203 protein-coding genes, 4 tRNA genes, 4 pseudogenes and 1 riboswitch (1 of these 212 only partly in view) are annotated in these 230,686 nt (G+C 53.6%); of the genes and pseudogenes, 116 read left to right on the top strand and 95 right to left on the bottom strand.

What is annotated here, in order from left to right:
* Positions 1-61: 61 nt before the first annotated feature.
* Complete coding sequence (gene phaP / locus CAP48_RS15945; protein WP_100698701.1) at positions 62-643, top strand: TIGR01841 family phasin; 582 nt, start codon at positions 62-64, stop codon at positions 641-643.
* Between the two features lie 241 nt (positions 644-884).
* Here the strand turns inward: phaP and CAP48_RS15940 are convergent, their stop codons facing one another.
* The 5 genes from CAP48_RS15940 to CAP48_RS15920 all read right to left on the bottom strand — a co-directional run bounded on the left by CAP48_RS15940 (position 885) and on the right by CAP48_RS15920 (position 4,805).
* Positions 885-1,949, bottom strand: a complete 1,065-nt coding sequence (locus CAP48_RS15940; protein ID WP_100698441.1) for a quinone-dependent dihydroorotate dehydrogenase — start codon at positions 1,947-1,949, stop codon at positions 885-887.
* Positions 1,950-1,955: 6 nt separating this feature from the next.
* The gene (locus CAP48_RS15935; protein WP_100698439.1) at positions 1,956-2,708 is read right to left on the bottom strand and encodes an arginyltransferase; all 753 of its coding nucleotides are present in this window, start codon (positions 2,706-2,708) and stop codon (positions 1,956-1,958) included.
* 58 nt (positions 2,709-2,766) lie between these two features.
* Entirely contained in the window at positions 2,767-3,510 is a 744-nt protein-coding gene (gene aat, locus CAP48_RS15930) for a leucyl/phenylalanyl-tRNA--protein transferase (RefSeq protein WP_369806367.1), read from the bottom strand.
* A 29-nt stretch (positions 3,511-3,539) separates the two neighbouring features.
* On the bottom strand, positions 3,540-4,112 hold the full coding sequence (locus tag CAP48_RS15925) for an NUDIX hydrolase (protein ID WP_100698435.1): 573 nt from the start codon (positions 4,110-4,112) through the stop codon (positions 3,540-3,542).
* Positions 4,113-4,181: 69 nt separating this feature from the next.
* The gene (locus tag CAP48_RS15920; RefSeq protein WP_100698433.1) at positions 4,182-4,805 is read right to left on the bottom strand and encodes a DUF2946 family protein; all 624 of its coding nucleotides are present in this window, start codon (positions 4,803-4,805) and stop codon (positions 4,182-4,184) included.
* A 199-nt stretch (positions 4,806-5,004) separates the two neighbouring features.
* Here CAP48_RS15920 and CAP48_RS15915 point away from each other — a divergent pair, with 199 nt between their 5' ends.
* The 3 genes from CAP48_RS15915 to CAP48_RS15905 all read left to right on the top strand — a co-directional run bounded on the left by CAP48_RS15915 (position 5,005) and on the right by CAP48_RS15905 (position 9,698).
* A complete protein-coding gene (locus CAP48_RS15915; protein WP_100698431.1) occupies positions 5,005-5,286 on the top strand; it encodes a 4a-hydroxytetrahydrobiopterin dehydratase in 282 nt (93 codons plus the stop codon).
* Positions 5,287-5,809: 523 nt separating this feature from the next.
* Positions 5,810-6,706: a phenylalanine 4-monooxygenase gene (gene phhA / locus CAP48_RS15910; RefSeq protein WP_242444520.1), complete on the top strand. Its 897-nt coding sequence runs from the start codon at positions 5,810-5,812 to the stop codon at positions 6,704-6,706.
* Between the two features lie 118 nt (positions 6,707-6,824).
* The gene (locus CAP48_RS15905; RefSeq protein ID WP_100698429.1) at positions 6,825-9,698 is read left to right on the top strand and encodes an OmpA family protein; all 2,874 of its coding nucleotides are present in this window, start codon (positions 6,825-6,827) and stop codon (positions 9,696-9,698) included.
* Between the two features lie 319 nt (positions 9,699-10,017).
* Here the strand turns inward: CAP48_RS15905 and CAP48_RS15900 are convergent, their stop codons facing one another.
* Positions 10,018-10,467 (bottom strand): hypothetical protein, encoded by a 450-nt coding sequence (locus tag CAP48_RS15900; protein WP_100698427.1) that lies wholly within the window; start codon positions 10,465-10,467, stop codon positions 10,018-10,020.
* Positions 10,468-10,729: 262 nt separating this feature from the next.
* Complete coding sequence (locus CAP48_RS15895; RefSeq protein ID WP_100698425.1) at positions 10,730-11,956, bottom strand: YeeE/YedE family protein; 1,227 nt, start codon at positions 11,954-11,956, stop codon at positions 10,730-10,732.
* 637 nt (positions 11,957-12,593) lie between these two features.
* Here CAP48_RS15895 and CAP48_RS15890 point away from each other — a divergent pair.
* Complete coding sequence (locus CAP48_RS15890) at positions 12,594-12,851, top strand: hypothetical protein (protein WP_100698423.1); 258 nt, start codon at positions 12,594-12,596, stop codon at positions 12,849-12,851.
* A gap of 386 nt (positions 12,852-13,237) precedes the next feature.
* Here the strand turns inward: CAP48_RS15890 and CAP48_RS15885 are convergent.
* From CAP48_RS15885 to araD, 4 genes are all read right to left on the bottom strand, one after another.
* Positions 13,238-13,311, bottom strand: a tRNA-Cys gene (locus CAP48_RS15885).
* A 255-nt stretch (positions 13,312-13,566) separates the two neighbouring features.
* The gene (locus CAP48_RS15875) at positions 13,567-14,265 is read right to left on the bottom strand and encodes a GntR family transcriptional regulator (RefSeq protein ID WP_100698418.1); all 699 of its coding nucleotides are present in this window, start codon (positions 14,263-14,265) and stop codon (positions 13,567-13,569) included.
* Between the two features lie 143 nt (positions 14,266-14,408).
* A complete protein-coding gene (locus tag CAP48_RS15870; RefSeq protein ID WP_100698416.1) occupies positions 14,409-15,125 on the bottom strand; it encodes a ribonuclease activity regulator RraA in 717 nt (238 codons plus the stop codon).
* 13 nt (positions 15,126-15,138) lie between these two features.
* Positions 15,139-16,872, bottom strand: a complete 1,734-nt coding sequence (gene araD, locus CAP48_RS15865) for an L-arabinonate dehydratase (RefSeq protein WP_100698414.1) — start codon at positions 16,870-16,872, stop codon at positions 15,139-15,141.
* Between the two features lie 309 nt (positions 16,873-17,181).
* Between araD and ada the strand changes: the two genes are divergently transcribed.
* Both ada and CAP48_RS15855 read left to right on the top strand, forming a co-directional pair.
* Positions 17,182-18,264: a bifunctional DNA-binding transcriptional regulator/O6-methylguanine-DNA methyltransferase Ada gene (ada, locus tag CAP48_RS15860; RefSeq protein WP_100698412.1), complete on the top strand. Its 1,083-nt coding sequence runs from the start codon at positions 17,182-17,184 to the stop codon at positions 18,262-18,264.
* Between the two features lie 673 nt (positions 18,265-18,937).
* On the top strand, positions 18,938-20,608 hold the full coding sequence (locus tag CAP48_RS15855) for a 3-(methylthio)propionyl-CoA ligase (protein WP_242444519.1): 1,671 nt from the start codon (positions 18,938-18,940) through the stop codon (positions 20,606-20,608).
* A gap of 109 nt (positions 20,609-20,717) precedes the next feature.
* Here CAP48_RS15855 and CAP48_RS15850 read toward each other — a convergent pair whose 3' ends face one another.
* Complete coding sequence (locus CAP48_RS15850; protein WP_161495280.1) at positions 20,718-21,623, bottom strand: LysR family transcriptional regulator; 906 nt, start codon at positions 21,621-21,623, stop codon at positions 20,718-20,720.
* Between the two features lie 175 nt (positions 21,624-21,798).
* On the opposite strand from CAP48_RS15850, the gene CAP48_RS15845 reads away from it, so the two are divergent.
* Together CAP48_RS15845 and CAP48_RS15840 are read left to right on the top strand one after the other, a co-directional pair.
* Positions 21,799-22,806, top strand: coding sequence for a tripartite tricarboxylate transporter substrate binding protein (locus CAP48_RS15845; RefSeq protein ID WP_100698408.1), 1,008 nt, complete (start codon positions 21,799-21,801; stop codon positions 22,804-22,806).
* Entirely contained in the window at positions 22,803-23,765 is a 963-nt protein-coding gene (locus tag CAP48_RS15840) for a succinylglutamate desuccinylase/aspartoacylase family protein (protein ID WP_100698406.1), read from the top strand. The genes CAP48_RS15845 and CAP48_RS15840 overlap by 4 nt, the downstream gene beginning before the upstream one ends.
* Positions 23,766-24,120: 355 nt before the next feature.
* Here CAP48_RS15840 and CAP48_RS15835 read toward each other — a convergent pair whose 3' ends face one another.
* The 3 genes from CAP48_RS15835 to CAP48_RS15825 all read right to left on the bottom strand — a co-directional run bounded on the left by CAP48_RS15835 (position 24,121) and on the right by CAP48_RS15825 (position 27,600).
* A complete protein-coding gene (locus CAP48_RS15835) occupies positions 24,121-24,957 on the bottom strand; it encodes an oxaloacetate decarboxylase (RefSeq protein WP_100698405.1) in 837 nt (278 codons plus the stop codon).
* 398 nt (positions 24,958-25,355) lie between these two features.
* Positions 25,356-26,198, bottom strand: coding sequence for a cyclopropane-fatty-acyl-phospholipid synthase family protein (locus tag CAP48_RS15830; RefSeq protein WP_242444518.1), 843 nt, complete (start codon positions 26,196-26,198; stop codon positions 25,356-25,358).
* Positions 26,199-26,226: 28 nt separating this feature from the next.
* Positions 26,227-27,600: an APC family permease gene (locus CAP48_RS15825; protein ID WP_100698401.1), complete on the bottom strand. Its 1,374-nt coding sequence runs from the start codon at positions 27,598-27,600 to the stop codon at positions 26,227-26,229.
* 346 nt (positions 27,601-27,946) lie between these two features.
* Here CAP48_RS15825 and CAP48_RS20125 point away from each other — a divergent pair, with 346 nt between their 5' ends.
* Positions 27,947-28,261 (top strand): hypothetical protein, encoded by a 315-nt coding sequence (locus CAP48_RS20125; protein WP_153045718.1) that lies wholly within the window; start codon positions 27,947-27,949, stop codon positions 28,259-28,261.
* Here CAP48_RS20125 and CAP48_RS15820 read toward each other — a convergent pair.
* Positions 28,230-29,357 (bottom strand): metallophosphoesterase, encoded by a 1,128-nt coding sequence (locus tag CAP48_RS15820; protein ID WP_100698400.1) that lies wholly within the window; start codon positions 29,355-29,357, stop codon positions 28,230-28,232. The genes CAP48_RS20125 and CAP48_RS15820 overlap by 32 nt on opposite strands.
* Positions 29,358-29,842: 485 nt before the next feature.
* On the opposite strand from CAP48_RS15820, the gene CAP48_RS15815 reads away from it, so the two are divergent.
* On the top strand, positions 29,843-30,103 hold the full coding sequence (locus CAP48_RS15815) for a helix-turn-helix transcriptional regulator (RefSeq protein ID WP_100698398.1): 261 nt from the start codon (positions 29,843-29,845) through the stop codon (positions 30,101-30,103).
* A 5-nt stretch (positions 30,104-30,108) separates the two neighbouring features.
* Positions 30,109-31,464, top strand: coding sequence for a type II toxin-antitoxin system HipA family toxin (locus tag CAP48_RS15810; RefSeq protein ID WP_100698397.1), 1,356 nt, complete (start codon positions 30,109-30,111; stop codon positions 31,462-31,464).
* 30 nt (positions 31,465-31,494) lie between these two features.
* Here CAP48_RS15810 and CAP48_RS15805 read toward each other — a convergent pair whose 3' ends face one another.
* Positions 31,495-32,388: a LysR family transcriptional regulator gene (locus CAP48_RS15805; protein ID WP_100698394.1), complete on the bottom strand. Its 894-nt coding sequence runs from the start codon at positions 32,386-32,388 to the stop codon at positions 31,495-31,497.
* A gap of 107 nt (positions 32,389-32,495) precedes the next feature.
* Here CAP48_RS15805 and CAP48_RS15800 point away from each other — a divergent pair, with 107 nt between their 5' ends.
* The 4 genes and pseudogenes from CAP48_RS15800 to CAP48_RS15775 form a co-directional block, all read left to right on the top strand.
* Positions 32,496-33,479, top strand: a complete 984-nt coding sequence (locus CAP48_RS15800) for an aldo/keto reductase (protein ID WP_100698392.1) — start codon at positions 32,496-32,498, stop codon at positions 33,477-33,479.
* A complete protein-coding gene (locus tag CAP48_RS15795) occupies positions 33,476-33,886 on the top strand; it encodes a carboxymuconolactone decarboxylase family protein (RefSeq protein ID WP_100698390.1) in 411 nt (136 codons plus the stop codon). The genes CAP48_RS15800 and CAP48_RS15795 overlap by 4 nt, the downstream gene beginning before the upstream one ends.
* Before the next feature lie 355 nt (positions 33,887-34,241).
* Positions 34,242-35,072, top strand: coding sequence for an alpha/beta fold hydrolase (locus tag CAP48_RS15790; RefSeq protein ID WP_242444517.1), 831 nt, complete (start codon positions 34,242-34,244; stop codon positions 35,070-35,072).
* A gap of 668 nt (positions 35,073-35,740) precedes the next feature.
* Positions 35,741-35,872: pseudogene (locus tag CAP48_RS15775) on the top strand (transposase); the annotation flags it as partial.
* A 110-nt stretch (positions 35,873-35,982) separates the two neighbouring features.
* On the opposite strand, the gene CAP48_RS15770 reads toward CAP48_RS15775, so the two are convergent.
* A tRNA-Gly gene (locus CAP48_RS15770) sits at positions 35,983-36,058 on the bottom strand.
* A 302-nt stretch (positions 36,059-36,360) separates the two neighbouring features.
* Here CAP48_RS15770 and murB point away from each other — a divergent pair.
* Positions 36,361-37,374: a UDP-N-acetylmuramate dehydrogenase gene (gene murB, locus CAP48_RS15765; protein ID WP_100698384.1), complete on the top strand. Its 1,014-nt coding sequence runs from the start codon at positions 36,361-36,363 to the stop codon at positions 37,372-37,374.
* Positions 37,375-37,679: 305 nt separating this feature from the next.
* Here murB and dapB read toward each other — a convergent pair whose 3' ends face one another.
* Together dapB and CAP48_RS15755 are read right to left on the bottom strand one after the other, a co-directional pair.
* Positions 37,680-38,471 carry a 4-hydroxy-tetrahydrodipicolinate reductase gene (dapB, locus tag CAP48_RS15760; protein ID WP_100698382.1) on the bottom strand — a complete coding sequence of 264 codons (792 nt, stop codon included), beginning with the start codon at positions 38,469-38,471 and terminating at the stop codon, positions 37,680-37,682.
* A 138-nt stretch (positions 38,472-38,609) separates the two neighbouring features.
* On the bottom strand, positions 38,610-39,185 hold the full coding sequence (locus CAP48_RS15755; protein ID WP_100698380.1) for an outer membrane protein assembly factor BamE: 576 nt from the start codon (positions 39,183-39,185) through the stop codon (positions 38,610-38,612).
* Between the two features lie 155 nt (positions 39,186-39,340).
* On the opposite strand from CAP48_RS15755, the gene fur reads away from it, so the two are divergent.
* A complete protein-coding gene (fur, locus tag CAP48_RS15750) occupies positions 39,341-39,775 on the top strand; it encodes a ferric iron uptake transcriptional regulator (protein ID WP_255411720.1) in 435 nt (144 codons plus the stop codon).
* A 313-nt stretch (positions 39,776-40,088) separates the two neighbouring features.
* Here the strand turns inward: fur and recN are convergent, their stop codons facing one another.
* Positions 40,089-41,735 (bottom strand): DNA repair protein RecN, encoded by a 1,647-nt coding sequence (gene recN / locus CAP48_RS15745; RefSeq protein ID WP_100698376.1) that lies wholly within the window; start codon positions 41,733-41,735, stop codon positions 40,089-40,091.
* Between the two features lie 68 nt (positions 41,736-41,803).
* Positions 41,804-42,691 (bottom strand): NAD kinase, encoded by an 888-nt coding sequence (locus CAP48_RS15740; RefSeq protein WP_100698374.1) that lies wholly within the window; start codon positions 42,689-42,691, stop codon positions 41,804-41,806.
* A gap of 161 nt (positions 42,692-42,852) precedes the next feature.
* On the opposite strand from CAP48_RS15740, the gene hrcA reads away from it, so the two are divergent.
* From hrcA to CAP48_RS15685, 11 genes are all read left to right on the top strand, one after another.
* A complete protein-coding gene (gene hrcA, locus CAP48_RS15735; protein ID WP_100698372.1) occupies positions 42,853-43,854 on the top strand; it encodes a heat-inducible transcriptional repressor HrcA in 1,002 nt (333 codons plus the stop codon).
* Between the two features lie 249 nt (positions 43,855-44,103).
* On the top strand, positions 44,104-45,096 hold the full coding sequence (gene hemH, locus CAP48_RS15730) for a ferrochelatase (RefSeq protein WP_100698370.1): 993 nt from the start codon (positions 44,104-44,106) through the stop codon (positions 45,094-45,096).
* A 58-nt stretch (positions 45,097-45,154) separates the two neighbouring features.
* Positions 45,155-46,030: an MOSC domain-containing protein gene (locus tag CAP48_RS15725; RefSeq protein ID WP_100698368.1), complete on the top strand. Its 876-nt coding sequence runs from the start codon at positions 45,155-45,157 to the stop codon at positions 46,028-46,030.
* Between the two features lie 262 nt (positions 46,031-46,292).
* The gene (grpE, locus tag CAP48_RS15720; RefSeq protein WP_100698366.1) at positions 46,293-46,874 is read left to right on the top strand and encodes a nucleotide exchange factor GrpE; all 582 of its coding nucleotides are present in this window, start codon (positions 46,293-46,295) and stop codon (positions 46,872-46,874) included.
* Positions 46,875-47,097: 223 nt separating this feature from the next.
* The gene (gene dnaK, locus CAP48_RS15715; RefSeq protein WP_100698364.1) at positions 47,098-49,026 is read left to right on the top strand and encodes a molecular chaperone DnaK; all 1,929 of its coding nucleotides are present in this window, start codon (positions 47,098-47,100) and stop codon (positions 49,024-49,026) included.
* 98 nt (positions 49,027-49,124) lie between these two features.
* The gene (gene dnaJ, locus CAP48_RS15710; RefSeq protein WP_100698362.1) at positions 49,125-50,249 is read left to right on the top strand and encodes a molecular chaperone DnaJ; all 1,125 of its coding nucleotides are present in this window, start codon (positions 49,125-49,127) and stop codon (positions 50,247-50,249) included.
* A gap of 116 nt (positions 50,250-50,365) precedes the next feature.
* Positions 50,366-51,256, top strand: a complete 891-nt coding sequence (locus CAP48_RS15705) for a methylglyoxal synthase (protein WP_100698360.1) — start codon at positions 50,366-50,368, stop codon at positions 51,254-51,256.
* A gap of 169 nt (positions 51,257-51,425) precedes the next feature.
* Entirely contained in the window at positions 51,426-52,199 is a 774-nt protein-coding gene (gene modA / locus CAP48_RS15700) for a molybdate ABC transporter substrate-binding protein (protein WP_100698358.1), read from the top strand.
* A gap of 12 nt (positions 52,200-52,211) precedes the next feature.
* Complete coding sequence (gene modB / locus CAP48_RS15695; protein ID WP_100698356.1) at positions 52,212-52,883, top strand: molybdate ABC transporter permease subunit; 672 nt, start codon at positions 52,212-52,214, stop codon at positions 52,881-52,883.
* Positions 52,880-53,632: a sulfate/molybdate ABC transporter ATP-binding protein gene (locus CAP48_RS15690; protein WP_100698354.1), complete on the top strand. Its 753-nt coding sequence runs from the start codon at positions 52,880-52,882 to the stop codon at positions 53,630-53,632. Before modB ends, CAP48_RS15690 begins: the two co-directional genes overlap by 4 nt.
* The gene (locus CAP48_RS15685) at positions 53,629-54,498 is read left to right on the top strand and encodes a TOBE domain-containing protein (protein ID WP_100698352.1); all 870 of its coding nucleotides are present in this window, start codon (positions 53,629-53,631) and stop codon (positions 54,496-54,498) included. The genes CAP48_RS15690 and CAP48_RS15685 overlap by 4 nt, the downstream gene beginning before the upstream one ends.
* A gap of 99 nt (positions 54,499-54,597) precedes the next feature.
* Here the strand turns inward: CAP48_RS15685 and CAP48_RS15680 are convergent, their stop codons facing one another.
* Together CAP48_RS15680 and CAP48_RS15675 are read right to left on the bottom strand one after the other, a co-directional pair.
* Complete coding sequence (locus CAP48_RS15680; RefSeq protein WP_100698350.1) at positions 54,598-55,770, bottom strand: VWA domain-containing protein; 1,173 nt, start codon at positions 55,768-55,770, stop codon at positions 54,598-54,600.
* A 35-nt stretch (positions 55,771-55,805) separates the two neighbouring features.
* Positions 55,806-56,678, bottom strand: a complete 873-nt coding sequence (locus tag CAP48_RS15675) for a MoxR family ATPase (protein WP_100698348.1) — start codon at positions 56,676-56,678, stop codon at positions 55,806-55,808.
* Positions 56,679-56,841: 163 nt separating this feature from the next.
* Between CAP48_RS15675 and CAP48_RS15670 the strand changes: the two genes are divergently transcribed.
* Positions 56,842-57,195, top strand: coding sequence for a cytochrome C (locus CAP48_RS15670; RefSeq protein ID WP_100698346.1), 354 nt, complete (start codon positions 56,842-56,844; stop codon positions 57,193-57,195).
* A gap of 13 nt (positions 57,196-57,208) precedes the next feature.
* Positions 57,209-57,577 carry a c-type cytochrome gene (locus CAP48_RS15665; protein WP_100698344.1) on the top strand — a complete coding sequence of 123 codons (369 nt, stop codon included), beginning with the start codon at positions 57,209-57,211 and terminating at the stop codon, positions 57,575-57,577.
* 327 nt (positions 57,578-57,904) lie between these two features.
* Here the strand turns inward: CAP48_RS15665 and CAP48_RS15660 are convergent, their stop codons facing one another.
* Positions 57,905-58,333 (bottom strand): DUF1841 family protein, encoded by a 429-nt coding sequence (locus CAP48_RS15660; RefSeq protein ID WP_100698695.1) that lies wholly within the window; start codon positions 58,331-58,333, stop codon positions 57,905-57,907.
* A gap of 304 nt (positions 58,334-58,637) precedes the next feature.
* On the opposite strand from CAP48_RS15660, the gene icd reads away from it, so the two are divergent.
* Positions 58,638-59,894: an NADP-dependent isocitrate dehydrogenase gene (icd, locus tag CAP48_RS15655; protein WP_100698342.1), complete on the top strand. Its 1,257-nt coding sequence runs from the start codon at positions 58,638-58,640 to the stop codon at positions 59,892-59,894.
* Between the two features lie 402 nt (positions 59,895-60,296).
* Here the strand turns inward: icd and CAP48_RS15650 are convergent, their stop codons facing one another.
* The gene (locus tag CAP48_RS15650) at positions 60,297-61,001 is read right to left on the bottom strand and encodes a GntR family transcriptional regulator (protein WP_100698340.1); all 705 of its coding nucleotides are present in this window, start codon (positions 60,999-61,001) and stop codon (positions 60,297-60,299) included.
* A gap of 132 nt (positions 61,002-61,133) precedes the next feature.
* On the opposite strand from CAP48_RS15650, the gene tcuA reads away from it, so the two are divergent.
* From tcuA to CAP48_RS15635, 3 genes are all read left to right on the top strand, one after another.
* On the top strand, positions 61,134-62,528 hold the full coding sequence (tcuA, locus tag CAP48_RS15645) for an FAD-dependent tricarballylate dehydrogenase TcuA (RefSeq protein ID WP_100698338.1): 1,395 nt from the start codon (positions 61,134-61,136) through the stop codon (positions 62,526-62,528).
* Positions 62,515-63,609 carry a tricarballylate utilization 4Fe-4S protein TcuB gene (gene tcuB / locus CAP48_RS15640; protein ID WP_100698337.1) on the top strand — a complete coding sequence of 365 codons (1,095 nt, stop codon included), beginning with the start codon at positions 62,515-62,517 and terminating at the stop codon, positions 63,607-63,609. Before tcuA ends, tcuB begins: the two co-directional genes overlap by 14 nt.
* A gap of 133 nt (positions 63,610-63,742) precedes the next feature.
* On the top strand, positions 63,743-64,771 hold the full coding sequence (locus CAP48_RS15635; RefSeq protein ID WP_100698335.1) for a rhodanese-related sulfurtransferase: 1,029 nt from the start codon (positions 63,743-63,745) through the stop codon (positions 64,769-64,771).
* Positions 64,772-65,078: 307 nt separating this feature from the next.
* Here CAP48_RS15635 and CAP48_RS15630 read toward each other — a convergent pair whose 3' ends face one another.
* Together CAP48_RS15630 and trxB are read right to left on the bottom strand one after the other, a co-directional pair.
* A complete protein-coding gene (locus tag CAP48_RS15630; RefSeq protein ID WP_161495279.1) occupies positions 65,079-65,810 on the bottom strand; it encodes a Smr/MutS family protein in 732 nt (243 codons plus the stop codon).
* Between the two features lie 45 nt (positions 65,811-65,855).
* Positions 65,856-66,815 (bottom strand): thioredoxin-disulfide reductase, encoded by a 960-nt coding sequence (gene trxB / locus CAP48_RS15625; protein WP_100698331.1) that lies wholly within the window; start codon positions 66,813-66,815, stop codon positions 65,856-65,858.
* Positions 66,816-67,212: 397 nt separating this feature from the next.
* Between trxB and CAP48_RS15620 the strand changes: the two genes are divergently transcribed.
* From CAP48_RS15620 to CAP48_RS15595, 6 genes are all read left to right on the top strand, one after another.
* Complete coding sequence (locus CAP48_RS15620; protein ID WP_100698329.1) at positions 67,213-69,600, top strand: DNA translocase FtsK; 2,388 nt, start codon at positions 67,213-67,215, stop codon at positions 69,598-69,600.
* Between the two features lie 269 nt (positions 69,601-69,869).
* Entirely contained in the window at positions 69,870-70,601 is a 732-nt protein-coding gene (gene lolA / locus CAP48_RS15615) for an outer membrane lipoprotein chaperone LolA (protein WP_100698326.1), read from the top strand.
* A 119-nt stretch (positions 70,602-70,720) separates the two neighbouring features.
* The gene (locus tag CAP48_RS15610) at positions 70,721-72,058 is read left to right on the top strand and encodes a replication-associated recombination protein A (RefSeq protein WP_100698324.1); all 1,338 of its coding nucleotides are present in this window, start codon (positions 70,721-70,723) and stop codon (positions 72,056-72,058) included.
* Between the two features lie 233 nt (positions 72,059-72,291).
* Entirely contained in the window at positions 72,292-73,650 is a 1,359-nt protein-coding gene (gene serS, locus CAP48_RS15605) for a serine--tRNA ligase (RefSeq protein ID WP_100698322.1), read from the top strand.
* Positions 73,651-73,793: 143 nt separating this feature from the next.
* Positions 73,794-74,564 (top strand): peroxide stress protein YaaA, encoded by a 771-nt coding sequence (gene yaaA / locus CAP48_RS15600; protein ID WP_100698320.1) that lies wholly within the window; start codon positions 73,794-73,796, stop codon positions 74,562-74,564.
* On the top strand, positions 74,561-75,793 hold the full coding sequence (locus tag CAP48_RS15595; protein ID WP_100698318.1) for an MFS transporter: 1,233 nt from the start codon (positions 74,561-74,563) through the stop codon (positions 75,791-75,793). The genes yaaA and CAP48_RS15595 overlap by 4 nt, the downstream gene beginning before the upstream one ends.
* A 253-nt stretch (positions 75,794-76,046) precedes the next feature.
* Here the strand turns inward: CAP48_RS15595 and CAP48_RS15590 are convergent, their stop codons facing one another.
* On the bottom strand, positions 76,047-78,236 hold the full coding sequence (locus CAP48_RS15590) for an FUSC family membrane protein (protein ID WP_100698316.1): 2,190 nt from the start codon (positions 78,234-78,236) through the stop codon (positions 76,047-76,049).
* Between the two features lie 484 nt (positions 78,237-78,720).
* Here CAP48_RS15590 and CAP48_RS15585 point away from each other — a divergent pair, with 484 nt between their 5' ends.
* From CAP48_RS15585 to CAP48_RS15560, 6 genes are all read left to right on the top strand, one after another.
* Positions 78,721-80,439: an acetolactate synthase 3 catalytic subunit gene (locus CAP48_RS15585; RefSeq protein WP_100698693.1), complete on the top strand. Its 1,719-nt coding sequence runs from the start codon at positions 78,721-78,723 to the stop codon at positions 80,437-80,439.
* A 9-nt stretch (positions 80,440-80,448) separates the two neighbouring features.
* The gene (gene ilvN, locus CAP48_RS15580; RefSeq protein WP_100698314.1) at positions 80,449-80,943 is read left to right on the top strand and encodes an acetolactate synthase small subunit; all 495 of its coding nucleotides are present in this window, start codon (positions 80,449-80,451) and stop codon (positions 80,941-80,943) included.
* Between the two features lie 60 nt (positions 80,944-81,003).
* On the top strand, positions 81,004-82,020 hold the full coding sequence (ilvC, locus tag CAP48_RS15575) for a ketol-acid reductoisomerase (RefSeq protein ID WP_100698312.1): 1,017 nt from the start codon (positions 81,004-81,006) through the stop codon (positions 82,018-82,020).
* 214 nt (positions 82,021-82,234) lie between these two features.
* Positions 82,235-83,014, top strand: a complete 780-nt coding sequence (locus CAP48_RS15570) for a transporter substrate-binding domain-containing protein (RefSeq protein WP_100698309.1) — start codon at positions 82,235-82,237, stop codon at positions 83,012-83,014.
* 69 nt (positions 83,015-83,083) lie between these two features.
* Positions 83,084-84,226, top strand: coding sequence for a methionine aminotransferase (locus CAP48_RS15565; protein WP_100698307.1), 1,143 nt, complete (start codon positions 83,084-83,086; stop codon positions 84,224-84,226).
* 32 nt (positions 84,227-84,258) lie between these two features.
* Complete coding sequence (locus CAP48_RS15560; RefSeq protein ID WP_100698305.1) at positions 84,259-85,248, top strand: tripartite tricarboxylate transporter substrate binding protein; 990 nt, start codon at positions 84,259-84,261, stop codon at positions 85,246-85,248.
* Positions 85,249-85,254: 6 nt separating this feature from the next.
* Here CAP48_RS15560 and CAP48_RS15555 read toward each other — a convergent pair whose 3' ends face one another.
* The 8 genes from CAP48_RS15555 to CAP48_RS15520 form a co-directional block, all read right to left on the bottom strand.
* On the bottom strand, positions 85,255-85,725 hold the full coding sequence (locus CAP48_RS15555) for a LysR substrate-binding domain-containing protein (RefSeq protein ID WP_161495278.1): 471 nt from the start codon (positions 85,723-85,725) through the stop codon (positions 85,255-85,257).
* On the bottom strand, positions 85,718-86,989 hold the full coding sequence (locus tag CAP48_RS15550; RefSeq protein ID WP_100698301.1) for a D-amino acid dehydrogenase: 1,272 nt from the start codon (positions 86,987-86,989) through the stop codon (positions 85,718-85,720). The genes CAP48_RS15555 and CAP48_RS15550 overlap by 8 nt, the downstream gene beginning before the upstream one ends.
* A 132-nt stretch (positions 86,990-87,121) precedes the next feature.
* Positions 87,122-87,208, bottom strand: a riboswitch (glycine riboswitch).
* 207 nt (positions 87,209-87,415) lie between these two features.
* Positions 87,416-88,375: a tripartite tricarboxylate transporter substrate binding protein gene (locus CAP48_RS15545; protein ID WP_100698299.1), complete on the bottom strand. Its 960-nt coding sequence runs from the start codon at positions 88,373-88,375 to the stop codon at positions 87,416-87,418.
* 261 nt (positions 88,376-88,636) lie between these two features.
* Positions 88,637-89,236, bottom strand: a complete 600-nt coding sequence (locus CAP48_RS15540; RefSeq protein ID WP_100698692.1) for a nitroreductase family protein — start codon at positions 89,234-89,236, stop codon at positions 88,637-88,639.
* Between the two features lie 381 nt (positions 89,237-89,617).
* Positions 89,618-90,580, bottom strand: coding sequence for a tripartite tricarboxylate transporter substrate binding protein (locus tag CAP48_RS15535; RefSeq protein ID WP_100698691.1), 963 nt, complete (start codon positions 90,578-90,580; stop codon positions 89,618-89,620).
* A gap of 105 nt (positions 90,581-90,685) precedes the next feature.
* Positions 90,686-91,840, bottom strand: a complete 1,155-nt coding sequence (locus tag CAP48_RS15530) for an acyl-CoA dehydrogenase family protein (protein ID WP_100698297.1) — start codon at positions 91,838-91,840, stop codon at positions 90,686-90,688.
* A gap of 33 nt (positions 91,841-91,873) precedes the next feature.
* Positions 91,874-92,623, bottom strand: a complete 750-nt coding sequence (locus CAP48_RS15525) for an enoyl-CoA hydratase-related protein (protein WP_100698295.1) — start codon at positions 92,621-92,623, stop codon at positions 91,874-91,876.
* Positions 92,620-93,591: a nitronate monooxygenase family protein gene (locus CAP48_RS15520; RefSeq protein ID WP_100698293.1), complete on the bottom strand. Its 972-nt coding sequence runs from the start codon at positions 93,589-93,591 to the stop codon at positions 92,620-92,622. The genes CAP48_RS15525 and CAP48_RS15520 overlap by 4 nt, the downstream gene beginning before the upstream one ends.
* Positions 93,592-94,037: 446 nt before the next feature.
* Between CAP48_RS15520 and CAP48_RS15515 the strand changes: the two genes are divergently transcribed.
* Entirely contained in the window at positions 94,038-94,859 is an 822-nt protein-coding gene (locus CAP48_RS15515) for an IclR family transcriptional regulator (RefSeq protein WP_100698689.1), read from the top strand.
* A 126-nt stretch (positions 94,860-94,985) separates the two neighbouring features.
* Here the strand turns inward: CAP48_RS15515 and CAP48_RS15510 are convergent, their stop codons facing one another.
* From CAP48_RS15510 to CAP48_RS15500, 3 genes are read right to left on the bottom strand one after another with little or no spacing between them, the layout of a single operon-like run.
* A complete protein-coding gene (locus CAP48_RS15510; RefSeq protein ID WP_100698291.1) occupies positions 94,986-95,408 on the bottom strand; it encodes a PaaI family thioesterase in 423 nt (140 codons plus the stop codon).
* Between the two features lie 15 nt (positions 95,409-95,423).
* Positions 95,424-96,587, bottom strand: coding sequence for an acyl-CoA dehydrogenase family protein (locus tag CAP48_RS15505; protein WP_100698289.1), 1,164 nt, complete (start codon positions 96,585-96,587; stop codon positions 95,424-95,426).
* A 54-nt stretch (positions 96,588-96,641) separates the two neighbouring features.
* Positions 96,642-97,838, bottom strand: a complete 1,197-nt coding sequence (locus CAP48_RS15500; protein WP_100698287.1) for an acyl-CoA dehydrogenase family protein — start codon at positions 97,836-97,838, stop codon at positions 96,642-96,644.
* A gap of 324 nt (positions 97,839-98,162) precedes the next feature.
* On the opposite strand from CAP48_RS15500, the gene CAP48_RS15495 reads away from it, so the two are divergent.
* The 6 genes from CAP48_RS15495 to pcaF all read left to right on the top strand — a co-directional run bounded on the left by CAP48_RS15495 (position 98,163) and on the right by pcaF (position 105,953).
* Positions 98,163-100,247, top strand: a complete 2,085-nt coding sequence (locus CAP48_RS15495) for a 3-hydroxyacyl-CoA dehydrogenase NAD-binding domain-containing protein (protein ID WP_100698687.1) — start codon at positions 98,163-98,165, stop codon at positions 100,245-100,247.
* A 212-nt stretch (positions 100,248-100,459) separates the two neighbouring features.
* The gene (locus tag CAP48_RS15490; protein WP_100698285.1) at positions 100,460-101,638 is read left to right on the top strand and encodes an acetyl-CoA C-acyltransferase; all 1,179 of its coding nucleotides are present in this window, start codon (positions 100,460-100,462) and stop codon (positions 101,636-101,638) included.
* Positions 101,635-103,284: a long-chain fatty acid--CoA ligase gene (locus CAP48_RS15485; protein WP_100698283.1), complete on the top strand. Its 1,650-nt coding sequence runs from the start codon at positions 101,635-101,637 to the stop codon at positions 103,282-103,284. Before CAP48_RS15490 ends, CAP48_RS15485 begins: the two co-directional genes overlap by 4 nt.
* An 86-nt stretch (positions 103,285-103,370) precedes the next feature.
* Positions 103,371-104,051 carry a 3-oxoacid CoA-transferase subunit A gene (locus CAP48_RS15480; protein ID WP_100698281.1) on the top strand — a complete coding sequence of 227 codons (681 nt, stop codon included), beginning with the start codon at positions 103,371-103,373 and terminating at the stop codon, positions 104,049-104,051.
* Between the two features lie 12 nt (positions 104,052-104,063).
* On the top strand, positions 104,064-104,702 hold the full coding sequence (locus CAP48_RS15475; protein WP_100698685.1) for a 3-oxoacid CoA-transferase subunit B: 639 nt from the start codon (positions 104,064-104,066) through the stop codon (positions 104,700-104,702).
* A gap of 48 nt (positions 104,703-104,750) precedes the next feature.
* Entirely contained in the window at positions 104,751-105,953 is a 1,203-nt protein-coding gene (gene pcaF / locus CAP48_RS15470; protein WP_100698279.1) for a 3-oxoadipyl-CoA thiolase, read from the top strand.
* Positions 105,954-106,083: 130 nt separating this feature from the next.
* Here the strand turns inward: pcaF and CAP48_RS15465 are convergent, their stop codons facing one another.
* The 4 genes from CAP48_RS15465 to CAP48_RS15450 all read right to left on the bottom strand — a co-directional run bounded on the left by CAP48_RS15465 (position 106,084) and on the right by CAP48_RS15450 (position 109,350).
* Positions 106,084-106,818 (bottom strand): amino acid ABC transporter ATP-binding protein, encoded by a 735-nt coding sequence (locus CAP48_RS15465; protein ID WP_100698683.1) that lies wholly within the window; start codon positions 106,816-106,818, stop codon positions 106,084-106,086.
* A 17-nt stretch (positions 106,819-106,835) separates the two neighbouring features.
* On the bottom strand, positions 106,836-107,603 hold the full coding sequence (locus CAP48_RS15460; RefSeq protein ID WP_100698277.1) for an amino acid ABC transporter permease: 768 nt from the start codon (positions 107,601-107,603) through the stop codon (positions 106,836-106,838).
* Positions 107,604-107,612: 9 nt separating this feature from the next.
* Positions 107,613-108,377, bottom strand: coding sequence for an amino acid ABC transporter permease (locus tag CAP48_RS15455; RefSeq protein WP_100698275.1), 765 nt, complete (start codon positions 108,375-108,377; stop codon positions 107,613-107,615).
* Between the two features lie 82 nt (positions 108,378-108,459).
* On the bottom strand, positions 108,460-109,350 hold the full coding sequence (locus CAP48_RS15450) for an amino acid ABC transporter substrate-binding protein (RefSeq protein ID WP_100698273.1): 891 nt from the start codon (positions 109,348-109,350) through the stop codon (positions 108,460-108,462).
* A 528-nt stretch (positions 109,351-109,878) separates the two neighbouring features.
* Here CAP48_RS15450 and CAP48_RS15445 point away from each other — a divergent pair.
* On the top strand, positions 109,879-110,562 hold the full coding sequence (locus CAP48_RS15445) for a phosphatidylserine decarboxylase (protein ID WP_100698271.1): 684 nt from the start codon (positions 109,879-109,881) through the stop codon (positions 110,560-110,562).
* Positions 110,559-111,320, top strand: a pseudogene (pssA, locus tag CAP48_RS15440) (CDP-diacylglycerol--serine O-phosphatidyltransferase); the annotation flags it as partial. The gene CAP48_RS15445 and the pseudogene pssA, both read left to right, overlap by 4 nt.
* 250 nt (positions 111,321-111,570) lie before the next feature.
* Here the strand turns inward: pssA and CAP48_RS15435 are convergent.
* Positions 111,571-112,062 carry a hypothetical protein gene (locus CAP48_RS15435; RefSeq protein ID WP_369806366.1) on the bottom strand — a complete coding sequence of 164 codons (492 nt, stop codon included), beginning with the start codon at positions 112,060-112,062 and terminating at the stop codon, positions 111,571-111,573.
* A gap of 711 nt (positions 112,063-112,773) precedes the next feature.
* Here CAP48_RS15435 and rpsO point away from each other — a divergent pair.
* Positions 112,774-113,043, top strand: coding sequence for a 30S ribosomal protein S15 (gene rpsO, locus CAP48_RS15430; protein ID WP_014751468.1), 270 nt, complete (start codon positions 112,774-112,776; stop codon positions 113,041-113,043).
* A gap of 160 nt (positions 113,044-113,203) precedes the next feature.
* Positions 113,204-115,366, top strand: coding sequence for a polyribonucleotide nucleotidyltransferase (pnp, locus tag CAP48_RS15425; protein WP_100698263.1), 2,163 nt, complete (start codon positions 113,204-113,206; stop codon positions 115,364-115,366).
* A 300-nt stretch (positions 115,367-115,666) separates the two neighbouring features.
* On the opposite strand, the gene gdhA is transcribed toward pnp, so the two are convergent.
* The 3 genes from gdhA to CAP48_RS15410 form a co-directional block, all read right to left on the bottom strand.
* Positions 115,667-117,019 carry an NADP-specific glutamate dehydrogenase gene (gene gdhA / locus CAP48_RS15420; RefSeq protein WP_100698261.1) on the bottom strand — a complete coding sequence of 451 codons (1,353 nt, stop codon included), beginning with the start codon at positions 117,017-117,019 and terminating at the stop codon, positions 115,667-115,669.
* Positions 117,020-117,390: 371 nt separating this feature from the next.
* Positions 117,391-117,798, bottom strand: a complete 408-nt coding sequence (locus CAP48_RS15415; protein ID WP_100698259.1) for a heme-binding protein — start codon at positions 117,796-117,798, stop codon at positions 117,391-117,393.
* Positions 117,799-117,972: 174 nt separating this feature from the next.
* Entirely contained in the window at positions 117,973-121,533 is a 3,561-nt protein-coding gene (locus tag CAP48_RS15410; protein WP_100698681.1) for an indolepyruvate ferredoxin oxidoreductase family protein, read from the bottom strand.
* A 370-nt stretch (positions 121,534-121,903) separates the two neighbouring features.
* Between CAP48_RS15410 and CAP48_RS20115 the strand changes: the two genes are divergently transcribed.
* On the top strand, positions 121,904-122,116 hold the full coding sequence (locus tag CAP48_RS20115; RefSeq protein WP_153045716.1) for a hypothetical protein: 213 nt from the start codon (positions 121,904-121,906) through the stop codon (positions 122,114-122,116).
* A 466-nt stretch (positions 122,117-122,582) separates the two neighbouring features.
* Here CAP48_RS20115 and CAP48_RS15400 read toward each other — a convergent pair.
* Positions 122,583-122,658 (bottom strand) — tRNA-His (locus CAP48_RS15400).
* A 118-nt stretch (positions 122,659-122,776) separates the two neighbouring features.
* Here CAP48_RS15400 and CAP48_RS15395 point away from each other — a divergent pair.
* The 4 genes from CAP48_RS15395 (at position 122,777) to CAP48_RS15375 (ending at position 128,361) form a co-directional block, all read left to right on the top strand.
* Positions 122,777-124,231 (top strand): phospholipase D-like domain-containing protein, encoded by a 1,455-nt coding sequence (locus CAP48_RS15395; protein ID WP_100698679.1) that lies wholly within the window; start codon positions 122,777-122,779, stop codon positions 124,229-124,231.
* A gap of 76 nt (positions 124,232-124,307) precedes the next feature.
* Positions 124,308-126,299: a BCCT family transporter gene (locus tag CAP48_RS15390; protein WP_100698255.1), complete on the top strand. Its 1,992-nt coding sequence runs from the start codon at positions 124,308-124,310 to the stop codon at positions 126,297-126,299.
* 444 nt (positions 126,300-126,743) lie between these two features.
* Positions 126,744-127,904 (top strand): SMP-30/gluconolactonase/LRE family protein, encoded by a 1,161-nt coding sequence (locus CAP48_RS15380; RefSeq protein ID WP_100698251.1) that lies wholly within the window; start codon positions 126,744-126,746, stop codon positions 127,902-127,904.
* 61 nt (positions 127,905-127,965) lie between these two features.
* On the top strand, positions 127,966-128,361 hold the full coding sequence (locus CAP48_RS15375) for a VOC family protein (RefSeq protein ID WP_100698249.1): 396 nt from the start codon (positions 127,966-127,968) through the stop codon (positions 128,359-128,361).
* A 175-nt stretch (positions 128,362-128,536) separates the two neighbouring features.
* On the opposite strand, the gene CAP48_RS15370 is transcribed toward CAP48_RS15375, so the two are convergent.
* A tRNA-Arg gene (locus CAP48_RS15370) sits at positions 128,537-128,613 on the bottom strand.
* Between the two features lie 92 nt (positions 128,614-128,705).
* Between CAP48_RS15370 and CAP48_RS15365 the strand changes: the two genes are divergently transcribed.
* From CAP48_RS15365 to bamC, 3 genes are all read left to right on the top strand, one after another.
* Positions 128,706-129,335 carry an L-threonylcarbamoyladenylate synthase gene (locus CAP48_RS15365; RefSeq protein ID WP_100698247.1) on the top strand — a complete coding sequence of 210 codons (630 nt, stop codon included), beginning with the start codon at positions 128,706-128,708 and terminating at the stop codon, positions 129,333-129,335.
* A gap of 210 nt (positions 129,336-129,545) precedes the next feature.
* Entirely contained in the window at positions 129,546-130,451 is a 906-nt protein-coding gene (dapA, locus tag CAP48_RS15360; protein ID WP_100698245.1) for a 4-hydroxy-tetrahydrodipicolinate synthase, read from the top strand.
* Between the two features lie 15 nt (positions 130,452-130,466).
* Positions 130,467-131,588, top strand: coding sequence for an outer membrane protein assembly factor BamC (bamC, locus tag CAP48_RS15355; RefSeq protein WP_100698243.1), 1,122 nt, complete (start codon positions 130,467-130,469; stop codon positions 131,586-131,588).
* 178 nt (positions 131,589-131,766) lie between these two features.
* On the opposite strand, the gene CAP48_RS15350 is transcribed toward bamC, so the two are convergent.
* From CAP48_RS15350 to CAP48_RS15340, 3 genes are all read right to left on the bottom strand, one after another.
* Entirely contained in the window at positions 131,767-132,954 is a 1,188-nt protein-coding gene (locus CAP48_RS15350; RefSeq protein WP_100698241.1) for a JmjC domain-containing protein, read from the bottom strand.
* Positions 132,951-135,584, bottom strand: coding sequence for a DNA mismatch repair protein MutS (mutS, locus tag CAP48_RS15345; RefSeq protein WP_242444516.1), 2,634 nt, complete (start codon positions 135,582-135,584; stop codon positions 132,951-132,953). Before mutS ends, CAP48_RS15350 begins: the two co-directional genes overlap by 4 nt.
* A 76-nt stretch (positions 135,585-135,660) precedes the next feature.
* Entirely contained in the window at positions 135,661-136,350 is a 690-nt protein-coding gene (locus CAP48_RS15340) for a FadR/GntR family transcriptional regulator (protein WP_100698239.1), read from the bottom strand.
* A 157-nt stretch (positions 136,351-136,507) separates the two neighbouring features.
* On the opposite strand from CAP48_RS15340, the gene CAP48_RS15335 reads away from it, so the two are divergent.
* The 7 genes from CAP48_RS15335 to ehuA all read left to right on the top strand — a co-directional run bounded on the left by CAP48_RS15335 (position 136,508) and on the right by ehuA (position 143,736).
* Entirely contained in the window at positions 136,508-137,476 is a 969-nt protein-coding gene (locus tag CAP48_RS15335; RefSeq protein ID WP_100698237.1) for a tripartite tricarboxylate transporter substrate binding protein, read from the top strand.
* Positions 137,477-137,481: 5 nt separating this feature from the next.
* Positions 137,482-138,687, top strand: a complete 1,206-nt coding sequence (locus tag CAP48_RS15330; protein ID WP_100698235.1) for a mandelate racemase/muconate lactonizing enzyme family protein — start codon at positions 137,482-137,484, stop codon at positions 138,685-138,687.
* A 31-nt stretch (positions 138,688-138,718) separates the two neighbouring features.
* Positions 138,719-139,627 (top strand): dihydrodipicolinate synthase family protein, encoded by a 909-nt coding sequence (locus tag CAP48_RS15325; RefSeq protein WP_100698233.1) that lies wholly within the window; start codon positions 138,719-138,721, stop codon positions 139,625-139,627.
* An 821-nt stretch (positions 139,628-140,448) separates the two neighbouring features.
* Positions 140,449-141,318 carry an ectoine/hydroxyectoine ABC transporter substrate-binding protein EhuB gene (ehuB, locus tag CAP48_RS15320; protein WP_100698231.1) on the top strand — a complete coding sequence of 290 codons (870 nt, stop codon included), beginning with the start codon at positions 140,449-140,451 and terminating at the stop codon, positions 141,316-141,318.
* A gap of 179 nt (positions 141,319-141,497) precedes the next feature.
* Positions 141,498-142,169, top strand: a complete 672-nt coding sequence (gene ehuC, locus CAP48_RS15315) for an ectoine/hydroxyectoine ABC transporter permease subunit EhuC (RefSeq protein WP_100698229.1) — start codon at positions 141,498-141,500, stop codon at positions 142,167-142,169.
* A gap of 2 nt (positions 142,170-142,171) precedes the next feature.
* Positions 142,172-142,864, top strand: a complete 693-nt coding sequence (gene ehuD / locus CAP48_RS15310) for an ectoine/hydroxyectoine ABC transporter permease subunit EhuD (RefSeq protein ID WP_100698227.1) — start codon at positions 142,172-142,174, stop codon at positions 142,862-142,864.
* Positions 142,861-143,736, top strand: a complete 876-nt coding sequence (ehuA, locus tag CAP48_RS15305) for an ectoine/hydroxyectoine ABC transporter ATP-binding protein EhuA (RefSeq protein WP_304529024.1) — start codon at positions 142,861-142,863, stop codon at positions 143,734-143,736. The genes ehuD and ehuA overlap by 4 nt, the downstream gene beginning before the upstream one ends.
* 138 nt (positions 143,737-143,874) lie before the next feature.
* Here ehuA and pncA read toward each other — a convergent pair whose 3' ends face one another.
* From pncA to CAP48_RS15285, 4 genes are all read right to left on the bottom strand, one after another.
* Positions 143,875-144,531, bottom strand: a complete 657-nt coding sequence (gene pncA, locus CAP48_RS15300) for a bifunctional nicotinamidase/pyrazinamidase (RefSeq protein WP_100698225.1) — start codon at positions 144,529-144,531, stop codon at positions 143,875-143,877.
* Entirely contained in the window at positions 144,528-145,484 is a 957-nt protein-coding gene (locus tag CAP48_RS15295) for a D-2-hydroxyacid dehydrogenase family protein (RefSeq protein ID WP_242444515.1), read from the bottom strand. Before CAP48_RS15295 ends, pncA begins: the two co-directional genes overlap by 4 nt.
* A gap of 234 nt (positions 145,485-145,718) precedes the next feature.
* Positions 145,719-146,648, bottom strand: coding sequence for an AEC family transporter (locus CAP48_RS15290; RefSeq protein ID WP_100698221.1), 930 nt, complete (start codon positions 146,646-146,648; stop codon positions 145,719-145,721).
* Positions 146,649-146,727: 79 nt separating this feature from the next.
* Positions 146,728-148,221 carry an AMP nucleosidase gene (locus CAP48_RS15285; protein ID WP_100698219.1) on the bottom strand — a complete coding sequence of 498 codons (1,494 nt, stop codon included), beginning with the start codon at positions 148,219-148,221 and terminating at the stop codon, positions 146,728-146,730.
* 241 nt (positions 148,222-148,462) lie between these two features.
* On the opposite strand from CAP48_RS15285, the gene CAP48_RS15280 reads away from it, so the two are divergent.
* Positions 148,463-149,302 (top strand): mechanosensitive ion channel family protein, encoded by an 840-nt coding sequence (locus tag CAP48_RS15280; protein ID WP_100698217.1) that lies wholly within the window; start codon positions 148,463-148,465, stop codon positions 149,300-149,302.
* Positions 149,303-149,307: 5 nt separating this feature from the next.
* Here CAP48_RS15280 and CAP48_RS15275 read toward each other — a convergent pair whose 3' ends face one another.
* A complete protein-coding gene (locus CAP48_RS15275; protein ID WP_100698215.1) occupies positions 149,308-150,198 on the bottom strand; it encodes an RNA methyltransferase in 891 nt (296 codons plus the stop codon).
* A gap of 111 nt (positions 150,199-150,309) precedes the next feature.
* Here CAP48_RS15275 and CAP48_RS15270 point away from each other — a divergent pair, with 111 nt between their 5' ends.
* Complete coding sequence (locus CAP48_RS15270) at positions 150,310-151,104, top strand: inositol monophosphatase family protein (RefSeq protein WP_100698213.1); 795 nt, start codon at positions 150,310-150,312, stop codon at positions 151,102-151,104.
* Between the two features lie 25 nt (positions 151,105-151,129).
* Positions 151,130-151,987 carry an undecaprenyl-diphosphate phosphatase gene (locus tag CAP48_RS15265; protein ID WP_369806365.1) on the top strand — a complete coding sequence of 286 codons (858 nt, stop codon included), beginning with the start codon at positions 151,130-151,132 and terminating at the stop codon, positions 151,985-151,987.
* Between the two features lie 113 nt (positions 151,988-152,100).
* On the opposite strand, the gene CAP48_RS15260 is transcribed toward CAP48_RS15265, so the two are convergent.
* Both CAP48_RS15260 and CAP48_RS15255 read right to left on the bottom strand, forming a co-directional pair.
* Entirely contained in the window at positions 152,101-152,967 is an 867-nt protein-coding gene (locus tag CAP48_RS15260; RefSeq protein ID WP_100698209.1) for a MaoC/PaaZ C-terminal domain-containing protein, read from the bottom strand.
* Positions 152,968-152,984: 17 nt separating this feature from the next.
* The gene (locus CAP48_RS15255) at positions 152,985-153,899 is read right to left on the bottom strand and encodes an SDR family NAD(P)-dependent oxidoreductase (protein WP_100698207.1); all 915 of its coding nucleotides are present in this window, start codon (positions 153,897-153,899) and stop codon (positions 152,985-152,987) included.
* Between the two features lie 153 nt (positions 153,900-154,052).
* Between CAP48_RS15255 and CAP48_RS15250 the strand changes: the two genes are divergently transcribed.
* Together CAP48_RS15250 and CAP48_RS15245 are read left to right on the top strand one after the other, a co-directional pair.
* Positions 154,053-154,961, top strand: a complete 909-nt coding sequence (locus CAP48_RS15250; RefSeq protein WP_100698673.1) for a LysR family transcriptional regulator — start codon at positions 154,053-154,055, stop codon at positions 154,959-154,961.
* Positions 154,962-155,439: 478 nt separating this feature from the next.
* A complete protein-coding gene (locus CAP48_RS15245) occupies positions 155,440-156,438 on the top strand; it encodes a tripartite tricarboxylate transporter substrate binding protein (RefSeq protein WP_100698205.1) in 999 nt (332 codons plus the stop codon).
* Positions 156,439-156,542: 104 nt separating this feature from the next.
* Here the strand turns inward: CAP48_RS15245 and CAP48_RS15240 are convergent, their stop codons facing one another.
* From CAP48_RS15240 to CAP48_RS15215, 6 genes are all read right to left on the bottom strand, one after another.
* The gene (locus tag CAP48_RS15240) at positions 156,543-157,517 is read right to left on the bottom strand and encodes a tripartite tricarboxylate transporter substrate binding protein (RefSeq protein ID WP_100698670.1); all 975 of its coding nucleotides are present in this window, start codon (positions 157,515-157,517) and stop codon (positions 156,543-156,545) included.
* Between the two features lie 80 nt (positions 157,518-157,597).
* Complete coding sequence (locus tag CAP48_RS15235; RefSeq protein WP_369806361.1) at positions 157,598-158,581, bottom strand: Bug family tripartite tricarboxylate transporter substrate binding protein; 984 nt, start codon at positions 158,579-158,581, stop codon at positions 157,598-157,600.
* Positions 158,582-158,808: 227 nt separating this feature from the next.
* Positions 158,809-159,507, bottom strand: coding sequence for a 3-oxoacid CoA-transferase subunit B (locus CAP48_RS15230; protein WP_100698203.1), 699 nt, complete (start codon positions 159,505-159,507; stop codon positions 158,809-158,811).
* A complete protein-coding gene (locus CAP48_RS15225) occupies positions 159,500-160,174 on the bottom strand; it encodes a 3-oxoacid CoA-transferase subunit A (protein ID WP_100698201.1) in 675 nt (224 codons plus the stop codon). The genes CAP48_RS15230 and CAP48_RS15225 overlap by 8 nt, the downstream gene beginning before the upstream one ends.
* A gap of 185 nt (positions 160,175-160,359) precedes the next feature.
* Entirely contained in the window at positions 160,360-161,532 is a 1,173-nt protein-coding gene (locus tag CAP48_RS15220) for a thiolase (RefSeq protein WP_100698199.1), read from the bottom strand.
* Positions 161,529-161,927 (bottom strand): Zn-ribbon domain-containing OB-fold protein, encoded by a 399-nt coding sequence (locus CAP48_RS15215; protein WP_100698197.1) that lies wholly within the window; start codon positions 161,925-161,927, stop codon positions 161,529-161,531. Before CAP48_RS15215 ends, CAP48_RS15220 begins: the two co-directional genes overlap by 4 nt.
* 315 nt (positions 161,928-162,242) lie before the next feature.
* Between CAP48_RS15215 and CAP48_RS15210 the strand changes: the two genes are divergently transcribed.
* Entirely contained in the window at positions 162,243-163,043 is an 801-nt protein-coding gene (locus CAP48_RS15210; RefSeq protein WP_100698195.1) for an enoyl-CoA hydratase, read from the top strand.
* Between the two features lie 16 nt (positions 163,044-163,059).
* On the opposite strand, the gene CAP48_RS15205 is transcribed toward CAP48_RS15210, so the two are convergent.
* The 3 genes from CAP48_RS15205 to CAP48_RS15195 form a co-directional block, all read right to left on the bottom strand.
* Positions 163,060-163,890 (bottom strand): UDP-2,3-diacylglucosamine diphosphatase, encoded by an 831-nt coding sequence (locus CAP48_RS15205; RefSeq protein ID WP_161495277.1) that lies wholly within the window; start codon positions 163,888-163,890, stop codon positions 163,060-163,062.
* Positions 163,877-164,386, bottom strand: coding sequence for a peptidylprolyl isomerase (locus CAP48_RS15200; RefSeq protein ID WP_100698666.1), 510 nt, complete (start codon positions 164,384-164,386; stop codon positions 163,877-163,879). Before CAP48_RS15200 ends, CAP48_RS15205 begins: the two co-directional genes overlap by 14 nt.
* A 125-nt stretch (positions 164,387-164,511) precedes the next feature.
* Complete coding sequence (locus CAP48_RS15195) at positions 164,512-165,225, bottom strand: hypothetical protein (RefSeq protein WP_100698191.1); 714 nt, start codon at positions 165,223-165,225, stop codon at positions 164,512-164,514.
* A 195-nt stretch (positions 165,226-165,420) separates the two neighbouring features.
* Between CAP48_RS15195 and cysS the strand changes: the two genes are divergently transcribed.
* From cysS to CAP48_RS15170, 5 genes are all read left to right on the top strand, one after another.
* A complete protein-coding gene (gene cysS, locus CAP48_RS15190; protein ID WP_100698664.1) occupies positions 165,421-166,872 on the top strand; it encodes a cysteine--tRNA ligase in 1,452 nt (483 codons plus the stop codon).
* An 11-nt stretch (positions 166,873-166,883) separates the two neighbouring features.
* Positions 166,884-167,519, top strand: a complete 636-nt coding sequence (locus CAP48_RS15185; RefSeq protein ID WP_192871345.1) for a DNA-3-methyladenine glycosylase — start codon at positions 166,884-166,886, stop codon at positions 167,517-167,519.
* A gap of 34 nt (positions 167,520-167,553) precedes the next feature.
* Positions 167,554-168,513, top strand: a complete 960-nt coding sequence (locus CAP48_RS15180) for an acetyl-CoA carboxylase carboxyltransferase subunit alpha (protein WP_100698187.1) — start codon at positions 167,554-167,556, stop codon at positions 168,511-168,513.
* Positions 168,497-169,540 carry a tRNA lysidine(34) synthetase TilS gene (gene tilS / locus CAP48_RS15175; RefSeq protein WP_242444514.1) on the top strand — a complete coding sequence of 348 codons (1,044 nt, stop codon included), beginning with the start codon at positions 168,497-168,499 and terminating at the stop codon, positions 169,538-169,540. The genes CAP48_RS15180 and tilS overlap by 17 nt, the downstream gene beginning before the upstream one ends.
* Before the next feature lie 88 nt (positions 169,541-169,628).
* Entirely contained in the window at positions 169,629-170,318 is a 690-nt protein-coding gene (locus CAP48_RS15170) for a glutathione S-transferase (protein ID WP_100698182.1), read from the top strand.
* 95 nt (positions 170,319-170,413) lie between these two features.
* Here the strand turns inward: CAP48_RS15170 and CAP48_RS15165 are convergent, their stop codons facing one another.
* Genes CAP48_RS15165 through CAP48_RS15155 form a run of 3 tightly spaced genes read right to left on the bottom strand, consistent with a single transcriptional unit; the run spans position 170,414 to position 174,338 of the window.
* A complete protein-coding gene (locus tag CAP48_RS15165) occupies positions 170,414-172,498 on the bottom strand; it encodes an acetate--CoA ligase family protein (protein ID WP_100698180.1) in 2,085 nt (694 codons plus the stop codon).
* A gap of 18 nt (positions 172,499-172,516) precedes the next feature.
* Positions 172,517-173,317: an enoyl-CoA hydratase/isomerase family protein gene (locus CAP48_RS15160; RefSeq protein ID WP_100698178.1), complete on the bottom strand. Its 801-nt coding sequence runs from the start codon at positions 173,315-173,317 to the stop codon at positions 172,517-172,519.
* A gap of 28 nt (positions 173,318-173,345) precedes the next feature.
* Complete coding sequence (locus tag CAP48_RS15155) at positions 173,346-174,338, bottom strand: tripartite tricarboxylate transporter substrate binding protein (RefSeq protein ID WP_100698176.1); 993 nt, start codon at positions 174,336-174,338, stop codon at positions 173,346-173,348.
* Positions 174,339-174,489: 151 nt separating this feature from the next.
* Between CAP48_RS15155 and CAP48_RS15150 the strand changes: the two genes are divergently transcribed.
* Positions 174,490-175,266, top strand: coding sequence for an IclR family transcriptional regulator (locus CAP48_RS15150; RefSeq protein WP_100698173.1), 777 nt, complete (start codon positions 174,490-174,492; stop codon positions 175,264-175,266).
* 28 nt (positions 175,267-175,294) lie between these two features.
* Here the strand turns inward: CAP48_RS15150 and CAP48_RS15145 are convergent, their stop codons facing one another.
* The 5 genes from CAP48_RS15145 to CAP48_RS15125 form a co-directional block, all read right to left on the bottom strand.
* Entirely contained in the window at positions 175,295-175,843 is a 549-nt protein-coding gene (locus CAP48_RS15145) for a GNAT family N-acetyltransferase (protein WP_100698171.1), read from the bottom strand.
* A gap of 298 nt (positions 175,844-176,141) precedes the next feature.
* Positions 176,142-177,122 carry a tripartite tricarboxylate transporter substrate binding protein gene (locus CAP48_RS15140; RefSeq protein ID WP_100698169.1) on the bottom strand — a complete coding sequence of 327 codons (981 nt, stop codon included), beginning with the start codon at positions 177,120-177,122 and terminating at the stop codon, positions 176,142-176,144.
* A gap of 45 nt (positions 177,123-177,167) precedes the next feature.
* Positions 177,168-177,680, bottom strand: a complete 513-nt coding sequence (locus CAP48_RS15135; RefSeq protein WP_100698167.1) for a carboxymuconolactone decarboxylase family protein — start codon at positions 177,678-177,680, stop codon at positions 177,168-177,170.
* A gap of 41 nt (positions 177,681-177,721) precedes the next feature.
* On the bottom strand, positions 177,722-178,528 hold the full coding sequence (locus tag CAP48_RS15130; RefSeq protein ID WP_100698662.1) for an SDR family NAD(P)-dependent oxidoreductase: 807 nt from the start codon (positions 178,526-178,528) through the stop codon (positions 177,722-177,724).
* 18 nt (positions 178,529-178,546) lie between these two features.
* Positions 178,547-179,341, bottom strand: coding sequence for an SDR family NAD(P)-dependent oxidoreductase (locus CAP48_RS15125; RefSeq protein ID WP_100698165.1), 795 nt, complete (start codon positions 179,339-179,341; stop codon positions 178,547-178,549).
* 93 nt (positions 179,342-179,434) lie between these two features.
* Here CAP48_RS15125 and CAP48_RS15120 point away from each other — a divergent pair, with 93 nt between their 5' ends.
* Both CAP48_RS15120 and CAP48_RS15115 read left to right on the top strand, forming a co-directional pair.
* The gene (locus CAP48_RS15120) at positions 179,435-180,337 is read left to right on the top strand and encodes a LysR family transcriptional regulator (protein WP_100698163.1); all 903 of its coding nucleotides are present in this window, start codon (positions 179,435-179,437) and stop codon (positions 180,335-180,337) included.
* A 127-nt stretch (positions 180,338-180,464) separates the two neighbouring features.
* The gene (locus tag CAP48_RS15115) at positions 180,465-181,703 is read left to right on the top strand and encodes an MFS transporter (RefSeq protein WP_153045714.1); all 1,239 of its coding nucleotides are present in this window, start codon (positions 180,465-180,467) and stop codon (positions 181,701-181,703) included.
* Between the two features lie 31 nt (positions 181,704-181,734).
* Here CAP48_RS15115 and CAP48_RS15110 read toward each other — a convergent pair whose 3' ends face one another.
* Positions 181,735-182,709, bottom strand: a complete 975-nt coding sequence (locus CAP48_RS15110; RefSeq protein ID WP_100698159.1) for a glutathione S-transferase family protein — start codon at positions 182,707-182,709, stop codon at positions 181,735-181,737.
* Positions 182,710-183,083: 374 nt separating this feature from the next.
* On the opposite strand from CAP48_RS15110, the gene CAP48_RS15105 reads away from it, so the two are divergent.
* Positions 183,084-184,583: a catalase gene (locus CAP48_RS15105; RefSeq protein ID WP_100698156.1), complete on the top strand. Its 1,500-nt coding sequence runs from the start codon at positions 183,084-183,086 to the stop codon at positions 184,581-184,583.
* Between the two features lie 295 nt (positions 184,584-184,878).
* Here CAP48_RS15105 and CAP48_RS15100 read toward each other — a convergent pair whose 3' ends face one another.
* The 6 genes from CAP48_RS15100 to CAP48_RS15080 all read right to left on the bottom strand — a co-directional run bounded on the left by CAP48_RS15100 (position 184,879) and on the right by CAP48_RS15080 (position 189,784).
* Entirely contained in the window at positions 184,879-185,898 is a 1,020-nt protein-coding gene (locus CAP48_RS15100; RefSeq protein ID WP_161495276.1) for an NAD(P)-dependent oxidoreductase, read from the bottom strand.
* On the bottom strand, positions 185,880-187,028 hold the full coding sequence (locus tag CAP48_RS15095; RefSeq protein ID WP_100698152.1) for a mandelate racemase/muconate lactonizing enzyme family protein: 1,149 nt from the start codon (positions 187,026-187,028) through the stop codon (positions 185,880-185,882). The genes CAP48_RS15100 and CAP48_RS15095 overlap by 19 nt, the downstream gene beginning before the upstream one ends.
* Positions 187,029-187,081: 53 nt before the next feature.
* The gene (locus CAP48_RS15090) at positions 187,082-188,053 is read right to left on the bottom strand and encodes a tripartite tricarboxylate transporter substrate binding protein (RefSeq protein WP_100698150.1); all 972 of its coding nucleotides are present in this window, start codon (positions 188,051-188,053) and stop codon (positions 187,082-187,084) included.
* A 177-nt stretch (positions 188,054-188,230) separates the two neighbouring features.
* Positions 188,231-189,154: a LysR family transcriptional regulator gene (locus CAP48_RS15085; protein ID WP_161495275.1), complete on the bottom strand. Its 924-nt coding sequence runs from the start codon at positions 189,152-189,154 to the stop codon at positions 188,231-188,233.
* Positions 189,155-189,171: 17 nt separating this feature from the next.
* The gene (locus tag CAP48_RS20260) at positions 189,172-189,330 is read right to left on the bottom strand and encodes a hypothetical protein (protein ID WP_161495274.1); all 159 of its coding nucleotides are present in this window, start codon (positions 189,328-189,330) and stop codon (positions 189,172-189,174) included.
* A gap of 208 nt (positions 189,331-189,538) precedes the next feature.
* On the bottom strand, positions 189,539-189,784 hold the full coding sequence (locus CAP48_RS15080) for a hypothetical protein (protein ID WP_242444513.1): 246 nt from the start codon (positions 189,782-189,784) through the stop codon (positions 189,539-189,541).
* 482 nt (positions 189,785-190,266) lie between these two features.
* Between CAP48_RS15080 and CAP48_RS15075 the strand changes: the two genes are divergently transcribed.
* Both CAP48_RS15075 and CAP48_RS15070 read left to right on the top strand, forming a co-directional pair.
* Positions 190,267-190,977, top strand: a complete 711-nt coding sequence (locus CAP48_RS15075) for a response regulator transcription factor (RefSeq protein ID WP_100698146.1) — start codon at positions 190,267-190,269, stop codon at positions 190,975-190,977.
* Complete coding sequence (locus CAP48_RS15070; RefSeq protein WP_100698144.1) at positions 190,974-192,344, top strand: HAMP domain-containing sensor histidine kinase; 1,371 nt, start codon at positions 190,974-190,976, stop codon at positions 192,342-192,344. Before CAP48_RS15075 ends, CAP48_RS15070 begins: the two co-directional genes overlap by 4 nt.
* 591 nt (positions 192,345-192,935) lie before the next feature.
* Here the strand turns inward: CAP48_RS15070 and CAP48_RS15065 are convergent.
* From CAP48_RS15065 to CAP48_RS20670, 4 genes and pseudogenes are all read right to left on the bottom strand, one after another.
* Complete coding sequence (locus tag CAP48_RS15065; RefSeq protein WP_100698142.1) at positions 192,936-194,453, bottom strand: tripartite tricarboxylate transporter permease; 1,518 nt, start codon at positions 194,451-194,453, stop codon at positions 192,936-192,938.
* Between the two features lie 12 nt (positions 194,454-194,465).
* Positions 194,466-194,915: a tripartite tricarboxylate transporter TctB family protein gene (locus CAP48_RS15060; RefSeq protein ID WP_100698139.1), complete on the bottom strand. Its 450-nt coding sequence runs from the start codon at positions 194,913-194,915 to the stop codon at positions 194,466-194,468.
* A 1,021-nt stretch (positions 194,916-195,936) separates the two neighbouring features.
* Positions 195,937-196,590, bottom strand: a complete 654-nt coding sequence (locus CAP48_RS15055; RefSeq protein ID WP_242444512.1) for a LysR family transcriptional regulator substrate-binding protein — start codon at positions 196,588-196,590, stop codon at positions 195,937-195,939.
* Between the two features lie 63 nt (positions 196,591-196,653).
* Positions 196,654-196,824: pseudogene (locus tag CAP48_RS20670) on the bottom strand (LysR family transcriptional regulator); the annotation flags it as partial.
* Between the two features lie 103 nt (positions 196,825-196,927).
* Here CAP48_RS20670 and CAP48_RS15050 point away from each other — a divergent pair.
* Positions 196,928-197,959: a zinc-binding dehydrogenase gene (locus tag CAP48_RS15050; protein WP_100698135.1), complete on the top strand. Its 1,032-nt coding sequence runs from the start codon at positions 196,928-196,930 to the stop codon at positions 197,957-197,959.
* Positions 197,960-198,061: 102 nt separating this feature from the next.
* Complete coding sequence (locus CAP48_RS15045) at positions 198,062-198,352, top strand: aldehyde dehydrogenase family protein (RefSeq protein WP_100698133.1); 291 nt, start codon at positions 198,062-198,064, stop codon at positions 198,350-198,352.
* Positions 198,353-198,355: 3 nt separating this feature from the next.
* On the opposite strand, the gene CAP48_RS15040 is transcribed toward CAP48_RS15045, so the two are convergent.
* Positions 198,356-199,431, bottom strand: a protein-coding gene (locus CAP48_RS15040) for an IS3 family transposase (RefSeq protein WP_369806312.1) whose coding sequence is annotated in 2 segments (ribosomal slippage) — positions 198,356-199,176 and positions 199,176-199,431 — 1,077 coding nt in all. Because the reading frame shifts where the segments join, the coding sequence is not laid out codon by codon here.
* A gap of 63 nt (positions 199,432-199,494) precedes the next feature.
* Between CAP48_RS15040 and CAP48_RS15035 the strand changes: the two genes are divergently transcribed.
* The gene (locus tag CAP48_RS15035; protein ID WP_100698131.1) at positions 199,495-200,703 is read left to right on the top strand and encodes an MFS transporter; all 1,209 of its coding nucleotides are present in this window, start codon (positions 199,495-199,497) and stop codon (positions 200,701-200,703) included.
* A 141-nt stretch (positions 200,704-200,844) separates the two neighbouring features.
* Here the strand turns inward: CAP48_RS15035 and CAP48_RS15030 are convergent, their stop codons facing one another.
* Positions 200,845-201,921: a LacI family DNA-binding transcriptional regulator gene (locus CAP48_RS15030; protein WP_100698129.1), complete on the bottom strand. Its 1,077-nt coding sequence runs from the start codon at positions 201,919-201,921 to the stop codon at positions 200,845-200,847.
* 245 nt (positions 201,922-202,166) lie between these two features.
* Between CAP48_RS15030 and hisD the strand changes: the two genes are divergently transcribed.
* Both hisD and ppc read left to right on the top strand, forming a co-directional pair.
* Entirely contained in the window at positions 202,167-203,480 is a 1,314-nt protein-coding gene (gene hisD, locus CAP48_RS15025) for a histidinol dehydrogenase (protein WP_100698127.1), read from the top strand.
* A gap of 315 nt (positions 203,481-203,795) precedes the next feature.
* A complete protein-coding gene (gene ppc / locus CAP48_RS15020) occupies positions 203,796-206,642 on the top strand; it encodes a phosphoenolpyruvate carboxylase (RefSeq protein ID WP_100698125.1) in 2,847 nt (948 codons plus the stop codon).
* Between the two features lie 368 nt (positions 206,643-207,010).
* On the opposite strand, the gene CAP48_RS15015 is transcribed toward ppc, so the two are convergent.
* Positions 207,011-208,006 (bottom strand): NAD(P)-dependent oxidoreductase, encoded by a 996-nt coding sequence (locus CAP48_RS15015; protein ID WP_100698124.1) that lies wholly within the window; start codon positions 208,004-208,006, stop codon positions 207,011-207,013.
* 134 nt (positions 208,007-208,140) lie between these two features.
* On the opposite strand from CAP48_RS15015, the gene CAP48_RS15010 reads away from it, so the two are divergent.
* Positions 208,141-209,049 (top strand): LysR family transcriptional regulator, encoded by a 909-nt coding sequence (locus CAP48_RS15010; protein WP_100698122.1) that lies wholly within the window; start codon positions 208,141-208,143, stop codon positions 209,047-209,049.
* A gap of 18 nt (positions 209,050-209,067) precedes the next feature.
* On the opposite strand, the gene CAP48_RS20110 is transcribed toward CAP48_RS15010, so the two are convergent.
* On the bottom strand, positions 209,068-209,283 hold the full coding sequence (locus CAP48_RS20110; protein ID WP_153045713.1) for a hypothetical protein: 216 nt from the start codon (positions 209,281-209,283) through the stop codon (positions 209,068-209,070).
* A gap of 182 nt (positions 209,284-209,465) precedes the next feature.
* On the opposite strand from CAP48_RS20110, the gene CAP48_RS15005 reads away from it, so the two are divergent.
* The 3 genes from CAP48_RS15005 (at position 209,466) to CAP48_RS14995 (ending at position 211,291) form a co-directional block, all read left to right on the top strand.
* A complete protein-coding gene (locus tag CAP48_RS15005) occupies positions 209,466-210,029 on the top strand; it encodes a TetR/AcrR family transcriptional regulator (protein WP_100698120.1) in 564 nt (187 codons plus the stop codon).
* Between the two features lie 125 nt (positions 210,030-210,154).
* Complete coding sequence (locus CAP48_RS15000; RefSeq protein WP_100698118.1) at positions 210,155-210,823, top strand: DsbA family oxidoreductase; 669 nt, start codon at positions 210,155-210,157, stop codon at positions 210,821-210,823.
* Positions 210,824-210,985: 162 nt separating this feature from the next.
* Positions 210,986-211,291 carry a YdhR family protein gene (locus tag CAP48_RS14995; protein WP_100698116.1) on the top strand — a complete coding sequence of 102 codons (306 nt, stop codon included), beginning with the start codon at positions 210,986-210,988 and terminating at the stop codon, positions 211,289-211,291.
* Between the two features lie 245 nt (positions 211,292-211,536).
* Here the strand turns inward: CAP48_RS14995 and CAP48_RS14990 are convergent, their stop codons facing one another.
* A complete protein-coding gene (locus CAP48_RS14990; RefSeq protein WP_100698114.1) occupies positions 211,537-211,722 on the bottom strand; it encodes a transposase in 186 nt (61 codons plus the stop codon).
* Between the two features lie 462 nt (positions 211,723-212,184).
* On the opposite strand from CAP48_RS14990, the gene CAP48_RS14985 reads away from it, so the two are divergent.
* The 15 genes and pseudogenes from CAP48_RS14985 (at position 212,185) to CAP48_RS14915 (ending at position 228,301) form a co-directional block, all read left to right on the top strand.
* Positions 212,185-212,865 (top strand): response regulator transcription factor, encoded by a 681-nt coding sequence (locus tag CAP48_RS14985; RefSeq protein WP_100698112.1) that lies wholly within the window; start codon positions 212,185-212,187, stop codon positions 212,863-212,865.
* Positions 212,858-214,180 (top strand): HAMP domain-containing sensor histidine kinase, encoded by a 1,323-nt coding sequence (locus CAP48_RS14980; protein ID WP_100698110.1) that lies wholly within the window; start codon positions 212,858-212,860, stop codon positions 214,178-214,180. The genes CAP48_RS14985 and CAP48_RS14980 overlap by 8 nt, the downstream gene beginning before the upstream one ends.
* A 159-nt stretch (positions 214,181-214,339) precedes the next feature.
* Positions 214,340-216,316, top strand: coding sequence for a TonB-dependent receptor domain-containing protein (locus CAP48_RS14975; RefSeq protein WP_100698108.1), 1,977 nt, complete (start codon positions 214,340-214,342; stop codon positions 216,314-216,316).
* Between the two features lie 137 nt (positions 216,317-216,453).
* A complete protein-coding gene (locus CAP48_RS14970; RefSeq protein ID WP_100698106.1) occupies positions 216,454-217,356 on the top strand; it encodes an ABC transporter substrate-binding protein in 903 nt (300 codons plus the stop codon).
* Positions 217,353-218,423, top strand: a complete 1,071-nt coding sequence (locus tag CAP48_RS14965; RefSeq protein ID WP_100698104.1) for an iron ABC transporter permease — start codon at positions 217,353-217,355, stop codon at positions 218,421-218,423. The genes CAP48_RS14970 and CAP48_RS14965 overlap by 4 nt, the downstream gene beginning before the upstream one ends.
* A gap of 44 nt (positions 218,424-218,467) precedes the next feature.
* The gene (locus tag CAP48_RS14960) at positions 218,468-219,172 is read left to right on the top strand and encodes a heme ABC transporter ATP-binding protein (protein WP_242444511.1); all 705 of its coding nucleotides are present in this window, start codon (positions 218,468-218,470) and stop codon (positions 219,170-219,172) included.
* Positions 219,173-219,183: 11 nt separating this feature from the next.
* The gene (locus tag CAP48_RS14955) at positions 219,184-219,849 is read left to right on the top strand and encodes an O-methyltransferase (protein WP_100698100.1); all 666 of its coding nucleotides are present in this window, start codon (positions 219,184-219,186) and stop codon (positions 219,847-219,849) included.
* 9 nt (positions 219,850-219,858) lie between these two features.
* Positions 219,859-220,587 carry a siderophore-interacting protein gene (locus CAP48_RS14950; protein ID WP_100698098.1) on the top strand — a complete coding sequence of 243 codons (729 nt, stop codon included), beginning with the start codon at positions 219,859-219,861 and terminating at the stop codon, positions 220,585-220,587.
* A gap of 710 nt (positions 220,588-221,297) precedes the next feature.
* Positions 221,298-221,702 carry a hypothetical protein gene (locus CAP48_RS14945; protein WP_100698096.1) on the top strand — a complete coding sequence of 135 codons (405 nt, stop codon included), beginning with the start codon at positions 221,298-221,300 and terminating at the stop codon, positions 221,700-221,702.
* 155 nt (positions 221,703-221,857) lie between these two features.
* Positions 221,858-222,200: pseudogene (locus CAP48_RS14940) on the top strand (transposase); the annotation flags it as partial.
* Positions 222,201-222,309: 109 nt separating this feature from the next.
* The gene (locus CAP48_RS14935; protein WP_242444510.1) at positions 222,310-222,570 is read left to right on the top strand and encodes a DUF6471 domain-containing protein; all 261 of its coding nucleotides are present in this window, start codon (positions 222,310-222,312) and stop codon (positions 222,568-222,570) included.
* 23 nt (positions 222,571-222,593) lie between these two features.
* Positions 222,594-224,126, top strand: a complete 1,533-nt coding sequence (locus tag CAP48_RS14930) for an N-6 DNA methylase (protein ID WP_100698658.1) — start codon at positions 222,594-222,596, stop codon at positions 224,124-224,126.
* Positions 224,126-225,754 (top strand): restriction endonuclease subunit S, encoded by a 1,629-nt coding sequence (locus CAP48_RS14925; RefSeq protein WP_100698092.1) that lies wholly within the window; start codon positions 224,126-224,128, stop codon positions 225,752-225,754. The genes CAP48_RS14930 and CAP48_RS14925 overlap by 1 nt, the downstream gene beginning before the upstream one ends.
* 25 nt (positions 225,755-225,779) lie before the next feature.
* On the top strand, positions 225,780-227,441 hold the full coding sequence (locus CAP48_RS14920; protein WP_100698090.1) for an AAA family ATPase: 1,662 nt from the start codon (positions 225,780-225,782) through the stop codon (positions 227,439-227,441).
* The gene (locus CAP48_RS14915) at positions 227,438-228,301 is read left to right on the top strand and encodes a hypothetical protein (RefSeq protein WP_100698088.1); all 864 of its coding nucleotides are present in this window, start codon (positions 227,438-227,440) and stop codon (positions 228,299-228,301) included. The genes CAP48_RS14920 and CAP48_RS14915 overlap by 4 nt, the downstream gene beginning before the upstream one ends.
* Before the next feature lie 271 nt (positions 228,302-228,572).
* On the opposite strand, the gene CAP48_RS14910 is transcribed toward CAP48_RS14915, so the two are convergent.
* Both CAP48_RS14910 and CAP48_RS20665 read right to left on the bottom strand, forming a co-directional pair.
* Positions 228,573-228,923, bottom strand: coding sequence for a transposase (locus CAP48_RS14910; protein ID WP_192871352.1), 351 nt, complete (start codon positions 228,921-228,923; stop codon positions 228,573-228,575).
* Complete coding sequence (locus CAP48_RS20665; protein ID WP_100698086.1) at positions 228,853-229,122, bottom strand: transposase; 270 nt, start codon at positions 229,120-229,122, stop codon at positions 228,853-228,855. Before CAP48_RS20665 ends, CAP48_RS14910 begins: the two co-directional genes overlap by 71 nt.
* A gap of 520 nt (positions 229,123-229,642) precedes the next feature.
* Between CAP48_RS20665 and CAP48_RS14900 the strand changes: the two genes are divergently transcribed.
* A complete protein-coding gene (locus CAP48_RS14900; RefSeq protein WP_100698084.1) occupies positions 229,643-229,978 on the top strand; it encodes a hypothetical protein in 336 nt (111 codons plus the stop codon).
* Positions 229,979-230,552: 574 nt separating this feature from the next.
* Positions 230,553-230,686: the 5' portion of a DUF4224 domain-containing protein gene (locus CAP48_RS14895; protein WP_100698082.1), read on the top strand. The gene runs 94 nt beyond the window's last position; 134 of the gene's 228 nt are visible here — the first part of the coding sequence; it begins with the start codon at positions 230,553-230,555; its stop codon lies off the right edge, out of view.

Genomic DNA, 230,686 nt, shown 5'->3' with positions numbered 1-230,686 from the left:
CATACGTCACGGGTTTCTGCGTAACTTAACACTGTATTTGTCTACCGAGGATATATCAATCATGAGCGCCATCCCACAACAACTGATCAACCGTCAAAAATCTGCACTGAACGCCGCCGTTGCGTTTCAGGGTTCTCTATTCAATGGTTTTGAAAAGCTGGTTGACCTGAACCTGAAAGTCATTAAAGCGACATTGGGCGAGGTTGCCGAACAATCCCAACAAGTGGCCGGACTGAAAGATCCACAGGAAGCCGCCGCTTACGTGTCTTCTCTGGCCCAGCCCAATTCCGAAAAAGCCATCGCATACTCCAAGCATGTCTATGACATCTTTTCCGGCGTTAACAACGAACTGATCAAATTGACCGAAGCGCAAGTTGCCGAAGGTCAGCAGCAGTTCTCTGAATCCATTGACCAACTGGCCAAAAATGCGCCTACCGGTTCAGAAAGCGCCTTCGCCCTCATGAAGTCTTCGCTGGCAACGGCCTCTACTGCGTATGATTCCATGAATAAGGCTGCCAAGCAGGCTGCTGAAGTTGCCGAGTCCAATATCTCTGCTGCAACCAATGCAACCATCAAGGCAACAGAATCTGCGACCAAAGCCGCTGCCACAGCAAGCCGCTCAACTGCCCGTCGTCAGGCCTGATCCGCGCCAATCCCGGGGCCCACTTCGGTGGTGTCCGGGGCAAACAAAAATAGCCCTTTCGTTTTGAAGGGCTATTTTTTTGCGTTGATCGACAGTGTGCGGATGGTCACGTTTTTGAGCTGATGGTCACGTCAGAGCGCAGGTGGCCAGGTTAGCGCGGATGGTCCCGTTAGTACGTGGATGATCACGTTAATACGCGGAAGGTTAACGCGCAAATGTCGGGCGCCCCTGCCTGCCACCGTCATGCGTTGGTGGAAGTCGGGCTGATTTGCGTAATCGCCCTGACACATTCGTCGACCAGTACAGGTCCCCGGTAAATCAGACCCGTATAGAGCTGGATGGCATTGGCGCCTGCCTGGATTTTCTCGGCGGCTTGCGCGCCTTCCATAATGCCGCCAACTCCGATGATCGGATATTCTGGGCTCAAATCTCGACGCAAGCCGCGAATAACCTTGAGTGACGCTTCATGGACCGGCATGCCGGATAAGCCGCCTTTTTCCTTGGCATGCGATATCCCGTTCACGCCCTTGCGAGACAGCGTGGTATTGGTCGCAATCACGCCATCAATTTCGTATTGCGGCAACAAGCCGGCAATCGTGGCAATCTGGTTGGCGTCCAGATCGGGGGCGATTTTTACCACAACCGGCACGGCCCGCCCGTGTTTATCGGCCAGCTCCTTGCGCTTGTCGCGCAGCGCCGTCAGCAATCCGGTCAGCTCGTCTACCTGTTGCAGGGCGCGTAAATTTTGGGTGTTGGGCGAAGAAATGTTAACTGTGACGTAATCAGCGTGCGGGTAGACGGCGGCAAGCCCCAATAGATAATCGTTGGCGGCCTGTTCAATGGGTGTGGCGGCATTCTTTCCGATATTCAGGCCGAGAATGCCGCCGCGCTTCTTCCATTCGCTGCCGGCCACATTAGCCAGAAATGCATCCAGCCCCTTGTTGTTGAATCCAAGGCGGTTGATCAGCGCATTGGCCTCGGGCAGCCGAAACATGCGCGGTTTGGGATTGCCGGGCTGCGCTTTGGGCGTTACGGTGCCCACTTCGATGAAACCAAAACCCATGTGGCCCAGCGCATCAATATAGGCGCCATTCTTGTCCAGGCCGGCAGCAAGGCCCACCGGATTGGGCAACTGAAGTCCCAGCAGGCGCACAGGCGCGCTGGGCTTTGCGTCCAGCACTTTTTTCAGCAACCCCCATTGATGCAGTCTGTTTAAGCCCTCCAGGGTACGTTCGTGCGCCCGTTCTGGATCCATGGAAAACAGGATCGGGCGGATCAGCGGATAGAGGCGATAGGCAAGTGACATGGCGGATCAGAAAGAAGATGGGTCGGACAGGTTGATGCTTTCACTGTCAATCCATCGATGGTTAATATAAAGTTCGATAGGGCGGAAATTGATTTTGTACGCCATTTTACGGCTTTGCGCGATCCAATAACCCAGATACAGCCAAGGCAGGCCGCGGTCATTGCAATGGCGGATCTGCCATAAAATGCCATACGTTCCCAGGCTGCCAGCATAATCGGGATCGTAAAACGTGTATACGGAGGATAACCCGTCATCGGTGACGTCAATGATGGACACCATCCGCAGTACACCGTCTTCGTCGTGGAACTCCACCAGTTGCGAGTCGATCCGGCTGGTCAGCAGAAATTCCTCGTACTGCTCCGAGCTGTCGTCGTCCATGCCGCCACCCGCGTGACGCGACGCTTGGTATTTTTTATACAGCGCGAAGTGGCTTTCATCCCATTCGAGCGCGCGAATCCGGGCGTGCAAACTGCTATGGCGTTTCAGGATGCGTCGTTGCGTGCGACTGGGCTCGAACCGGGCACAATTGATCCTGACCGAAATGCAAGCCCGGCATTGATCGCAGCGTGGGCGGTAGGTAAAAAGACCGCTGCGTCGAAAGCCATTGCGCAATAATTGCGCATAAACCGGCGGGCGAATCAGGTGACCAGGCACAACCACCTGCGAGCGCGCCATCTTTCCGTCCAGATAGCTGCAGGAATAGGGGGCGGTCAGATAAAACTGCAGGACGTTGAATGATGGATCGTGGATATCGCTCATGGCAGGTCACCGGCTGTTGGGGCGTTTGTCGCCAACTATACCTGAAAAACGCCTGGGGTCACACCGGGGCAACGATAGTTCCGTCTGCCAGCAATTGGCCGGCGGGCCAGTTAAAGCCCGGTTGGCTGACCGCCTCGGAGACATGGCGCAAAAACGCAGCCCGGGGCAGGGATTGCGCGCCCATACTGGCCAGATGCGGCGTATCCTGCTGGCAGTCAATCCAGGGCACTTGATTTGCCTTAAGAAAGCGAACCAGCCAGGCCAGGGCGATTTTTGACGCGTTGCTGCGGTACGAGAACATGGATTCGCCATAAAACATGCGCCCGATACAGACGCCGTATAGTCCGCCGGCCAGACGCCCGTCCACCCAAGTTTCAATGGAATGAGCGTAACCCTGGCGGTGAAGCTGGGTGTAGGCAGCAATCATTTCGCTGGTAATCCATGTGCCGGCGTGCGTGTCGCGCGGTGCCGCGCACGCGCGCATCACCGTCTCAAAACAGGTGTTGGTGGTCACTTTCAGAGGACTGTCGGGCTGGTATTCATGACGGGCCACACGCTTAAGCAGTTTGCCCAGGCTTTGTGAAATTTTCAGGTTGTCGCAGCGCAGCACCATGCGCAACGAGGGAGACCACCATAGCAAAGGCTGATCGGCTGAATACCAGGGGAAAATGCCCAGCCTGTAGGCTTGCAGCAGTCGGCAGGCGGACAAATCGCCGCCGAATGCCAGCAGGCCATCCGGTTCTTTCAGTGCCTGGCTGGCCGCGGGAAACGGCACGCCGTTATCAAGGCAGGGCAATGTGATCATGATGTCGATACCCTGGACGGGACAGATTATTCGATGCTGTGATAATGGGTCGAGAATACGCCGCTGGCCCTGTCTCGCAAATAGGCCTTAAGGGTATGAGAAACCGTACGAAATGACAGTTCGTCCCAGGGAATCTCATCCAGCTTGAAAAATCTGGCTTCCAGCGATTCGGGCCCGGGGTCCAGACGTTCACTGGTGACAGTGGCAAGAAAGTACATATGCACCTGGTTAACACGGGGCACATCCAGCACGGTAAACAGGTTGCCCAGGACAATATCTGCACCCGCTTCCTCATCGGTTTCGCGCAGGGCACCCTGGCTGGTCGTCTCGGACAATTCCATAAAGCCGGCAGGCAGGGTCCAGGTGTCGTAGCGAGGTTCGATGGCGCGGCGGCACAGCAAAACCTCGTCGTTCCAGATAGGCACGGTGCCCACCACGATCAGCGGATTGCGATAATGCACCGCTCCGCAATGGTTGCAGACATCGCGCTTGCGGTTGTCATCCGGCGGGATCAGACGCGTTAGCGGATTGCCGCACTGGCTGCAAAAAGCCTGTGTCGTGGGAGCGGGAAAATACTGCAAAGCGCTGGGTAACGTCATGGTGTTTTTTCTGGTGCGATGGATTCAGACATAGTGTAAACAATAATGCCTGGCTATTGGCAAAAAGCGTCAGGCGGCTGTCGGCTCGCGCACAAAGCCCAGTGTGCCGGCAATATGCCGGCTATCCAGCTTTTGCATGGGTGCTGAAAATTGGATCGCACCGTCCAGTGAGACCTGCAAGGTGCCGCCGTCTTGCAAGGCCTCCAGATGATGTTGTTCCAGTGGTATTCCTGCAGCCTCGGCGCCGGCCGTCTCTGACATGACTTGCAGGCGGGAGGTAAGCGGACCCATGTCTCGTCCGGCCAGCATCGCCGCGCCATGTTCGGTTCGCATATACAGTCGGCCCTGTTCGTCCAGGAGCCACTGGCTGATGTCGGTGACGGGCAGCTCGTTATGGGTGATCAGGTGCAGGGCGTTGTCGGCGAGGCGAACAATATAGGGCGCGCAGGCTAGATCGACAAACACACGTTGCGGACCATTCTGGAAAAACCACTCTCCGCCGGCCGTTGCCGCATAGTTGCGGTTCATGAAATGCCGAATCTGTTCATTTGCAATTTTTTCGCCGGCCTGGCCCGTACGGGCACCACCATCGCTATGCAGCAACCAGTCGCCTTGGGCGCTCAGGGAGAGCCAGCCATATACTGCCGGCACATTGGGCCATTTTTGCATGGCCCCCAAGACCTGTTCATCCATGATCTGTCCTTTCTTTGATAATCTCACTAACAGGAATGATAACGTTAGTTCTGACGTCAACGACAACCCAGCGTGTACCCGCGGCCAGAAAACCGGCCGGCAGAACCGGCGTCTTGTGACACCCGGCGCTTTGCATTACTATGAAGTCAGCTTATCACCAATCAGGCCATCTGGATGCAGATGGCAAAAGGAGTTTGTCATGACACCGTTGAATGACGCAGATATCGGCATCGCACTGGCTTCGCTCGATGGCTGGGGGCTGGACGAAGACGGCAAAGCGCTACGCCGGCAATTTGACTTCGACTCATTTGTGCAGGCTTTCAGCTTTATGACGAAAGTGGCATTACTGGCTGAAAAAGCAGACCATCATCCCGAATGGAGCAATGTATACAACAAGGTGGATATTCGCCTGACCACGCACGACGCCGACGGTCTGACTGAAAAAGACATCAAGCTGGCCCAAGCGATTGATGCGTTGTAAGTTTCAAGGCGAATGATGCGTTGCAAAGTCCGGGGCGGCACCATTCTTGGCAGGCCAATCGCAGATATCTTGCCTGCTCGTTGATGTGTCTTTTGCAACGTCATTGAGCTGTCTTTTGCCTTGTTTATGCTGACTTCAGGCAAGTCGTTCTCGTCGTTGTCGTTGTTGGGTTGTTGTGTTCGTTCTTGTGGTGAAGGCGCTCGCTTGGCCCTGCATGCCATCCCTTGCATTGCGTTTTAATTAAGTTTGCATCGGCACCATTTGGCCTGATTTGATCCACACGTCTGTGACATTTGCCTGCTGATGTTGGTAGATAGTCTGCATTTTTTTCAGATTTAGGACGTTGCCCATTGGCATTTGTTTTTACGGTGAGGGCGGTTTCGAAACGGAAATCAAAAAATATTCTATAGAAACCCGTGAGAATCGAGAATTATTGCGTTGTTTTGTCAAATAGAGCATGAAGTCACTCATCATTTTTCGGCGTGATATTGTTTCTGCATCATATTCCGAAATGGAGACTTTAATGGAGCCGCTTGAACAGAAGTCTGCCGATAAACACGGCGCCGCCGCCGGGGCAACGGCGCCGTCGGCCGATTGGACTATTGATCAGAATTGGGAAGCCTATACGCCAGAGGAACACGCGGTCTGGAAAACGCTTTATGAAAGACAGAGCAAGTTGCTGCCTGGGCGAGTTTGTGATCAGTACCTGGCCTGCATCCAGAAAATGCCCATTACCGCTGACCGTATTCCCGATTTTCGACGCGTGAACGATACACTGATGCAGCACACGGGCTGGCAGATTGTGGCCGTACCGGGTCTGGTTCCTGACGATGTGTTCTTCACTCACATTGCGAACCGTCGCTTTCCGGCGGGTCAATTCATTCGCTCAAAAAATAAGTTGGATTACTTGCAGGAACCCGATATTTTTCACGATGTTTTCGGGCACGCCCCCATGCTGATGAATCCGGCGATCGCCGATTTTATGCAGGCCTATGGGCGAGGCGGCCTCAGAGCACTTGAACTGGGTATTCTCCCGTTTATTTCACGTTTGTATTGGTATACCATTGAGTTCGGACTGGTACAACAAAGCGATGGGGTGCGCATTTACGGTGCCGGCATCAGCTCGTCGTTTACCGAAACTCAGTATTGCCTTGAAGACGATTCGCCCAATCGTATCGGTTTTGATCTGGAACGCGTCATGCGCACTGACTATCGTATCGATGATTTGCAGAAGAGCTATTTTGTCATCAATGAACTGGAAGACTTGTTCGAACTGGCACAAATTGATTTCGATCCGATTTATGCACGCATTATTGACCAGCCCACACTGCCGCCCGATCAGATCGTATCGGGCGATCGCGTGATCCATGCCGGAACGCTGCGCTATCATCATCAAAAGGCGGCAGCCTCCCGGGCATGATACTGCTGTCCTGCCGCAGCGAGTCGGGCGGCTTAATCGACGCTGATTAAGTGATACTATGGAACCGCAAGCGCCCGGGTAGGGTTTCGTTCAGCTCCAGCAACGGTATGAGGATTCCATGAGTGTCGATTTCAGTCAGTTCTTTAATGGCCCGATTCGTGAAAGCCTGATTGCTCAGGTTTCCGGCTATCTGGATATTTCCCGCCCGCAGGCGACGACCGCTTATGATAAGGCGGTTGCGCTGGTCATTGGCGCGATGGCACGGCAGGCAGCCAAGCCCGAGGGTGCGCAGACACTAACGGATCGCATCAACGACAGCCAGACGCAGGCGAGCCTGACTTCCAGTGCGCTGTCACCAACGGTTCTGACCAACGATCAGTTTTCGCAGATCGTTACGCTGGGTGAGCGCGAACAGGCAACCATTCTGGGCGCACAACAGGAAGCGGTGAGCGCGCACCTGGAAGTGGCCACCGGGCTAGATCGTCCGATGGTGGTATCGCTGTTGTCTATTGTTGTGCCGTTCGTGCTTTCCTATCTTAAAAACAATATCACAACCGAAATTGCTCCAGCGCCGGACCTGCCGACATTGCTTGCCACCCAGGCACCTCACGTCGCGCCCCAACTGGATGCGCCAGCCCTCGCAGCGCTGGGCGCCAACGACCTGCAAGAGCTATTCGGAGCGGAAGCGCTGGCCGCTGGCGATGCCGGCGCCACGTCCCCGTCATCAGGAAAAGAGTCGGGTGTGGCACGGGGGCCAATGACAAATGATAAAACAACAAACGGTTGGTTCAAATGGGTGTTGACGCTTGCGGTGGTTCTTGCCGGCGCCGCCTGGATAAAGAGCTGCACGCAATCGGAAATCGAACAGACCGACAACGCCAAACCGGCTGATCAGCAACAGTCCGCAACCGAGACGCCTGCCACCGATGAGCCATCGAACGAACCGGCGGGGTCTGCGGCATCGACCGCCGCAGAAACAAGTGCCGGCGCTGCTGCGGATTCGGATGCTCCGGCCGAGCCCGCCACGGATTTCCCGGCCCCTGCCTCTGATCCATCAGCGGAAACTCCGGATTCGTCGGACAGCGCCGAGCAGACACAAGCCGATAGCGCTCAGAATGATAGTGCACCGAGTGAACTGACTGAGGGTGAAAGTACTCAGGGTGAAAGTGCTCAGGGTGAAAGTGCTCAGGGTGAAAGTGCTCAGGGTGAAGCTACTCAGGGTGAAGCTACTCAGGGTGAAGCTACTCAGGGTGAAGCTACTCAGGGTGCTAGCGCTCAGGGTGAAAGCGCTAGCACCGCCGTTGCTCCGGCTACCACAGGGAGCTCGGACAGTGTTGCTACGTCCGATGGACAAGCTACTACAGCGCAGTCGCCAGACGAGCAGGATGCGACAGACTCAGTAGAAAAGGCCGCGACTGAAGCGCAAGAGGCTCGGCCGAATCCCGGGGCAGAAACAGCGACAGAAGCGCCAACTTATGGTCAGGCCAGCGACAGTATGGAGCCTGAGTCAGCCGCCAGTAGCGCCGGCACAGGTGGAGACGCGCCGAATGCCGGTGGCATGAGCCCTGATGCTAGCTCGTCAGCAGAAGAGGAAACGACAGACACCTCGGCCAGTACCATAGAGGCTGACGGTGCAGACAATGGCGCAGGAGAACAACAGCAAGAGCCAGCAATATCGGAAGACACTAGCACCACGCCTGCGGCGGCAGAACCCGCCGAACAGCCGGCCTCTGCAGACGACAGCGGCGCTTCGGGCAATACACCAAACTTTGCGGCGAGCACAAACTCGGCGCAAGGTCAGTCAGCCGGTAGTGACGCAGCAGAGAAAGAGGCTGACACTCAGGTTGACACCCAGAGTGAAGCCCAGAGCGATACCCAGAGCGATACCCAGAGTGAAGCCCAGAGTGAAGCCCAGAGTGAAGCCCAGAGTGAAGCCCAGAGCGATACCCAGAGCGATACCCAGAGCGACACCCAGAGCGACACCCAGAGCGACGTCCAGAGCGATACCCAAGGCGACCCTCAGAGTGAAACTCAGCAGGGTACACAGGACGACAGGGCGGAGGCCACTGGTGATGTCGATACGCATACGCAGCCTTCGAACTCCACGCAGCCTTTGGTAGACACAACAACATCGGAAGATGGCGGACAGGTTGATTCGGCAATCTCCGACTCAACGCAGACTGATGCGGCAACGGTCACGGGCGATGCGCCGGATCCGAGCGCTACTGCAACAGACTCAGTCGCTGACGGTGCGCATGCCGCTGCGACGTCTGCTGCGCAGATTCGGCTTGAACGTGATGGCGATACGTTCAGGATCGAGGGTGCCGTGCCCGACGAGGCGGAGCGCAATCGGATCGTAAGCGCGGCCAAGTCCGTTGACGGGCACAGCGAAATCGACGACAAGCTGACAATAGATAGCGCCGTCCGCGCGTCGACGATTGACGACTATCCGGGCTTATTCAGCTTGCTTCGCGGCTATCGCAATGTCAATGTCAGCCTGGACAAGGACGTCCTCACATTAACGGGCCAGGTGTCGTCCAATGAGGAAAAAGAGTCGCTTGCGACCCGGGCTCAGACTCTAGGGGGCAGGGATATCCAGGTCAGTGATCAAACGGAGGTTGCGGTATCCGATGCCAGCGCCGTGCCAGACTCGGCTGCCGCGGCAGCGACTGCGCCGCAAGTGCGATTTGCCCTGGGTAGCGCACAGGTCGATAGCCGCTTTCACCAGGCACTGGATCAGTATGCGCAACATCTGAAAAACAGTGGAAAATCGGTACGTCTGACGGGTTTTTCTGATCAATCCGGCAATGAGCCGGCTAACAACGCTTTATCAAAACGCCGGGCCGAATCAGTGAAGGCGTACCTCATATTGCGCGGTGTACAGGCCCAGCGGATCGAGGCCGAAGGACAGGGAACGCACGCGCCGATAGCGGACAATACAACAGAGGCCGGCCGTGCGCAAAACCGTCGCGTGGAATTTCACGAGCAATAATGTTCACGTTCAGCAATATTGACGAACGGTAATATTTACGAGCAGCAATGGCGAGGGCTATGATTACATCGATCACAGGTGTGTTCGTGTCGATGTATTGGATGCCCCTGATACTAAGCCACATGATGCTCGGCCAGTTTGCGATCACCAGGCAACGGCGGGCAACAGAGCAAAGCCGGCGTTGAGATCCGGCTTGGGCATTTTCTGCAATGCAATTTGCTTCAATGACATTCGCTGCAATGTCGTCTAATGCATCGCGTTTGCCGCGATGATCGGGCCGTATTCTTGAAAATAAACACGGATGACATACTACTGCGATTTATCGCGCGCCTGCAGCAAGGTTTGCCGCGGCCGCACAGCCCGTATATTTCCTGTCGTTATAGAACATGGTGGCTCTCAGTTCATAAGCACTTTGTCCAACTGTACAGGGGGCTTTGCTGATCATTAAACTCACCTTGGGTGTTCTGCCTTTTTTTGCTGGGGCCGTGCTGCGAATCCTGATCAAGTCGGTGTCGTTCTTGGCGTTGGTGCGCTCGGCAACCAGGGTGACAAGATCGGTGGACGATCGTTCGATTGTTAACAGGGGTCCGTCAATGACGGCTTGCCATGCAGCCGGCTGGCGGCCAAAGGCCGTGAACGCCGGCGCGGCCTCACTGATGCTGCCTGCTGATGAATCACCCAGCGTATATGGGTCTGTTTCGTGTCCGACCAAAATGGAAACATCGCGATCAGAATTGCCCGCCCCAGTAACCGGGGCGCATGCAGTCATGGGCGGTATCATGCAGCATAACAATAGGAATGAATATATACGATTCATATTTGTGCCTTGAAAAGCTGGTTGGACGGCCTGTTCTGAACTGCCAGATCAGGCGCTGCCGAATGCAGCCGTTACCGCACAGGCTGGTATTGAAGCCAGCTATTTTCGCGCGCTGTCTAAAGAAAGACGACGTGGCATTTTAACGCTGCATACCTAACTCACCATTAATTTCCGTCAAGTTTTGCGCTGGAGATCATAAAGACTAAATTGATCGCTAACACCCCGTCTTGACGGTTTTCTCTACCGCGAGACCGAAAAACGGGCGCATTTTTGTGCCGATGACGTTGCCGACGAAAGCGGCCACCAGCCACAGCCAGCCATGCAGGCTACCTGAAAGAATGCCGCTGAAATAGGCGCCAATGTTGCAACCGAATGTCAGCCGGGCTCCGTAGCCCAACAGCAGGCCGCCCACGATGGCTGCCACCACAGATCGTAGTGGCATATTCCAGACGGGAGCGAATTTTCCGGCCAGGCTGGCGGCCAGTAGTGCACCCAGGACGATTCCGATGTCCATGACACTCGTGATATCGTTGCGCACCGGCGCAGTGAGGGACGCGGCGGCTGCGCCTTGCCAAAACTCCCAGCCACTGACATCGTAACCGGCAGCCATCATGATTTTCGAGCCCCACAAGGCGAATGCCGATGTCACGCCCCAAGGGCGGCCAGCCAGTGCCAGCGTCGCAAAGTTAAGCAGCACCAGCAGAACGGAGCCGATGATAAGTGGCCAGGGTCCGGATAACAGCCGCCCCCAGCCTCTGGTTTTGCCGGCGCTCACTGCCGAGGAAATCAGTGTTCCGTGCCGACGCTTTTCAGCCCAAATGGTGAACAGGGCGATACCCAGGAATAACACGACACAGCTGATCAGCGCAGCTGGCGCTCCCCATTCCTGGACAATGGAATAGGGCGCAAACGAAGGACGGCTGGCCCACCAGGGAAGATGTGCAGCGCCGATGACTGAGCCGATAATAAAGCCGATCAGTGTGATGATCATGCGCGTACTGCCACCACCTACGGTATACAGGGTACCAGAGGCGCAACCGCCGCCCAATTGCATGCCGATTCCGAAAATAAAGGCGCCTACCAGCACGGATGTGCCGACCGGGCTGACAAAGCCGCTGACGTTTTGTCCCCAAAGCGTACCGCTGGCCAGCACTGGAAAAAACAGCAAGCAGCCCAGGGCCAGCATCAGCATTTGCGCGCGCAGCCCGGCGCCCCGCCGGTCCGAAATAAAGACCCGCCAGGATGAGGTGAAGCCGAAAGCGCTGTGATACAGGGTCGCGCCCAGCAGGATACCTACGATCCACAGCGTGGCTTGTCGGCCGCTGACCGTGCCGTTCAGATAGACAATGCCCAGTACAACGAGTGCAAATGATACTGCAGCCGGGATCACGTTGATCGGCGATCGTGGGGAAATAGGAAGCGTGGAAGGATTCGATGCCATAATAAATCAAGAGTTGTGAAATCGTCGCTCTAACAGCGACACAAAGCAGCAAGCGTTTAACACGGTAGGAAGCGTTTGTCGTACGCTGCGGATCAGTCAGTACGTCCCCGAATCAGAGCGCCACCGATCGGCCAGGACACCACTAATCAGTCAGTACTCCGTACTCCGCCGATGAGTAAAGTAAAATGTAAAATCAAACCGCCATATCGTTTTATTTTAATGCGCGAGGTACCGTTGCCCCTATGGTAACCTTTCCACAAGCAGGGTCGCGGTGGAGCTCACTGCGGGTACGACGATGTCAGCATATATTTAATTTACAAACCGTCACAGGAGCGTCCTGTCCCGTCGCGGCGGCGCTTTCCGTATCAGCCACCTGTAAGTACCGGTAAAAAGTTTATCCAGTCAGGCCTGCTAATTGCCGATATCTGCGCGATAACTCCAAAGAGCTGACCGCAGATGTCGCCAAAAAGCATGCATTTGCCGACCAGCCGGCCAATGTCATCGGTATAGCCATATTAAGCATTTGTTACCGCAACGCGCTGACAGACGCTAACCTTGTTAGTATGGCTCAAACGGTGTCGTCATCGCCCGATGACGGCTCTTTGCTGAAACCATCTTTACTTTTCGAGGTGATACGATGATTAGCCAAAACACGACACAAGACGATGCTGCCGACGCTCTGGGCAAAGCTGAGTCCACCGCAGACGACCTGTTTGACAGTTCAAAAACCGAAATGAAACGCAAAGCCGCGCAGGCAGCAGGCGACGCCTCTTATGCGGTCAATTCGATCTTCAGTTCAATTGAAGATTCTACGCGCAGAAGCCCCGGTTGCGCGCTATTGGTAGCCGGACTTATCGGCATGTGTATCGGCAAGCATTTTTATAAAAAGCCCTAATTGGATAGGGGTGGCGTCCGGACCCTGTGTGAGGTTTCTCAGGCAAAAGGCGTTGCGAAAACGTCGGCGCCTACCAGGCGTACCGCTGCGCGTTGGCGGGTCAGAGCCGCATGACAGGCCCAGGTGCGCGGTGTATACAGTTTCTGTAAGCGACGGGGGGACTTTTTTGCGCGAATTCAGGAACCATCCGGGATCTTCCGGATGGTTCGGTTTTGGCAGCATTCGTCATGTCAGGTTACCCGCGTGAGCGCAAAACCTCAGGGCGGCGACTTATAGAGAAGAGACAAACTGTCTGTTTTATGAGTGTGTTTTTGGATTTTTGCGGAAAAATGCGATTTTTGCGAAAAAGGTGATATATCAGAATTGCTCTGAAACCCGCATAATAATGGAGGCGCAGAGCGGAGTCGAACCGCTCTAGACGGATTTGCAATCCGCTGCATAACCGCTTTGCTACTGCGCCTTAGTAAGAACCAACAAAGAGCCAAGCATTATGGTCGATATTGACCGCGTAGTCAAGGCCAGGGGCAAAACCGCGACAAATCGTCATTCGCGTTTCGGACTATTACCCGTGATTGCGCTTGGTAGCAAGCTTCGCATCATTTTTGTGGCCGCGTGTGCTTTTAAAAGTCTTGCAGCTGGCCAGACCAGACCGCTCGTAAACGACGATTAGCGCTGCCCAGACGACTCATACCCAATTTTTGAAAGCCGTTACCCTTTAGGTCGGTTCTTCATTTTCGCTTACCCATTGTGGGTAATCCTGGCGAATTTGTCCTGCATATTCCAGTGTTTCCGACAGATGCTCGCGCAAATGCTGTTGCGCAAGCGCCGGGTCATGCTGCGCGATGGCCTGCACAATTTGTCGGTGTTGTCGGATAATGCGTTCCAGTTTGCCCGAAACTGGCAAATGTAGACGGCGCAGCCTGTCCAGATGCCCGCTATGGCTATGAACCAGTTGCCAGAGCGCGTCTTTTTCCGCAGCCTGATAAAGCAATCGATGAAATTGCATATCGGTTTTGCTCAATTCTGCCAGATCTCTGGCGTGGTGATAATGTTCCTGCTTTTCTACCAGCGATTGCAGCGATGAAACCAATCCGGGAACGGGTGACAGGGCCAGCTCCCGCAGCAGTTCCAGTTCAATGGAGCGGCGCAGAAAATGCGCCTGCCTGGCAAGGGGGATGCTGATCAGGCTGACCCGCGTTGAGGCCTGGGGGAAAATATCCAGCAGCTTTTCTTGCGCCAGTTTCAGCAAGGCTTCGCGTACCGGTGTCTGGCTCACGCCATAGCGATCGGCCAGTTCCGCACGCGAAAGTAAGGTACCCGGCGGCAGCTGCAGGTCAACAATCTGCTGGCGCAGCAATTGATATAGCTGCGGTGCGGCTTGGCGGCTGCGGTCCAGTGACGTGGCCGGGTTCATGTCTGTCGACTGCGCAGCGACCGGATTGCCCGTATGGGCAAGAGGCTAACCAAAGCTGATCGCTTCAAACCGGATTGACTGCGGTCCCGCGAGCGGCTGCAAGCCACGTGATGAGCGCCTTGCGAATGGTTGCGTTTCATTCGCTATCTGCCATTTGTGTGCCGCCAGGTCTCGAAATCGGCTTTGGCCTGGGGGTCGGTGGCAGGGTACAGACCAATTATAGATCTGCCGGCAAGCACTTGTTCCGTGACAAAATCTTCGTAGGCTGTCATCTCGACGGCTTCGTCGGCGATCTCTTGCGCCAGATGCACCGGAATCACGACAACACCTTCTGCATCGCCAACGATGATATCGCCAGGGAACACCGCAACGTCGCCGCAACCGATGGGTACGTTGATGTCCTGTGCCTGATGCAAGGTCAGGTTGGTCGGCGCCGAAGGGCGGTTATGATAAGCCGGGATATTGAGCCTGGCGATCTCAGGCGAGTCGCGAAAGCCGCCATCGGTGACGATGCCGGCCGCGCCGCGCTTCATCAGGCGAGACACCAGTATAGAGCCGGCCGACGCGGCACGGGGGTCCTTGCGGCTGTCGATCATCAGCACCGCGCCCTGTGGACATTGATCAACGGCAACTCGTTGCGGGTGGGTGCGATCCTGGAAGACGGCGATGGGGTTGAGGTCTTCGCGCGCCGGTATGTAGCGCAGGGTGTAGGCCTCGCCAACCATGGTGGGCAGGTCGGGATTGAGCGGGCGTACGTCCTGGATAAACTGATTGCGCAGGCCGCGCCTAAACAATGCAGTGCAAAGCGTTGCCGTGCTTACGGCAGCCAGTTGTTTGCGAACGAGAGGGTCAAGGGCCATGATGATTTCCTGATCAATAAATGCTGGGTTCGTTGTTGGGCGCGCCGAAGCTGGTTTCCAGAAAGTCGAAATCACAACCGGCGTCGGCTTGCAGAATATGCTGCGAAAACATCCAGCCGTAGCCGCGCTCAAAGCGGCGTTCGGGCGCGATCCAGTCGGCTCGTCTGGTGGCCAGCTCCTCATCGCTGATTTCAAGATGGATACGACGCGCGGCAACATCAACGGTAATCATGTCGCCGGTACGCACCAGCGCCAGGTTGCCGCCGATGTACGATTCGGGCGCTACATGTAAAACACAGGCGCCGTAGCTGGTGCCGCTCATGCGCGCATCGGACAGACGCAGCATGTCGCGCACGCCCTGTTTGATCAGCTTGACCGGAATCGGCAGCATGCCCCATTCGGGCATTCCCGGGCCGCCCAGCGGGCCGGCATTGCGCAACACCATAATGTGATCGGGCGTGACATCCAGGTTTTCATCATCGACTGCCGCTTTCATGCTTGGATAATCGTCAAAGACGAGCGCGGGCCCGGTGTGCTGCAGAAACTGCGGCGCGCAGGCGCTGGGCTTGATGACGCACCCTGACGGCGCCAGATTGCCGCGCAGTACAGCAAGTGCGCCTTCGGGATAAAGCGGATCATCCATGGGGCGGATTACGTCATCGTTATACACTTGCGCGTTCTGGATGTTTTCTGCCAGCGTCTGCCCGGTAACGGTCAATGTGTCGCCTTGCAAGTGATCGCCAAGTCGACGCATCAGGGCGGGCAGGCCGCCCGCATAATAGAAGTCTTCCATCAGATAGGTGCTGCCGCTGGGACGCACATTGGCAATCACCGGCACATGCCGACTGGCCGCATCAAAGTCATCCAGCGTGACTTTACAGCCGGCGCGACGCGACATGGCAATCAAATGGATGACCGCGTTGGTGGAGCATCCCATGGCCATGGCAACGGCAATGGCGTTCAAAAAACTGGTTCGAGACAGAATGCGGGCCGGTGTCAGATCCTCCCATATCATCTCGACGATACGGCGCCCGCAAGCTGCCGCCATGCGAATGTGGTTGGCATCAACGGCGGGGATGGATGATGCGCCGGGCAACGTCATGCCGATAGATTCGGCAATAGCGGTCATGGTGCTGGCGGTACCCATTGTCATGCAGGTGCCTGCGCTACGGGCAATGCCGCCTTCGACGCCAATCCATTCGGTTTTGCTGATTTTTCCTGCGCGTCGCTCATCCCAATATTTCCAGGCGTCCGAACCCGAACCCAGAGTTTTTCCTTGCCAGTTGCCGCGCAGCATGGGGCCGGCAGGCAGATAAATACAAGGCAGGCCAGCACTGATCGCGCCCATTAGCAGTCCCGGCGTGGTTTTGTCGCAGCCGCCCATCAATACTGCGCCGTCTACCGGATGGCTGCGCAGCAGTTCCTCGGCTTCCATCGCAAGCATATTGCGATACAGCATGGTGGTCGGCTTGACGAAGTTTTCCGACAGCGAGAGCGCCGGCAGCTCTATAGGAAAGCCGCCGGCCTGGAAAATCCCCCGTTTGACGTCTTCCACTCTTTGCTTGAAATGCGAGTGGCAGGGATTGATATCCGACCAGGTGTTCAATATGGCAATAACCGGGCGGCCTTCCCAGTCCTCGGGCGCATAGCCCATTTGCATGATGCGGGAGCGGTGACCGAAAGAGCGCAAATCATCCGGGGCAAACCAGCGCGCGCTGCGAAGAGATTCATAGGTACGTTTTGACATGGTGGTATCCGGGTTGCAGCAAGTGAGAAAACACCATTGAAACATTAATATATCAGTTGGCATATTCGGGATATCGATAAAGCAAAGGCGTCGTCTGCACAAACGACAACCTGCGCAGGCCCGAAAACGGCACGAATACAGCGCCAATACAAACCAGAAGGGCCTGCATAAGGGCCAGAACAAGCCCCCAAACGATATGGCCAGAACGCGCTGAACATGAGAGAGAAATTCAATCGCAAGAAATGGATTGCTTGCGATTGAATTCAAATCTATGCTTTGGTGAACTGACATACCAGCGAGAGATCAACCATGACATCCACCCGAAAACCGCCCGCTCCCTTTGCCTCGGATCAAGCGCGCTGGCAGGCCGTACAAAGTCGGGACCGGCAAGCCGATGGACATTTTGTCTACGCGGTAAGAACCACGGGCGTGTACTGCCGGCCTAGCTCGTCGGCTCGCCTGCCACAACGCAAAAATGTCGTTTTTTTCAATACACCGCAGGAAGCTGAAGCAGCCGGCTATCGCCCCAGTCGGCGCGCCCGGGCAGACCGGACAGCGGCGGCCATTGAAACGGCGCAGTTGGTGGCGCGGGCCTGCCGCCATATTGAATCGGCGCAGACGCCGCCCAGTCTGGACGAACTGGCGCAACAGGCCGGTATGAGCCCCTTTCACTTTCATCGGGTGTTCAAGGCGGAAACCGGCCTGACGCCAAAGGCATATGCCTCTGCCTGGCGAGCCAGAAAGCTGCGCGATGAGCTGGGGTCTCCGCTGGCGTCAATTACAGATGCAATCTATACCGCCGGCTTCAATTCCAATAGCCGCTTTTACGAAGCGTCACAACAATTGCTGGGCATGCGTGCGCGCCAGTATCGGGCTGGTGGCCAGGGTGTGGTTATCCGTTTCGCCATCGGACAATGTTCGCTGGGCGCCATTCTTGTAGCGCAAAGCCACCGGGGGATTTGCGCCATTATGCTGGGTGATGATCCCGATGCGCTGTTGCGCGACTTGCAGGATCAATTTGCCAGGGCCCACCTTGTCGGGGGCGATGCCGACTTTGAGCGTCTGGTGGCGCAGGTAATCGGCTTTGTGGAGGCGCCGTCCGTGGGCCTGAATCTGCCGCTAGACGTCCGGGGCACCGCATTTCAGGAGCGGGTATGGCAGGCATTACGGGACGTGCCTGCCGGCACCACGGTCAGCTACAGTCAGATTGCCGAACGGATCGGGGCGCCCACTGCGGTACGCGCCGTTGCCCAGGCTTGTGGCGCAAACCGCATTGCCGTTGCCATCCCTTGCCACCGCGTCGTCAGGCGCGATGGCGATATTTCAGGCTATCGCTGGGGAGTCGAACGCAAGCGCCAGTTGCTGGAACGGGAAGCGCCCGGGCAATTGTGAAGCAGCGGGACTGTTAAGCAAGGCGAGCAGTAAAGCAAGGCGAGCAGTAAAGCAAGGCGAGCAGTAAAGCAAGGCGAGCAGTAAAGCAAGGCGAGCAGTAAAGCAAGGCGAGCAGTAAAGCAAGGCGAGCAGTAAAGGAGGATGGGCGCCATATTTTGTGTCTGCGCGATTTCGTAGTATCGCAGGGGACAGCCCACCACCTCGTCTATTGTCGATCAGGCAATCCGTAGATGGCAATGGCCGGCCGCGGCGGCCAAATCTGCGGTCTGGTCTGGCGCGTTAGTCTGGCGGCGCGCATGCGCATGCCGGGCGGGTATCGTAGATTCATCAATTGAATAATTGAACAATTGTGGGACAATAATCGCGTAGAACGATCATGATCAGTTGGGTGCAATGATCAGTCGGGTGCAATGATCAGTCGGGTGCAATGATCAGTCGGGTGCAATGATCATTTGGGTAGTACGATTATTCGGATTTAACGATCATTTGGGTAGGTACGTTCGTTCGGGTGGGATGATCAATCGGGCCAAAGGGTCAGTCTGGTAAAAAAACGATCAATCTGCTAAAACGGTCAAGCGCGTAGTCGCACAGCACTGAGCGAAGTGGCAACTGGCTCGCCCGGGTAATCAACGTACCTGAGAGTAAATAGAATAAATCCAAAAGAGAGAGACTTATGACAGATGAAATACAGATGGGCCTGATGCAGCCGCATCCATTGCTGATATCGTCACTTATTGTTCATGCCGAGCGCCATCACGGTGATGGTCAGATTGTCTCGCGTCGTGTTGAGGGAGATCTGCATCGCTATCATTGGCGCGATGTGGCGCGCCGTTCGCGTCAGGTCGCGCGTGCGCTTGACGGCATGGCTTTGCCGCTTTCCGCAAGGGTGGCAACGCTGGCTTGGAATGGCTATCGGCATCTGGAGCTGTATTTCGGTGTCAGCGGATCGGGCAGGGTGTTGCATACCATAAATCCTCGCCTGCATCCCGATCAAGTCGCATGGATTGCCAATCATGCCGACGACCAGGTTCTGTGCTTCGATTTGAGCTTTCTGTCTCTGGTGCAGACCGTGCATGGCAAATGCCAAACGATCAGGCAGTATGTGGCGCTATGCGACCGTGACGCGTTGCCATCTGACAGCGCCATACCCGGCCTGATCAGTTATGAACAGTGGGTGGAAGAACAGTCGGACGACTATCGCTGGCCGCAATTTGATGAAAATGCCGCTTCCAGCATGTGTTACACCAGTGGAACGACAGGACATCCGAAAGCGGTCATGTACAGCCATCGTTCAACGCTGCTGCATGCCTATGGGGCGTCACTGCCCGATTCCATGGCCATCTCGGCGCGAGATGTGATCCTGCCCGTAGTGCCTATGTTTCATGTCAATGCCTGGGGTATCCCCTATGCGGCTGCACTGACCGGCGCAACGCTGGTTTTTCCAGGTCCGCTTTTGGACGGAAAATCGGTCTACCAATTGATCGAGCAAGAGGGAGTGACGTTTGCGGCCGGTGTGCCGACCGTCTGGCAAATGCTACTTGATCATGTTAAGGGTCAAGACCAGCGATTTTCCACACTCAGGCGTACGGTGATTGGCGGATCGGCCTGCCCGCCAGCCATGATACAGGCGTTCCAGGAGCAATACGGGGTAGAGGTTATACATGCTTGGGGAATGACAGAAACCAGTCCGTTGGGCACGCTGTGTACGCTGAAAAATAAATCCCTGATGCTGCCGGCCGAGGAGCAACTGAAACTGCGATGCAAGCAGGGGCGGGCCCTCTTCGGGGTGGATTTCAAAATTGTCGGCGACAATGGGCGTGAACTGCCGTGGGACGGCAACACATTTGGCGATTTGTATGTGAAAGGACCATGGGTGGTGCGCGACTATTTTCCCTGCAACAACAACGCCGCACTGGCGGACGGCTGGTTTCCCACCGGCGACGTAGCGACCATTGATGCCGATGGGTACCTGCAGATTACGGACCGTAGCAAGGACGTGATCAAATCCGGTGGCGAATGGATCAGCTCCATTGATATCGAAAACATCGCCATGGCGCATCCGGCCGTGCAACTGGCTGCCTGCATCGGCATCAGTCATGCCAAATGGGACGAGCGTCCGATCATCGTGGTTGTCAAGCGAGCGGACATGACGCTCGATCGGGATGAACTGCTGCAGTTTTATGAAGACAAAATGGTCAAATGGCAGATCCCGGATGACGTCATATTTGTGGACGCCATTCCGTTGGGCGCCACAGGGAAAATGCTCAAATCCAAAGTCAGGCAAATGCCCGAGGTTGCTGCGTATTGTGAACTTGCGGCCAGCCGGCTGCAATCCCAGCAATAGTGTTTTCGCACGTGGCTTGCCGGTGCCGCACAGGGCCTTCAAACAATGCTGCACAAGCCCCTCGAACAAGCAGCGCACAAAGGCCTGCGCGCTGGCGTGATCTCTGGTATCAGCGTGTGGTTCTGTCCCAGCTCATCTCTGCTGCGACAGACAGCGGCTCTTTGGAACGATACAATCGCACTTCAAAAGGCACTTCGTTTTGCCTGCCGCCCAACACGCGCAGCTTTCCGGACTTGCAGTCCTGCGCCACCACAGACCAAGGCAGCCAGCCGATGCCTCGACCTTTTTTGATCAGTGCCCAGGCCACTTCCACTGAATCGCAATAGGCCACCGGCGCCAGCGCATAACTACTTGCACGTAAATGATCGCTAAGAATATGATGCAGCGAGAGTGTGTTGATATACGTGACGTGAGGGATAGGCGTGAATTCGTCAAGCAAATCGTAGGCCACGTCACGATATTTGGCGGCGCAACATACGGGCACGAATCGGTCTGTACCCAGTTGCAGATACTGAAAATTGGCGGTCGCGACCGGGACGGATAAATTCGGGTGCTCATAGCAGCAAAGAAAATCCACTTCCTCTCGTTGTAGCAGGGCGACCATATCCGGCGTAGAGCCGGTCCTTATCTGGACCGACACGGCAACAGACAGCTCCCGTCCAATGACATCTGACATTTCACAGGCCCAGTCCGCTACCAGCGTGCTGGCCAGATAGCGTCCCGTCGCAATACGCAAGGCATAGTGTGTCTCCTGGCCAGGCGATTTTATTTTCTTGCTGACCGTATTGAGTCTGGCAACAATATATTCGGCTGTCACCAGCAGTTCACGCCCCTCCTGTGTGAGCCTGACGGGAATTTTGCTGCGATCAACCAGTGTTGCGCCAGCCCAGTGTTCCAGATCCCTGATGCGTCGGCTGAATGCGGGATGGGTTACATTGCGCAGCTCGGCAGCCTTGGTAAAACTGCATGTTTTGGACAAGGCAATCAGATCTTTCAAAAGTTTGGTCTCTGCCATGGGTAGCCATCGTATCGGTATGGGTTGGGATCGCGCCCGCCTGCTTGACAGGGCACGATCGCAGACTGTTGCCTCGCGGGCTTTATTTTGCACGCCATTGTGCAATAAAAGCACAATGCTGATGTTTTTCAGCATTTAGTATAGAGGCAATAAAAATTTGAACGGAGACATTGTCATGAAAAAGTTAAGTAATAAAGCTCTGCGAACGGCATCCTGTGCCCTGTGTGCACTTGCCCTGCTGGTAGCAAGCGGCAGGGCAACACTGGCGGCGTCGACGTACCCAGACCGCCCCATCACGATTGTGGTAGGGTATCCCGCCGGCGGCAGCGTTGATCTTAACGGCAGGGTAGTGGCCGAGACGCTGGCCAAGAAAATAGGCGCTAATGTGGTGGTTGAAAACCTGGGGGGTGCAGGCGGCACAATCGGCGCGCAGAAAGTGATTCGCGCCAAACCGGATGGCTATACGCTGCTGGTGGGTTCACTCAATGAAATTGTGATAGCCAGTCTGGTGAACCCGGCAGTCAAATATAATGGTGTGACTGACTTGCAGGCCATTGGCCTGATCGGTGACCAGCCATTGGTGCTGGCTGCGTCCAAAGAGACCGATATCAAGAACACCGCTGATCTGGTCAACGTGGCCAAGTCGGATAACTCGGACAGCTACAGTTACGGCTCGTCCGGCGTGGGCACTTCGTTGCATATGGCAGGAGAAATGCTCAACGCTGAAACCCAGGCTAAATTTTTACATGTGCCTTATCGGGGCGTGGCTCCCCTGGTTACGGATCTGACCAGCGGGCGACTTCCTTTGGGCGTGTTTGCCCTGTCTTCGGCGTTGCCGCAAATACAGTCGGGGCAAATAACCGCCATCGGTGTAACCAGTGCGAAACGTTCTTCCTTTGCCTCTGATATTCCGGCGCTGGCTGAAAATCCCGCCCTCAAGGCCATGGATATCAGTGTCTGGTTTGGCCTGTTTGCCCCCAAGGGCATGCCCGAGGCGGTGGTTAAAAAACTGCAGATCAGCCTGCAGCAAGTGCTGGCGGACCCGGCATTTCAGGAGAAGTACCGGACCACCGGCAGCAATGTCATGCACACACAGCCGGAGCTGGCCACATTTTTTCAGGCAGAGCATAATAAATTCAAGAAACTTGCCGAAACAGCCCATATTGCTACGGGGCGACCATGAACACAGCGTTTAAGATTGCGTTACCGGATTTGTCTGCAGAGCGGCTGGGCAATACCGATACACCAGGCGTATGGGCATTTGATTCGGGCACAGCAGGCCCGACGCTATTGATCACGGCATTGATTCATGGCAATGAAATTTGTGGCGCCTGGGCGTTGAAGGAACTTTTGGCCGCCGGCTTGCGGCCGAAAAAAGGCCGACTGGTGCTGGCGTTTTGCAATCTGGCGGCATTCGATACGCTGGATGTGAGCGCGCACGACGCAGCCCGTTTTGTCGATGAAGACATGAACCGTGTCTGGACCAGCGATAAACTGGGTCAACCGAATACGCAGGAGCGCCGGCGAGCACTTGCGCTTAGAAAATGGGTCGAGGCGGCAGACTGGTTGCTTGATATCCATTCCATGCATGAACCCAGTCCGCCGCTGATGATGAGCGGGATGTTGAAACGGAATGTGGACTTGGCAAAACGGCTGGGTGTGCCGCAACACGTGATCATGGATGCAGGGCACAAGGACGGCACACGCATGCGTGACTTCGCCCAATTTGGCGATCCGCAATCGCAGGCGCTGGCGTTGCTGATCGAATGCGGGTACCACGGCGATCCATCTTCCATTGATACCGCGCGAAACGTGGTGGCCCATTTTCTGCTTGAGGCGGGTATTGTTCAGGCCGCCGATCTGCCGAGTCATTGGACGGTTGCCCCAAAAGGGCAGCAAACGGTGTTGCACGTGACTGCGCCGGTCGTGGCAACGTCGGCATCATTGTCGTTTTCTGAGCCGTATCAGGGAATGGAGTGCATTGCCAAAGCCGGCACGCAGATTGGCAAGGATGACGATAAGCCTATCGTCACGCCCTACGACAATTGTATTCTGGTCATGCCTTCCCTGCGCCAGTTGAAGGTGGGGGTCACTGTGGTGAGATTTGCGCATGAACGGCAGGATAGTACCGAGTCGGCTTAGAACAATCTGCAAGGTGGTCAGGCCTGGATTCTTTACTCGTCCACCCGGCATCTGCTGCCCAAACTGGGCGCGTTCATCAATTTCATGGCTGAACGCCTGAAGGCTGAATCAACCCCTGAACATTCAACATCACCCAAGATGACGAATCTGCCGTATGAGTCGCCCGAGGCACCGCGATAATCTCATGACAGTCGTTTGACGATGCGCGAGCGCGACCTGACTTTCGGTTGCCTTCATTGTTCAAGCAGAACTTGTTCGGCAAATTGGAAAAGCGCGTGAAGCGATTGGGGGCGTCGTCGACAAGCAGTCGGTATGCTGCCAAAAAGCGGGAGCGGTATGCTAGTAGCCCCAAAGGCTAGCGCGATGTTGCCGAAAATAATCGATCCAGTTCAGCGCCGCCAATAATTCCGCCCAAGCCATCGAATCGGCCTTCTTGCGCGATCTGCTGCGCGACCCGCAGAAAGCCGTCCATGGCCACACGTGCCAGCGCGCCACCTACGCTGATTCGCCGCACGCCAAGTTGCTCCAGTTCTGCGACCGTCAAACCGATTGCGCTGCCGCATAATACATTGACGGGGCGGTCATTGGCTGCCGCAACGACAGCGCTGATCTGCTCCCTGGTTTTTATGCCGGGGGCATAGATACAGTCTGCGCCTGCTTCTACGAACGCGGCAATGCGCCGGGTGGTTTGCTCAAGATCGGGTGCGCCACGTATAAAGCCTTCGGTCCGGGCCGTGAGCAGCACGCGTTCACCAGTCTGATCAATGGCTGCGCGCGCCGCGCTGATGCGCGAGACCGCCTCGGTAAATTCATACAAACCATCAGCGCCACCTTGTGGTGTATCTTCAATGGACAGCCCCGCGATGCCGGTGGCCACACACTTGATGATGTTTTGCTGCATCTGCCCTATATCATCGGCATAGCCATTTTCAAAATCGGCATTCAGCGGAACATTCACGGCAGCTGCCAGCTCGGCCAAATGGGCCAGAACCATGTCCAGCGACTGTGTTCCGTCCGGCATGCCATTGGCGTAGGCATGTCCGGAACTGGTCGAGGCCAGCGCGGCAAAGCCCATCTGCTCCAGGCATTTTGCAGTGCCGATATTCCAGGGATTCGGGATAGTGAAGCAGCCGGTCTGATGCAACTGAAAAAAAGCTTCACGCTTCTGGCTGGTTGTGCGCACTGTGGTCATGGGACACCTGTTGACTGTTCTATAGCGAGGAATTACGGGTGAAATACCGGCTTTCTGTAAATATTAGCACGCTGTGCTGGCAGGGGTGGACGACACGGTTGATGGTGCAGCCGTTCAGGTCATCGCTATGCACCTGTGGCAAGAGTATGTACATACGCGTGGACCATGCCATTGGATCTTTGCAACGGCCAATGACCTATGAGGATCCGATGGTCAAGTCTATGGCCATATCCGTGCCGGTTCCTGGTGCCGAAAAAATTCGTCTGATACAGCAGTGCTGAAGCCTATCTGATGCAGGCGATGTGCGTGGGCTTGTCTCGCAGGCTAGCTGAGCGGGTTCGGATATGAATAACAACCCGCCTGTTGCTGTTTGAACGACTGGGAAAATGTATCACCTCTTACTGCATGGATACCAGTCGCGCTGTCCAGTCAGTTTTTCCGTCTATCGTCCCGCGCATTTGTTTATTATCCACTTTGCCCGAGTATGTCTGGCCGTCGACTGAAAAGGTAATGTTCGCTCCGTTCAGGCGTGCATTGCTGATCCGCCGTTGATTGGCGCCGTCGCTCAGCGTTCCGTCCAGCACCTGGAATCTCTGTTCCAACTGAAGTTCACGCTCGCCTATTTTCCAGGTGCCGGCAACCTTGGCCGGAACGATCCATTTATAGGCATGGCAGTAATTGGTGCAATCCTCTTTCACTTCTACTGATTCGTCGGGCTCCCATGCCTCCATTGCAAATGAATTGGAAACCACCCGCGTGCCGGGCTTCATATCCAGCAGGGTCGGACGCAAGCGCAGATTCAGGCTGGGCAATAGGAAAAGCGTAACCACAGAGGCATCTGAAAAATCCGATTCGAAGATATCGGCCTGTTCGAATGTTGCACGCTCGGTCACACCTTCGGCTTGTGCGGCTCGTTTTGACATGGCGACCAGGTCCGGGTCGAATTCAATGCCTCGCGAGATTGCGCCGTGCTTGGCAGCGGTAATGACCAGTCTGCCATCGCCCGAACCCAGATCAACCAGTCGGTCATTTGCGGTTAACTGGGCCATCTCCAGCATGCGGTCAACCAGTGCCTGTGAGGTAGGCACCCATACGACGTCCTTGCCCTGCTGTCCGACAGATGGCGTGTATTGTTCGGCGGCTGCGTCGTTCTCTGATGCCGGGGTGGCGGTTTGTGCCGCAAGAGGGGAGCTCACAATCATGGTGAACAGTATCGCGGCGACCAGGGGTTTGGCAGGCATAGGCATCGATTCTCTCCTGTTTATGTGATTACTTCAAAGCGGTGATTTCAGTTTGTGAATGCGGGTTGTCCGGTTCCTCATCGTCCCTGATCCGGAACAGAAGAATGGGTGCGCCCGCGGCAAGTACGGCCAGCCCAATTAGCGCAGCCACGCCTGTGTAAACGACGCTGGCGTAGAACATGTACAGGCAGCTCAGGCAAAACAGAATGGGAGTGATGGGATAAAAGGGGACTTTGTAGGGCAAGACGCGTTCAGGATGGCGCCAGCGAAGCACGAACAGCGAGAGCCCGACCAGCAGCATGAAGGCCCAGAAAACGGGTGCCGTATAGTCCACCATGGCTTTGAAGCCATCACGGGTGATGGCTCCCATGGCTATGAGCGCCAGGGCAATGGTACCTTGCAGAAGCTGGCCGTTGGCCGGCGTTTTGCCGCGGCTGTCCCAGATCGCAACCCATCTGAGTATGGTCATGTCGCGGGCCATGACATAAAAAACCCGGGCGCCCGTAAAAATGGTTGCGTTCAGGGTAGAGATCGCTGCAACGATAATGGCCAGAGTCACTGTGAGCCTGCCGGGTTCTCCAGCAACCACGTGCATCATATCTGCGGCAACAGCATTGGATGCCCGCAGCCCCTCCAGGCCCAGAATCGAGAGCAACGCGAGATTGGTCAGTACATAAAGCGTTACCAGGATCAGGGTGCCCAATGTCAGTACTTTGGCAATGTTGCGTGGCGCATCCTTGAGTTCGCCGGTCAAATAGGCCGCTTCGTTCCAGCCACCATAGGTGAGCAGCACGAATATCATGGCCATGCCAAGTGCGGCGGTTTCCGGGGCGGCGCTTTGCGTTGCGGCCGGCGCCTGACCCGAGCCCAGAAGACCAAACAGAATGATAGCGGCGACTGCTGCAATTTCGATGAAGGTGACGACGATCTGCAGGTTCTTGCCTTCGGTGGTGCCAATGAAATTGACGCCGGTCAGAACAATAACCGATATGGCCGCATAGAGGGACGGGCCGTACGGCCCCAGAGGAACGATTTGCGCCAAGTAGTCGCCAAGCATGAAAGCAACCGTCGCGATAGCGCCAGTCTGAATGACAGTGCAGCGCGCCCAGCCGAACATCATGGCAACGGAGCGACCATAGGCGCGCGACAGGAAATGGTATTCACCACCGGCATGAGGATGAGCCGCAGACAGTTCGGCGTAGCACAGTGCTCCCACGAGTGTGACAAGCCCGCCGACAATCCAGACCAGGATAAACAGCCATTCGTAGGCAACATTGGCCGCAACAATTGAGGGGGTCCGGAAGATGCCGATACCGACGACCAGCCCGACAACAATAGTGACAGCGTCAAAAACCGAGAGCTGGGGTTGTGGTCTGGCCTGGTTCTGGCTCTGATCAGTCATCTGAATCCCTTGCTGTTAAACAAAACCAATGTCAAACAAAGATGAATGCTGGGCGCACATGCGCTGTGACGTCTGGAGATCAAGGTGCTGCTAAGGGTGCTGCATACTGTCCCGTCAATGGATGTGGGCAGAATGGGTATGGTTGGCGCGGCTGGTGCATTATGCCCCGCAGGGCAGCGCTTAATATTCTCTCACCGGCGGTGATCAATCTGCCGGGAGGACTTGGCGTAAGCAGAATATAAAATCTTACAAGTAGCTGAAATTTACTTTAACATAAAAATAATGACAAGGCGGTGTAATTTTTTGTGCAATCACAAAAGTGATTTCTGTAATTTATCGCGTGGCTATGAACAAAGCCATGAACTGTGTCAGGTCTGGAACAGCCTTTGAGAGCGTGCAGTTGAATTCTGTGACTGTCAAGAAAGGTGATTGCGGAAGACAGGCAGATGTTGTTAACGCCGGGAGGCCCGGCAGAGTATTGAGAAAATTGGTCAATACCTTCATCCGGGTGCTGATGGAATTTGTTTCTGAAGGCGTAAGCCTGTCTTGTATCCCGGGGGTGGTCGGTCTGGCCAGGCATGTATTGCATGTGCCAGGCCAGCCGATGAATGATTCGAACCCGGTGTTGTTTAACTTTTGGTTCGAAGCACGATCTGTGTAATCTCGGATGGGCGTCCCAACCGGACGGGAAACCCGTTCCACAAACCTGTTCCCATGCTGACGTACATTTTCATGGTATCAACATCGTATATGCCGTTGACGAAACCCTCATTGGCCATTTTGGTAAGTACGTGCGCGCCTAAAATCTGACCGCCGTGCGTGTGCCCCGACAGTTGCAGCGAAACGCCTGCCTTTGCATGGACAGACGCCCCCACCGGGCGGTGGGCCAGCAGGATAACGGTTTGGTCTGTTGGCGCGCCCTCCAGGGCGGCAGCGATATCCGGGTCGGGAAGGCCGAAGCGAGCCGCCGCGTGATCGGTAATGCCGGCCACCACGATCTGCTGGTTTTCGTGGGTGATGGTAACGTGCTGGTTAGTGAGCATTTGTAGGTCGAGGTCGTTGAATGCCGATAGCCAGCTTTGATATCCGGAATAGTATTCATGATTTCCTGGTATGGCCAGTACACCGTATTTGGCGGTCAGCGATTGCAGGGGTTTGACATCGGCGGCTCTTGCCTGCGGCGTGCCGTCGACCATGTCACCGGTGATCACTGTCAGATCAGGGTTGAGCGCATTGGCACGATCCACCACAGCCGCCATCCATGGCTGCTGCAGCAGGCGGCTGGCATGCAAATCGGTCAATTGCACAATTTGAAAGCCATCAAAGGCTGCTGGCAGCCCCGGCAATGCAATCTCAATCTTTTTTACTTTTGGGACCTTCACTGCATTCCAGACGCCGATAGCGGCTATCACAAGTGTGATAATAGTAATAGCAAAAAGCAGCCGCGGCGAGGCCAGCAGCACACGACCTGTTTCGGCTGATAAGGGATAGGTCACGATCCCCAGCAAGTCTTTTACGAGAATGAAAAAACCCAGTAAAAGCAGGGTGCAGAAAAGCCACCCCAGCAGCATCAATACCGCACCAGGAATTTCCGGCGAGGCCATGGAGCCAAACCAGGTTCGAGTGATCAGGTGATGTTCGGCGATGCAAAGGACGGCAAGGGTCAACCCGATTTTGGTAGTCAGGTTCAGCGAAAGCGGCCAGATGCCGCGCGCGCTGACGTATAGACCAATGACCGCCATAATGATATGGAGCACGGGGAAATTCCTGTTGAAGTTATTGTGGATTCACGGATGCGGCACCGGCCTATATCAAACCAGACCGATTTCAATCATCATGATCAGCTGGTGCCGACACGATGTCGCTATGAATAGACATCGTATTATACGCAAGCACAAAGTCTGGCTGGCGTGTCTGGCGTCAGCACCCGCCGTTTGGCATTATTCCTGTTGTGCAGCACAAGGCATGCCGATGATTAAGCAAGACGCAACAAGCAAGAAGACGTAGCTGTGGACGGGAGCAGGGAGCATATCTGTGGTGGTAAGCGAAAAGTGTATCTCGGGAATAGCCGAAAGGCGAGTGTGCAGTAACAACACGAAGGTATGCGTCGTTTAAATGCGTGTAATACAGCCAATAATTTGTATATTGAAAATACAACATATAGTATGTATACTAGAAATACAATTTAAATACTGTATTTCATTTTTACAGCTTATGGTTTGTAAAATATCGAGAGGTAAGCATGCGTGACTATACTGTTCATACATCGGCCCAGCTGCCCATGCTGCTGCAGGCGTTTCGTAAGGAGGCCGGGCTCACGCAACGCGAAGCCGCCCTTCGGCTGGGCGTGACGCAGCAGACCTTGTCTGCACTGGAACGCCACGCCGACACGGTGAGTGCAGATCGATTGTTGCGATTGCTCAGAATTCTGGGCGTGGACCTTGTGCTACGCAAAAGCGGTGAGTCTGACGCTACGGGCGGCATCGCCCCCTCTGCCTGGTAAACGCTATGGGAAGACGCTCTCATGCCCGCACACTCGGGCTGTGGATGAATGCAGATTATGTCGGGACGTGGCATATTCGACCAGGTGAAGGCGAGATCCTGCAATATGCCGACAGCTGGGTCGCCTCGGCACGCGGTCGGGCGCTTTCGCTGTCTCTTCCGTTTGCACCTGGCAATCCGCCGCATCGCGGGGAGTCCGTGCGGACTTACTTCGAAAATCTGCTACCTGACAGCAAAGACATTCGCCAACGGGTGGCGCGTCAATACCAGACTGGATCCACCGATGCGTTCGATTTATTGATGCAGGTAGGTCGCGATTGCGTGGGTGCCCTGCAACTGCTGCCCGACGGCATGCAGCCAGAGGCAATAAACGCTGTCCAGGCCACACCCTTGAGCGAAGCCGAGATCGCCCGCTTGTTGCGCGATACGCTCAATCCTGGCCCCTTGTCCGGCGCAACTGGATCCGACATTGAAGACTTGCGCATTTCTATCGCTGGCGCGCAGGAAAAAACGGCCCTGTTGCACTTCCAGGGCCAATGGTGCCGGCCACAAGGCGCGACACCCACGAGCCATATCTTCAAACTGCCCATGGGTCTGGTTGGGAATATGAAACTGGATCTGGGCGAGTCCGTCGAAAACGAATGGCTTTGTGCGGAGATCCTGCGCGCCTACGGGCTGCCGGTGGCTGAATGCGAGCCGCTGCAGTTCGAAGACATGAAGGTGTTATCCGTGACGCGATTTGATCGGGCCTGGATTGACCATGATGAGCACAAGCCGTGGCTGGTCCGGTTGCCACAGGAAGATTTTTGCCAGGTCACGGCAACGCCACCCCATTTGAAATATGAGGCCGATGGCGGGCCCGGCGTAGATCGCATCATGAGGTTGCTTGACACCTCTATTTATCCCGAACGTGATAAACGCATTTTTTTCCAATCGCAAATCCTGTTCTGGATGCTGTGGGCGCCCGATGGTCATGCGAAAAATTTCAGCGTTTTCCTCAGACCTGGCGGCGGATATGAGCTCACGCCGTTGTATGACATTCTTTCCGTTCTGCCTTTTCTGGGAGAAGGGAAGGGGAAGCTTTCGCCTTTCCGGGTGAAAATGGCGATGGCCGTGCGCTCCAAAAACACACATTACCTGATGCGAAGAATCGAGCGACGGCATTGGCTGACTGTGGGCGAGCGATATGGTGTGGTAGCGCCAGACGGGCGCGGGGCGCAAGCGGTTGTGGATGACCTTGTGGCCCGAACACCCGCGGTGGTACGTGATGTACGGGCCAGGCTGAGCAACTCATTTCCTGAGCGGGTAGCCGACAGTATTTTACGGGGCCTACAGGCTTCGGCTGACAGACTGGCGGGGTGAATCGTTCACAAGCAACAGTCTGTCTTGCAATCATGGTTTTGCATATGTCAGTTCATCGGCATTTTTTTCAAAAAGCGCAATTAGGAAATCCGCAACCACCCTGATTCGTCTTGAATGGACAAGATCACTATGCATGACAAGCCAAATCTGTTGATTGACTCCCAATTCTGCGACAAGACATTGGAGGCCATGCCGTCGCGCCAAAAAATGAGGAAGCACTGCCAGGCCCATTCCAGCTACCGCAGCAGCCAACTGGCTGGAAAGGCTGCTGGTCATTAATTTGGGGGGCCGGCCGGCTAACGCTCTGATGATCCACTGTGCTGACGGGAGATGACTGCTTGTTTCCACCCATCCAATCAGGCTGTCCGAGTCTTGCACAAAAGAAGCGCTCTTGATCTTTCTTTCGGCTAAATAGGAGCTTGAACCATAAAGGCCAAATCCCAAGGTTCCAATGGTTCTAAGCGTTACGTTGCCCTGGGTGGGTTTGACCATCCGCACGGCAAGGTCTGCGTCCCGGCGATGCAGATTCACAGTTTGTGTCCCGGTTATGAGCTCCAGCGTGAGATCCGGATGCATCTCATACAGCGGCTCTAGAGCTGGGATGATGAAGGGGTCGGCCAGATTTTCTGCCGTTGCTAATCGCACGTGTCCCGCGACTTCATGCATGGGTGCTGCCCCAAATGCCTGTCCTGCCTGTTCCAGTCCTTCTGCCCGATTCAGCAAACTTTGCCCTTCATCGGTGAGGAAGTAGCCATTTTGATGACGGGAAAATAGTCTTACACCCAAGGCAGACTCGAGTCGATCAAGACGGCGAATCATGGTGGCCGTTCCCACGCCAAGCTGCTTGGCTGCACGTGTCAGCGTGCCCGTTCTGGCCAAGGCAAGGAATACCCTGGCATCGTCCCATTGCAGATGATTGCTCATGCATATTCCGTTTTCGGTAAATAGATTGCCATAAATATAGATTGATAGAACGTTATCGGGACATGATACTACGTATATATTTGATTTATACACAAGGAGAAACTGATATGAAGCACCGTGTTCTGGGAAACGGTTTCACTGTCTCGGCAATCGGTCTGGGTTGCATGGGCATGAGTGAATTCTACAGCCCCCGTGATGATGTGACTGCGATGGGGGTAATGGACCGGGCTGTCGATTTGGGGGTCTCAATGTTCGATACGGCTGATATGTATGGCCCGTATCATAATGAAGAGCTCATCGGTCGGTTCATCGCAACGCGGCGTCCGGATATCAAAATTGCGACGAAATTTGGAATCGTACGCAATGGTTCCGAATATAGTCGAACCATCGATAATAGTGCCGCGTATGCCCGCAAGTGCTGCGAAGCATCGCTCAGGCGCCTCGGCATTGAACAGATCGATTTGTACTATGTGCATAGAATCGCGACAACGCAGTCTATCGAAGAGACGATGTACGGTCTGGTCAAGCTCAAGGAAGAAGGCAAGATTGCGCACATCGGTTTATGCGAAGTGAGCGCAGCTACACTGCGACGTGCCCATGCTGTGCATCCGGTCACTGCGGTTCAAAGTGAATATTCACTATGGACAAGAGATGTGGAAGACGACGTGTTGCCGACCTGCAGGCAACTGGGTATTGGTTTTGTTGGCTATTCTCCGTTGGGGCGGGGGTTTTTAACGGGGCGCTTTCAAAACCCGGATGAAATTGGACCGGGAGATTTGAGGGCTATGTTGCCTCGTTTCCAGTCTGCAAATATGCAGAAAAATAAATCATTCGTCGCGATTCTTGATGAGCTTGCGCAGAGCAAGGGAGCAACCCCGGCGCAAATTGCGTTGGCATGGATATTGACGCAGGGAGATCAGGTCGTTCCGATTCCCGGTACAAATTCATTAAGTCATCTTGCCAGCAACATTGCCGCAGCATCGATCACCCTGACAGCACAGGAAATGCATTGGTTGAGTTCGGCGGTAGCGCGGGTTCAGGTTGCGGGCGAGCGGTACACGGAGGAAGGCATGAAGGGAGTGGCGGTATGACAAACACAGATACCGCTGATCGGCGTGAACGCGCTCTGGCAATGTTAAAGTCGCTGGATCCTGCAGCGCCAGCCAAGGTTTCTGCCAGGCTGGATCGACTCACTCATGATTTTGCAGAGCTGATCCTGGGGTTTTCATTTGCCGATATTGTTTCCAGACCGGGAATAGATTTGAAAACCCGCGAGATGCTCACGGTTGCGGCATTGATGGCAATGGGGACCGCGCCATCACAACTGGAGTTTCATGTCCGGGCGGCGTTGAACGTTGGAGTTACCCGCCAGGAGGTGATAGAGATTCTGCTGCAGATAGCAGTGTACGCTGGCGTTCCGGCCTGCATGAACGGAATTGCTGCCGCCGAAAAAGCATTTGATGCTCATGATCAACGCACAGGGAGCGAAGCCCGGTGACTAAGTTGGTTAATCAGTAGTAGCAGCCAGTCGATCCGGTCAACGTGATGCCAAGTGATCGCGTTGGCCGCATTGTCTGATAAATATTCGAGAGCGACTTAAGTACATTCGTAAAAATTGCCGCATTTCAATTGCTAAAGGTCAATAACATAGTTTATTGACATAAGTAGTAGAAGCGGTTAGGATAAGCGGGCAGTGTATCGATAAATAAATATGCCATTTGTCATTGGCTCCCGGCAGTTACTTCGATCAATTCGAGCGCTGCAGGTGCCATCAGTTTTACCGTACTAAGTTAGTTCGAATAATTGTCATACATAATAATGGGAGTGTAGAGATGAGGATAAAGTTCAGGGGCTTGGCCCTTGCGATTGGCGCTATTGCAATGCTTAATATGGGTACTGTGGGCGCAGAAGCGGTTGCCGTCAAATCGGTGAAAAACGGGGATGCGACCATCAGCTACCATGCGCAAGGAAAAGGGCCACTGGTTCTTCTGATTGCGTCGACTGGTCGGGGAACCGAGGAATTTGGTGAATTGGCCGAGCGTCTGGCGCAACGTGGTTACCGTGTGCTGAGACCGGAGCCGCGCGGTATCGGGGAAAGTCACGGGCCGATGGAAGGCGTTTCCTTTCATGATTTTGCCAAGGACTTTGCTGCAGTCATCAAAAACGAGGGCGACAACGCCATTCTGGCAGGGCATGCGTATGGCAACTGGATCGCTCGCACGATTGCTTCAGACCACCCCGAACTGGCGCGCGGCGTCGTGCTTGTCGCGGCGGGTGCCAAATCATGGCCCAAGGAACTGAGCGAGGCCATCACGATGATTAACGACCCTTCATCTACGCGAGAGCAGCGGCTTGCGGGCTTGAAGCTAGCCTTCTTTACCGAAGAAAGCGACCCACAGCCCTGGCTCGAGGGGTGGCATCAGGCAGTCACCAAAAGCCAGCGCGCGGCGCGCAAGCTGACCAACCGGGACGACTGGTGGGCCGGCGGCACCGTACCTATGCTGGATCTGCAAGGTGGGGCAGATCCTTTCCGTCCGGCAGAATCACGCAACGAACTGAAGCAAGAGTTCGGAGATCGGGTTACGGTAAAGGTCATTGAAAATGCGAGCCATGCACTGCCGGCGGAAAAACCGGTAGAGACGGCGAATGCTATTGCAGACTGGGCCGATACGTTAAAAGACTAACCGACGTCCCATTACGCCGAAGATATATCCTTTGCGATTTCGCCTTTGTGGCCGGGCGGAGCCGATATGTTTGACCGGTAGCTGCGTGCTTTCCGCTCTTGCAACTGGCGCAGTGATTTGGCCACTGCAGAGACCGTGACTGCAAAAGCGCCAGTACTTGCGGCGCCACGCGCGTTCGCCGTGAAAGGTTGACCGTGTGCGGCGTTGTGCCACGTCGCAGCTTCCTGTTCCTCGACCACAAAGGCAACCTCATGACCGGCGCGGCTTAAGCGTTGCGCCAGCTTTATGAATTTGGCGGTTTGTACCATTGCGCAGGCTGGGTGTAACTCGCAAGCAGCTTATCGACACAGAAAAAGACCAGTACCCGGCTTGCCAATGGGCCGAAGCGATTCATCAACAGTGCCCGCAGGCACAAGGTTTGTCCTGGATGTCGCGGCAGGATGACTCGGCCTGATGCTGTTTGGCGAGCGCATCTCCGATGGCACGTTATGCTTGCAGGGAGCGTCGCGGAGCTTGACCGAAGATGCGGTAACCTATGATGCCGTACTAAATCTAGCCGAGAAGATTGGTGTTGCAATTATTCCTGGGATAGTTGAATCGAACGCTACTGCTCCCCAGCAAATAGTTGCGCCGGTTGGGCGGTGCTGACTGTCTCCCAGATTCAACGGATCACCGAGGGCTTCCATACTAAAATGAAAATGCTTTCGCGTTGTTCGTATGGATTTAGGAATTTTGAGAATTACCGCTTGCGAGTATTGGCTCAATGTGGTTGGAATGGAGTGATTAATCGAGTTTGGTGAATGCCGCTGTTTGCCGCCTTGTTTCAATTCTGGATCGCGGTTATTGAGTGTCTGCTGATTGCAGGCAGACGCAAAAAAGCCCAAACCGAAGTTTGGGCTTTTCTAAATTCTGGAGCGGGAAACGAGGCTCGAACTCGCGACCTCAACCTTGGCAAGGTTGCGCTCTACCAACTGAGCTATTCCCGCATTTTTCAGCTGAAAATGACTTCGCATTTAATCGAATAGTGTTAAATTATTCGTTAGCATGCATTTGCAATCTCGATCAGCTAAGCCATAAATTATATACAAGCTATTTGAGATATGCAACGTATTTTTTTGCTGCTGTCTTCAAAAATTCGATTCTGTGTTTTTTATACATCATCGGAGCGTTTCCGTTGCCATAACGGAGCCATCGCTGCTGCCACATGAATCTCTTTGCGAAGAGGCAAAACTATAGCAGTAAATTAATTATAATGTCAAATTAATTTCACACTAGCAGGTGCTTTTTGATGCGGGATGATATAACGCAGGATCTCACAGGTCTCAATACACTGAGGCTGGTCTCGCATGCCGCCCGTTACTTTCGGCTCGACAGCGAACAGCAGTTGTCTATGGTCACGCAATGCGTCCAGAGGGCGGGTGGCAGAATTTACATGCTGGGTGGCGGCAGCAACCTGGTATTGCGCGAACACCTGTTGCGGCCTGTGGTGCATAATCTGCTCAAGGGAATCCGGCTGATCGAAGAAACCCCCGACGCATATATTGTGGAAGCGGCGGGCGGTGAAGTGTGGCACGACTTTGTTGCTACGTGTATACGCAATGGCTGGTACGGGCTGGAGAATCTTGCACTCATTCCCGGTACGGTGGGCGCTTGCCCGGTACAGAATATTGGCGCCTATGGCGTCGAGGTCATGGATCGGATTGCCAGTGTGTGCACATGGGATCTGGTCCAAGGTCGGCCGCGTTCTTTCAGCGCGCAGGAATGTGCGTTTTCTTATCGAGACAGTCTTTTCAAGAAACCGGCAGGGCAGGGCTATCTGATCACGGCGGTGCGATTTCGTCTGCCCAGGCAGTGGACGCCGACTATCTCCTATCCTGATCTCAAAAGCGATCCAGAACTCGTACAGAACGCCACGCCACAAAAGATTTTTGATGCTGTTTGCAGGATCCGGCAGGCCAAGTTGCCTGATCCGGCCATCATCGGCAACGCCGGTTCGTTTTTCAAGAACCCGATCGTGTCGGCGGCACAGCAATCACAATTGAAAACAGACTATCCCGCACTCGTGACTTATCGACAAACCGACGGTAGCTATAAGCTGGCCGCGGGCTGGATGATTGAACAATGTGGCTGGAAGGGACGCACGCTCGGGCGTGTGGGCATGCATCATCGCCAGGCGCTGGTACTCGTCAATCATGGCGGCGCAACAGCGACAGATGTCCTGGCGCTTGCCGATGCGGTCATTGCGTCTGTGCGGCAGAAATTCGATGTGACGCTGGAGCGCGAGCCGGTTCTGTTTGATTGATTCATCTGAGCGCCGTTATCAAGACTGGCGCTGTCACTGTTCCTCATATTCACTGTTCCCCATATTATGGGTGCCATGATTCATGCGGCGGTGGTAGATTTGTTTCGAGGTTGAAGCTGCGAAGAGGGTGTGAAGTTGTTGCGGGCAGGCTGATGCTTCAATGGTATCGCGCTGGTAGATGCTGCGCTGGTTTACATTATCACGATCCCTTCTGCGATTATCACAAATGCAAAAACGGCTGCCTGATGGCAGCCGCGAGTGTCGTGTCAATGGTGGGGTCAAAGGCCCTCAGCCCTGCGTGTGTGTCAGCCGCCAATGACCTGCTGCATAGAGAACAGGCCCGTTTGCTTATCCTGTAAAAACAGCGCAGCGCGCACGCTGCCCTGGGCATAGGTGCTGCGGTTGGACGATTTATGCGTAATTTCAATGCGCTCACCCGTTCCCAGAAACATGACGGTATGGTCGCCGATGACATCGCCGCCACGCACCACGGAAAAGCCGATCTGGCCATCCTTGCGCGCGCCGGTGTGACCGTGCCGACTCCAGTCGGCAATGTCTTCCAGCTTTTTGCCCCAGGCATTGGCGACGGTTTCGCCCATGATCAGCGCCGTGCCCGAAGGCGCGTCTACTTTGTGCTTGTGATGTGCCTCGTATACTTCTACGTCATAGCCGCTGTTGAGCATTTTTGCAGCCTGGTCAAGCAATCGCAACGTGGCGTTCACGCCAATACTCATATTCGGCGAAAATACGATGGCAATTTTCTCGGCAGCCGATGCTATTGCCGCCTGGCCTGGGGCGTCAAAGCCCGTGGTGCCGATGACTATTTTTGTATCGTGCTCGACGCAAGCCTGTACATGTGCCAGGGTGCCTTCGGGGCGGGTGAAGTCAATCAGGCAATCGCAGTCTTTGAGCACCGCCAGATCGCTGCCCAGCTGCACGCCGGTAGTCTGGCCCAGAAAGGCGCCGGCGTCTTCGCCCAGGTGGGCGCTGCCGGCATGATCCAGTGCCGCGGCAAGTGTAAGTTCGGGGCTGGCAAGGACGGCTTCAATAAGCATGCGGCCCATACGGCCGCTGGCTCCGGAAATGGCAATGCGCATGGTGGGGTGTTTCCTGAAGAAAGTTGCTGCCTGCGACAGGCATGCAGGTGAATGATGGGAGTGCAGCCTGGGCCCGTTGTCAGCCAGCCCGGACGAGCCGTCCGGGTAATATACTGGCTGATTTACATCCCGGCTGGCTTATTGCGTGCGGGTTGCGCCAGGCGCAGGCTCTGTACTGATTTGCTCGCCTGCCGGCTGAACGGGCGCTGCGCTAGCAGCGTCGTCCATTGGGTACGTGGTCACTTCATTGCTGTCTGTACCGGTTGGCGCAGCCTGTAGCGCTTGTGGATCGGTCACTTCAGTGTCGGGCGCCTCGTCTCCGGGGCGATACAGGCGTGCTTTCTGTTCGAAAGGCTGGAATGACGGCTGTTCATCGCCTTCCCAGCGGTCAACACGGCCGTCGACAAACCACACCGAGAACTTGCGCAGTACGGCGTCGCCATAGCCCGGTTTGAAATAATAGGGGTAATCCCAGCGGTCGGGATGGAACATGTCCTTCAGGGTAGTCGAGCCCAGTGCATAGCGCACTTGATCCTGTGTCATGCCTTTTTGCAGCAGAGCGACATCTTCGGCGGTGATCCAGTTACCTTGTTGAACAGAAGGCCTGTATGGGAAACCCCATTCTCCTGAGGCGCAACCACCCAGCACGGCAAGTGCTGTAAGGGAGGCGACCAGACCATACCGGATACGGGGGAAAAGGCGAGTTTGGTTCATGACTTGGCGACGTTCCTGTATTTGGACTCGTAAAAGCGTTATGATAATAGTTCTGGGCAATCAATAGGATTGTTTAGCCAGGTAATCTCAAAAATTAGTCGGAAGCGTGTTTTCCGCAATATCTTATCCACCTCCCATTTATCAGCGAGCGAGCCTTGAACGAATTACACGATCCCAGTGAACTCAAAAGCATGGGTCTTAAAGCCACTTTCCCGCGGCTCAAGATCCTGGATATTTTCCGTAAGGCAGAAATCCGCCATTTAAGTGCAGAAGACGTCTATCGTCTGCTTATTTCTGAGAATGTCGATATCGGCCTTGCCACGGTCTACCGGGTGCTCACGCAGTTCGAGCAGGCCGGCATTCTGTCCAGAAGCCAGTTTGACAATGGTAAGGCAGTCTATGAACTGGACGATGGTGATCACCATGATCACCTGGTATGCTCAGTCTGCGGAAAAGTTGTTGAGTTTTCCGATCCGGAAATAGAAAGACGCCAGTCAAAAGTTGCCAAAGACAATAACTTTTTGCTGGAAAGCCATGCCATGGTTCTTTATGGCATTTGTGAAGACTGCGAGACCCGGCACCGGCGCTAGGACAGCGGTATAGGGGGCCACAACCGGTAACGGTCAGTGGTCGCGTCCACCCCAGTCTGGCAAGATCACACATCAGGCGGCAGCGCCGTCCAGTGTCGTGTTGTCAAAAAAAGGCAGATTACAATCTGCCTTTTTTCTTTTTAGACTGAGTGAAATTGTCACGATCAGACGATTCAATCGAAGTCGTTCAATCGAAGTCGTTCAACGGGAACCGTTCAATCGACACGGTCCAAATCACACGGCTGAATCGACACCACTTACGCCATACCACTTACGCCATACCACTTACGCCATACCACTTACGCCATACTACTCAATCGCTGTGAGTCAGCATTTCACGGGCATGTTTGCGTGTGGTTTCCGTGATTTTGACGCCGCCGAGCATGCGGGCGATTTCTTCGGTACGGGCGTGATCGTCCAGCAGCTCGATGTGCGAGACCGTTTCTTTTTTTCCTTGTTTTTTCTGCACTTCAAAGTGGTAATGTGCGCAGGCGGCCACCTGTGGCAGGTGGGTGACGCAAAGCACCTGATGATGTCGCCCCAGATCGCGCAGCAGCTTGCCCACCACTTCGGCGACAGCCCCGCCAATGCCGGTATCCACTTCGTCGTAAATCAGCGTGGGCACCTGGTGCGCACGATTGGCCATGACTGACAAGGCCAGAGAAATCCTCGCAAGTTCACCGCCCGAGGCCACTTTGGCCAGCGGACGCGGTTCGCTGCCTGTGTGCGCGGCCACGTTGAACTGCACATTGTCCATGCCCGAGGCGCCAGGCTCGGCAGGCTGTATCGTGATTTCAAATGTGCTGCCCTTCATGGCAAGGGTCTGCAGTGCTTTGCTAACTTGTCTGGACAATGCTGCGGCCGTGGTCAGGCGCGCTTTGGTCAGTTTTTCGGCTGCCTGGCGATAGGCGGCTTCGTGCGCGGCTGCGTGTTGTTCCAGCCCTGCCAGGTCGGATTCGCTGTTGAGCGCATCCAGTGTCTGGACCAGTTGCTCCTGGCGATCATATAGCGCTTCGGGCTCAAGCCGCAATTTGCGTGCAGTCGAAAACATGGCGCTCATGCGTGCTTCGGTTTCGGCAAGCCGCTCGGGATCCAGCTCGGCCCTGTCCAGATAACTGCCCAGATCGGACGCCGCTTCGGTAGCGGCGATGCGGGCCGACTCGATGGCATCATAAATACCCTGAAGGTTTTGGTCGTTGCGCAATAACGGCTCAATACGATGCAGGGCAGCGTTAAGCGTTTCAAGTGCACTGGCCTGCTCGCCGTCCAGCAGCTCAAGTGCGCTGGCAGCGCCTTCGAGCAGGGCAGAGGCGTTGGCCAGTCGGTTGTAATCGGCGTTGATGGTGGCCCATTCCTCTTTGCCCGGATTGATCTGGCTGATTTCATTCAACTGCCATTCCAGCCGATCCCTTTCGGCGTCCGCTTCTCGCTGGTTGCTGCGAGCACGCTCCAGTTTCTGTCGTGCCTGCTGCCAGTCCGTCCAGTGGGAGCGAACCTGGCTGGCCAACGTTTCATGCTGGCCGTGGGCATCAAGCAGAATACGCTGCTCATTGCGCTGCAACAGTTTTTGGTGCGCGTGCTGGCCGTGAATATCCAGCAGATGCGAGCCGATGGTCTTGAGTTGGCTCAGCGTGCCGGGGACGCCGTTGATGAAAGCCTTGGATTTTCCGGCACGGTCGATGACCCGGCGCAAGACCAACTGATCATCGTCCAGTTCCTGTTCGATCAGAAATTCGCGCAGGGAAGCGGGAACATCGAAAATCGCACTGATGTCAGCCTTGTCGGCGCCTTCGCGAATGGCGCCGCTATCGCCCCTGGAACCCAGTGTGAGCGCCAGCGCGTCAATCAGGATAGATTTGCCGGCACCCGTTTCTCCGGTAAAGACAGAGAAGCCGGCGTCAAATTGCAGTTCGGTCTGTTCAACAATGACAAAATCACGGATATGCAGGGAACGGAGCATGAATACGTACTTCTGTGATGAATGGGATTGCTGGATTGAAGTGGGTCAGTTTTCCGGAGAAAATCGTGCTAACTGGCTTCGGGCATGATATTCCAATGTAGTTTCTGGCGCAGGGTAGAGAAAAAACTGTAGCCTTTGGGGTGCAGGAACCGAATCTGATGGTCCGCCTTGGTCACGACAATTTTATCGCCCAGCTGCAGATCGGACCAGGTTTGCATATCGAAATGCACGCTGGCGCCCGTTTCCACTCGACCCACTTCAGTCAGCGTCAGTGTAAGCGTACCTGTGTCGGGCACGGCAATGGGCCGGTTCGATAATGTCTGGGGAGCAACTGGCACCAGCAGGAATGCGTTGACTGCCGGGTGCAGAATGGGGCCGCTGGCGCTTAGTGAATAGGCAGTAGAGCCGGTGGGCGTGGCAACGATCAGGCCGTCAGCGCGTTGGCGGTACATGAGCGTCTCGTTGTATTCGACGCAAATTTCGATCATGCCGCCGCGCCCGGCGCGGTTTAAAACCACGTCATTGAGGGCCAGGGCACAGGTCAGGGTTTGTTCCTCACGCACGACCGAGGCCTGCAGCAGTGTTCGATGTTCGATATCATACTGGCCATCCAGAACTGACTCGATGGCCTCGCGGGCGTGCTGCACCGGAATATCGGTGATGAAACCCAGCCGGCCATGGTTGATGCCCAGCAGTGGAACGTCATACTGGGCCAGCTGGCGTCCAACGCCCAGCATGGTGCCGTCGCCGCCCATGACAATAACCAGATCGGCCTGGTCGCCGATTTCGGCTGTCGTGGCAGACGGATACTCGGTCACTCCGGTGTTTTGGGACGTTTCCTTTTCAATCAGAACTTGTCGGCCTGCCGCGCGCAGTACACCGGCGAGCGCGCGCAAGGGAGTATCAAGACCGGAGTCATGATATCTGCCGACCAGCGCTATGGTTGAAAAATGCATAATGAAACCATATACAATAAACGAAACGACAATGAAAAGAGAGGGGTATCCGAAATGAAAACTTCGGCAACCGTCATAATACGTTATTCTACAATGACTGCAGGTTTAACAATTAATGTGCCCGTAAAATATCCACGGGAACAAACCATAACAGACCCACAATGGATGATCGCGCAAACGCCCTATTGAAAGCTCTGATCGAGCGGTATATTGACGACGGCCAGCCGGTAGGCTCCAGAACACTGTCCAAGTTGTTCGAGCTATCGCCGGCCACCATTCGCAATGTGATGGCAGACCTGGAAGACCTGGGCCTGATTCACAGCCCGCACACCTCTGCCGGTCGTGTTCCCACGCCGCGCGGGTATCGCCTGTTCGTGGACAATCTGCTGGTGATCAAGCCCTACGATCTGGACGAGCCTTCCGATTTGCATGAGGCCTTTTCTAATACGGCGCCCAGCAAGGCGCTGAGCGTGGCCGCGTCACTGGTGTCGAACCTGACCCAGTTTGCCGGTGTGGTGCTTACGCCTAAACGCACCCAGGTGTTTCGTCAGATTGAATTTATCCGTTTGTCACAGCGCCGTATCCTGCTCATTATCGTGACGCCAGATGGCGATGTACAGAACCGGATCCTCTCACCTGTGCACGACTACACCGAAGCTCAGCTGATTGAAGCGGCAAATTATTTCAATCATAATTTTGCGGGAAAATCCTTTGAGCAGGTGCGCGAGCAGCTTGCGACTGAATTGAGTCGGCTCAAAGAAGAAATATCCTCTTTGATGCAGGCCGCTGTCGATGCAGGCAATGATGACGATCCCGAATCTTCCGTAGTCATCTCCGGCGAGCGTCGGCTGCTGGAAATAAAGGATTTTGCCAGCGATATGGATCGTTTGCGCAAGATGTTCTCGTTGTTCGAGCAGAAGACCGACTTGATGCAATTGCTGGATGTCACTGACCGGTCCCAGGGGGTCAAGATTTACATCGGCGGCGATTCGCGCCTGGTCCCCATGGAGGATGTCTCGGTAATTACTGCGCCTTATGGCGTTGATGGCAAAATTGTCGGTACGCTGGGTGTTATCGGTCCAAGCCGCATGTCATACAATCGCGTCATTCCCATCGTCGATCTGACCGCAAGACTGCTGTCTAACGCGCTCAGCCACCAATAGTGTACCGCTAGCGACCGTTAGCGATCCACTGCAAGGCAGTCGCCACCTCTCACGCTTGCCGGGCGAAGCCGGCGATTGTGTCTGTCATATGCGCTACAACGCATGGCAACTGCTCAATCCGGGTACAATCTCATCTCGATATTGCATATATAAAAGCTGGCGGTCTCGCTGCTTTTTTTGAGGTGCCGCATCGTTCGTGTCTGGCAGACAGTCTGATGGGCGGCATCGTACCGCAACCTACAGGAAAGCATGAATACAGGCGTTGTACTGATCAACCTGGGCACCCCGGCCAGCCCCGATGCAGGCGCAATCGGCGCCTATCTGAAGGAATTTCTGTCCGATCCGCGCGTGGTTGAAATCCCGGCTGCCATCTGGAAGCCCGTTCTTAATCTTGCGGTTCTTCCGCTGCGACCAGCCAAACTGGCGCCAAAGTATCGTGAGATATGGATGGAAGAAGGCTCTCCGCTACTCGTTTATGGCAAGCGTCTGGCCCAGGGCGTGCAGGCACAACTGGATCGCGAGCAGATTGCTGCGACTGTTGTGCTGGCCATGCGCTATGGCCAACCCTCAATGCAGCAGGCATTCGATCAACTGCGCCAAGCCGGTTGCGAGCGTATTCTTATTGTGCCGCTTTATCCGCAATTTGCAGCCAGTACGACGGCGACCATTTTTGAGAAAACGCTAGCGTTGTATCGCGACAAGCGCGATTTGCCCGAGTTGCGTTTCATCAAGCGCTTTCATCAGTTACCGGGCTACCTGGATACGCTGGCGCAGAATGTGCGCGACTACTGGCGCGAACACGGTAAGCCTCAGCAGTTGCTGCTCAGTTTTCACGGCCTGCCCAAGCAGTCGGTAGAGCAGGGCGATCCCTACCTGCGCGATTGCATGGCGACCGCCGAGGCGCTACAGGCCAGGCTGGCTGCCGAGGGTGTGCCTATCGATATCGCCTTTCAAAGCCGCTTTGGCCGTGCCGAGTGGATCGGCCCTTCGACGCTGTCGCTGCTGCAGGCCTATCCGGGTGACAATATCCGCCATGTGGATGTGCTATGCCCGGGCTTTGTGGCCGACTGTCTGGAGACCCTTGAAGAGATCCGGATAGAGTGTGCGCGTGCTTTTGCTCAGGCCGGAGGCGAACAGTTCCGTTATATCCCCTGTCTTAACGATCATCCGACTTGGGTTGCTGCCATGGCGGGCCTGATACGGCAACATATTGCCGGCTGGCCCCAGATGGACGCAGGCTGATCGTGCCGCCCCGGGAGCAAGTGGTTATGTTTTTTATTTAAGATTTCAGAGAGTCATCATGGCCGTCACTATTAGTGGTCTGTATGTATATCCCATTAAGTCATGCGCCGGCATTGCGCTCGATAGCGCGACACTTGGTGCATTCGGGCTGGCGTGGGACCGACAGTTTATTCTGGTCGATGCTGCAGGTGCAATGATGACCCAGCGCACCGTTGCACGCATGGTGCTGTTACAGCCCACGCTGAACCTGGAGCGCAACCAATTGATCGTGCATGCGCCAGGCGCTCATGCGCTGGCAGTCCCGCTCGATCCGCAGGGGGCCGAGGGCAAGCCTGTGGCTGTGCGCGTATGGGAAGGGCAGCCGCTGGGATTGGCCGTTAGTGCTGATGCCGACCAATGGTTTACGCAGGTGCTGGGCCAGCCTTGCCGCCTGTTGCGCCTGCATCCGCAATCCCAACGCCGGGTCCGACCTGAATATCCCGAAAGCTGGCAATTGCGCCATCAGGGCTGGAAGCCGTTAAACGCCCAGGACCAAACCTTTGGTTTTGCTGACGGTTTTCCGTTTCTGTTTGCCAATACCGCTTCGCTTGCTTCACTGAACGCGGCGCTGGCCGGCAAGCAGCAGGCGCCGGTGACTATGATCCGTTTCCGTCCCAATATCGTGCTGGACGGTCTGCCGGAATATGAAGAAGATTACATTTTCGGCCTGACTGCCGGAAAACTCAATTTCGCCTTTGTCAAACCTTGCACTCGCTGCTCGATTCCCAATGTCGATCCGGCTTCTGCGGCAGTTGCCGATGAGCCCGGCATTACTTTGATGCAAACCCGCAGCGCGGATCTGGGTGTACTGTTCGGTGTAAACGCGGTACTGACTGACAATACCAGTGACATTCTTCACGTAGGACAGCAAGTTCAGCCAGAGTATGACTTTTGAGCCCGTTCGCCGCAAACACAGGACTGGCGCTGCCGGCTTTATCAGGTCCGGTTTTGCCATGTTCGTCAATTGAGCGGCTGGCAGCGGCAATGTCCCCAAACCTTCTTATGTAACCGCTTTTCGCAGGCAGACAGCGCTTTTTTCCCCACGCAGACAGCGCCCGCGCCGGGGCTGCCGCCGCCAGAACAAGCGCCCCCTTGAATTTACCTTTCGCCGCCCCCAAGTGGGGGGTAACTATATTGATTTGACCGCAGGAGCAAAAATGACACAGGAATTTGACCCAAACAAGAGCCAGGACCAAAACGCACAGAATGAAGACACCGCGCAGCCTGAGGCTGCCGATATCGAACAGCCTGATCAGCAAGCGCCGGACGCGCCGACAGACGACCTGGAGGCTAAATATTCGGAACTGGAAGCCAAGGTCGGCCAGTATCATGATCAGTTGTTGCGCGCTCATGCCGAAATGGAAAATGTGCGTCGACGTGCTCAGGACGATGTCTCCAAGGCCCGTAAATTCGGTACAGAATCCTTTGCCGAGAGCCTGGTGCCGGTCAAAGATAGCCTGGAAGCGGCGCTGGCGCTGGAAAACCAGTCCCTTGAATCACTCCGGGAAGGCGTTGAAACCACGCTACGCCAGCTGGGCGCAGCGTTTGAGCGCAATAATCTGAAGGAAGTGGCGCCAGTCGAGGGCGACAAGTTTGATCCCCATGTCCATCAGGCCATTTCAACCGTACCATCGTCGGCCGCATCAGGCACAGTCGTGACCACGTTACAAAAGGGATACACCATCGCCGATCGCGTGTTGCGGCCTGCGCTGGTTACCGTGTCAGCCGGCCAGGGCTGATCGCAGTTGCCGGCAGACCCGTGTCTTCCGGCTTTTTATGTCATTTGCCTGGGTTGCAGTCAAAAAACGTGCCAGAAATGCAAAAAAAGCATAAAAATCGCGTTTTTTTCTCTTGAAATAGAAACCGGACAGCCCCACGTACTAGGCAACGAAAGATCCTGTGCCGCAAAACAGGCACGCCAGGGTCCATTATTTTGAATTTTTGATAATAGGGTAGACTCAAATGGGAAAAATCATTGGTATTGACTTGGGTACCACCAACAGCTGTGTATCAGTATTGGATGGCGAAAAGGTCAAGATTCTGGAAAATGCCGAAGGCACACGCACAACACCTTCCATTATTGCCTATATGGAAGACGGTGAGACCCTGGTTGGCGCGCCTGCCAAACGCCAGGCCGTGACCAATCCACAAAATACGCTTTACGCAGTCAAGCGTCTGATCGGCCGCAAATTTGAAGAAAAAGCCGTACAGAAAGATATTGATCTGATGCCCTACGGCATTGTCAAGGCTGACAACGGCGACGCCTGGGTCGAGGCCCGCGGCAAGAAGATGGCGCCTCCACAGGTTTCCGCAGAAGTGCTGCGCAAAATGAAGAAGACCGCAGAAGACTATCTGGGCGAAGAAGTGACAGAAGCCGTTATCACGGTGCCCGCTTACTTTAACGACAGCCAGCGCCAGGCAACCAAAGACGCAGGTCGCATTGCCGGTCTGGAAGTCAAGCGGATCATCAACGAGCCGACGGCGGCTGCGTTGGCTTTTGGTCTGGACAAGACCGAAAAGGGCGACCGCAAAATCGCGGTTTATGACCTGGGTGGCGGCACCTTTGACGTGTCCATCATTGAAATTGCCGACGTAGACGGCGAGAAACAGTTCGAAGTGCTGTCTACCAATGGCGACACCTTCCTGGGTGGCGAAGACTTTGACCAGCGCATTATCGACTACATCATTGCCGAGTTCAAAAAGGAACAAGGCGTTGATCTGGGCAAAGACGTGCTGGCGTTGCAACGCCTGAAAGAAGCAGCGGAAAAGGCCAAAATCGAGCTGTCTTCTGCAACGCAGACCGAAGTCAACCTGCCGTATATCACGGCTGATGCTTCCGGCCCGAAACACCTGACCTTGAAGATCACCCGTGCCAAACTGGAAGCGCTGGTTGAAGACCTGATCGAACGCACCATTGCGCCTTGCCGTACTGCGGTCACGGACGCCGGCGTCAAAGTGTCTGAAATCGATGACGTGATCCTGGTCGGTGGCATGACCCGTATGCCTAAAGTGCAGGAAAAAGTCAAAGAGTTTTTCGGCAAGGATCCACGCAAGGACGTGAACCCTGACGAAGCGGTAGCTGCCGGTGCTGCTATCCAGGGCTCTGTGTTATCTGGTGATCGCAAGGACGTGTTGCTGCTGGACGTAACGCCACTGTCTCTGGGTATTGAAACCCTGGGTGGTGTCATGACCAAAATGATCCAGAAAAACACCACGATCCCAACACGCTTTACGCAGACATTCTCTACCGCAGAGGATAACCAGCCTGCCGTGACCATTAAGGTCTTCCAGGGTGAGCGTGAAGTGGCTGCCGGTAACAAGGCGCTGGGTGAATTCAATCTGGAAGGTATTCCGCCAGCGGCTCGTGGTCTGCCACAAATCGAGGTGACGTTTGACATCGATGCCAACGGTATTTTGCATGTTTCCGCAAAAGACAAAGGCACCGGCAAGGAAAACAAAATCACGATCAAGGCAAACTCCGGTCTGTCAGAAGATGAGATCCAACGCATGGTTAAGGATGCCGAAGCCCATGCCGACGAAGATCATCGCGTGGCAGAACTTGCTCAAACCCGCAATCAGGCCGATGCGCTGCTTCACTCAACCCGCAAGTCTATGACTGAATACGGCGACAAGCTGGAAGCGGCTGACAAGGAAGCGATCGAAGCTGCGCTCAAGGAGCTCGAAGAGGTGCTCAAAGAGGGCGACAAGGCTGCGATTGACGCCAAAGTTGAAGCGGTGACAACCGCCTCGCAAAAACTGGGCGAGAAAATGTATGCGGACATGCAGGCCCAGGCGCAGGCTGAGGGCGCACCTGGTGCCGAGCAGGCCCAGCCCGCAGACGACAATGTCGTTGACGCTGACTTCAAAGAAGTAAAACGCGACGACAAATAATGCACGTTGTCTGATTGAAAAACCCGGCCGGTCTGAAAAATGACAGGGCCGGGTATTGTTTTTTATATATTAAAGAAGAAATCTAAAGGCGTATAACGATGGCAAAACGTGATTACTACGAAGCCCTGGGTCTGGCCAAAAACGCTTCGGATGAGGACATCAAGAAGGCGTATCGCAAACTGGCCATGAAGTACCATCCGGATCGCAATCCGGACAGTCACGAGGCGGAAGAAAAATTCAAGGAAGCCAAGGAAGCCTACGAAATTCTGTCCGACCCGCAGAAACGCGACGCTTATGACCGCTATGGACATGCGGGCGTTGATCCCAATGCCGGCATGGGCGGCGCCGGTGGTGCCGGATTCGGAGATGTCTTTGGCGACATTTTCGGCGATATTTTTGGTGGTGCCGGCGGTGGCGGCCGGCGTGGCGGCCCGCAAGTGTTCCGCGGCGCCGACCTGCGATATCGGCTGGATATTACCCTTGAGCAGGCTGCCAAGGGAATGGAAACTGAAATCCGCGTACCCAGTTGGGAAAATTGCGATGTCTGTCACGGTTCCGGCGCCAAGCCCGGCACCGAACCGACAACCTGCCACACCTGCCATGGTGCGGGCGCAGTGCGTATGCAGCAGGGCTTTTTCAGCGTCCAGCAAACCTGCCCAACCTGCCACGGTACCGGCAAGGAAATCAAGGAACCGTGTACGGCGTGTGACGGTGTAGGTCGCAAGCGCAAGAACAAAACGCTGCAGGTCAAGATTCCTGCCGGTATCGACGACGGGATGCGTATTCGTTCCGGCGGTAACGGCGAGCCCGGCGTCAATGGTGGTCCGGCCGGTGACCTGTATGTTGAAATATCGATCAAGGAACACAGTATATTCAAACGCGACGGCGACGATCTGCACTGCGAAGTGCCGCTGCCGTTTGTGACTGCAACACTGGGTGGTGACCTGGAAGTGCCCACACTGGGCGGTAAAGGAGAAATCACCGTTCCCGAAGGTACGCAGACCGGCAAGGTTTTCCGCCTGCGAGGCAAGGGTATCAAGGGTGTCCGCGCATCCTACCCGGGTGATCTGTACTGCCACGTCGTGGTTGAAACTCCGATTCGCTTGAGTGACGAACAGAAGGCGTTGCTGCGCCAGTTTGAAACCTCGCTCAATGACGGGGGGGACCGCCACTCCCCAAAGAATAAATCCTGGACCGACAGAGTCAAAGATTTTTTCAGCTGATCGCCGAACATGCCTGTCCAGGCTGCCGTTCCTCTTTAGAATGCACGTATCACTACGTGCATTTTTTTGCATGAATGAAATTGTGTTCGTTACGTTCAATTCGGGGGGTATTTCATATGTCATCAACGAGCAGTCTTCGCTTTGCGCTTGCAGCCAATCGTCTGCATCACGCAACGCCCGATGCGGGCCTGTTTGCCTGGCTCAAAGCCTCATCCGAAACCATCCGTGAACTGGGCATCGAATTGCATACCGTGGGGCGCACCTATGATGCGATCCAGCGCGAAGGCTTTTTGTCGGGATATAAAAACAATATCCGCTACCCCTACGGACGCGAAGGTGGGTTGATGAAACTGGTTTCGCGCGTAACGGTGCATGAAGCGACGCCCGTCACGCTGGATGGAGCCATTTATCTTATTGATCCGGTGGATCCGTCTTCGATTTTCCCTGAAGCGCTGGCTCTGAAACGGCAATGCATCACGCATGGCAAACCTTTTATTTCCACTGTGGCCGGTGCCATGGAATGGATGGAGGTCGAGCGTGTGCGCGCGGGACTGACACCGCTTGGCGACTGTTTGTCGTCTGATGTTTTGCGTGGGCAGACCCTGGCACTGATTTCCCATGATGCCCTCAAGGCCGACATGGTGGCTTACGCGTCGCAGTATTTCGATATCCTGTCGCTGTTCAAGCGCCGGGTCGCCACCGGCACAACCGGCGGGCTTTTGAATGAGCTGGCCTGGTCCAAGGGCTGGCCGGCCGATAAACCCTGGGTGGAGCGCTACCTCAGCGGCCCGCTGGGCGGTGACGCACAAATTGCAGATCTGGTGCTCGACAGAAAATGCCAGCGCGTCATCTTCTTTGAAGATCCGCATGTGGCGCGCCAGCACGAGGCCGATATCCAGTTGCTGGAACGCGCGGTACGTGTGGCGACGCATGATGCGACCTGCGCAACAGCGCGAGAAGTGGCACGCAAATGGGCAGAGGCGGTGCAGCAGGTCAATGTCGGATAGGCGTGTGCGAGGCGATCACCGTCATGAAAAATCGGTGGATGTACAACCGGCGAATGGGTGCTTTGGATAATTTCGATATATAATCGACTATATATCGCTTCCTGCCAGTGGCCACAAATGGTCCCGCGCCCGGAAGAGCCCTTTTCCACATCCCGTTTTGCAGGAAGTCATGAAACAAGCAATTACTCGCAGTTCTTATCTGACGCATGCCATCGTTGGTGTCGTTTTCTCTGTGACATCTGTGGCGGCGAGCGCAGCTACGCTCACCGTGTCGGCCGCCGCCAGCCTGACCAATGTCTTTAAGGAGGTGGCAACGGCATACACCCAGGCGCATCCTGACACTCACATTCAATATAACTTTGCTGCCTCGGGGGCGCTGGTGCAGCAGATTCGGCACGGCGCGCCGGTGGACGTATTTGCTTCAGCAGATCAGAAAAGCATGAATGACGCCGCAGGGGAGGGGTTGCTTGATGAGGCAACAAGGAAGAATTTCGTTCGTAATGAAGTCGTGCTGATCGTGCCGTCTTCTGCCGCTGGGGCCGTTAAGGATCTGCAAAGCCTGGATGCTGCGGCTGTCGGCAAGATTGCCGTGGGCAATGTCGCGAGCGTGCCGGTTGGGCGCTATACCAAAGAGGGCCTGGAAAAAAGCGGCCAGTGGGAAAAGCTGGCGCCAAAATTCATTTTTGCTGAAAACGTACGCCAGGTGCTCGATTATGTCTCCCGGGGTGAAGTGCAGGCCGGATTTGTCTATGCGACCGATGCGGCGGTGCGTGCTGACAAGGTGCGCGTGGTACAGGCGTTGCCCATTGATACGGTCGTCAATTACCCCGTTGCTGTCATCAAGTCTTCGGCCAACGCAGCGCAGGCCCATTCGTTTGTAAAATTTCTTGAGTCAGACCAGGCGCAGGCAATTTTTGCCCGGGCCGGATTCAAAAAGCCCTGACGCCGACATCGTATGGAACCCGTCTGGATTCCCTTGCTCATATCCCTGAAGGTCGCCGGCTGTGCCATCCTGATTAATCTCGTGCTGGGTATTGGCACGGGCTGGTTGCTGGCGCGCCGTTCTTTTCCGGGCCGAGACCTGCTCGATACCGTGTTGACCCTGCCCATGGTGCTGCCGCCAACCATTCTTGGATATTATCTGATTGTGCTCCTGGGCCGCCATGGCTGGTTGGGGCGCTATCTGGATCAATGGTTTGGCGTCCAAATGATCTTTACCTGGCAGGGCGCCGTGGTGGCAGCGGCCGTGGTGTCTTTCCCGCTGGTGTTCAAACCGGCGCGGGCTGCCTTCGAGAGTATTGACAGCAATTATGAAGATGCAGCCAGGGTACTTGGGCTGAATGAGATTGCGCTTTTTTTGCGTGTCACCTTGCCGCTGGCTTGGCGCGGGATTCTTGCCGGTTTGCTGCTGGCTTTTGCGCGTGCATTGGGTGAATTTGGCGCTACACTCATGATTGCCGGCAACATTCCGGGAAAAACCCAGACACTGTCCATCGCGGTCTACGAAGCCGTGCAGGCAGGGGCCGATGCGCAGGCCACTTTCATTGTGCTGGTAATATCCATTGTATGCACCATTATTCTGTTTTCTGCCCGTTACTTGGCGCCGCGCCGACTGGAGCCGCAATGAAAGATGCCTTGTCCGACCCGGCAGGGGATCGGCAACGTGACGATTCTGCCATAAGCGAACCCATCACGCCGTTTCAGCTTGAAGTGTCAATTCGCCGTCAATTGCCAGATCGGCGCCATGGTTTTACCCTGGATGTGGAATTTTCGGCAAGCGCCTCGCGCATTGTGATCCAGGGGCCGTCTGGTGCCGGCAAAAGCATGACATTGCGCGCCCTGGCGGGTTTGGTAACACCGGACAATGGCCGTGTGCTCCTGAACCAGGATGTCTTGTTCGATTCGGCCGCTGGCATCGCAAAAACGCCGCGCGAGCGTCACGTATCTTACCTTTTCCAGGATTATGCGCTGTTTCCCCATCTGACAGTCAGGCAGAACGTGGCTTTTAGCCTTGGCCGAGGTCTGTTCAATCCGGCACGCAATGCCTGGCGCGAAGAAACGGACCAATGGCTGGAGAAAATGCATATGCAAGCCTATGCGGATCGTTATCCGAACCAACTTTCGGGCGGGCAAAAGCAAAGGGTGGCGCTGGCGCGGGCGCTTGCCAGTCGTCCGCGCCTGCTGCTGCTTGATGAGCCCTTTGCTGCACTGGACACCGATCTGCGGCAGCATTTGCGTCACGAGATCAGCCAGTTGCAAACACAACTGCAATTTCCGCTCATTCTGGTGACTCACGACCCGGCCGATGTGGCCGTTTTTGGCGACTTGGTATTGCATGCCCAAAACGGCAGTATTCGCAAGCAGGAGAGCAAATGACACGCCGCAAAGCATCTGTCACAGACGCTTCCCATGTCCCGTCATCTGAAGCGGTATCGTTGTCGGGATCGAACATGCCTGGCGGGCTTGCTAAGCCACGATTGAATGTGCGTACCGAAATTGGTTTCGGGCTGGAGCAGCACGAACTGGCAGACGAACGTGATCTGCAATTGCTTGGGCACGTCCATCGCCTGGGTTCTATTACCCGTGCCGCCCAAGCGGCGGGCGTAACATACAAAACGGCCTGGGATCGGTTGCGCAATCTGCAGACACGCCTTGGCCTTGCGGTTGTGATTGCCGACAAGGGTGGGCGAGGGGGTGGCCGAACACGACTGAGTGAGAAGGGGCAGGCGCTACTACAGTATTACGAACAGCTGCGCCGGCAACAGGATCACGCCGTTGAGCCGGCGATCGAGCTTGATGCCGTCGCTGGCATCCCGGCGCGTCCCTTGCCTTTGCGAAAAACCAGCGCACGCAATCACTTACAGGGTGTGGTGGCGGGCATTGAACGCGCAGGCATTCGTGATGTCGTCCGAGTCAGGTTGCACGATTCGCTGGATGTGAGCGTCAATATTACACACGCCAGTACGCTGTCGCTGGGGTTGAAAAAAGGTGTGTCCGTATATTTGTTGATCAAGGCGCCGGCAATCCGGTTTGCCGGGCAGCAGCAGTTGCCGTCAAATATTTTTTCCGGACGCGTGTGCAGCATGCGGCGGATGCAAAATCAGTATGAACTTGAAGTACAGATCGCGCCCGAGGTCCTTCTCATCACCTTTGTCGCCCAGGACCAGGCGCAGCCCTTGCACAAGGGCGATCCGGTCTCGGTGTATATTGATCCCGATACGGTTATCCTGGGCGTCGATTGACCGGACGCATTGGACCGGCAAGTTATCCGGCATGAAAGATCCCGCAACAAGGCAACGCTTTGTGCCAGCCTCTTATTTTATATTTTCTATTAAGAAATATTACTTCGACAATTGCCGCATGGCCGCTTCAATGCCCGTCATGGTGACCGGGTACATGTAGTTCTGCATGATATTGCGAATGACATCAATTGATTGCCGGTACTGCCAGTAGCCCTGGGGTTCAGGATTGAGCCACACTGATTTGGGCCAGGCCTCAAGAATGCGGGCCAGCCAGACGGCGCCGGCTTCCTTGTTGTAATGCTCTACAGAGCCGCCTGGATGAACGATCTCATAGGGACTCATGGTTGCATCGCCCACCAGAATCACACGCCAGCTGCTGTTATAGGTTCGCAGCAGTTGCCAGGTATCCGTATATACGCGGCGGCCAGCGGTGTCATAGCGCCAGAAACGCTCGTAGGGACAGTTGTGAAAATACCAGACCTCAAGGTTGCGAAATTCACTGCGCGATGCCGAAAACAGTTCCTCGACGCGTGCAATATGATCGTCCATGCTGCCTCCGACATCCAGCAGCATCAGCACGTTGACGGCATTGTGTCGCTCCGGCACCATTTTGACGTCCAGAAAACCGGCGTTGCGTGCCGTGCTGCGAATCGTGTCGTCCAGATCCAGCTCTTCTGCCGCCCCTTCGCGGGCAAAGCGTCGCAATCGGCGCAGGGCCACTTTGAAGTTGCGCGTCCCCAGTTCCTGCTGGTCGTCATATTCTTTAAAGCGGCGTTCTTCCCATACCTTCACGGCGGTCCGGTTGCCAGCTGAAGGGCCGCCAACCCGAATCCCTTCGGGATGATAGCCGCTATTGCCAAACGGCGATGTGCCGCCGGTTCCAACCCATTTGCTGCCGCCGGCATGGCGTTCTTTCTGCTCATTGAGGCGTTCCTTGAACATCTCCATGAGCTTGTCCCAGCCGTGTTTTTCCAGCGCGGCTTTTTCTTCAGGCGTCAGGTTCTTCTGCAGTTGGCTGATCAGCCAGTCCAGCGGAATATCGGGGCCGGCGGGCAGGGTAGCCGGCAGCTTTTTGACAAACAGAGCGAAGGCCTGGTCGAAACGGTCAAAAAGCGTTTCGTCCTTGACCAGTGTCAGACGGGCAAGATGGTAGAAGTCATCCAGCGAGGGCGGCATGACGCGCTCGCGCAGCACTTCCAGCAGGGTCAGGTATTCCTTGACCGATACCGGTATTTTGTGATTTTTCAGGTGATAGAAAAAATCGATAAACATAGTATGCGTGTCACCCCGAAACGGACGCGAAAAATTTAGCGGCGTGTCTGGCGGGCCAGGCCCGAGAGCCGTTCCAGCAGGCTGATATCTTGCTCGTTCTTGAGCAGGGCGCCAGCCATGACGGGAACGGAAGTCGCCGCGTGGGCATCGATGCGCGCGGCATCAATATCTTCGGCCAGCAGCAGCGACAGCCAGTCCAGGAATTCTGATGTTGAGGGTTTTTTCTTCAGGCCGGGCGCATCGCGCAACATAAAGAAGTGATCCATTGCCGCGCGCAGAATATCGGTTTTGACTTCCGGATAATGTACCTTGACGATCTCGCGCAGCGTTTCGCGGTCAGGAAACTGGATGTAATGGAAGAAGCAGCGGCGTAAAAAGGCGTCGGGCAACTCCTTTTCGTTATTGGAGGTAATTATGACCAGCGGGCGATGTTGCGCACGAATCATCTGGCCGGTTTCATAAACATGAAATTCCATCTGGTCCAGTTCGCGCAGCAGATCGTTGGGGAACTCAATATCGGCCTTGTCGATCTCATCGATCAGCACGACGGTGGGCACATCGGATGCAAAGGCCTGCCACAGGACACCTTTACGAATGTAATTGGCAATATCGCGAACCCGTTCATCGCCAAGCTGCGAATCGCGCAGCCGCGAGACGGCGTCGTATTCATATAGCCCCTGGTGAGCCTTGGTTGTGGATTTCACGTGCCATTGCAGCAGGGGGCGGTCCAACGCGGCAGCCACTTCTTGGGCCAGCATGGTTTTACCGGTGCCTGGCTCGCCCTTGATCAGCAAAGGGCGCTGCAGTGTAAGCGCCGCATTGACAGCCAGCTTGAGATCATCGGTAGCAACGTAACGGTCTGTGCCGCCAAAGCGGCTCGGATTAGGTATGGATTGGCTAGGTTTCATTTCAATTCTGCAACAAAATAAGGATCATTTCAGTACCTGATCCCCCATACTACCCTAATCTAGATCAATTATGTCGTACAATCTGAAGCTTTAAAGCTGATCCGATCCGCTGGCAGTCTCGCGGTACGTTCAATATCGAAATTCGCTAACAAAAGAGCAAAATATGAAGTTATCCGCTTTCAAGCGCTCAGTTGCTGCGCTCGCCATTGTGGTTCCCTGTGCCTTCTTTAGTCAGGCATTTGCCCAGCAGGCCGCTGCCCCCAAAGGGGACATTGAAGCCGCCAAAGGTAAAATCTCCATGTGTATTGGTTGTCACGCTATTCCAGAGTACCGTGCTAGCTTTCCCGAAGTATATCGGGTGCCCATGATTTCGGGCCAGAATGCGGACTACATTGTTGCTGCATTGAAAGAGTACAAAGCCGGTACCCGCACTTTCCCTTCCATGGTCGCTATCGCAAAAAGCCTGTCTGATCAGGATATGCTGGATATTGCAGCCTATTTCGCTCAAGTAAAATAATCCGGGAACTAGTATGAAACGCGTCTCTATTTTATTGTCAGGTGCCGTATGCGCACTCGTGGGTATGGCATCTGCCCAGGCTGCAGATTTGGCTGCAGGCAAGGCCGCTTTTGAGAAAAACGGTTGTGTGGCCTGTCATGGCGCCGCTGGCGACAAAACCATTGCACCCATGTATCCCATTCTCGCTGGCCAGCATGACGATTACCTGGTTCATGCGCTTACCGCCTATCAGCGCGGCGTGAGCAATGCGCCTAGTTCTGCCAATATTCGCAAGAACCCGATTATGGCAAATGAAATTAAGAAACTGGGCGCTGCCGATATCGTCAATATCTCAGCATGGCTTTCCGCTCAAAAGGGCCCGCTGTCTCACAATCGCCAGTGAAGCTCAAATCCGACTATCTCGGTCGAAATATGACCGTTGTCTCAAGATAGTCGAGAGGCGCTGGTCCAGAGCATGCAGATGCATCAGCGTCAGAAAAAACCGGAATACATTTATTCCGGTTTTTTTTGTCCTTACAGTTGTGATGCCGGCGCAGCCAGATCAATACTTTGCCGTGCTTTTGTGCTGTGCATGGTGCAGGCAACGAAATCGGAATTCCGCGGGTCGAGGCGGCCAACGCGGTTGCTTTCTCAGTATTGGTTGGTCCAGAATCGTCCTGACCGTTATGGTCTGCGCGTGCAGCCCGACTACCGCTTTTCTATCGTTCGCTCAATGTCGGGTTGAATGCTGGCGCAGCAGTTCCAGATAGTGATCCGTATCCAGCGGTTTGCCCAGTCGCTGCGATTCCCAAATTACCTGTCCCAGACATTCCATGATTTCGTGCATGGCATGATGCTCATCAGTCCGGGCGGCCAGTTGTTCATAAATTGCCCGGATGCCAGGAGGATTGTCAATGGACACTTGTTCGTTGATGGCCAGGTGCATGGACAGATGCAAAAACGGATTAACCTGCCCCTTTTCTACCGCGAATTCTTCCTGCGTAGCATTGGGGTTCTCCAGCGCGTCGTGGTACTCCGGATGTTGCAGTATCCAGGTCAGCGCCATGGATTCGATCGGCGTGAGAATTTTATTCTGGCGGTGCTTGGTCCAGGTATCGGTGAAAAACTGACGAACCTGGTCGCGGGAGGGATTGAACATAAAATTGGAAATAAATAGCGGGTCTAATAGAGCGGGTCTAATAGCGCCGAATGGCTTGCGACAGGTTGGGTTGGTCACAAGCGCCATGACGGGTATTACGGTAGACTTTATCATAACACGCATAACTGGTCGTTCGGACTGTCAGGCCTATTCCGAACGACCCCGCGCCGTCCTATTTTGTTCGAATATGCAGCGGTCTTACCGCAAATCAGCCATTTTTCAGTTAAACTAATATGTCTTATATAAGACTCGTTTTATCCAGCGATTGTCTTCCTGTTTTTTACTTGTGGGTTACGGAGCCAGTATGTCTTACCAGCACATCAAAGTCCCTTCATCGGGCGAAAAAATTACGGTCAACGCCGACTTTTCACTGAATGTCCCTGACCAGCCAATCATTCCATTTATCGAAGGCGACGGCACCGGCGCCGATATTACACCTGTAATGCTAAAGGTTGTGGACGCCGCCGTTGAAAAAGCATATGGCGGTAAACGTAAAATTCACTGGATGGAAATCTATGCTGGTGAAAAGTCCACAAAAGTCTATGGCTCTGATGTCTGGCTACCTGAAGAAACACTGGAAGTGGTCAAAGATTATGTTGTTTCCATCAAGGGCCCACTCACAACGCCAGTCGGCGGTGGTATCCGTTCGCTGAACGTAGCGCTGCGCCAGCAATTGGACCTGTATGTCTGCCTGCGCCCCGTACGTTACTTCAAGGGCGTGCCTTCACCTGTGCGTGAGCCGGAAAAAACCGACATGGTCATTTTCCGCGAAAATTCTGAAGACATCTATGCTGGTATCGAATTCGAAGCAGAGTCGGATCAGGCTAAGAAATTGATTGCTTTCCTGCAGAACGAACTGGGTGTTAACAAGATCCGTTTCCCACAAACGTCCGGTATTGGCGTCAAGCCCGTCTCACGCGAAGGCACCCAGCGTCTGGTTCGCAAGGCAATCCAGTACGCGATTGACAATGACAAGCCAAGTGTGACGATTGTTCACAAAGGCAATATCATGAAGTTCACCGAAGGTGGCTTCCGTGACTGGGCGTATGAGCTGGCACAGAAAGAATTCGGCGCCGAGCTGATTGACGGCGGTCCATGGAGCAAAATCAAAAATCCACGGACAGGCAAGGAAATCATTATTAAGGACTCTATTGCCGATGCGTTCCTGCAGCAAATTTTGTTGCGTCCGGCCGAGTACTCTGTGATTGCTACTCTGAATCTTAATGGCGACTATGTGTCTGACGCGCTGGCTGCTCAGGTTGGCGGTATTGGTATCGCTCCCGGCGCCAACCTGTCTGACTCTGTTGCGATGTTCGAAGCAACGCACGGTACCGCGCCTAAATATGCCGGCAAAGACTATGTGAACCCAGGTTCAGAGATCCTGTCTGCAGAAATGATGTTGCGTCACATGGGCTGGACTGAAGCGGCTGATCTGATCATCTCGTCAATGGAAAAATCCATTCTGTCCAAGAAAGTCACTTATGACTTTGCCCGTTTGCTCGAAGGCGCCACACAAGTGAGCTGCTCCGGCTTTGGTCAGGTCATGATCGAAAATATGTAATATCGGTTAACGAATTACGTTGTTTGCCAAACCCGCATGGTTCTTATCATGCGGGTTTTTGTTTTTTTATACACAAATCTCAGTCGATAGATTGCAACTACGCCGAGCCCATTTCGCTAAGCCATTCAGCTTTGCGTGCACGCCTGTGTTTCCCGGGGCCTGCGAACAGATTGCGGTTACTCGTTCAGAGGATCAATTGTGTGAATGGCAACGTCAGGCGTCTGCGGCGTGTGATTGACGCAAGCTTGCCGGGCCGGATCATCATTATTTTGTTCAATGTTAATAAGCCGCCTGCTGGATACACGCACGCGGCGAACAAGTCGTCCGCTGCCATAACGATCGGCTTACAACTGCAATAAAAATAGTTTTCTCATCAAATCATCGGGCGCGCTCGCGGACTGATTATTCGCGATCAAGCAGAAAGCGGCTGAGTCGCACTTTGTACGCTTCACTGATATGTCGGCTTGACACTTCCTGCGCTTTTTCCGGATCGCGTTGCTCCAGGGCATCGATAATTTGCGCATGCTCATCGCGTGCGGTCGAAGGCCGACCGCTCTCGGCTAGCGTGCTTTTGCCCAACAGCAGCATGGCGTTTTGCAACACTTGCAGAGTTTTGAGCAGATAACGGTTATGCGCACACTGATAAAGCGTCTGATGGAACAGCCGGTTGTTGTGGGACAGGGAGGCAGGATCGTCCAGTGTCTCGTCCCTGTCGATGATTTGTCTTAATACCGCAATTTCCACATCGGTGGCGTGGCGGGCAGCCAGTGCCGCGGCTGTACTTTCCAGAACCCGGCGCATCTCGTAAAGCTCTCCGACCATGTTCTGGTCCAGTTCGGTAATAACCAAACCTCGCTTGGGGTCGTTCGTTACCAGCCCCTCGGACATCAGGCGGTTCAGGGCTTCACGGATCGGGGTGCGACTCAAGCCGATATCGGCCGCCAGTTCTGTCTCGCGCAAGCGGGTACCCGGGGGCATGGAGCCATTCTCCAGCGACTGGACAATGTAGTTATAGGCCTGGTCACTCAGTGTGACACCACGATCATTGGCTTCTGTCTGGTCGGCATCGGTCCGGTTTGGGGTGGGAGTGGATTTCGGTTTTGCCATGGTGCGATTCCTTGTTTTTGGCACAGCATAACGCAATTGGGCAAGTTGCGGCAATTGTTGGTCCTTCAAGACACAACGATAAATAAATGTGTACAATAGAATACAATAGTATTTATTAAGAAGGTAGTTGGCATGAATGACACGTTGGCATGTGATGTTCTTGTTATCGGCGGTGGCAATGCGGCATTGTGTGCTGCGTTGTCGGCCGCCGAGCAGAAGGCATCGGTCATCCTGGTAGAAAGCGCGCCCCGCGCCTGGCGAGGGGGCAACAGCAGTCATACTCGCAACTTTCGCTGTATGCATAATGCGCCTACCGATGTCCTGACCGACAGCTATCCGGAAGACGAGTATTTCCAGGACGTGCTGCGCGTGACCGGTGGCGAAACCAATGAGGATATGGCGCGCTATGTGATCCGCGAAACCGAAGGGTGCACGCCCTGGATGAAGGCCAATGGTGTACGCTTTCAGCCCTCGCTTGGCGGAACACTGCATCTGGGGCGCACCAATGCTTTCTTCCTGGGGGGCGGCAAGGCGCTGGTAAACGCCTATTACAAGGCTGCAGAAAAGGCTGGGGTGCAAGTGTTGTACGAAACCGAAGCCAAACAGCTGAACTTTTCCGGCGGGAAATGCCATAGCGTGGATGTGCTCAGAAACGGCCAGACGCTGAGAATCGTGGGCAAGTCGGTCGTGATTGCGTCTGGCGGTTTCGAGTCCAATGTCGCCTGGCTGGAAGAAGCCTGGGGTCCGGCAGCTCGCAATTTCCTAATCCGCGGCACCCGCTATAACCAAGGCGTCATGCTGCGCGAGCTCATGCGCAACAAGGCCTGTATTATCGGCGACCCGACCCAGGGGCATGCCGTGGCCATTGATGCCCGGGCGCCCAAGTACGACGGAGGCATCGTCACGCGGGTAGATTGCGTCTCGTTGGGGATCGTGCTTAACAAGGAAGGGCGGCGCTTTTATGACGAAGGCGAAGACTTCTGGCCCAAGCGTTACGCCATCTGGGGACGTCTGGTTGCCCAGCAGCCCGATCAGGTTGCCTATTGCATTATCGACTCCAAAGCAATAGGCCGGTTTATGCCATCCGTATTCAAATCTATTTGTGCCGATTCTATTGAAGCGCTCGCACAACACCTGGGGCTGCCGGTGAAAACGGCTGTGGAAACGGTGGCTGCTTTTAATGCCGCGGTTGAACCCGGCCAATTCGATCACAGCGTGCTGGACGGTTGCCGCACGCATGGTCTGCAGCCGGATAAAACCAACTGGGCGCAAAAAATCGATACCGGGCCGTTTTATGCGTATCCGTTGGCCACCGGGATCACCTTCACCTATATGGGCGTAAAGGTGACGAAAAAGGCGCAGGTCATCATGGACGATGAAACGCTGGCGGACAACGTGTTCGCCGCCGGCGAAATCATGGCGGGAAATATTCTGAGCAAGGGTTACGTGGCTGGGTTTGGGATGGCCATCGGAACCGTATTTGGTCGTATTGCAGGCACGGAGGCAGCAAAGCATGCAGCAGCTTGAACAACTTATTGAAGACGCCCGCAATGCGGTCGGGATCTGTAACTCCTGTCGTTATTGCGAGGGCTTCTGTGCCGTTTTTCCTGCACTTGAGCAGCGGCTGGATTTTACCCGCGGCGATTTGCATTACCTGGCCAATCTATGCCACAACTGCAGTGAGTGTTATTACGCCTGCCAGTACGCGCCACCGCATGAATTCAATGTGAATCTGCCGGTGCAACTGGCAGCAGTACGCCAGACAACCTATCAGACGTATGCCTGGCCCGGCGCCATTGCCCGCGGGTTTGAAAAGAGCGGCCTGCTGGCCAGCCTGGGATTCCTTCTTGCGCTTGTTGTCCTGCTGGGCCTGGCGGCGCTGATTGGCGGCCCACCGATGAATGATCTGAATGGCCAGTTCTATGCCATTTTCCCGCATGGCGTGCTGGCCACCGTTTTCGGTCTGGCCGCGTTGTGGGTCATTTTCGCCATGGGCATGGGGTTTGGTAATTTCCTGCGCGATGTGGGCGAAAAACCGTCACTGTTGCTAACCTGGTCGCATGTTCGCCAAGGCTTGTCGGACGCGTTCAGCCTGAAGTATCTGCATGGCAATGTGAAGACCGGCTGCACGTACCCGGACGATAATATTTCGCCCTGGCGCCGTCGCTTTCATCACTTTACCTTTTATGGATTCATGTTGTGTTTTGCCGCTACCGTGTTTGGCACCATTTTTCATTATGCGTTCGGCTGGCAGGCACCCTATGCTTTTTTCAGTCTACCCAAGCTGACCGGTACCGTCGGCGGGATTTCGCTGGCCGTGGGTACGGCAGGGCAGTTCTGGCTCAAGCGCAAGACCGATCCTCAGATTCGCAATATCGCGCAAATGGGAATGGACTACGCCTTTATCGCCCAGCTTTTTCTGGCTGCGGTCACCGGCCTGGCGTTGATGGCGTTTCGGGAAACGGTCGCGCTGGCGCCGTTGCTGGTCGTCCATTTGGCTGTGATCCTGTCACTGTTTATCACTATGCCGTTTGGCAAGTTTGTGCACGGCTTGTACCGGACCGGCGCGCTCATTAAATATGCAAAAGAACAGCCGGCCACCCACTGAAGTCCCAAGGGTTTGATTTACAATAAGAAGTTAATTTTCAGGCAAGTTGCGAATTATCAAATAAACCGCTGTTCTGCTGCTGGCAGGACAGCTAAAATGTCTGGCTTGCTGTCCAACCCCCAATTTCAGTTCTATGTCTCATACCATTGCCGCGCTATACAAGTTTGTTGATCTTCCGGATTTTGAATCGCTCAAGGAGCCGCTGCAGGCGTTTTGCGAGCGCAATCACGTCAAGGGCACATTGTTGCTTGCCCGTGAGGGCATCAACGGCACGATTGCGGGCCCCAAAGAGGGGATTGACGCGGTTCTGGCTTATCTTCGCCAGGATCCCCGTATGGCGGATCTGGAGCATAAGGAATCCTGGTCTGACGAGCGTGATCCGTTTCACCGCATGCGCGTCAGGCTGAAAAAGGAAATCGTGACCATGGGGCAGCCCAATGTCAATACCAGCAACGCCGGTACATACGTTCCGCCGGAAAACTGGAATGATCTGATTTCCGATCCCGACGTTGTCCTGGTCGATACACGCAATGATTACGAAGTTGACATCGGTACTTTTAAAGGGGCCGTCAACCCCAACACGGTCACGTTCCGCGAATTTCCCGACTGGGTTCAAAGCCAGTCTGCTGAAGGTGGTTTGCTGGATAAAAACAGAACCCGTAAGGTTGCCATGTTTTGTACTGGCGGGATTCGCTGTGAGAAATCCACTGCCTATATGAAGTCGCTGGGTTTTGATGAGGTTTACCATCTGCAGGGCGGTATCCTGAAGTATCTCGAAACCATCCCTCCCGAAAAGAGCCTGTGGGAAGGGGAGTGTTTTGTCTTTGACGAACGGGTCTCCGTGGGCCATGGGCTCAAGCCCGGCGCGTATATTCAGTGCCGCGCCTGCCGTCACCCACTGAGCGAGCAGGATCGTGCCTCTGCCAAGTATATTCGCGGGGAAAGCTGCCCGCATTGCTGGGACGATAAGACCGAGGAGCAGCGCGAGCGTTTTCGTGAACGTCAGCGCCAGGTAGATCTGGCCAGGGCGCGACGCGAGGAACATATTGGTGCAGACATGCAAGAGCAGATTCGTCGCCGGCGTGCACTCAAGGAAGCCCGGAAAGAGCAGGCGCGCCAGCGTGCAAGGCAGAAACAGGCACAAAACAGTGCAGAAAAATAAAAAGGGAGTGCTAAAAACTAGTGCATTCCCTAAGTGTCATATATACGAATTAAGCGCATAATTTGTTTCATGCAGGTGAGGAGACAAACGCTCTGCATGAGCAGGCTTTACCACTTAATCAGAATTTTCAATTTCAGTTAAGTGTGTGCACAATAGCTGTACCTATAATAAAAATAAACGAAAGGCGGAAAGTCAATATAAATTGATTCCGCCTTTCTTTTTTTTGTCTGCATGAGTTGCAAGGATTGTGTCAGCAGCGCTCATATAACCGCACTCACGCAGCGCTTCACATTGCCTGAGCAGCGCATCATGCGTTTTCGGCTACCTTAAGCAGAACAATCTGGGCGCCGGCGCCGCCCATGTTGTCGGGCGCTGGCGCAAAAGCCATGACGGCATCCATATTTTTGAGCCAGGCCAGCACTTGGTCCCGTAGCACCGCCGTTCCTTGCGCTGAGCCATAGCCTTTTCCATGCACAATGCAAATGCAACGGACGCGGTGTTCCAGGCAGGAGTGAATAAACCGGTCAAAGCGTTCGGCTGCCTGAGTAGAATTGGCGCCATGCAGGTCCAATGTGGCAGCAACCGGCCATTGTCCTGCCAGGAGTTTCTTGATCAAGTCAACACTGTCAGACCGTTGTACATAGGCGCCCTCGGGCAGGTCCTTCTGTTGCCGACTTTTGCCGGGCGCAGGCATCGCTCTTTTTGCGGGGGTCTCTCGGGCAGGACGGGCAGGTTTATGCGGTTCCAACGCAGGCGCGCCTTCGGCCTGACGTCGTTTCGCGCGAAAATACTCATTGTTGCCGAAGTTGAGCGCCTGTCGCTCATAGCGATTGGCAGCGGGTAATGGCGTTACGGATTTGACCGTCTGCCTAAACAGTGCAATATCTTCCGGGGTAAAAACGGCAGATGTCGTGTCTACTGCCGTTTTTTTGCGCGCTTGTGCAGCCTGCTGTGCCTTGGCCTGACGGTTTTCCTCACGCGCTTTGGCCTTTTTCAACTGACGCAGGTCTTCGAGCTTGCCTTTGATGGTAGTAACCATAACGATTGTGGCCCGCATCCCTCACGGAACGGGCCTTTCCTGTTTTTACTCGGGCTGGCTTTCGAGCCAGCGTTGGACATCCAGTGCCGCCATGCAACCGGTACCGGCGCTGGTAATCGCCTGGCGGTAAACATGGTCCTGCACATCACCCGCGGCAAATACGCCCGGGACCGAAGTCATGGTGGCCAGACCGCCCCGGCCCCCCTGGGTCACGATATAGCCATTTTCCAGTTCCAGCTGACCCTCGAACAGCGTGGTGTTCGGGTGATGGCCAATGGCAATGAACACGCCGGTGACGGCCAGCTCTTCCAGATGTCCGTCCACATGACGCAATCTGGCGCCGGTGACACCGCTCTGGTCACCCAGCACTTCATCCAGGGTATTGAACAGTTTCAATGACATGGTGCCGCCGTTGACCTTGTCCATCAGCTTGTCGACCAAAATGGGCTCGGCGCGGAAGGTGTCGCGCCGATGCACTAGTGTTACATGACGGCAGATGTTGGACAGATACAGCGCTTCTTCGACTGCGGTGTTGCCGCCGCCGACCACGATGACATCCTGGTTACGGTAGAAGAAACCATCGCAGGTGGCGCAGGCCGACACGCCTTTGCCCATAAATGCCGTTTCGGACGGCAGGCCCAGATATTTTGCCGAGGAACCGGTGGCAATAATAAGCGCGTCGCAGGTGAACGTGGTGCCTGATTCCGAAACCAGTCGGAACGGACGGCTCGACAGATCGGCTTCTTTGATATGCTCCTGGATGATATCGGTGTTGAAACGCGTTGCGTGTTCCAGAAAGCGCTGCATCAGGTCGGGACCTTGCACGCCCTGTGCGTCGGCTGGCCAGTTGTCCACGTCAGTGGTGGTCATCAGCTGGCCTCCCTGTTCCATGCCGGTAACCAGTACCGGTTTCAGGTTTGCGCGGGCGCCATAGACCGCGGCGGTATAGCCTGCCGGCCCGGCACCCAGAATCAGCACTTTTGCGTGTTTGGTTTTGTCAGCCATGGTGTCTTATCCTAAAAATCCAATCGACAATTATAATGGATCGCTGCGTGGCGCTACCCAAAACCCCGGGCGCACCACGGTTTTGTCAGCAGGCCGAAAAAAGCGTGTGTCAGCCCCGGCTCTGCCTGGCCGGCCCCCAGTCTCGTACCGGCACCGGCACCAACACCAGCACCAGCACTGGCATGAGGAGTAGCAGTAACCCACCCCCAGCCATGAGAGCGCCAGATCGCGCAGCGGCAATCTTCTCACTAATTCATTAACATAAATTAAATGGGGCTGTATCCTGTGAAAACAACAGCTTACGGCGGATTCACAATCAATGCGTATTCGTCCGCTAGAATATAAATAACATTTAATATCAGTAAGCTATAATGCTTTATTGACCGAATTTATAGTTATGGCACGCACTTCAACTCCCACTCCCACTCGTTCCGCCCGAAATACACGCAACACCGGCTCTCGATCGTCCGCCAGGAATGCGCGCAACGCACAGAATGCCGAGCCCAGTCGCCTGGCTGCCATGTTCACGGAAGCCAAATGGGTTCTGTATGCTGCGCTGGCCGCTGCCTTGTCGGTGATGCTCTTTACCTGGCATCCGAATGATCCCGGTTGGGTCAGCACGTCGTCATCCACTGTGATTCATAACCGCCTGGGTGCAGTGGGTGCGTACGTGTCCGATATTTTGCTATATCTGTTCGGCTTGTCCGCCTGGTGGTTCGTGGCCCTGTGCGTCAAGCGCATGTGGGTCGGCTACAAACTGCTCATGAGCCGCATTGTCGCCAATTCTGAAGCCACGCTGCCGCGCGTACACTGGGAGCAGGGCGTCGGTTTTGCGCTAGTCTTTATTGGTTCGCTGGGGTTCGAAGCCAGCCAGCTGGCGCATATCGGAGCACAATTGCCCGGCGGGGCCGGCGGCGTACTGGGGCAATATATCAGTGGGTTGTTTTCCACTGCGATAGGTGTGCCAGGGGCGGTGCTTGTTTTGTTTTTCATGGTTGTGCTGGGGCTTGGCCTGTTTCTGGATTTTTCCTGGCTCTCGCTCGCAGAAAAAATCGGATCGGGCATACAGCGAATGCTGACTGCCATTATCAATCTGAAAACTGCCAGGCAGGATCGCAAAGTCGGTGAAATTGCCCAGGTTGCGCGCGAAGAGCAGGTGGTCGTGCAAAAAGAACAACTGGTACATGAAACCTCTGTGCGCATCGAGCCCCAGATCACGGTTTTCCCCACTTCTGAGCGGGTCATCAAAGAAAAGCAGCGAACGCTTTTTGAGCCGCCGAAAAATGCCAGCGGCGAGCTGCCTGCATTGGAACTGCTGGATCCGCCGGGTGAGAATATTGAATCGGTGTCGCCGGAAACCATCGAGTACACCTCGCGGCTGATCGAGAAAAAGTTGCGCGACTTCGGCGTACAGGTCACGGTCGTTACTGCGCAGGCCGGTCCGGTCATTACCCGTTATGAAATTGAGCCGGCTACCGGCGTCAAGGGCAGCCAGATCGTCAATCTGTCCAAGGATCTGGCGCGTGCGCTCAGTCTGGTCAGCATTCGTGTAGTCGAAACCATCGTGGGTAAAAACCTGATGGGACTGGAGTTGCCCAATCCTCGTCGGCAAATGGTGCGACTGTCGGAAATCATCGGTTCCAAGACCTATCATGACAACGGCTCGTCGCTGACCATGGCACTGGGCAAGGATATCGCCGGCAACCCGGTGGTCGCGGATTTGGCCAAAATGCCTCACTTGCTGGTTGCAGGTACGACCGGATCGGGCAAGTCGGTCGGTATCAACGCGATGATTATTTCGCTGCTATACAAGGCAGACGCCTCTCAGGTCCGCCTTATTCTGATCGATCCGAAAATGCTGGAAATGAGCATTTACGAAGGCATCCCGCATCTGCTGGCGCCTGTGGTTACCGACATGCGTCAGGCGGCCAATGCGCTGAACTGGTGCGTGGGCGAGATGGAAAAACGCTATAAGCTGATGAGCAAGATGGGGGTGCGCAATATCAGTGGCTATAACGGCAAAATCCGTGAGGCCGCCAAGAAGGGCGAATCCATTCCCAATCCGTTCTCCTTGACGCCCGAAGAGCCGGAACCCCTGAAAACGCTGCCTATGATCGTGGTCGTGATTGACGAGCTGGCCGATCTGATGATGGTGGTAGGCAAGAAAATCGAAGAACTCATCGCTCGTCTGGCACAAAAGGCCCGAGCTGCTGGCATCCACCTGATACTGGCGACACAGCGGCCCAGCGTGGACGTGATTACCGGCCTGATCAAGGCCAATATTCCCACCCGTATCGCCTTTCAGGTGTCTTCCAAAATTGACTCGCGCACGATTCTTGATCAGATGGGGGCCGAGGCCTTGCTGGGCCAGGGCGATATGCTGTATCAGCCGCCCGGCACCGGCCTGCCCAATCGCGTACACGGCGCGTTCGTGGACGATGATGAAGTGCATCGCGTGGTGGATTATCTTAAAGAGCAGGGCGAGCCCGATTATATCGATGGCCTGCTTGAAGGCGGCGTGGCCGGTGAGACGGGCGATGGCGTAGGCAGTGTGACGGGATTTACCGATAACGAGTCGGATCCGCTGTATGACCAGGCTGTGGCGGTGGTGCTGAAAAACCGCCGGGCGTCCATTTCGTCGGTTCAGAGACACTTGCGTATCGGCTACAACCGTGCGGCGCGGCTACTGGAACAAATGGAGCAGTCCGGTATTGTGTCTACCATGCAGTCTAATGGCAACCGGGAAATTCTGGTTCCTGCCGGCCAGGAAGAACCTGACGCTTAACATCGGCGTGCAAGGAATGCAAAGACCTGCCAAGGCCAGCAGCGACCCTGCGAGCAATTGCAATCGGCGGTCAAAAAAAGCCCGGTTTACGGCATCCTTACCGGATGCCGTAAATATTTGCACCGACACTTAAATTACAGCGGGGCAATCGAATTTACGATTCGGTTACATCCTTTCTTGCCCTGTTAATGGTAAAACAGGTCATGTTTCCGGTGGTATTCATAGGGCATCGCCCGACTGCCGGAAGGTACAACAACAGGAGTTCATTCATGAAAAAAACGTTACTTGCAGTTTGCCTGTCGATGGTTGCGATCGCCCCCGTCCCGACGCTGGCACAGGACATTAAAGTGAACCCCGATATGATGAATCCGGATGCCGGCTTGTCCACGACACTTGAAGGCGTGACATTCGAGCAAATCCCGCAGGTCAACAACACGCAGCAGACAGACGCCCGGCAACAACTGAAAGATTTTGTGGCGCAGGTCAAGTCGGCCAGCGGCGAATTCGCGCAAAAAACGTCCGGTGGCAAGGGCAAGAGCCGGGCGGCCCAGACCGGTACATTTTCTTTCGAACGTCCGGGCAAATTCAACTGGAGCGTTGTCAAGCCGTATGCGCAAAGCGTGATTTCCGACGGGGAAACCGTTTATCAATATGACCCAGATCTGCGCCAGGTCACGGAACGTCCGGTGAGCAAAGCGGTTGGCGCCTCGCCGGCGGCCATTCTGTTCGGCTCCGGCACGCTGGATGATTCGTTCAAGTTATCTGCCTTGCCAGACAAACAGGGAATGGTGTGGATGCGCGCCACGCCCAAAGTTGCAGACGCCGGCCTGGCGCATGTGGATATCGGCTTTGCCAATAATCTGCCTGCCGAGCTGATCATTCTGGACTCCTTTGGCCAGACCACGTCCATCAAACTGCGCAATTTCAAGAGCAATGTGAACATTCCGGCCAGCGCCTATCAGTTCAAGGCCCCCGAGGGTGTAGATACCGTTAAAATGTAGGCTATCAAAGGGCCCTTTGCCCTTGCCGCAGTACTGCTTAAGGGGCCGTTGCGACGGCCCTTTTTGCACAATACCGCGGTATCTCGACGTGCGCAGCAGTTCTGGAATCCAATATAGTGATGAGTGAATTTTCCGATAGCGATCTGTTCAATGGCGTTGGTGCAGACAAAAATGCGCCGCTTGCCGAAAGACTACGTCCGCGTAATATCGACGAAGTCATCGGACAGTCGCATTTGCTCGGTCCGGACAAGCCCTTGCGTGTGGCGTTTGAAGCGCGCCGCCCGCACTCCATGATTTTCTGGGGTCCGCCCGGCGTGGGCAAAACCACGCTGGCACGCCTGATGGCTGACGGTTTTGACGCGCAATTTATTGCCATCTCTGCCGTGCTCGGCGGCGTCAAGGACATTCGCGATGCGGTTGTCAAAGCGCAGGTGGCCCAGGCGCAAGGACGCAAAACCATTCTTTTTGTGGACGAGGTACATCGCTTTAACAAGGCGCAACAGGACGCATTCCTGCCGTATGTGGAAAGCGGGCTGTTCACCTTTATTGGCGCAACCACCGAAAATCCCTCCTTTGAAGTCAATTCGGCGCTGTTATCGCGCGCCCAGGTTTACGTGCTCACCTCGCTGTCCGACGAAGAATTGGGCCAGTTGCTTGTACGCGCCAAAGACAATGGCGCCATTGACCTGGAGTTTGATGACAACGCCGTCGCGGTCCTGACGGGCTACGCCGACGGCGATGCCAGGCGCTTTCTGAACTTGCTCGAACAAACCAGTACGGCAGCCGCAGCGGCACAGGTGACGCAGATCACGCCCGAATTCATGCAAAATGCGCTTACGCTGAATCTACGTCGTTTTGATAAGGGCGGCGATAGCTTCTATGACCAGATCTCGGCGTTGCACAAATCGGTGCGGGGCTCTCACCCCGATGCCGCGCTTTACTGGTTCACCCGTATGCTCGATGGTGGCGCCGATCCGAAATACCTGGCCCGCCGTATTGTGCGCATGGCCTGGGAAGATATCGGCCTGGCCGACCCACGCGCCATGCAGATGGCCAATGAAGCGGCTGCCACCTTTGAGCGTCTGGGGTCTCCCGAGGGGGAGCTGGCGCTGGCGCAGGCGGTCATCTATCTTTCTGTTGCGGCCAAGAGCAACGCAGGCTACAACGCCTATAACCAGGCACGCGCGTTCGTCAAGCAGGACAAGTCGCGCGAAGTTCCGGTTCATTTGCGCAATGCGCCTACAAAGCTGATGAAAGAACTGGGATACGGGCATGAGTATCGGTATGCGCATGATGAGTCTGATGCCTATGCCGCCGGCGAGACCTATCTGCCCGACGGCATGCGAGAACCAGGCTGGTATCGTCCGGTGCAGCAGGGGCTGGAAACGAAAATCACGGAAAAGCTCAATTATCTGCGTTCGCTGGATCGCGAGGCGCGGAAAAATCAAAAGCGCTAACCGCAACGCCGCGCTCGCGCATCTGGGTTGCGCCAGGCTGGCAGCAACGAAGAGGATTTCACCCAATAGTCGGATACGACCGATAGGATGGCGCGCCACCTCGCAACGGGTCGGCAAGATCGCCTGTTTTTTTAATCACGGCCTGCATTGTGCGGCTCGCAACCACACCGGCTGCGCATAGCTGTATATAATGATTACCCGATACTTCTCCCACACGTCACCAGAAAAAAATTATGTTAGATCCTGTTTTACTGCGAAAAGAGCTCCCCCTTGTCATCGCTGCGCTCAAGCGCCGCAACGTCGATTTTGACGAAGCGCGCTTCAATCAGCTAGAAACCCGGCGCAAAGAGGTGCAAATCCAGACCGAAACCCTGCAGGCGCAGCGCAACGCGCTGGCCAAGCAAATCGGACAGCTCAAATCGCGGGGAGAAGATGCCAGTGCCATCATGGCCGAATCCCAGGCAATTCCCGCCAAACTCAAGGCGCTGGAAGAAGACCTGGCCGGTATCCGCAGCGAACTGGACGGCTGGCTCATGACGATTCCGAACCTGCCGCACAGCTCTGTGCCCGATGGCAAAGACAGTGATGATAATGTCGAGGTCCGTCGCTGGCTCGGCGGCCAGGTGGGATATGTGACAGACCAAAGTGAACCTGCCGCCAAAAGTTTTGAGACACAGGATCATGTCACCGTGGGCGAGCGACTTGGCCTGGAGTTTGATACGGCTGTTAAGCTAACCGGCGCCCGCTTTTCCTTTATGCGCGGTGGCATGGCGCGGCTGCACCGGGCGCTGGCCCAGTTTATGCTGGATCTGCATACGGGTACGCATGGCTATACGGAGTGCTATACCCCCTATATTGTTAACAGCTCGACGCTGCTTGGCACCGGGCAGTTGCCTAAGTTCAAGGAGGATATGTTCTGGGTGACCAAAGGGGGCGAAGACGAGCCCCAGACCGATCACCAGGGCAAGAGCATTGAAAAAGAAGATCTGTATCTGATCTCTACATCGGAAATCACGCTAACAGCCACGGTCAAGAACGAAATTGTGCCTGGCGCCAGCCTGCCCCTGCGCCTGACGGCCCATACCCCCTGTTTTCGTTCCGAAGCGGGTAGCGGGGGTCGCGATACCCGCGGCATGATCCGGCAGCACCAGTTCGACAAAGTGGAAATGGTTCAGATTGTTCATCCTGATACGTCCTACGATGCGCTGGAGCAGATGGTCGGGCACGCCGAGAAAGTACTGCAGTTGCTGGAGCTGCCTTATCGCGTGATGCAATTGTGTACCGGCGACATGGGCTTTGGCGCTGCCAAGACTTACGACCTGGAAGTCTGGATTCCGGCACAGAACACCTGGCGGGAAATTTCCTCTGTTTCCAATTGCGAGGCCTTCCAGGCGCGACGCCTGCAGGCGCGTTTCCGCAACGAGCAGGGTAAAACCGAATATCTGCATACGCTCAATGGCTCGGGCCTGGCCGTGGGAAGAACGCTGGTCGCACTTATCGAGAATTACCAGCAGGCCGACGGTAGCATTGAGATTCCTCAGGCATTGCGTCCGTACATGGGGGGGCTGACGCACTTGACGCCGCCTGCCTGAGCGCCAGAGTCAGGTCTTGCCGGACTCATCGAAGTCGACAAACCTGACAGATCCTGCATACTGTATTGACGACGTTCCGGGCCTTTGACGTAGCGGCGTTTTTTTTGCTGATTCATCAAACATTTCATTCAAGGTTGGCTGTCATGCTTTTGCTGCTTTCTCCTGCTAAAAAACTCGATTACGACTCTCTGGTTTCTACCAATACGCACACGCAGCCGTTGTTTCTCAAGCGGTCTGCAGAATTGATCAAGGTGCTCAAAACCAAGAGCGCCGACGATATTGCCGGTCTTATGAAGCTGAGCCCGGCCTTGTCCGAACTGAATGTCAAACGCTACGCCGAGTGGAAACCCAAGTTCGATCAGACAAACGCCCGTCAGGCCGTACTGGCTTTCAATGGCGATGTTTACGAAGGGCTGGACGCAGCATCCCTTACAGAGTCACAGCTGACATGGGCCCAGCAGCATGTGGCCATTCTCAGTGGCCTGTATGGTGTTTTGCGTCCGATGGACCTGATGCAGCCGTATCGCCTGGAGATGGGCACGCGCCTGGAAACCGGCCGCGGCAAAAACCTGTACGAATTCTGGGGTTCGGAAATCGCCCAATACCTGAACGAGCGGCTCAACGATGAGACCTCGCGAATTATCATCAATCTGGCATCCGAAGAGTATTTCAAGGCGGTCGATCTCAAAGCGCTGGATGCCCGTGTTGTCCAGTGTGTCTTTCAGGACTACAAAAACGGTGTCTACAAAATCATCAGTTTCAATGCTAAACGCGCGCGGGGTCTGATGGCGCGTTTTGCGATCCAAACCAAAGCAAAAACCCCCGCAGCCCTGAAGAAATTCAACCTCGAGGGCTATGCCTTTGCGGAACAGGAATCCTCGGAGGACAAATTGGTCTTCCGGAGAAGACAATGAGCCGACAGGCAGCAATAAGGATTTTTGCTCTTTTTGCACTGGGATACTTTCTGTCCTATGTGTATCGTGGCCTCAATATTGGCTTTGCGCCGTTTCTGTCGCGCGAGATGAATCTGACAGCCAGTGACCTGGGTCTGCTCACCAGTTTTTACTTTATCGGTTTTGCCCTGGCCCAGTTGCCGGCCGGGCTGGCGCTGGATCGCTATGGCGCGCGCCGCACCGATGCCGCGCTGTTGATGGTGGCTGCTGCCGGGACTGTGCTATACGGCATCTCGTACAGCATGCAGGGGCTGATCATCGCCCGCATCATGATTGGCGTGGGTGTATCGGTCTGCCTTGGCGCGGGTTTTCTGGCGATCGCCCAGAACTTTCCGTCTTCGCGCTGGCCGCTACTCAATGGCCTGATGGTGGCGTTAGGCGGCCTGGGCGGCGTGGTGGTGGGCACACCGCTGGCGGTATTGCTAACGCAATATACCTGGCGGGAAATCAGCGTAGGTATGGCCGTGTTCACCGTTGCCGTAGCGGCAGTCATCTGGTTGCTGGTTCCTGAAACGAAGCCGCGACAGGGCTCGCATGAGTCAATGTCAAAGCAGATCCATGGCCTGCGCATTATCTTGAAGAACACGGTGTTCTGGCGCGTTGTGCCTTTCCCGTGTGCGGTGGGCGGCGCCTTCTATGCGGCCCAGTCGCTTTGGGTCAAGCCGTATTTGATTGACGTCTCTGGATTGGCGGCGCGCCAGGCCGACAGCCTGGTGTCCATGTTGGGGTTGACCATGGTGGCCGGTACGGTCATCACCGGTCTGGTGGCGCGTCGTATCGAGCGCTACGGTCTGGGTTTGCGCGCCTTTTGCGGACTGGGAATGGCGCTGTTCGTGATTTTACAATTGCTGATTCTGCTCCGGGTGCCGGTCTCGCCGGCGTTGATCTGGGGGGCCTACGGTTTTTTTGCCGCTTGTTGTATTCTTGCCTACGCCTTGCTGGCCGAGGTATTTCCACGCAAGGTTGTTGGCCGCGTAACGACTGCCTTCAATATGATTTTTTTCATCAGCATCTTTTCCATGCAGGTTGGCGTCGGGTTCGTGCTGGATTTCTGGCCAGCCACTGACGGTCATTACCCTGCCGTAGCGCATCTGACCGGCTGGGGTATTATGATTGCGATTCAGCTACTGTCGGCGATTCTTTATTTCTGGCCTGGCGCCCTTAATGTGGATGAACAGCTCTTTGAGTAGCCGGCCATTCATTTTATCTACTCATGGAGCCAGGCGGCGTGCTGCCATGGCGGGATCGCAGCGGCGTACCAGGCGCGCAGTCATTCACGAAAAACGATGATGCATTGACGATGCGCTTTGTGCCTTTGATGCACGCAGGCCGGCCTTCGGATTGACGGCCTGATGCCGGCCGGGTACATTTTTTTCTGCCCGGTACGATGCGATTGCAGCAGGTTACCACGCGATATCAGCCGAGTACGATGCGCTTTTACTTTTACATTAAGCCGATATTGGTCGCCTGCTGGCGGATGCGCAGCGCCGCCTGCTGCATCTGTTTCAAGGGAAATACGACGCTGCCGTACTGACCCTCGGTTTCAATCTGCGATGGCGCTTCCGTGATGGCTTTGGCGTCCTTGTCCAGCAAGTCCGATACGTTGGTAATCGTCTGCTGCATATTGGGCGGAATTTTGTCCAGGCCAGCCAGGACAGGCGCAATGGCAGTGATCTGACTGGCCACGGCGTCGGTTTGCACCAAAATCGTGTTTAGCTCCTTGATATGGATCTGTTTCGATTTGGGTTCGTTCATCATCCTGTAGAAACTATCGGCAAAGGCGCCGAAGGCCGTGTGCATGTTTTTGCGAGACAGTTGCGCGTGTACATAGCGCTCATTATCGGCCGATGAGACTTTCTGTTCCGGGTCGGCGTGCACGGAGCTGATGTAGGCCTGCACGGCCAGAATGTACTCATGCGCCGCCACGATGGCGTCCTGCGCCAGAGGCATAATGCGCTGCTTTTCCCACCAGGGCAGAATCGACCCGCAGGCAAATGCCAGTGCACAACCGGCCAGCGTATCCAGCGCTCGTTCGCCAATAATCAGTAAATTGCCGGGACTCAGGAAGTGGAAGGCGATCAGGATATAGATCGTCATCAGCAGCGAGCTGAGCGGATAGTTAGTTAGCACAAAGGCATTGCCCAGCACCATCGCCGGAATCATGATTGCAATAAGAATAAACGGATTGCTGGTCAGATTGAACAGTGCAATCGTAATCAGGCACCCGGCCAGCGTACCGGCCAGGCGGCCAATCGTGCGTTGGCGCGTCAGTGCGAACCCCGGGCGCATAATAATGAGTACCGTCAGGATGATCCAGTAACTGTGCGAGGTAAATGCACGCACGATTGCCGAATGCCCATACACCAGGCTGACGACCGTGGAAATCAGCAATACCAGAGTGACCACGAATGTGGTGCGCAAGGCATAGCGGAAAATAGACGAGTTCAGGTTCAGGTTGCGCTTGAGCGGCGCAAGCGTGATGGCCTGCGGCGTAATGAAACGGCGCAGCGAATGATCGCGCTTGAGCCTGTTGACCGGCTCCAGGCGCGTGCCACGCAGATTATCTGCAATGCGATCGACAAACCGGCTGGCATTGCGCAGGCGACGTACGATTTGCACCAGCAGCAAATAAGTTTCCGGCTCGGTACGCTGGATGCCATCCTGTTTGAGTTGCAGCAGCTCATACTCCATGGCCCGCAACTCGGCCTTGACGCTGTTGCGGTAATCCACCGGCTTATTGCGTGCCAGGCTGAAGGCTGTCCGGTTCAGGGTGCGACTGATCTTGAACAGGGTATCGCGCATGAACAGCAGAATATCGTGGTCCTGAAAGCGCGCGCGCAAGGTGGCGTAGTCAGTTTGCGATGCCACCATGGTATCGAGCAGGGCTATCATGTCGATAAACACGTTCCACAGCAAAATGCGCTGCTGGTCGCTCGCGTCGTTGTCGCGAGGCAGATTGCGCAGCACCACATCGCGCGCGCTTTGGTGCTGCTCTGTCATTGCGACCATTTGCGGGATCAGGCGCCGGTAGCTGTCGTCCAGGTTTTTGTGCGTATCGTAGAAATCGGCGCGCGTGCTCACGTAAGCTGCCGTGGCGTACAGAGCGGCAGACAGGGTCTGCCTTTCTTCGCGCAGCTTGAACAAGTGGCTGATGGATGTGCTGTACAGTATGTAGAAAACCCCGCCCATCGCGGTGTAACTCGTGTGCGTGAGCGCCTCGTCAACCGACACGGGGGTGTGCATGGACAACATCATCTGCAGCAGGCAGCCAAATCCGATCAGGCCGCCGCGCCGGCCATAGACCGACAACATCGAATAGAAGAAAACCTGAGCTGACACCGCTAGCCACAGCAGGGCGGGATAGGGGCTTGCCAGCCCGGTAATCAATCCCGAGAGCTGGCCCAGTACGATGCCGCCCAGCATTTCATTCAGACGTGATCGTTTGGTGCCGCCTACCTGATCGATAATGGCCGGACACAGGGCCCCGGTGGCCAGTGCCACGCCTATCATGGGCTCGTTGAAAAACCCTGCCATCACCAGTACCGGTAGCAGCACCCCCGTAGCCTGGCGCGTTCCATGAAAAAAATTGGAACTATAGAAGAATTTGACGAAATTTTCCGCGCGAATATCCATACACCAAACCAGTGAAAAGACGGGAGTCTTGATTGTTGACGGCCATTGGATGACGGCAGTACCAAAGACATGACACAACAAAGAACTCTATTGTACCGTTGGCTGCCAACAATTTTGTGCATAATGAATGTTCCTGATTGCGTTTGGTGTTGCAATGCGGTACATTTGAGCACTATATCTGCGGGCAATCCGTCCGCGGTATTGACGGACACCCTGTTTTAGCTATCCGCTTCAATTGCAGTGCGCCTAACTTAACGAACAATAGCGGTTATTCGTGCCAAAAGCGTGAATAAACGTCTCCATTTCGAACTCTCCCGCACCCTGTGTGCGCGCAGACCCAGATTGATGGCCAGGCTGGTACATCAATGTCTGCAGGTGGCGTTCCTCCGTGAGGAACAAAGCGCTGCAGATGTTGTCGGATCCCGCCGAAGCCCTGGTCGCAGGACCAATCAACGCGGGAATGCTGGTTATGAAAGGAAATAACATGGAACTCAATGGCGCCGATATCGTCGTGCGCTGCCTGGCCGAAGAGGGCGTCGAGCACGTTTTCGGTTATCCTGGTGGCGCGGTGCTCTACATTTACGACGCAATCTACAAACAGAAAGATTTCAAGCATATTCTGGTTCGACATGAGCAGGCTGCGGTGCATGCTGCCGATGCCTATTCACGCTCCTCCAATAAAGTGGGCGTGTGTCTGGTCACCAGCGGCCCGGGCCTGACCAATGCGGTCACCGGTATCGCCACTGCCTATATGGACTCCATCCCGCTAGTCATCATCAGTGGTCAGGTGCCCACCAAGGCGATTGGCGAGGATGCCTTCCAGGAATGCGACACAGTCGGTATTACCCGACCCTGCGTGAAACACAATTTCCTGGTTCGTGACGTCAAGGACCTGGCCGATACCATGCGCAAGGCATTCTACATTGCCCGCACCGGCCGCCCGGGCCCGGTCCTGGTCGATATCCCCAAGGATATCTCCATGACCGCGTGCAAATATGCGCCCCCCAAGTCTGAAATCAAGATGCGATCCTATGCGCCGGTGGCCAAGGGCCATCTGGGGCAAATCAAGAAGGCTGCCCAGTTGCTGGCCAACGCCGAGCGTCCCATGATTTACGCCGGCGGCGGGGTCATCCTGTCCGACGCTTCAGAAGAACTGCGCCAACTGGTGCGGCTCAGCGGCGCCCCGGTTACCACGACACTCATGGCGCTGGGCGCGCAAAACCCGGATTCCGATCAGTATCTTGGCATGCCGGGTATGCACGGTACCTATGAAGCCAATATGACCATGCAAAACTGCGATGTGCTGATTGCCGTGGGCGCGCGCTTTGATGATCGGGTCATCGGCAATACCAAGCACTTTGCCCAGGCGCAGCGCAAGATCGTTCATATTGATATTGATCCATCGTCCATTTCCAAGCGGGTCAAGGTCGACATCCCCATTGTGGGCAACGTCAGGGAAGTGCTGCAGGAAATGAATCCGCTACTTGCAGATGCGCTGGCCGAGCAAAAAAGCAGCCGTTCATTGCAGGCCTGGTGGAAGCAAATCAACGACTGGCGCGGCCGCGACTGTCTGAAATACGCTCGCGACAGTGAGCTGATCAAGCCGCAATTTGTTATCGAAACCCTGTGCAAGGTCACCGAAGGCAATGCCTTTGTAACCTCTGACGTGGGTCAGCACCAGATGTGGGCGGCGCAGTATTACCGCTTCAACCATCCCCGACGCTGGATCAACTCGGGCGGCCTGGGCACCATGGGCGTTGGCCTGCCTTACGCCATGGGCGTGCAAATGGCGCATCCCGATGCGCAAATTGCCGTCGTGACCGGCGAGGCGTCGATCCAGATGAATATCCAGGAGTTGGCCACCTGCACGCAGTATCACTTCACGCCTAAAGTGCTGTGCCTGAATAACCGCTATCTGGGCATGGTGCGGCAATGGCAGGAAATCGACTATCAGTCGCGCTACTCCGAATCGTACATGGACTCGATCCCCGACTTTGTCAAACTGGTCGAAAGCTATGGACATATCGGTCTTCAAATTGATAAGCCGGCAGATGTCGAGCCGGCCATCAAGGAAGCTTTCGGCAAGCACAAAGACCGTCTGGTCTTCCTGGACTTCATCACTGACCGGACCGAAAATGTCTGGCCAATGGTCAAGGCAGGCAAAGGCCTGACCGAAATGCTGCTGGGTTCAGAAGACTTGTAAGGGGAAACCATGAAACACATTATCTCCATCCTGCTGGAAAATGAACCCGGTGCGCTCTCCCGCGTGGTGGGCCTGTTCTCGGCCAGGGGCTACAACATTGAAACGCTCACTGTTGCGCCAACCGAAGACGCGACGCTGTCGCGCCTGACGATCATGACTGCGGGTTCTGACGATGTTATCGAACAAATCACGAAACACTTGAACCGGCTGGTCGATGTGGTTAAAGTAGTCGATCTGACCGAAGGGGCTCATGTCGAGCGTGAACTCATGCTGGTCAAGGTTCGTGCGGTGGGCAAGGAGCGCGAAGAAATCAAGCGCCTGGCCGACATCTTCCGCGGACACATTGTGGACGTGACCGATAAATCCTACACAATTGAACTGACGGGTGTGCAGGAAAAAATCCAGGCGTTTCTGTCTGCGCTGGATCGCACTGCAATCCTGGAAACCGTTCGTACCGGTGTGTCCGGTATCGGACGCGGCGAACGTATCCTGCGGGTGATGTAACTGGTGTTAGCGCGGTAAGCAGACATTCAAACAAATTCAACTAAATTCTTGAGGCTTTAAATGAAAGTTTTTTACGACAAAGATTGTGACCTGTCCCTGATCAAAGGCAAAAACGTTGCCATTATCGGTTATGGCTCCCAGGGTCATGCCCACGCACTGAATCTGCACGAATCCGGCGTGAATGTAACCGTCGGCCTGCGCAAAAACGGCGCATCCTGGAGCAAGGCAGCCAATGCTGGTCTGAAAGTGGCTGAAGTGGCCGATGCCGTCAAAACCGCCGATCTGGTCATGATCCTGTTGCCCGATGAAAACATCGCTCAGGTATACAAAGAACACGTCCACGCCAACATCAAGGCCGGCGCGGCCCTGGCTTTCGCCCACGGCTTTAACGTGCATTATGGCCAGGTTGTGCCTCGTGACGACATCGACGTCATCATGATCGCGCCCAAAGCGCCCGGCCACACCGTTCGCGGCACCTACTCACAGGGCGGCGGCGTACCATCCCTGATCGCTGTGCACCAGGATAAATCCGGTGCCGCCCGGGATGTCGCACTGTCTTATGCCAGCGCCATTGGCAGCGGCCGCGCCGGTATCATTGAAACCAACTTCCGTGAAGAAACCGAAACCGATCTGTTCGGCGAACAGGCTGTACTTTGCGGTGGCGCCGTTGAGCTGATCAAGGCCGGTTTCGAGACACTGGTAGACGCCGGTTACGCGCCTGAAATGGCGTACTTTGAATGCCTGCACGAACTCAAACTCATTGTTGACCTGATCTACGAAGGCGGTATCGCCAACATGAACTACTCCATCTCCAACAACGCAGAGTATGGCGAGTATGTGACTGGTCCGCGCATTGTGACAGATGAAACCAAACAGGTCATGCGCGAAGTCCTCAAAGACATTCAAACCGGTGAATACGCAAAAAGCTTCATCATCGAAAACGCTGCAGGTGCGCCTACACTGACATCACGTCGTCGCATCAATGCCGAATCCGATATTGAAGTGGTCGGCGAAAAACTGCGTGCCATGATGCCATGGATCGCCAAAAACAAACTGGTTGATCAATCCAAAAACTAAGCGTAAGCTTTTGCGCCAGAGGCTGGTTTTTCCAATTTGGCGCGCAGGCAATGCCACAGGCAGCCGCCTGGCGCAACAACAGGTGCAATAACCAGCGCAATTAGCGCAACGACAAGTGCGTACCCTGCTGCCGCCAACGGTGGTCCGGGTGCGCGACATCCTTGTTGAAAACCTCTGTTTATCAGAGGTTTTCTCATTTTTAAGGTCCAGGCTTATGAACATCAAAACCCTTGTTGCAGCAGGCCTACTTAGTGTCAGCGTGCTAGGCGCCCCTGTATTGGCTCAGGAAGTGCTTAAAGTCGGGGTTGAGGCACTGTATCCGCCATTTGAAAGCAAAACGCCAGACGGCAAGCTGGTCGGATTTGACGTGGAACTCAATGATGCGGTTTGTGCCAAGCTCCAGGTCAAATGCGAATGGGTAGAGACCAGTTTTGATGGCCTCATTCCCGCCCTGAACGCACGTAAATTCCATTACATCAATTCGGCCATGAATATTACTGAGCCGCGTCAGCGAGTCATAGATTTTACCGTGCCGATCTACGATGTTCCCAGTCAACTCATTGCCAAAAAAGGATCGGGCCTGCAGGCCACGCCGCAAAGTCTCAAATCCACTGTTGTCGGGGTATTGCAGGGATCGGCGCAAGAAGCCTTTGTGAAGAAACACTGGGCGTCAAAGGGTGTGAAAATTGTTTCGTACGCCTCGCAAGATCAGATCTATCAAGACTTGCAAAGCAATCGCATTCAGGCCGCCGTGCAGAAAACACCAAGTGCCGTGACGGCCTTCCTGGAAAAACCCCAAGGCAAGGATTTCGAAGTCACTGGCGCTGCGCTTGATGATACCTCGGTATTGGGCGTGGGCACCGGTTTCGGCATACGCAAGGGTGACGCTGAACTTAAAAAGCGTCTTGACGGGGCGATCGAAGCGCTCAAGAAAGATGGTACGATAAGCAAACTTACCCAAAAATACTTCAACGCCGATTGGGTCGCCAAGTAAGTCGACTGCGCATCAAGCGCAACCGGCCCGGTGGCCGGTTTTTTTCATTTTGTTTATCAGGTAACGATCATGCAGATCCGTTCCAAGCTGCCCGATGTGGGCACCACTGTTTTCAGCGTCATCGGCAATCTCGCCGACCGTCACCAGACCATTAATCTGGCGCAGGGCGCTCCCAATTTCCCATGTGCACCCGAGTTGATCGATCATGCCATCAACGCCATGTCCGAAGGACACAATCAGTATTCTCCCATGATCGGTATTGCGTCATTGCGCAGCAAGATTGCTGAAAAAATCCAGCTGCTGTATGGCCATAGTTATGACGAACTCAATGAAGTGACGGTCATGGGCAGTGCCAGCCAGGCGCTATATTGCGCCATTGCAGCGCTCGTGCATGCCGGCGATGAAGTGATTTATTTCGAACCCTGTTTCGATAGCTATGCGCCAATCGTGCAATTGCAATCGGCCGTGCCGGTGGGCATCAAGCTGCTGCCGCCAGCCTACGGGATTGACTGGGATGCGGTGCGCGACGCCGTGAACGATCGCACGCGCATGATCATCATCAATTCGCCACACAACCCAAGCGGCGCCATTTTGTCCGATGCCGATATCGCGGCACTGCAGGATATCGTGGCCGGCACCAATATCATTATCCTGTCCGATGAAGTGTACGAGCATGTGGTGTTTGATCAAGATATTCATCGCAGCATGTCCCGCTATGATCAATTGCGCGAACGCGCTGTTGTGGTTACCTCATTCGGCAAAACATTTCATGTAACGGGCTGGCGCGTCGGCTATTGTGTTGCACCTGCAGCAATCATGACTGAAATACGCAAGATCCACCAGTTCCTTATGTATTGCGCAGATACGCCCATGCAGCATGCGCTGGCGGCCATGATGGAGACGCCGAATCATTACCTGAACCTGGCTACGATTTATCAGGAGAAGCGCGATTTGCTGGCCCATGCGCTCAAGAATTCCAAATTTGAATTGCTTCCCAGCAAGGGCAGCTTTTTCATGCTCGCCAAATTCAATCATTTTAGCTATTTGTCCGACGTGCAACTGGTACGCAAACTGATCGAAGAGTTCGGCGTGGCAACCATCCCTGTTTCGGCGTTTTATTCCGATGGGACTGATCTGGGCGTCATTCGCCTGTCGTTCTCAAAGGATGATGCCACTTTGGAAGAGGGCGCAAGGCGTCTTTGCAAATTATGAAATTAATCAGTGATCTCGTTTAAGGAAATACAATGAAAATCGTCAAGAAACTGACCATCAGTACGATCCTGGCCGCCAGCCCGGCCATGCTGCTGCCGCTGGCCGCCGTGGCGCAGGACAACTGGCCTGCCAAACCCATTACATTTGTGGTGCCTTATGCGGCAGGCGGCTTTGCCGATACCCGCATGCGCCTGCTGGCCGAAGAGCTGGGCAAAGAGCTCAAAGCCAACGTTGTGGTTGAGAACAAGGCCGGGGCGGGCGGCGTCATTGGCACAGACTATATCGCTCGCGCCAAGCCCGACGGCTATACGATTGGCAGTGGCAACCTGGCGCCGCTTTCGGTCAACCCCACACTCATGCCCAAGAATGTCAAATATGATGTCGCCAAAGATCTGGCGCCGGTGATTCTTATTGAAGAAAGTCCGCTCATTTTGAGTGCCAGCAACAAATTGGACGTTAAAAACGTGGCAGACCTGATTGCACTGGCCGAAAAAGAGCCCGGTAAGCTGACCTTTGGTTCGTCCGGTGTTGGCGGCGCTCACCATCTGTCCGGCGAACTTTTCGCATCAGATGCAAAGATTGAACTGACTCATGTTCCGTACAAGGGCGGCGCGCCGGCCGCCAGCGACCTGATGGCAGGCCATATCGATATGATGTTTGAAATGGGCTACGCCGCCATGCCGGCAATTCAGTCCAAAAAAGTGCATCCGCTGGCGGTCACCAGCGCCAAGCGCCTGCCGTTGCTGCCCGATGTTCCTACCATGCAGGAAGCGGGTCTGGAGGGCTTTGAATCTTATAACTGGCAGGGTGTAATTGCGCCTGCGGGCACACCAGAACCCATTATCAGCAAACTGAATACAGCGTTCAACAATATCCTGAAAAAACCGGAAGTTCAGAAAGCCTTTGAAAGTACAGGCGGGCAGTCTGCCGGCGGATCTCCCGAGGATTTCGCCAAATTCATTCAAAGCGAAACCCAAAAGTGGGCCGAAGTCATTAAAACGTCGAATGTGTCGATAGATTAAATTGCGCTAAGCGGCATCATCGTTATGTGTCGAATCGGGCGGACACCTGTTGGGTGCCGCCCGATTTTTAATGTATTGCGAACGCCGGTGACTGATGTTTTCATGGGATGCAGACGCATCAACCAGTGCGAAAACGGTAATAGACGATGGTGTCTCAATAATAAAATCATGAGAAATATGATGGGAATGCAGAAAGTGCTTTATCTTCTGCGTGAGCTCATCGGAGTCGCTCAGTGATATGATTTTCTGACTTTGGATGGTCTCAAGATTGATGCGATCCGCTTGCTTCAGGCGATGCTCCAGCAGCAGTACACATACGGCAGAGCTGCTTATCAGCACCTCGCTATCCAGTTCATTATCCTCAATCCGGCCGGTGGTCAGGACTACGTCCAAAAGATCCTGTTGTAGAAAATTCGACAACTGGGGTGTGCCGGCCGTTTCCATACTGATATGGGTTTTGGGGAATTTTTTAAGCAACTCCGCAATCACCTGAGGCAAAAGGCCTATCCCTCATGTTGGGGTGCGCTGACGTTTGCACCAGCTCGCCCAGCATCTGTGCGGTGATGGCAGACAGCGTCCATCCCAGGTGTCCGTGCCCGGTGTTATAGAACACGCCCGCTTTGCGTCCGCGGCACACACGCGGCATCATATCGGGCATCATCGGGCGCAGGCCGCACCATGGCACGACGCGCCGCGTGGAGATCTCGGGGAACAGGCGACGGGTCCAGTCAATTAGCGGTTGAACCCGATCGGCGCGTATGTCCTTGTTAAAACCATTGAATTCTGCGGTGCCGGCCACCCGGAACCTGTCGCCCAAAAAGCTGGTGACAATTTTGGCGTCTTCATCAAGCAGGCTGACTCGTGGTGCGGCGGCCAGACTGGCTGCGTCATCAAGGTGGACGCTGATGGAGTAACCTTTTACCGGATATACGTTCATGGAATCGCCCAGCATGCGGGCAATGGCCCGACTGCCTGTGCCCGCGCAGACAACGAGATTGTCCGTTTCCAGATAACCTGATTCGCCATTGTCATAGCGCTGATAATAAATTTGGTGATGTTGCCGGTCGCTCGCAATCCGGGTGACCGAGGTATCCATGGCAAACTGCACGCCCAACCGACGGCATGCGGCGGCCAACCCATTGGTGAACTTGTGAATGTCGCCAGTGGCATCCGACGGCGTGTATAGTCCTGCGAAGAAGTTTGTGGTGAGCGTCGGTTCAATGGTTCGGGCTTCATCGCGCGTGACGGCATAGCGCTCCAATCCGCCTTCCTGCAATAATGCGTTGGTTTTCACCGCTTTTTCGAAACTGTCCTTGTCGTAGTAGATATGCAATATGCCACGGCGTTCCAGGTCAAAATCGATATTTTCCTGCTCGGCCATGGCATAGAGGTGACGACGCGCTTCGATGGCGAGACGGGTGGTTTCGATGGTATTGGTCTTGTGGTTGGGAATATTGCGGACAAATGCTGCAAGCCAGCTGTATTTGTGCCAGCTGAAGGACGGGTTTAGCAGCAGGGGTGCGTTGCGCTTGCCGATCCAGCGCAGGCCTTTCAGGATAGTGGCCGTGCTGTTCCAGACTTCGGCATTGCTTGCGGACAACTGCCCGCCGTTGGCAAACGAGGTTTCCATGGCCGGGTCCCGGTTTTTGTCTACGACAGTGACCGAATAGCCGAGTTTGGCAAGTGTGTAAGCGGTGGTGATGCCGGCGATGCCGGCGCCGATGATGGCGACACGTGACATGAACGTCTCCGATAGCGGTGATGCAAATCACATGATCTGCATACCCCATCTGTCACGGTACCTGAGAGTTTCACCGGGTTTTGTGAACCTGGTTCCCCTTCGGTGGGCGCATGCGCCTCTCTCCAGAGCGTCGCGTTTATTGCAGTCCTTTTGCCTGAGAGTTTCCGGGGTGGTTGCTCCGTCGGCGTCAGCAGGGCTGATCTCTCCTGCAAAAACGTATGTCGACACACATATGATAATCATATAGCCAACAGCGACAAGCCCGGGTTTACCCTAATAAATGAGCGATCCGTTGATTGAGTATGGTCCCATTAGCTCGAAGACGCCTTATGCCCGGGCGATGGCCTGCCTTCGGAATGAAAAACCCGGCTGCCCATTCGGTGGGAAACCGGGTTGCTGTGGCAGTGTAGCGGGCAGATTGCGACGTTATTGCACGGTAATATTATTGTCCTTAATGATTTTTTCGTACAGGGCCGAATCGCGCTTGATCAGTTCACCCAGCTCGGCCGCAGAACCCCCGACCGGCACAAAACCGGCGTTTTTGAACTTGCTTTTGACGTCCGGGTCCTGCACGATCTGGGCAAGCTCGCTGGAGACGCGATCCACGATTTCCTGCGGGGTTCCCTTGGGCGCCATCAATGACGTCCATGAGTTCATTACAAAGCCCTTGAAGCCGGCTTCTTCCATAGTGGGGATGTCGTCTTCGCCCTCCCATCGCTTGGCGGAGGTGATCGCCAGCGCATTTAGCTTGTCTTCCTTGACGTAGCCCATGGGCACCAGGATCGGGTCAAAAACCATGGAGACCTGGCCGCTGAGCAGGTCGGCTAGAATGGGCGCGCTTCCCTTATAGGGTACATGCGTCATTTCGATCCCGGCTTCCTGGGCAAAATGCGCGCCGGTCAGGTGGGCGCTGGAGCCCGTGCCGCTAGAGGCGTAGGTCAGATGATTCTTCTTGCCGTATTCCACCAGTTCTTTCACATTTTTAGCGGGCACCTGCTTGCTGACAAACAGAAACAGAGGCAGATCGGCGATATGGGAAACCGGGGCGAAATCATCGTTGCTGTAATTGAGTTTGTACAGGTGCGGGTTGGCGGAATAGGCTGCCAGCACAGTGACGAATGTATAACCGTCCGGCTTGGAGCGCGCGGCTTGGGCGGTGCCGATGGTACTGTTGGCGCCGGGTTTGTTTTCAATGACGATAGGTTGCTTGAGTTTTTCAGACAGTTTTTGCATCACGACCCGGGTAACAGTGTCGGTAGCGCCGCCTGGCGTGTAGGGAACGATAACCTTGATGGGTTTGTCAGGCCATGCTGCGTTTGCCGCCATGGGCAGGGTAAGGGCTATCATGGCTGAGCACGCAAGATACGTTGTCTCTTTTATTTTCATTTGAATTAATCCTTATGAGATTTTATATAACTCGTAAAGGATAACAAACATTGGTCAAAAATAAGAGGTCACGAATGAAATAAAAAAGTAAATCTATTGAATTCCCAAAGAATCGCAAAAGCCCGCACAGTGTTGACTGGCGGGCTTTTGCACAGCAGAACACAGAGATCGTCACGAGTCGATTACCGGTTCATTTTCCTGTGTTGGCAGGCGCAATATTGCGCCCGGCCCTACGTTTTGGTTGCGCTCGTTCCAACCGGTTTATTCAAAGACGCGGAAACGCGCTGTGTCGTCCATATATTCTTTTTCCCCGGCCGGGCTGACAATGCTGCCAAAAGGCATTTGGGCGCGCAATTTCCAGCTCGCCGGGATATTCCATTCAGCCTTGACCTTGTCGTCGATCAATGGATTGTAATGTTGCAGTGAAGCACCAATGCCGTGTTCGGCCAGCGCCGTCCAGACGGCCAGTTGTGCCATACCGGTTGAATGCTCTGACCAGATAGGGAAGTTGTCTGCGTAAAGCGCAAATTGTTTCTGCAGTCCGGCCACGACATCCTGATCTTCGAAAAACAGGACGGTGCCATAGGCAGCCTGAAAGCCGCTCAGTTTTGCGTCAGTGGCCGGATAGGCATCGGCCGGGACGATGGCCTTGAGCGACTCCTTGGCGATCTCCCATACGCGATCCTGGTGTTTGCCCAGCAAAATGACGGCGCGTGAAGACTGTGAGTTAAAAGAGGACGGCGCCTGCTTGATGGCGTCTTGAATCAGCCCGACAAGTTCGTCATTGCCCAATTTGACATCGCGATCCAGCGCGTAAATGGTACGGCGGTTTTTCAAGTGCTGCAGAAAATTTGCGGACATATCAGTAAAACCCTTTAAAAAAATATTCAGTGGAAAGATCGTTCGTTTGTATACCATAATCGCTCGTGGTACTTGCATAGTTAATATTATGCTGCATCGCAGGGTCAATGTGTTTCATCTGTTTTGTTGGGACCATTCAAAAAATTTGAACGATATGGAAATGGTGCGTGGCGGGATGATGAAGTGGCAATATATGGCTGGTCTGGCAGGACCGGCATTTGGATGCGGACGCAGTCGGGGGAGGCGGTGTTCGGATGTGGTCGTTTGCCCGGCTCGTTGGGAAGTGGTCGTGGGGCAGAGTCGTTGGATAGGGGCGTTGGCTACTTTGACCGGCACGGACGCGGATTTGTGCCGGTCAAAAGTAGTCGTTATGCAGATTTCCTACTTTTTCTGAAATCCAAGAGATTCCAGCACCTTGCCTTCGTCTGCCGTGGTCTTTTTGGCAAATTCAGTATATTGCTCTGTGCTCATATAGAGCGGTTCCATATCGTATTTTTCCAGCGCTTCGCGAAAATTTGGCTTTTCCATGGCTAGCTTGAGCGCGTCATGGAGTTTTTTCACAATATCCGGATCTGTCTTTTTGGGCACAGCCAATCCGAAAGGCGAGAGCTGGACGCGATCAATGCCCGACTCCTTGAGTGTAGGGGCATCAGGAAATTTCTTGCTGCGCTTCTCGCCCCAGGTCGACAGTAAGCGAAGCTTGCCATTTTCTACATACGGCGCCCACGCGGGCGTATCTGCCACCGACATGACGAATCCGCCGATAATTGCCTTGAGCGATTCCGCATTGCCTTTGTAGGGAACATGTACCAGCTTGACTCCGGCATCCTGCGCAATCGCTTCCATCGTGATATGCAGCGTTGTCATGATGCCCGGCGAACCATAGGTCAGTTTCTCCGGGTTGTTTTTGGCGTAGTCAATATATTCTTTCATCGACTTGATGGGGGAGTCGGCAGGTACCACCAGGCCAAATGAATAGCCGGCAAGGCCGATGACATACGTCAGATCGTTGGCTGGATCCCAATCGATCTTGCTGATATAGGGCAGGCGAAACACAGGGGTTGGCGTCTGGGCCAGCGTGTATCCGTCCGGCTTTTTATTATGCAGTTGCATGGCTGGCAACACGCCGCCGGCCCCGGGTTTGTTTTCCACAATCACCGGCTGCTTCAGAATCCCAGTCAGGTTCTCTGCCAGCACGCGGAAGGGAATATCGGTTGAACCCCCGGCCGTATAGCCAATCACGATTGTGATTGGCTTGTCGGGAAAATTTTTGGCTGCTTCGGACATGGCCTGAGCCGATTGCATGCCGAACGCCATCAGTGCTGCAACCGCAGCGGTGTACATGGGCTTGCCTGGTTTTATCACGTTTGTCTCCTGTTTTTTAATAATATGGATTAACTGCATATGGCTGCCTGGATGCCCGACTAATTTACCGCAGGGTCATATCTATCAGATATTACCTTCTTTAATCAGATCCTTGGCGATGATGATTTGCTGAATTTGCGACGTACCCTCGTACAGACGGAACAGGCGCACATCGCGATAAAAGCGTTCAATGGCGTATTCCGAAATATATCCCGAGCCGCCATGTATTTGTACCGCCCTGTCGGCAACGCGACAGCACATTTCGGTGGCAAAGTATTTCACGCAAGAAGCCAGTGCCGATACACTTTCACCGTTGTCGCGTCGGCGTGCAGCGTCAAGCAACATGCATTCGGCCGCGTAAATATCGGTTTTGCTATCGGCAAGCATACCTTGAATCAATTGAAAATCAACCAGTGGATGCCCGAACTGCTTGCGGTCCTTGGCAAAGTTCAATGCGTCAGCCAGCATGCGTTTGGCCGCGCCAATGGCAACGGCCGATATATGCAGGCGGCCTTTGTCCAATACCTTCATGGCGGTCTTGAATCCGACGCCTTCCCTGCCGCCAATCAGCTGGCTTGCCGGTACGCGGCAGTTGTCAAAAATAACATCACAGGTGTGAGCGCCTTTCTGGCCCATTTTCTGGTCGCGTTTGCCTAGCGTCAGGCCGGGAGTGCCAGCCTCGACGATGAACGCGGAAATGCCAGATGCGCCTTTGACTTCGGGACTGGTGCGCGCCATCACGGTAAAGATGCCTGCATGCGGGGCATTGGTAATAAAGCGCTTGGTGCCGTTGATAACGTAATCATCGCCGTCACGCACGGCCGTGGTGCGCAGGGACCCTGCATCGGATCCGGCCTCCGGTTCGGTCAGTGCAAAAGAGCCGATCAGATCGCCCGAAGCCAGCCGCGGGAGGTATTTTTGCTTTTGCTCCGGCGTGCCGTCAATCACAATACCCGAAGAGCCAATACCGTTGTTTGTGCCAATGTAGGAACGGAATGCGGGCGACGTGCGGCCCAGTTCCATGGCGATGCGTGCTTCTTCTTCCATGGTCAAACCCAGGCCGTCATATTCCTCGGGCAACGCAAGGCCAAACAGGCCAAGCTCTTTCATCTGTTCGCGTATTTTCTGAGGGATCTCGTCGGTTTCAGCAACTTCGTTTTCGGCGGGAACAAGTACTTCGTTGACGAAGCGGCGGACGCCCTCTTCAAGAAGGGTCTGGGTTTGCTGATCGCGAATCATAAATGTGATTTATCCTATAAAAAAATGAGCGTGCTATTTTGCCAGAAAGCGACTGAACGCCGCCCGGGCTTCGGGCGAAGCCAGACATTGCGCGAAACGTTCGCGTTCGGCGTCCAGGGTTTCGGCAACCTCTTGCGCTGATGCGCGCTGCATCAGCGCCTTGGTGCTGGTCAGTGCCAGCCTGGACTGATCGGCCATTTCGCGGGCCAGTTCCTGGGCGGTGCTTTCTGCCTGGCCGGCGACAACAACCCGGTTTATCAGTCCTGCCTGCTGGGCCTCTTCTGCGGTAAACGGCATACCGCGATAAAGCCATTCATTGGCCTTGCGGATGCCGACATAACGGGCGAGCAACAGGCTGGATGCGCCTTCGGGACATAGACCCAGGGGGACAAAGGGAATGCGAAATTGCGTGCCGGTGCCGGCGACCACAAAATCACAATGCAGTAGCATCGTGACGCCAATGCCGATGGCGCCGCCTTCAACGGCTGCGATAATGGGGATGTTGACTTTGCTGATTGCCTTCAAAAACGTCAGGCCAGGACTGGCGCCTTCGGGCGCTTTGACAAAATCGTGCAGGTCGTTGCCTGCGGTGAAATAGCCGCCGGCGCCGGTCAGTACGATGGCATGCAAGTCATCTCTTGCGTTAGCCTGTGTCAATGCCGCAGTCAACGCACCATAGGTGGCGCTATCCAGCGCGTTTTTCTGTGCGGGCCGGTTGATAGTCAGTGTCATAACCCGCTGGCTAATATTGACGAGCAGGGTGGTTGTGGTGGCCTCGCTCATGACGCTTGCCCGATCTCAAGGCGCTGGCGCGCCGTCTGATATTCCTGTTGCAGTCGTTGTGCGATGGTGGCAACCGGATCGATCGAGTCAATGGTGCCCACGCCCTGACCGGCGCCCCAGACATCCTTCCACGCCTTGACCCGCGTCGAGCCAAAATTGGTGGACGATTTTTCTTCCACTTTCAGATTGTCGGGATCCAGTCCGGACGCCGTAATGCTCGGCGCCAGGTAATTGCCGGGAATGCCAGTAAAAAACGGGGTATACAAAATATCCTTGGCGCTCGCCTGGACAATCATCTGCTTGTAGCGCGGATCGGCATTGGCCTCTACGCTGGCGATAAAGCGAGTGCCGATATACGCAAAATCGGCGCCCATGGCCTGGGCTGCCAGAATGGCATCGCCATTGGTGATGGAGCCGGAAAGAATAACGGGGCCATCGTAAAATTTACGAATTTCGGATACCAGCGCGAAAGGGCTGAGCGTACCGGCATGGCCCCCCGCGCCTGCGGCCACCAGGATCAGCCCGTCAACGCCCGCCTCAAGGGCTTTTTCGGCATGGCGAATGGTCGTGACATCATGAAAGACCAGCCCGCCCCAGCCATGCACGGCCGACGCCACGTCTGTGGGCGCACGCAGGCTGGTAATAATGACAGGGACCTTATATTTTTCGCAGGCCTGCATATCATGGTCAAGCCTGTCGTTTGACGTATGAATGATCTGATTGACGGCAAAAGGCGCGATTTTTTGTTCAGGGTGCTGCTTGCGTTCCTCATCCAGCGTGGTGGTAATTTGTGCCAGCCAATCGTCCAGCAGTGAGGCCGGACGGGCATTGAGTGCCGGAAATGATCCGATCATCCCGCTTTTGCACTGCTCAATCACCATAGCCGGATTGGACACGATAAACATGGGAGAGCAAATCACGGGAAGCGACATTTTAGCGCGCAAATTTTGTACGACAGGATGAGTCATAAATACAAACCTCGATCAGAAAATATCATGGGAAATGCCTATCGTGAACCGACAAATACATCGCCCGAGAAAACGGCCGTAAGCGAAGCTCGCGTGACAATCAAATGCGACGCTAGCGCAACACCGGTGTACTGCTGACGTCGCAGACTTCGCAAAGTCTCAACAGCAAAGTCCCGAAACCCGTTCGCGCCCGTTGCTATGCGCCGGGTCGACCAAAAAATTCGAAACTATATTCTGCATTGCGGTACATTAACGCTATACAGGTACAAACGATCCGCGTTCAATAATAGACTACTCTGGAGCAGCGGGCAATGGAATTTTCTTTTTAAACATAGTATAAAACGGGTATTATTATACTTTTTGGCGAATGTGAAGCGCTAAATGCGTGGGGCATGGCCATTTTGCCTTATATTCTGCACATTGGAATTGTGCCTGCGAAATTACTTATGACATCTGACATCAGGAAAACCATTAACAAGCCGCCTTTGGCCAGTGAATATGAGGACGATCGCCACTTCATCACGGCAATCGCCCGTGGGCTTGATGTACTGGCCTGCTTTCGTTCTGGCAATAAGGTGCTGGGTAATCAGGAAATCGCCAGCCGCTGCAAGCTGCCTAAATCAACGGTTTCACGCATTACCTATACCCTGACAAAGCTCGGCTATCTGACTCACAATGAAGAGACCAGTAAATATCAGCTGGGTATGGCCACCTTGTCGCTGGGCGTGGGCCTGCTGGCAAAACTCGATATTCGCCAGGTGGCCCGGCCGCTCATGCAGGCGCTGGCGGACGAAACCCAGGGCATGGTGACCCTGGGGACACGCGACCGTTTGTCCATGCTGTATCTGGAAAACTGTCGCAGCCGGTCTGCGCTCACGCTGAGCATGGACGTGGGCGCTCGCATTCCCATTGTGTCTACCGCCATGGGTAGGGCCTATCTGGCAGAAGTGCCGCTGCAGGAGCGCGAAGAAGTTTTCGGGCGGGTGCGGGAACTGGATGAACTGGCCAGTGAAGCCTTGATGACCGGGATCGCCTCTTCATTGGAAGACTATGAACGGCTCGGATGCACCTGTTCGTTCGGCGACTGGCAAAAAGATGTCAACGCCATCGCGGTAGGATTGAACCTGGGGCGTCAGTTTCCGATCATGGCAATCAGTTGCGGCGGACCGTCCTTCAGCCTGTCCGAGCAATATCTGCTTGAAGAGGCGCGACCCAAACTGCTGGAAGTCGTGCGCAAATTGAAAGAGACGGTGGGCCAGCCTGCGTGATCGCCCAGGCGCGCTGAGGCATCGCGCGACAGACAGCAGTGTAGCAAGCCAGAATACGACATCGCGGGACAGGCCGCGGTCCTGCGGACAGCCTGAAAATAGGCTCCCGCAATCGGCGAACGCGGATCAGGCTTTTTTGTCGATCATGGAAAACAGGGCGGTGGCAAATGCCACTTTCTTGTCGCCTACGCGCAAATCACAATTGGCAAATACGACCCGTTTGCCCTTGCGTTGAATATCCACGCTCGCTTCGAGCCAGTCGCCTTCGCGCACGGGTGACATGAATTCGCAGGTCAGCGACATGGTCACGAAAGCCACCGGCTCGTCATGGGCGTGGAGAATGGCATCGCCAAATGCATTATCGGCAACGGTCATGACAAGGCCGCCGTGAGCGACGCCGACCTTGTTCAAATGCGTCGGCTTTACCCGGATGCCGATACCCACGTGGCGTCCGTCGATCACCTTTTCATAAAATGGCCCGGTCAGGTCTGAAAAGGTGCTGAAACGGTTCAGCAGTCGATAGTGTTCGGGAATATTCTGGTCAATCATGTTACGGGTGTTTCCTTAAGCGGCGTCATTATCTTTTTGCGAAGTCAGCAAGCTATCACTATATCGTTGTAAATGAAAGTCCGGATCGCCATATTGGCTGTTTAGCACTGTGACGCGTTTGAAATAATGCGGAACGATCAGCTCATCGGTCACGCCCATGCCGCCATGCAGTTGCACGGCTTCTTCGCCGACGTGGCGGGACAGTCTGGCCAGCAGCACTCTTGCGCCGGCAGCTTTGACGATGCGCTCTTGCGGATCGTCGCTCGCCAGGCTGATGGCGGCCAACAGCGCCATGGAGGTTGCCTGTTCTGCCGCAATCGCCATATCGGCCATGCGATGCTGCAGGGCCTGGAAGGTACCGATGGCCACGCCAAACTGCTTTCGTGTTTTCAGATATTCCAGAGTGGCTGTGTTCAGCGCTTCAATCAACCCGGCCGCTTCGGCCGAGAGCGCAGCGTGGGTGGCGGCCAGCGCCTGCATGATGGCCGGGTAAGCCGTATCTGCGGCGCCGATAAGGGCTTCTTGTGGCAAGCGGGCGTTTTCCATGACAAGGTCTGCCGCCTGATGGCCATCATGCAGCCGGTAAGATTTGAGCCTGATGCCCGGATGGCCGGCCTTGACCAGAAACACCGACAGGCCATGGCTGTCATGGTCCTGACCGGCTGTCCTGGCAGTGATCAGCCAGTGGTCGCATACCGGGGCGTCAATCACCATGGCCTTGTGACCATTCAATATCCACTCGTCTGCCTGCTTTACTGCCCGCGTATGGATGCGCGACTCCTGGTAGCGTGACTCCACATCATAATGTGCAAATGCAAAGCGGGTCGAGCCATCGGCAATGGCGGGAATGAGTACGCTGCGTTGTTGCGGTGTGGCGTGCTGCTGCAGGAACGAGCCTGATAGTACGACCGTGCTGATGTAGGGTTCAAGAATGAGTCCTTTGGCCAACGAGCGCATCACCAGGTAGGTGTCCAGTGCTGTGCCGTCCAGGCCGCCGTCCTGTTCGGCAAAGGGCAGGGCCAGTATGCCCAGTTCCGCAAAGGCAGCCCAGGCGCCTTCGTTTTCATGACGGTTCGCGGCAAGGTTTTTCCGGCGCTGTTCGAATGTATAGTCTTTGTCGATAAAGCGGGTAAGCGTATCCTGCAATGCAAGCTGTTCTTCGGTAAAGGTAAAGTCCATGTGGATGACTCCGTAGCGTATTCTGTTCTGTATCGGGAAGGGATGGCGGGCCGTTTACAGTCCCAGAATCATCCGGCAGATAATGCTTTTCTGCACTTCATTGGATCCGCCGTAGATGGTTGTTTTGCGGTAATTGAAATATTGTGCCGTCATGTGTTCCTGCTCCTGCGGGAACGCTGCGGAAAGTTCGTGTACCTGATCGTCCGGCAAAATATGGGCCGCCGCATACGGGCCGGCGACCTGCGATGCCAGCGCAGTAATAGCCTGCTGGATTTCGGAACCTTTGACTTTCAAAATGGAGGCTTCCGGCCCGGGCGCGTGGCCGCCGCCTTCTTGCGAAATCAATTTCAGATTGGTTATTTCAAGTGCCATCAAGTCCAGCTCGACCTGTGCCAGGCGATCGCGAAAGCGCATATCGTGTAACAGCGGCTGGCCGTCATTGCCGATTTGCCGGGCGGCCGCCGTTTTGACCTGCTGCAGCGCCGCCTTGGAACGGCCAACGCGGGCGATATTGGTTCTTTCGTGGCCCAAGAGAAACTTGGCGTAGGTCCAGCCTTTGTTTTCTTCGCCGATCAGATTGGCAGCGGGGACGCGCACATTCTCAAGCCAGACTTCATTGACTTCATGCCCGTCGTCCAGCATGATGATGGGGCGCACCGTGATGCCTGGCGTTTTCATGTCGATGAGCAGGAATGAAATGCCTTCCTGCTTGCGCACTTCGGGATTGGTGCGCACCAGGCAGAAAATCCAGTCGGCATGCTGAGCCAGCGTAGTCCAGGTTTTCTGGCCATTGACAATATAGTCGTCGCCATCGCGCACCGCCGTTGTTTTGAGCGAGGCCAGGTCAGAGCCTGCACCCGGTTCGGAATACCCCTGGCACCACCAGTCCTGGCCGGACAATATGCGCGGAAGAAACCGGTCCTGTTGTTCCTTGCTGCCATATTTCTGGATCACGGGCGCGACCATTTTCAGTCCGAAAGGCAATTGTTCCGGCGCGCCGAAGGCGGCACATTCTTCTTCAAAGATATGGCGTTGCACCGCGTCCCAGCCGGTGCCGCCGAACGCCACCGCCCATGACGGGGCGCCCCAGCCTTGTTCAAACAGACTGCGCTGCCATTGCTCGCGTTCGTCTTTTGACAGCGGCAGGCACTGCCGCGTTTTGTCACGAACATGGGCAGGCACTGCGGTTTGCAGGAATGCGCGAACGGAATCGCGAAAGGCCAGTTGTTCAGTGGTGTAGCGGATATCCATGGACGGAAATTCCTTTTCAAATTATTGAGCAGCGCAAGCAAAACCGCCGCCGTTGCGGTCAGCGGCTGGCTTATTTTTATTTATTCTGCACTGTGGAATACAAAATTGATTTATGGAATTGATTATAGCGAGCAATGGATTAAATGGAAAGACAGGGATATCAAAAACATGGAAATGCTTTCAGCCTACAATTCGCTTTACACTCGTGGGTGGCACGGAGTATTATCAAAGAATTATCAGGGTACGGAAATTCTGCTATGCGAAACAAAAAGGCGTAGTGACAACGTGCCGTCTTTTCATCAGGCCGGAACAGGAGACATCGCCATGGAGCATGCGTTTTACAAAGAACAGGACGGGGTTGCCGTTATTACTTTCAATAATCCGCCCGTAAACGGGCTTAGCCATGGGTTGCGCAAGGCCATCGTTGAAGGTGTTGATCGCGCCAACAGCAATGCGGCGATCCGCGCTATCGTGCTGGGCGGATCCGAGAGAGCGTTTTCGGGGGGCGCAGATGTGACCGAGTTTGGCACGCCCAAGGCGCATCAGGCGCCCACACTGCGCACGGTCATAGAAGTGCTGGAGCAATCGGCCAAGCCGGTTGTCGCTGCCATCAATGGCGTATGCCTTGGGGGCGGGCTGGAGCTCGCGCTGGGTGCGCACTATCGTGTTGTTGCCGCTGCTGCCAAGGTGGGTCTGCCCGAAGTCAAGCTGGGTATTCTGCCGGGTGCAGGCGGGACCCAGCGGCTGCCGCGCGTTGTGGGTCTGGAAAAAGCGCTGAACATGATTGTGTCAGGCCAGATTGTCAAGGCAGCGTCATTGGTGGAGACTGCTTTGTTCGATAAAGTGGTCGATAGCGATCCCCAGGCGGCGGCGATTGACTTTGCCAAAGGGCTGGCGGCAGATGCGCCGCGCAAACGGGTCCGTGACCTGAAGGTCAACGATGCGGATGCCGATGCCTTGTTGCTCAATGCCCGCAATGCGGCCAAGGCCGCTTCGGCGCGCTTTCCTGCGCCGGCAGCCTGCGTTGAGGCCGTCGCGGCCAGCACTCAGATGCCTTTTGACGAGGGTCTGGCCTTTGAGCGCCGGCACTTTACCCAACTGCTTGCTTCGCCAGAATCATTGGCGTTGCGCCATGTGTTCGCGGCTGAACGCGCGGCCACCAAAATTCCCGATGTGCCGGCCGATACGCCCTTGCGTCCGATCGCCCGGGTCGGCGTGATCGGCGCCGGCACCATGGGTGGCGGCATCAGTATGAATTACCTGAATGCCGGTATACCCGTGGTCCTGCTTGAGCAAAAAGAAGAGGCGCTGCAGCGTGGCGTGGCGACTATCCGCAAGAACTATGAAAACACCATGAAGAAAGGGCGGATTACGGCCGAGCAAGTGGAAGAGCGTATGAATCTGCTCAGCACGACGCTGTCCTATGACGCATTGAACGAAGTAGACCTGGTCATCGAAGCGGTCTTTGAGGATATGGGTGTCAAGGAAGTGGTATTTCGCGAACTGGATCGTGTGATCAAGCCCGGAGCGATTCTGGCTTCCAACACGTCGACACTGGACGTCGATCAGATTGCGGCGTTTACCAAACGTCCGCAGGACGTGATCGGACTGCATTTTTTCAGTCCGGCCAACGTGATGAAACTGCTGGAAATTGTACGTGGTGACAAAACCGCCAAGGACGTGCTGGCCACATGTATCGATATGGGCAAAAAGATCGGCAAAAAGCCGGTTGTCTCGGGTGTATGCGATGGCTTTATCGGCAATCGCATGCTGTATGCCTATCGTGATGCTGCCGATGAGGTAATGCTGCAGGGCGCCGCGCCTTCGCAGATTGACCGTGCACTGGAAAACTTCGGCTTTGCCATGGGGCCGTATCGTGTTGGCGACCTGGCCGGACTGGATATCGGCTGGGCGATTCGCAAGCGCAAGAAGCAAGCCGATCCAGCCGGGTATGAAGAGGTCGTCGCCGATCGCCTGTGCGAGGCGGGCCGCTTCGGGCAGAAAACGGGTGCAGGGTGGTATCGCTATGTGGCCGGCGATCGCAAGCCGCAGGTTGACCCTGAGGTGGAAAAACTGATCGAGACTTTCCGTCAGGAAAAGGGCGTCACACCACGCAAGATCAGCGACCAGGAAATTGTTGAGCGTTGCGTTTATGCGCTGGCCAATGAGGGCGCGAAGATTCTCCAAGAGGGTATTGCACTGCGAGCGTCGGACATCGACATTGTGTACCTGAATGGCTATGGCTTTCCGCTACATCGTGGTGGCCCCATGCACTATGCGCAGCAGGCAGGCCTGTTCAATGTTGTCCGGGCGCTACGACAGTTCGGCGCAAACTCAGCCCGTCCGCAGGCGTGGGAGGTGGCTGCGTTGCTGGACGAACATGCCCAAAGCGGTGAGCCACTTAAATAAAAAAAGCATGGCGGCGGGCAAGTAAGGGCCCCCGCCTTTTTTATCATTGCAAACAGAATAATCGGACTGTCTGATTTTGGAACGCCGGCCGCCTGGCGGCAGCTGGAGCCGGCATCATTCAAGCATTCCGATTGAATACGATTGAATTTATGTTGACCGGGCCCGGGATCGCTTAGCGGCGATAAGCGACGGGTCCAGCCTGGAGAAGAGACATGAGAGAAGCAGTAATCGTTTCCACTGCGCGCACCGGATTGGCAAAATCCTGGAAAGGCGCATTCAATATGACCTACGGCGCAACCCTGGGCGCCCATTCGGTGTCGCACGCGGTGGCGCGTGCCGGCATTGATCCGGCTGAAGTCGAAGATGTCATTATCGGCTCGGCCTTGCCCGAAGGAACAACGGGCGGCAATATTGCCCGCGCCATTGCCTTGCGCGCCGGATTGCCGGTAAGTTGCGCCGGTGTCACAGTCAATCGCTTCTGCTCTTCGGGGCTGCAGGCAATCGCCATGGCGGCGCAGCGCATTATTGTCGACCAGGTGCCGGTTCTGGTGGCAGGCGGTGTCGAAAGCATTTCCTGCGTGCAGAATGACGCCAATACACTCATGCGTCAGGATCCGTGGTTGCGCGAGCATAAGCCCGAAGTGTACTGGAGCATGTTGCAGACGGCAGAGACCGTTGCCACGCGTTATGGTATATCGCGACAGGTGCAGGATGAATACGGCGCCCGCAGTCAGCAGCGCGCAGCCCGTGCGCAGGCAGAAGGCCTGTTCAGTGAGGAAATCGTACCCATGACAACTGTCATGAGTGTCTTTGATAAAGCCACTGGCGGCATATCCCGCCGTGAAGTCACCATTGCTGCAGATGAAGGCATCCGGCCAGATACGACGCTCGAAGCGGTTTCCAGGATTCGTCCGGTATTTCCGAAAGGGTCGATTTCTGCCGGTAATGCCAGCCAGTTTTCGGATGGTTCATCAGCATGCGTGTTGATGGATGCTGAATTGGCGCGCCAGCGTGGCCTGGCACCATTGGGCATCTTCCGCGGATTTGCCGTTGCTGGTTGTGAGCCCGATGAAATGGGAATCGGGCCGGTCTTTGCGGTGCCGCGCCTGCTGCAGCGGGCCGGGCTGAAGGTGGATGATATCGGTTTGTGGGAATTGAACGAGGCGTTCGCCTGCCAGGTACTGTATTGTCGCGACAAACTGGGCATTCCCGATGACCGGCTCAACGTTAATGGCGGTGCGATCGCTGTGGGCCACCCGTACGGGGTGTCGGGAGCGCGCATGGTCGGCCACGCTCTGATCGAGGGCAGGCGCCGAGGTGTCAAATATGTCGTGGTCACCATGTGCATCGGGGGCGGTCAGGGCGCAGCCGGGTTGTTCGAAGTGGCATGACCAGGCCCGATTACTCCGCCGTCTGGCCGCGTGGGCGCAGCAGCACGCTCAGTATTCCCGAAACGGCCCTGCACGCCAATCTGGAGATATCGGCGCAACGCTATCCGCAGAAAACATGTCTGGTGTATTACGGCGCGACCTATAGTTACGGACAGGTGCTAGAACAGGTGCAGGCGCTGGCCGGATTTTTGCAGTCTGACTGCGGCGTGCGCAAGGGTGATCGGGTGTTGTTATATATGCAAAACAGCCCGCAGTTTGTGCTAGCCTATTACGCCATACTGCGGGCAGACGCGGTGGTTGTGCCGGTTAACCCGATGAATCGTGCCGACGAGCTGCAACATTACATTCGTGATACCGGCGCCACTGTCATCATTTACGGACAGGAATTGCACGACCAGGTTGCTACGCTTGGCGCGTTTGCGCCCGCGCACAAGCTGGTTGCTGCCTATCACGATTACCTGCCTCAGGCGGGTACAGACCAGCGTGTACCTGATGTTGTTGCCACGCCGGCGCAGCCACTGACTGGCGATGGACTGGTGCTTTGGCGCGATGTCCTGGCTGGCGGCTATGTGCCTCTGTCGTCAAGCGCGCTGTCCGCAGACATGGCCGTCATGCCCTATACCTCGGGCACCACCGGACATCCAAAAGGCTGTATCCACACGCATCGCTCCACCATGTACAACACGGTATCGGCCGCGGTGTGGTACGACGGCGGAAACCAGGACGCAGTGTATCTTGGCGTGTTGCCGTTTTTCCATGTAACCGGGATGGAAGGCGTCATGAACAGCGCAATCTATCTGGGTGCAACTATCGTTATCATGACGCGCTGGGATCGGGTGGTGGCGGCCCAATGCATCGAACGGTATCGTATTGGCCGGCTGGCGCTTATCGCACCGATGGTGGTGGACTTGCTGGCCATGCCCGATTTGCATGACTATGACCTGTCCAGTATTGCGCGCATCAGTGGCGGCGGGGCAGCCATGCCGGAAGCGGTTGCAGAAAAACTGCAGCGTGATTTCGGACTCACGTATATTGAAGGTTACGGAATGTCTGAAGTCATGGCGCCATCGCATATCAATCCGGAGCGGCATCCGAAACGGCAATGCCTGGGTATTCCGATTTTTGATGTGGATTCACGCATTGTTGATCCGGCCACGCTGCAGGAGGTGCCACAGGGCGAAGTCGGTGAGATCGTGGTGCATGGTCCGCAACTGATGCAGGGCTATTGGAACAGTCCGCAAGCAACGGCCGAGGCCTTCATTACCATTGATGGCAAACGCTTTTTACGCACCGGAGATCTCGGGCGCATGGATGAGGACGGCTACTATTTTATGGTGGACCGGCTCAAGCGTATGATCAATGCCTCGGGTTTCAAGGTCTGGCCCGCTGAAGTGGAGTCCATGATGTATGCCCACCCGGCGATTCTCGAAGCCTGCGTCGTGGGCGTGACTGACGAAAAACGCGGTGAAACCGTCAAGGCCTGGGTGGTGTTGCGAGAAAACAGTCGCGGCCGTGTCAGCGAACAGGACATTATTGACTGGTGCCGCGAAAAAATGGCTTCGTACAAAGCGCCACGACTTGTCGTTTTCACAGACGCGCTGCCGAAAACCTCGTCGGGAAAAGTCTTGTGGCGCGCGCTTGGGTAAATAACACGCACGAAATATGAAATAATGGCTTGCAGCAGCAATGGCACAAGCACAGTTACAGATAAAAGAAAACACAGGTATAACAGATGATTAATAAATTTTTGGACGATATCCACGAGGCGCTCGCCGATGTCTTTGACGGCGCCACCGTGCTTATCGGCGGATTCGGTGGCGCGGGCCATCCGACAGAGCTGATCCATGCCCTGATTGATCAGGGCGCGAAAGAGCTGACCGTCGTCAACAACAATGCGGGCAACCACGATACGGGCCTGGCTGCGCTGATCAAGGCAGGCCGTGTTCGTAAGATGATCTGTTCCTTTCCTAAGGCATCTCATTCCTATGTCTTCAATGAAATGTACAAGGAAGGAAAAATCGAGCTCGAATGTGTCCCGCAAGGCACGATTGCCGAGCGGCTGCATGCGGCCGGTGCCGGTATTGGCGGGTTTTATACTAAAACCAGCTACGGCACGGATCTGGCAAAAGGCAAGGAAACACGCAATATTGATGGCGTGAACTATGTATTTGAAAAGCCGATCCATGGCGACTTTGCGCTGGTCCTGGCCGAGAAGGGGGATCGCTGGGGTAATCTGGTTTATCGCAAGGCGGCTCGCAATTTCGGGCCGGTCATGTGCATGGCGGCCAAAACGACGATTGTGCAGGTCAAGCAGAAAGTCGAACTGGGCCAGCTTGATCCGGAAACGATTATCACCCCCGGAATTTTCGTGAATCGGATTGTTCAAGTCGCCAATCCGGCCGTCTCCAGTTAAGCAGGTCATATGATGAATAAATTGAACAGAAACCAAATGGCCGAACGTCTGGCCAAAGATATCGCTCCCGGCAGTTATGTCAACATCGGCATCGGCATGCCGGAGCTGGTTGCCAATTACCTGAAGGCAGAAGATGAGATTCTTTTGCATAGCGAGAACGGTATTTTGGGCATGGGCCCGGCCGCCACAGGGGACGACATTGATGCAGAGCTCATCAATGCCGGCAAAAAGCCCGTGACATTGCTAACCGGCGGCGCATTCTTTCATCATGTCGATTCGTTTGCCATTATGCGCGGCGGACACTTGGATCTGTGCATCATGGGCGGCATGCAGGTATCTGCCGGCGGCGATCTGGCCAATTGGTCGCTGGGCCGGCCCGGAGAGCCACCTGCGGTGGGCGGGGCCATGGATCTGGCAGTCGGCGCCCGCAAGGTATATATCCTGATGGAACACAATGCAAAGGATGGCTCGCCCAAGATTCTGGAGAAATGCACGCTGCCGGTGACAGGCCTGGGCGTCGTCAGCCGTGTCTATACCGATATTGCGGTGCTGGAAGTTACAGCAGCCGGTATGACAGTTGTGGAAAAACTAGTTGATATCACAAACGAGGAACTACAGTCGCTGACCGGCGCAAAATTGATCTTCGCCTGACCGGCAGCAAGATACCAGTATCAGATTGAAATAACACAGAGGAAATGTATGAATAACGCTTATATTTGTGATGCTGTCCGTACGCCTATTGGCCGTTACGGCGGCGGCCTGTCCACCGTTCGCACCGATGACCTGGCTGCGCTGCCGATCAAGGCATTGATGGAACGCAATCCGGGCGTAGACTGGAGCAAAGTGGACGATGTCATTTATGGCTGCGCGAATCAGGCTGGCGAAGATAACCGCAATGTGGCGCGTATGGCGCTTTTGCTGGCAGGCATTGATGTACAGGTGCCCGGCGCGACACTGAATCGGCTTTGCGCCTCCAGTCTGGATGCGGTAGGGACAGCTGCGCGGGCGATCAAGTCCGGTGAAGTTGACCTGATGATTGCCGGTGGTGTCGAGAGCATGTCGCGTGCCCCGTTTGTCATGGGCAAAGCCGAGTCTGCGTTTGCGCGTACCGCTAAAATTGAAGATACGACAATCGGCTGGCGATTCATTAATCCGAAAATGAAAGCCGCCTTTGGCGTGGATTCCATGCCGGAAACGGCTGAGAATGTCGCTGACGATTATAAAATTTCCCGCGCCGATCAGGATGCCTTTGCATTGCGCAGTCAGCAGCGTGCAGCAAAGTCTATTGCAGATGGCATTTTCAAGGACGAGATCATTCCTGTCAGCGTGCCGCAACGCAAGGGCGATCCGGTCGTGGTCGATACCGACGAGCATCCGCGTGCTACCTCGGCCGAGGCGCTGACCAAACTCAAGGGCGTGGTGCGCGCTGACGGCAGTGTGACTGCGGGTAATGCATCGGGCGTCAATGACGGTTCCTGCGCATTATTGCTGGCCTCGGATGAAGCCGTCAAAAAATACGGCCTCAAGCCCAAGGCTCGCGTGGTGGGTATGGCTGTGGCCGGGGTCGCGCCGCGCGTGATGGGCGTGGGCCCGATTCCTGCGGTGCGCAAGGTACTGGAAAAGACGGGCATGAACATTGAGCAAATGGATGTGGTCGAGCTCAATGAGGCCTTTGCCGCTCAAGCCCTGGCCGTGACGCGTGACCTGGGCCTGCCGGACGATGCCGCTCATGTCAATCCTAATGGTGGCGCGATCGCCCTGGGGCATCCGCTGGGCGCCTCCGGCGCGCGCCTGGTAACAACCGCGATGTATCAATTGCAGCGCACTGGTGGCAGGTATGCCTTGTGCACCATGTGTATTGGTGTCGGCCAGGGCGCCGCTGTTATTATCGAACGCGTGTAACCAGGCAGCCTGTCCCGCAATGGGCACAAGCCGCTCCATGACCGGTCTGGCGGTAACAGCGGCAGGGCGGAATAAAAAAATCGGGCAAAGTCATTGCCCGATTTTTTATCATTTTGCGAGGCTCTGCGGATTAATGCCCGAGGATTTTTGACAGAAAATGCTTGGCTCGTTCCGAGCGTGCTTGCTGGTTGCCGAAAAACTCTTCCTTGACGCAATCTTCGACAATTTGTCCTTCGTCCATGAAAACCACGCGGTCAGCCACTTTGCGGGCAAAACCCATTTCGTGGGTGACCACCATCATGGTCATGCCTTCCTTGGCCAGATCGACCATGACGTCAAGCACTTCGTTCACCATTTCAGGGTCAAGCGCAGAAGTCGGTTCATCAAACAGCATGGCCATGGGGTCCATGGCGAGCGCCCGGGCGATGGCGACACGTTGTTGCTGCCCGCCTGAGAGCTGGCCTGGGAACTTGTCTTTATGATCAATAAGCCCCACGCGATCCAGCAGCTTGCGACCGCGTTCCATGGCTTCGTCCTTGGAGCGATCCAGAACCTTGATTTGCGCCAGCGCCAGATTTTCCATCACGGAAAGATGCGGGAACAATTCGAAATGCTGAAACACCATACCGATTTTCGAGCGCAGTTTGGGCAGATCCGTTTTCGGGCTTCCGACCGAGATCTCGTTGAAGAAAATCTCGCCCTTCTGGAAGGGTTCCAGACCGTTGGCCGTTTTAATCAGGGTGGATTTGCCTGAGCCCGACGGACCGCAAACTACCACAACTTCACCTTTGTTGATTTCGGTTGTGCAATCGGTCAGGACCTGGAATTTTCCATACCATTTACTAACGTTTTTAAATTCAATCATAGCCATGGAGAAATACCTTATCGAATAATCGTCATACGCCGATCGACCACTTTGACCAGACGAGAGCAAACTAAAGAGATAACAAAATAAATAGCAGCTGCAAAGATATACAGCTCAACCGGGCGCCCGGTAATGTCGGCGTTAATGCGGGCCATGCCCAGCAGGTCATTGAGCGACAGTACCGTCACCAGAGACGTGTCCTGGAAAAGCACGATCATTTGTGTGAAGATCACAGGCATCATATTTCGGAATGCCTGCGGCAGCACAATCAGCCGCATAACCTGAAAGTAACGCAAGCCCAGCGCATAGCCAGCCCCGACCTGCCCACGGGGGATCGACTGGATTCCGGCACGCATGATTTCGCAGAAATAGGCCGCTTCAAACAGGGTAAAAGTAATGACTGCGCAGGTAAAGCCGTTCAGTGGTCGCGAGACCAGTCTGGCCGACTCATTGCCATTGACATAAGTCTCCCACATGAAATCGGACCATCCCAGGATATAGGGCACCAGGAAAAAGAACCAGAACAGGATCAGGATCAGGGGCAGTGAACGCATGACGTTCACGTAAGAGCTGGCAAAAAACCGGAACACCCTGATCGATGACAGACGCATCATGGCCAGGATGGTGCCCCACAGAAGGGCAAGAACGGTTGAGTACAGCGTCAGCTTCAGCGTAAAGACCAGGCCTTCCTTCAGTAGGGCCGGCGCCGCCTGCTGGATAACGCCCCAGTCAAAGGCGGCAACGCTGACAGATGACGCAGAGATAAGCAAATCTTGAAAATTCATCGTGTGCTCCTACCCTTTGCCTGAAATAAAGCCAGGAACACTGAAAAAACGTTCAACGGCTGACATGACTACCAGAATCAATAAGTTGATGATGACGTACAGGGCAGTTGCCGCCATGTATGACGGGAATGTCTGGAATGTGGATTCCTGCATGGATGCTGCTGCGCCGGTAATTTCGAGCAGACCGATGGTATAGGCAACCGAAGAGTTCTTCAGCAGGTTGAGCATTTCAGAAGTCATTGGCGGTGTAATGATACGCATTGCCATGGGCAACAGTACATATCTGTACATCTGCACACGGGTCAGACCCAACGCCGTTGCTGCCATGGACTGACCTCGCGGTAAGGAACGAATGCCCGATGACAGTTGAATAGCGATCCGCGAAGAGGTAAACAGGCCCAGGCACAATACCGCTGGCCAGAATACGGAATAGGGATACTGCATGCTGATGATCGCCTTGCCCATGGATTCGGGCAGCACTTGGGGCACCACGTAATACCAGAGGAACAACTGCACCAGCAGGGGAATGTTTCGGAACAGCTCGACATAGGCTGAACAGAATCGGGATACCAGTCGACTCTGGCTTGTTAACCCGATACCGACGGCGACACCCGTGATGAAGGCAAGCACCCACGCGATCGCAGACAGCTCCAGCGTCCATAGCACGGCCGTCGTGAACGCTTCCAGATACGTATTTCCGCTAGGGGATATCTGGCAAAACAGGGACGCGTTATCGATATTGGCCGGGTCACAAAATAATGTGGAAATTGACATAATTTGATACGCAATTTATAGAAAACAAAAAACGGCACAAAACCCGCTTCCGCTGTGTTTTGTGCCGTCGGACAGAAACCGGTTATTGGTAAGTGGCCGGGTCTGGAGAATCTGTTGGATTGGCAAGCGCTTTTTTCAGCGATTCTGACATAGGCAGATTCATATTGATGTTCTTCGGAGGAATGGGGCTTTCAAACCATTTTTTGTAGAGCTTTTCGATTTCGCCGCTTTTGATCATGGCGATTACCGCGTCGTCCACCGCTTTCTTGAACTCAGGATCATCCTTGGGCTGAATCATCGCGTAAGGCTCGATCGTGAGCGCTTCGTCGCTGACGGCCCATTTGTCAGGGTCTTCTGAGTTGGCAACCAGGCTGGCCAGCAACACGTCATCCATGAAGAACGCTTTGGCACGACCGGCCTGAACTGTCAGAAAGGCGCCCGCGTGGTCTTTGGAAGGAATAATGTTCATGCCCAGGTTTTCCTTGGCATTGGTGGCGGCGAGCCATTTGATGTTGCTGGTGCCGGCGGTGGAAGTAACTGTCTGGCCCTTGAAGCCGGCCACATCCTTGATATTGTCAGCCTTGGCCGATACAAAGCGCGTTGCAGTCACGAACGTGGTGGGCGCAAAGCTGACCTGCTTCTGGCGCTCTGCGTTGTTGGTTGCTGAACCGCAAGCCAGGTCAATCGTGCCGTTCATGATCAGCGGGATACGGCTGGCCGATGTCACAGGAACCTGTTTGACCGTGAGTTCGATACCCAGTTGTTTTTCGAGCGCCTTGACGATGCCGTCACAGATTTCCTTGGAGTACCCGATTGGCTTTCCACCGTCCAGGTAGGAAAAAGGAATGGAGGAGTCGCGATGACCCAGAGAAATTGTTTTTGTACTTTTGATTTTGTCCAGACGGCCTTCGGCGTGGGCAGACAAACCAATTGAAGAAATAAGTGCAGCAAGCACGAGACTTGATAACTTCATGGATAACTCCTTTATAACGGTGTTGCTAGTATGAACGAAATGCTCATGCTTAGGGTTCAGGTTTTACCCTAATTTTTAAGAACTCTTTTTCTGACTAAAACCGCAGTTGTATTTTTAATGGATTTTAACGTACTTTCAAACAATATATACATATGGATACATATTGCATTGTGGTGTCAAGCGAATGCACCAGAATGGCTTTGCCGATGCACGCACGCAGGGCGGTTTTCGTCTGGCAAAGAACGGGCGACTACTTTTGTTGAAGAATGAGTCTTTGGTTTGATAAAGAACGTCTATTGCTGATGATATATGTTCCTTGTGATGAGGCCAATGCGGCTTGCCGCCTTGGGATCGGCCACGCCCATTGTGCAGTTAGCTGGTTTCAGAGACGCGTGGCCGCCTTCGACTTGCAGCATTGGGCATGAAAATGCGGCTTGTGATACAAAAATTGCACATTTGGTGTATCCCCATTCTCCGCAAGGAGTGTTTGCGACTAAAATGACGTTTTAATTTGTCGGCAACCATTGCATGTTTAAACCATCCTACCCGCATCCTGTTCTGGCCCGAGAGGGCTGGCCCTTTATCGCCGGGTCTCTCATTCTGGCGTTGCTGGTGTCTTTTTGGTCTTTTGGCGTCGGGCTGATTTTCTGGCTGCTGGCCATTTTCGTGATTCAGTTTTTCCGTGATCCGCAACGCCAGGCGCCAGACGGCGAGCGGGTCGTGCTGTCGCCCGCTGACGGGCGCATCGTGTCGGTCGACAAGACGACCGATCCCTATACGCAGCACGAGGCCCTCAAAATCAGTGTGTTCATGAATGTGTTCAATGTGCATTCCAATCGTTTCCCGGTCAGTGGCCGGGTAACCCAGGTTCAATATTATCCGGGCTCTTTCGTCAATGCCGCGCTTGACAAGGCGTCTGTGGAAAATGAAAGAAATGCCGTGCATATCAGTCTGGATTCAGGCGAGCATGTGACCGTTGTGCAAGTGGCTGGCCTGGTCGCCCGTCGTATTCTGTGCTATGTCAAACCTGGTGATACCCGTGGCGCCGGCGAGCGTTATGGATTCATCCGGTTTGGCTCGCGCGTCGATGTCTATCTGCCGCCCGATTCGCGACCTCGCGTGGCTATCGGCGACAAAGTGTCTGCCACATCCACGGCCTTGGCCGATTTGCCGCAACTGACTTCAACTGGCAATCAGAGCAACCAGCCATGAATGAAAATCTGCCACGTCCGCGCAGCGCCGTTTACCTGCTGCCCAATGCGTTTACGACGGCCAATTTGTTTGCCGGTTTTTACGCCGTCGTGCAGGCCATGAGCGGACGCTTCGAGGTGGCAGCAATCGCAATTTTCGTGGCGATGGTTCTGGACGCCATGGATGGGCGCGTGGCGCGGCTGACGAACACCCAGTCGGCTTTTGGCGAGCAATACGATTCCATGTCGGATATGGTGTCTTTTGGTGTTGCGCCGGCATTGGTGATGTATCAATACCAATTGCAGGCGCTGGGGCGCTGGGGATGGATCGCCGCGTTTATCTATGTGGCCGGTGCGGCGCTGCGTCTGGCCCGTTTCAATACCAATATCGGCGTGGTCGATAGCCGCTTTTTTCAGGGATTGCCCAGCCCGGCTGCCGCTGCCCTGGTCGCGGGTTTCGTCTGGCTATCTGTCGATAATCGTATCCCCGACTACGAGTCGCTGGCCTGGCTGACTTTCGTCATGACCGTTTATGCAGGCATCAGCATGATTTCCAATGCGCCGTTTTTCAGCGGCAAATCGCTGGCGCTTGAGAAAAAGCTGTCACCGCAAAACATCATGCTGGTGCTGGTGCTTGTTTTCGCTTTTGTCTCATCCGATCCGCCCATTGTGCTGTTTTTGCTGTTTATCGTGTACGGGCTGTCGGGCTGGGTCGTCTGGTACTTACGTTGGCGCCGAGCCCAGAAGCTGCACGATAGTCGTCGCGAAAGCCGAGAGGCAGAGGCGGCGCAGGCCAATAGCGCCAGGTCTGCTTCCACCTCGTCCCCTCATGGGCCAGTGCAAAAAAAAGTGAGCGATAAAGGGCAGATGGCTTCCAAGTCGTCGGCTCATGAACCGACGCAAGATAATCAGCGCGATAACGGGCAGGCCTCTTCACGCAGCGAGCCGCATATTGCGGACCCGCAAGACGCAGGCAAGCCCAAAGACTGGTTCAAAAAGGATTGATGTGGGGCCGGCCTTTCTGGCTGGCCTAAAATCCCATGAATTCAAATTCGTGTTCGTAGGCAGGATCAGGGCCAGGGTGGTGACGAGTGACCTGCTGACCATCGCGGCCCAGGTACACATACATCAGCGAGTTCCAGACATTGGCCTGTTTATAGCGATATTCCCAGACGACCTCGTTCTTGTCGCCCAACCCGACCCGACTGACCTTGGCCGGCGGACCGAACTCGCAGGTGACATCCTGTGGTGTCCAGACGCCCTTATCCAGCTTGCGAAAATTTGCATCGGTCAGAATGGGTTCCACCCGGTCTGCGATGCCCGCGCTATTGAATCGTGTGCCATAGGCGTACTGGCCGTTGGGCTGCTGGGTCCAGATAGCCCGGATGCCGCCATCGGGCATGGGGCAGGTGAAATTGGGCGTTCCCATGGTTTCCAGAACGACCTCTTTGGGCGCATTGGGCGGCACGTCCCGATAGGTGGCGCAGGCGCCCAGCGTGGCGCAAAGGCTGGCCAGAACCATCATTCTGATGGGTTTGCGTGTATGCTCAGACCCGGCGAAAGACGCCGCTGCAGGCAACCGATGCCGGTAAGTGGTGGTAAAAAAGCCCGCAAGTTGGGAAAAACAACGAATATTAGGCATATTTGGACTCGGATGGCTCAGGTTTACGTGTAATTTCGGGCCGAATCATATATAATTGTCGGTCTTGACTGAATGCCAGACGCATATCTTGCGTGGCGTTTCTGGAAAATCCATTGTAGCGTGTTAATCTGTAATAGAACAGTTGTGATGAAATGGCTGTGTGAAACGGCTGTGACAGACCCGTTGTAATCAGAACAGTTTTGATGGGGCCGGTTTTTTAATCGCACCCGTTCTGAGTGGATCGGTTTGATCGGATCGGTTTTAATCAGATTAGTTATGATGGAGCGGCTGTAATGCTGCGGCGAAGCTGGAACTGCTGTGGTGGTACAGTCTAGCACTTAAATTTCAGGGCGTGTCACCTATATTTCCACCAATATTTTAATTGTATTTCTGGAGACCGGTGGCCGGTTCGCAGTGCAACCAATAGCATTCGAAAGCCGATGGTTACAGGGCAGTTTACTGTTTGTGCCTGTGGCGATCGCGTTGTTTTTGCTGGTGGCACTTTGGTCGGGAAATTATCTGTTATTTTATTTTTAATACTCCACGGTAAAACGCCTCGGTTTTACCGCCAGTTCATGAGGCTTATTCGATATGTCAGTTGCTGATATCAAAAAATCTGAAATTGTTGCTCAATACGGTCGCGCTCAAGGCGATACAGGTTCCCCTGAAGTGCAGGTTGCATTGCTGACCGCCCGTATCAATGAATTAACCGGTCATTTCAAAGAACACATGAAAGACCACCACTCACGTCGTGGTTTGCTGCGCATGGTTAGCCGTCGCCGTAAACTGCTCGACTACCTTAAAGGTCGTAACCCTGACGCTTACCGCTCACTCATCGAAAAACTCGGTCTGCGTAAGTGATATTGGGTTTGCGCCCAACACAAAACCGTGCAGAGCGCCAGGCTGGCGCCTGGCACGGTTTTTTTTATTGTGCCGGAACGGGATCGGTACGCGTACACAGAATCGTGGTGTACGACTGAAAACGGCCCGACCTCTCTGGCTTTATTGTAAGGATTGAAAAATGTTTAACAAAGTGACCAAGTCGTTTCAGTATGGCGATCAGACTGTTGTACTGGAAACCGGCGAAATCGCCCGCCAGTCGTCAGGCGCCGTTGTGGTTTCAATGGGTGATTCCGTTGTGCTGGCCACCGTCGTGGCAGCGAAAAATGCCAAGCCCGGACAGGACTTTTTCCCTCTTACTGTTGACTATGTAGAAAAGACCTATTCTGCCGGCCGTATTCCCGGTGGATTCTTCAAGCGTGAAGGCAAGCCCTCTGAAAAAGAAACGCTGACATCGCGCCTGATCGATCGCCCGTTGCGTCCGCTATTTCCTGAAGGTTTCTATAACGAAGTACAGGTCATTATCCATGTGCTGTCGGTTGATCCTCAAATCGATCCCGATATCGCTGCACTGATCGGCAGTTCTGCGGCGCTGGCCGTCTCTGGTATTCCGTTCGACGGCCCAATTGGCGCAGCGCGCGTGGGATATATGAATGGCCAGTATTTGCTGAATCCGACACAAGATCAACTACTCGATTCAGAAATGAATCTGGTCGTTGCTGGTACTGAAAATGCCGTACTGATGGTCGAGTCCGAAGCCAAGCAATTGTCCGAGGAAATCATGCTGGGCGGCGTAGTATATGGCCATGAGCAAATGCAAGCGGCAATCAATGCGATTCATGACCTGGTGGCCGAGGCCGGCAAGCCTGAGTGGGATTGGCAGCCAGAGCCGAAAAACGAAGCGCTGATTGCTGCAGTGACAGCGGCAGCCGAGCCCGGCCTGAAAAGCGCCTATGAAATCCGTCAGAAACAGGAACGCACGACCAAATTGCGTGAAGTGACTGCTGCCGTTAAACAGACACTGGCAGAGCAGGCTGAGAAGGCTGGTCAGGAAGCGCCCGATAACGTGGCCATCGAAAATATTATTTTCGATCTGGAATCCAATATTGTGCGTGGCCAGATTCTGGCTGGTGAGCCTCGTATCGACGGTCGTGATACTCGTACCGTGCGTCCTATCTCTATTCGTCTGGGCGTATTGCCGCGTACACACGGCAGTGCGCTGTTTACCCGGGGCGAGACGCAGGCGCTGGTTGTCGCGACGCTGGGCACCAAGCAGGATGAACAGATTATTGATTCAGTCATGGGCGAACACCGTGATCGCTTCATGCTTCACTACAATATGCCTCCGTTTGCCACGGGCGAAACCGGTCGTTTCGGTGCGCCAAAACGCCGTGAGATCGGTCATGGCCGCCTTGCCAAGCGCGCGCTGATTTCAACGCTGCCTGCCCATGAAGACTTCCAGTACACGATTCGTGTCGTGTCTGAAATTACAGAATCCAATGGTTCCTCTTCTATGGCGTCGGTTTGTGGCGGATCACTGGCGATGATGGATGCTGGTGTACCTGTGAAAGATCACGTAGCAGGTGTGGCCATGGGCCTGATCAAGGACGGTGGCAAGTTCGCTGTGCTGACCGATATCCTGGGCGATGAAGATCATCTGGGCGATATGGATTTCAAAGTGGCCGGCACCAAAAACGGTATCACTGCTTTGCAAATGGATATCAAGATCCAGGGCATCACCAAGGAAATCATGCAGGTTGCACTGGCTCAGGCCCGTGAAGGCCGTATGCATATCCTGGGCAAAATGACCGATGCGCTGACTGGCTCACGCGAGGAACTGTCTACGTTCGCACCACGCATGCTGTCCATGAAAATCAATCCGGAAAAAATCCGTGATGTCATCGGCAAGGGCGGCGCCACGATTCGTGCGTTGACCGAAGAAACCGGTTGCCATATCGATATCAGCGACGAAGGTGTGGTCACCATTTCCAGCGCCGATCTGGACAAAGCCAAGGAAGCCGAGCGGCGTATTGCCGAGCTGACTGCTGTGGTTGAGGTGGGTCAGGTGTACGAAGGTACGGTGCAACGCCTGCTGGACTTTGGTGGTATCGTGCAGATTCTGCCAGGCCGCGACGGCTTGCTGCATATCTCTGAAATCGCCAACTACCGCATTGCCAATATCAATGACGTGTTGACTGTCGGGCAGAAAGTCAAGGTCAAGGTAATTGAAGCCGACGACCGTGGCCGTCTGCGTCTGTCAGCCAAAGCGCTGGGTGGCCTGGAGGGTGCGCAGGAAAATGCACCGGAACAAGCCAGCGAAGAGTCGGACAAGCCTGCCGAGTAACTGCAGCCCTCACACGTATTGCTTCCCTTGAAGCAATACTGCCTGCACGGCTGACCGTTGCGGGCATATGCCGCAGTTGGTAAAAAGCCTCGCGCTCAGATATTGAGTGCGAGGCTTTTTTGTATTGTTGCCGCGATTGCTGCTAGAAGATTGCCCGCCCGCAGGTCGCTGCGCAGATTAAAGATCGCAGCCAGCAGAACGTAGAATACAAATCGTAAATTACAGCTTGCAGCTTACAGATTACAGCGTGCCGCTGCCGATGGCGAATAAGAGCAATCTGGCAGCGCGCATTACGTTAAATCAGACGGCGCCCTGATCTATCATGGCGTCGGCGACTTTGCGAAAACCAGCAATATTGGCGCCAAGCGCCAGATTGCCCGGTTCATTGAATTCATCTGCTGTTTCAGACGCTGTGATGAAAATATTTTGCATGATCTTTTTCAGGCGCAGGTCGACCTCATCAAAGGTCCATTGGATCATGGCTGAATTCTGGGCCATTTCGAGCTGGCTGGTGGCCACGCCGCCGGCATTGGCTGCCTTGCCCGGCGCATAATGAATGCCTGCCTTGATAAATTCCTCGATGGCCTCCGGTGTGGAAGGCATATTGGCGCCTTCGGCGACCAGTTTGCAGCCATTGGCCAGCAGGGCGAGGGCATCAGCCTGGTTCAGTTCGTTCTGTGTCGCGCTGGGGAAGGCCAGATCACATGGCACTGACCAGACCTCATTGCGACCTGCTGCGTAATCGGTCACGGGCTTGAACACCGCATCGGGATGCGCTTCCAAATACTCTTGCAGCGGCGCCTGCTGGTGTTCCTTCAAGCGTTTCAGGGTTTCCAGGTTGATGCCGGTCTTGTGATAGATCATGCCACGCGAATCGCTGCAGCTTACCGGTCTTGCCCCCAACTGATACAATTTTTCGATGGTATAGATGGCAACGTTACCAGCGCCAGACACAGCGCACACCTTGCCGTCCATATGGTCACCCGCGTGTTGCAACATGTTCAGGGCAAAATAGACAGCCCCGTAACCCGTGGCTTCCGTGCGGACCAGCGAGCCGCCCCATGGAACGCGCTTGCCGGTAAGTACACCTTCGTAGCGACCCGTCAGGCGCTTGTACTGGCCGAAAAGATAGCCGATTTCACGTCCACCCACGCCGATATCGCCGGCGGGCACATCAATGGTAGGGCCAATATGGCGGTAAAGCTCAGACATAAAGGCCTGGCAAAAGCTCATGATTTCATTATCTGATTTGCCTTTGGGATCGAAATCGCTGCCGCCTTTGCCGCCGCCGATAGCCAGGCCGGTAAGCGAGTTTTTGAACGTTTGCTCAAAGCCAAGGAATTTGATGATGCTCGATGACACGCTGGGATGAAAACGCAACCCGCCTTTGTAAGGACCGATGGCGGAGTTAAATTCAACTCTATAACCCTTATTGACATTGATTTTGCCCTTGTCGTCTACCCAGGTTACCCGAAACATAATCTGACGCTCCGGCTCAACGATGCGCTCAATAATGTTCTGATCCAGATAGTGTTTTTCTTTGTCGAACAAAGGGGACAGCGATTCCAGCACTTCGCGGACTGCCTGATAGAACTCCGATTGCGATGGGCTGGATTTGGCCAGACGGGCCAGCGTCGTATCAATATATGTCATATGAATTGAATTTAATGAGCAGGTTAAGGGTTTCAGGGGGCAAACGCATTCGCGCCGGAGTCACTTCAACGCAAAGAAAGTTGCGTGAAAAAGAGCCGGAAGCACAATGAATGTTATGCGAGGGGTAAATATCATACCGCTATATTGTGTGCAGTGCAGCGAAAAATGCACGATATAGGTGATTGCCCTGATTTATTCAGACCCATTTTGAGGTTGCTGAATAACAATATTGACTGGATTTACGTGCGTTTGCGTACGCATGTGCACCCATTCGATCGTTGCCGATCCCACTAAAAACGGGCCGCTGCGATTTGCGGCGGCGCGCCGCCCGGCATGGAGCCGGCGCTGCGGCTGGCTCCAATACTTGTTACTCAGGCAGCAATTGCCGCAATGCCGGCTTTTGCGATTTCCGCATCCTGGCTTGCCTGAACGCCCGATACGCCGACCGCGCCAATGGTTTGGCCGTCAACAATAACGGGTACGCCACCTTCAAGCATGCCTTCAATGGCTGGCGCAGACAAAAAGGACACCCGACCATTATTGATCATATCTTCATAGCCTTTGGTTTCGCGTTGACTCAATGCGGCAGTATGCGCCTTGGCCGGCGCGATATGGGCCGATATCGGAGCTGCGCCGTCAAGGCGTTTGAGTCCCAGTAAATGGCCGCCATCGTCGGTAACGGCGATCGTCACGGCCCAGTTGTTTTGCGTCGCATGTGCGGCTGCCGCATCAAGGATTTTTTGTACGTCTTGCTGATCGAGTACGGACTTGGTTTTCATAAGGGCTCCGAAAAAGAGTTATCAAACCCACCATTATAGTGACGAACGGCGCCGGCTTTGTAACTTCTGACGATAAAGCGGTGTGCATCAAAGTTTCGAATCCTTTGGTCCGCAGCCGGGCGCAATGTGTGCTGCCTTATCGGCGCGTCACAACATTGAGGCCCTGGGGCGGTGTTATGCGGCCTTGCTTAGTACTGCGCGGCGATACATCTGCAGCAGTTGGGTCCGGCGAATGGCGGCTTTTTCCATATTGGCTTCCTTGATATGGCCGTAACCGCGTATGTCGTCTGGCAGGACAGCCAACTGAACCGCCGCATCGTAATTGGTCTCGTTCAGGCTGTGATTGAACTCGTCCAGTAAATCGAAATAATTCTCGACCAGGGCACGCTCGGCGCGCCGTTCTGCAGTACGGCCAAACGGGTCAAGTGCGGTGCCGCGCAAGGACTTCAGACGCGCCAGAACGACGAAGGCTTTCAGCACCCAGGGGCCGTATTTCTTCTTGATCAAGTGGCCTTTTTTATCTTTTTTGCTGAACGCGGGCGGCGCTAAATGCACATGCAGGGCATAGTCGCGTCCCGGTTCTCCTTCAAATTGTTCGCGCAGTTTGTCAAAGTATGCCGGGTCGGTGTACAGGCGTGCCACTTCATATTCATCCTTGTAGCTCATCAGTTTGGCCAGATTGCGTGCCACTGCCTGGGTGAGGATATCGTTGCGAATCCCCAGCTTTCTTTCCGTGTCGCGGATACGCGCGACAGCCTGCGTAAAGCGCTGTGCGTAGCGGTTGTTTTGATATCTGGTCAAGTGTTGTTCAAGGCGCTTGACCAGGGACTCGGTGCTCTCGGGCATGCTGATCAGATTCTCATGGCGTGCCGTACGTTTGCCACCTGCAAGCGGCACAGACTGCAGGCCATGATGCGCCAGATAACGGCCCCACTCAAAGGCGGACAGATTCTTGTCTACCGCAACGCCATTGAGCTCAATGGCGCGCGCCAGGCTTTCGTGGTGCAGGGGGATCCATCCTTTTTGCCAGGCATAACCCATCATCAACGGATTGGCAAAAATCGCATCCCCCAACAAGGCGACCGCGTAGCCATTGGCATCGAGGAAGTCACATTTTTCGTTGCCCAGCAGATCCAGCATGTCGGCTTCAGTAATGGCAGAAGGGAACTGCCATTTGGGATTCTGGAAAACTTCCGCTGTCGGCACCTTGGCGCTGTTGATGGCTGCAACCGTGATGCCCTTGCGGGTTTTTGAGGTGATTTCACGGGACGCGGCGACAATGGCGTCGCAGCCGATTATCAGGTCGGCTTCGCCCATGCCGATGCGGGTCGAATGCAGGTCTGCCGGCTGGTTGCCGATTTGTACATGGCTGACGACAGCGCCGCCTTTTTGTGCCAGTCCCGTGATATCCAGGACATTGACGCCTTTGCCTTCCAGGTGTGCCGCCATGCCCAGCAGGGCGCCGATGGTCACCACGCCGGTTCCGCCCACGCCCGGTACCAGAATGTTGTAGGAGCGCTCGATCGCCGGCATGGCAGGGGCAGCAATATCGGTTTCTATTTTTTCAAAAGACAGCGTGGCCGTTTGCGGCTTGCGCACCTTGGCGCCTTCGGCGGTGACAAAACTGGGGCAGAAGCCATTAAGACATGAATAATCTTTGTTGCACGAAGACTGGTTGATGCGACGCTTGCTGCCCATGGGTGTATCAACCGGTTCCACGGAAAGACAGTTGGATTTGACCCCACAATCGCCGCAGCCTTCGCAGACCGCTTCGTTAATAAAGACGCGACGGTCGGGGTCGGGATACGCATTGCGTTTGCGACGCCGGCGTTTCTCGGTCGCGCAGGTCTGGTCATAAATCAGGATGGTCGTGCCTTCGGTATCACGCAGCTCCAATTGAACATCATCAAGCGAATCGCGGTGATACACGGTGGGGTCGCCGGTCAGGCGCACGCCTTTATACTTTTCCGGTTCATCGGTGACTATGACGATGCGACTGGCGCCTTCGGCGTGCAGCTGATCGTTGATCTGGGGGACCGTCAGGGTGCCGTCCACCGGCTGTCCGCCGGTCATGGCAACGGCATCGTTGTACAAAATCTTGTAGGTGATATTGACTTTGGCGGCAATGGATGCGCGAACAGCCAGGATGCCCGAGTGAAAATAGGTTCCGTCACCCAGATTGGCAAAAATATGCTTGGTGGTTGTAAAGTCTTTCTGGCCGATCCAGGGCACGCCTTCTCCGCCCATCTGCGTAAAGGTGTCGGTGCTGCGATCCATCCAGATAGTCATGTAATGGCAGCCGATACCTGCAACAGCGCGCGAGCCTTCGGGAACCCGTGTTGACGTATTATGCGGACAGCCCGAACAAAACCAGGGCTTGCGATCCTGCACGACGACAGGGCGCTTGGCATCCTGCTCCTTGGCGTGAATAATGGCAATGCGTGCCTGAATGCGGGCGCGTACTTCGTCCGGCAGGGCATGTTTCTCCAGGCGCTTGGCAATGGCCTTGGCAATAATGGCAGGGGACAGTTCGTAATTGGCCGGCAGCAGCCATTTGCCGCGCGGCACAGACCATTCGCCGCCGCCATCGTCGCGTGCGTCAAATTTTCCGTAGACATCGGGCCTCACGTCGTCGCGCCAGTTATACAGTTCTTCCTTCAGGGCGTATTCCATGATCTGGCGTTTTTCTTCAACGACCAGAATCTCATCCAGCCCTTCGGCAAAGTGCCGGGCGCCCTGGGCTTCCAGCGGCCAGACGCAGCCCACTTTATACAGCCGGATACCGATATCGGCACAGGTGGCTTCATCCAGCCCCAGGTCTGTCAGCGCCTGGCGCACATCCAGATAGGCTTTGCCGGCAGTCATGATGCCAAACCGGGCCTTGGGCGAATCAAAAATGATTTTGTCCAGCTTGTTGGCGCGCACGTAGGCCAGCGCTGCGTAGAATTTGTAATTATTCAGTCGGGCTTCCTGATCCAGCGGGGGATCGGGCCAGCGAATGGACAGCCCACCGTCGGGCATCTCAAAATCGGTGGGGGTAATGGTCTGGACGCGATCCGGATCCAGTTCGACCGACGAGCTCGATTCAATGACGTCGGTAACACATTTCATGGCGACCCACAGGCCGGAATAGCGGCTCATGGCCCAGCCATGCACGCCGAAGTCCAGATATTCCTGCACATTGCTGGGGTACAGAACGGGAATGCCGGCCGATTGCAAGTTATGCTCGGACTGGTAGGCAACGGTGGATGATTTGGCCGCATGGTCATCGCCCGCCAGCAGCAGCACGCCGCCAAACTGGCTGGAGCCGGCCGAGTTGGCATGTTTGAATACATCCATGGAGCGGTCCAGGCCGGGTCCCTTGCCATACCACATGGCAAAGACGCCCTGTTTGGTCGCGCCAGGAAACAGATTGACTTGTTGTGAACCCCAAACTGCGGTGGCGCCAAGCTCTTCGTTGACGCCGGGCTGGAAAGAGATTTCATGTTCGGCGAGGTATTTTTTTGCCTTCCACAGACTCAAGTCCAAATTGCCCAGGGGCGAGCCGCGGTACCCGGATATGAAACCGCCGGTGTCCAGTCCGGCGCGCCGGTCCCGGTCTTTCTGCAGCATGGGCAGACGCACCAGCGCCTGGGTGCCACTCATATAGACGCGACCTCTTTCAAGGCTATATTTGTCGTCAATGGTGGTATTGTTCAGGGCATCCTGTGCCACTTTAGGTAGGGGGGCATTCATTGTGTTGTCTCCGATATGAATCATATGCATGGGTACGCATGGTTCCGGGGGTGTGGCTGGCAAGTATCTTGTGGATCTTGTGCCCGTACCCGAAATGTCCACCACCCTTTCGGCTGGCGCTATATCGTCATCGTGCCAGTCAGGCTGGCGCAACGTTTTTGCTTTCCTGATTGCAGTTCCTCACTATGCTGCAATCGTGGTAAAACCGCTGTCAGGCTGGCAATGAAGTTAATGGCGCATTAACGAATTGACGTTAACGTAAACTTAAGCGATTTCCTGAAAAAAGGAAATAAAAACAGCATGAATCAGGGTATGCCCTAGAGTGATGTTAGTCGCTAGCGCAACAAAGCGCAAGAATCGAGGAAAAAGAGTGAAAGGTGTTTTTGAAAGGCTGGGGCAGTGTCTCTCTGGCATGGCGGCCAGGCCGCTGTCGACGGCCTTCGTGCTGACTATCGTGTTGTGGTTCTGGCTGCATAACTTTCTGGTGGCCGCCATGGCGGGGCTGCTGCTGGCCTTTTTCATGTCGGCACTGGTATCAGTATGGAAATTGAACCGCAAATCGGATGAGCAGCCAGAAGAGTAAGGACTTAAACTCTTCAGGAGTCTAAGGAAACGACCGATAAGAAAGGCGTCCCTGTGGTGTTGTCGTCGAAGGCGTGCAACACCAGCGAGACAGTCAGGTCTGGCTCCGGCACGGGCAGCGTCCACCGTGCCAGTATTGCCCGATAGCGTATGGTTAAGAAATTTTGAGAATGACCGGCCGAGGGGCTTGGCCCGATGCGGTTGGGATGGAGTGATGAATCGAGTTTGGTGAATACCCATCCCCGGTTTATGGGGTAGAGCCGCTGAATGCGACCCCGCCATAAAGCCAGAGCTCGCAGAACCAGCAGGGAATAAATAAATTTGACGAATGCGATCCCGCGATTACGGGTTAGCGTCATTCAGTGCTAATGCTAAGAGAGTTTGCTAAGAGAGTTTGGTGAATGCCATGACCCGATTACTGGGTAGAGCATGTTGTGATAGGGTATTATTGTTTTTGTTGAAATTACTGGGGTGACTGATGGGGCTCGAACCCACGACAACCGGAATCACAATCCGGGACTCTACCAACTGAGCTACAGTCACCATCCGAGTAAGCGTCAGAGTATAACAAGTATGTATTCAACGTACAAGGAAAAACGGGTGCAACACACTATTTTGTTGTCTTTTTAGTGGTTTTGAAGGTAAGCGGATGTCTTTTGTGATGTCTTCCCTGTGGAAATTTCTGGTTGAATATCAAACCCATCTGATTTTCGCAGTAAGCGTAGGGCTGAGCGTTTCGGCCGCCGTGCATATTGCGCTGACCAAGCGGGACGTGCGTGCCGCCATCGCCTGGGTCGGGGTCGTTATTTTTTCTCCGTTTCTGGGGCCGGTACTGTATTTTGTTATGGGTATTAACCGGATCCGACAGACCCGTATCAAGTCCCACCGTGACAGGCTGCTCAAGGAGGGCGCCGACCATGGCAGTGTCACGGTCAGCGACCTCACCCGCTATGCGGCAGCGCAATGCCTGTCCTTGAAAAGGGCCAGCGACACGGTCACCCGTTTTCCTCTATGCGGCGGCAACGAAATCATCCCGCTCAATGGTGGGGACCAGGCTTATCCGGCCATGCTTGCTGCCATTGACTCGGCAACAGATTCGGTATTGCTGCAAACTTATATTTTCGATAACGATATTGTCGGGCACCGCTTTTCCGACAGTCTTATTGCCGCCTTTGAGCGTGGCGTGCGCGTGCGGGTACTGATCGACTCGATTGGCGTGCGCTATTCCCATCCCACTATTGTGCATCGACTAAGAGAGAAGGGCGTGACGGTGGCGCTTTTCGAAACCAATGCAGTCACCTGGCGCATGCCCTACGCCAACATGCGCTGCCACCGCAAAATCCTGGTTGTTGATGGCGCCAGCGGATTTGCGGGCGGTATGAATATCCGGGAAGAATTCCTGACAGAAATCGGACACGACCAAACTGCTCGCGACATCCACTTTCGCATGCGAGGTCCGATCGTGGCCCAGTTGCTTGTGGTGTTCTGCCATGACTGGCTTTTTTCCACGGGCGAACAACTCAAATTGGGCGACTGGGTTGCTGCAGAATCGGCGTTCATGCCGGCTGATATGGCCGCACGCTGCGTGCCGTCCGGACCCGACCGCGAAATTGAAAGCACCCATAAGCTGCTGCTGGCCGCTTGCGCGGTGGCACAAAAGCATATTCGCATCCAGTCGCCCTATTTTCTGCCTGATCAGGTGCTGATCGGCGCCTTGACTACGGCAGCCCGGCGCGGCGTGCGGGTCGATATCGTGATTCCTGGCAAGAATAATCTACGCCTGATCCAGTACGCCATGATGGCGCAGATCGATCAGGTCATTGAGACAGGCTGCCGGGTGTGGAAAGGTTCGGGCAATTTTGACCACTCCAAGCTGATGACCGTGGACGATAGCTGGTCGCTTATTGGCTCATCCAACTGGGATTCGCGCAGCTTGCGGCTCAATTTTGAAATTGATATCGAAGTGTATGACCGTCGGCTGGCAGGGTGGATTAACGATGCCATCGACAATGAAATCGTGCATGCACAGCGCGTCACTTTTGAGTCATTACGCAAGCAGGGGTTGCTGGCAACGCTCAGGAACAAACTGATCTGGCTGGCTTCGCCGTACTTGTAGGATCGGGGACGTTGCCGAGCAGTGCCGCCGTTGAATGTTACACTCTTGTGCAGCACACGTACAAAGGAGCAAAAAAATGGGGATCCGATTCAATAGTACGATACATCCCAGAGTATTCTGGGGGTCAACAATTATCGTGGTTCTGTTTCTATTGGTCGGAATTTTGTTTCCGGCCGATGCCGAGGCAATTTTCGGCAAACTGCAAAGCGTCATCATAGAAAGTTTTGGCTGGTTCTATATTCTGGCAGTGGCCATGTTCTTTTTTGCGGTTGCCTATCTGGCGCTAAGCCGCTACGGCAACCTCAAACTGGGTCCGGATGACTCCGATCCCGATTATCCCTACTTTACCTGGATGGCCATGCTGTTTGCCGCGGGCATGGGCATTGGGCTGATGTTCTTTGCCGTTGCCGAGCCCATGCAGCATTTTTCCGCGCCGCCGTCAGGCTCGGTGCAAGGCGCTGCCGCCGCGCGTGAAGCCCAGGTTATCACCTTTTTTCATTGGGGACTGCATGCCTGGTCGGTCTATGCCGTGGTCGGTTTATCTCTGGCCTATTTTTGCTTTCGGTACAACCTGCCGCTGACAGTCCGTTCCGGACTGTACCCCTTGCTGGGCAAGCGCATTAACGGCTGGATGGGCGATACCGTGGATATCTTTGCCGTGTGCGGCACGCTTTTTGGCATTGCGACGTCCATGGGTTTTGGCGTATTGCAAATCAGTTCAGGCCTGGGGCATTTGATGGGGACGCCGCAAGAGCCGTGGTTCCAGATTGTCCTGATTGTGGTAGTGACGGCCATGGCGACGCTGTCGGTGGTCAGCGGGCTGGATGTGGGCATCAGAAGATTGTCGGAGTTCAACCTTATTGTTGCGGTCATTCTGATGGTGTTTGTTCTGGTTGTCGGACCGACCAGCTTTCTGATGAATGCTTTTGTGCAGAATGTCGGTGCTTATTTGGACAATTTTTTTGCCCGTTCATTTACCACCCAGGCATTTCGCGCCCAGGACTGGATGAAGTCCTGGACGCTGTTTTATTGGGCCTGGTGGATTTCATGGTCGCCTTTTGTTGGCATGTTTATTGCCCGCATCTCTCGCGGCCGCACGGTGCGTGAGTTCGTCCTTGGTGTGCTGCTGGTGCCCAGCACATTTACGTTTCTGTGGATGACAGTCTTTGGCAATACCGCCATTTTTCTTGATATGGGCGTAGCAGCAGGGCAGTTGTCGCAGGAAGTGGCTGCCGATGTCTCTGTCGCGTTGTTTCAGTTTTTTGAATACCTTCCCTGGCCCGGCCTGACCTCGACACTGGCAGTGATTCTGGTTGCCGTATTCTTCGTTACATCCGCAGATTCGGGCTCGCTGGTGATCGACACGCTGGCGGCGGGCGGCAAAGAAGATGCGCCGGTCTGGCAGCGAATTTACTGGTGCGCGCTGTCCGGTACAACCGCGGCCCTGCTGCTCCTGGCCGGCGGGCTTACAGCCCTGCAAACGGTGACGCTGGCCAGCGCGCTGCCGTTTGCCGTGATCATGATACTGCTGGTGTTCGGTTTGCTCAAGGGCATGAAAGCCGATATGCATCGACAGGATCGGCGACGTATCTATTCCGCACCAGCGCCGGGCTCCGAAGTATCCTGGCGCAAGCGTCTGTCTGCGATCATGCATACGCCAAGAAAAGAGGATGCCGAGCGGTTTATTGCGCAGGTGGCTGCGCCGGCCGTGCACGAGGTTGCCGAAGAACTGAAAAAGCGCGGCCTTGATGTCGAAGTCGCAACGGCAGACGAATCGGTCAGGCTTACCGTGGTTGCTCAGGACAGACGCAATTTTGTCTACGGCGTGCAGCCTGAAGCCAGAAAAATGGCGGCGTTTACGGCTGCTGCCGCACGCAATGAAACTGTGCATCCCCATGAATGGCAGGCCCGCACAGTGTTTGCCGATGGTAGTCGCGGCTATGACATTCTCGGATTGAGCTCGGCCCAGGTTATCAACGATATTCTTGCGCAGTTCGAACGTTATCAAATGCTGGTTACGTCAACGAACACCGCGCTTTATGCAGGTTCGCCCGATCCGGTCATCTAGGTTCGCTGCAGGCCCACATCGGGTTCTGCATCGGTTCCGGCATTGACCAGAAAGACAAGCCCGTACCCGTGAAAGGGGACGGCTTGTTCCGCTTGAATATTGGCTTGCCCTAAGAGAATAGGCTTTTTAGAGAAGCGCTTTTCGGGGTAGCATTTTTGAGGGGGCGCTTTTTGTTTTTTTGAATACAGCGATTGCTTCGGCGCAAGGGCAGGGCGCGTGCCGTGAGTCTTTGTTTTTCGCAGCAAGCCTTTATGGACAATGCCGTGCTGTTGGCCCCGTTGGCACTTGGCACAGCCTGACAGGCTAACGCATCGTATGCTTTGAGTAGTAACCAAGAGCGCGGCCTCTTCAATTTCCAATAGACAAAAAACGCAGAGGAATGTCAGGGCCCGCGCCCGAGTCGTGCAGTGATAAGTGACAACCACAAGCAAAGGAGAAGCATAAATGAGACATGCGCAACAGGAAACGTTCGCAGGACCGGCTGACAATGCAACGATTCGCGGCCCGGCATCAAGCGCAGGAATCAATCGGCGGGGCTTTCTTGCTGCCGCCACGGCGACAGCGGCCACGGTGCTGACACCGGCCGTTGCCGCAAAGCCGGCAATGGCACGGGATTTTGGCGCGCACACCGAACCGGTGCGTTATCCGGATCCCGATATCGTCGTACTGGACAAGCGGTTTAAATATAAGCTGGGAAATGCGGCCATCACGCGTTTGCATACCGGCATGCAATGGGCCGAAGGCCCCGCCTGGAATGCCGTTGGCCGCTATCTGGTATGGAGCGATATCCCCAACAATGAACAACTGCGTTGGTCCGAAGAGGACGGGCATGTCGGCCGTCGCTTTCGCTCGCCTTCAGGCAATTCGAACGGCAACACCTTTGACTTTCAGGGCAGGCAGCTGGCCTGCGAACATGATACCCGGCGCGTTGTACGTTATGAACACAACGGGCAGGTGACGGTGCTTGCCGACAGTTTCGAGAATAAAGGTTTGAATGCGCCTAACGATATCGTGGTGCATCCGAATGACGGTTCGATCTGGTTTACCGATCCGGGGTATGGCGCGCTGATGGAATATGAAGGCAACCGACACCCGGACAGCACCGATTCGGTCAGCCCCATTCAGAAGGAAGCGGTCTATCGGATTGACGCGCAAACCGGCGCCATCACCAAAGTGGCCGACCAGCCGTTCAAGCCCAATGGACTGTGCTTCAGCCAAGACTATCGCAGGCTTTATGTTACCGATACGGGAAACTCACACTATCCCTCGGCAAAGAATCAGATATGGGTATTTGACATAGACGGTGCCAAGCTGACGAACCCGCGTACGTTTGTGACCATGGAGTTCGAAGGCAAGTCCGGTTCAGCGGACGGGATTCGCTGTGATGAGGACGGCAATATCTGGTCGAGCGCGGGTTGGGGAGGTGACGGTTATGATGGTGTGCATATTTTTGCGCCAGATGGCGTGCGCATCGGACAAATCCGGCTGCCCGAAATCTGCTCCAACGTATGTTTTGGGGGAGCCAAGCGCAATCGACTTTTCATGACGGCCAGTCAGTCGCTTTATGCCGTATACGTAGAGACGCGCGGCGCCCATATTACCTGAGCGGCCAGCGGCTGCGATTGCAGGCCAGCGCATCCGTGCATCCTGATTACCGGAGAGTGAAATGATCAGCTATACCATGGTAGGAACCAACAACCTGGCGCAATCAGTCCGTTTTTATGAACCCCTGTTTGCTCAGATGGGAATGGAACAGTGCTACAGGGATGACAACTGTGTTTCCTGGGGAAAAAAGTCGGATCCGGGCGTGCCCCGGTTTTTCACCGGATATCCCTTTGACGGAGACAAGGCCAGTGTCGGCAATGGCGCCATGACGGCGTTTGAGCTGGAAGACTCGGACATGATAGACCGGCTTTATGCGATTGCCTTGCGTGAAGGCGGCAGCAGCGAAGGAGAACCCGGCTTTCGTCCCCGTTACGGCAACCGCTTTTATGCGGCCTATGTGCGGGACCCTGACAATAACAAAATTGCTTTTGTGGGGCGGTTTGCGCCAGTCCCATAGCGCAGAATAAGGGCGTGAAAAAAGAGATGCCTTAAGTTTTCTATAAAATAGAAGCCATGCCCGCATTCTAAGTGGGTCTTGCTGTTGGGCGGCACTTCCAGCACCGCCACACCACAAGCAGGACTATTGCTGGTGGGCACGATCTCATCATCTTTGCCAACAAAAGACAGTATAGTGGTGCCTCCGGCGGGACTTGAACCCACAACCACCCGCTTAGAAGGCGGGTGCTCTATCCAGTTGAGCTACGGAGACAACCAGCCCGTGATTCTAACCCGAACCTGCACCACGTGTCACTCAATTCGCTACAATAGGTGCATCGCCAGCCACGGAGTGAAACAATACCTATGTCCATACTTTTCGATGTACACCCGGTCAATCCGCAGCCACGCTTGCTCAAACAGGCAGCGCAACTGCTGGATAATGGCCGGCTAATGGCCATTCCCACTGACTCCAGCTACGCGCTGGTCGCCCGTCTTGACGACAAGGCGGCGGCTGATGCATTGCGCCGTTTGCGCGGTCTGGATGAGCGCCATCACCTGACGCTGCTGGTGCGCGATCTGGCGGAAATCGCCAAGTTCGCCAAAGTGGATAACGCCCAGTACCGTTTGCTGAAAAACGCCACGCCCGGCCCGTGGACGTTTATTCTGGAGGCCACCAAGGACGTGCCACGCCGGGTTTCGCATCCTTCCAGGAAAACCATCGGTGTTCGTGTCCCGGATCATCCTGTCACCCTGTTGCTTATCGAAGAGCTGGGTAGACCCTTGCTGTCAACATCGCTGATCCCGGAGGGAGAGGATATGCCGCTTAATGACCCGCACGAGATTACCGATCGTTACGGGCATGCGCTGGCCGGTGTGATTTCCAGTGGTCCTTGCCCGACCCAGCCGACCACGGTCATAGACCTGACCACGGCAACCCCCACGATTGTGCGGCGGGGATTGGCAGACCCGGCAACCATCGGCCTGGGCGACTAACTTTTCATGACTTTTTATGCGAGCGACGCGCCGCGGCAGCGGGTAAACAAGCCCGGCCATATCTGTCAGTCCATGCCGGGCCGATGTCGACTGTAACGTGTTTTACGGGATTGTCATTAAATTTTCTATTAATTTTTTCCATTTCAATTAAACTACCGAATTAGCTATATGCTAGGCATTTAATATCAACCTTTTCTGGACGTTTCTATCATGGCGGTCGACAGTTCTTCGTATCCTGTATTCACCGGCAGCTTTCCTGCCCTCGTGACTCCAATGCAACCCAATGGGGATATAGATTACGATGCATACAAGAAGCTGATCGACTGGCATATCCAGCAAGGGTCTGACGGTCTGGTCGTTGTGGGTACATCGGGCGAATCTCCCACCGTAGATGTGGATGAACATACTGACTTAATTCGCGTTGCGGTGGAGCATACGGCTGGACGCATTCCCGTGATTGCGGGGGTAGGGGCCAACTCAACCGCAGAAGCCATTCACCTGACCAAAAAGGCCAGGGAAGTGGGCGCCGATGCGGGCCTGTCTGTCGTACCCTATTACAACAAGCCGACCCAGGAAGGGCTGTTTCGCCATTTTGAGGCCATTGCCCGCGAAAGCGACCTGCCGATCATGCTGTACAATGTGCCGGGCCGCACAGTGGCAGATCTGTCCAATGATACGGTTTTGCGGCTGGCAGAGGTACAGGGAATCATCGGTATCAAGGATGCTACGGCAGATATTGCACGCCTGGGTCTGCTGTTTCGGGACAAACCCGAGTACTTCCAGGTTTTTAGCGGCGATGATCCCACTGCCGCAGCGCTGATGCTGTTGGGCGGTAACGGGAATGTCTCGGTTACGGCTAATATTGCTCCCGCGCTTATGCATGAACTTTGTGTAGCAGCACGGGCCGGAGATGTCCCGCGCACTCGAGAACTCAATATGAAACTGGCACATATCAATAAAGTGCTGTTTCTGGAAGCCAATCCCATTCCGGTCAAATGGGCGCTTGTGCAAATGGGCCTGATCCAGGCCGGATATCGGCTCCCAATGTGTGATCTGGGCGCCCAGCATCACGAAACTGTTCTGACCGCCCTGAAAGACCTCGGGCTGGTCAAATAATATAGGATTGAGAATATGCGTATGAATGCACGCTTTCTTGCAGTATCTGGTTTACTGTCACTTACCCTGCTGGCAGGATGTAATGTCATGGACGAAGTCATGGGTGAGACCGAACAGGTTGACTACAAGAGTACCGTAAGGGGTGACCCGTTAAGCCTGCCGCCAGATCTGTCTGCATCCCAGATCAAGCCGTCATACAAGGCGCCGGGTGGTTATGCATCGGCTAACGAATATAACAAGGCCGTGGCCGAGGCCAACCGCAATGCTGCATCCGGCGCCTCTGTCCTGCCTGAGACGCCCGGACTGCAAATCCAGAGTTCGGGCACGAATCGTTGGCTGGAAGTCAGCCAGGAAGCAGGCCGCGTTTATCCGAAAGTGATTGACTTCTGGGTCGATTCGGGCTTTACGATCAATCGTGATAACCCCCAAGCCGGGCTAATCGAGACCGACTGGGCCGAAAACCGCGCAAAAATTCCGGGCAATCTGCTCAACCGTGCGCTGGGCGCCATTATCAATATGGTTGAAGACAGCGGCGAGCGTGAACGCTTCCGTACCCGTCTGGAACGCTCCAATGGCAAAACACTCGTGTTCATCAACCACGAACGCCTGGTTGAAACCCCAATGGACCGGGATAGCACAACGTTCAAATGGCTGCCTGCCAAGGAAGATCCGGGCTTAAATGCAGCCATGCTGTCGCGCCTGATGGTATTTTTGGGCGCCACCAAGGAGCAAGCTGAGCAGCAGGTTCGTCAAAGCGCGGCTGCCGCAACGGCGCCTACCCACCCAGTGGTGATGGATGATGTGGCTGCATTGCCCCTGCAAGTGGGCCACAACCAGGCCTATACCCAGGTGGGCACGGCAATCAACTCTGCCGGTTTTACGGTCGATAACAGTGATCCGCAAGCCGGAACCTATACTGTGCGCTACCTGGACACCGACACCGGCGAGAAGCGCCAGGCGTCCAACTTTATCAGCCGCTTGTGGGGCGACAAAGGCAATCTGACACCCCTGCCTTACACCATCGTGGTCACCTCCGAAGGCAATCAGTCTGTCGTCACCGTGCGCAACGAACAGGGCCAGGCCGACAACAGCGCCACGGCGCGTCGCATCCTGACGGTACTGGGCGAAAGAATGTAATCAGGCCGTTGTTTCGCAAGAACGGTCAAGGACGCCTGGCACCTCATTGAACAGCACCTGCAAAAGTTGGACTAAGAAACCAACTTTTGCAGGTGCTGTTTTTTTTGGCAAGGCACACATTCCGGGGATTTTTGTTTAGGAGCGTCGCTATGCTCCGGCCATTGCCGGGGGTCTTTCGTTATATCGCGACCATCCAGCCGTCGTCCAACCATTCCTGCAGTAACGTCAGCGTATCTGCACTGGCTTTTTTCAGATCGGCAGTGCTCAAAACGCGGACATCGGCCAGTTTTTTGAATGTGGCATTGGTTTTGGTCTCCAGCGCTTCGCCGTTGATGAACAAATCGGCGCCGCGGTACATCATGCGGCTGCGGCGGTCCAGCGCAAGGCTGCCCTGGCGTTCCAGTACGTCATCGATATCGATCATGTCCTGGCTAATCGGAAAGACCGTAAGCGAATTGGGTTCGGTCAGCCAGCATCCCAGGAAACGCGTTGCCATGCGTTCGTCGAACGCAATTTTCTGAACGGCGGCCAGGGCACTGTGGACCAGTTCATCGGGCAGCGCCGCCGGCTGTGTCGTGGCGGGTAGGCCCTTATCCCGAAACATGCCGGATAAATCCGGTCCGGGCAGCGTCGGTGTGGAGTAGGGACCAAAGCCCAGGCCGCTGCGTGCGCTCAATTGATCGGCTGCCACCTCCAGCAGCCCGCGCGCCAGTACAGCCAGAGGGGGCGCGCGAAAACCGATAGACACGGTAATACACTCATCGGACAGGGAAATGCCGTCATGCGCAATATGCGGTGGCAAATAAAGCATATCGCCCGGTTCCAGCACGAACTCTTCTTCGGGCTCAAAATGCTGCAGTATTTTGCAGGGGATATCCGGTACCAGCGACAGGTCTTTCTGTCGGCTGATGCGCCAGCGGCGCTGCCCTTTTCCTTGCAGCAGAAAAACATCATAACTGTCAAAGTGCGGGCCGACACCGCCATGGCGGGAGGCCAGGCTGATCATGATATCGTCCAGCCGCGCATCCGGAACAAACCGAAATTGCTGCATCAGGGCTGCAGTCGTGTCATCATGCAAATCCACGCTTTGCACCAGCAGGGACCAATTGGGTTCGGCGATTTTTGGAAAGCGGGCGAACGGGCCGCTCTCCATATTCCACTCGTCATTTTCCTGCCAGATCAGGCGCGCTTCGACATCATCCCGCTTTGCCAGTTTCTTCAGTCCGGCCGCAGGCACGGGGCTGGTGAAATTGGCGATGGCCTGCCTGATCAACAGTGGCTTTTTCTGCCAGTAAGTGCGCATAAATTCAGTGGGGCTGCGACCGCCGAGCAATGCCAGGGGTGCGTCAATATCAATCGGTGTCATGATTCTGCGCCAAAGCGGTTGTGTAGTTTGTAAAGGGCGTCCAGCGCTTCGCGCGGACTCATATTGTCGGGATCCAGCTCGTGCAGTGCTTCGCGAAAGGCTGTCAGCTCAAGCGCATTGTCGCTTTGCTCGTCATCGGCTTCATGCGTTGCTGTAAAAAGATTGAGCTGGGAAATATCGCCCGATTGGCTTTCCAGGCGCTCCAGTTCGCGTTTTGCCTGCCGGATAACGGCCACAGGCAGGCCGGCGCGCTGCGCGACCTGAATCCCATAGCTGCGACTGGCCGGTCCTTGCTGTACTTCATGCAGAAATACAATGCCGCTGGTCGCTTCGGTGGCGGCAAGGTGTACATTGATCGCAGAAGGATTCAGGTCCGGCAGCCGGGTGATTTCAAAATAATGGGTGGCAAATAAGGTGAGGGCATGGTTATGATCCAGCAGCCGGCAGGCGATTGCCCAGGCCAGCGACAAGCCATCGTAGGTGGACGTACCGCGGCCGATTTCATCCATCAGCACCAGGCTGTTGGGCGTACTGGCGGCCAGAATGGTGGCCGCTTCGGTCATCTCCATCATGAAGGTGGATTGACCGCCGGCCAGGTCATCGGCTGCGCCAATACGGGTGAAAATGCGATCAATCACACCGATTGTGGCAGCCTTGGCCGGCACAAAACTGCCCATGCGCGCCAGCAATACGATCAGTGCGGTCTGTCGCATATAGGTGGATTTACCGCCCATATTGGGGCCGGTAATCAGCAGCATGCGCCTGTCGTGATCCATCAGGCAGCTGTTGGGTGTGAACTGTTCAATTGTGTGCTCGACCACCGGATGGCGCCCGGCTTCGATATCGATTACGGGTTGTTCAGCCAGTTTGGGAGCGACCCAGGCGTTATCCCGGGCATGGCCGGCCAGTGCCAGATAAACGTCCAGCTCCGCAACGGCCTGGGCGCAACGCTGCAGCGGTTTTACCCAATCCTGCATGGTATCGAGCAACTGCTCGTAAAGCCATTTTTCTCGTGAAAGCGCCCGGTCGCGCGCTGACAGCACCTTGTCTTCAAATCCCTTGAGCTCTGGCGTAATATAGCGCTCAACGTTCTTGAGCGTCTGGCGGCGCCGGTAATCGTCCGGAACCTTGTCGACCTGGCCCCTGGACACTTCAATGAAAAATCCGTGAACCCGGTTAAATTCGACTCGCAGATTGGCAATGCCACTGCGTTCCCGTTCCCTGGCTTCCAGCTCAACAAGAAAAGCGCCGCTGTCGCTGGCCAGCGTGCGCAACTCGTCCAGTTCCGCATCAAAACCTTGTGCAATCACGCCACCATCGCGGATCATGGCCGCCGGTTCGACGGCAATGGCGGACTGCAGGCTCACGTGCAAATGAGCATCAAGCGCCAATTCACTATTGAGCACCTCAAGTCGTTCGGCGTTGGCATGCTGGTCGCGCAAAACTGCTTGCAACCGGGGAAGGCGCGCCAGGGCATCGCGCAGGCTGGACAGTTCGCGGGGACGCACCGAGCGCAAGGCGATGCGCGTTGCGATGCGCTCCAGATCAGGAAACGTATTGAGTTCTGTGCGCAGGTTGTCCAGCGCAATATGCGGATGCACCGAGGCGTCGGGCCTGCCGGTCAGCATGGCCGTCACGGCGGTCTGGCGCGCCTGGATTTGACGATTGGAACGCAGCGGGTGGTGCAGCCAATGGCGCAGCTTGCGACTGCCCATTGGGGTCTCGCAATGGTCCAGCAAGGAGAACAGCGTGGGGCGGCTCTCGCCACTGATGGTCTCGGTAATTTCCAAGTTCTTGCGCGTGACCGGATCCAGTACAAGATAATCGAGAGCATGATCCACCATAATGTGCTGCACATGCGAGAGCGATTGCGTTTGCGTGCGCTCGACATAGCGCAGCAACGCACCGGCGGCACAAATGGCGGCAGGCATATCGGTCATGCCAAAACTGGCCAGCGAATCAATGTGAAAGTGCTGGCACAGGTGCGAGTCTGCATCATTCAGATCATAGTGCCAGTCGGCGGTGTGGCTGATGGAACCGGCAAATTTTGTTTCCAGCGTGAAGGAATCGGCGTGGACGATTTCTGCGGGCGCGATACGATGAATTTCGGATTCCAGGGCGTCCCTGTCGCACTGAGTCACCCTGAACTGGCCACTGGCCAGGTTCAGCCACGCCAGGCCGTATTTCGGGGCTCTGCCTTTTGGCGGCAGAAAGACCGACAGCAGCGGGCGATCCACCTTGGATGGCAACAGAGTCTCATCTGTCAGCGTACCGGGCGTGACGATTCGTACGATTTTTCGTTCAACCGGGCCTTTACTGGTTGCCGGATCGCCAATCTGCTCGCAGATGGCTACCGACTCGCCCAGCGCGACTAGACGTGCCAAGTAGGTCTCCATGGCATGCACTGGCACGCCAGCCATGGGAATGGGCTGGCCATTGGAGTTGCCGCGCTTGGTCAGTGTCAGGTTTAGCAGCCTTGCTGCTTTTTCGGCATCGTCATAGAAGAGTTCATAGAAATCTCCCATGCGATAGAGCAACAACACGGATCCGGCCTCAAGCTTGAGGCGCAGATACTGCTGCATCATGGGAGTGTGGCCGGACGTTGCAATTTTACTGGGGTCTGCAGGCATGGGTGGTGAGTTGCTATACGGTTCTGTCGTTCAATCATCTATTTTACGATCTTCCCGCCTTCGATTGGGCGACAAGTCACTTGCCTATCCGCATTACCGCTCTGTCGATCAGCGCTAACACGGCCTTTTCGGCCGCTTCGGGCGTGCTGGACTCAATGGCGTCGAGTAATGCTTTGTGCAGTCTGAGTGCTTTCGGATCGGGTCCCCATTGGTCGCTGGAGGCACGAAAGCTCATGTTCCAGACGGCAGACAGTGCCAATTCCAGTTGCCGGAAAAACACATTGCCGCTTGCATGCACGACCGCGCCATGGAAGGTCAAGTCGGCCTGAATATAGGCAGGCTGATCGGAGGCAGCCGACATCGCCAGGTATGAATTTTGCAATGCGTCGATATCGGCCGGGCAGGCCCGAATGGCTGCCAGACGGGCCGCCTGAGGCTCAATCGCTTGCCGCAGTTCCATCAAGTCGGCAATCAGTTTTTTGTCCGGCGGCAGTCGCCCATACCACTCCAGTACCGACGGATCGAAAAGATTCCATTTACAGCGCGGCAGCACGTGTGTCCCCGTACGTGGCCGGATGGACACCAGACCTTTGGCGGCCAGGCTTTTCATGGCTTCCCTGATAATCAGGCGGCTGGCGCCATAGGTATCTGCCAGTTCGGGTTCGGTGGGCAACTGAACGCCTTCGGCAAATTGCCCCGCAACAATTCTGCTGCCGAGAACGTCGACAATCTGCTGGTGAAAGTTTCGTAAGGGGGAGGAAGACATGGCGACAAGTATACCCGTAACAGAGAGCACGGCGTCAGCGGCTGCGCTTGACTTTAATCATATAATGATTATATTATTAATATAAGCATAAAGAGATAAACGCCAAGAGATAAACGCAAAATAGCGGATAACCCAAAAAATTATAGGGAGACATTGCATGAAAAAACCGATAGGCGCATTCATCCTGCTGCTGGCCGCGGCGATATTTGGCCCCGGCACTGCCGGCGCACAATCATTTCCGTCCAAGCCGATCAGGATGATTGTGCCGGTGCCGCCGGGTGGCTCCGGAGACTTGGTGTCGCGCCTGGTCGCCAGCGCTGCAGCCAAGCATCTGCAGCAGCCAATCGTGATAGATAATCGCCCCGGGGCCACCGGCAACATTGGAACCGTCGCGGCGATCAATTCGCCGGCAGACGGTTACACCATTTTTTTATGCAGCATTGGTAACTGCTCGGTCAATTCCAGCCTATATGCCAATCCGGGCTTCGATTTATTCAAAGATATAGCGCCTGTGATTTTGCTCGGATCGTCCATCAACGCATTCGTGACCGGACCAAATACTGATATCGATAGCGTGAATACGCTGATTGAAAAAGCCAAAGCGGGCGATATCAGCTATGGTTCCTCAGGCGTCGGGGCGTCCAATCATCTGGCTGGCGAGCTACTCAAGAAAATGGCAAATATCGCTTTGCTTCACGTTCCCTACAAGGGGTCGGGCCCGGCGATCACCGATTTGATTGGCGGCCAGATAGACGTTTTTTTTGACAACGAACCGTCAATCCTGCCTTTTATCCAATCTGGAAAAGTCAATGCGCTGGCCGTGACGGGGCACAGTCGCACCGCCAATCTGCCCGATGTTCCAACGATGGAAGAATTAGGATATGACGGGTTTGTCATCGAGCCATGGTTTGCCGTCGGTGCGCCGGCAGGCACGCCTGATGCCGTCATTGAACGATTGAATACCGCTTTCAATGAGGCTCTGAAAGATCCGGATGTGGTCAGCAAACTGAGCCAGTCGGGCATTCGGCCTATTGGCGGGGCCGCCTCTGTGCTTGCCGGACACATCAGGACAGAGCATGACAGGTGGGCCGAATTGATTCGGACCCAGGGCATTTCTACAGAGTAAAAAATATGCGTATTACAGGTATTGAAACCACAAGATTGAAGTCCCAGCCAAATCTGGTCTGGGTTGAAATAGAAACAGAGGCAGGCATTACGGGACTGGGTGAAACCTTTCGTGGCGCAGAAGCGGTGGAAACCTATCTGCACTCGATGGCCGCCCCGCTGATTCTGGGTGAGAACCCGCTGGACATAGAACGTTTGCACAAGGTGCTTTTTCGTGGCTATCTGGGCTTTAACGGCAGCGGTGTAGAGAGCAGGGCGGCGTCGGCCATCGATATTGCCCTGTGGGACATCTTCGGCAAAGTGACTGATCAACCCGTGTACCAGTTGCTCGGTGGCGCCTGTCATGAGCGCATGCGTGCCTACAACACGTGTGCCGGGACTGATTACAATAGTAAAAATATCCAGCGGCGGCTGATTCAACCCGGGACAGAAAAAATTCGCGGTCGTTATGATGACCAGATCGCGTTCATCGAAGATCCCGCCGAGCTTGCGCTCAGCCTGATTGATGAAGGGTTCGGGGCTATGAAAATATGGCCCTTCGATGGCGCCGCAACCGAGACCGGCGGTCAGTATGTCAGTGCCCGGCACATGCGGCAGGGCCTGGAGGTGTTCGAGAAAATCCGGCTTGCGGTCGGCGACAGAATTGAAATCATGTGCGAATTTCATTCCATGTGGAACCTGACCAGCGCGCTTGCCATTGCGCGCGAGCTCAGGCAATATCGTCCGTTCTGGGCGGAGGATCCGATCAAGATGGATAGTCCGGGCTTGTTGGCAGACTATCGCAACCAGGCGCAGATTCCGGTTTGTGGCAGCGAAACCCTGGCCTCCCAGAGTACGTTTCGAGACTTGCTGGCGGCTCATGCACTGGATATCGTGATGCTTGATCTATCCTGGTGTGGCGGCATCAGCGAGGGCAGAAAAATCGCCAGTCTTGCCGATGCGTATCAAAAGCCGATCGCGCCGCACGATTGCACCGGGCCGGTGGTGTTATGGGCTTCCCTGCATTTGGCGCTGGCTTCGCCCAACGCGATTTTTCAGGAAGTGGTGCGGGCGTTTCTCAATACTTTTTACCGGGATCTGGTGACCGAATTACCCGTTCTGGATGCTGGGTTTCTGTTGCGGCCCGATGCCCCAGGCCTGGGCACGGCACTGGCGCCGGCAGTCAAGAGTGATCCGCAGGCTTGTGTTCGACGCAGCGTGCTGCCTTTATAACAATTCCAGCCATTTGACTTAAGGAGAGGACATGGCAACTTTCAATCGACAGCAGGTGCGTGCCGCGCTTGATGGTATTTCCGGCATTCTGATTACCCCGTTTGATGCCAGCGGCAATATTGAACCGGCGCGAATGCAGCCCATTATCGATGACGCAATTGATGCAGGCATACACGTATTGGTAGCCAACGGCAATACCAGTGAGTACTACAGCTTGCGCTGGCAGGAAAGCCAGGCCATGGTGTCTGCGGCGGCAGAGCAGATACGTGGGCGGGTCCCATTACTTGCCGGGGTCGGTCGCAGCATCGAGGAAGCATGCGATCTTGCCGTCGCGTCACGGGCGGCCGGCGCCGATGCCCTGATGATTCACCAGCCACCGGATCCGTTCGTGTCGCCACGGGGCGTCCTCGCCTACGTACGGCGAATCGAAGAGGCGGCACAAGGGTTGCCTCTCGTATTGTATTTACGCAATGAAGTCATTGGCATGGAAACCATAGAGGCGCTTTGTAGTATTGCCTCGGTAGTGGGTGTCAAATGGGCGTCGCCAACGCCACTGCTGCTGGCTGATGCCATCGCGCGTACCCGGCACCTGGACGTGGCATGGGTGGGCGGACTGGCCGAAGCTTGGGCGCCGCCTTTTTATGCGGTAGGCGCTCGCGGGTTTACCTCCGGCCTGATCAATGTGGCGCCAAAGCGCAGTGCCGCTATTCATGCTGCGCTTGACACCGGCGACTACACGTTAGCAAACCAGCTTATTGACCAAATGTTGCCCTTTGAACAACTCCGTGCAGAAGAAAACAATGGCGCGAATGTCACGGTCGTCAAGACAGCGTTGCAGTTGCTGGGCAATGATTGCGGTACCACAAGGCCACCTTCTGCATGGCCAATGAACCCACAATCGCTCGATAGACTCAAGCAATTATTAAGCGCATGGCAATAGTGACAGACTAGGACGTACGAGGCGATGACGGGTTTCTTAACGGTTATCATGTCGCGCCTTGCATGCTATACCGTCACCAAATGTGCCTTATGCGGCGCAAAGGGCTGACAGAAGCCAGGCACTGGAGGCAGGAAAGCTAAGCGATAAATACAGACGGCGATGCAGTAGCAGGGCCCGACGGCATGATAGTAATTTGTCTTAAAGTAATGGTATGTTGCCAAGTGCGACTGGACAGCTGTGCATCAATGTGTTCCCAACTGTATTTCTGACGGTGCTTTTACCTCGGTTTAATTCGTTCCATCGTTGACCAGATTGCTGCGCTAACCATCGTGTAAAAGAGGCATCTCGTCGTGTATGAAAGGGCTGGCCAGCCCCGCGCGCGGCAAGCGAATATGGACACAGTCGCTTTGGTTTGAACTTGCCGTGTCGCTGTGCTTAGCGCCTTCCAGGTATGCCGTCTTCAGGGTTGGACAAGTGTCAATGACGAAATTTTACAGGCACTCTTTCCTGATATAGAACCTTAATTGCGTTTGAAATAAACCTAGGGTTTTCCATGCGTTTATTTCATATAAATGACGGCTGTTGAATGTAACAAATATATGGAAATGATGGCATTACGGTTGTGCTAGACCGTTTTTCTATGTTACTTCTATAAATGAAGCGATAACCGCTAGCGCAGCACACGCGCCACTCATGCGAAAAATTTCCGGCACGAGGCGAGAGTGTTTGCGCGTTTGAAAGTTATTTCAAATGTAATTTTTTATCTGAAATATGTTCAGCTAAAAACTTCAGGATAAATCAACTTCAAGGGGAGTAGAACTATGAATACAATACGCAAAACTCGAACCCTGCTGGCTCTCGCTGTAGCAACCGCTGCGGCTTTTGGAACAGTAGCATCGGCATCGGCTGCCACATTGCAGCAAATCAAGGATAAGGGCGTGGTGCGGATTGCCGTAGCCAATGAAATTCCCTACGGCTTTGTCGATCCTAGCGGCGAAGCAAAAGGCGCTGGCCCGGAAGTGGCTAAGCATATTATGGAACAGCTGGGCGTTAAAGAAATCAAATGGGTCACGACCGGTTTCAGTTCACTGATTCCCGGCCTGAAAGCTGACCAGTTTGATATGGTCGCCGCAGAAATGGCCATCCTGCCGCAGCGTTGCCAGCAGGTCTCGTTCTCCGAGCCTAATAGCTCATATGGCGAAGGTTTGCTTGTTGCCAAGGGCAACCCCGACAATCTGCACAAGTACGAAGACTTTAGCGAGTCTGATAAAAAAATTGCCATCATGGCAGGTGCCGATCAACTGGAAATGCTGCAAAAGCTTGGCGTTGACGATGGCCGTATGGTAACGATCTCAAATAATGCAGATGCCATCTCGACCGTGTCCACGGGACGTGCTGCGGCCTATGCTGCTACCAGCCTGACAGTGAGTGAGCTGGCTCAGAAGAGCGACAAAGTTGAAGCGGCTGAACAGTTCGAAGATCCGGTCATTGACGGAAAACCAGCGCGCAGCTGGGGCGGTTTTACTTTTGACCAGGGCTCGGACGATCTGCGTCAAGCCGTCAATGAAGAGCTAGCCAAGTTCAAGAAAACGCCGGAGTGGAAAAATATTCTAACCGAGTATGGCTTTACCGAGCATGATCTGGAAGAGTCTACCAAGCAGACAACAGAGCAACTTTGCGCTGCGAAGTAATACTGATGTAGCTTGCTGGATATGCAGGCGCCTGGTGGCGTCTGCATTCGGTTGTGCTAACGCGACAGCGAACCGGCCGGATGAGGCCGCGCCGCAGGAGCAGCCTGCTTCAACTCACGGGCTCGTGCAAGCTGCGACTTGCACCCGCCATTTGACTTCCACACAATAAAAGGCGACCGATGGATTGGAATATATATCTGGCGCCCCTGCTGCAGGGTGCGTGGGTGACCGTTCAACTGACAGTCTATTCAACCATACTGGGGGGGATAACAGCATTTGCCTTCGGTATCGGCAAACTGTCCAGTAACTGGTTCTATCGCGGATTCTCTATCTGCTTTATCGAGATCTTTCGCGGAACATCCCTGCTTGTGCAGTTGTTCTGGTTGTTCTTTGCACTACCACTGCTGGGCCAGGCTATCGGTCTGGACCTGCGCATGGCGCCTTTGGTAGCGGGCACGTTGGCGCTGGGTTTCAATATCGGGGCATATGGCGCCGAGGTGGTGCGAGGTGCCATCCAGGCGGTACCGCGCTCGCAATATGAGGCGGCCAAGGCGCTGGACTTTACTCCACGCCAGACATTGCGATCTATCAGTCTGCCCCAGGCTATCCCGGAGATGATGCCCAGCTTCGGTAACCTGGCGGTGCAAAACCTCAAGGATACGGCATTGGTGTCGCTGATCAGCCTTGGCGATATGGCGTTTCGGGCCGAACAGATTCGCAACTACACGCAGGATAGCACCACGGTGTACACCATTTTGCTGTTCATGTATTTTGGCATGGCGCTGATTCTGACAGGCATCATGAAACTGCTGGAGCGGTCTGTCGGCCGCTGGCGCGCAGGGAGGGCCTGATCATGCTATTTGGTATTGAATGGGATACAAGCAGCAATTGGGCCTTTGCCGTTTCAATTTTCCCAATACTGCTCAAGGGCCTGCTGGTTACCCTGCAGGCGACGGTGCTGGGATTTCTGGTGGCGATGGTGCTTGGCCTGATACTGGCTGGCCTCAAAAGCGCCAGGCTGGCCATTATCTCTTGGCCCGCCAAATTTATAACCGAATTCATTCGTGATACGCCGTTACTGGTGCAGCTGTTTTTTCTATATTATGTATTGCCGGAGCATGGCATTGTATTGCCTGCGTTTCTGACCGGCGCACTGGCTTTGGGTGTGCAATACAGCGCCTATTTGTCTGAAGTCTATCGGGCCGGCATCGAATCCATTCCAAGGGGACAGACCGAGGCGTCGCGTGCGCTGGATCTGGCGCCTGTGCGTACGTTCGGATTTATTATCCTGCCGCAAGCTATCCCGCGTATTATTCCGGCGATGGGCAATTACCTGGTTTCGATCATGAAAGATGTGCCGGTGCTGTCGGTCGTTACCGTGCTGGAGATGCTCAACGTAGCAAAAATCATAGGTGATCGCACCTTCAATTATCTGATACCGCTATCCATGGTGGGTGCCATTTATCTGATCCTGACCATTGTCGCGTCCTACGGGGTGCGTTATCTGGATACCCATCTGCCAAAACGAGGAATACCTTTACGATGAATAATCCGATCAATAATGATAATGTGAATGTCGCTGCGGATAACACTCAGGGCGATGATGTTGTGAAAGTCGACGGTGCCGCTGCTGACCTGGAGACCGGCGAGCCGATTATTCGTTTCGAAAAAGTCATCAAGAAATTTGGTGATGTGACTGTGCTGGACGAGCTGGATTTTGAGGTTCGCAAAGGCGAGAAAGTCACCATCATTGGTCCGTCGGGGTCCGGCAAGTCTACGGTGTTGCGCATTCTGATGACACTTGAAAATATCAATGATGGCGTCATCTATGTGACCGGCAGGCCGCTGTGGCACGAAGAAAAAAACGGGGAACTGGTGCCGGCTTCGGAAGACCACTTGCGCGATATGCGCAAGGAAATGGGCATGGTCTTTCAGCAGTTCAATCTGTTTCCGCATATGACGGTGCGCCGCAATGTCACTGAAGCGCCGGTGCAGGTGCTCAAGTTGTCCAAGGAAGAAGCCAACGAACGCGCCGACAAATATCTGGAACTGGTCGGTTTGTCTGATCAGAGCGACAAGTTTCCGAGCCAGCTCTCTGGTGGTCAGCAACAACGGGTCGCCATTGCCCGCGCACTGGCGATGCGACCCAATATTATGTTGTTTGACGAACCAACGTCGTCACTGGATCCGGAACTGGTCGGCGAGGTGCTCAATGTGATTCAGCGCCTGGCTGAAGAGCATGACCTGACCATGCTGCTGGTGACGCATGAAATGCAGTTCGCCAAGCAAATTTCCGATCGCGTGTGTTTCTTTGACAAGGGTAAAATTGTGGAGCAGGGCACGCCCGAGCAAGTCCTGGTCAATCCTCAGGAGTCGAGAACGCAGGAGTTTCTCAAAAGCTTTATTGAGCAACACTGATATGACAGGGCACTGCAAAGTGCCCTGATCCGTTTGGGCCATGAAATTCCGTTTGCCAAGCGCTGGACAGACAACGCAAAAGACGACCGTGGCAAGCTTGCTTTACCGCAAGATTTGTATGGGTCAGCGGTAAGCCGTCTACGGGGCCGGACAAAACTCGCTGCTGTGCAAGATGCGGATGCCTTGTTTCTGCATGCGCCTTCTGGTGGCGTCGTCGGTTTTGCCGGTGACCGGTGCGGTGGCATCCCAAATGACATATGTATTGAACCCGGCCGCCCGCGCATCCTGTGCGCTCCACAATACACAGACATCTCTTGCCAGGCCGCATATATATACGTTGCGCACCTGACGTTCCTTTAACCAGCCGGCAAGTCCGGTCTGTGGACGTTGCTCTGCACAATTGTAGTTTTCGCGAAATGCGCTGTAGGAGTCGACCGCGGCGTCGGTGCCTTTGCGCAGGATAAGGTTCATCCTGTCCCAGTTGATGGCGCTGTGCAGCGCCGCACCTGTGGTTCCCTGCACGCAATGATCGGGCCATAAAACCTGGGGGTGGCCATAGAGCTCAATATTGTCAAAAGGCTTGCCGCCATCATGTGTTGAAGCAAACGAGATATGTCCGGCCGGGTGCCAATCCTGGGTGGCCACATACTGGGCGAAGCGATCCTGTGCCAGTATGGCCTGCACCGGCGCCACAATAGCATCGGCCTGCTCGCAGGCCAGCGGCCCACCCGACATAAAGTCTGGCTGTATATCGACCAGGATAAGCGCGCTGCATGGCAGTATTTCATGTGTCATGATGCAATTTCATCCAGCCATTGGTTCAACTGCTGTTGTACGTCAATCGCAAATTTGCGGTACACCTGTTCGCTGACAAAGCCCATATGCGGTGTCAGAAGGATATTGGGCACAGCCATGAGCGCCGGACTGATACCCGGCTCATTGTCAAAGACATCAAGCGCAGCAAACCCCGGCCGTCCATTTTGTAGCGCCTGGATCAGCGCGGCGGTATCAATCAGCGTGGACCGGGAAGTATTGACCAGCAGGCTGCCCGGCTGCATCAGAGCCAGGGTCTCGCTGTTGAGTAGCTTGCGCGTCGCATCCGAGACGACCAGATGCAAAGAAACGATATCCGATGTGGACAGCAGCGTTTCAAGTGAAACGCTGGTTGCGTTGTGCTGGCTTGCCCGCTCGGGTGTCATATGCGGACTCCATGTCTGCACCTGCATGCCGAACGCCTGGGCCACAGTGGCCATGCGCTGGCCGATGTGGCCCAGACCAATCAGCCCCAGGCGCTTTGCCTCCAGGACCTCCGGTAAGTGGTCGCGGACGGCGGGAGGGCGCCATAGCGGCTGTTGGCGACTGACCAGCAGCTCGGGCAGTTTTTTCAGGGAAGCCAGAATCAGCGACCAGGCCAGCTCGCAGGTACTGGCTTTCGATGGCCCGAACTCGGTGGGTGTGACCACGATACCCGCCTGCTCAGCGGCTTGTTGATCCAGCGTATTGTTGCGTGTGCCGGTAAAGACAATACGCTTCAGATTGGGCAATTGCGCGATCAACGCTTGGGGAAATGGCGTTCGGTCACGCATCAGCACGATGCATTGCGCCTGTGCCAGCGCAGCCGGCAACTGATCGTCGGGCAACCGTTCGTGATGGATTGTCAATGTACTGCGGCTCTGTATACCGGACCAGTCGACCAGCCGGGCAAGTCCGTGTTCCCAGTCATCCAGTATGACAATTGAAGGCTTCATATATCGCTCCACAAAAGGGAAAATAACCCGCATGTTATGCAGCGGCGGGCAACGCTAGCCCTGTCCGCATCGTTCATGCCTGACAGTATATTACCTTGCGCGCCAGCGCATGGCACCCCGTCCTGGTGCCCAGTGCGATTGCGCAGGCGGTCCATGGTTTGCCGGCCAGACCGATAGCGGCGTGAGCCTTGGCCACGCCTGATGGGCGGCAAAAGCTCCATGGCGCTGCATGGCCTATCCCTGGAACCACGCCAGGAGCAGAGAAACACTGATGACCGACAACACAGTTGAAATAAATATGGACTGCGATACCAATTGCGTGTCGCGCTGGTACATGGTTGCCAGCATGAACGGACCAGTGCCGATAGGCAGTGCGGCAAGCAGAACCGCCGCTTCGCGCTGTACGGGCGGCATGTCAAAGACGACGAAAGCGAGAAATGCCGTCACCGCTGGCAGAAACAGCATTTTCATGAGCAGAACAGCGCCTAGCGCCGGATGCGGGCGAACACTGCGAGTTTGAGCCAAAAACAGTCCGATAGTGACAAGCGCGCAGGGACTGGCCGAACTGCCCAGCAAGCGTGTCAGCTCGGCCAGCGGTGCAGGCAGGGCAATATTTAAGCCGGATAACGCCATGCCCGCGACCGGCGAAACGATCAGCGGGTTTTTCCCGAGGGCTATAGCGGTATGGCGCATGCTGGTCCAGATGCTGCTGTGTTTCTGCAGTCCGGTTTCCAGGCAGACAATAGACAGTGCAAACAGCACGCAGGCGGTCAGTATCATGGTGATAATGACCGGTATGACGCCTTCCTGGCCATAGGCCAGCATGCACAACGGCAGCCCCATATAGCCGGCGTTGCTGTAGGATGCGGCCAGACTGGCAACGCTATTGTCGGCGGGGCTGAAGCGCCGCCGTTGCCAGACCATGAAAATGAAAAACGTGGCCAGCATGCCGCCGGTACTGGCCAGGATAAATGGTATCTGGTTCAGCTGCTGCCAACTGGCGGTCGCCATGGCATGAAAGAGCAGGGCCGGCAACGCCAGCCATACCACGTAGTTGTTCAGGTGCTGGCTCGCCTGGTCCGACAGGATCTGGCGGCGAGCGGCGATATATCCGATCAGGATCAGCGCAAAAACCGGAAATGCGGCATTGATAACGGAATTCAAAATACGGGGCTACTTAAAGGGGGCTATTTAAGGGCGGCTACTCAAAGGGGCCTGCTTAAAGCGGGCCAATTAAAGAGGGCTATTTAAAAGCGGTTTCAATAAAGCTGCGCAGTTTACGCGAGTGGAGTCGTTCGCGGGGCATTTCACGAAGCTTTTCCAGCGCCCGCATACCGATGCGCAAATGCTGGCTGACCTGCTTGCGGTAGAAGTCCGAAGCCATGCCGGGCAGCTTCAGTTCGCCATGCAGCGGCTTGTCTGACACACACAGCAGTGTGCCATAGGGGACGCGGAAGCGAAAACCGTTGGCTGCAATAGTGGCCGATTCCATATCAAGGGCAATGGCCCGCGATTGGGAAAACCGCTGGACAGGTTCATGCTGGTCACGCAACTCCCAGTTTCGGTTATCGATGGTCGCCACAGTACCGGTGCGCATGATGCGTTTGAGCTCCCAGTCCGACAGGCCCGATACTTCTTCGACAGCATGTTCCAGCGCGATCTGGATCTCGGCCAGTGGCGGCACCGGCACCCACAGCGGCAGGTCGGCATCCAGCACGTGGTCTTCTCGCACATAACCATGCGCCAGCACATAGTCTCCCAATCGTTGCGTGTTTCGCAATCCGGCGCAATGACCCAACATGATCCAGGCCGATGGCCGCAGTGTCGCAATGTGATCGGTAATGGTCTTGGCATTGGATGGCCCCACGCCGATATTGACCAGTGTAATCCCGTTGCCGTCGTCCCGTTTCAGGTGATAGGCCGGCATTTGCGGCAGTCGTTGCAGTCGGTGGGAGGTATCGGGTTGACCCTTGCGCGTGATATGGTTGCCTGGTTCGACCAGCGCCGTATAGCCGGATGTCTCATCCTCGATCAATTGCGCAGCCCGTTCGACGAACTCGTCTACATAGAACTGGTAATTGGTAAACAGAACAAAATTCTGAAAATGCTCCGAAGCGGTGGCGGTATAGTGCTGCAGGCGGTGCAGCGAATAGTCAATGCGCGGTGCGGTAAAAGGCGCCAGCGGCCCGGGCTGGCCCGGTTCTTCGCGCAATGTTCCATTGACGATAGCGTCATCCATGACCGCCAGGTCCGGGACATCAAAGAAATTGCGCAAAGACGAACCAATCGTGTCCGCATAGACGCCTTCCACGTACTGGCCACCGGTAAATGCGAAATGCAGTGGAATAGGCACATCGGACTCGCCGATCTCCACAGGTAACGAGTGGTTTTTCATGATCAGCCCGATCTGTTCCAGCAAATAACTCTTGAACTGCTGGGGCTGCGTAATGGTGGTCTGGTACAGGCCCGGCTCGGTGGTATGGCCGTAGGACAGGCGCGAATCCACTTCCTGATGATCAGGTACATGCAGGCGGATGGCCGGATAGCAGGCGCGGGTGCGCTGACCCGAGTGGTTCTCGCCGCTGATAAAACGGTAAAAGGATTCGCGGATAAACAGCGTGTTGCGTTCGTAGATACGCAGCAGTTCCTCGAAAGCCAGGAGCGGGTCGCGAAAACTGGAGAAGCTGATGCGTTGGGGGGTATGGAATGTGGAAGACGTGCTGTGCTGAGTATTCATGTGTGCTGTGTATTCATGTATAGACGCTGGTTGTTATGGTCATTGCTGAAACGGGCTCTGTTATGCCTGGCTCGCCGCATAAAAACTGGCCCGGTTTCGCTGTCCTGAAGTATATTCTGTCATTATGACACGTTAAAATCCTGACATCGCGATTGCCCGCTGTCGGCATCGGTGTACCCAGTGTTCTCGCCAGGCGCGAGCCTTCCTGTTTTATTAAATAACCAGCAAGAGAGTGACTTATATGGATATTCAACATATGGAAAGTTTCTGGCCGTTCGTCCAGCGGTTCGCCATTGACGTGGTGGTTGCGTTCATTATTCTGGGCATCGGCTGGACCGTTTCCAAATGGCTTGGCAATATGGTGCAGCGCCTGAGTACCCGGTCAGAACGAATTGACCCCACAATCATCCCCATGTTTCGCACGGTGATGATCTGGAGTGTGCGCATCGTTACCATCATTGCGGTGTTGTCGCAGTTCGGCGTGCAAACGGCCAGTCTCATTGCTGTTCTGGGCGCCGCAGGCCTGGCCATTGGCCTGGCGTTGCAGGGCACGCTGCAAAATATTGCTGCCGGCATCATGCTGCTGGGGTTGCGGCCGCTGCGCGTGGGCGAAAGCGTCACGGTGGCTTCGGGCATTTCCGGCACCGTCGACGAAGTGGGCCTGTTTCTGACGCGGATTGTGCAGGCTGACGGCGTGCAGGTGACCGTGCCCAACAGCACCGTGTGGAACGGCACGATCATCAATTTGAGCCGCCACCATAACCGTCGTATGGATATTCCGGCCTATATTTGTTTTGGCGACAATGTCAACCGGGCCATTGAGGTACTGAACAAACTGATTGATGAACAGCCTGGCGCCTTGAAAATGCCGGCGCCGGCGGTTTTCGTGGCCGACCGCAAGGATGGCACCATTACGCTGACGCTGCGTGTCTGGGCCAGTGCCGACAATTTTTTCAATGTACAGAATGACTTGAACCGGGAAGTCCAGATGAGACTCAAAACCGAAGGCTTTGACGTTCCGGCTCCGTTGCGGGTCACGGTTCATCCGCCGCAAGGCAATGGCGCCGGCGACGCCAAATAACGGGGCTACGGTCGGTACACCGTTTTCAGTATGTTGGTGCATACCCCGCGCATCATGTCCACTTCCTCCTGCGTCATGTGAATGCGGGTAAACATATAGCGCATGCGCGGCATCAGCTTTTTCGGATGGTTTGGATTCAGAAAATCAATCCCGATCAGTGCGCTTTCCCAGTGATTGATGAATGCCTCTACCTTTTCGGCAGGGGCATAATCGCGATCGGGCACACTTGAACTACCCGGAATCAGCGTAGACACGGGTGGCGCGGGGTGCTGGGCTGATGTTTCGTTGCCGGAAGAGACGGCGCCGGCGGACAGTGTTATCGGGGCTGATACCGCTGTCGTTGTCGTTGCCGTTGCCGCGCCGGCATGCCATGCCGCTGGCGCGGCCTGCATGGCGTAATTCAGTTCCCAGGCCGCCAGCAGCAATGCCTGCGATACGTTCAATGAGCTGTACAAAGGGTTGGCTGGGATATGACAGATGCGGTGGCAGCGGCTGATATCGTCATTGTCCAGTCCGGTTCGCTCTGTGCCCAGGACAATCGCAATTTGCGTATCGGCGTGATTGTGCAGGTGCGTGCGAGAGAGCTGGGCCGTCTGACGGATGTCCAGGGGAGGGGGGCCCATGTCGCGGCTGCGGGCGGTCAGCGCAAAGGCCAGGGTAATGCCCGTTAGCGCCGTGTCAAGGTCGGGAGCGATACGCGCAGACTCCAGGATATCGGTTGCGCCGCTGGCCAGGGCCTGTGCTTCTTCAGAGAAAAGTATGTCGCGATCTTTCGGGTTAACCAGAACAAGATCGGCAAACCCCATGTTTTTGAGTGCTCTTGCGGCGGAGCCCACATTGCCGGGGTGGGTCGGCGACACCATGATAAAACGGACCCGGGTATGCAACGGTGACATAAAATTCCTTAGAACGCCATGAATATGGACAGAAATGAATGGATTTGCAGAAGTCTGCATTATTGTCCATTAAAATGCCTATTTTACTACTCAACCGAAGTCTGGAAAGCTATGCACCCCATGCTCACCATCGCCGTACGTGCCGCTCGCCGTGCCGGCGCCATTATTAATCGCGGCAGTCTCGATCTGGACAAAATTCAGATTGCGCGTAAAGGCCCCAACGATTATGTTACCGAAGTCGATCGGAACGCAGAACAGGCGGTTATAGAGGTGTTACGCGACGCTTACCCGGATCACGCCTTCCTGGGTGAAGAGTCCGGTCATATTCCCGGCGCCAAGGATAAAGAAAACGAAATGCCCGAGTACCAGTGGGTTGTCGACCCGCTGGATGGCACGACCAATTTTGTTCATGGATTCCCCAACTATGCAGTATCCATCGCGCTTTTGCACAAGGGCGTTGTCACGCAGGCGGTTGTGTACGATCCGGCCCGCAATGAAATGTTTACCGCCACCCGCGGAGGTGGCGCGTTCCTGAATGATCGCCGCGTACGGGTCGGCAACCGCACCCGTTTTTCAGACGCGCTAATCTCCGGCCGTTTCCCTTCGGTTTCCGGTTCCAATCGCAAGGGCGCCGAGCGTTACTACGGCCTGGTCGACGAATGTTCGGGTTTTCGCCGGCTTGGTGCGACCGTGCTGGAACTGGCCTATGTCGCCGCCGGTCGCTTCGATGGCTACTGCGGTGTCCATCTCAAACCCTGGGATCTGGCGGCGGGCAGCCTGCTGATTCTTGAGGCGGGTGGTCTGGTCGCCGATTTCGAAGGGGAACAAACCTGGCAACAAACCGGCAATGTGCTGGCGGCCAGCCCCAAAATCTTCACCCAAATGCTTATCTCGCTGAAGCAGTAAATTGTTGTGCGGTTCGGAGCCCGTTATTATGGATCAAGTGTGGTACCTGTTTAAAGCTGTCGTTCTGGGCATTGTCGAAGGGATAACTGAATTTCTGCCGATTTCCAGTACAGCCCATCTGTTGATTCTGGGAGACTGGATTAACTTTGATTCCGGACAATTCAAGGTTTATGAGATCGTTATCCAGCTGGGGTCTATCCTGGCGGTGATGTGGTTATACCGCCAGCGCCTGCGCGAAGTCATTGTGGGCACATTTACCGGTAACCGGGCCGAGCAGCGGTTTACCATGAATCTGATTATTGCCTTTTTGCCTGCGGCGATTATCGGCCTGATGCTGATTGAACAGGTCAATCGGCTGCTTGATGGCCGATTCATGATTTATGCATTTACCCTGGTGGTCGGTGGCGTGATCATGCTGTGGGTGGAACGTCGTCCATCCATGGCCAAGCACACCACCTTGCAGGACCATGAGCTGGCCCATCTTACCAAAAGCCTGGACGACATCACCTGGAGGCAGGCGCTGGTTGTCGGTTTTGCCCAGTGCCTGGCCATGATCCCGGGAACATCGCGTTCGGGTGCAACCATTATTTCCGGTATGATGGCAGGCATCCACCGCAAGACGGCTACCGAGTTTTCGTTTTTTCTGGCCATGCCCACCATGATTGCCGCGACGGTATTGAGCCTGTACAAGCACGGTGGCGAGCTGACCCAGAGTAATTTGCTGGCTGTCGTGCTGGGCTTTATCGCGGCTTATATCAGCGCGCTGATTGTGGTGCGGGCCCTGATGCGCTTTCTGTCCAGCGCGTCCTATCGGCCGTTTGGCTGGTATCGAATCGTCTTTGGCATTATCGTGGCATTCTGGGCCTGGAACCAGGTCGCGTAGCTTGCATGCAAGCTTTTGGAAAATGCCGGCATTGTCCGGCATTTTTTATGATTCGCTGTCTGGTAAATGGCATCATTCGTTGCGTGTGTGCTCCACCGGATGAGCCAAGCCGATTATGGGTTGCGACGCAGGGCGGCATAGCCGTGACTCAATACCGTGACATTGCGTTCTTTTACCCTGGCCTGAAAGTGGATCTGGGCCGAGCCTTCCTGCCAGATATCGCATAGCAGCGTCTCGCCCGGGTACACCGGCGCCGAAAAACGGACATCGAAGCGATACAGGCGGGCCGGGTCATTATCGCAGCAGTCCTGGACTATCGCTCTTGCGACATGACCGTAAGTACTCAGCCCGTGCAGTATCGGTCGCTCGAACCCGGCGGCAGTGGCGACCTGTGGATCAATATGCAACGGGTTCGGGTCTGCATTGAGCCGGTACACGATCGCCGCATTGGGTGCGACCGGGATGCGGCGCTGATGGTCCGGCCTGCGTTGCGGCATGCTCGGCAGGGCAGCCAAGGTGGCATCGCCATTTCCGAAACCGCCGTCGGCGCGGCAGAATGTTGTTTGCTGGATGGTTGCCACAAGTGTATTATCTTCATCGTACATATTGCGTTCGGCAACTACCAATGCACCCTTGTCCGGGCCCTTGTCGATGACATGCGAAATATGGGTTTTTCCTGTCAGTACGCCTTCGGCAGCCAGTGGCTTGTGCCAGGTGCTGCGTTGTTCGCCATGCACCAGCTTGACCCAGTTGATGCCGGTCGCCGGATCCTGCATCCAGAAGCCCGGATAGCACAGGATGCTGCTCATGGTGGGAAATGCCTGCAACTGCTTCTCATAGACAAATTGCAAATGGAATGGGTCTAGCGGGTCCGAACCCAGCCCGATACCCACTGCGTACAAAATGCTGTCGCGTTGCGTGTAGCGATGACGCGTGTCGACAAAAGGCCAGTTTTTGATACGTTGGTAATCCAGTGGCATACGCACACTCCGGGTAATCAGATGGGATCCCAGTTAATCACGTCGGGCGATCGTTCCAGTTTGTGAAACTGGCCCTGCATGGCGGGAATGGCAATCTGGGCGATCAGCTCCGGGGTCCAGCCGTCCGACATGTGAACAGAGCGCACCGGACGTGGCTGGCTAAACAGCAAAATTTCATTGGCTCGCACGCCAAAAATCTGCCCGGTGACTTCTGCCGCAGCATCGCTGCCCAGATAGACGGCCATTGGCGCAACTTTATGCGTTTCCATTTTCTGTAATTTCTGCACCCGCGCTTTTTCTTCGGGCGTTTCTGCCGGAATGGAGCTGGTCATGCGGCTCCAGGCAAACGGCGCTATGCAATTGGACCTGACGTTATAGCGAGCCATGTCAAGTGCAATAGACTTGGACAGGGCGACGATGCCCAGCTTTGCAGCGGAATAGTTGGACTGACCCAAATTGCCGATCAGCCCCGATGTCGAGGTCATGTGTACGTAGGCGCCCGACTCCTGTTCACGAAAGTAGGGGGCCGCAGCGCGGCTGACAAAAAACGTGCCATGCAGGTGCACATCAATGACTTGGCGCCATTCTTCCTCGTTCATTTTATGAAAGAGGCGATCGCGCAGGTTGCCCGCATTATTGACCACAATATCAACACGCCCGAAGTGATCCATGGCCGTTTGCACAATCTGGCTGGCCGATTCATAGCCGGCGACACTGTCGGAGCTGGGTACGGCGGTGCCGCCTGCTGCAGTTATTTCCTCAACCACAGCATGTGCGGGGCCGTCAGTTCCGCCCTGGCCGCTTAACGAGACACCAATATCGTTTACCACCACTTTGGCGCCGGCTTTGGCGTAAGCGATTGCAATGTCTCTGCCGATACCGCCGCCAGCTCCGGTCACGATCACGACTTTACCTTCTGCAATCGAGCTCATTGGATTCTCCTGTCAATTTCATTGATGGGGACCGAAGCATGGCTGTCGATCCGCTTAGGGATTACTATGTATTGCTGTTCAATTTTATGATAGGCCATAATGGCGGACAGCGTTGTTCGTATTTCTCAACTACCCCCTTCGTATAAGCTTAAGATGCGCTATGACCTGACCGACCTCAAGCTGTTCATCAATATTGGGCAGGCTTCCAATTTGACCCGCGCCGCCGAAAAAACGTTTCTTTCCCTACCGGCCGCCAGCGCCCGTATCAAGAATCTGGAGGATTCGCTCAAGGTGCGTCTGCTGATCCGCCAGGTCACAGGTGTGAGCGTGACTCCGGCCGGTGAGGTTTTTCTGAAGTATGCCAAGGGGGTGTTCCAGCAACTGGAATGCATGCACGCCGAGCTTCAGCCGTTTTCTACCGGTATCAAAGGCAAACTGCGAATCATGGCTAATACGGCGGCGACGCATTCCTTTATGTCTGAAGCCTTGTCCACTTTCCTGGCCGAAAACCCCGATATTGATATTGCGCTCGAAGAAAAACTGTCCAAGGAAATCGTGTCTGCTATCCGTGGCGGATCGGTAGATATTGGCATCGTCTCCAGCAATGTCAACCTGGATGGGCTGGATGTGGTGCCATTGTTTCGCGATGAACTGGTGGCCGTCACCCACTTGGGGCATCCATTGAAAGAGTTGCGTGAAATTTCGTTTGACAACCTGATCGACCAGTATCAGTTTGTCGGTATCAATCCCGAGAGCGCCATCCAGACGTTTCTGGATGACAAGGCCTATAAGCTGGGCAAGCGCTTGCATCAGCGCGTGCATGTCGGCAGTTTCGAAGCCGTCTGCCGCATGGTTGATGCGGGTATCGGCCTTGCAATCGTGCCGATAGAATGCGCCCGCGCCTATAGCCGCGCGCCGCGCCTGCATATAATTAAACTTACCGATGAATGGGCCGATCGTGAACGCAACGTCTGCCGGCTGGCTGGACGCGATCTGCCCGCATATGCAGAAAAATTCATTGGTCATCTGCTTGAGGTATCGAATCGGATGCGCGAGCGCTAGTTGGCATCTCTGTGTCCGGGCGGACATAGAGTGATCGTGCTTCGGAGGGCAAGGGCTGTCATTCTTGCGCTTTGCGACTGCGCACAGTATTCCGATTTTGACCGATCAAACTGATGAAAAATTATTGGCCACGCGCCGATTCTTGATTTGCCGCATTGGTAGCTATTATGGACATATCTATAAAAGCGCAATGGCTGAGAAGCAGCCCGAGAAAGCGTAACAAAGTTTAGCGGGTGTCGAACTGTTTATTTTTCTGCTTTGCGCTTGAATGTAGTATTTCAATGTGGCACCCGCATTTTGTGCACTACAGAGGGTGCCGGGAACAACAACATCAATAGCAGCCGCCGGTCTTAGGCGCTGCTGAGGGGATCCTTCACGTATAAAAAACAGGGCATGGAAGATTCTGGCGGCATAATTGAACGTTGCAGCACCCACAAGAACATCATGTCATTGCAAACATGATAATAAGGAGACTGTTTTGAAAAATCCGATGATGCAACGCAGACAACTGCTCAAATCCGCGCTTTATGGCGCTGCCGCCGTATACAGCCTGCGATCTGCCGTGACTTTTGCTGCGCAGTGGCCGGCAAAGGCGGTCAGTTTTATTGTTCCTTTTGCGCCGGGCGGGCCGGTAGACACGGCCGCACGCATCGTGACCAACGGCTTGACGCAGCAATGGAGCCAGACGGCCATTATTGAAAATCGCGCAGGCGCCGGTGGTATCCTGGGGGCCCGGCTGTCGGCACAGGCTAAACCGGATGGGTACAATTATTTTTTTGCCGCCATTCACCACGCTATTTTACCCAGCCTGAATCAATCCCTGGATTACGACATTCAGAAGGATTTTGTACCGGTAGGCGCGGTTGCGCGGTTCCCGATCATACTGATTGCCCATCCCTCTCTGAAGGTCAAATCAGTCAAGGAGCTGATTGCACAGGCAAAGGCACAACCGGGCAAAATTGCCTATAGTTCTTCGGGAACCGGCGGCGGCACGCATCTGGCCGGCGCCTTGTTTGCCAGCATGGCTGGTATCGAGCTGCAGCATGTGCCCTACAAGGGGAGTGCGCCGGCGGTTCAGGATCTGGTGGGCGGGCAGGTACAGTTGATGTTTGCCGATGCCACCTCCGCCTTGCCGTTCATTAAATCGGGCAAAGTGATTCCACTGGGCGTGGGAAATCCCCAGCGATCAGACCTGGCGCCCGATGTACCACCCATTGCCGATGAAGGCTTGCCCGGCTACGAAGCCTATTCCTGGAGCGGTTTGTTTGCACCGGCGGGCACACCGGCCGATATTGTGAAGCAGTTCAACGAAAACCTGAACGTGCAGTTGAATGACAAAGGTGTGATTGAAAAAATGCATGGCAGCGGATCCGAGGCCATGCCAATGACGCCCGAAGAGTTCGGCACATTTCTGAGCGATGAAATTGCCAAGTGGCACAAGACCATTACCGACGCTAACATTACCATTCGGGGCTGAGGCAGCACATGACAAGGACAATCAGGCAGTATGCGAAGCCCATATGCAGATGCAAAAAGCATACTGCCTGATTGCGTTAACGAAAGCGCGGGCGAAGCCCGACGCTATTTAGTTGGCTGGATGCCGGCCTTTGCAGTGACTTCGCCCCACAATCGGTATTCATCGTCGATACGTGACTTCAGTTGTTTGCCGCTGCGCAGCGAAATGGTATAGCCGACTTTTTCCATTTGCTTGCGATATTCGGACAATTCAGAGACGGTCTTCAAGGCTTTTTCAATCTGATCGGCGGTAGCGTCGTCCAGTTTTGCGGGACCGACAACGCCGTACCAGCCAGTTACATCGTAGTTCTCAATGCCCGCTTCGGACATGGAAGGCACGTCAGGTAACGCGCGATTGCGTTCTTTGGAGGTGACTGCCAGGGCTCGTACCTTGCCACTATTAATGTAATTGATCGCCGTACCGGTAATGTCAAACATCATTGACGTCTTGCCGCCAATGACATCAATCATGGCCGGGGCATTGCCGCGATAGGGAACGTGCAGCATTTGTGTACCGGTTCGTTGCTTGAGCAGCTCCGCAGATAACTGGTTGGATGATCCTACCCCCGCTGAACCAAAGGACAAGGCGCCAGGGTTGGCTTTGGCGTAAGCAATGAGTTCATTGATATTTTTCACGGGCAGTTTGTTATTGACGACCAGCACATTGGTATATTCGACCAGGTTGCCCAGGTAACGGAAATCCCGATCCTTGTCGATCTGGATCCCTTTTTGAATATGCGGCGTGATGGTCAGCGTAGGGCTGGCCAGAAAATACAGCACGCTGCCGTCGGCTTGCGCCCTTGCCACGTTTTCCGCAGCGATGATGCCACTGGCACCGGTTTTGTTTTCGATAACGACAGGTTGCCCGATCTGGTCGCTCAGGAATTTGGCAAATTGCCGGGCAGCCGTGTCTACGGGTCCGCCGGCTGCATAACCGACCACCAATTTGACGGGCTTGCCAGGCCAGTGATCGCTTGCCCAAACGAGGGCGGGTGACAGCAGCAATAGCAGGGAAGCGAAACGCAGATAACGTTTTGACATGGTGTCTCCATAGGTCCGTTCGTGATCGGATGACACATAGGAAAAAGTGCCGTCCGCAATATCCAGCGGCAGCTCCGGCGTTATTCGACGCGGGCGCCTGACTGGTCGACCGCGGTTTTCCATTTCTTGATTTCAGTTGTGATGAGATCGGCAAAATGCTGTGGTGTGGAACCTTCTATTTCGTAGCCGTATTGGGTCAGTTGCTGTTTGACCGCGGGTGTCTGGGCGGCATCATTGAACGCCTTGTTCAGTTGCGTGACTACCTCTTGTGGGGTGCCCGCCGGTGCCAGGATACCGTACCAGCCATTGACGGAAAAGCCTGGGACACCGGACTCTGCCACAGTAGGCACATCGGGCAGGACAGCCGAGCGCTTGGTTCCTGTCACTGCAAGGCCTTTGAGTTTGCCGGCCTTCACGTGGGGCAGGGAGGTGGAAATGCTGTCAAACATCAGCGAGACTTCGCCCGAGAGCATGGCCACTACGGCGGGTCCGCTGCCTTTGTAGGGGACATGAATCATTTTCGTGTTGGTGGCGCTTTTGAATAGTTCTGCCGCCAGATGGCTGGTGTTGCCATTGCCGGCAGAGGCAAATGTGAGCTTGTCCGGGTTGGCCCTGGCATAGTCGATCAACTCCTGTGTCGTATTTGCCGGCGTCTGCTTGGCGGCGGTGACCAGCATGGGCAAGGTCGCCAGGACCGATACCGGCGCAAAATCCTTTTCGGTATCATAGGGCAGCGATTTATACATGCTGGGGTTGATCGCGTGCGCGGCCAGCACCATCAGCACGGTATAGCCATCGGGTTTAGACCGCGCCAGCTGTGCCGTCGCGATGGTGCCTCCCGCGCCGGGGCGGTATTCAAGCACAACGGGTTGTTTCATTGTCTTCTGCATTTGCGCGGCAATCGGCCGGGCCAGCATATCGGCGCTGCCGCCCGGTGGATAAGGAATCAGCAGCGTAATGGGTTTGTCGGGAAAGGCCTGGGCACCTGCGCTTAGCACCAGTCCGAATGCCAGCACGCCTGCGCGCAGCATCCGATGCCGCAGCTGGTTGAATGTTGTCTTCATGATGTCTCCTTGGATTTTATATTGCTCTTGATGCCAGGCAAGGGATGCCTGCCAGTGATGCTTTGCTGCCGTGTGTTTAATCACACTTGTAATCGCCGTTGCAGGGCGTTTTTTTTTCAGGATACGGCAAGGTGGCGCAACCTTTTGTCGCTCGGGGGCGTGCAATGGCGCGAGTTCCTCCTGGCGCGTGTGCGTCACACGCTATCATTGCACTGCCAATCTGTTTGTCAATCCAGATAGGGTTGGCCCTCACTGTCCAGCCGGATTGTCTGGCACGGGCCATCCATATGCAATGTCGCCTCGCTCAGGTCCTGCAATTGCTGCTGCGTCAACCCTTGCACCATGGCCCGTATAATAAAACGGCCCTCGCATACCTGAACGATGGCCAGATCGGTGTAAACATAATCGACCACGCCGGCACCGGTCAGCGGGTATGTGCATTGATGCAGCAATTTGGCCGTGCCGGTCTTGGTCGTATGCTCCATCATGACCAGCACCTGCTTTGCTCCTACGGCCAGATCCATTGCGCCGCCAATCGCTGCAATGGCATCGGGTGCATCGGTGATCCAGTTTGCCAGGTCCCCGTTTTCGGCAACCTGAAAGCCGCCCAGGATCGAGTAGTCCAGATGTCCGCCACGCATCATGGCAAATGAATTGGTGTGTTCGGTAATGGAGGCGCCCTGCAGCAGGACAATGGGTTTACGGCTTGCGTTAATGATGTCGGTATCGATTTCGTCATCAATCGCGCTGCGTCCCATGCCCAGAATGCCGTTTTCGCTGTGCAGGATAATTTCCCTGTCTGGCGGCAGATAGTCTGCGACCGAAGTAGGCATGCCAATACCAAGATTGACATAGGCGCCATCGGGCAGGCTGTTGGCTACCAGTCTGGCAATTCGTTCCCTGTCAAGACGGATGTAGTCAGGCATGCTGCCCTCCTGCAAGTAGGATATGTTTCACAAAAATTCCGGGAGTCATGACCTGTTCGGGATGAATACTGCCCAGTTCGACCACTTTATCGACTTGCGCGATGGTGTGTTTGGCCGCAGTACACATGACGGGATTGAAGTTTCTGGCCGCCCAGCGATAGGTCAGGTTGCCCCAGCGATCGCCCAGATGGGCGCGCACCAGCGCAAAATCGGCATGCAGGGGTTCTTCCAGGACATAGCCAACACCGTTGACCACGCGTTCTTCCTTGTTTTCCGATACGCGCGTGCCATAGCCGGTGGGCGTAAAAAACGGGCCCAGGCCAGCGCCGGCGGCTCGCATCCTTTCAGCCAGCGTCCCTTGTGGGGTGCATTCGAGCTCAATCTGACCGGCGCGATATGCCTGCGCAAAAATATCCGATTGCGGCGGGCGAGGGTGGGAGCAGATTATTTTCCTGACTTGTCCGTTTTTGATCAGGCGGGCAATGCCAACTTCGCGTGTGCCGGCGTTATTGCTGATGATGGTCAAATTTCGAGTGCCCATTGCTGCCAGCGTGGCCAACATCTCAAACGGGATACCCGCATCGCCGAAACCGCCCACCATAATAGATGCGCCGTCCGGAATCTGGCTCAGTGCCGCTTCGTGTGTTTCTAAAACCTTGTTTATCATTGCATTCCAATATGGGAAGGTCTTTCCATCGCTCGTTGTTGAATTGGCCGCACAAAGTCGGCGCCTGCTCTCGAAAGCTGAGTTCTCGACGTGTCCTGTAAGTCATGATGCAACAATGGCCTGAAGACTCCCCCAAGCCGCGTTGTAGAAGCGTCGATGCTGCTCTTGTAACAGCGTGCCAGCTTCTACAGTGTCGCTTGCGTACCCAATATTGCGGTGGACTGGCTCGAGAGCGTGCCGCCGTTGCCATGCACCACGGCCAGTTGGGCGTTGGCAACCTGACGCGCATCGCATTGTTCTCTTAACTGCCTGACCGCTTCGATCAGAATAAAGATCCCGTACATGCCCGGATGTACGCAAGACAGGCCTCCGCCGTTGGTATTGACCGGCAAGTGGCCGCCGGGGGCAATGCCGCCTTTGCTGACAAAATCACCGCCTTCGCCCTTGCGGCAAAAGCCCAGGTCTTCCATGAACAGTATCGTATTGATGGTAAACGCGTCGTAGACTTCGGCGACGTCAATATCCGAGGGCTTGACGCCGGCCATTTCAAATGCAATTTTTCCGGACTGCCGGGCTGCGGTCACGGTTAGATCGTCCATGGAGGAAATCTGGCGGTTCCACACGGCAGTGGCATTGCCCAGCACGTAAACGGGTTTTTGCCGGAGCGCTTTGGCCCGATCGGCGCGCACCAGCACATACGCGCCGGCGCCATCGCTCACCAGGCAGCAGTCGCGCACGGTCAGCGGGTCGGACACCATGCGTGCCGAGAGCACTTGATCAATCGTCAGCGGATCGCGCATGGACGCTTCGGGATTACGCTGCGCCCATTGGCGCGCAGCAACGGCGACTTCGGCCAGATGTTCGCGTGTTGTGCCGTATTGGTGCATGTGCCTTGCGGCAGCAAGAGCATAGGAGCTTAGCGGACTCAAAGGCTGATAAGGGTTTTCGTAAGGCTGCGGGTCCATCACCTTGCGCATCTGGCCGATAGCGGCCCGGTTCAGTGTAGAGCTGCGTTGCGTGCTGCCGTAACAGACGAGTACGGCATTACATTGTCCGCTGGCCAATGCCTGCATAGCAGGCATCAGATGGGCAACAAAGCTGGAGCCGCCCACCATGGTGTTGTCGATAAAGGTGGGTTTAATGCCCAGGTGTTCAATCACGGGCATCACCCACATGGTTGAGGCGACACTGGCCGTGGCAATGCCGTCGATATCCTGCATGGTCAGGCCCGCGTCGCGTACGGCACGGCTGGCGGCCTGAATCAGAATCTCCATTTCGGTATAGCCCTGCGCCAGCCCCAGGCCTGCCTGTCCGACACCGACAATTGCGGTTGCGCCGCGCAGTTTCGTATCAATCATGCCTGTTCTCCTGCGGGTACAAAGACCAGCAAAGCGCCTTCTTCTGTCTGCTTGATTCGGGCGCTGACCGCCAAGCCGATTTTCACTTCGCCGGGTGCCATGTCGTCTACCCGGCTCATCATGCGAGGGCCTTCCGCCAGATCGATCAGCGCCACGTTATAGTCGCCGCCTTTCTCCGGTTTGTTGCGCACGATTGTCGTGGAATACACTGTCCCCTTTCCTGAAGGCTCATACCAATACAGATCATCACTGCCGCAATGAGGGCAGATCATGCGCGGATAGAAAATGCTGTTGTCGCATTGACTACAGCGCTGGATGGTGAACATTCCGGCCTGCAACTGGATGTCAAAGTATTGATCTGCGCCAGTTTCCAGCGCCTGATTACTCACGGTCATGGGCGGTTCCTGTATCGAAAAATGAATATGTCATACAGTATTGATTCGGTGCCGGCAAATGACAATCTGTTTTTGCCTAAGGATCTCTTCTGAGTCACTTAACTCACGTTTTCCCGCAAGGCGACAGCGGGATCAAAGGCAGGCTAACGGGGGCTTCCGAAATACAGAATTGCAGTTCACGACAATTTGTAGTGAGATAGGGACGCAACAGATCTTTTGCCAATGGTCTGTCGCCAGATTGGGTATCATGGCGCACGTGCAGTTATTGCAGCCATGTCGGCGCTGATTTTGTTGGGATATTAAGGGAGTACAGCAGTGGAGAAAAAAGTTTACGAGACAATTTTGTTTGAATACCGTGACAGCGTGGGCTATATCACGCTTAACCGGCCGGATAAACTTAACAGTTTTACCGCGCCGATGCATGATGAACTGCGTGATGCCCTGGACTTTCTTGAGTCGCGTGCCGATCTGCGTGGCGTGATACTGACCGGCGCGGGCCGCGGCTTTTGCGCAGGGCAGGACTTGGGGGAGCGCCAGCCACTGGAGCCGGGCCAATTCCGTGACCTGGGAGAGGCGCTGGAAAAGAATTACAAGCCGCTGATCTTGCGGATGCGCGCCTTGCCTGCCCCGATTGTTTGTTTCGTCAATGGCGTGGCCGCCGGGGCGGGCATGAGTCTCGCACTGGCCTGCGATTTGGTATTTGCCGTCAAGTCCGCCAAGTTTATCCAGGCGTTTGCCAAAATCAGTCTGGTGCCCGATGCCGGATCTACGCATTTTCTGCCGCGACTGGTAGGCACACAGCGAGCCATGGGCGCAGCGCTGTTGGCTGAACCGGTATCGGCCGAGACAGCGGAACAATGGGGCATGATTTGGAAGTGCATTCCCGATGAGCAGTTGCAATCACAGATGCAATTGGTTCATACGCAATTGATTACCGGTGCAACACGTGCGCTGGCCGCTACGAAACATGCCTTGTATGCCAGCGCCGATAATAGCCTGCCGCGGCAAATTGAGCTGGAAATCGAGCTACAACGCGAGATGGGTATGACAGAGGATTATCGGGAAGGAAGCAAGGCGTTTCGCGAAAAACGCAAGCCGCTGTTCCAGGGGCGCTAGCCGGCCGGCATGCTGGCTAATGGCAGCCCGTTTTTCCAGCGAATGAAGGCTTTGGCGCCGACATCGAATCGGGCGCCGTATAGCGATGCATCGTGATCCCGGCTGCGCCGATAGACAGATACCCCCCGCGAAAAGGCGGATGATCCCATTCCCAGTCGGGCAACACCCAGCGGCATCGCTGTGCTCCGTGATCTTCAAAGCGGTGGCATTTGGGTTTGTGGGTATGTCCGTGCACCAGGTGAATGAGTGCCGGATGGGTTCTGAATACTTCCGAGACTGACGTGTGAGCGACGTCCATCAGATACATCGGCTTGGTGCCATGCGAATGCATGCTGGTCTTGCGGGCGCGCCGGGCGATCATCTGGCGCACACGCAAGGGCAGCGCCAGAAACAGTTGACGCGTGAGCCGGTGGCGCGAGAATTTGCGAAAACGCTGGAAGGGCACATCGTGCGTGCAAAGTTCGTCTCCGTGGCTGATGTGTATGGGCCCGACGTCTGTCTGGAACAGTGCAGATTCGGGCATCAGTGTTGCGCCAAGTCGGCGGGCCAGCGCCGGTCCCATCAAAAAATCACGATTGCCATGACCTATGAATAGTGGGATCTTTTTTGCAGTTTCGGATAAATGTTCGAGCGCTTCCCGCAGCCACGGTTCGGGTTCATGGACGGCTGCATCGTCGCCGATCCAGGCGTCAAAGATATCGCCCGCCAATATGAGTGCGTCGGCATGCACGGCCGCCTCGGCCAGAAAAGCATAGAAAACGCGGCAGGTTTGCGGAACCTGCCGCGCCAGATGGATATCCGAGGCAACCCAGATCGTGCCGGGCAGTGTGAAATCAGTTTTCGACAACGCTGGCTTTTTCGATGACGACGGGCTCAACCGGCACATCTTGATGGAAACCACGATTGCCTGTTTTGACTTCTTCGATTTTGTCGATGACGTCCTGGCCTTCTACAACCTTGCCGAACACGGCATAGCCCCAGCCTTGCGCAGTGGGTGCTGAGAAGTTCAGAAAATCATTGTCCTTGGCGTTGATGAAAAACTGAGCAGTAGCCGACTGGGGATCGTTGGTGCGAGCCATGGCGATGGTGTACTTGTCGTTCTTCAGGCCGTTATCTGCTTCATTCTTGATAGGCGCTTCGGTCGCTTTTTGTTTCATCTCAACGTCAAAACCGCCGCCCTGAATCATGAATCCCTTGATCACACGGTGGAAAATCAGGTTATCGAAGAAACCATTGTTGACATATTTCAGAAAGTTTTCTGTGGTAACGGGTGCTTTTTCAGCATTCAGTTCCAGGACGAAATCGCCCTGATTGGTTTGCACTTTAACCTTTGGCTGACTCATGGATATTTCCTTTTTGGTTGAAGAATCTGCGGCATATGCCGCCTGTATCGCGGTGACCGACATAACGGCCCCCAGCGCGAAGCCGGCAATGCGGCGTAAAACTACAAAATGCGATGTCACGTTTTTCAATTTCCTTGAATAATGCGCTCCAGGGCCTGCGCCTGGGCTGCGGCACCGGGAATGCCGTTACGGGACGCATCGGCAAATGCCTTCTGGGACAGCATCAATTGCACCATACCCATGTTGCGCAATGCAACCCCGTAGCGTGGATTAATCGACAAGGCAGTTTTGAGCGCCTCATGTGCCGGCTCCAGCAGACCGGATTGCAGGTAAAGCGCTGCCATATTGTTCCATGGTTCGGCCAGTTCTGGGTAGCTGGATGTCATGCTGCGATAAACTTCCAGGGCCTGCGGCGCGCGTCCCAGCGCCGCCAGTGCGCGAGCTTTGAGAAAAAGCAGTTGTACATCGGTCGCCGGGGCAATGATCCGATCATTAACGTTCTGGCGCTGTTCGATTTCCCGCAGCGCCTGGGCTGCCTGGCCTTGCGTTATCATCGCACTCAGGCGATTGGCGGCATCCGATGCGGTTTCCGGAATGGACGTGTCCACTGAGGGCTCCAGCTTTTTCAGCACGTTTGCCAGCCCCTGCCAGCCAGGCTCGCGCGCATTCGGCCCGTTGTCCTGAGTGTACCTTGGGGAGGGGATGGCATTGATCGCATCGTCTGAAGACGTTGAGCCGGCCTGATACGGGGTCGCTGCCTGCTGGGCAATTGCCTGCAGCGCTGGCAACAGGCACAGGGAGCACACCAAGAGCGAACGGTGAATAACAGTTGGTTTCACAGCGCTTATCCAGAAAATCGTGAAAGAAAACCTTCAAGTACATGCAGCCTCCGGTGAGGAATTGCTATACTTACTCCTTCGTATTTTAGCCTTAGTTGGGCGTGCGGCGTATAAACCCTAACCCGCTACGGCTATTTTTCTTTGCTGCATCGGTCAATCCCGACCGCAAGCACGTCCGGTTTTTTTGTTTCTGCCATGCAAATATTCAACACCCTTTCCCGCGCCAAAGCGCCTTTTGTTACGGTAGAGCCCGGCAAAGTGCGGATGTACGTTTGCGGCATGACGGTATATGACTTCTGTCATCTGGGCCACGCCCGTATGCTGGTCAGTTTCGATGTCATACAGCGCTGGCTGCGCCAAAGCGGCTATCAGGTCGACTATGTGCGCAATATCACCGATATTGACGACAAAATCATTAACAAGGCTGTGTCGCTGAACCAGCCTTTACATGCTGTCACGTCCTTCTACACCGATGCCCTGCACGCAGACGAGCGTGCGCTGAATGTACAGCCGCCCGACCGGGAGCCGCGCGCCACCATGCACATACCCGGCATGCTGCAAATTATTCAGGACCTCAAGGATAAGGATCTGGCCTACCAGACGCCGGACGGCGATGTCAATTATGCAGTTCGCAGTTTTCCGGGCTACGGCAAACTATCGGGCAAAGTCCTGGACGACCTGCGCGCAGGTAACCGTGTGGCGGTTTCTGATGGCAAGCGCGATCCCTTCGATTTTGTACTATGGAAGCAGGCCAAACCTGACGAGCCGGAAGATTCCATCTGGGAATCTCCGTTCGGGCGTGGCCGCCCGGGCTGGCACATTGAATGCTCGGCCATGAGTCGCGAGTTGCTCGGGCAGCCCCTGGATATCCACGGCGGCGGCCCCGATCTGAAGTTTCCGCATCACGAGAACGAGATTGCACAGTCCGAGGGCGCTTACGGCGGCACATTGGCCAATTGGTGGATGCATTGCGGCCCGCTGATGGTCGATGATGAAAAAATGTCCAAGTCGCTGGGCAATTTCAGGACAATCCGTGATACTGTCAGTACTGAGCCGGACGCGGCAACGGCCGATTACCAGGTCAATACGCGCGAGGCCGAAATGCTGCGGTTTTTTGTGGTGCGCAACCATTACCGAAGCCCTCAGAACTTTACGCCGGACAACCTGTACAATGCACAGGCTGCACTGGATCGTATTTACCAGACGTTGAACAACACCGGCGTGACCGCCAGTGGCGTCATCGACTGGTCGCTCGATTACGAACAGGCGTTTAAAGCCGCCATGGACGACGACTTCAATACGGCCGTGGCCATTGCTGTTCTGTTCGACATGGTTACCGAAGCCAATCGGCAAAACAGCGCCACGCTCAGCGGCCGGATTCGTGCGCTTGGCGCGGTTTTGGGTTTGTTGCAACAGGATCCGCAGCAATATCTGCAGTCGCCGTCACGCTATATCCGGCGCGAGGGCCTGTCGGTTGCCGCCACCGCCTTGAGTGAGGCCGATATTGAGGCGCTGATTGAACAGCGCCGCCAGGCCAAGCAGGATCGTGATTTTGGCAAGGCCGATCAGATCCGTGCGCAGCTTAAAGAGCAGGGCGTGGAACTTGAAGATAAACCAGGTGGCCTGACGCAATGGCGTCGCGCCTGATAGGGGAACACATGTCATCTGCAGCACCGGCACCCGTAAAGCCCGAGTATTGGGACGAGGCGGTTGCGTTTCTGATAAAGAAGGACCGTATTCTTCGAAAAATCATTCCGGCTAATCCCGATTTATGGCTGGCCACGAACAAAACCGCCTTTGTTACACTGGCGCGCGCCATTATCGGGCAGCAGATTTCCGCCAAGACGGCGGACCTGCACTGGAAGAATTTCACACAGCTTTGTGGCCACCGGCCATCACCGGCGACCGTTCTTGAATACAATGAGGCCCAATGGCGGGAAGCGGGCTTGTCCAGGCGAAAAACAGAATACATTCTGGATTTGGCAAATCATTTCAACGAGCGGAAAGTAAATCCGTTGAAATGGTCTAAAATGGACGACGAAGACATCATAACCGAGCTATGTGCCATCAGAGGCATCAGCCGATGGACGGCCGAGATGTTCCTGATTTTCAATCTGCACAGGCCCGATATTTTGCCCATCGATGACCAGGGGTTGTTGAAGGCAATTTCTGCGCACTACTTTAGCGGCGAACCGGTATCCCGGTACGAAGTACGCGAAGTGGCTCAATCGTGGCAACCGTGGCGAACAGTGGCGACATGGTACTTATGGCGAAGCCTGGAAACAGTGGCCTGAGTGCACGTGAAAAATCATTCATGACAAGACAATTATGAAATTTACTTTTTTAGAATTCGAAGAACCAATTGCAGAGCTCGAACAAAAGATCGAGCAGTTGCGTCATGTTTCCTCTGATTCGGCAGTCGATATTTCCGAAGAAATCACAAAGCTGCAGCAAAAAAGCGAGAGTCTGACCAACAGTATCTACTCCAAACTCACGCCCTGGCAAACCGCGCTGGTTGCGCGTCATCCGCAACGCCCCTACACCATGGACTACGTTCGCGAAATCTTCACCGATTTTCACGAACTGCATGGTGACCGCATGTACGAGGACGATCTGTCTATCGTGGGCGGTCTGGCGCGCTTTTCGGGCGAAGCGTGCATGGTTATCGGGCATCAGAAAGGGCGCGACACCAAAGAGCGGGCCAAACGCAATTTTGGCATGCCGCGACCTGAAGGATATCGCAAGGCACTGCGGCTGATGCGTCTGGCAGAAAAATTCCAGTTGCCAGTATTTACTTTTGTCGATACCCCGGGCGCCTATCCGGGTATTGGCGCTGAAGAGCGCGGCCAGTCGGAAGCTATCGGTCATAATCTGTATGCCATGGCCGAACTGCGTGTACCCATTATTTCAACCATTATCGGCGAAGGCGGATCGGGCGGCGCGCTTGCCATTGCGGTGGGCGATGTGGTGCAGATGCTGCAATACGCGACCTATGGTGTCATTTCTCCCGAAGGCTGCGCATCGATTCTGTGGCGCAGTGCCGACAAGGCACCTGTTGCTGCTGAAGCCCTGGGCATTACTGCGCCACGGCTGCTGGACCTGGGTCTTATCGATAAAGTGGTCCCTGAGCCCGTGGGTGGCGCGCAGCGGGATGCCGTTGGCATGGCCAAAACCCTGAAGCGCTCGCTTTCTGAAGCACTGCGCCTGGTATCAGGCATGGATGTTGACGAGCTTCTGGACAAACGCCTGGAGCGACTCATGTCCTATGGTCGTGTCCAGGATAAATAACCCTGTCTCTGACCAGGCCGGTGTGCTTGAAGACACCACGCTTCTTGGGCCCCTGGACACTGTCCTCAGCACGATAGACGCACGCAATATTGCCATCGGTGTCAGCGGCGGTGCCGATTCGGCCATGCTGCTGATTGCTGCTGCCCAGATTGTCTCGCAGCACAAGAAAACCCTGCATGCGGTTCATGTGCACCACGGACTGGTGGATGCTGCCGATGCCTGGGCGGCGCACACAGCTGCGCTGGCGCGGCAACTTGGCCTGGCATTTCATTTTTTGCCGGTGCGGGTTACAGGCGACTCCGGTAAAGGCACTGAAGCGGCCGCGCGACTGGCCCGTTATACGGCGTTCCAGAACTGGGCGGTCAATCACAATTGTCATCATATGTTGTTGGCTCATCATCGAGATGACCAGGCAGAAACCATTCTGCTGCGTTTGCTGCGCGGGGCAGGGGTGCAGGGCATGTCGGGTATGGCAGCTCATACGCAGCGCGGTGTTTTGCAACTGTATCGGCCATGGCTGGATGTCGATCGCAGCAGGATTCTGAATGCGGCCGTCCATTATGAGGCGCAGACCGGCTGGATACCTGTACAGGATCCGACCAATCGCGATCAGAAATATACCCGCGCCGCCGTGCGAACGCTGCTCACGCCCATCTTGAATGCGCGCTGGCCACAGTGGCAGGGCAACTTGCTGCGTCATGCCCGGGTAATGGCGCAAAGCAGCTTGTTGCTGCAGGACCTGGGCGAGATGGACCTGCGCCATTGCGAGCTTACCGAGGACGGGATCTCCTTCTCGCTGGCCCGCTGGCGCCAATTGCCGCAACACCGCCAAGCCAACGTGTTGCGCCAGTGGCTGCAGCGTCATCATATTCCGATGCCTACCGAGGCGCGACTGAATCAGTGGCTGCGCCAGTTGCGTCAGGTGCATGCACTCGGACACGACCGCAATATCCTTCTGAAACACCACGGTTGCCATATTGTGTGCCAGCGCGGTCAGGTCCGGTTGAGATGGGACGATAGCGTGTGACAGTCACGTTGTCCGAATGTGGTAGAGTCAAAGGGTGCCTGTAAATCACGCCTGTGAGACAGGCATCCTTTTTTATTCAGGTGTTTTTATGTCCTATCCTGTTCTCTATTCGTTTCGACGCTGCCCATACGCCATGCGCGCCCGGCTGGCTATCGCGGCCAGCGCGCAGACCTGCCACTTGCGCGAAATTGTTCTGCGCAACAAGCCCGCTGCCATGCTGGCAGCCTCGCCCAAGGGCACCGTGCCGGTCCTGATTCTTGCCGATGGTCAGGTTATTGAGCAGAGCCTGGATATCATGTTATGGGCGCTGCGCCAGAACGATCCGTCAGGCTGGCTGGCGCCGACGGGCAATTCCCTGGCCGATATGCTGGCAATCATTGATTCATGCGAACAAGATTTCAAATGTCATCTTGACCGCTACAAGTATCCGCAACGTTACGATCTTGAACACGGCTTGCAGCATCGTGATCAGGCGGCAGATTGGGTAATGGGACTGGAAATAAGTTTGAGTCATACACCGTATTTGTCGGGGGCGCATTGCGCGCTGGCCGACATGGCCATTGCACCGTTTGTCAGGCAATTTGCGCATACCGATTTTTCCTGGTTTGAAACGCAGGCCTGGCCGCATGTGCTGCGCTGGCTTGAAAACTGGAAGCAGTCGGCCATCTTTGCGCGGGTGATGCATAAGTATGCGCCCTGGGAGGAGGGGCAGACGCCTGTACTGTTTCCGCCTGCTATGCAGGCTGCGCCTGAGCGATCCGATATGGCCAGTCCCTGAATATACGAATTTTTGGCAGCTGGCTTTGGTCAGCGCACCAGGATACTGTGAGGGTTGACCACGTTATCAACCCGAACCCCATCAACCCGAATCCATCATTCGGCCAGGATCGCGATACCATCTGCTGCTTTGACGCCTTGTCCATCAGGCAGGACAAACAGTGGGTTGATCTCGGCCTCAATAAGCCTGTCGCCCACGCTGGCTACCATATTGGAAAAGTTCACAATGGCTTGTGCCAACGCTTGCTGATCGGCTTTCATGCGGCCACGATAACCATCGAGCAGGGGCCAGGTGTGCAGATCACGCATCATGTCATAGGCCTCATTAAGACTTAGTCCGCCCTGTTCCGGCAACAGACGCATGGTGGTGTCCTTCAGCAATTCTGCAGTTACGCCTCCCATGCCGAGTAAAATGGCACTGCCCAGCGCATCACGATGAAAGCCCAGGATCAGTTCGATGCCCGATGTCACCATCTGCTGCACCAGGAACTGTTCAGGACGCACACCGGTTTTGGCCGCAACTTCCGTTTGCATCTGGGTGACGCGTTCTGCCACCTGCTCGGGCGCTACACCCACACATACGCCACCCACGTCGCTTTTATGCAGAATCTGGCTGGACAATATTTTGAGCACAACAGCTGATTCATAGCACAGGGCAGCCGCCTGTGCCTCTTCGGGGCTTGAGACAATGGTTTGTGCGGCGCCGGCAATGCCAAAGCGGGTAAACAAATCCCTGGCCTGGGCTTCGTTTAATGATCCAGTCGGCAGGTCTGGCAGTGGCGGCGGCTGGGTCGCACTCTGCTCCTGCTGGGCAGGTTCTGCCTGTGTTTGCCACATGGCATCCAGAGCAACCGCGCAGCATTCCGGTTCCATGAAGGCCGGGATTTGCCTTTGATTGAGCAGGCGGGCTACGTTTGGCGCGTGCGGACTGACGAATGCCACAATCGGTTTGTCCGTTTCGGGCAGGCAATCACAAATGGCATCGGCCATCAATTGCGGATTGCCCAGGCTGGACGAACCCACAATCATGACCAATGCGTCAAAGTCATCACTGGCCGACAGGGCTCGGATTGCTCCACGCAGCAGATCCGGCTGCAAACCGGCCAGTGTCACGTCAACGGGGTTGCGGTCCAGCGCCGACGGCATATCGCCTTGAAGTGCGCGCAATGCGGCAGCGGTGTCAGCGCCAGGCGCGGGGGTTTCAAAGCCAGCCACGCCCAGGCTGTCTGAGACCAATGTGCCAGCACCGCCCGTTGAAGTCAGAATGGCAACACGTCTGCCGCGCAGTGTACGTCCGGTCGATAATGCGCCTGGCATATCCAGCAGGTCGCTGAATCGCTGCGCACGAATCACACCGGTTTGCCGGAACAGGGCGTCATACATTGTATCCTGGCCCGCCAGCGCGCCTGTATGCGAGATGGCCGCCTGGGCGCCCGCTTCGGATCTGCCGATCTTGAATGCGACAATGGGCTTACCCGCATGCCGAGCACGAAGGGCGGCGGCACGGAATTTTTGTGGATTGCGTATGGATTCAATATACAGTGCAATGACTTTGGTGGCTTCATCGTCAACCAGATAGTCGATGAAATCGGCCATTTCCAGGTCCACTTCATTACTGGTCGATATCAGCTTGGACATGCCAAGTCCGCGTGCCGCTGCGCGCGAGAGCAGTGCACCCAGAATGCCGCCGCTTTGCGAGACCACGCCAACGTCGCCGACCGGGAACTGATCCATTTCCAGCGCTCCGCTTGCAGACAGCGGAATGCCATCGGTCAGATTGACCAGGCCAATGGTGTTCGGTCCCAGTATTCGCATTTCGCCGGCGGCCTGCCGCAGTTGTTGCTGGCGCTCTTTTCCTTCGTCGCCGGCTTCGGAATAGCCGCTGGCAAGTACGATTGCCGCCGCAGTTCCCTTTTGCGCCAGCTCTCGCACTGCCTGATGCGCACGCCCGGCGCCCAACAGGATGATGGCTACATCAGGAACCGTTGGCAGCGAGTCAATATCCGGATAGCAAGGGACATCTCCAATATGCGTAACGCGCGGATTGACGGGATAGATGGCGCCATCAAAGCCATGTTTGCGCAAATAGGCCAGGGGCCTGCCTGCTGTTTTTCCCAAGTCGGCAGAGGCGCCGATAATTGCCACGCTGCGTGGCCGGACAAGACGTGATATTGCATTCATGATTGTGTTGCTTTCCCGTTATTTTGCAGTCTTTTTGTCGGCCATTCTGGCCAGAAATGCCATCACGGCTTCCCGGTGCTCAGTGCTGGTGTAACAGATGCCCTGGGCCTGGCTTCCCTGGGCGAACGCCTGGGCGGCAGTCAGCTCGAAAGTCTGGTTCAAAATGGTTTTGCCCAGGGCCAGTGCGGTTCCTGAACCGGCGCTTAGCTCTTTTGCCCATTGTTGCGCGTTGCTCAATAATGCCTCGGGCGCCACCAGACGGTCTGCGATCCCCAGGTCCAGTGCTTCCTGAGCGGCGACGGTGCGTCCGCTGAAGATGAGTTCCTTGGCTTTGGGCAGGCCGATGCGTCGCGGCAGAAAATACATACCGCCGCCATCGGGAATGAGCCCGCGATTAATGTATGACCAACTGAATGTGGCGGCCTGGGAAGCGACGATAAAATCGCAGCTCATGGCTGTATCAGCTCCCAAACCGGAGGCCGCCCCGTTGACCGCGGCAATGGTGGGCTTGGGCATCGTATGCAGCAGTGAGACTGCATGATGAACGCGTTGCTGGCGACTCCAGCCGTTGATGGCGACGTCGCCGGGTGCAGCATCCATGCGTCGCTGCATGCCGGTGATATCTCCGCCCGCGCAAAATCCTTTGCCATTGCCGGTCAGAACCAGCGCCCGGATGGATTTGTCGGCCGCGATTTGTTCCAGGGCCTCAATGAATTCCGTACGCATATCGTCGCTCATGGCGTTGCGTTTTTCAGGCCGGTTGAGAAATACAGTTGCAATACCGGATTGCACCTGGACATCGATCAATGTGTATGTCATATCACTGCTTCCTTTTTTTCGAATTTGGCTAGTCCAGCGTGATTTTGCTGGATGAGATTACCTTTTTCCAGCGCGCTTGTTCGCCTTTGATATAGTCGTCGAGCGCCTCGGGCGTACCTGTTGATATCTCCAAGCCCTCGCCCTGAACCTTTTTCCTGAATGTTTCTGTGTTGGCTGCTTTATGCGCAGCGGCGTTCAGCGTCGCGATAACTTCGGGCGGCGTACCGGCCGGTGCATACAGGCCATACCAGCTATCGAGCACATAGTCGGCCACACCGCTTTCGGCAATGGTGGGAATATCCGGCAGTGCGGGAGAGCGCTCGGCTGTGGTTACACCCAATGCCCGCAATGTGCCCGCCTCCAGGGAAGGGCCCACCGCAGCAGCCGTGCCGAACATCATATCGACATGACCGCCCAACAGATCATTCAGTGCCGGTCCTGCACCCCGATAAGGTACATGTGACATATCTATTTTCGCCAGGGATTCGAGCAGTTCACCGGCCAGATGCGCCGAGGTACCAACGCCCTGAGAGGCATAGGTGAGCGTGCCGGGCTTTTGTTTTGCTGCCTCGATCAGATCGTTCACAGATTTGATCGGACTATCGGGCTTGACCACAAGTACGCTGGGCGAGTGACCGATCATACTGATTGCGGCAAATGCCTTGTCGGTATCGTAAGGCAGCTTGGGATGCAGATACGGATTGACGACATGGGCAAAGGTTGCCATCAGAAGTGTGTATCCGTCGGGGCGAGCTCGGGCCACGTCGTCCGAGCCGATCGCAGTGCCCGCACCGGGCTTGTTCTCTACGATCACTGGTTTTTTCAGCTCACGTGCCATGCCTTCTGCCAGCAGGCGGGAGATCATGTCGGTGCCGCCGCCCGGCGCAAATGGAACGATCAGGCGCACTGGCCGTTCAGGAAATTCTGCATGTGCCGCCTGGCCCGCGAAGGCTGCTGTCAGGCCAGTGATGGCCACAAGGGCTGCCCGCAGGCAAGCGCGTGATATGTTTTTGGTTTTCATGGGGTCTCCTGTCATTGTCTGGGTGTTCAGGCACAGTCTTGCCGCCGCCCAAACTCGTGTTGGTCTATCAATATTACGATTGCAGTTTATGCGTTAAACTTGCCAAACGTAATAACAATATTTCACTAGATGGAATTGGCAGGGAGTGCACATGGTCAAGAATAAAGTGCAGGAACGTCTGGATCGCCCGGCGCAAAATCGCTCACTGGAGCGCGGGATCGACATTCTTCGGGCATTCCGTCCAGGAGCTGACTTGATCGGAAACAGTGAATTGGCTGAGCGCACCGGCCTGGCGCCGGCTACGGTCAGCCGCCTGACACAAACGCTGGTGCGCACAGGGATGCTTGATTACGACGCGAGAGAACGCGCCTACCGGCTGGCAGCACCCTTGCTCAGTTTTGGCCATGCGATGCGTTCGGGATCGCCGGTGTTGAAAATTGCAGCGCCGCTCATGCAACGCGTCGCCGAAACGCACAAAATCAATGTGGGTATTGCGGTGATAGACCATGATGAAATGGTCTATCTGGAATCGGTTCGCTTCAATAAGAAAGTGTCGTTGCGCAATGTCGTCGCGGGGCAGCGGGTGCCCATTGAGCTGACGTCACTCGGCCGGGCGTATCTCGCAAGCATGGCGTCGCAGGCGCGCGCTGAACTGATGCAACGCCTGCACCTGCGTCGGCATGCAGACTGGGCGACTCTGGAACGGCAGATTCAGCATTCACTGGGACAGGTGCGAAAATCCGGCTTCTGCGTCGCATCCTGGCAGCCGAACGTGATTGCACTGGCAACGCCATTGCGTTTCCAGTATCAGCCTGTTCATGTGTTGAATGTCAGCGTCAACACGCATCTGCCGCAAGTGGATATCGTGAGCCGACTTGGGCCGGTTCTGATGGAACTGGCAGGTGCCGTGCTTGAGGCAGAAAGTTAATTGCCCACTGGCATTGCCTTGCCAAGGCTTACCAATCGGCTTGTGTCAGGCGATAAAGCACGTGTTGACGCAACGGGTGGCCTTCGGGCAGCGCCGGATGTGCGAAATCATTACTGACGCAGTGGTGCATGCCCAATCGCTGCATGAGCGTAATGGAAGGCGTGTTGACTGCTGCGGTGTAGGCAACGATCTGTGGCAAATTCAATGTATGAAAGGCATAGTCCAGGACGGCGCGCGCGCCTTCGCTGGCATAGCCCTTTTTCCAGTACGGACGGGCGAGCCGCCAGCCCACTTCCACACATGGCATAAAAGAGGCCTCGAAAGACGGCACGGACAGCCCGAGGAATCCGGCAAAATCGGTCACGCCATCAATCTGCATTGCCCACAATCCAAATGGGGCGGTGTCAAGGCGGTGCCGTATTCGGGCAGCCAGGGCGTCGCTCTCCTGCCGGTGCAGCACAGCGGGAAAATAGCGCATCACTTGCGGGTCGGCATTCAACGCGGCAAATGCAGGCAAATCGCTGTCTAGCCATTGCCTTAGCATTAAACGGGGTGTCGATAGAATCGGGGCTGACATTGTCGACCTTTGAGGAAAAGTTCAGAGATATTTTACCTGTGATACATTGCTGTGCCAAAGCGGATAGCAAACAATGCTAGTGATGAGTGAACATGACTTTATCTGGCAGCAAAAAAAGCCTGCGGATCGTTTCGCAGGCCCCTCAATCCAGGTAAATATTCATCGTTATTGACACATGCGCCCCCCCGAGACCGCAAATGGCATCAGTGGCTGCCATCGATCGTGAGGCATGCACTTTGCGGGTCATTGCGAGCCTGGTGTTGGCGGCCACGAATGGGTTTTTCCCGCTCGCCTGTCATTATTGCTGTCCCACCTTCAAACCATCTATTGCCTTTGAAAACATGGATTTCTGTTCCTGGAGATACGCGGCATATTGTTCGGGATCCAGTAGCTGGATCTCTGCACCCAGGGTAGTCAGGTTTTTGTTGATTTCGTCTTTATGTTCCTCTATGGCTTTCTTTGCGGCCTCATAGATGGCATAAACCCGTTCCTTGGCTGTCCCTTTAGGTGCAACGATGCCATACAGGGCAGGGCTGTTTACTCCGTACCCCAGCTCCGCTACCGTGGGTACATCTGGCAGCAACGCAGAGCGGCGATCGCTGATGACAGCCAGCGCGCGCAATCGTCCGCTTTTAACATAGCCCAGCGCCGGCGCTATGGCTGCCATGGCCATATTGATTTCTTTGCCTAGCAGGTCGACGACCGCAGGTGTGCTTCCCTGATAGGGAATGTGCATGAGCTCGATGTTGGCATTCTTCGAAAATATTTCAGTCAGCAAATGAGTAATGCCCATCGTGCCGGAACTTCCATAGGTCAGTGTACCGGGCTTGGTTTTTGCGGCGGTAATGAGATCTTCCAGTGTGTTATAGGGTGAGTCGCCAGGCACTAGCAGCAGGAAGGCGCCTTTAGTAAATGCCGCTACGGGTGCGAACGACTCGGTTTCGTATTTGAATTCCTTATTGGCCAAAGGTACGATGACCAGCGCGCCCGGCGAGCTGCCTGCCAGAGTGTAGCCATCGGCCTTCGCGTTGGCTACCTGGCTTGCTCCTACACCGCCACCGGCGCCAGGTTTATACTGCATGACTACCGGTTGTCCCAGCGCATCGCCCATTCTGTCTGCAATAGGGCGCAACATTTTATCTGTGTCGCCAGGCGCAAAGGGAATGATCAGTTCAATCGGCTTTTTCGGAAAAGCCTGCTGAGCGTTTACGAAAGGCATCATGCAAAGGCTCAGCAAAAATGCAGTTGCTATTTTCAAGCCGTTACGTTGAATGTTCATATTTGTCTCCGGATTATTTTGATATATTTTTCGCCAGCGTACTGGTCAATCGTGGTCTATCTGTAATGCCTCCAGAAATCGTGAAACCATGTTGTAGGCGCCGATAGTCGCCGTCACTTCGACCAGCTCCTGGTTGTTGAAGTAGGGACGTATTGCTTCAAATGTGTGATCAGGTACGCGAATGTCACGTGTCATAGCATCGCAATAGGCAATGAGCGCGCGATCTCTGTCGGCAAAATCGCGCAGATCACTGTGGCGTAACTGTTGCATCTGAGTTTCAGAAAAACCGGCTCGCAGCGCGAACGGCAGATGTTGTGAAAATTCATAATCTGCTTCGTTGAGCACGGCCACCCGCATAATCAGCAGCTCCCTGACATCGGCCGCTAAAGTACTTTTCTGGCGAATTGCTGTCAGAAAAACCAGCCATCCTTCTGCAACCGGCGCACTATTGAGTAGCATTGCATACAGGTTAAATACCTTGCCTCGTTCTGCGGTAATACGTTCTTCCAACGCCAGTGTTTCGGGTTGGCCAAGTTTTGCGTAGGGTATCCTTGCCATCATCGGTCCTTATCGAGTTTGAAAATAGTGAAATGAATGGTTCAATCACAGCGCACGCTCATGCCTCCATCTACGACCAGTTCAGTTCCGGTAATGAAGCGCGCTTCGTCGGAGGCGAGAAACAATACGGCGTTTGCCGTATCTCGTCCATCGCCTGTAATGGATAATGGAATTCGTGCCTTGCGGCGATCAAGCAGCGCCTGTATGTCGCCCTTTGCCTGATCCCTTGCCAGAAATGCATCTACCAGGGGCGTATGAAGTTGTCCCGGTACCACCGTATTGATTCGGATCCCTTTCGGTGCATACTCGATGGCGGCAACGCGACCGAACTGGATTACACCGGCTTTAGCGCAGGCATAACCGATTTGTGCTGCGCCCGTCCAGCGTATCCCGGAGGTAGAGGCTATATTGACAATGGCGCCACTGCCCTGTGATTCCATGAAAGGCAATACATGCCGACAGGTCAGAAATACCGTAGAAAGGTTAAGATCCAGCTGCGCTTGCCACTGTTCTGCGGATAGCTGAGCAGGGCCTCCAGGGACAGGACTTCCGACGTTGTTGACCAAGATGTCGATATGCCCGAATCGATTTCTGACGGTCTCTACGAGCGTACCTATTGCTTTATCGTCCGTTACATCGCATGCAAGCGGCGTAATGGCATCGGCATGGTCATCGGCCATCCTGATGGTTTCATCCATTGCATTGAAGTCCCGGTCAACTGCGACGACAAGGGCTCCTTCCTGAGCGAGCCGAATTGCCGTTGCGCGGCCGTTTCCCCAACCGGGCCCCACACTGCCGGCCCCGGTGACGATGGCGACTTTTCCGGTTAGACGGGCATAGGTGTGAATCACACGCCTCTCCTTGTATCAACGGGTTGCCATGGTCACGCCGCCATCGACCACAATCTGCTGTGCGGTAATGTAGCGGCTTTCATCGCTGGCCAGAAACAGCACCGCATGCGCGACATCCCACGCGTCGCCCATTCTGCCCATGGGCACTTGTGCGTGTCGATGAGCGACAAAGCCTTCGTAATCTCCTTTTGCATATTTATTTGCCAGCCGTTCAACCAGTGGAGTGAACATCAGCCCGGGAACCACCGAGTTAAGACGTATGTTCTGATCGGCATAGATAATGGCGGTGGTCGATGTCATTTGCATCAACGCGGCCTTTGCTGCAGCGTATGCCACTTGTGGTTTGCCTACGTAACGCAAACCCGCTATTGACGATATGTTAATAATGGAACCACCGCCCTGGCTTTGCATAACGGGAATAACGTGCTTGCAGCACAAGAAGGCCGAGGTCAGGTTGACCTGTATTTGTTCGCTCCAGACATCTTCGTCCATTGTCACCGGATCGCCGGGTTCGGATCGCCCGACATTATTGACCAGGATGTCGATACGACCGTATTGCTGCAGACAGTTGGCAACTAACTGTGCAACGTCGTCCGCGCTGGTAACATTGCACGACTGGACAGTTGCCGTCCCCCCTTCCTCTTCAATAATCGCTTGCGTGTTTTGCGCTGCGTCCAGACTCAAATCACAACCGTAAACTTTCGCACCTTGCCGCGCCAGCATGACTGCTGTTGCCTTGCCGTTACCCCAACCGCTTTGCATCGTGCCGCAGCCCGTTACCAAAGTCACCTTGTCGTCCAGCCGTAACATATGATCACCTCTTTCCTATACACAGCCACAAGGTTACACTCGCAAAGACAAAAGAATAAGTTCATTTTTTTACTTTATTAATAGAAGAACGGCATGAATCTGACTCCGAGGCACCTCCATGTATTTGTTGTTCTCGCCGATGCGCTGAGCTTTCAAAAGGCGGCCGATCAGCTTCATATTACTCAGCCCACGCTCAGTAAACTGGTAAAGACAGTGGAAGAGCTGGTGGGAGTCCGACTGTTTGAGCGCAGCACACGGCATGTGAGCCTGACTCGCGACGGGCAGGCGCTGCTGGAGATTGCCCGGCAAACCGTTAATGGCTATAGGGACGGGCTGAATAATTTTGAACAGATGGTCAGGTTTCGTAACCAGCGGGTAGCCATTGCAGCATTGCCGACGCTGGCCGCCACGCTGCTACCCAAATTGATCACGGCACTGGGGCGGACTCATCCGCAAGCCAGAGTGCAAGTATTTGATGTTATCGCCAATGAAGCGATGCAATTGCTTTACGACAGAAAGGTGGATATTGTGCTGGCGGCCAGAGAAAATGCCTCACAGACGTTGCAGTTTACAAAACTGTTTGTTGAGCCCTTTGTCTTGATGCATCGCCCGGATAACCATATCGGTCTGAAAAAATGGGATGTCGCCGGACTGTCGACTCTTCCGATCATTTCCATGCCCCAGGGGACCAGCACCCGATCGGGCGTAGACGATTATTTCTCCGCCCACAAAGCCATATTCTCACCGACGTTCGCGCTGCGGGATCTGAATACCATCTCCCAATTTGTTCGGAGCGGATGTGGCGTCGCGATACTTCCGTGGTCGGCGGCACGACCGTTTCTGAGGGACGATCTGCAGATCTGCTATTTGAAGGGAGCGCCGCATCGCTATATTGGTATTTTTACTTTGAAAGGACTTTCCCATTCGGAACTGACGCTACATGTGATGCGCTCTCTGATCCGCATGAGCGCCGAGCTGCCAATGCCGAATGAATAGTCGGTACATTGTCGCAATATCTTGCGAATAAGGATTGATAACAGCCACCAGATGGCCAAACAAGGTCCATGCTGCGGTGCGTTACAATCCCACCTTCGATCATTAAAATCTTGTTCAGAGGCATTCGGTGAATACGCAGTCGATCTCTATAAATAAAGTCAAGCTCATGCTTTATTTTCTGTTGTCCGGGTTTATATTGAGCCAGGCTTATCGTACTGTGGGCGGTATTCTCTCGGTGCCGTTGAGCACCGAATTTAAGCTCGACAGCGACAGGCTGGCAGGTGTAATTGGCTCTTTTCATATTGCATTTGGCTGCCTGCAGGTTGTCATTGGCATTTTGATCGACAACTTTGGTATTCGAAAAACCATTCTCTTTGTTTCTCCGTTCTCAGTAGCGGGCGCGGTGCTTTCGGCCATGGCGGTGTCACCGGCAATGCTGCAGTGGGGACAGATTCTGATTGGCTTTGGCTGTGCGCCTGCCTTTCTGGCATGTATTGTTTTGATGGCCCGGCATTTTTCGGGCAAGCAGTTTTCAATGATGTATGCGTTTGCGTTGGGATCGGGCAGTCTGGGCCTGATTTTTACATCGACACCCACTGCCTGGCTGGTCGGTCATTTCGGCTGGCGTAGCTGCTTTTATATTCTGGCTGTTCTAAGTTCCCTGACCTGGCTGCTCATTTACTTTGGCGTTCGTCATGTGGATGGTGGACTGCAGGCCTCATCGCTCAGTCTTAAACAAAAGTCCCTTATGGCAGTGCGTTCAATTTCGGGCTATAAGGCCTTGCTGCAAATTCGGGAAACGCCGGGCATTCTGTCGCTGGTGTTCGTGATTTATGCTGCGTTCCTGACGCTGCGTGGCTTGTGGCTGGGGCCACTACTGGTCGAGCGTCATCACGCAAGCCTGGTTTTTGCAGGAAATCTGGCCCTGCTGCTGTCTGTTATCTCGGTGTTCAGTCCGATGCTGTTCGGGCGCCTGGACCCGGGTCCAGGCAAACGTTACGCGTATTTATGCATACAGCCCTGGGTTCTGGTCATTGCTTTTATTATCCTGGCGTATAGCCAGCAGCTGTGGCTCAGTATCGGCACGATCGTGATGATTGCGATCGGAGCCGGCAATACCGTCTGGCAGCTGGCCGACGCCAAGGAGGTTTATCCCCAGAACATGCAGGGCCGTGCTATCGCGCTATTTAACACCTCACTGTTTCTGGGCGCTTCATTTATGCAGTGGATTTCGGGCAAGGCCCACGATATTTTCAAGCTGCAGGGCCAGGATATTTTTACCTCTGCCTTTTTGATGTCCGCCATGGTGCTGTCCATAGGGATTGTGGCATACACAGTGCTGCGGCGGCCAGCACGCCGTAAGTAAGCGGCGGGGCCGGCGGTACAACTTGCGGTTTTTACAGCTTGCGGCTTGGCGGCCTTGCCAAGTCCAGAAGGGGACCCAGCGGAACGATGCCATTCGGATTGATGGTATGGTGGCTCCGATAGTAGTGCCGCTTGATATGATCGAAATTAATGGTGGAAGCGACTCCCGGCCATTGGTAAAGCTCGCGGGTGTAGCTCCACAGGTTTTCGTAGTCCACCAGACGTCTGAGGTTGCATTTGAAGTGGCCATGATACACCGCATCAAAGCGGATCAGCGTGGTGAACAGGCGCCAGTCTGCTTCGGTCACTGTCGGCCCGAGCAGATAACGACGCTGGCCCAGTTCGGTCTCCAGCTCATCCAGTGTGGCAAACAGGCTGGTAACCTCTTTCTCATAGACTGCCTGATCGGTCGCAAAGCCCGCCTTGTACACGCCGTTATTGACGTTGTTATAAATTCGCGCGTTGATCTTATCGATTTGCGGCAACAGCGCAGCAGGGGAGAAGTCAGCAGGCGTTGCGCCTATATCGTCAAATGCGCTATTGAGCATGCGGATGATTTCCGCCGACTCGTTGTTCACAATCGTGTTGCGTTCCAGGTCCCACAGGACTGGTACGGTTACGCGACCACTATAGTCTGGCTGTGCCCTCAGATAAACTTCGTACATATAGCGAGCGTTGCCGACCGGATCGCCCACGACCCCGTCGTCTGGTTCAAACGTCCAGCCCTTGTCTCCCATGTACGGGTTGACGACGGACACGCTGATTTTGTCTTCAAGACCTTTGAGGGCCCGCAGAATCATTGTGCGATTTGCCCAGGGGCAGGCCAGCGACACGTATAGGTGGTAACGACCAGCTTCGGCCCGAAAGCCGCCTTCGCCGCTCGCGCCGGGACTGCCGTCTGCTGTGATCCAGTGGCGAAATTGTGCGTCGCTGCGTACAAATCGGCCTCCGCTGCCGGTTGTGTCGTACCACTGGTCTTTCCATTTGCCGTCGATTAATAGACCCATCATATTCCTCGCTATTGTGCTGCGGCAGATGATTTGTTAACCATTTGCCGGCGTGTGATCGATTCCTTCATGCCTGGCCACATAGTCGGCGGCTCGCCAGCGCATTCAGCAGACTGCCCGGAACATCAGAAGGGTGCTGGGTGCGTGAGGCCGAAAGCATTTATTTGACCGATGTAAACCCCAAGTATAAGGGTATTGCGAGCAGATTGCTGGGGCGCTAAGAAACAGCTGCCTGCGTGCTGCGCCCCGGTCGGGCGAAAAATGAGTATAACAACCAGTTCAATTTGGGCTGAAAATGGCATATAGTAACGATGCGAAGGTGATCAATACAGTGATCGCTTCGGCTTTTATATGTGCAACAGGAGATATTTTCCATGAAAGAATCAGACAAAAAAAATAATTCCGGCTCGACCACAGGCACTGGTGCGCCCGCGCAAAGCGATCGTCACTCTCTGACAGTTGGACCGAACGGGCCAATTTTGCTTCACGATGTCCATTTTCTTGAGCAAATGGCACACTTTAACCGTGAAAAAGTGCCGGAACGTCAGCCCCATGCAAAGGGCGCCGGGGCGTTTGGAGAATTCGAAGCGACGGAAGATGTCTCTGCATATACGAAAGCGGCAGTCTTTCAAAAGGGCTGTAAGACTGAAATGCTGGCGCGCTTCTCTACGGTGGCCGGCGAAGCAGGCAGCCCCGATACCTGGCGCGATGTGCGCGGTTTTTCCCTGAAGTTTTACACCGACGAAGGCAACTACGATCTGGTCGGCAACAATACCCCAATCTTTTTTGTGCGCGATCCGATGAAGTTCCCGCACTTTATCCGCAGTCAGAAACGATTGCCCGATTCCGGGCTGCGCGACAATCACATGCAGTGGGATTTTTGGACCAGCAATCCTGAAACTGCGCATCAGGTCACGTATCTGATGGGAGAGCGCGGCCTGCCGCGTACCTGGCGTCATATGAACGGTTACGGTTCGCATACCTACATGTGGATCAATGAAGCAGGTGAAAAATTCTGGGTCAAGTATCATTTCCATACGAACCAGGGTATGGCGTTTTTTAGTAATGCCGAAGCCTCTGAAATGGCCGGTAAAGACGCCGACTTCCACAGGCGCGATCTGTTTGATGCCATTGCCCGCGGCGAATATCCAAGCTGGGTGTTATCAGTGCAGGTTATGCCTTATGCCGATGCCGGCAAATATCGTTTTAATCCATTTGATCTGACCAAAACCTGGTCGCACAAGGACTATCCGCTGATCAAGGTCGGTACGATGACACTGAACCGCAATCCCGAGAACTTTTTTGCTCAAATCGAACAGGCCGCCTTTTCGCCCGGCAATGTGGTTCCGGGTATCGGCCTGTCACCAGATAAAATGCTGCTCGGACGCGCCTTTGCCTATAACGATGCGCAGCGCAATCGGATCGGCACCAATTTTCACCAATTGCCGGTCAACCGGCCCAAAGTCCCAGTCAATACCTATATGTTCGACGGGCAAATGGCCTATGAGCACAGCGGCAACGCGCCCGTATACGCGCCCAACAGCGCCGGACGCGACTGGTCCGACAGTACCGGAAAAGTGGACGACGGCTGGGAAACGGATGGCGATATGGTTCGTCAAGCTTATACGCTGCACGCTGAAGATGACGATTTTGGTCAGCCCGGCACGCTTGTTCGCGAAGTCTTCAATGATGAGCAGCGCAACAAGCTGATAGAACAGGTGGCCGGCAGCCTGCTGGGTGGTGTGCGCAGTCCGGTCCTGGAACGCGCCTTCGACTACTGGAAGCGTATTGACGCTGACCTCGGGCGTCGTATTGAAGAAAAGGTACGCCAGGGCACGGCTCCCGAGCCGGCAGCAGGCCAGGGTGAAGCTTGAGCCTTGAGGTTGTCGAGCGCCCGGGAAAATCACCGATTTAAGCCGGGCTTTTAAATTCTTTAAGGGCGATCTGCATGGCGAGGGTAGCGCTGAGATATGGGTCGTAAAGGTGGTCTCTCAGCGCTTTTTCGCCTGCTGTTTTGGTCCTGCAAGCGGGCTGTAATGGTGCTGATAGGGCATGCTATATTGATGCCATTGTGAGGAAACGGCTAAGAGAGTACACACGAATTCGATATCATATCTCTTGTCGGGGGGCGCATTTGGCCAACGGCCGAGTATCCCGCCGTTCCCCTGTTCAATCCGCAAAAACGGTTCGCTGTTCGTTAAGCCATCGCTTATACTCCTGCTCGAAAATCCTGACAACACGCTGGCTATGCCCTGCTGACGCTGCGCTATTGTGGGGCGTGATCCATACGTTAGGCAGTGTCCAGAGCGCAGATGACGTGGTCAACGGCTCTTTCGTGAATGTATCCAAATAGGCACCTGCAATCTGACCCTGCGACAGCGCCTGCGTCAGTGCTGATTCATCAATCAGCGCGCCCCGCCCGATATTGACGATACGTGCATGAGCCGGCATCAATGCAAGACGCCGTTGATCGATCAATCCATGTGTTTGTTCATTCAAAGGTAAAGCCAGAACAAGCCAGTTACACTGCTCCAACGCACGATCGAGCTCAGTATAATCAATGACGTTCACAAAGGGTGGTATCGGCGTAGCAATCCTGCGCACTATAGTTACCTTGAATCCGATTGCCAACAGCATGCGTCCAAGCGTCAGGCCGATCGCGCCTGCGCCGGCGATAATAACGCGCTGCGTCTCGATGTCTGCCGGCAAATCTTTTCCTGTCAACGGTGCCCAGTCTTTTCTCGTCTGTGCCGGAAGCCAGTGTCCAAAACCCCGTGATAATGCCAGTATGGCCGCAAGCGTTGTCTGTGCAATCGCTTGCGCAGTTGCACCGCTGGACGTCGTAACCCTGACTCCTCTTTTAATAGCGACCTGATATTGGGGCAGATCCAGGCCCGAGGAACAGACATGTAACCAGGTAAGTTGTCTTGCGTTGTCCACGATGCGAAAAAAGGCATTCGATGAGGGACTTGGTTCGTGCAGCGAACTGCCTTCATATAAGTCCCGAGAGAAAAAGGCGGCGTTGATCCGGTCTATTTTTCCCTGTACGTCGCTCGTCGTATATCGTAGTAAAGGTACTCTGATACGCTTTGCAATTTCATCGAAATGCTTGCCATATTCTAGATTGACAGCTTCCGAAAGAAGCAGTCCAACCGGCAGCACCGGTTGCTCTACGTGATGCTTATCCACTGGCTTTTTTCTCCAGGATAGATCACACCATATTGCTCTGTGGCTGCATCGTCAAAATGAAAGCCTAATCCGTCGCCCTTAGGCAACAAGATGTCGCCATTTTCTGCGGTCAGTTGCTTGTCGATGACCTTGCGAAAGTTGACGATGTGGTCATCAGGCATCCATTCGACGTAGGTTGTATTAGGGGTGCTGGCCACCAAATGAACGTGTACGTCGTGCCAGGCATGGGGTTCGACCATAATCCCATGGCTGGCAGCAGTTGCTGCGATTCGTTTCCATTCTGTTATACCACCACACACAGTTGCGTCTGTCTGAAGCAGCGTCGTGGCCTGCTGAGCGATTAGATCTTTGAAACGCCATCTGCCGGCTTCAACCTCGCCGGTTGCTACGGTTACAGGTGTAGCCTTTGCAAGACGAACGTGATTATCAACGTCATCGGGAGAAAATGGCTCTTCAATCCAATATGGGTTATACGGTTCAAAGCACCGCATATATTCCAGCGCTGTCGGCAGATCTTGCCAGGCATTGTTGGCATCGAGCATAAGTCGGATATCGTCGCCAATCGCTTCGCGCACCGCCGCAAGTCGCTTTCGTTCATTTGCTACGCTTTCGAGGCCGACTTTGATCTTTACCGCTCTGAACCCATCCGCTACGTGATTAGCCATCTCCTGAGCCAAATGCTCGGTCGTTTTCCCGGGTAGATAATAGCCACCGCTGGCATAACCTGGCACACGTTCCAATGTTTTCGCACCAAGATATCGGTATAGGGGAAGTTTTGCTGATCTGGCATTCAAGTCCCACAGAGCAGTGTCGAGAGCAGATAGGGCGCGCATAACGGCACCGGTGCGGCCGACCAGTAATGCTTCCTGGTACATTTCCGTCCATAACCCTTCTACGCGATGAGAGTCCTGGCCGACGAGTCTGGCGGCTAGCAGATCGGTGACTGCCACTGAGAGAAGGCGTCCGGCACTGTTGACTGCATAACAATAACCCAGTCCTTCGACGCCGTCTGCCGACCGGATGCGAACCAGGCAATATTCACGCGCTGTGACCTTTCGTGTGGAAAAAGTAACCGGCTGTGCCAAGGGAACGCGCGCGATACATACGGAAACGGACTCAATGATTGGCATAAGATAAATCACTCCTGATAATCGATAATAGTGTTAGGGAAAGTTGGCCCGAGTTATTGAAATTGGATGTTTGCTTTCTTAATGACGTCCTGCCATTTTGTTTGTTCCTCTTCAAGCAAAGCCTGGAACTCCTGGGTGGTGCTGCCGATAGGATTGAGTCCTAGATCCTGAAGACGCTTGCCTATCTTGTCGCTTTTTACAATGTCGTTGATCTCCTTATTAAGTGTCTGAATAATGTCGTCGGGTGTATCTTTGGGAGCGATTATTCCAAACCAGACATTGGCTTCGTAGCCCGGAAGTCCTGCTTCATCAAAAGTCGGGACGTCGGGAAACTGCGAGAGGCGTTTTCGGGAGGTGACCGCAATTGCCTTCAATTGCTTTTTCTGAATGAATGGTAGACTCTGAGTAGGCGTGGCAAAGATGACGGGGATAACGCCGCCCAGCAAATCAGTCTGTGCAGGCGCCCCGCCTTTATACGGGACATGATTCATTTCTATACCCGCCATTTGGTCCATGAGTTCCATGGCAATGTGTTGTGTCGAGCCTAGGCCAGGCGTCCCAAAGTCTATCTGTTGCTCACTGGCCTTTGCCAGATCGATAAATTGTTTAAGGGTGTCAGGCTTGAATTTGGGGTTGGCCACCAATACAAATGGAGTGTCGGCAATAATGGAAACGGGTTTGAAATCTGCCAGGTTGTAATTCAGGTTCTTATACAACATGGTGTTGGTCACATGTGACGAAATGACAAGCATCAAATTGTAGCCATCCGGTTTTGCCCGCTTCAATTCGTTTGTAGCGATTGTGCTATTGGCACCTGGTTTGTTTTCCACTACGAACGTTTTACCCATTTTTTCCGATAGCTCGGCTGAGATCAGCCTCGCGATGGTGTCGTTGGCTCCGCCGGGAGCCATACCCACTGTAATTCGGACGGGCTGACTGGGGTAATCTTTAGCCAATACATTTGCGGTGCCTGCCGATAAAACGACAAAAACGACCGCTCGAATCAGTCTTACAACTTGCTTCATAGATAGATCTCCTTTCGATGTGGCGCTGGATTTTTAAGATTGTTTTATGTAGTCTAGCGCGCTTGAGCTAGCTGATATATGGATTATTTTTGTAAATTAATCGATAAATCAGCATAATCAAAAGAGGTTATTTATTTGGTCGGAAAAGTATATCGGTGTTTCTACAAGCCGCAGTCGTTATTTCCAGGTCGGCTGACGTGAAGTAAGCAGTGCGACCTCCTCGGGCAGTCGGTTTCTCAACAGGCGGATCAGTTCCTGTGCTGCAATGGATTCGGTCGCATCCTTTCTACGCAACAGACAAATATCGCGCTCGTTAATAGGCAGCATGACTGGAATGGCAAGAAGCCTTTTCAGATTGAATTGACATAATCCGAGTACCGGGACAATGGTGGGTCCGATACCTGCAGCCACTAGACCGGCGGCAGTTGACAGGTTATTGACCTGAAGCACTTTTATCCACTGTTTTGGATATACGGAAGCATCCAGATGCTGGCGGATACTGCTGGCCTTTTCAAAGACGACGATCGAATAGGGAAGAATATCAGCAACAGAAAGGCGCTTGCGGTGTGCCAGCGGATGGACCGGTTGGCAGACAAAGTAAAATGTGTCCGATGCCAGTTTTTCCAATAGGAGGTCTGTTCCGGGTTCTGCTGACGCACACAGTGCGAAATCTACTTTGCGATTACGAACAAGCTCTACACAGGCCGTATTCGGCACATCTTCTACAAATAGCGCTATACCCGGATTATCTTTGAGAAAAGTAGCGATAATGTCCGGGAGTAGCGACGAAAATATGGTAGGTAACGCCGCGATGGCTACCCGGCCCTTGCGTCGGGATACATGGTCCTGCATTTCCGATAAGGCACGCTCGGTTTCCGGAATGAGATGATTGACTATGTTGAGAAAAACCTCACCTTCGGCGGTAAGCTCCACGTTGCGCGTATTTCTTGAGAACAGCTTGGCGTTCAGCCCACTTTCCAGGTTTACAATAAGCGCACTGAAAGCAGATTGAGTAATACTGCAGTGCTCTGCAGCGCGAGTGAAGTTACGTAAGGTTGCCAATGCTGCGAAAGCTTTCATTTGGCGCAGAGTAAGGTTCATGGGCGGTTTTCTGTAGCTCATGCCAGAACCAGCGTATGCGAGGCCCGCGCCCTATATTTGGGTGTGGCCATGGATTCGGTTTCCTGTCGGTACACCGAGCCAAACCCAATGCGCTTGACTGCTGATTCGCTATCAAGCCGTTTGTAGATGATGCAATAGCGGTATATGTTTTCCATCACCGATAGCGCCAGGGAAAATTGCTCTCAGCCAGCGACAGTACTGCCGTATTGTGAAAGTTCAGCGTTTCGGCTAGCTCGGCAAAATGCCTGATACAGCGCAGTTTCAATTTGAATATCCTGAGAATTGCATATGCGAGGTCGTTGTCGATTCGCATTACCGAAACAGTGTGAGCAGGGCCGGGCAGCGCGGACGGTCATACTGCGATCACCATCTGGAGCTGTGAACCAGCCTGAGAGACTCGGCCTGATTCAAGCGTTTTGCCTCTTGTTCTGCATAGTCCCGCTCGTCCGGCTCGTATGCGCCTTCATACAGACAGCTAATGCGGTACCATTTGCAATCGTCGCTGCGAGCGGCAGCGACCGGGGGTTTTTTGGCGCCTGAGCCGCAGCCTGCAATAAAAACGGCGAGAGACAACACAACGGCGCATCGGCTAACTGTTTGAACGGACATTCTGGCGACTCCTGAAGAGGTGCAACGGCCATTTTATAGCATGTCTCATTGCGTCACCTTCCCGATGCAAGAAAATAACCATTACGGTTGTTTGCGGCATCTTAGTCAAAACCGGCCTGGCACGCATTACGATAACCTTACTATTTGGCAAGATTGTCGGCGCCTATATGCCCACGCGATGTTGCGGTGCCTCCGACCGCTCGTGTCGTTGTTCGTGGCCTGCAAGCGGCCTGTACTGTTCCATGTTGCACTGCGTATTACCGCAACACTGCGCTTGGTTATTGTAAGACCCGGGAATATGTCAGGCGCTTACCCAAGATAAGCCGGCCAGCAAACATGATCGCCGTGCCAAGCACTTCTTGAGTCTCTTGCCGCTTGGTGATATGGTCTACGATAGCTGCATGGAAAGGACATGAGACCTAAGAAGTGCTTTGCTAATCTTCAAGGGGCTTTGGCCTCACACTTTTCGCTTGGAAACAGATATGTGGCAATGTCTTATTATTGAGGATGATCGGGATAACGCTCGTTATCTTGCCAACGGCCTGACTGAGCTTGGGCATTTGGTTTGCGTCAGCCGGGATGGTGCCAGCGGACTTGAAAATGCGATGAAGGACAAATGGGACATTATCATTTTGGATCGGATATTGCCCAATCATGTCGATGGCCTTTCAATCCTGTCCGCGCTGCGGGTAGTAGGCAAAAAAACGCCTGTTTTGGTGCTAAGTGCACTGTCGGCTGTTGATGATCGGGTAGACGGTTTAAAAGCCGGTGGTGATGACTATCTGGTCAAACCTTTCTCCTTTTCTGAACTGGTCGCTCGAATGGATGCCTTGGTCAGGCGAACGCGGCCCGATCTGCAAGTGAAACAACTCCGGATTGCGGATCTGACGATTAATGTCGCTACGCAGAAAGTACAACGCGCTGAACGAACGATTTCCTTGCAGCCGCAAGAATTTCGTTTATTGCTTTATCTCATGCTGAACGTTCACAGAATTGTGACGCGAACGATGCTGCTTGAAACGATTTGGGGGTACAGCTTTGACCCGCAGTCCAATGTGATTGATGTTCAGGTTAGCAGACTGCGCCGCAAGATTGATTTCATTTCGTCTACCCCTCTGATTCATACGATACGCGGTGTGGGATACACCCTTTCTGATCGGCAGGGCGCCAATGCGGGGTCTGAAGAAGAATGACCCATCAGTTCAGGCGGCTGTGGAACTCCATTTCGTTTCGCCTTACGTTAAATTACGGCTTGCTGGCAATTGCAACAACTTCAATATTGATCGTATTCATCTACGTTCAATTCATTGGCGCATTACGCACCGAGTACACCAGACAAATAACAGCGACAGGGCAACGTCTGGTCGCTGCCTTTGAGGACGGCGGCCGTGATGCGCTTATATCTGCCATTGAACTGACGCTGTCGGATCGAATCGACTCCGACAGAGAAATCTATTTGCTTCTTGATAAGGATGGCCGCAAGCTGGCCGGAAACCTTGCACCGTTTCCGCAATTGGATTCAAGCTCTACATCAATCTTTGACGCTGAGGTTGTTCAAGAAGGCGTTCCGACGCGCGGCCAGCTACAAATCCAGACTTTGTCTGACGGTGAAGTATTGGTCGTCGGACAAGACTCAAGAGAGATAGGCGACATCACCGCATTAGTCGGCCAAGCGACGTTAGCAGCCATTATTTTGGCAGGGCTTATGGTGTTTCTTGGAACCTATCTGTTTAGAAGAGAACTGGCATACCGAGTTAGCCACATTCGACGGACGACGCAACAAATTGGCGCCGGCAAACTTTCTAAACGTGTCTCGGCACCGACAGGCGAAGATGAGTTCACACTGCTCAATCATGACATCAACACGATGCTAGACCGGATCGAACTGTTGATGAAGAGCGCCAGGCACATTTCGGATACCATTGCTCATAATCTGCGCACTCCGCTGACCCGCATTGTGGGTGCCTTGCAAGAGGCGCAGCAGCCGGGCGTATCCATGGCAGAAGCGCTAGAGGCCAACCAACACGCAATAGAAGGCATCGAACGCCTTAATGTGTTGCTGGAAAAACTTTTGCAAATTGCAGAGATGGAAGCGGGTATACAACGTCGTTCATTCAAGCCCTGCGGCTTGGACGTAATCGTCACTGACGTGGTGCAGATGCATGAGGCGTTCGCGGAAGAAAAAGGGATAACGTTATCCTGTGCGAACCTGGATCATGTGAGTGTTGACGGCGATGTTAATTTGCTTGCCAGCGCATTGGCCAATCTGCTGGACAACGCGCTTAAGTATGCCAGTAATCGGGTCGTAGTTGACGTAGTCAAGCAGGATCGTACCGCACTCATTAATATCGAGGACGATGGGCCGGGGCTGCCCGCCACCGAGTATGAGCACCTGGGCAAGCATTTTTATCGATCGGACCCGTCCTCGGAAGGCCACGGTTTAGGTCTGACCAGCGTAATGAGCATTGTCGGCTTGCATGGCGGAAGCCTTTCTTTTTCTAACGCGCAGCCAGGCTTGCGGGTCACCGTAACATTGCCGCGTGATCCAGCTCACAGTTAACGCCATATGGATGGCTAGAGCAGTGATCCGCAACACGGTGGCTGACGCCGCCAACAATCCGATAATCAGAATCCTGATCTTATCTGAGCGCCACCTATCTGTGGATCCGTGAGTCTCGGTATAAGTATGGCCGTTTGCCGGCCAATTGCGCGCCGTGACGGTTCCAATATTACTGGTCGCCTCCGGATGATTATCTATAACGATTGGATGGGCTGCTGAAAATACTTGCGGCCAGGCGTCAAGCAATACGCTGCGGCCATCGATAGGACAACGCCACTTATCTGGTTTAAAAGGCCAGAACCTGATACATGCGTCAATGACCTACCATGATTGCGGGCAAACGACGGATGCGCCCAGTGTGTGCTGCTTATTGGCGCATGAATTGGAAGCTGAAAGGCAGCAGAGCCAAGCGCTCAAAGTTCAAGAACAGCGTCACAGCGCACAGGAAGAGGTTAGTGAGTATTTTAAGCGGCTTGGCTGTTATCGAGTGTGTTTGCGCATCGTCGAATGACCTTCGCATAGGCTATGCGGTCTGCACAAAAAGCGATGGCCGACTTGTGTCGGCCATCTTTTACAAAACGTCAGCGTGGATCACGTCGACTCAGACGAGTCGGCCTGGGGCACGGCTGACCGGTGGCGCAGGCTACTCCAGAAGCCCCAAACCAGCAAGGCTGCGGTCAGGAGCAGCACCCACATACTGATCGGACGCTCAATGAACGTCTGCATACTACCGCGCGAGAGTAGCATGGCGCGCCGGAAGTTTTCTTCCAGCATCGGGCCCAATACGTAGCCAAGCAGCAGCGGCGCAGGCTGGAAGTCGAGCACGCGCAGTACGTAGCCGCCAATGCCGAACACCAGAACAGCATAGACATCGAAGACGTTGTTGTTGACCGAATAGGTGCCGATGCAGATGAACATCACGATCGCCGGGTAGAGGATGTGATAAGGGATCGTTAACACACGGATCCACAAACCGATCATCGGCACGTTCAGGATCACCAGGACGATATTGCCGATCCAGAAACTCATTACCAGACCCCAGAACATGTCGGGCTGCTCGGTCAGCATTTGCGGTCCGGGCTGGATGCCGTGAATCATCAGCGCACCAATGATCAAAGCCATCGTTACACTGCCGGGAATGCCAAGTGTCATCGTCGGAATAAAGGACGCCTGGTCTGATGCGTTGTTGGCTGCCTCCGGGGCCATCAGGCCTTCGATCGCGCCTTTGCCGAAGCGCTCGGGAGTCTTCGAGGTCCGTTTCTCCAGCGCATAGGCCATGAAGGCGGCGACGGTGGGACCTACGCCAGGCAACACGCCGAAGAACGACCCCAGGCCTGATCCACGGGCCATTGGTCCCCAGGAGCGCTTCATCTCATCACGAGTCGGCAGCATGGCCTTCATGGATACGTCGATCTTGCGGTCGGCCGCCTTCACGTGATTGATACTGGCGATGATCTCGGTGACGCCAAACAGGCCCATGGCAAGTGCGACGATCTGCACCCCGTCCTGCAGTTCGGGGAAGCCCAGATCGAAGCGCGCCACGCCGGAATTGACGTCGGTGCCGACCATGCCCAGCAGCACACCGCCCACGACCATCGTGATGCCTTTGAGAGCCGAACCAGATGACACGACAGAGGCCGACACCAGGCCCAGCACCATCATTGAGAAGTACTCTGCGGGACCGAATTTGAACGCGACCTCTGCCAGCAGTGGAGAGAACAGCATCATCATAAGAATGCCGACGCTGGCCCCGAAGAAGGAGGCAACCGTCGTCATCAGTAGCGCGACGCCAGCCCGCCCCTGTTTGGCCATCGGAAACCCGTCAAGACAGGTCACAGCGTTGGCCGGCGTTCCGGGAAGATTCAACAGAATCGAGGCTGTCGATCCGCCGTAGGTGCTGCCATACCAAATGCCGGCCAGCATGATCAGCGCGGCGGTCGGTTCCAGGACGTAGGTGATCGGAAACAGCAACGACATTGTTGCCAGGGTACCAACCCCGGGGATGACGCCGATCAATGTGCCGAGCGATACGCCGACGAGGCACCAGAGAAGATTGTTCCAATCGAGCGCGGTCGTCAGACCGAGCATGATGTTGTCAAGTATTTCCATCTTTATCTTCTCCTACCAAGGCCAGGCGAACGTCGGAAGGATGACACCCAGGCCAAATTTGAATACCAGGGTCGCTCCGACAGAGAGAGCCCCGGCCAGGAGCAGCGAGCCTCGCCAAGACAGTTTGCAATCCGAGATGCCCGCCAGGATTGTTTGCGCGATGATCGCGGGCACCAGACCGAACGGAAGAACCAGCAACGCGAATGCAAGCATCGAAAGACTGATCCAGAACAAAGGCCTCCATTCGAAGGTCGGCATGGGTCCTTCACGCAGCAGTGCAGGAATCATTATCAGGATTCCGCAAAGCATTAACAGGCCACCGACGAGGGCGGGGAAGTAACCTGGTCCCATCCGGGCCGCCGTGCCTACAGAGAAAGCGGTCAATGAATGGTACGTAGCCCCGGCACCGGCAGTTGTGATCAATATCCCCCCGATCAAGTCTCGGTAATCGACTCGACGCATGCAGTTGTCTCCTTGGAAATTGTTTAATACAGCTTCGGTTCAATGCACGAAGCTTCGAGCCCACAATTATGTCTTTGGGCAGCCAGCGCAGCAACTTAGCGTTTTCTTACCATTTAGTCATGCAAGAGATGTTCTGGCGCGCTGGTACTTTGGATGCACTGGTTCTTGTTTGGATGGATTGGTGTTTCAGATTGGCCCGTATATCTTTAATGGCCATCCCAGCGGGGAACGAAAGGTAGTGCGAGAGTCGAACCGGCAAGGCGTCCATATTTAAATGGAGATGCGCTCGTGCCAAGCGTGAGAGTTTGGAAGTGTTGAGAATGACCGGTTGAGGGTCTTGGCCCATGGCGGTCGGAATGCAGGGTGGAGTCGGGTCTGGTGAATGCTATGCCCGATTATGAGATAGAGCCCCGATTATCGGGTAGAGCAGGCAGGGATGAATCGAATTTGGTGACTACTGATACACCAATTTTGGCGTAGAGCCAGAACGTTTAATAGGAAGACGACGTTCTTATAAGACAAAAACAGAAGGCACAAAAACAAAAGGCCTCCATATGGAGACCCTAAGTAATGTGGCGCGCCCGGCAGGATTTGAACCCACGACCCCTTGGTCGTGGTCGTAGCGATGTGACGTTATTAGCTGAGATTTCTGATGCTTGTTATAGTCGAAAATTTTGGTATCTAGAGATATTGACGAGCATTTGATCCAACGTGGAATAGCTTTGCGAGATGCTATGGAAGTAGATTCTCGTGAAGCGATAAAACTCATGGTTAGGCATGGTTTTGGAGTTTCTTTTATAATTCAGCGGGCTCCGACTATTGCTGAATAATATATGCTAGAACAGCGTCGTTGGGAAGGTCTCCGTTAAAGAGGCCAATTGGCTTGGCTTTGAAGCCTTCGAGCCGGAATAAAAGGGTTAGGGCCTGAACCCTGTGACGAAGTTTTCCGTCTGTATGAGATTGTGACTGATGCGCTATTGGAGACGTTGAAATCACGTGGGAAAAATTCAAAAGTACTTCGTCAGATAATTTCAGAAGAAGCTATTTCCTTTCTTATAAAACTTATAAACTGATCAGCAGGAGAGCTGGCGGTGCCAAATTTCTGAGTTATTAAATAAATGTTTGTATATATCGAATTATCCAGTTCAATCGAACGTGTATTTCGCCATTGATCAGTATCAAAGCCGTGAGAGTTTATTATAGAAACGCCACGTCCAGAATTGATGATAGCGCAGACGATCTCTGATCTATCAACTTCAATATACTTGTCAAACTGGACTCCCATTTCTTGGGCCTTTCGATCTATATAATTACCGATTGGATTATTTCTATTGGTAAAGATAAACTCCTGATCGACGAAATCATCAAAGCGAATTTTATTAAGCTGACTCAGGGGATTTGTTTTGTGGCATAAAAAAACGAACCGGCTTTCTGCAATAGGCGTGCAAATTATTCTGTCGGAAACAATAGGCCAAATAGTCAGCCCAAACTCAAACATCCCAGACTCCACATTGGGCGCTATATCTCTAAGCATACACGATTCAAAATGGATACAGGTATTTCTATCGTATTTTGCCAGTATTTTTGGGAGGAAAGTATTGGAAAGCGCAGGCGATGCACCAAATTTCAAATGATCAACTTTTTTGCCTTGAAGCAGTTTAATGACGGTATCCAACCGGTTTGTTGATTCAAAAATTTCTTCACAATACCTGTTCAATATATAAGCATTCTCCGTTGGAACTAGATGGGAAGTCCGTCGTTCAAATAATTGGAGGCCAATATTGTTCTCGAATTGACTAATGGTTCTACTCACTACGGGCTGGCTTACACACAAATAGTGGGATGCTCGGTTTATGGATCCATAAAGCATTACGGCTCGGAAAAATTCGAGTTGTTTAAGTTTAATCATTAGAGTAAACACCTATGCTAATTTAGTATAGATCCAGAAAGAATAGCATACTGGCCAAAGTAGAAAGCAATATTATTAAGTTTTCGACACAAGGGGCTAAATTATGTTGGGTGCTGTATTTCCAGGTGATCGCACCGTTCAGTTGATGGAGTTCGTAGATCCGACACCAGAGGATAACGAAGTTGTTTTAGAGATGAAGGCATCGGGTATATGCGGAAGTGATCTCAAGTCATTTAGGGGGACATTCAAGGGAAAATTGCCACCAGGACCAATTATCGCAGGCCATGAACCATGCGGTGTAGTAGTCGCCAAGGGATGCGCTGTTAACAGCCATGTCGCGCGAATAGGTGCTCGGGTCATGGTCCATCATTATAAGGGATGTGGGTGTTGCACTGATTGCATGACCGGCTGGACACAATTATGCCGCGACAAAGAGGCGAGCTATGGGTTAACTGCGCATGGTGGACACGCCAAGTATTTAAAAGTGCCCGCTGATACTTTGATTGAGCTACCAGATGATCTTTCGTATGAGGTTGGCGCTGCAATTTCATGTGGTTCTGGGACAGCCTGGGGGGCATTAAAGAAAATAGATTATTCTAATCGTGAAGCCATTCTGGTGGTCGGTCAAGGGCCTGTAGGTCTTGCGGTCACACAGTTTGCAAAAGCGATGGGAGGAGAAATCATTGCATTGGATGTTAATGCAAGTCGGCTGCATGAGGCTAAGAATCTTGGCGCCTCAATCACTATTGATACTAGTAAAAACGATGCGCTTCAGGCGATCCGGGAATTGACTCAAGGCAGAGGCGTGCCGTATGTAATAGATACCTCAGGTTCCGATAAAGGGGGAGTCGATGCGTTACGGTGTGCATCAGTATGGGGAAAAGTGGCTTTCGTTGGAATGGGGGGGACTGTTCCCGTCGATGTTACTGAGCACCTAGTCAGAAAACAACTGAGGGTCTATGGCTCTTGGACTTTCTCAAAATCGTGGCAGGTAGAGTGTGCGGAATTTGTGTCCAAACATAAAGTGGAGGTCGAACGGCTTTTTACCCACACATGGAAATTGGAGCAGGTAGACGAAGCGTATAGACTTTTCGACGAACAGAAGACAGGGAAATCTGTTGTGGTTTTCTCGTGAGGTGCTAGTAAAAGGTCGGCGGGTATCTCCGATGCTCGACAATATAATGTCGAACTCTACGTCTAGCGCGAGAGTAGCGACTCATGAAAAGGTGTAGTGCAAATGAAAAATTACGAGTTATTCATTAACGGAATCTGGCATGCGCCAGACTCCGGTAGATATTTTGATTGTATTAGTCCATATGATGCTTCTATTTGGGCAAAATGTCCAATCGCGTCGGCCGCGCAGGTGGAAGATGCGGTGGAGTCGGCGAGCATAGCCTTTGATAGTTCACCCTGGACAGACTATCTTCCTGCAAAACGCGGAGAACTGTTGCGAGAACTTGGCCGACTAATTGAACAGCATGTGGACGAATTGTGTAAATACCCCATCTTTAATACACCACACACATAGAATTTATAATGTTAATTTATAGTCAATGGGTGTCATGTCATTGAGTGAATCGTGCGGTCTTTCGGTGTTGTAAATCGTTGTCCAGTGTTCCGTGATGTGTTGAACTTGCTTCAACGACGTAAAAAGATATAAATCTAATACCTCTTGGCGGTACGTACGATTGAAGCGCTCAATATAGGCGTTTTGATAGGGGCAACCGGGCTGCGTATAATCAATATAAACGCCATGTTGATGTGCCCACTGAACGAACTCCGCGGAGGTGAACTCGGGGCCATTATCGACACGAACTCTACGTGGGTAGCCGTGCCAAGAGGCCAGCCCATCTAGGTAACGGGTGACACGAGCAGACGGCAAGCCCGTGCCAATATCGATTCCTAGCAACTCGCGATTGCAATCGTCAATCACATTAAATGTACGAAATCGCACGTTATTTTCTAAGCGGTCCGACATAAAATCCATCGACCAACACTGACCCGTACTTTTAGGTACGACGAGTGGTTCGGGTTGGCGAGCAGGCACGCGTTGCTTGCGCTTTGTCTTTATGTTGAGTCGCAATGCATTATAAACACGCTGTACACGCTTATGATTCCAGCGGTAACCTAAAGCGCGTATGCGCTTAAAACACTTGGGGAACCCCCAACGTTGATGTCTTTCAACCAGCGTGTTTAGCACTGTAATTACCTCGCTATCATCACAACGTTTAGGCTGATAGTAAAACGCGGTGCGACTCATCCCCGTAATCATGCAGCTTAAAACAACGCTGATGTCATGCTGTGCCTGTAGCGCTTTTGCCCAGTCTTTACGCGTCGCAACAGGCACTACAGCTTTTTTATGATTTCTTCCTGCAACTGAGACTTCAAACTTAAATCAGCATACATCTGCTTTAAGCGACGATTCTCCTCCTCGAGCTCTTTGAGTCGTTTTACGTCGGAGAGCTCCATGCCGCCATATTTGGCTCGCCATTTATAAAATGTGGAGTTACCTACATGATGCTTGCGGCACAGCTCTTTAATCGGTATCCCAGCTTCCGCTTCTTTCAACATCGCCACAATTTGGCTTTCTGTCATCCGTTTGCTCATCGTAAAAATCCTTTTTTCTTAGTGTAAGAAAAATTCTACGCTTCAGCTGTATTATTTTAGGGGATAGTTACAGTTGCCGCTCTCGTTTTTGGTCAACTGTTTTTTCCTTCCTATTCCCCTTTGGTTGGCACGCTTGCGTCCTTCGGGACACTCGCTGTGGGGTTTCTTGCGCGGCCTTTGGGTAGCGTAATATTTGGTCATTTTGGAGATAGGATCGGTCGAAAAAAAATGCTGATCACTACCTTGACGATGATGGGCGGCTCAACGTTTCTCATCGGATTGCTACCTACTTACAGTAGTGTCGGTATTTGGGCGCCTATACTTTTGGTTCTTTGCCGCTTTGTTCAGGGAGTGGCGATGGGTGGTGAGTGGGGCGGTGCTGTACTGATGGCCGTGGAATATGCTCCAAAGCGCACTAAAGGGTTTTACGGGAGTATTGTGCAAATCGGCTGTCCGGCTGGTTTAGCTCTAGGTGCCTTAATGTTTTACTATTCTTCTTCTCTTTTAGGTGAAGAGACCTTCACAGCGTGGGGCTGGAGAATTCCCTTCCTCGTGAGTATTTTGTTATTTTTTTGCGGATTTTATATTAGATTTCGTACGGCAGAGACACCTGTCTTTCAAGAATTAGTAGAGCATGGTGAAATTGTTGAATTTCCCATTGTTGAATTATTTAAAAACCACTCAAAGGAGCTTGTTTGCACGGCGTTGGTCTATTTAGCGTCCTCTACCGTTCCCTTTTATATTGCATGGGTTTTTTTAGCCTATTACGCAAAAACGATTTTGCATATGGATCAGACGCAAGTGCTTATGGGGATGGTGGTTACTAATGCGATTATGAGCGCGATCATTATTTTTATCGGAAAACTATCCGACCGGATCGGAACGGAACCGATTCTATATGCTGGATGTATATGTATGGCTCTAGTTGCGTTTCCAGTGTTTTGGTTAGCAGACACCACCAACGTTCTAAACTTGTGGTTTGCTATGTTTTTGGTGGCCGCTCCGCTTTGGTGCACTTTTGCTGTCTTGCCTGTTTTCTTTTCAGAAACATTCCCAGGACAGCTTCGGTATACCGGCATTTCATTTGGAAGCCAGGCCTCCACAATTTTCGGTGGACTGGTGCCAATTTTCGCAACCGCCGTCGTTCCTCAATACGGGACATGGCCTGTGTCAGTACTATTCATTGTCTGTGAAATGCTCGGTATTTTGGCTGTGCTAACGTTAAGAAGGCCTTCGGCGCGAACCTTTCTGGTCCGAGCACGTGCTAATTAACAATTAGAGTACTGACAGCTAATTAGCCCGATGCGAAGTAATTAGTCGGGCTATTAGAGATTTTCAACGGAAAAAAATTAATAGGAAGGGATCACTCTTGCTGTTATGAAATAGTTTATGCTAAAGGCGTGAATCCTTGATTTACTCGTCTCTTGCATTATTTTTATATCTAGATTTGGCAGACTCACTGACAGGAGGAAGGCTCGTCTCACGTACTACAAGTTCAATGGGCAGGCAACGGTCTGTCGGCGGACGATTAGTTGAAAACCAATTGAGTAAGCTTTGTGCGACTTGTTGTCCTAGATCATAGGTTGGCAACAGCACAGTGGAAAGTTTAGGTGTAATTTGCGAAGAAATAGGGAGATTATCGCAACCCACAATTGATAATTCTTGTGGCACATCGATTTGCAGAGATTGTGCTTCAAATAGTGCGCCGAGCGCAAGTACATCGTTACCACAAAAAATGGCAGTAGGCCGGGGACGCATTTGCATTAATTGGTTGAGGCCTGAGCGCCCTCCATCAAACCCGAATGGTTGCTCAATTACGTAGTCATCTGGCAACCGAACTCCTGCGTCGACTAGGGCTGTGCGAAATCCCTCGACCCGATGTCGTGCTCGATCGTTGTGTCGAGTAAAGCCAGAAACCATGCCTAAATTTTTATGTCCAAGCTTAAGTAAGTGCTCAGCAGCGAGCTTACCGACAAGACGATTGTCGAAGCCTATATGTGGAGCGGGTATCGAGAGAATTCTTTCTGTTGTCTTGACGTTGGTCCACGTAACAAGAACTGGCACACGGGTAGTGTTGATTAGTTCCCATGTTTCAAACGAATGGTCGCAGCCAACGAGTACCAATGCATCAATAGATCGCTCTAGAAGAGCACGAATCGCGTGGGTTTCTGCAGTGAGGCTATATTCATGCGCTGCTATAAGTAATTGATAATTCGATTCTTGCAGGGTGCTTTGCATGCCCTGCACCGCGCGTGCGAAGATCGCGTTATCCAGTGTAGGAACTACTGCCCCAACCATTCTTGCGTGACCGAGTGCTAATGCACGTGCTGCTCCATCTGGTACATAACCTAGACGAGTGACAGCGTGCATAATTCGTTCCCGTGTTGGCGCTTTTACTTTCTCAGGATTTGAAAGTGCACGTGAGACGGTAGCAGTGGATACGCCGGCTAATGCCGCCACATCGGCGATTCTTGGTCGTTCGGAACTCATGAGAAGTGTTGTTCTCCAATTAGCAGTAGTAATTGTACGAGCAAGCCCTTACATATGACACAAAAAAATGCCGCTGCTAAGTATTAACCCTAGTGCAAACGTATCAAAATAACTCTTAATATATACATATAAGTGCTTAATATTGAAACAACTAGCCGGAATCATAATCCTGGCTTATTTTTTAGCTCGAAAATGCAAGCGCTTACATTTCGAGCTAGTGAAAACGATTGACCTAGGAGAAAACAATGACAGTGTCATATTTAAAAAAAGCATCAAAAACACCGGAGACAGAAACTGCTACAGCTCAGCGAGTCGTTACTGAAATGTTGGCAGAGATCGAGGCAAGGGGCGAGTCTGCTGTGCGAGAATATGCAGAAAAGCTAGATCGCTGGACCGGAGAAATTATCGTCCCTCGAGCGGAGATTGACCGGCGAGCAAACGAAGTCCCGCAGCACATTCGTAATGACATTGACTTTGCAGTGAAACAAGTTCACGAGTTCGCATTAGCGCAACGACGTTCCATTGAAGATTTTTCAGTAGAGCTGCATCCTGGTGTAATTGCCGGGCAGCGAGTCATTCCGGTCAACGTTGTTGGGTGTTACGCTCCAGCAGGTCGTTATGCACATATCGCATCAGCGTATATGGGGGTTGCCACGGCAAAAGCGGCAGGTGTCAAAACAGTTATTGCATGTTCGAGTCCATTCAAGGGAGGAGGTATCCATCCATATGTACTGTACGGGTTTAAAGCCGCAGGCGCTGATGTAATAATGACTCTGGGCGGTGTTCAGGCGATCGCTTCAATGGCCTATGGCTTATTTACGGGAAAGCCGGCCGATGTAGTGGTCGGTCCTGGTAACAAATTCGTAGCTGAAGCGAAGCGTGCCTTGTTCGGAAAAGTTGGGATTGACGTATTTGCTGGGCCATCTGAAGTAGCTGTGATCGCTGATGCGAGTGCTGATCCGGAAATAGTTGCAAGTGATCTGGTGGGGCAAGCCGAGCATGGTCACGAATCGCCTGCGTGGCTTTTTACAACGTCTAAGTCTTTAGCCGAAGAGGTAATGGCTTTGGTACCACGTTTAATTGAAGCGTTGCCACCAACGGCGAGAGATGCAGCCGCAACAGCATGGCGTGACTATGGTGAGGTTATCGTTTGCGACACTCGAGAAGAAGTAGTTGAAGTATCTGATCGATATGCTTCTGAACATCTGGAAGTTCAGGCAGAAGACTTGGAATGGTGGCTGGAGAACCTAACTTGCTACGGCTCTCTATTTTTGGGTGAAGAGACAACAGTTGCATTTGGCGATAAAACAAGTGGTCCTAATCATGTACTACCCACGAAAGGGGCCGCCCGCTATTCCGGCGGTCTTTCAGTTCATAAGTTTGTTAAAACTTTGACCTGGCAGCGCATGTCTCGAGAAGCTGCTAGGCAAATCGGTGAGGTAACCGCACGTATTTCCCGCTTGGAGGGTATGGAAGCGCATGCACGTACAGCAGACGACCGCTTGAGGAAATATTTCCCGAACGAACAATTTGAGAAAGGGGAGGCTGTGTCGGTTTAAAGCGCATAGTCTCCGCCAAAGTGGAGTGAGGTAGCATTCGCAGTAAAGGCTGGCATTAATGCCAGCTTTATTTCATAGATTAAAAAATGATAGAAAATGCTAATTTCACTTGCCTTCTAAATGAAGAGGTATGCGATGCAGATCGCCCCCATTGTCCTTTCCCGGCAGATTTTTTTAACCCTTACTAATTTAAGAAAACCCCTCATTTGAGGGTTCAAATTGGAAATAAATTCACAATGAACATTATTTCGTGATTAAAACTTCCAATTTGTTAGGGGTTATTTGCCTGCGGCCAAACTGAGAAATCATTTAATAATGGAACTAATCCGTCTCCAGCCCGAGCCTTCAGCATCTCTTCGCAGTGATATTCGCCTTTTAGGTAGAATGCTGGGCCAAGTCATAAAAGCCACTGAAGGAAAACGAGTCTACGATACTATAGAAACACTGCGCCGCGCCGCTCTGAAGTATCGTCGGGAAGGTAAAGCAGTGGACAGCGAATTGTTGAGAAATTACGTTCAGAATTTACAAGGCGATGATCCCAATTCTGTCGCAAGGGCATTTAGCTATTTCCTACAGTTGTCGAATATAGCCGAAGATCGTGAACAGAATCGTGCTCGTCGACAACATTCCTTGTCGAGTTCTACCGCTGCGAGAGGTAGTTTGCGAGCTGCTTTCGAGGTACTGAAGAAACATGGAACTTGTCCTTCCAAAATTAGCGAGCTTTTAGCCGGGTCGCATGTCATGCCAGTGCTGACAGCACATCCAACTGAAGTACAACGCAAAAGTACTTTGGATCTCCATCGTGAGATTGCTGATTCGCTAATTCAACGTGACGCTCCAATGTGTGATAAAGAGCGCGCTGATTTGGACTTTTTATTATTAGGGCGTGTTGCATCGTTGTGGCAGACTCGAATTTTGCGTTTCACGAAAATGACAGTCGACGATGAAATTGAGAACGCGCTATCGTACTATCGTAGTACTTTTTTATCAGTGATACCAAGTATGTATCTTGATCTCAGTAAATTGTTGTCGGACGAATCAGTCACACCGTTTTCGCCAACTCCTCGTCTTTTGCCACCATTCTTGCGCATGGGAAGTTGGATTGCTGGAGATCGTGACGGTAATCCGAACGTCAACACAGAAAGCCTGGAAAAGGCTTTCCAGCATCAAGCTACCGTCATATTTGATTATTATTTCAAAGAACTACGTGGTCTTAGTAACGAGCTTTCAATGTCCAGCATGCTCATCAGAGTCACTCCGTCTCTGGCTGAATTAGCGGAAGCTGGTGAAGATGAATTGAGTCACGCCCGCGATGAACCTTATCGTAGTGCCGTGCGTGTTATATATACTCGATTGAGTGCTACAGAAAAAAAATTATTAGATCAAGATTTATTTCCAGATACAGTCTACTCATTTAGACCATACGAAACTCCGAAAGAGTTGGCTAACGATCTGGCCATTGTTGCCACATCTTTGGAATCTCACTGTGCTGCCCCAATAGTACGTTTGCGCTTGCGCAGTTTACAGCAAGCAGTAGACGTATTTGGGTTTCATTTGGCAACTATTGACTTGCGTCAAAGTTCTGATGTACATGAACGTGTATTAGCTGAATTGTTCTCAGTAGCTGACGTTCGACAAGATGGGAAACTGCTAAATTATTTCGAGTTGAATGAGGGTGAACGCGTCCAGCTATTGCGGCAAGAGCTCGCGCAAGGGCGACCTCTAACATCTCCTTGGCTGAAGTACTCGGACGAAACAATTCGCGAGTTGGCCATTTTACGAGTTGCTACTTTAGCGCGCACAAGCTATGGAAATAATTCAATTCAGCAAACAATTGTTTCTCACACTGAAACATTGTCAGACTTGTTAGAAGTATTTGTGTTGCAAAAAGAAGCCGGGCTCATCAAACCTGGCAACCAAGCTCCTCACCATGAAGAGGGGTTGATGGTAGTCCCACTCTTCGAAACCATTCTAGATTTAGAGCGTGGGCCCGAAATTATGTCGGCATTCTTGGATTTGCCCGAAATTAGCGCTCGTGTGCGGTTGGCTCAAAACAACACGCAAGAGGTTATGTTGGGCTATTCAGATAGTAACAAGGATGGAGGCTTTTTGACATCGAATTGGTCTCTGTACCAGGCCGAGCGCAAGTTGGTCGAGGTTTTTGCGAAACGTAATATTACATTGCGCTTATTTCATGGTCGTGGTGGTTCGGTAGGGCGTGGCGGTGGGTCCAGTTTTGATGCTATCCTGTCTCAGCCTCCAGGTACGGTAGCTGGTCAGCTTCGGCTCACAGAACAAGGGGAGGTTATTCAAAGTAAATACAAAGATGCTGAAATTGGCCGCTGGCATTTGGATATGCTGGTGGCTGCGACTCTAGAAGCAAGTTTAAGTGATGCCAGCTTTACTGCAAGCGTGGAAGATTTGCATCTCAAGCACTTCGGTTCTGCGATGAGCTGCATGTCTGATGCCGCTCAGAAAACCTATCGTAGCTTGGTGTATGAGACAGCTGGATTTGCCGAGTACTTCTTCACCGCCACCCCTATAAACGAGATCGCGGGACTAAATATTGGATCGCGTCCTACCTCTAGAAAAACAGGCCATAGAATAGAAGACTTACGTGCCATTCCCTGGGGATTTTCTTGGGCGCAATGTCGCTTAATGCTGACTGGCTGGTACGGTGTCGGATCGGCTGTGGAAGCTTATATATACAATAATTGTCCAAATGCGCCGAAGTCACAAGGGGATCGATTGGCACATTTACGTCAAATGGCAACACAATGGCCAGCATTTCGTACCTGGCTTTCCAATGTCGAAATGGTGTTAGCTAAAACCGACCTATGCATTGCTGAACGATATTCGCAGCTGATGCCGAAGAAATTTTTACGCGAAAAAATTTTCGACATGATTAGAATTGAACACGAGCGCACATTGAAGATGCTGCATCTTTTGACCAGGCGTGAACTGCTCGCTGATAATCCGGTTTTGCTTGCGTCTTTGAAAGAGCGCTTTGCCTACATTGATCCGCTGAACTATCTTCAAATCGAATTATTGAAACGTCACCGTTCTGCTCAAGAAAATGGGGAAGAGCCCGATCCGCGTACACAGCGTGCAATACATTTAACCATTAATGGTATTGCTGCGGGGCTGAGAAATTCAGGATGACAATGGAATGGGTGGAGCGTCGGGGTATTGGTAATGCCGGATTAGCGCTACGTTTATGTATTAGTAAAGCACTTTTGAGACAGTCCACAATCATTTCTTGAGCAAAGTTTTACCGAGATTTTTGTGGATCCGTTGATGATTTAATTGTGCAGAATTAGTTTGCTTGCAAAGGTGACTAACTATTCTGTACAAGAAATCTGATCGACTTGAGTTTTACGCAAATGGCCTGTCCTGCTTATAGTCAATTACAGGAACCTATATTTTTATTTTGCTGAATTGTAATGGAGTATTTAAATAGTACTCGTATAGTATAAATATTTTTCAAACCGTCCTGGCTTAGTATTGAATTGTCTTAAATTTGTATGCTATTAGATTCTTATAAAATTAGAATATGATTCCCAGCTCTTAGGAGCTGGAACAGTGCCTGCAACGATCAGGGCTGAAACCGATTCTTGTATCGCAGCTAGACTCGTATAATGGGGTTGATAGCCGAGGCACCGACGTGCTTTTTCTATGGATAGCGACGAACTACGTGAGATATGCTCCATAGCCAACTTGGCATCATTCAGCGACTCGCCTTCCAGCCATTCCATGATCGGTTGGAAACGAATCTTCGGCTCGAATCCGAACCAGCGAAACATTGCTTCTGCGTACCCTCGTAAGTTCAATGCTTTGGAAGAGACTGCATTGAATGCCTCACCGACGGAGACTGCCCGATTGGCGATGGCTAGCATGACAATTTGTGCTACATCGCTTGCGTGAACGTGATGGAGTGTTTCTAAACCGAGATTGGGAAGTGCGATCTCTTCGTTGCGAGTTATCTGGGAAAATATCTCTGTGTTGAAGTGGCCTTTTGGATTGATTGGCGCCCAGCCCGGACCGACGATATGGCCGGGGCGGAATACAGTAGCAGGAAACCCATTTCGTCGGGCCTCTCGCAACAGCCAGGTTTCAATCTGCGCCTTGTTGATGCCGTACTCGCCGAATGGATTAAGCGGATCCGTTTCTTCTGCTGGCACCGCTGCATTATAGCCGTACACCCAGATTGTGCTGCAGTGCAGGAAGTGTTCAACCTTGTCGCGAAGGGCTTCGACAAGCATTCTGGTGCTAGGAAGGTCGAACGAAATCAGGTCAACGACGATATCCGGGCGGAGTTCCGCAATACGCAGGCCAAATTGCCCCGCTTGTTCCTCAGCGCTTCGGTCTAATGTCATTTCCTCCACATGGTTCCAAGCTGAATGTTTCAAGTAAGCACTTGCTTGACCACGGCTAACGTTTACTACTTCATGGCCAACTTCGATTAATTTCGGGATAAGGTAGCTGCCGATATGGCCGCTCCCACCGATAACAACAACTCGCGACATTAGTTTTCTCCTGCAAAAAATTCGGGATAGGCCGATGTGCACCTAAAATGTCCCAATAATTTCGTCACTATAGCATTCACCAATTTATGCGATAAGATGGCAAAATAGGGATGGTCTTATGCCGTGGAGCATGAATGAAAGAAAATCTTAACGACCTCTTGGCATTTTTATCTGTTGCGAGAGAGCGTAATTTCACGCGCGCTGCCGCCCAGATAGGTGTGTCGCAGTCAGCCCTCAGCCGTACAGTGCAGGCACTTGAAAAACATATAGGAATGCCGTTGTTGACGCGCACAACCAGAAGCGTTTCATTGACGGATGCTGGCGAGCAGCTCGTTTCCACCATTGCACCGAGGCTGGCAGAGATAGACGCAGAGATCGACTTATTGCGATCGTCGCACTATCGAGCTGCCGGAACCGTGCGCATTACAACGACAGATCATGCGGCGAAAACCTATGTATGGCCGCGTCTTCAGCCGCTGCTACGTGAGTACCCTGAACTGAAAATCGAGCTCGTAAATGCATACGGACTTACCGATATCGTGGCAGACCGGTATGACATCGGAATTCGGCTAGGTGATCAAATTGCGCAGGATATGATTGCTACTCGAATTGCTCCTGATCTGACAATGGCAATTGTTGGCTCCCGTGCCTACTTTGCATCAAAGCCAGCGCCCCAGAACCCCCAGGAACTAATGCTGCACAACTGCATTAACCTTCGACTGCCGACAAGAAATTCACTGCTTCCCTGGGAGCTAAGGAAAGGCAAGCGTCAACTTCAAGTGCGTGTCGAAGGGCAACTGATTTTCGACAATGTCTATCAGATCACCGATGCTGCACTTGATGGATTTGGACTTGCATACGTACCCAAGGATTTGGTAGAGCCTTATGTTCAAACGCGCCAACTTAGCTGGGCCCTCACAGACTGGTTTCCTACGTTCACTGGACTTCACGTCTATTATCCTAGTCGTCGAAAGTCATCCCGCGCGGTAGAGCTTGTTGTTGAAACATTGAAAGCTGGCTATCTAGGAGCGGGCAATCGCTAATTTCACCAAAAGTGCCTTTCACTCGGGCTCGCCGCGCACTTGCGTCAAGAGCATATCGGCTTTTTCTTTAACGACCTCTCGTCGGGCTTGGAGGCGCGCCTTTCCCGGCATCGTCAGGGTCTGGGTTCGTCCTCCCTTGAACCGGAGCCCGATACGCGCGCGTAGCATTGAAGGAAAAGGAGTATGCCCCCAACGCGAGGTTACGTGTTCTTTCGGGTCAGGGCGAGAGTGCACTTATGTAGAGTTCCTACCTGACATGCCGAATTGTGCTACGGAGGAGGCGGTACTTGACAGCACTCAGCATTCCCCATAGAATACATCCGACTAGTTGGTTGTTTTTATTGTTAATACCTTGTTGCAATTTGAGCAAGTCTTTAAAAGTTGACGGCAAGGTGATATTTTGATTGGAGTGGACCATGGCAGCCGGAACTCGCGAAGCATTGTTACGGATTGCAGCAGGTCTGATGCGTACAAAAGGCTACGCCGCATTTAGTTATGCTGATTTAGTGGATGATGTAGGGATAAAGAAGGCGAGTATTCATCACCATTTCCCAACGAAAGAGGATTTGGGTGTAGCGGTTGTAGAGGAGTACATTAGCAATATTCGTGGTGAGTTAGCCAATATCGAAGCCAAAACCGAAGTTACGATCGAGCGGCTAGAGGCTTTTTTTGCTCTATTTCGAGCTAGCGCAGAGGTAGAAATGCTTCCTTTATGTGGTGCACTAGCGGCAGAAATGTCGGCTCTCCCCGAAGGCCTAAGACGGCTGACGCATGTCTTTTTTGATATGCAGATAGATTGGCTAAGTAGCGTGTTGCAACGAGGTATCGAGCAAGGGGAAATTCCTGCCGGCGACGGAGCCAGAAAAAAGGCGTTCGCTATATTGAGCTTATTGGAAGGGTCCTGTTTTATTAACTGGGCAACGCGCGAAGAAGATCTACTGAGCGGTTCAGTCGTACGGCTCATTGCAAGTCAAGATTAAAGTTGGGATAGGCGTCGCGACCTATGAAAAGTTGGTTTTTTTTGAGCTGTAAAACTACCAACTAATTGGTAGTATTTTTGAAGAATTTACGCAATAGCGTTAACGTGTTACACCGGAAAAGTGCCATGAAAAAAGTTAGCGTTGAAGTTTGGTCTGATTTTGTATGCCCATGGTGCTGGATAGCCAAGCGCCGATTCGATAAGGCAATCGCTTCGCTTCTAGGAAAAGTTGATGTGAGCGTCACGTTTAAGGCGTATCGCCTCGCCAAGGGAGCAGAGCCGTTGGAATACAGAACGGCCTTAAGTCAAAAATTCCCTAGTCGCGAAGCTGTGGAGCGTTTCATGGCTATTGTTGGCCAAAACGGGGTTCAGGAAGGACTGATCTACAACTTTGAGACCATGCGTTTTGGTGATACCACCCTGGCCCACGCATTAGTAAAGAGTATCGATTCTCAAGCTCTCAAGCTTGCACTTACAGAGCGCATTTATAAGGCAGCGACCACGGACGGATGCGACATATTTGATCGTGACGTGCTCGTATCGCTCGCCAAAGAAGTTGGGGCCACAGATGTCGCGAAAGACTTCATCAATCCGACCATCATTTCAGAGATCGCGAATGATGAGGTCAGTGCAAATTCCATTGCTAATGGCGTCCCATTGTTTCTCTTCAATGGCAATGCGTATGTATCGGGCGCGCGTGATGTAGCGGTATTCGAAAAAGCCCTGCTCGACACAGCAGTAGATAGTCCAGAGGCTATTGCGACAAGTTGCAGCATTGACGGATGTAGTATCTAGCTGCTTATATCGCCGACGCTGCGGCAATGGGTATCTCACAGTGGCGTAGACAGTTGGCGTGTTTCGAGTAGGTCCATACTCACCCATTTTGAGGGCTCAAGGCATTTTGCTTATGACCTTCTACATCGAGCGATTGCTCGACAACCTCAACAGGAGATTTTAATGCGTTACGCTCAAATTTTTCGTTACACCTTGGATCTTGCCCCCGAGGAATACGTTGCAAAGTTCGTTGATCCCTATGCCAAAGTCATCTCCAATGCCCCAGGACTGATTCGTAAAACGTGGATGGCTGACTTTGAGACCGGGGAATTTGCGAGTTTTTACTTGTGGGAAAGCAAAGAGGCGATGGACCAATTCATGGCGGGTGCCGCGATTGCTAAGGTGGCGGCCGAGCCATTTTTAAAAGATCTCGTTATCACGGCATTGCCTGTCGTGCAAGGGGCTTCTGAAATCACCCGCGGCATCTAATCCGTATGCGCAACAAATCAAAACGTAGTTAGACTTTTAAAGGAATTCAATCAAGTTGAATTGGAAGCACACATTCAAAGACGTAAATGTTGGCATGAAACAGCTGTCGGTCAGCCCTCAGGATACCAATCGAGGTATCGGTATGCACTCTGTCTCGGCTGAAAAAACTTAAGTGTCCGGGGAACACACATTGATACAGCCGCGCGAACAGATAGGCATGATAAGGGTGAGAAGCGCCGAACACCTCAATCACCCGGGCCATCAACATGATTTCGGATCCAGCGCCGCAACATGTTGACATTCAGTCTGCTTGCCAACGCCAGGCCGGCCGTAGCAACGCCAGGCTGCTGGCTCGCGGCAACTATCTCAGCCTTGAAGGTTGCCGGGTAGGCGCGCCGGGTGCGCTTAACAAGGATTAATTCGTCTGTCATCGTGTCCACTTAAATATTTAGTGGACACTATCCTGGCAGGCTTGATAAGAGATCACAAGGTGGTTTTATCGGATGCTTACTGTACCATTACGATTTCACATGTGAAAGAACAAAAATATGAAGCCACGTATTCAAGAACTTACTTTTAGCGCACTTTATGTTTTGAATTCATGTCCACTGAGAGGGGCCTCTAGTCTTGACTCCTGACCAGGTACTGTTACTCAACACACTTATGTGACAAAAGGGATATTGAAAGAATGTGCGAAATAGTAGACTGCGTTTCGTGAATTAATCGAAGCTGGAAAGAATAAAACCCCTAGACCTTTCCAGAATAGCTGAACTCTATTTTACGGCATTGTAAGGTGGCAGGTACGATCTTAGTAATCTAAATGAATATCGAAACCATTATTATTAAAAATAATGATTTAATATCACGAGATACAATCTTTCTACAGAGAAGCGATGAAACTTCTGATTATCGAAGATCACGAGCAATTAAGGTCACTCTTGACAGAGCATATGCAATCGCGCGGTTTCGTGGTGGATTCCGTCGATAGCGGCGGCATGGCGCAGGCGTTGATTAACAGCACCTATTACGATGCGATGATTCTCGACCTTGGACTGCCTGATATGGATGGACTGCAATTGCTATTAAATCTACGTTCAAATCTTCGTTCCCCTTCATGCATCGTTTTAACGGCACGTGACGCTCTGGAAAGTAAGATAGATGTTCTGAATGCAGGCGCTGACGATTATGTACTGAAACCAGTGGACGTGACTGAATTGGAAGCTCGTATTAGAGCTGTATTGCGCCGCGCGGGGCACGGTTCTGACACGCTTGAAAAAGGAAATCTGTCCTTCGAGCCACAATCTCGTCATGTCACGGTAGATGGTCACGTTTTAGTTTTGGCCAAACGAGAATTGTTGCTTCTTGAAGAGTTGCTGCGTACGACGCCTCGAATCGCTATTAAGGACCATTTAGAGGAACGTATCTATTCTCTTCAGGAAACAGTAACGTTAAATGCGATAGAGGCACTGGTATCACGTTTGCGCCGAAAATTGCACACTGCAGGCGCAAGCGTTCGAATTGATACGATACGCGGTATTGGGTACCGTTTAGTTCTAGATACTCCTCATGTTTAGTCATAGCCTCAGGAATCGACTGCTTGTTTCGATGGTCATTGTCTTGATGTTGGCTTTTTGCGCCTTGGCAATCAACTTGTATGAGACCAGGGATCAATTGCGCCGGAGCATCATGCTGATTACGGCGAATGAAATCGGAGCCGGGTTTAAGGCGGGTAGCGACTTTACAAAACTCCCATCACAACATGCAGGTAGCGAGCTTTTTTATACGCTATATGCTTCAAATGGTGATCTACTATGGCATTCTCGAAATTTGGAAAATCCGAGACGGTTGCGCCGTGGTTCGCTGCAGGATGAAATCAAGCTTATCCGTACAACTGTACGCAGTGGACGCGGGAAAATTATTAATGTTCCCGTAACATTATCAGACGGAAGCGTTCTTATGGTTAGTAAGAATGATCATCTTGAGCGAGAGCTTATCGACAATTTGTTGCACCAGCGTATAGTGCGAGGGTTGGCGCTACTTATCCCTTTTGGTTTGATTGTTATTGGGATGCTATTTCTTCTATTGCGATGGACTTTGCTACCTATTAAGAAAGCAGTTGCGCTTGCAGAAAACATCGGTCCGGATCAGCCAGAATTGCGCATTCCACTCGACGAATTGCCTAATGAGGTGCGCCCGCTTGCGCGGGTAGCCAACGACGGTCTGGATCGTCTTGCCCAAGCTTATATGTATGAGCAGAGCATAGTGAGTGATGCAGCCCACGCCTTGCGCACTCCGTTGGCAGTACTAGACCTTCACTTGCAAAAACTAATTATCTCAGACGAAAGAGGAATGTCCGACCTGAACCAAGAATTTGGAAAGGTGCTTAAATTAGTTAATCAGCTATTGGTCTTAGCTCATCAAGATAGGGTACAGTTACTATCTTTACATCGCGACCAACAGGCTGATCTGGCAAGAATTACGCGTGAGGCTGCGGGCACTATGCTACCACTTTTCGAGGCAGCAAATAGATGTATTGAAGTGCATTTGAGTGAGAGTGTAGCCGTGAGAGGCAATGCGGATTTATTGCGTGAGGCAATTCGAAATGTTCTCGAAAACGCTCTTTATCATGGTGCTGGCGATGTAATAGTGACAATGGGTGAGCCTATAGGGAAAACGGTTACCCTCGACATAGCCGATGAGGGCGCGGGCGTATCGCCTGAAAATCAGGAAGATATGTTCGCACGCTTTCGTAAGGGTCGTGAAAACAGCGAGGGCTCTGGTCTCGGATTAGCTATTGTACGAAGCACGTTGCGCAATACGGGAGGGGATGCGATATTTATTAAAGCAAAACCGAGCACCATGCAATTACGGTTTTGTTTTGCAACCTGACGGTTTACCGTCATTCACTCATCATTTATCGCTCTTTGGCTTGGTCAGGTTTTGGTCAGGTTAATAGAATAGTATAAAAATATAAATTGTAACGATAATGAGTCGTATTTCTAATTAATGCAAATTTACGACACTTTTAATACTTCTATGTGAGCGAAAATGATTATTTGTCGTCAGGCTTCAATGCGCCATATTTGGCGTGCCACTCAGACGGGGGCCATTTTTATCCTATCGAGCTTTTCTGTCCAGGCGCAAGAAGATCATGTTACGACGCTCTCCGATATCGTCGTGACAGCGTCGGGCTTCGAACAGATGGTGGCCGATGCCCCGGCTACCATTACAGTTATTCCAAAAGAAAATTTGGAAGGCAAATCATACCGGAATATCACCGATGCGCTGGGAGACGTTCCTGGTGTGTCCATCGAAGGCGGTGCGGGAGGAAAACTCGAAAGCACGAACGTAACGATTCGCGGAATGGGTGAAGATTATGTCTTATTTATGGAGGACGGCAAACCGCTGGGCGCGTCATCTGAGGCATATTACAACGGTTTTGGCGGCGGTGCGCAAGTCAATTGGCTACCGCCGGTTTCAGCGATTGAGCGAATTGAGGTTATTCGCGGGCCCATGTCATCGCTATATGGCTCCAGTGCTCTAGGTGGTGTAATTAATGTGATCACCAAAAAAGTGACGGACGAATGGACGGGTAACCTAACACTGGATGGCACGCTCCAACAGCACTCGGATTCAGGCAATTCTTATCAGGGCAAATATTATTTGAGCGGACCGTTAATTAAAAACAGGCTCGGATTAACGGTTTATGGCACTCGCTACCAGCGTCAAGAAGACGAAATTGAGTCGGGATATGCGAAGCAGCGCATTTTGAGTAACAATGCAAGACTGGATTGGATTCTTGATCCAAATCATAGTCTTAGATTCGAAGCGGGCCGTACAACCACCGACAACGTGCGCACTGAAAAATCGGGCACCCCCAGTGGAATGGACAATGAGCGCGTTACTTATGGGCTGACTCATGATTGGAAATGGGGAGACCATAACTCAACAAAAACGTATCTGCAAAGGGAAAACGTCAAAATCAACAACGATTCAAATTTTTCCAAATACGAATCGACGGTATTTAACACCAAGTCTCTTATTTCACTAGATCGCCATATGGTCTCGGTCGGTGCCGAGTTCAAGCAGGAAGAAACTGACCACGATGCGAACCGTTTTCCTGGCTCAAAAGCATTAAATTTGACCAGGTGGCAAGCTGCTGTCTTCGCTGAGGATGAATACAGTCTGACCGACAATTTTTCACTGACTACAGGCGTACGCTTTGACAAAAACGAGCACTATGGCAACCACATCACGCCACGCTTATATGGCGTTTACCACTGGAATGATAATCTTGTCTTCAAGGGCGGCGTGAGCGGGGGCTTCAAAACACCAACGTTGAAACAAGCCGATGATAGCATCGTTGAGCAAGCGGGCAGAGGACGTTCGTGGGACATGGGGAACTCAGATCTTAAGCCCGAAAGCAGCACCAACTACGAGGTCGGCTTTGCTTGGAGCAGTCCGGAATCTATCAATTTTGGCGTGATGGCGTACCATACTCGATTCAAGGACAAGATTGACAAAGAATATATTTGCAATACACCCGAAGGGGCTGCGCCATCATGCACATACAACGGGCAAACGCGATATAGCATCCAACAATACACAAATCTGGATTCCGCCACCTTGCAAGGTATAGAGGCGACCTTTGGTATGCCTTTGGGACCCGTCGCATTAACGACAAACTACACCTATTCTGATAGTGAGATCACTAGTGGTCAGAATATGGGGAAACCGCTTAACAACACTCCTCGTCATATGTTTAACGTAAGCCTGGACTGGAAACCGAATGACGTGCTGGGTGTCTGGGGAAAGTTCAAATTTAAAAGCGACACGATAGACGGTGGTGAAGATCGGATTCCTTCATATGCCCTGGTGGACACAGGTTTGACATACCGGTTCAATCGTCATGTTAGCGGGTATTTGGCTGTGTACAACGTATTGGACAAAAAGGTGAATAGTGAGTCCTACGGGAAAACACTTGACGGAAGAAGATACTACGCAGGCGTATCAATGGAGTTTTAAGCAATATTTTGAAATCGGGACTGATGTCGCACGCTCGCACATCCATATTGGAATGCTGAGATTTCATAGTACTACATCTGAAAACCGTATTTCGACCAGGGATTTTCCCAATTTTCTTCTATTACCGGATTTTGATAATGTTTCGTTCTGCTTTGATCGCTTTGATCGTTATTTGCCTGCCTATTGCAGGAAATGCGAAGGTAATTGACCTGTCCAAAGCGCCTGCATATCCGCAACTCTATAAGCCGGAAAGTCTTGCTGTCAAATCGCCTCGCGATCTGGTTCTGCTTGGCGCAGATCTTGTCGAAGTGGCGGTTGCATTGGGAGCTGCGGACCGGATACTGGCGCGACCAGATCCGATCGACTTGCCGGGTATTTCAGGCACTCCGAACAAAATGCGCGAATGGGCCGGTGTTGAAGGTGTTGCGGCATTGCGGCCTGGTCTTGTTATCGGATCTTCCGTCATCAACACGCGCTTGCTTGATGGCCTCAAATCGATCGGAATTGAAACGGACTTGATTGATCGCACGCTTCCCGCAGTGGACAAAGTCGCGCGAATGGCAAAACATTTGAACGCAGAAGAGCGCGGGGCAGCACTGATTGCAAACATCAAAGAGGATTATCAGGACGCCAAAGCACCACAGATCAACGGGCGGCCAATCCGGATTCTGCATGCATCCAAAATGGGAGCAGGGAGCAGTTTTACGGCGGGTGGAGCAAAAACAGCAGTTCACAACCTGATAGAGCGTGTCGGGGCACTCAATGCCGCAGCTGAAATCGGCAGGGATCGTTATCGGCCCATCACACCGGAAGGCGTTATGGCAATGGCTCCTGACGTGGTAATTATATCGGCGGCTGAAGTTTCCTCCTTTGGAAACATGGATTCGTTTTGGGAAGACTACCCGGGACTGGCTTTTACTCCCGCTGCAGAACATAAAAATTTGATTATCATGCGCGAACTACATGTCCGGGCCGATGCGGCATCTTCCGGGATCGCCTCAGCACAGCTAGCGGCTGCTTTGAAAGAGCTCTTCAAATGAGTGTTTCGTCCCAGTTTGCACGACCGCCCAGGCCCAAAAGTCGGATACCGTATTTAGCGCTTCTGGTTATTCTGTCGTTAACAGTGGCGTTGCTGTTGTCGATAGCGAACGGCGCTATCCCTTTGAGTTTGACTGAAGTCCTTTCAGGACTTGCTTCTCGCTTCTCGTCGTCAGCTCTCTCTCGGGACGAAGCGCTGAATGCGGCCGTTGTTTGGGATTTGCGGCTGGCACGAAGTTTGACCGCTGTCGTAGTGGGTGCGAGTCTGGCGACCTGTGGTGCAGCCATGCAAGGTTTGTTCGGAAATCCGCTGGCTGATCCTGGTCTGGTTGGCGTCTCTTCGGGCGCGTCTTTAGGTGCCATTGCGGTAGTTGTATTGCAGATCTCCACTTTTGGTATCTGGACCTTGCCCATTGGTGCCTTTTTGGCCGGGGTAGGCACGACCTTCCTGATTTATGGGTTGGCCAAGCCGGGGCGGGCCGGCGCTGATAGTTCGACGCTGCTTCTGGTCGGTATAGCGATCAATGCTATTTCAGGTGCAATTGCAGGATACCTGACTTATCTGGCTACGACAGAGCAGTTGCAAAGTCTGATGTTCTGGTCGATGGGTTCGCTGGCCTCGGCAAAATGGCTGACGCTTGCAATCACCATTCCGCCAACGATTATCGGTATTTGGCTGTTGTTGGTGTGGGCAGGTCAGCTGGACCTGCTCGCACTTGGGGAGCGCCAGGCAAGGCACTTGGGGGTGGACGTCACCCGGTTCCGGCGCAAACTGATCTTTGTCACCGCGTTATTGGTGGCCGCTGCTGTGTCCTTCAATGGCACCATCGGCTTTGTTGGACTGGTGGTTCCGCATTTGTTCAGGTTGATGATCGGCCCGTCACACCGATTGTTGATCCCATTTTCGGCCGCAGGTGGCGCGTTACTGATGCTGGTGGCAGACCTGGCCGCCAGAACGCTGGACCCGCCAAATGAAATCCCTATTGGCGTCATCATGGCATCCCTCGGCGGACCGTTCTTTTTGTGGATGATTCGACGTGGCGGCCGATTTATGGGGCAAAAGCAGTGATCAAAGTTGATAACGTTACGCTAGCTATTCGGGACAAAACTTTATTGAAAAATGTAAGTTTATCTTGCGGTGCGCAGACCATTACCGCACTGTGCGGTCCCAACGGCGCCGGTAAATCTACGCTGCTTTCTGTGCTAGCCGGAGATATGTCGCCGGATTATGGGAGTGTAGAGCTGTTGGGGCGTTCTCTCGAGAGCTATACCATTCGTGAACTTGCTCAGATCCGCTCCGTTTTTCCCCAAGGAGCCCCTATCCGCTTCGGATACAGTGTCGAGGAAGTCGTCGCAATGGGGCGCGCATTTCGGGAACTCCCTCCCGATGCAGATCAGGAGTCGATCGACCACGCCATGGAGGAAGCTGAGATTGCACACTTGGCATATCGTAATGCGCAGACCTTATCCGGTGGTGAAAAAGCGAGAACAACATTTGCACGCGTCCGTGTACAAGATACGCCGATCGTGCTATTGGATGAGCCCACCGCTGCGCTGGATTTGCGCCACCAAGAGAAGGTATTGCAGTCCGCACGTCGTATAGCAACAGCCGGTTCAGCCGTGATCGTGGTCCTGCATGATCTTAATCTTGCCTCGGCGCATGCTGACTCGATCATTCTTCTCGAAAGCGGCTGTATCGTCGCGCAGGGTTCGCCTGCGCAGGTTCTGACGAGTGAGTTGATCAGTCGGGTATACCGCCAGAATGTCTGTGTCATCTCACATCCTCGACGGGATTGCCCTGTCGTACTAATCGATTAATAGAGGTCAAAATGAATATACTAAATAGTCCGGAAGTTGCTGCAGTACTGGAGCGGGAGCACAATGCAGCGAAAGCGCAGCGCATACAACGTTTAGCAAACTCTGCACCCAAGGGAAAGTCACCGCAACGACCTGACTTTCGAACCTCGGAAATGCATAAGACAAATTATCTGTCTATTGGCCCGACTCAGGGTCGCTGGCTATTTGCTCAGGCTGTGGCGTGCAAGGCGCAAGAAATTGTCGAGTTCGGCACCTCGTTCGGCATTTCTACTCTGTATCTTGCCGCGGCGGCAACTGAAAATAAGGGCAGGGTGACAGGAACAGAGTTTCATCCGGAAAAGGCGGAGAAAGCCCGGCGCAACCTGGCTGAGGCAGGACTTGCCGCCACCATTCTTACAGGCGACGCCAGGGAAACCCTTGCCGTTGATGGGCCGAAAATCGATCTGTTGTTCCTTGATGGCGCCAATGAGCTTTATTTGCCGATTCTGGAAATGCTATTGCCACGCCTGGGTGGTGGTAGCGTGGTGATTGCAGATAATATTCCGGTTTCCGAAGAGGAACGACGAGAAAATGCCGCTTCTGGATTTGACGCATACCTTAATCGGCCTGAACATCAATTCGTGACTTCTGTGCTGGGGTTCGGCAAGGGCGGAATGAGTTTTTCAGTGAAACTTTGAGTGAGTCGAATGAATAAAATTATCGATCAGCCACGACGCCGCCCGGAATTACCTACACACGAACTGACTGTAGTTGACAGTTTCAATTTGCATACAGGCATGAGACGTGTGCTGTTTGACACAGCAGCCTTTGACTATATACCGGGGCAGGATTTGGTTTTGATGCTACCGCTAAAAGATGGAACATTAGGGAGACGTCACTATACAATTCGTCATCGCACAGAGCAGGGCAGAATTTCAATTGATTTTGTAATGCATGGTGAAGGAGCCGGGCCACGATTTGCTCGCAATGCTGAGTCTGGTCAAAAGGTGCAAGCAAAGGGTCCGCGGGGTCGAAGCTGGCTGCGTGAAGGCTTTACCAATTATCTGATTTGTGCGGATGAAACAGGGTTGCCTGCAGCGCTCCACATAGCGGAATCAAAAGACCAGTATCAACAGATCCAATTAGTGCTTGAGGTACAGAATGAAAGCTGGAAAGTGCCTGTGCTGGACATTGGTGTAAGTGTAGACTGGATTTTCAGAAATGACCTTCCGCCTGGACCTAATAATCTGTTGCGCGATCACGTCGCCCGGATGACTTTGCCGCCGTCGTGCATGGCTATCGTGATGGCAGAGACCTCCAATACGCGATCTGTCCGGCATCATCTAATTGAACGAGGTTTTACAAAAGAGAGTATTGCATCCGAAGGTTATTGGCGGCCTGGCAGGATCGGTGGGCACGATCATGTTGAGGAATGAAAGTTAGACTGATTTATTACCTTACTTGCTAGTTTGCAGATCCTCCAAGTTTCTACATATATATCCCAGCCAAGACGAGATCTTTTATGACTTTCGATGCAGAGAGATCCAGCTCTCAACGGTCGCAATGATAAGTGCTTTTTGGCTGGGTTCTTATCTGGACGGTGTCGGTTCGTGTGCCGTGCTCGTGCGCGTTAGTATTGCTATCGTGGAAAGAAGTGGTAGCGCCGCATTAAGCGGTTTCGGCGGTCTGAGTCGCGGGGGGGGGGGCCGCAATAAGAATTATTTTGAATATCCAAAAAATTAATTAGATTTACATGACATAAAAATAAAATTTGCCTCAACTCCCTTTTTAATATTTAGCCACTTCTACTGGATTTGCTCATGGTTAATCGTGAACCTCACGAGCTTCGCTTTGTCGCGTAATGCGAACTTTTTCGCACACGACTAACACGGCACGACTTGCATTTACGTAAAGTGCCTATCCTGCATATAGTCTTTTAAGCATAATTTTAAGGTTAATGAGGGCTGAGATAATGCGTACGATATATATTTTAATGCGTAAAATTTGCATTATTAATGCACGCTATTGCACAGTATAAAGTGGCAACCATAGCATTTTAAAAGCATAAAATGGCATAATTACAACTTAAAATAGATTTTAAATAGCATTAATAGTGCATATTTGGCACATTAAAAGGATTGTCCTAATGAATGTTGATGAATTTATCAAAATGAATGCAGCTGAGAGTTCATTGAGGCTTTCTCAGCTAGCGCCTTTTCGCGAGGATATTCTAAAGCTTAAAAACGAAGGCTTTACGGAAAGGAAAATTGTCGAATTTTTGGCGCTTAACAACGTTGTAGTTAATCAGTCCACTTTGCACCGGTTCGTAAAAAGACAAACCGAGAATAAGTCGCCCAAAAAGGACAAAAAGAAAACGGCCCCAGCTGGAAATTCAGACGTGTTACATGTTTCTCGCTACGCAACTTCCACGAACCAATCTGAACCGCAAAAGAAAGAGCGCCAGATAATTCAATTTCACGGCCGGACCATCGATGTTAGCTATAAACCGTCTTGGGTTCCTGACGATATCAATTTAAAAGATTTGCTTTGATTATTCGTAACGGCTCGCTCAGTATCGTCTGGGGATTTAGCTGAGATATCTCCAAAATACATGGACACATGTTTATTAAGATGCACCCGGTATATCGATGGGCAATTCTTTTTCCCTGATTTCAACGAGCCATGCATCCCGGCGGCGTTACCCTGTTACCCGATGACTCGGCCACTGCGAAAGCGCTGGACTACAGCCTTAAACGCGGGATCGCCCTGACACGCTATTTGGACGATGGGCAATTGCCAATTGATAATAATCATATCGAACAGAAGATTCGACCAATTGCGATTGGACGCAACAATTGGCTGTTCGCCGGGTCGCTGCGCGCCGGCAAACGTGCCACTGCCATTATGACACTCATGCAATCGGCCCCTTTTGAATGGTCATGATCCCTATGCCTACCTCAAGGATGTGTTGACACGTTTGCCTACTCATCCGGCCAGCCGGATCGACGAACTGTTACCACACAACTGGACGCTTGAATCTACCTACTAAAAGACAACGGCGGCTAACACGGCCCTGTCAATATGTGCTTATCTGACATTTACATAAATTCTACATATAAGTAGATTTAAGTAATATAAAAGAGGATAAATTAACTAATATGTGTTATTATCAATCCATGCTTGCACATTATGCAATACCAATCGATAAGGATGCGCTGAATACCCGAGCTTCAAATTTGCTCAAAGCCGAGTTGCGACGTGCGGGTGTCGGTTATGCCGAACTATGCCAACGCTTAGCAATTATTGGTGTTAATGAGAGTTACAAAGGTGTGGCTAATAAGATTAATAGAGGAACATTTAGCTTCGTTTTTTTTATGCAATGCATGAAGGTTCTTGACGTAAAAGAAGTTCGACTATAAATCGAATATTAATGGGGTTGCTAATGAAGCAAGATAACATCATTCAAAAGATATGGGGGCTTTGTAACATACTTCGTGGGGATGGGATCACTTATTACCAGTATGTATCTGAACTAAGCTATCTATTGTTTCTTAAAATTGCTCAGGAAAATGGTTCAGAAAAGCTGATACCTAAAGGTTATCGCTGGGTTGATCTGGAATCTCATACGGAAGATGGGCTATTAGGATTTTATCAAGAAATGCTTACTCACTTAGGTGCTTCTGTTGAAAATGAAGTTGTAAAGGCAATTTATGCATTTCCTACAACTGTTTTTTCCCATTCCGAGAATTTAAAAGCTGTAATAGATGGCATATCAAAAATAGAGTGGCACCAAGTAGGAAAAGATGGATTTGGTGACGTATACAGCGGCTTAATTGATAAGAGTGCTCAGGATACTCGTTCGGGAGCAGGTCAGTACTTCACTTCACGCTCTTTAGTTAATACTATAGTGAGATTAATACAGCCTAGCCTTGGAGAGTTAATTCAAGACCCCGCAACCGGAAGCGGTGGCTTCTTGGTTTCTGCTGACAGCTATATTCGAAACAAATTTTCACGAGAACAATACAAAGCTAATCCTCCTAAATATCAAGGGGTGGAAATAGAGAAAAACACTCGTCGAATTTGCTTAATGAATACCTTTCTACATGATTTAGATGCGAATATTATTTATGGTGATGCACTGACTGATGATGTAGCTGAATTGGATGAAGCTGATGTAATCATAGCTAACCCTCCCTTTGGTAATAAGGCGGGAGGGCAACGTCCTTTGCGTAACGATATTCCATTTCCCAATACAAATAAGCAACTCGCATTTTTGCAGCATATTTATTTGGGGCTTAAAGCTGGTGGCCGGGCTGCTGTAGTATTACCTGATAACGTGCTATTTGAATCTGGTGCCGGTACCGATGTGCGCCGAGACTTAATGAATAAGTGCAACCTGCATACTATCTTGCGCTTACCCACCGGTATTTTTTATGCCCAAGGTGTTAAAACTAATGTGTTGTTTTTCACTAAAGGTTCCGCCAGAAATAAATACCAGGAAGAAAATTGTACTGAGAGTATCTGGGTATACGATCTGCGTACTAATATGCCCAATTTCGGTAAACGTACGCCCTTTGGTAATTCGGACATTGGCTTTGCTCCAGAAGACTTCGGCACTGATCCGCACCTCGGTGCCTTTGAAAAGGTGTTTGGTGCAAACGCCGATGGCACAAGCAAACGTACCGAAGGTGAATACAGCTTTGGCGTTCAAGATATCGAAGTCATTAAATACGCTGCGGAAGAAAATCGGGGTATCGACGAACGCTTGGCCCACTCCCGCTGGCGCTGCTTTAGCCGCAAATGGATTGCTAATGCCAAAGGCGACTCGCTGGATATCAGTTGGTTAAAAGATAAAGACAGTGTCGATGCAGCCAGTTTGTCAGAGCCGGATGTATTGGCGCGAGAGGCGAAAGAAGAATTGGAAGCAGCGCTGAGTAAGCTCGACGGATTGCTAGCCGCTTTGGAGACGAATTGATGAGTTCAGTCAATTCATACAACTGGATAGAGATAAAAATTGGTGAAGTCGCGGAAGTTGTAGCAGGTGGAACTCCGAAAGCTGGTAACCCTGATAACTTTAAAGCACCTGGGACCGGAATTGCTTGGTTAACACCAGCGGATCTGAGTGGCTATACAAAAAAAAATATTAGCTTCGGTGCCAGAGACTTGAGCCACCACGGGTACAATTCAAGCTCCGCGAAAATATTGCCGAAAGGTAGCTTATTGTTCAGCAGCCGCGCGCCGATTGGATATGTTGCAATTGCACAAAACGAAATATCAACGAATCAAGGGTTTAAGAGTTTCGTTTTTCCCTATGGGGTCGATTCAGATTATGCTTATTACTACTTAAAAAGTATAAGGGATTTAGCTGAAAATTTGGGAACAGGTACTACCTTTAAGGAAATTTCAAGCGCCAAAGCAAAAACGCTACCGTTCCTACTTCCCCCTCTAGCCGAACAAAAAGTCATTGCTGACAAAATCGACTCCCTATTGTTACAAGTGGATACCATCAAAGCCTGGCTCCAGTCCATCCCCGACATCCTCAAAACCTTCCGCCAATCAGTGCTGACAGCCGCCATTAGTGGAAAGTTGACGGAAGAGTGGCGAAAACTAAATAAACAGAGCCTTAGTATGTGGAAAGATGGGGTTCTCGCTGATTTTATTGAAAAGCCAACTTATGGTTCATCGGCTAAATCTCAGCCTGAAGGTCTCATCCCCGTATTGAGAATGGGTAATTTACAAGATGGTAAGCTAGATTGGACAAATCTAGCGTATACCTCAGACCCAGAAGAAATAAAAAAGTATAAACTTTTCGAGGGTGACGTATTGTTTAATCGTACAAATAGCCCCGAATTAGTCGGTAAAACCTCAATTTTTCGGGGCGAAAAGGAAGCGATATATGCTGGCTATTTAATCCGAATTATATGTAAAGAAAATTTGAAGCCTGAGTTTTTGAATTATCTTTTAAATAGCCCGGATGCCAAAGACTACTGTTATCATGTAAAGTCTGATGGTGTAAGTCAGTCAAATATCAATGCTACAAAACTTACAGCCTATCCAATCAGCGTTCCAACAATGTTAGAACAAACTGAAATAGTCAGCCGGATCGATGAACTTTTCGCTTTTTCAGATAATATCAAACAAAATACTGTTGCGGCATTAGATCGAGTAAATAACCTCACTCAATCCATCCTGGCTAAAGCATTTCGCGGTGAGCTCACTGCTGACTGGCGTGCTGCCAACCCTGATTTAATTAGCGGCGACAACAGTGCCAATGCCTTGCTTGAAAGAATTAAGGCAAAACTTGAAGCCAGTGAAAAACAACCTAAGGCAAAACGCGCCGATATAAAAGAGAAGACAGGTAGCCGTATGAATAAACAGATAATCAGAGTAGTTGAAGCGTTAAAAATAGCAGGAAAGCCGCTTAGTGGCCAGCAATTGTTAGCGACTGCTGGCTACCCTAGCGACAGCAGCACCGATCAACTTGAATCGTTCTTTCTAGATATTCGTAACGCTCTTGCTATCGAAAAATCTATTGTTAAGCTTGAGCGTAGTGACAATGGCCAAGATTGGTTCGCCTTGGCTCAGACAACTACCAATAATTAATAAAGTAAAGAGTTAATGGCAACCCATGAAAGTCGACAAACTGCATATTCGCTCACGCTTTAAAAATCTTGAAGACGTGAAAGTGGACTTTGACGAAGACCACCTGATGACCGTAGTGGTGGGCCGCAATGGTTCCGGTAAATCCAACGTTCTCGAAGCCTTGGTGGTTATATTTCGTAACCTCGACTTAGGCGAAGCCCCTCCCTTTTCTTACAAGTTGATCTATCGATTGGGTGAGCGCGATAAGCCCAATCAACCCAGTGAGCGGTGGCTGGAAATAACTATTGATGCCGATCCAGATCGAGGCACACTGGCAAAGCAATACGAAATACGTGCGCGCGACCTTTTAAATGACAACACACCAAAGGACATCATTGGTGAGCTGCCTTCAGGCATGACCATTCCGTTTTCAAAAGTTAAGCGAGATAAAAGTGGTAAAGCACCATACCTGCCTAACTATGTTTTTGCGTACTACTCAGGACCTAGCGATCGACTTGAAAACCATTTTAAAAAACACCGTACGGATTTTTACCGTAGGTTACTCGAAGATAAGCTGGATTTAAAAGGTGACATCCGGCCGTTATTTTATGCTAAGCCTCACCACAGCCAATTCGTACTACTTGCCTTTTTCTTATCAGAACAGGACAGTGCAGAAAAGACATTTTTGAGAGAACACTTAAGCATTGAAGGACTAGACAGCATTCATTTTGTGATGCGTCAACCTGGATGGGCCAAACAAAAAGGTGAGCTGTTTTGGGGGGCAAAAGGTGTCGTACGTCGTTTTCTTGACGAGCTAATTAAATATAGTGTGTCTCCTGTAAAAGTAACACGCCAAGAAGATACATCACTAACAGGCAGTAGTATTCGCAATGAGTTCTTCCACTTGTTTTTACCCGGTGTAGATGCATTGCGCGATTTCGCTAAAAATCTCAGTGCTGACGAACTTTTTAAAATGCTCGAAAGTACGCTACTATCCGAAATTATTTCCGAAGTAAGCATTCGGGTAAAAGTTTCCAGCAGCCCAGAACCACTGACTTTCCGAGAACTGAGTGAAGGCGAACAACAATTACTGACTGTACTAGGCCTACTCAAGTTTACTGGTGGTGAAGATTCCTTGTTTTTGCTCGACGAGCCTGATACGCACTTAAACCCGTCATGGGCCGTGAAATACCTGAAATTCCTTCGAGAGTTCGTGCCCAATCATGAAGCAAGCCATTTGCTGATGGTGACCCACCATCCTCTCGCTATTGCTGAATTAGAAAAACAGCAAGTTCAAGTGATGTGGCGGGACTCTGATTTTCAAGTCCATGTACAGGAACCGGAGGAGAGTCCCAGAGGCATGGGATATGGTGGAATACTCACTAGTGATATGTTTGGTTTACGCACGACGCTGGACAATTCAACTGAGCGTTTGCTGCGATTGCGTCGATGTTTTACGGAAAAAACGGAATTATCCCTCATTCAGGCTGGTCGCTTGAAAAAAATAGATAAAGCAATAGAGGGGCTTGGCTTCACAACGGCTCATTGGGATGAGGAGTATGCACAGTATTTGCGTATGCGTAGAGAGGTGGAGCGGGAAACCGAAGCCGTTGACGTAACACCAGAACTTAAACGTGTTCGAAAAGAACGTGCCAAAGAGATCGTTCAGCGCATGCTGACGTCTGAACAGGAAGAAGACAACAAATGAGGCACTTAGACATTGATTTCAATACGCTTGTTCTGCCGCAAGGCTGGCAAGAGAAAGCTCAGGAGCTTTTAGATTCACTGGTAGCAGAGCAGGACGAAGAGCAACGATCTGAGATCATAGATAAGAATCAGGATCATTGGAAAGCCGTTAAACCAATATTAGCCCGTTTGTTCAACTATAAATGCTGGTACACAGAGGCTCCTCAGCAGGGTACGGATGTCGATGTCGACCATTTTCGTCCTAAAAAGCGTGTTCAAGAGACACTATCGACGGCAAAGCAGCATTATGGATACTGGTGGTTAGCATTCAACCTTCAAAATTATCGTTACAGTTGCATTGTCGCTAACCGTCGACGAACCGATGTCGAGACTGGAGTGACTGGTGGTAAAGCCGATCATTTTCCTCTCTGTGATGAAAGCATACGAGCGCAGACCCCAGGTTGCGACCTAGAAGCGGAACAACCAATACTGCTAGATCCTTTAAAGGCTACCGACGTACTGTTACTACAATTCAAACCGGATGGCGAAGCAATGCCTCGGTTTTCTAAAAAGAGCCATGCTCGTAAGTTTATGCGCGCAGACCAATCCATTGCATTTTATAACCTCAATCATTCAGATTTTGTTCGTTACCGTATAGAATTACGCGATTTGATTGATAATGACGTTAAAGCTGCAAAGAGGTACTTCAACAAATTAGAGACTGGCGATGCAGACAACGACCTCGCTTATGAACAAACCATTTGCCGTTTGCGCAAAATGCGGAGTAAACAAGCTCCATTTTCCAGCTTTTGTATAGCTTATTTGGATGGATTCAGACATAAATCAGAATATGAAGGCGTGCTTGATGCAGTTTATTCATAAATTTCGGCAATTAAGGGCATCAAATGATGGTTTCGGAAAATGCTGACCACAGCTCCCGATTGCGCAGACTGATCGTACCGTTTGACCCAGGCGTACAAGCTCTGGCTTCACGTGCCCAGTCGTAGAGACATTTCAGCCACTGGTTGGTGGTATCCTGTGATCCGCTTTATCGCTTCGAGTTTGAATTCTTCCGTAAATCGGATCTTGCTCATAATAATCTCCATCTGTGAGTATTATGAGGCTTAAAAGTGTCTAGTAGACCCTGGCCGATTCAAGGAGCGCCACCCAGTATTTCAAGTTCGGTTTCGATGGCGCCAATGTCCTCGCCTACCGCTTCCTCAAGCAATGTACCTTGTACGCCCGACAGCTGCTCTCCTTTTTTGCCGAACTGATAGCGCTTCAGTGCGGGGATCTTGTGCGTGAGCTGCGCAATCCTGGCATTTTTAAATCGGATCTCATCCTGCTGGCGTACCATCATCAGCTCACGCCGCACCGTGACCTCTCTCGCAGCAGCCACCTCAGCCGCAAGCTGCTGGCTCTTTGCCTCAAGCTCAAGAAACAATTTTTTCAAGGCCGGAGCATCCATTTGATCGAGATCGGGCCTTGTTGAGGGAGAAGGCATATTGATAGTGTGTCTTAGGCTGAACCACCTGCACAGGAATGAATTGCGCCGCGATATCGCAGCGCACGGCGGGCGCTGCCTTCTGGCTGTCAAAGCGCTCATGTGCTTGGACCCAATTACGTAGCAGGTAGGGATGCAGATCGTACTGGCGGGCCACCGCCGCCACCGACACCCCACGCCCCTGACATTGGGCGACGATAAGGGCATAGTCGCATTTAAGTAATCAGTATGCATTTTAAATTTTTTTCAGAGACAGATCCCCCCATATTCCTGAAGACACTATTCCCCTGGCATTTTGCTGAACGGAAAAAGTGGGACACTTTCCTCTTTCAGAAACCTACAATTTAACGAACATTAAGATAGTAATGGTATTATAAGCACAGGATGATATATTTCAATTCGCATCAATTGTATCTAAAAGTTATTTGATTTGTATCATGAAGTGAGACGCTCAGCGCTCGTGTATCCTCGTGATACTCGCTCGTATCTGTAGTCGGGGGTTAACGGGTAGGGGATCCCGCTCTAAGTAGGGGAGCGATTTAGATAAGATAATTTCTTGACGCATGCAAAGTTTTGTTCATTTCTGAAGAGGTTGATACGTAGAGGATCTGAAACTTGGTAAAAATCCAGATTTATTAATACTTATATTATCAAATGCTGTTGATCACTCAATAGCAAAAGTTAATTATTAAAACCAATTTACGATCGAGAACAACAGCATGATTGAAGACCAGAAAATGCGTGTCGCAAAACTCAAAGACCTTATTGGCGAGCAAAGTATTGCTGCTTTTTGTCGAAAATTCGAAAAAATAGATCCGAACTATATCTCGCAGATTTTAAATGGGCACAGAAGCTTTGGAGAAAAAGCTGCACGTACGATGGAGGAAAAGTTGGGATTGCCTCCTGGGTGGTTCGACCGTCGCTCAGACTATGTTTGGCCATTCACGTCAATAACTTATCAGGAGTATCTGCGTTTAGAAGCTGCAGATCAACACGAAATTGAGACATTGCTGGGATTAAAGGCGCTTAAAATTAGAGTATCTAAAAATAATTAATGCAGCCTAGCGTGCGGGAGTTCTAATATTCGCATCATTTGCCTAGTGCAGATTTAACCTTCACCAAACGACAGTCGCGAATCGTGCAGCTTCAAGGGTTCGAATGTTGTTGTTGGATTTTTTTATAAAAACCATTTTCGATGCTGATTTAAACCCGAATCTGAGCAACGCGCTCCTCTAAATATTTAAACTATTTCGAAAATCTAAAAAATATGAAGCAAATGCTATTGATTTTATGGGTAGCAATTGCTAATATTAAGTATCGAACGGCACACGATTGTCGGAGCCCAGGCGATGCCCTACGGGGAGCAATTGGGACGAATCAAAGGGAAACTGGAGATTCAAGATGCCCGATGCCAAAGAGGGAACAGTCGAGCGTAGTATCTTTGAGGGCCTTTCTGGTACAAGGGTTTTCAAAAATGCTTTCAAACAAAATACGTCTGCTCAATTTGCTCGACGATAAATTTTCATCAGTTTTTGAGGGTGCCTCTGTTGTGAGTTGATAGACGCTCTAATTGTACTCATTGACGCGAGTCATATAATTGAGACAACCTGAGAGAACTGGGGAACTGAAATGTCAGAAACAACATTTTTAAGAACGTCAGAGCTGATCAGCTTGACTGACCGTACTCGGCATGACGCCCAGTTACGGGCCTTAAGATTCATGGGAATTGAACACAGAGTTCGTCCAGATGGTTCGATAGCGGT

The sequence above is a fragment of the Advenella sp. S44 genome, from assembly GCF_002810445.1.
Classification (GTDB): domain Bacteria; phylum Pseudomonadota; class Gammaproteobacteria; order Burkholderiales; family Burkholderiaceae_B; genus Advenella.
The sequence above is the reverse complement of the archived record's forward strand: the minus strand, read 5'-3'. Positions and strand labels throughout refer to the sequence as shown.

Coding starts and splice junctions, on each gene's coding strand:
- CAP48_RS14930 (WP_100698658.1), top strand. CDS start 222,594: ATGAAGCAAGATAACATCATTCAAAAGATATGGGGGCTTTGTAACATA.
- ada (WP_100698412.1), top strand. CDS start 17,182: ATGACATCCACCCGAAAACCGCCCGCTCCCTTTGCCTCGGATCAAGCG.
- CAP48_RS14965 (WP_100698104.1), top strand. CDS start 217,353: ATGAGTGTTTCGTCCCAGTTTGCACGACCGCCCAGGCCCAAAAGTCGG.
- CAP48_RS15120 (WP_100698163.1), top strand. CDS start 179,435: ATGAATCTGACTCCGAGGCACCTCCATGTATTTGTTGTTCTCGCCGAT.
- ilvN (WP_100698314.1), top strand. CDS start 80,449: ATGAAACACATTATCTCCATCCTGCTGGAAAATGAACCCGGTGCGCTC.
- CAP48_RS15185 (WP_192871345.1), top strand. CDS start 166,884: ATGTCATCTGCAGCACCGGCACCCGTAAAGCCCGAGTATTGGGACGAG.
- modA (WP_100698358.1), top strand. CDS start 51,426: ATGAAACAAGCAATTACTCGCAGTTCTTATCTGACGCATGCCATCGTT.
- CAP48_RS15395 (WP_100698679.1), top strand. CDS start 122,777: ATGTCTTCCCTGTGGAAATTTCTGGTTGAATATCAAACCCATCTGATT.
- CAP48_RS15455 (WP_100698275.1), bottom strand. CDS start 108,377: ATGTCAATTTCCACATTATTTTGTGACCCGGCCAATATCGATAACGCG.
- CAP48_RS15895 (WP_100698425.1), bottom strand. CDS start 11,956: ATGGCATCGAATCCTTCCACGCTTCCTATTTCCCCACGATCGCCGATC.
- CAP48_RS15050 (WP_100698135.1), top strand. CDS start 196,928: ATGTTGGGTGCTGTATTTCCAGGTGATCGCACCGTTCAGTTGATGGAG.
- rpsO (WP_014751468.1), top strand. CDS start 112,774: ATGTCAGTTGCTGATATCAAAAAATCTGAAATTGTTGCTCAATACGGT.
- CAP48_RS15415 (WP_100698259.1), bottom strand. CDS start 117,798: ATGAAAACCAAGTCCGTACTCGATCAGCAAGACGTACAAAAAATCCTT.
- CAP48_RS15920 (WP_100698433.1), bottom strand. CDS start 4,805: ATGGATGAACAGGTCTTGGGGGCCATGCAAAAATGGCCCAATGTGCCG.
- CAP48_RS15650 (WP_100698340.1), bottom strand. CDS start 61,001: ATGGCAAAACCGAAATCCACTCCCACCCCAAACCGGACCGATGCCGAC.
- CAP48_RS15435 (WP_369806366.1), bottom strand. CDS start 112,062: ATGGTTCTGGCCAGCCTTTGCGCCACGCTGGGCGCCTGCGCCACCTAT.
- grpE (WP_100698366.1), top strand. CDS start 46,293: ATGACACAGGAATTTGACCCAAACAAGAGCCAGGACCAAAACGCACAG.
- CAP48_RS15565 (WP_100698307.1), top strand. CDS start 83,084: ATGCAGATCCGTTCCAAGCTGCCCGATGTGGGCACCACTGTTTTCAGC.
- CAP48_RS15375 (WP_100698249.1), top strand. CDS start 127,966: ATGATCAGCTATACCATGGTAGGAACCAACAACCTGGCGCAATCAGTC.
- CAP48_RS15350 (WP_100698241.1), bottom strand. CDS start 132,954: ATGACACCGATTGATATTGACGCACCCCTGGCATTGCTCGGCGGTCGC.
- CAP48_RS15220 (WP_100698199.1), bottom strand. CDS start 161,532: ATGATTGATACGAAACTGCGCGGCGCAACCGCAATTGTCGGTGTCGGA.
- CAP48_RS15915 (WP_100698431.1), top strand. CDS start 5,005: ATGACACCGTTGAATGACGCAGATATCGGCATCGCACTGGCTTCGCTC.
- CAP48_RS15105 (WP_100698156.1), top strand. CDS start 183,084: ATGAAAGAATCAGACAAAAAAAATAATTCCGGCTCGACCACAGGCACT.
- CAP48_RS14935 (WP_242444510.1), top strand. CDS start 222,310: ATGTGTTATTATCAATCCATGCTTGCACATTATGCAATACCAATCGAT.
- dapA (WP_100698245.1), top strand. CDS start 129,546: ATGGCGGTCGACAGTTCTTCGTATCCTGTATTCACCGGCAGCTTTCCT.
- CAP48_RS15815 (WP_100698398.1), top strand. CDS start 29,843: ATGCGTGACTATACTGTTCATACATCGGCCCAGCTGCCCATGCTGCTG.
- CAP48_RS15800 (WP_100698392.1), top strand. CDS start 32,496: ATGAAGCACCGTGTTCTGGGAAACGGTTTCACTGTCTCGGCAATCGGT.
- CAP48_RS15230 (WP_100698203.1), bottom strand. CDS start 159,507: ATGCCTGACTACATCCGTCTTGACAGGGAACGAATTGCCAGACTGGTA.
- mutS (WP_242444516.1), bottom strand. CDS start 135,584: ATGCCTGCAGACCCCAGTAAAATTGCAACGTCCGGCCACACTCCCATG.
- CAP48_RS15560 (WP_100698305.1), top strand. CDS start 84,259: ATGAAAATCGTCAAGAAACTGACCATCAGTACGATCCTGGCCGCCAGC.
- CAP48_RS15215 (WP_100698197.1), bottom strand. CDS start 161,927: ATGACCGTGAGTAATCAGGCGCTGGAAACTGGCGCAGATCAATACTTT.
- dapB (WP_100698382.1), bottom strand. CDS start 38,471: ATGCGCATTGCCATTTCCGGAGCCAGCGGCCGTATGGGCCGCATGCTT.
- CAP48_RS14995 (WP_100698116.1), top strand. CDS start 210,986: ATGCGTTACGCTCAAATTTTTCGTTACACCTTGGATCTTGCCCCCGAG.
- CAP48_RS15070 (WP_100698144.1), top strand. CDS start 190,974: ATGACCCATCAGTTCAGGCGGCTGTGGAACTCCATTTCGTTTCGCCTT.
- CAP48_RS14900 (WP_100698084.1), top strand. CDS start 229,643: ATGATTGAAGACCAGAAAATGCGTGTCGCAAAACTCAAAGACCTTATT.
- CAP48_RS15015 (WP_100698124.1), bottom strand. CDS start 208,006: ATGTCGCGAGTTGTTGTTATCGGTGGGAGCGGCCATATCGGCAGCTAC.
- ehuD (WP_100698227.1), top strand. CDS start 142,172: ATGCTATTTGGTATTGAATGGGATACAAGCAGCAATTGGGCCTTTGCC.
- CAP48_RS15705 (WP_100698360.1), top strand. CDS start 50,366: ATGTCATCAACGAGCAGTCTTCGCTTTGCGCTTGCAGCCAATCGTCTG.
- CAP48_RS15675 (WP_100698348.1), bottom strand. CDS start 56,678: ATGAAACCTAGCCAATCCATACCTAATCCGAGCCGCTTTGGCGGCACA.
- ehuA (WP_304529024.1), top strand. CDS start 142,861: ATGAATAATCCGATCAATAATGATAATGTGAATGTCGCTGCGGATAAC.
- CAP48_RS15540 (WP_100698692.1), bottom strand. CDS start 89,236: ATGTCCGCAAATTTTCTGCAGCACTTGAAAAACCGCCGTACCATTTAC.
- CAP48_RS15690 (WP_100698354.1), top strand. CDS start 52,880: ATGAAAGATGCCTTGTCCGACCCGGCAGGGGATCGGCAACGTGACGAT.
- CAP48_RS15665 (WP_100698344.1), top strand. CDS start 57,209: ATGAAACGCGTCTCTATTTTATTGTCAGGTGCCGTATGCGCACTCGTG.
- dnaJ (WP_100698362.1), top strand. CDS start 49,125: ATGGCAAAACGTGATTACTACGAAGCCCTGGGTCTGGCCAAAAACGCT.
- CAP48_RS15550 (WP_100698301.1), bottom strand. CDS start 86,989: ATGTCACGTGTCGCCATCATCGGCGCCGGCATCGCCGGCATCACCACC.
- modB (WP_100698356.1), top strand. CDS start 52,212: ATGGAACCCGTCTGGATTCCCTTGCTCATATCCCTGAAGGTCGCCGGC.
- CAP48_RS20125 (WP_153045718.1), top strand. CDS start 27,947: ATGAACAAAGCCATGAACTGTGTCAGGTCTGGAACAGCCTTTGAGAGC.
- CAP48_RS15485 (WP_100698283.1), top strand. CDS start 101,635: ATGACCAGGCCCGATTACTCCGCCGTCTGGCCGCGTGGGCGCAGCAGC.
- CAP48_RS15830 (WP_242444518.1), bottom strand. CDS start 26,198: ATGCCTGCCAAACCCCTGGTCGCCGCGATACTGTTCACCATGATTGTG.
- yaaA (WP_100698320.1), top strand. CDS start 73,794: ATGCTTTTGCTGCTTTCTCCTGCTAAAAAACTCGATTACGACTCTCTG.
- CAP48_RS15235 (WP_369806361.1), bottom strand. CDS start 158,581: ATGAAGACAACATTCAACCAGCTGCGGCATCGGATGCTGCGCGCAGGC.
- CAP48_RS14980 (WP_100698110.1), top strand. CDS start 212,858: ATGTTTAGTCATAGCCTCAGGAATCGACTGCTTGTTTCGATGGTCATT.
- CAP48_RS15520 (WP_100698293.1), bottom strand. CDS start 93,591: ATGACTCATCCTGTCGTACAAAATTTGCGCGCTAAAATGTCGCTTCCC.
- CAP48_RS14975 (WP_100698108.1), top strand. CDS start 214,340: ATGATTATTTGTCGTCAGGCTTCAATGCGCCATATTTGGCGTGCCACT.
- CAP48_RS15010 (WP_100698122.1), top strand. CDS start 208,141: ATGAAAGAAAATCTTAACGACCTCTTGGCATTTTTATCTGTTGCGAGA.
- serS (WP_100698322.1), top strand. CDS start 72,292: ATGTTAGATCCTGTTTTACTGCGAAAAGAGCTCCCCCTTGTCATCGCT.
- bamC (WP_100698243.1), top strand. CDS start 130,467: ATGCGTATGAATGCACGCTTTCTTGCAGTATCTGGTTTACTGTCACTT.
- CAP48_RS15595 (WP_100698318.1), top strand. CDS start 74,561: ATGAGCCGACAGGCAGCAATAAGGATTTTTGCTCTTTTTGCACTGGGA.
- CAP48_RS15835 (WP_100698405.1), bottom strand. CDS start 24,957: ATGACCACAGTGCGCACAACCAGCCAGAAGCGTGAAGCTTTTTTTCAG.
- CAP48_RS15180 (WP_100698187.1), top strand. CDS start 167,554: ATGAAATTTACTTTTTTAGAATTCGAAGAACCAATTGCAGAGCTCGAA.
- CAP48_RS15810 (WP_100698397.1), top strand. CDS start 30,109: ATGGGAAGACGCTCTCATGCCCGCACACTCGGGCTGTGGATGAATGCA.
- hisD (WP_100698127.1), top strand. CDS start 202,167: ATGACAGTGTCATATTTAAAAAAAGCATCAAAAACACCGGAGACAGAA.
- CAP48_RS15065 (WP_100698142.1), bottom strand. CDS start 194,453: ATGGAAATACTTGACAACATCATGCTCGGTCTGACGACCGCGCTCGAT.
- CAP48_RS15380 (WP_100698251.1), top strand. CDS start 126,744: ATGAGACATGCGCAACAGGAAACGTTCGCAGGACCGGCTGACAATGCA.
- CAP48_RS15500 (WP_100698287.1), bottom strand. CDS start 97,838: ATGGATATCCGCTACACCACTGAACAACTGGCCTTTCGCGATTCCGTT.
- CAP48_RS15855 (WP_242444519.1), top strand. CDS start 18,938: ATGACAGATGAAATACAGATGGGCCTGATGCAGCCGCATCCATTGCTG.
- CAP48_RS14920 (WP_100698090.1), top strand. CDS start 225,780: ATGAAAGTCGACAAACTGCATATTCGCTCACGCTTTAAAAATCTTGAA.
- CAP48_RS15525 (WP_100698295.1), bottom strand. CDS start 92,623: ATGAGCGAGGCCACCACAACCACCCTGCTCGTCAATATTAGCCAGCGG.
- CAP48_RS14915 (WP_100698088.1), top strand. CDS start 227,438: ATGAGGCACTTAGACATTGATTTCAATACGCTTGTTCTGCCGCAAGGC.
- tcuA (WP_100698338.1), top strand. CDS start 61,134: ATGAATGACACGTTGGCATGTGATGTTCTTGTTATCGGCGGTGGCAAT.
- CAP48_RS15095 (WP_100698152.1), bottom strand. CDS start 187,028: ATGCCAATCATTGAGTCCGTTTCCGTATGTATCGCGCGCGTTCCCTTG.
- CAP48_RS15530 (WP_100698297.1), bottom strand. CDS start 91,840: ATGATTCGCGATCAGCAAACCCAGACCCTTCTTGAAGAGGGCGTCCGC.
- CAP48_RS15255 (WP_100698207.1), bottom strand. CDS start 153,899: ATGAGCTCGATTGCAGAAGGTAAAGTCGTGATCGTGACCGGAGCTGGC.
- CAP48_RS15725 (WP_100698368.1), top strand. CDS start 45,155: ATGGCCGTCACTATTAGTGGTCTGTATGTATATCCCATTAAGTCATGC.
- CAP48_RS15840 (WP_100698406.1), top strand. CDS start 22,803: ATGAACACAGCGTTTAAGATTGCGTTACCGGATTTGTCTGCAGAGCGG.
- CAP48_RS15570 (WP_100698309.1), top strand. CDS start 82,235: ATGAACATCAAAACCCTTGTTGCAGCAGGCCTACTTAGTGTCAGCGTG.
- CAP48_RS15505 (WP_100698289.1), bottom strand. CDS start 96,587: ATGGACTTTACCTTTACCGAAGAACAGCTTGCATTGCAGGATACGCTT.
- CAP48_RS14990 (WP_100698114.1), bottom strand. CDS start 211,722: ATGACAGACGAATTAATCCTTGTTAAGCGCACCCGGCGCGCCTACCCG.
- CAP48_RS15390 (WP_100698255.1), top strand. CDS start 124,308: ATGGGGATCCGATTCAATAGTACGATACATCCCAGAGTATTCTGGGGG.
- ilvC (WP_100698312.1), top strand. CDS start 81,004: ATGAAAGTTTTTTACGACAAAGATTGTGACCTGTCCCTGATCAAAGGC.
- trxB (WP_100698331.1), bottom strand. CDS start 66,815: ATGGCTGACAAAACCAAACACGCAAAAGTGCTGATTCTGGGTGCCGGG.
- CAP48_RS15875 (WP_100698418.1), bottom strand. CDS start 14,265: ATGAACCCGGCCACGTCACTGGACCGCAGCCGCCAAGCCGCACCGCAG.
- CAP48_RS15000 (WP_100698118.1), top strand. CDS start 210,155: ATGAAAAAAGTTAGCGTTGAAGTTTGGTCTGATTTTGTATGCCCATGG.
- CAP48_RS15755 (WP_100698380.1), bottom strand. CDS start 39,185: ATGAACCAAACTCGCCTTTTCCCCCGTATCCGGTATGGTCTGGTCGCC.
- CAP48_RS15145 (WP_100698171.1), bottom strand. CDS start 175,843: ATGTCAGCCCCGATTCTATCGACACCCCGTTTAATGCTAAGGCAATGG.
- CAP48_RS15610 (WP_100698324.1), top strand. CDS start 70,721: ATGAGTGAATTTTCCGATAGCGATCTGTTCAATGGCGTTGGTGCAGAC.
- CAP48_RS15870 (WP_100698416.1), bottom strand. CDS start 15,125: ATGGCCCTTGACCCTCTCGTTCGCAAACAACTGGCTGCCGTAAGCACG.
- CAP48_RS15250 (WP_100698673.1), top strand. CDS start 154,053: ATGCGCTATGACCTGACCGACCTCAAGCTGTTCATCAATATTGGGCAG.
- CAP48_RS14985 (WP_100698112.1), top strand. CDS start 212,185: ATGAAACTTCTGATTATCGAAGATCACGAGCAATTAAGGTCACTCTTG.
- CAP48_RS15900 (WP_100698427.1), bottom strand. CDS start 10,467: ATGACTGCATGCGCCCCGGTTACTGGGGCGGGCAATTCTGATCGCGAT.
- CAP48_RS15635 (WP_100698335.1), top strand. CDS start 63,743: ATGTCTCATACCATTGCCGCGCTATACAAGTTTGTTGATCTTCCGGAT.
- CAP48_RS15275 (WP_100698215.1), bottom strand. CDS start 150,198: ATGTCACCGTTGCATACCCGGGTCCGTTTTATCATGGTGTCGCCGACC.
- CAP48_RS15030 (WP_100698129.1), bottom strand. CDS start 201,921: ATGAGTTCCGAACGACCAAGAATCGCCGATGTGGCGGCATTAGCCGGC.
- tcuB (WP_100698337.1), top strand. CDS start 62,515: ATGCAGCAGCTTGAACAACTTATTGAAGACGCCCGCAATGCGGTCGGG.
- CAP48_RS15620 (WP_100698329.1), top strand. CDS start 67,213: ATGGCACGCACTTCAACTCCCACTCCCACTCGTTCCGCCCGAAATACA.
- CAP48_RS15075 (WP_100698146.1), top strand. CDS start 190,267: ATGTGGCAATGTCTTATTATTGAGGATGATCGGGATAACGCTCGTTAT.
- CAP48_RS15170 (WP_100698182.1), top strand. CDS start 169,629: ATGTCCTATCCTGTTCTCTATTCGTTTCGACGCTGCCCATACGCCATG.
- CAP48_RS15795 (WP_100698390.1), top strand. CDS start 33,476: ATGACAAACACAGATACCGCTGATCGGCGTGAACGCGCTCTGGCAATG.
- CAP48_RS15200 (WP_100698666.1), bottom strand. CDS start 164,386: ATGAGTCAGCCAAAGGTTAAAGTGCAAACCAATCAGGGCGATTTCGTC.
- CAP48_RS15680 (WP_100698350.1), bottom strand. CDS start 55,770: ATGTTTATCGATTTTTTCTATCACCTGAAAAATCACAAAATACCGGTA.
- CAP48_RS15465 (WP_100698683.1), bottom strand. CDS start 106,818: ATGATTGAATTTAAAAACGTTAGTAAATGGTATGGAAAATTCCAGGTC.
- CAP48_RS15135 (WP_100698167.1), bottom strand. CDS start 177,680: ATGGCAAGGATACCCTACGCAAAACTTGGCCAACCCGAAACACTGGCG.
- CAP48_RS15480 (WP_100698281.1), top strand. CDS start 103,371: ATGATTAATAAATTTTTGGACGATATCCACGAGGCGCTCGCCGATGTC.
- CAP48_RS15280 (WP_100698217.1), top strand. CDS start 148,463: ATGGATATTCAACATATGGAAAGTTTCTGGCCGTTCGTCCAGCGGTTC.
- CAP48_RS15005 (WP_100698120.1), top strand. CDS start 209,466: ATGGCAGCCGGAACTCGCGAAGCATTGTTACGGATTGCAGCAGGTCTG.
- CAP48_RS15905 (WP_100698429.1), top strand. CDS start 6,825: ATGAGTGTCGATTTCAGTCAGTTCTTTAATGGCCCGATTCGTGAAAGC.
- lolA (WP_100698326.1), top strand. CDS start 69,870: ATGAAAAAAACGTTACTTGCAGTTTGCCTGTCGATGGTTGCGATCGCC.
- CAP48_RS15935 (WP_100698439.1), bottom strand. CDS start 2,708: ATGAGCGATATCCACGATCCATCATTCAACGTCCTGCAGTTTTATCTG.
- ehuB (WP_100698231.1), top strand. CDS start 140,449: ATGAATACAATACGCAAAACTCGAACCCTGCTGGCTCTCGCTGTAGCA.
- CAP48_RS15365 (WP_100698247.1), top strand. CDS start 128,706: ATGTCCATACTTTTCGATGTACACCCGGTCAATCCGCAGCCACGCTTG.
- CAP48_RS15585 (WP_100698693.1), top strand. CDS start 78,721: ATGGAACTCAATGGCGCCGATATCGTCGTGCGCTGCCTGGCCGAAGAG.
- CAP48_RS15155 (WP_100698176.1), bottom strand. CDS start 174,338: ATGAAAACCAAAAACATATCACGCGCTTGCCTGCGGGCAGCCCTTGTG.
- CAP48_RS14970 (WP_100698106.1), top strand. CDS start 216,454: ATGTTTCGTTCTGCTTTGATCGCTTTGATCGTTATTTGCCTGCCTATT.
- CAP48_RS15890 (WP_100698423.1), top strand. CDS start 12,594: ATGATTAGCCAAAACACGACACAAGACGATGCTGCCGACGCTCTGGGC.
- pnp (WP_100698263.1), top strand. CDS start 113,204: ATGTTTAACAAAGTGACCAAGTCGTTTCAGTATGGCGATCAGACTGTT.
- phhA (WP_242444520.1), top strand. CDS start 5,810: ATGGAGCCGCTTGAACAGAAGTCTGCCGATAAACACGGCGCCGCCGCC.
- CAP48_RS15685 (WP_100698352.1), top strand. CDS start 53,629: ATGACACGCCGCAAAGCATCTGTCACAGACGCTTCCCATGTCCCGTCA.
- CAP48_RS15285 (WP_100698219.1), bottom strand. CDS start 148,221: ATGAATACTCAGCACAGCACGTCTTCCACATTCCATACCCCCCAACGC.
- CAP48_RS14910 (WP_192871352.1), bottom strand. CDS start 228,923: ATGCCTTCTCCCTCAACAAGGCCCGATCTCGATCAAATGGATGCTCCG.
- pncA (WP_100698225.1), bottom strand. CDS start 144,531: ATGACACATGAAATACTGCCATGCAGCGCGCTTATCCTGGTCGATATA.
- CAP48_RS15260 (WP_100698209.1), bottom strand. CDS start 152,967: ATGCCACTGGATTACCAACGTATCAAAAACTGGCCTTTTGTCGACACG.
- CAP48_RS15450 (WP_100698273.1), bottom strand. CDS start 109,350: ATGAAGTTATCAAGTCTCGTGCTTGCTGCACTTATTTCTTCAATTGGT.
- CAP48_RS15295 (WP_242444515.1), bottom strand. CDS start 145,484: ATGAAGCCTTCAATTGTCATACTGGATGACTGGGAACACGGACTTGCC.
- CAP48_RS15445 (WP_100698271.1), top strand. CDS start 109,879: ATGTTTAAACCATCCTACCCGCATCCTGTTCTGGCCCGAGAGGGCTGG.
- CAP48_RS15670 (WP_100698346.1), top strand. CDS start 56,842: ATGAAGTTATCCGCTTTCAAGCGCTCAGTTGCTGCGCTCGCCATTGTG.
- CAP48_RS14950 (WP_100698098.1), top strand. CDS start 219,859: ATGAATAAAATTATCGATCAGCCACGACGCCGCCCGGAATTACCTACA.
- CAP48_RS15805 (WP_100698394.1), bottom strand. CDS start 32,388: ATGAGCAATCATCTGCAATGGGACGATGCCAGGGTATTCCTTGCCTTG.
- CAP48_RS15460 (WP_100698277.1), bottom strand. CDS start 107,603: ATGAATTTTCAAGATTTGCTTATCTCTGCGTCATCTGTCAGCGTTGCC.
- CAP48_RS15045 (WP_100698133.1), top strand. CDS start 198,062: ATGAAAAATTACGAGTTATTCATTAACGGAATCTGGCATGCGCCAGAC.
- CAP48_RS14925 (WP_100698092.1), top strand. CDS start 224,126: ATGAGTTCAGTCAATTCATACAACTGGATAGAGATAAAAATTGGTGAA.
- CAP48_RS15825 (WP_100698401.1), bottom strand. CDS start 27,600: ATGACTGATCAGAGCCAGAACCAGGCCAGACCACAACCCCAGCTCTCG.
- CAP48_RS15150 (WP_100698173.1), top strand. CDS start 174,490: ATGGTCAAGAATAAAGTGCAGGAACGTCTGGATCGCCCGGCGCAAAAT.
- CAP48_RS15845 (WP_100698408.1), top strand. CDS start 21,799: ATGAAAAAGTTAAGTAATAAAGCTCTGCGAACGGCATCCTGTGCCCTG.
- CAP48_RS20260 (WP_161495274.1), bottom strand. CDS start 189,330: ATGGAAAACATATACCGCTATTGCATCATCTACAAACGGCTTGATAGC.
- CAP48_RS15085 (WP_161495275.1), bottom strand. CDS start 189,154: ATGAACCTTACTCTGCGCCAAATGAAAGCTTTCGCAGCATTGGCAACC.
- phaP (WP_100698701.1), top strand. CDS start 62: ATGAGCGCCATCCCACAACAACTGATCAACCGTCAAAAATCTGCACTG.
- murB (WP_100698384.1), top strand. CDS start 36,361: ATGCGGGATGATATAACGCAGGATCTCACAGGTCTCAATACACTGAGG.
- CAP48_RS15325 (WP_100698233.1), top strand. CDS start 138,719: ATGGCAACTTTCAATCGACAGCAGGTGCGTGCCGCGCTTGATGGTATT.
- CAP48_RS15270 (WP_100698213.1), top strand. CDS start 150,310: ATGCACCCCATGCTCACCATCGCCGTACGTGCCGCTCGCCGTGCCGGC.
- recN (WP_100698376.1), bottom strand. CDS start 41,735: ATGCTCCGTTCCCTGCATATCCGTGATTTTGTCATTGTTGAACAGACC.
- CAP48_RS15535 (WP_100698691.1), bottom strand. CDS start 90,580: ATGTACACCGCTGCGGTTGCAGCACTGATGGCGTTCGGCATGCAATCG.
- cysS (WP_100698664.1), top strand. CDS start 165,421: ATGCAAATATTCAACACCCTTTCCCGCGCCAAAGCGCCTTTTGTTACG.
- CAP48_RS15515 (WP_100698689.1), top strand. CDS start 94,038: ATGACATCTGACATCAGGAAAACCATTAACAAGCCGCCTTTGGCCAGT.
- CAP48_RS14955 (WP_100698100.1), top strand. CDS start 219,184: ATGAATATACTAAATAGTCCGGAAGTTGCTGCAGTACTGGAGCGGGAG.
- CAP48_RS14945 (WP_100698096.1), top strand. CDS start 221,298: ATGAATGTTGATGAATTTATCAAAATGAATGCAGCTGAGAGTTCATTG.
- CAP48_RS15080 (WP_242444513.1), bottom strand. CDS start 189,784: ATGTCCGTTCAAACAGTTAGCCGATGCGCCGTTGTGTTGTCTCTCGCC.
- CAP48_RS15060 (WP_100698139.1), bottom strand. CDS start 194,915: ATGCGTCGAGTCGATTACCGAGACTTGATCGGGGGGATATTGATCACA.
- CAP48_RS15660 (WP_100698695.1), bottom strand. CDS start 58,333: ATGTTCAATCCCTCCCGCGACCAGGTTCGTCAGTTTTTCACCGATACC.
- CAP48_RS15335 (WP_100698237.1), top strand. CDS start 136,508: ATGAAAAAACCGATAGGCGCATTCATCCTGCTGCTGGCCGCGGCGATA.
- CAP48_RS15850 (WP_161495280.1), bottom strand. CDS start 21,623: ATGGCAGAGACCAAACTTTTGAAAGATCTGATTGCCTTGTCCAAAACA.
- CAP48_RS15140 (WP_100698169.1), bottom strand. CDS start 177,122: ATGAACATTCAACGTAACGGCTTGAAAATAGCAACTGCATTTTTGCTG.
- CAP48_RS15225 (WP_100698201.1), bottom strand. CDS start 160,174: ATGATAAACAAGGTTTTAGAAACACACGAAGCGGCACTGAGCCAGATT.
- icd (WP_100698342.1), top strand. CDS start 58,638: ATGTCTTACCAGCACATCAAAGTCCCTTCATCGGGCGAAAAAATTACG.
- CAP48_RS15090 (WP_100698150.1), bottom strand. CDS start 188,053: ATGAAGCAAGTTGTAAGACTGATTCGAGCGGTCGTTTTTGTCGTTTTA.
- CAP48_RS15940 (WP_100698441.1), bottom strand. CDS start 1,949: ATGTCACTTGCCTATCGCCTCTATCCGCTGATCCGCCCGATCCTGTTT.
- ppc (WP_100698125.1), top strand. CDS start 203,796: ATGGAACTAATCCGTCTCCAGCCCGAGCCTTCAGCATCTCTTCGCAGT.
- CAP48_RS15495 (WP_100698687.1), top strand. CDS start 98,163: ATGGAGCATGCGTTTTACAAAGAACAGGACGGGGTTGCCGTTATTACT.
- CAP48_RS15160 (WP_100698178.1), bottom strand. CDS start 173,317: ATGACATACACATTGATCGATGTCCAGGTGCAATCCGGTATTGCAACT.
- CAP48_RS15110 (WP_100698159.1), bottom strand. CDS start 182,709: ATGGGTCTATTAATCGACGGCAAATGGAAAGACCAGTGGTACGACACA.
- hrcA (WP_100698372.1), top strand. CDS start 42,853: ATGGATGATCGCGCAAACGCCCTATTGAAAGCTCTGATCGAGCGGTAT.
- araD (WP_100698414.1), bottom strand. CDS start 16,872: ATGTCAAAACGTACCTATGAATCTCTTCGCAGCGCGCGCTGGTTTGCC.
- hemH (WP_100698370.1), top strand. CDS start 44,104: ATGAATACAGGCGTTGTACTGATCAACCTGGGCACCCCGGCCAGCCCC.
- CAP48_RS15475 (WP_100698685.1), top strand. CDS start 104,064: ATGAATAAATTGAACAGAAACCAAATGGCCGAACGTCTGGCCAAAGAT.
- CAP48_RS15165 (WP_100698180.1), bottom strand. CDS start 172,498: ATGAATGCAATATCACGTCTTGTCCGGCCACGCAGCGTGGCAATTATC.
- CAP48_RS15545 (WP_100698299.1), bottom strand. CDS start 88,375: ATGAAAATAAAAGAGACAACGTATCTTGCGTGCTCAGCCATGATAGCC.
- ehuC (WP_100698229.1), top strand. CDS start 141,498: ATGGATTGGAATATATATCTGGCGCCCCTGCTGCAGGGTGCGTGGGTG.
- pcaF (WP_100698279.1), top strand. CDS start 104,751: ATGAATAACGCTTATATTTGTGATGCTGTCCGTACGCCTATTGGCCGT.
- CAP48_RS15590 (WP_100698316.1), bottom strand. CDS start 78,236: ATGGATATTCGCGCGGAAAATTTCGTCAAATTCTTCTATAGTTCCAAT.
- CAP48_RS15125 (WP_100698165.1), bottom strand. CDS start 179,341: ATGTTACGGCTGGACGACAAGGTGACTTTGGTAACGGGCTGCGGCACG.
- CAP48_RS15240 (WP_100698670.1), bottom strand. CDS start 157,517: ATGTCAAAACGTTATCTGCGTTTCGCTTCCCTGCTATTGCTGCTGTCA.
- CAP48_RS15340 (WP_100698239.1), bottom strand. CDS start 136,350: ATGTCTTCCTCCCCCTTACGAAACTTTCACCAGCAGATTGTCGACGTT.
- CAP48_RS15490 (WP_100698285.1), top strand. CDS start 100,460: ATGAGAGAAGCAGTAATCGTTTCCACTGCGCGCACCGGATTGGCAAAA.
- CAP48_RS15410 (WP_100698681.1), bottom strand. CDS start 121,533: ATGAATGCCCCCCTACCTAAAGTGGCACAGGATGCCCTGAACAATACC.
- dnaK (WP_100698364.1), top strand. CDS start 47,098: ATGGGAAAAATCATTGGTATTGACTTGGGTACCACCAACAGCTGTGTA.
- CAP48_RS15330 (WP_100698235.1), top strand. CDS start 137,482: ATGCGTATTACAGGTATTGAAACCACAAGATTGAAGTCCCAGCCAAAT.
- CAP48_RS15740 (WP_100698374.1), bottom strand. CDS start 42,691: ATGCATTTTTCAACCATAGCGCTGGTCGGCAGATATCATGACTCCGGT.
- CAP48_RS15925 (WP_100698435.1), bottom strand. CDS start 4,112: ATGACGTTACCCAGCGCTTTGCAGTATTTTCCCGCTCCCACGACACAG.
- CAP48_RS15510 (WP_100698291.1), bottom strand. CDS start 95,408: ATGATTGACCAGAATATTCCCGAACACTATCGACTGCTGAACCGTTTC.
- CAP48_RS15630 (WP_161495279.1), bottom strand. CDS start 65,810: ATGGTTACTACCATCAAAGGCAAGCTCGAAGACCTGCGTCAGTTGAAA.
- gdhA (WP_100698261.1), bottom strand. CDS start 117,019: ATGACATATATTGATACGACGCTGGCCCGTCTGGCCAAATCCAGCCCA.